The 226652-nt window shown below is 63.4% G+C and carries 226 protein-coding genes and 7 tRNA genes (2 of these 233 cut by a window edge); 154 read left to right on the forward strand and 79 right to left on the reverse strand.

Going from position 1 to position 226652, the window contains the following annotated elements:
* Positions 1–32: the end of an ASCH domain-containing protein gene (locus QQK18_RS24035; RefSeq protein ID WP_284342935.1), read on the forward strand. Its footprint begins 253 nt before the window's first position; only the last 32 of its 285 coding nucleotides appear in the window; its start codon lies beyond the left edge, outside the window; it ends in the stop codon at positions 30–32.
* Between the two features lie 83 nt (positions 33–115).
* Here the strand turns inward: QQK18_RS24035 and QQK18_RS24040 are convergent, their stop codons facing one another.
* Complete coding sequence (locus QQK18_RS24040) at positions 116–787, reverse strand: RluA family pseudouridine synthase (protein ID WP_284342936.1); 672 nt, start codon at positions 785–787, stop codon at positions 116–118.
* Between the two features lie 113 nt (positions 788–900).
* Between QQK18_RS24040 and QQK18_RS24045 the strand changes: the two genes are divergently transcribed.
* Positions 901–1899: a hypothetical protein gene (locus QQK18_RS24045; RefSeq protein WP_284342937.1), complete on the forward strand. Its 999-nt coding sequence runs from the start codon at positions 901–903 to the stop codon at positions 1897–1899.
* Between the two features lie 15 nt (positions 1900–1914).
* Here the strand turns inward: QQK18_RS24045 and QQK18_RS24050 are convergent, their stop codons facing one another.
* Positions 1915–2439: a dihydrofolate reductase family protein gene (locus tag QQK18_RS24050; RefSeq protein ID WP_284342938.1), complete on the reverse strand. Its 525-nt coding sequence runs from the start codon at positions 2437–2439 to the stop codon at positions 1915–1917.
* A gap of 64 nt (positions 2440–2503) precedes the next feature.
* On the opposite strand from QQK18_RS24050, the gene QQK18_RS24055 reads away from it, so the two are divergent.
* The 6 genes from QQK18_RS24055 (at position 2504) to QQK18_RS24080 (ending at position 6970) form a co-directional block, all read left to right on the forward strand.
* On the forward strand, positions 2504–3079 hold the full coding sequence (locus QQK18_RS24055) for a TetR family transcriptional regulator (RefSeq protein WP_284342939.1): 576 nt from the start codon (positions 2504–2506) through the stop codon (positions 3077–3079).
* A 58-nt stretch (positions 3080–3137) separates the two neighbouring features.
* On the forward strand, positions 3138–3689 hold the full coding sequence (locus QQK18_RS24060) for a methylated-DNA--[protein]-cysteine S-methyltransferase (protein WP_284342940.1): 552 nt from the start codon (positions 3138–3140) through the stop codon (positions 3687–3689).
* Between the two features lie 58 nt (positions 3690–3747).
* Positions 3748–4632 carry a CHAD domain-containing protein gene (locus QQK18_RS24065; RefSeq protein WP_284342942.1) on the forward strand — a complete coding sequence of 295 codons (885 nt, stop codon included), beginning with the start codon at positions 3748–3750 and terminating at the stop codon, positions 4630–4632.
* Positions 4633–4640: 8 nt separating this feature from the next.
* Positions 4641–5093, forward strand: a complete 453-nt coding sequence (locus QQK18_RS24070) for a CYTH domain-containing protein (protein WP_284342943.1) — start codon at positions 4641–4643, stop codon at positions 5091–5093.
* A gap of 66 nt (positions 5094–5159) precedes the next feature.
* On the forward strand, positions 5160–5933 hold the full coding sequence (locus tag QQK18_RS24075) for a MerR family transcriptional regulator (RefSeq protein ID WP_284342944.1): 774 nt from the start codon (positions 5160–5162) through the stop codon (positions 5931–5933).
* Positions 5934–6067: 134 nt separating this feature from the next.
* Entirely contained in the window at positions 6068–6970 is a 903-nt protein-coding gene (locus QQK18_RS24080; RefSeq protein ID WP_284342945.1) for a DMT family transporter, read from the forward strand.
* 56 nt (positions 6971–7026) lie between these two features.
* Here the strand turns inward: QQK18_RS24080 and QQK18_RS24085 are convergent, their stop codons facing one another.
* Together QQK18_RS24085 and QQK18_RS24090 are read right to left on the reverse strand one after the other, a co-directional pair.
* Positions 7027–7563, reverse strand: coding sequence for a gluconokinase (locus QQK18_RS24085; protein ID WP_284342946.1), 537 nt, complete (start codon positions 7561–7563; stop codon positions 7027–7029).
* 1 nt (position 7564) lies between these two features.
* Entirely contained in the window at positions 7565–8329 is a 765-nt protein-coding gene (locus QQK18_RS24090) for an SDR family oxidoreductase (protein WP_284343310.1), read from the reverse strand.
* Positions 8330–8532: 203 nt separating this feature from the next.
* On the opposite strand from QQK18_RS24090, the gene gndA reads away from it, so the two are divergent.
* Positions 8533–9951, forward strand: a complete 1419-nt coding sequence (gndA, locus tag QQK18_RS24095; protein ID WP_284342947.1) for an NADP-dependent phosphogluconate dehydrogenase — start codon at positions 8533–8535, stop codon at positions 9949–9951.
* A 12-nt stretch (positions 9952–9963) separates the two neighbouring features.
* Entirely contained in the window at positions 9964–10332 is a 369-nt protein-coding gene (locus tag QQK18_RS24100) for a YybH family protein (RefSeq protein WP_284342948.1), read from the forward strand.
* A gap of 26 nt (positions 10333–10358) precedes the next feature.
* On the opposite strand, the gene QQK18_RS24105 is transcribed toward QQK18_RS24100, so the two are convergent.
* From QQK18_RS24105 to QQK18_RS24120, 4 genes are all read right to left on the reverse strand, one after another.
* On the reverse strand, positions 10359–10841 hold the full coding sequence (locus QQK18_RS24105) for a GNAT family N-acetyltransferase (RefSeq protein WP_284343311.1): 483 nt from the start codon (positions 10839–10841) through the stop codon (positions 10359–10361).
* Positions 10819–12162, reverse strand: coding sequence for a TCR/Tet family MFS transporter (locus QQK18_RS24110; protein ID WP_284342949.1), 1344 nt, complete (start codon positions 12160–12162; stop codon positions 10819–10821). The genes QQK18_RS24105 and QQK18_RS24110 overlap by 23 nt, the downstream gene beginning before the upstream one ends.
* Before the next feature lie 170 nt (positions 12163–12332).
* Positions 12333–13541 carry an FAD-dependent oxidoreductase gene (locus tag QQK18_RS24115; protein ID WP_284342950.1) on the reverse strand — a complete coding sequence of 403 codons (1209 nt, stop codon included), beginning with the start codon at positions 13539–13541 and terminating at the stop codon, positions 12333–12335.
* Positions 13542–13547: 6 nt separating this feature from the next.
* On the reverse strand, positions 13548–13796 hold the full coding sequence (locus tag QQK18_RS24120; RefSeq protein WP_284342951.1) for a zinc-finger domain-containing protein: 249 nt from the start codon (positions 13794–13796) through the stop codon (positions 13548–13550).
* Positions 13797–13961: 165 nt separating this feature from the next.
* On the opposite strand from QQK18_RS24120, the gene QQK18_RS24125 reads away from it, so the two are divergent.
* From QQK18_RS24125 to QQK18_RS24135, 3 genes are all read left to right on the forward strand, one after another.
* Entirely contained in the window at positions 13962–14690 is a 729-nt protein-coding gene (locus QQK18_RS24125) for an alpha/beta fold hydrolase (RefSeq protein ID WP_284343312.1), read from the forward strand.
* A 73-nt stretch (positions 14691–14763) separates the two neighbouring features.
* A complete protein-coding gene (cysE, locus tag QQK18_RS24130; RefSeq protein WP_284342952.1) occupies positions 14764–15588 on the forward strand; it encodes a serine O-acetyltransferase in 825 nt (274 codons plus the stop codon).
* A gap of 87 nt (positions 15589–15675) precedes the next feature.
* Complete coding sequence (locus QQK18_RS24135) at positions 15676–15888, forward strand: DUF3126 family protein (protein WP_284342953.1); 213 nt, start codon at positions 15676–15678, stop codon at positions 15886–15888.
* Positions 15889–15966: 78 nt separating this feature from the next.
* Here QQK18_RS24135 and QQK18_RS24140 read toward each other — a convergent pair whose 3' ends face one another.
* On the reverse strand, positions 15967–16665 hold the full coding sequence (locus QQK18_RS24140; RefSeq protein ID WP_284342955.1) for a hypothetical protein: 699 nt from the start codon (positions 16663–16665) through the stop codon (positions 15967–15969).
* Between the two features lie 86 nt (positions 16666–16751).
* Here QQK18_RS24140 and QQK18_RS24145 point away from each other — a divergent pair, with 86 nt between their 5' ends.
* Positions 16752–17072 (forward strand): DUF6949 family protein, encoded by a 321-nt coding sequence (locus QQK18_RS24145; protein WP_284342956.1) that lies wholly within the window; start codon positions 16752–16754, stop codon positions 17070–17072.
* A gap of 100 nt (positions 17073–17172) precedes the next feature.
* Here the strand turns inward: QQK18_RS24145 and QQK18_RS24150 are convergent, their stop codons facing one another.
* From QQK18_RS24150 to QQK18_RS24160, 3 genes are all read right to left on the reverse strand, one after another.
* Positions 17173–17817, reverse strand: coding sequence for a transglutaminase-like cysteine peptidase (locus QQK18_RS24150; protein WP_284343313.1), 645 nt, complete (start codon positions 17815–17817; stop codon positions 17173–17175).
* Between the two features lie 233 nt (positions 17818–18050).
* Complete coding sequence (locus tag QQK18_RS24155; protein WP_284342957.1) at positions 18051–18683, reverse strand: PilZ domain-containing protein; 633 nt, start codon at positions 18681–18683, stop codon at positions 18051–18053.
* A 110-nt stretch (positions 18684–18793) separates the two neighbouring features.
* On the reverse strand, positions 18794–19444 hold the full coding sequence (locus QQK18_RS24160; RefSeq protein WP_284342958.1) for a PAS domain-containing protein: 651 nt from the start codon (positions 19442–19444) through the stop codon (positions 18794–18796).
* Between the two features lie 178 nt (positions 19445–19622).
* On the opposite strand from QQK18_RS24160, the gene QQK18_RS24165 reads away from it, so the two are divergent.
* Positions 19623–20369, forward strand: a complete 747-nt coding sequence (locus tag QQK18_RS24165) for a rhomboid family intramembrane serine protease (RefSeq protein ID WP_284342959.1) — start codon at positions 19623–19625, stop codon at positions 20367–20369.
* Here the strand turns inward: QQK18_RS24165 and QQK18_RS24170 are convergent.
* The 4 genes from QQK18_RS24170 to folE all read right to left on the reverse strand — a co-directional run bounded on the left by QQK18_RS24170 (position 20363) and on the right by folE (position 23119).
* Positions 20363–21064, reverse strand: coding sequence for a methyltransferase family protein (locus tag QQK18_RS24170; protein ID WP_284342960.1), 702 nt, complete (start codon positions 21062–21064; stop codon positions 20363–20365). The genes QQK18_RS24165 and QQK18_RS24170 overlap by 7 nt on opposite strands.
* A 29-nt stretch (positions 21065–21093) precedes the next feature.
* The gene (hisI, locus tag QQK18_RS24175; RefSeq protein ID WP_284343314.1) at positions 21094–21540 is read right to left on the reverse strand and encodes a phosphoribosyl-AMP cyclohydrolase; all 447 of its coding nucleotides are present in this window, start codon (positions 21538–21540) and stop codon (positions 21094–21096) included.
* Positions 21541–21579: 39 nt separating this feature from the next.
* Positions 21580–22419 (reverse strand): AraC family transcriptional regulator, encoded by an 840-nt coding sequence (locus tag QQK18_RS24180; RefSeq protein ID WP_284342961.1) that lies wholly within the window; start codon positions 22417–22419, stop codon positions 21580–21582.
* A 79-nt stretch (positions 22420–22498) separates the two neighbouring features.
* Positions 22499–23119: a GTP cyclohydrolase I FolE gene (gene folE / locus QQK18_RS24185; protein WP_284342962.1), complete on the reverse strand. Its 621-nt coding sequence runs from the start codon at positions 23117–23119 to the stop codon at positions 22499–22501.
* A gap of 144 nt (positions 23120–23263) precedes the next feature.
* On the opposite strand from folE, the gene QQK18_RS24190 reads away from it, so the two are divergent.
* The 6 genes from QQK18_RS24190 (at position 23264) to arfB (ending at position 27365) form a co-directional block, all read left to right on the forward strand.
* The gene (locus QQK18_RS24190; protein WP_284342963.1) at positions 23264–23716 is read left to right on the forward strand and encodes an iron-sulfur cluster assembly scaffold protein; all 453 of its coding nucleotides are present in this window, start codon (positions 23264–23266) and stop codon (positions 23714–23716) included.
* Entirely contained in the window at positions 23716–24027 is a 312-nt protein-coding gene (yidD, locus tag QQK18_RS24195; protein ID WP_284342964.1) for a membrane protein insertion efficiency factor YidD, read from the forward strand. Before QQK18_RS24190 ends, yidD begins: the two co-directional genes overlap by 1 nt.
* 124 nt (positions 24028–24151) lie before the next feature.
* Complete coding sequence (thrS, locus tag QQK18_RS24200) at positions 24152–26128, forward strand: threonine--tRNA ligase (RefSeq protein WP_284342965.1); 1977 nt, start codon at positions 24152–24154, stop codon at positions 26126–26128.
* 40 nt (positions 26129–26168) lie between these two features.
* A complete protein-coding gene (locus QQK18_RS24205) occupies positions 26169–26636 on the forward strand; it encodes a GNAT family N-acetyltransferase (protein WP_284342966.1) in 468 nt (155 codons plus the stop codon).
* Positions 26633–26860 (forward strand): hypothetical protein, encoded by a 228-nt coding sequence (locus tag QQK18_RS24210; protein ID WP_284342967.1) that lies wholly within the window; start codon positions 26633–26635, stop codon positions 26858–26860. Before QQK18_RS24205 ends, QQK18_RS24210 begins: the two co-directional genes overlap by 4 nt.
* 73 nt (positions 26861–26933) lie before the next feature.
* Positions 26934–27365 carry an alternative ribosome rescue aminoacyl-tRNA hydrolase ArfB gene (gene arfB, locus QQK18_RS24215; protein ID WP_284342968.1) on the forward strand — a complete coding sequence of 144 codons (432 nt, stop codon included), beginning with the start codon at positions 26934–26936 and terminating at the stop codon, positions 27363–27365.
* On the opposite strand, the gene QQK18_RS24220 is transcribed toward arfB, so the two are convergent.
* From QQK18_RS24220 to QQK18_RS24230, 3 genes are all read right to left on the reverse strand, one after another.
* Positions 27349–28374 (reverse strand): heparan-alpha-glucosaminide N-acetyltransferase, encoded by a 1026-nt coding sequence (locus QQK18_RS24220; RefSeq protein WP_284342969.1) that lies wholly within the window; start codon positions 28372–28374, stop codon positions 27349–27351. The two genes, arfB and QQK18_RS24220, sit on opposite strands and share 17 nt — an antisense overlap.
* Entirely contained in the window at positions 28371–30164 is a 1794-nt protein-coding gene (locus QQK18_RS24225; protein WP_284342970.1) for a hypothetical protein, read from the reverse strand. Before QQK18_RS24225 ends, QQK18_RS24220 begins: the two co-directional genes overlap by 4 nt.
* Positions 30165–30277: 113 nt before the next feature.
* Positions 30278–31258, reverse strand: a complete 981-nt coding sequence (locus QQK18_RS24230; RefSeq protein ID WP_284342971.1) for a hypothetical protein — start codon at positions 31256–31258, stop codon at positions 30278–30280.
* A 206-nt stretch (positions 31259–31464) separates the two neighbouring features.
* On the opposite strand from QQK18_RS24230, the gene QQK18_RS24235 reads away from it, so the two are divergent.
* The 3 genes from QQK18_RS24235 to QQK18_RS24245 all read left to right on the forward strand — a co-directional run bounded on the left by QQK18_RS24235 (position 31465) and on the right by QQK18_RS24245 (position 34523).
* Positions 31465–32043 carry a nitroreductase family protein gene (locus QQK18_RS24235; protein WP_284342972.1) on the forward strand — a complete coding sequence of 193 codons (579 nt, stop codon included), beginning with the start codon at positions 31465–31467 and terminating at the stop codon, positions 32041–32043.
* Between the two features lie 62 nt (positions 32044–32105).
* The gene (locus tag QQK18_RS24240) at positions 32106–32930 is read left to right on the forward strand and encodes a transglycosylase SLT domain-containing protein (RefSeq protein WP_284342973.1); all 825 of its coding nucleotides are present in this window, start codon (positions 32106–32108) and stop codon (positions 32928–32930) included.
* 456 nt (positions 32931–33386) lie between these two features.
* Entirely contained in the window at positions 33387–34523 is a 1137-nt protein-coding gene (locus QQK18_RS24245; RefSeq protein ID WP_284342974.1) for a DUF2336 domain-containing protein, read from the forward strand.
* Positions 34524–34545: 22 nt separating this feature from the next.
* Here the strand turns inward: QQK18_RS24245 and QQK18_RS24250 are convergent, their stop codons facing one another.
* A complete protein-coding gene (locus tag QQK18_RS24250; RefSeq protein ID WP_284342975.1) occupies positions 34546–35322 on the reverse strand; it encodes an NAD kinase in 777 nt (258 codons plus the stop codon).
* A gap of 292 nt (positions 35323–35614) precedes the next feature.
* Between QQK18_RS24250 and QQK18_RS24255 the strand changes: the two genes are divergently transcribed.
* The 3 genes from QQK18_RS24255 to cysN all read left to right on the forward strand — a co-directional run bounded on the left by QQK18_RS24255 (position 35615) and on the right by cysN (position 39583).
* Positions 35615–36418: a sugar transferase gene (locus tag QQK18_RS24255; protein WP_284342977.1), complete on the forward strand. Its 804-nt coding sequence runs from the start codon at positions 35615–35617 to the stop codon at positions 36416–36418.
* 334 nt (positions 36419–36752) lie between these two features.
* The gene (gene cysD, locus QQK18_RS24260; protein WP_284342978.1) at positions 36753–37679 is read left to right on the forward strand and encodes a sulfate adenylyltransferase subunit CysD; all 927 of its coding nucleotides are present in this window, start codon (positions 36753–36755) and stop codon (positions 37677–37679) included.
* The gene (cysN, locus tag QQK18_RS24265; RefSeq protein WP_284342979.1) at positions 37679–39583 is read left to right on the forward strand and encodes a sulfate adenylyltransferase subunit CysN; all 1905 of its coding nucleotides are present in this window, start codon (positions 37679–37681) and stop codon (positions 39581–39583) included. Before cysD ends, cysN begins: the two co-directional genes overlap by 1 nt.
* Before the next feature lie 216 nt (positions 39584–39799).
* Here the strand turns inward: cysN and QQK18_RS24270 are convergent, their stop codons facing one another.
* Positions 39800–40606: a metallophosphoesterase family protein gene (locus tag QQK18_RS24270; protein WP_284342980.1), complete on the reverse strand. Its 807-nt coding sequence runs from the start codon at positions 40604–40606 to the stop codon at positions 39800–39802.
* Positions 40607–40881: 275 nt separating this feature from the next.
* Positions 40882–40957: transfer RNA gene (locus QQK18_RS24275), tRNA-Thr, on the reverse strand.
* Between the two features lie 164 nt (positions 40958–41121).
* Here QQK18_RS24275 and QQK18_RS24280 point away from each other — a divergent pair.
* A complete protein-coding gene (locus QQK18_RS24280) occupies positions 41122–42030 on the forward strand; it encodes a polysaccharide deacetylase family protein (protein ID WP_284342981.1) in 909 nt (302 codons plus the stop codon).
* Between the two features lie 148 nt (positions 42031–42178).
* Positions 42179–43447 (forward strand): peptidoglycan DD-metalloendopeptidase family protein, encoded by a 1269-nt coding sequence (locus QQK18_RS24285; protein WP_284342982.1) that lies wholly within the window; start codon positions 42179–42181, stop codon positions 43445–43447.
* 62 nt (positions 43448–43509) lie between these two features.
* On the opposite strand, the gene QQK18_RS24290 is transcribed toward QQK18_RS24285, so the two are convergent.
* The gene (locus QQK18_RS24290; RefSeq protein ID WP_284342983.1) at positions 43510–44394 is read right to left on the reverse strand and encodes an ATP-binding protein; all 885 of its coding nucleotides are present in this window, start codon (positions 44392–44394) and stop codon (positions 43510–43512) included.
* Positions 44395–44595: 201 nt separating this feature from the next.
* On the opposite strand from QQK18_RS24290, the gene yajC reads away from it, so the two are divergent.
* Genes yajC through QQK18_RS24310 form a run of 4 tightly spaced genes read left to right on the forward strand, consistent with a single transcriptional unit; the run spans position 44596 to position 48774 of the window.
* Positions 44596–44937, forward strand: a complete 342-nt coding sequence (gene yajC / locus QQK18_RS24295) for a preprotein translocase subunit YajC (protein WP_284342984.1) — start codon at positions 44596–44598, stop codon at positions 44935–44937.
* Between the two features lie 32 nt (positions 44938–44969).
* On the forward strand, positions 44970–47525 hold the full coding sequence (secD, locus tag QQK18_RS24300; protein ID WP_284342985.1) for a protein translocase subunit SecD: 2556 nt from the start codon (positions 44970–44972) through the stop codon (positions 47523–47525).
* A 2-nt stretch (positions 47526–47527) separates the two neighbouring features.
* Positions 47528–47923, forward strand: coding sequence for an Mth938-like domain-containing protein (locus QQK18_RS24305; protein WP_284342986.1), 396 nt, complete (start codon positions 47528–47530; stop codon positions 47921–47923).
* Between the two features lie 5 nt (positions 47924–47928).
* The gene (locus QQK18_RS24310) at positions 47929–48774 is read left to right on the forward strand and encodes a phytoene/squalene synthase family protein (RefSeq protein ID WP_284342987.1); all 846 of its coding nucleotides are present in this window, start codon (positions 47929–47931) and stop codon (positions 48772–48774) included.
* Between the two features lie 3 nt (positions 48775–48777).
* On the opposite strand, the gene trmFO is transcribed toward QQK18_RS24310, so the two are convergent.
* Both trmFO and QQK18_RS24320 read right to left on the reverse strand, forming a co-directional pair.
* Positions 48778–50160 carry a methylenetetrahydrofolate--tRNA-(uracil(54)-C(5))-methyltransferase (FADH(2)-oxidizing) TrmFO gene (trmFO, locus tag QQK18_RS24315; RefSeq protein WP_284342988.1) on the reverse strand — a complete coding sequence of 461 codons (1383 nt, stop codon included), beginning with the start codon at positions 50158–50160 and terminating at the stop codon, positions 48778–48780.
* Between the two features lie 45 nt (positions 50161–50205).
* Positions 50206–50766, reverse strand: a complete 561-nt coding sequence (locus tag QQK18_RS24320) for a type 1 glutamine amidotransferase domain-containing protein (RefSeq protein ID WP_284342989.1) — start codon at positions 50764–50766, stop codon at positions 50206–50208.
* A 115-nt stretch (positions 50767–50881) separates the two neighbouring features.
* Here QQK18_RS24320 and QQK18_RS24325 point away from each other — a divergent pair, with 115 nt between their 5' ends.
* On the forward strand, positions 50882–51532 hold the full coding sequence (locus QQK18_RS24325) for a glutathione S-transferase family protein (protein WP_284342990.1): 651 nt from the start codon (positions 50882–50884) through the stop codon (positions 51530–51532).
* Positions 51533–51617: 85 nt separating this feature from the next.
* On the opposite strand, the gene QQK18_RS24330 is transcribed toward QQK18_RS24325, so the two are convergent.
* The 3 genes from QQK18_RS24330 to uvrA form a co-directional block, all read right to left on the reverse strand.
* Positions 51618–51767 carry a DUF1127 domain-containing protein gene (locus QQK18_RS24330; RefSeq protein ID WP_284342991.1) on the reverse strand — a complete coding sequence of 50 codons (150 nt, stop codon included), beginning with the start codon at positions 51765–51767 and terminating at the stop codon, positions 51618–51620.
* 200 nt (positions 51768–51967) lie between these two features.
* Positions 51968–52120, reverse strand: coding sequence for a hypothetical protein (locus tag QQK18_RS24335; protein WP_284342992.1), 153 nt, complete (start codon positions 52118–52120; stop codon positions 51968–51970).
* A gap of 143 nt (positions 52121–52263) precedes the next feature.
* On the reverse strand, positions 52264–55158 hold the full coding sequence (gene uvrA, locus QQK18_RS24340) for an excinuclease ABC subunit UvrA (protein ID WP_284342993.1): 2895 nt from the start codon (positions 55156–55158) through the stop codon (positions 52264–52266).
* Positions 55159–55599: 441 nt separating this feature from the next.
* Here uvrA and ssb point away from each other — a divergent pair, with 441 nt between their 5' ends.
* Positions 55600–56076 carry a single-stranded DNA-binding protein gene (gene ssb / locus QQK18_RS24345; RefSeq protein WP_284342994.1) on the forward strand — a complete coding sequence of 159 codons (477 nt, stop codon included), beginning with the start codon at positions 55600–55602 and terminating at the stop codon, positions 56074–56076.
* 90 nt (positions 56077–56166) lie between these two features.
* Here the strand turns inward: ssb and QQK18_RS24350 are convergent, their stop codons facing one another.
* Both QQK18_RS24350 and QQK18_RS24355 read right to left on the reverse strand, forming a co-directional pair.
* Positions 56167–56694 carry a hypothetical protein gene (locus QQK18_RS24350; RefSeq protein ID WP_284342995.1) on the reverse strand — a complete coding sequence of 176 codons (528 nt, stop codon included), beginning with the start codon at positions 56692–56694 and terminating at the stop codon, positions 56167–56169.
* 130 nt (positions 56695–56824) lie between these two features.
* Positions 56825–57706 (reverse strand): NAD(P)H-binding protein, encoded by an 882-nt coding sequence (locus tag QQK18_RS24355; protein WP_284342996.1) that lies wholly within the window; start codon positions 57704–57706, stop codon positions 56825–56827.
* A 182-nt stretch (positions 57707–57888) separates the two neighbouring features.
* Here QQK18_RS24355 and QQK18_RS24360 point away from each other — a divergent pair, with 182 nt between their 5' ends.
* Positions 57889–58290, forward strand: coding sequence for a winged helix-turn-helix transcriptional regulator (locus tag QQK18_RS24360; RefSeq protein ID WP_284342997.1), 402 nt, complete (start codon positions 57889–57891; stop codon positions 58288–58290).
* 93 nt (positions 58291–58383) lie between these two features.
* Here the strand turns inward: QQK18_RS24360 and QQK18_RS24365 are convergent, their stop codons facing one another.
* The gene (locus QQK18_RS24365) at positions 58384–58929 is read right to left on the reverse strand and encodes a GNAT family N-acetyltransferase (RefSeq protein WP_284342998.1); all 546 of its coding nucleotides are present in this window, start codon (positions 58927–58929) and stop codon (positions 58384–58386) included.
* A gap of 417 nt (positions 58930–59346) precedes the next feature.
* Here QQK18_RS24365 and gyrA point away from each other — a divergent pair, with 417 nt between their 5' ends.
* The 14 genes from gyrA (at position 59347) to QQK18_RS24435 (ending at position 72009) form a co-directional block, all read left to right on the forward strand.
* The gene (gyrA, locus tag QQK18_RS24370; protein WP_284343315.1) at positions 59347–62082 is read left to right on the forward strand and encodes a DNA gyrase subunit A; all 2736 of its coding nucleotides are present in this window, start codon (positions 59347–59349) and stop codon (positions 62080–62082) included.
* An 84-nt stretch (positions 62083–62166) separates the two neighbouring features.
* Positions 62167–62787 carry a LysE family translocator gene (locus QQK18_RS24375; protein WP_284342999.1) on the forward strand — a complete coding sequence of 207 codons (621 nt, stop codon included), beginning with the start codon at positions 62167–62169 and terminating at the stop codon, positions 62785–62787.
* Positions 62787–63038 carry a hypothetical protein gene (locus QQK18_RS24380; RefSeq protein WP_284343000.1) on the forward strand — a complete coding sequence of 84 codons (252 nt, stop codon included), beginning with the start codon at positions 62787–62789 and terminating at the stop codon, positions 63036–63038. The genes QQK18_RS24375 and QQK18_RS24380 overlap by 1 nt, the downstream gene beginning before the upstream one ends.
* A gap of 97 nt (positions 63039–63135) precedes the next feature.
* Positions 63136–63618, forward strand: a complete 483-nt coding sequence (locus QQK18_RS24385; RefSeq protein WP_284343001.1) for a GNAT family N-acetyltransferase — start codon at positions 63136–63138, stop codon at positions 63616–63618.
* A 29-nt stretch (positions 63619–63647) separates the two neighbouring features.
* The gene (gene coaD / locus QQK18_RS24390) at positions 63648–64139 is read left to right on the forward strand and encodes a pantetheine-phosphate adenylyltransferase (RefSeq protein ID WP_284343002.1); all 492 of its coding nucleotides are present in this window, start codon (positions 63648–63650) and stop codon (positions 64137–64139) included.
* Positions 64136–64720 carry a peptidylprolyl isomerase gene (locus tag QQK18_RS24395; protein WP_284343003.1) on the forward strand — a complete coding sequence of 195 codons (585 nt, stop codon included), beginning with the start codon at positions 64136–64138 and terminating at the stop codon, positions 64718–64720. The genes coaD and QQK18_RS24395 overlap by 4 nt, the downstream gene beginning before the upstream one ends.
* Positions 64721–64843: 123 nt before the next feature.
* Positions 64844–65323 (forward strand): peptidylprolyl isomerase, encoded by a 480-nt coding sequence (locus tag QQK18_RS24400; protein WP_284343004.1) that lies wholly within the window; start codon positions 64844–64846, stop codon positions 65321–65323.
* On the forward strand, positions 65313–65711 hold the full coding sequence (locus QQK18_RS24405; protein ID WP_284343005.1) for a hypothetical protein: 399 nt from the start codon (positions 65313–65315) through the stop codon (positions 65709–65711). Before QQK18_RS24400 ends, QQK18_RS24405 begins: the two co-directional genes overlap by 11 nt.
* Before the next feature lie 18 nt (positions 65712–65729).
* Positions 65730–66803: a tRNA preQ1(34) S-adenosylmethionine ribosyltransferase-isomerase QueA gene (gene queA, locus QQK18_RS24410; protein WP_284343006.1), complete on the forward strand. Its 1074-nt coding sequence runs from the start codon at positions 65730–65732 to the stop codon at positions 66801–66803.
* Complete coding sequence (locus tag QQK18_RS24415) at positions 66800–67102, forward strand: hypothetical protein (protein WP_284343007.1); 303 nt, start codon at positions 66800–66802, stop codon at positions 67100–67102. The genes queA and QQK18_RS24415 overlap by 4 nt, the downstream gene beginning before the upstream one ends.
* A 133-nt stretch (positions 67103–67235) precedes the next feature.
* Positions 67236–68372, forward strand: coding sequence for a tRNA guanosine(34) transglycosylase Tgt (tgt, locus tag QQK18_RS24420; protein WP_284343008.1), 1137 nt, complete (start codon positions 67236–67238; stop codon positions 68370–68372).
* A gap of 197 nt (positions 68373–68569) precedes the next feature.
* On the forward strand, positions 68570–70210 hold the full coding sequence (pgi, locus tag QQK18_RS24425) for a glucose-6-phosphate isomerase (protein ID WP_284343009.1): 1641 nt from the start codon (positions 68570–68572) through the stop codon (positions 70208–70210).
* 2 nt (positions 70211–70212) lie between these two features.
* Complete coding sequence (locus QQK18_RS24430) at positions 70213–71100, forward strand: phosphotransferase family protein (RefSeq protein WP_284343010.1); 888 nt, start codon at positions 70213–70215, stop codon at positions 71098–71100.
* Between the two features lie 3 nt (positions 71101–71103).
* Positions 71104–72009, forward strand: a complete 906-nt coding sequence (locus QQK18_RS24435; RefSeq protein WP_284343011.1) for a TraB/GumN family protein — start codon at positions 71104–71106, stop codon at positions 72007–72009.
* A 57-nt stretch (positions 72010–72066) separates the two neighbouring features.
* Here the strand turns inward: QQK18_RS24435 and QQK18_RS24440 are convergent, their stop codons facing one another.
* The 3 genes from QQK18_RS24440 to QQK18_RS24450 all read right to left on the reverse strand — a co-directional run bounded on the left by QQK18_RS24440 (position 72067) and on the right by QQK18_RS24450 (position 73566).
* Positions 72067–72594, reverse strand: coding sequence for a hypothetical protein (locus QQK18_RS24440; protein ID WP_284343012.1), 528 nt, complete (start codon positions 72592–72594; stop codon positions 72067–72069).
* Positions 72595–72622: 28 nt separating this feature from the next.
* A tRNA-Lys gene (locus QQK18_RS24445) sits at positions 72623–72697 on the reverse strand.
* 86 nt (positions 72698–72783) lie between these two features.
* Entirely contained in the window at positions 72784–73566 is a 783-nt protein-coding gene (locus QQK18_RS24450) for a hypothetical protein (protein WP_284343013.1), read from the reverse strand.
* Between the two features lie 145 nt (positions 73567–73711).
* Between QQK18_RS24450 and glmU the strand changes: the two genes are divergently transcribed.
* From glmU to QQK18_RS24465, 3 genes are read left to right on the forward strand one after another with little or no spacing between them, the layout of a single operon-like run.
* A complete protein-coding gene (gene glmU, locus QQK18_RS24455; RefSeq protein ID WP_284343014.1) occupies positions 73712–75070 on the forward strand; it encodes a bifunctional UDP-N-acetylglucosamine diphosphorylase/glucosamine-1-phosphate N-acetyltransferase GlmU in 1359 nt (452 codons plus the stop codon).
* A 4-nt stretch (positions 75071–75074) separates the two neighbouring features.
* Entirely contained in the window at positions 75075–76901 is a 1827-nt protein-coding gene (gene glmS, locus QQK18_RS24460) for a glutamine--fructose-6-phosphate transaminase (isomerizing) (protein WP_284343015.1), read from the forward strand.
* On the forward strand, positions 76894–77286 hold the full coding sequence (locus QQK18_RS24465) for a DUF2237 family protein (RefSeq protein WP_284343016.1): 393 nt from the start codon (positions 76894–76896) through the stop codon (positions 77284–77286). Before glmS ends, QQK18_RS24465 begins: the two co-directional genes overlap by 8 nt.
* A 9-nt stretch (positions 77287–77295) precedes the next feature.
* On the opposite strand, the gene QQK18_RS24470 is transcribed toward QQK18_RS24465, so the two are convergent.
* Positions 77296–77715 carry a GNAT family acetyltransferase gene (locus QQK18_RS24470; protein ID WP_284343017.1) on the reverse strand — a complete coding sequence of 140 codons (420 nt, stop codon included), beginning with the start codon at positions 77713–77715 and terminating at the stop codon, positions 77296–77298.
* A 20-nt stretch (positions 77716–77735) separates the two neighbouring features.
* On the reverse strand, positions 77736–79844 hold the full coding sequence (gene recG / locus QQK18_RS24475) for an ATP-dependent DNA helicase RecG (RefSeq protein ID WP_284343018.1): 2109 nt from the start codon (positions 79842–79844) through the stop codon (positions 77736–77738).
* Positions 79845–80009: 165 nt separating this feature from the next.
* On the opposite strand from recG, the gene QQK18_RS24480 reads away from it, so the two are divergent.
* The 3 genes from QQK18_RS24480 (at position 80010) to QQK18_RS24490 (ending at position 84741) form a co-directional block, all read left to right on the forward strand.
* Positions 80010–80300: an FAD assembly factor SdhE gene (locus QQK18_RS24480; protein ID WP_284343019.1), complete on the forward strand. Its 291-nt coding sequence runs from the start codon at positions 80010–80012 to the stop codon at positions 80298–80300.
* Entirely contained in the window at positions 80297–83794 is a 3498-nt protein-coding gene (mfd, locus tag QQK18_RS24485; protein WP_284343020.1) for a transcription-repair coupling factor, read from the forward strand. Before QQK18_RS24480 ends, mfd begins: the two co-directional genes overlap by 4 nt.
* Positions 83795–83970: 176 nt before the next feature.
* Positions 83971–84741, forward strand: a complete 771-nt coding sequence (locus QQK18_RS24490) for an invasion associated locus B family protein (protein WP_284343021.1) — start codon at positions 83971–83973, stop codon at positions 84739–84741.
* 63 nt (positions 84742–84804) lie between these two features.
* Here the strand turns inward: QQK18_RS24490 and QQK18_RS24495 are convergent, their stop codons facing one another.
* Complete coding sequence (locus QQK18_RS24495) at positions 84805–85968, reverse strand: FAD-dependent monooxygenase (RefSeq protein WP_284343022.1); 1164 nt, start codon at positions 85966–85968, stop codon at positions 84805–84807.
* 204 nt (positions 85969–86172) lie between these two features.
* On the opposite strand from QQK18_RS24495, the gene QQK18_RS24500 reads away from it, so the two are divergent.
* Both QQK18_RS24500 and QQK18_RS24505 read left to right on the forward strand, forming a co-directional pair.
* On the forward strand, positions 86173–87075 hold the full coding sequence (locus QQK18_RS24500) for a TerC family protein (RefSeq protein ID WP_348523254.1): 903 nt from the start codon (positions 86173–86175) through the stop codon (positions 87073–87075).
* Positions 87072–88043 (forward strand): quinone oxidoreductase family protein, encoded by a 972-nt coding sequence (locus QQK18_RS24505; RefSeq protein ID WP_284343023.1) that lies wholly within the window; start codon positions 87072–87074, stop codon positions 88041–88043. Before QQK18_RS24500 ends, QQK18_RS24505 begins: the two co-directional genes overlap by 4 nt.
* On the opposite strand, the gene QQK18_RS24510 is transcribed toward QQK18_RS24505, so the two are convergent.
* Positions 88032–88934 carry a DUF72 domain-containing protein gene (locus QQK18_RS24510; protein WP_284343024.1) on the reverse strand — a complete coding sequence of 301 codons (903 nt, stop codon included), beginning with the start codon at positions 88932–88934 and terminating at the stop codon, positions 88032–88034. The two genes, QQK18_RS24505 and QQK18_RS24510, sit on opposite strands and share 12 nt — an antisense overlap.
* Positions 88935–89073: 139 nt before the next feature.
* On the opposite strand from QQK18_RS24510, the gene QQK18_RS24515 reads away from it, so the two are divergent.
* The 3 genes from QQK18_RS24515 to QQK18_RS24525 all read left to right on the forward strand — a co-directional run bounded on the left by QQK18_RS24515 (position 89074) and on the right by QQK18_RS24525 (position 91801).
* Positions 89074–90408 carry an endonuclease Q family protein gene (locus QQK18_RS24515; RefSeq protein WP_284343025.1) on the forward strand — a complete coding sequence of 445 codons (1335 nt, stop codon included), beginning with the start codon at positions 89074–89076 and terminating at the stop codon, positions 90406–90408.
* Between the two features lie 94 nt (positions 90409–90502).
* Entirely contained in the window at positions 90503–90913 is a 411-nt protein-coding gene (locus QQK18_RS24520) for a helix-turn-helix domain-containing protein (RefSeq protein WP_284343026.1), read from the forward strand.
* Positions 90914–90919: 6 nt separating this feature from the next.
* Positions 90920–91801, forward strand: coding sequence for an alpha/beta fold hydrolase (locus QQK18_RS24525; protein WP_284343027.1), 882 nt, complete (start codon positions 90920–90922; stop codon positions 91799–91801).
* A 29-nt stretch (positions 91802–91830) separates the two neighbouring features.
* On the opposite strand, the gene QQK18_RS24530 is transcribed toward QQK18_RS24525, so the two are convergent.
* Complete coding sequence (locus QQK18_RS24530; protein ID WP_284343028.1) at positions 91831–92529, reverse strand: TetR/AcrR family transcriptional regulator; 699 nt, start codon at positions 92527–92529, stop codon at positions 91831–91833.
* Positions 92530–92721: 192 nt separating this feature from the next.
* On the opposite strand from QQK18_RS24530, the gene QQK18_RS24535 reads away from it, so the two are divergent.
* Positions 92722–93210: a RidA family protein gene (locus QQK18_RS24535; RefSeq protein WP_284343029.1), complete on the forward strand. Its 489-nt coding sequence runs from the start codon at positions 92722–92724 to the stop codon at positions 93208–93210.
* A 212-nt stretch (positions 93211–93422) separates the two neighbouring features.
* Positions 93423–93869, forward strand: a complete 447-nt coding sequence (locus QQK18_RS24540) for a VOC family protein (RefSeq protein WP_284343030.1) — start codon at positions 93423–93425, stop codon at positions 93867–93869.
* Between the two features lie 145 nt (positions 93870–94014).
* Here the strand turns inward: QQK18_RS24540 and QQK18_RS24545 are convergent, their stop codons facing one another.
* The 3 genes from QQK18_RS24545 to QQK18_RS24555 are packed head-to-tail and all read right to left on the reverse strand — an operon-like array spanning position 94015 to position 97134.
* Positions 94015–95085 carry an ABC transporter ATP-binding protein gene (locus QQK18_RS24545; RefSeq protein WP_284343031.1) on the reverse strand — a complete coding sequence of 357 codons (1071 nt, stop codon included), beginning with the start codon at positions 95083–95085 and terminating at the stop codon, positions 94015–94017.
* A gap of 19 nt (positions 95086–95104) precedes the next feature.
* Positions 95105–95893 (reverse strand): enoyl-CoA hydratase/isomerase family protein, encoded by a 789-nt coding sequence (locus QQK18_RS24550; protein WP_284343032.1) that lies wholly within the window; start codon positions 95891–95893, stop codon positions 95105–95107.
* Positions 95890–97134 carry a CaiB/BaiF CoA transferase family protein gene (locus QQK18_RS24555; protein WP_284343033.1) on the reverse strand — a complete coding sequence of 415 codons (1245 nt, stop codon included), beginning with the start codon at positions 97132–97134 and terminating at the stop codon, positions 95890–95892. The genes QQK18_RS24550 and QQK18_RS24555 overlap by 4 nt, the downstream gene beginning before the upstream one ends.
* 178 nt (positions 97135–97312) lie before the next feature.
* On the opposite strand from QQK18_RS24555, the gene QQK18_RS24560 reads away from it, so the two are divergent.
* The 7 genes from QQK18_RS24560 (at position 97313) to QQK18_RS24590 (ending at position 104162) form a co-directional block, all read left to right on the forward strand.
* Positions 97313–98002 carry a GntR family transcriptional regulator gene (locus QQK18_RS24560; protein ID WP_284343034.1) on the forward strand — a complete coding sequence of 230 codons (690 nt, stop codon included), beginning with the start codon at positions 97313–97315 and terminating at the stop codon, positions 98000–98002.
* A gap of 283 nt (positions 98003–98285) precedes the next feature.
* On the forward strand, positions 98286–99059 hold the full coding sequence (locus tag QQK18_RS24565; protein ID WP_284343035.1) for an RraA family protein: 774 nt from the start codon (positions 98286–98288) through the stop codon (positions 99057–99059).
* Positions 99060–99183: 124 nt separating this feature from the next.
* Complete coding sequence (locus QQK18_RS24570; protein WP_284343036.1) at positions 99184–100428, forward strand: ABC transporter substrate-binding protein; 1245 nt, start codon at positions 99184–99186, stop codon at positions 100426–100428.
* Positions 100429–100529: 101 nt separating this feature from the next.
* The gene (locus QQK18_RS24575) at positions 100530–101405 is read left to right on the forward strand and encodes a carbohydrate ABC transporter permease (protein WP_284343037.1); all 876 of its coding nucleotides are present in this window, start codon (positions 100530–100532) and stop codon (positions 101403–101405) included.
* 9 nt (positions 101406–101414) lie between these two features.
* On the forward strand, positions 101415–102344 hold the full coding sequence (locus tag QQK18_RS24580; RefSeq protein ID WP_284343038.1) for a carbohydrate ABC transporter permease: 930 nt from the start codon (positions 101415–101417) through the stop codon (positions 102342–102344).
* Positions 102345–102360: 16 nt separating this feature from the next.
* Entirely contained in the window at positions 102361–103257 is an 897-nt protein-coding gene (locus tag QQK18_RS24585; protein WP_284343039.1) for an amidohydrolase family protein, read from the forward strand.
* Positions 103258–103265: 8 nt separating this feature from the next.
* On the forward strand, positions 103266–104162 hold the full coding sequence (locus QQK18_RS24590) for an NAD(P)-dependent oxidoreductase (protein ID WP_284343040.1): 897 nt from the start codon (positions 103266–103268) through the stop codon (positions 104160–104162).
* Between the two features lie 21 nt (positions 104163–104183).
* Here QQK18_RS24590 and QQK18_RS24595 read toward each other — a convergent pair.
* Positions 104184–104273, reverse strand: a tRNA-Ser gene (locus tag QQK18_RS24595).
* A 41-nt stretch (positions 104274–104314) separates the two neighbouring features.
* Complete coding sequence (gene hrpB, locus QQK18_RS24600) at positions 104315–106786, reverse strand: ATP-dependent helicase HrpB (RefSeq protein WP_379995121.1); 2472 nt, start codon at positions 106784–106786, stop codon at positions 104315–104317.
* Positions 106787–106871: 85 nt separating this feature from the next.
* Here hrpB and QQK18_RS24605 point away from each other — a divergent pair, with 85 nt between their 5' ends.
* Genes QQK18_RS24605 through QQK18_RS24615 form a run of 3 tightly spaced genes read left to right on the forward strand, consistent with a single transcriptional unit; the run spans position 106872 to position 109230 of the window.
* Positions 106872–107552 (forward strand): 5-oxoprolinase subunit B family protein, encoded by a 681-nt coding sequence (locus QQK18_RS24605; protein ID WP_284343041.1) that lies wholly within the window; start codon positions 106872–106874, stop codon positions 107550–107552.
* Entirely contained in the window at positions 107549–108460 is a 912-nt protein-coding gene (locus QQK18_RS24610; RefSeq protein ID WP_284343042.1) for a 5-oxoprolinase subunit C family protein, read from the forward strand. The genes QQK18_RS24605 and QQK18_RS24610 overlap by 4 nt, the downstream gene beginning before the upstream one ends.
* Positions 108457–109230, forward strand: coding sequence for a 5-oxoprolinase subunit PxpA (locus tag QQK18_RS24615; protein WP_284343043.1), 774 nt, complete (start codon positions 108457–108459; stop codon positions 109228–109230). The genes QQK18_RS24610 and QQK18_RS24615 overlap by 4 nt, the downstream gene beginning before the upstream one ends.
* Positions 109231–109236: 6 nt before the next feature.
* Here the strand turns inward: QQK18_RS24615 and QQK18_RS24620 are convergent, their stop codons facing one another.
* From QQK18_RS24620 to QQK18_RS24630, 3 genes are all read right to left on the reverse strand, one after another.
* Complete coding sequence (locus QQK18_RS24620) at positions 109237–110043, reverse strand: ion channel (protein ID WP_284343044.1); 807 nt, start codon at positions 110041–110043, stop codon at positions 109237–109239.
* Between the two features lie 93 nt (positions 110044–110136).
* Positions 110137–110898: a FecR family protein gene (locus QQK18_RS24625; protein WP_284343045.1), complete on the reverse strand. Its 762-nt coding sequence runs from the start codon at positions 110896–110898 to the stop codon at positions 110137–110139.
* A 100-nt stretch (positions 110899–110998) separates the two neighbouring features.
* Positions 110999–111664 (reverse strand): sulfite oxidase-like oxidoreductase, encoded by a 666-nt coding sequence (locus QQK18_RS24630; protein WP_284343046.1) that lies wholly within the window; start codon positions 111662–111664, stop codon positions 110999–111001.
* 190 nt (positions 111665–111854) lie between these two features.
* Here QQK18_RS24630 and QQK18_RS24635 point away from each other — a divergent pair, with 190 nt between their 5' ends.
* The 4 genes from QQK18_RS24635 (at position 111855) to QQK18_RS24650 (ending at position 114834) form a co-directional block, all read left to right on the forward strand.
* Positions 111855–112601: a glycosyltransferase family 2 protein gene (locus QQK18_RS24635; RefSeq protein ID WP_284343047.1), complete on the forward strand. Its 747-nt coding sequence runs from the start codon at positions 111855–111857 to the stop codon at positions 112599–112601.
* Between the two features lie 101 nt (positions 112602–112702).
* Positions 112703–114004 (forward strand): flagellar hook-length control protein FliK, encoded by a 1302-nt coding sequence (gene fliK / locus QQK18_RS24640; protein WP_284343048.1) that lies wholly within the window; start codon positions 112703–112705, stop codon positions 114002–114004.
* Positions 114001–114270, forward strand: coding sequence for an EscU/YscU/HrcU family type III secretion system export apparatus switch protein (locus tag QQK18_RS24645; RefSeq protein WP_284343049.1), 270 nt, complete (start codon positions 114001–114003; stop codon positions 114268–114270). Before fliK ends, QQK18_RS24645 begins: the two co-directional genes overlap by 4 nt.
* A gap of 69 nt (positions 114271–114339) precedes the next feature.
* Positions 114340–114834, forward strand: a complete 495-nt coding sequence (locus QQK18_RS24650) for a DUF2076 domain-containing protein (protein WP_284343050.1) — start codon at positions 114340–114342, stop codon at positions 114832–114834.
* A 74-nt stretch (positions 114835–114908) separates the two neighbouring features.
* Here QQK18_RS24650 and QQK18_RS24655 read toward each other — a convergent pair whose 3' ends face one another.
* Together QQK18_RS24655 and QQK18_RS24660 are read right to left on the reverse strand one after the other, a co-directional pair.
* The gene (locus QQK18_RS24655; protein ID WP_284343051.1) at positions 114909–115382 is read right to left on the reverse strand and encodes a cell wall hydrolase; all 474 of its coding nucleotides are present in this window, start codon (positions 115380–115382) and stop codon (positions 114909–114911) included.
* Between the two features lie 123 nt (positions 115383–115505).
* Complete coding sequence (locus QQK18_RS24660; RefSeq protein WP_284343052.1) at positions 115506–115763, reverse strand: YjhX family toxin; 258 nt, start codon at positions 115761–115763, stop codon at positions 115506–115508.
* Between the two features lie 323 nt (positions 115764–116086).
* On the opposite strand from QQK18_RS24660, the gene QQK18_RS24665 reads away from it, so the two are divergent.
* From QQK18_RS24665 to gatB, 3 genes are all read left to right on the forward strand, one after another.
* Entirely contained in the window at positions 116087–116401 is a 315-nt protein-coding gene (locus QQK18_RS24665) for a chorismate mutase (protein ID WP_284343053.1), read from the forward strand.
* An 11-nt stretch (positions 116402–116412) separates the two neighbouring features.
* Entirely contained in the window at positions 116413–116925 is a 513-nt protein-coding gene (locus QQK18_RS24670) for a GNAT family N-acetyltransferase (RefSeq protein WP_284343054.1), read from the forward strand.
* An 85-nt stretch (positions 116926–117010) separates the two neighbouring features.
* Positions 117011–118492, forward strand: a complete 1482-nt coding sequence (gene gatB / locus QQK18_RS24675) for an Asp-tRNA(Asn)/Glu-tRNA(Gln) amidotransferase subunit GatB (protein WP_284343055.1) — start codon at positions 117011–117013, stop codon at positions 118490–118492.
* A 14-nt stretch (positions 118493–118506) separates the two neighbouring features.
* Here the strand turns inward: gatB and QQK18_RS24680 are convergent, their stop codons facing one another.
* Entirely contained in the window at positions 118507–118884 is a 378-nt protein-coding gene (locus QQK18_RS24680) for a VOC family protein (RefSeq protein WP_284343056.1), read from the reverse strand.
* A gap of 32 nt (positions 118885–118916) precedes the next feature.
* On the reverse strand, positions 118917–119807 hold the full coding sequence (locus QQK18_RS24685; RefSeq protein ID WP_284343057.1) for a DMT family transporter: 891 nt from the start codon (positions 119805–119807) through the stop codon (positions 118917–118919).
* A 185-nt stretch (positions 119808–119992) separates the two neighbouring features.
* On the opposite strand from QQK18_RS24685, the gene QQK18_RS24690 reads away from it, so the two are divergent.
* The gene (locus QQK18_RS24690; protein ID WP_284343058.1) at positions 119993–120895 is read left to right on the forward strand and encodes a 5'-methylthioadenosine/S-adenosylhomocysteine nucleosidase; all 903 of its coding nucleotides are present in this window, start codon (positions 119993–119995) and stop codon (positions 120893–120895) included.
* Between the two features lie 97 nt (positions 120896–120992).
* On the opposite strand, the gene QQK18_RS24695 is transcribed toward QQK18_RS24690, so the two are convergent.
* Genes QQK18_RS24695 through purM form a run of 3 tightly spaced genes read right to left on the reverse strand, consistent with a single transcriptional unit; the run spans position 120993 to position 123147 of the window.
* Positions 120993–121490 carry a P-loop nucleotide/nucleoside kinase family protein gene (locus QQK18_RS24695; protein ID WP_284343059.1) on the reverse strand — a complete coding sequence of 166 codons (498 nt, stop codon included), beginning with the start codon at positions 121488–121490 and terminating at the stop codon, positions 120993–120995.
* Positions 121490–122074, reverse strand: a complete 585-nt coding sequence (gene purN / locus QQK18_RS24700) for a phosphoribosylglycinamide formyltransferase (RefSeq protein ID WP_284343060.1) — start codon at positions 122072–122074, stop codon at positions 121490–121492. The genes QQK18_RS24695 and purN overlap by 1 nt, the downstream gene beginning before the upstream one ends.
* Complete coding sequence (gene purM / locus QQK18_RS24705; RefSeq protein WP_284343317.1) at positions 122071–123147, reverse strand: phosphoribosylformylglycinamidine cyclo-ligase; 1077 nt, start codon at positions 123145–123147, stop codon at positions 122071–122073. Before purM ends, purN begins: the two co-directional genes overlap by 4 nt.
* 133 nt (positions 123148–123280) lie before the next feature.
* Between purM and QQK18_RS24710 the strand changes: the two genes are divergently transcribed.
* Genes QQK18_RS24710 through QQK18_RS24725 form a run of 4 tightly spaced genes read left to right on the forward strand, consistent with a single transcriptional unit; the run spans position 123281 to position 128825 of the window.
* Positions 123281–124372, forward strand: a complete 1092-nt coding sequence (locus QQK18_RS24710; protein WP_284343061.1) for an AI-2E family transporter — start codon at positions 123281–123283, stop codon at positions 124370–124372.
* Positions 124350–125123 (forward strand): P-loop NTPase family protein, encoded by a 774-nt coding sequence (locus QQK18_RS24715; protein ID WP_284343062.1) that lies wholly within the window; start codon positions 124350–124352, stop codon positions 125121–125123. The genes QQK18_RS24710 and QQK18_RS24715 overlap by 23 nt, the downstream gene beginning before the upstream one ends.
* Positions 125116–127287, forward strand: a complete 2172-nt coding sequence (locus QQK18_RS24720) for an RNA degradosome polyphosphate kinase (RefSeq protein ID WP_284343063.1) — start codon at positions 125116–125118, stop codon at positions 127285–127287. The genes QQK18_RS24715 and QQK18_RS24720 overlap by 8 nt, the downstream gene beginning before the upstream one ends.
* A complete protein-coding gene (locus tag QQK18_RS24725; RefSeq protein ID WP_284343064.1) occupies positions 127284–128825 on the forward strand; it encodes a Ppx/GppA phosphatase family protein in 1542 nt (513 codons plus the stop codon). Before QQK18_RS24720 ends, QQK18_RS24725 begins: the two co-directional genes overlap by 4 nt.
* A gap of 91 nt (positions 128826–128916) precedes the next feature.
* Here QQK18_RS24725 and rnd read toward each other — a convergent pair whose 3' ends face one another.
* The gene (rnd, locus tag QQK18_RS24730; protein WP_284343065.1) at positions 128917–130080 is read right to left on the reverse strand and encodes a ribonuclease D; all 1164 of its coding nucleotides are present in this window, start codon (positions 130078–130080) and stop codon (positions 128917–128919) included.
* A gap of 199 nt (positions 130081–130279) precedes the next feature.
* On the opposite strand from rnd, the gene aspS reads away from it, so the two are divergent.
* Complete coding sequence (gene aspS / locus QQK18_RS24735; RefSeq protein ID WP_284343318.1) at positions 130280–132067, forward strand: aspartate--tRNA ligase; 1788 nt, start codon at positions 130280–130282, stop codon at positions 132065–132067.
* Positions 132068–132131: 64 nt separating this feature from the next.
* Here the strand turns inward: aspS and QQK18_RS24740 are convergent, their stop codons facing one another.
* Entirely contained in the window at positions 132132–132437 is a 306-nt protein-coding gene (locus tag QQK18_RS24740; protein ID WP_284343319.1) for an ETC complex I subunit, read from the reverse strand.
* 68 nt (positions 132438–132505) lie between these two features.
* Positions 132506–132582, reverse strand: a tRNA-Pro gene (locus QQK18_RS24745).
* A gap of 332 nt (positions 132583–132914) precedes the next feature.
* Between QQK18_RS24745 and QQK18_RS24750 the strand changes: the two genes are divergently transcribed.
* A complete protein-coding gene (locus QQK18_RS24750; RefSeq protein WP_284343066.1) occupies positions 132915–133691 on the forward strand; it encodes a phosphatase PAP2 family protein in 777 nt (258 codons plus the stop codon).
* A 64-nt stretch (positions 133692–133755) separates the two neighbouring features.
* Here QQK18_RS24750 and metC read toward each other — a convergent pair whose 3' ends face one another.
* The gene (gene metC / locus QQK18_RS24755) at positions 133756–134943 is read right to left on the reverse strand and encodes a cystathionine beta-lyase (protein WP_284343067.1); all 1188 of its coding nucleotides are present in this window, start codon (positions 134941–134943) and stop codon (positions 133756–133758) included.
* A 219-nt stretch (positions 134944–135162) separates the two neighbouring features.
* Between metC and QQK18_RS24760 the strand changes: the two genes are divergently transcribed.
* The 5 genes from QQK18_RS24760 (at position 135163) to QQK18_RS24780 (ending at position 140703) form a co-directional block, all read left to right on the forward strand.
* On the forward strand, positions 135163–136179 hold the full coding sequence (locus QQK18_RS24760; protein WP_284343068.1) for an amino acid ABC transporter substrate-binding protein: 1017 nt from the start codon (positions 135163–135165) through the stop codon (positions 136177–136179).
* A 192-nt stretch (positions 136180–136371) separates the two neighbouring features.
* Positions 136372–137562 (forward strand): amino acid ABC transporter permease, encoded by a 1191-nt coding sequence (locus QQK18_RS24765; RefSeq protein WP_284343069.1) that lies wholly within the window; start codon positions 136372–136374, stop codon positions 137560–137562.
* 10 nt (positions 137563–137572) lie between these two features.
* A complete protein-coding gene (locus tag QQK18_RS24770) occupies positions 137573–138709 on the forward strand; it encodes an amino acid ABC transporter permease (RefSeq protein WP_284343070.1) in 1137 nt (378 codons plus the stop codon).
* A gap of 4 nt (positions 138710–138713) precedes the next feature.
* Positions 138714–139514 (forward strand): amino acid ABC transporter ATP-binding protein, encoded by an 801-nt coding sequence (locus QQK18_RS24775; protein WP_284343071.1) that lies wholly within the window; start codon positions 138714–138716, stop codon positions 139512–139514.
* Positions 139515–139701: 187 nt separating this feature from the next.
* The gene (locus QQK18_RS24780; RefSeq protein WP_284343072.1) at positions 139702–140703 is read left to right on the forward strand and encodes an amino acid ABC transporter substrate-binding protein; all 1002 of its coding nucleotides are present in this window, start codon (positions 139702–139704) and stop codon (positions 140701–140703) included.
* On the opposite strand, the gene QQK18_RS24785 is transcribed toward QQK18_RS24780, so the two are convergent.
* The 7 genes from QQK18_RS24785 to parE form a co-directional block, all read right to left on the reverse strand.
* Positions 140696–141433: an alanyl-tRNA editing protein gene (locus QQK18_RS24785; RefSeq protein WP_284343073.1), complete on the reverse strand. Its 738-nt coding sequence runs from the start codon at positions 141431–141433 to the stop codon at positions 140696–140698. The genes QQK18_RS24780 and QQK18_RS24785 overlap by 8 nt on opposite strands.
* An 11-nt stretch (positions 141434–141444) precedes the next feature.
* Positions 141445–142896 carry a cardiolipin synthase gene (gene cls / locus QQK18_RS24790; protein WP_284343074.1) on the reverse strand — a complete coding sequence of 484 codons (1452 nt, stop codon included), beginning with the start codon at positions 142894–142896 and terminating at the stop codon, positions 141445–141447.
* On the reverse strand, positions 142893–143090 hold the full coding sequence (locus QQK18_RS24795; protein WP_284343075.1) for a hypothetical protein: 198 nt from the start codon (positions 143088–143090) through the stop codon (positions 142893–142895). Before QQK18_RS24795 ends, cls begins: the two co-directional genes overlap by 4 nt.
* Before the next feature lie 20 nt (positions 143091–143110).
* On the reverse strand, positions 143111–143608 hold the full coding sequence (locus tag QQK18_RS24800; protein ID WP_284343076.1) for an HIT family protein: 498 nt from the start codon (positions 143606–143608) through the stop codon (positions 143111–143113).
* Between the two features lie 15 nt (positions 143609–143623).
* Positions 143624–144667, reverse strand: a complete 1044-nt coding sequence (locus QQK18_RS24805; RefSeq protein WP_284343077.1) for a GGDEF domain-containing protein — start codon at positions 144665–144667, stop codon at positions 143624–143626.
* 149 nt (positions 144668–144816) lie between these two features.
* Positions 144817–146202: a DEAD/DEAH box helicase gene (locus QQK18_RS24810; RefSeq protein WP_379995095.1), complete on the reverse strand. Its 1386-nt coding sequence runs from the start codon at positions 146200–146202 to the stop codon at positions 144817–144819.
* A 291-nt stretch (positions 146203–146493) separates the two neighbouring features.
* Positions 146494–148515, reverse strand: coding sequence for a DNA topoisomerase IV subunit B (gene parE / locus QQK18_RS24815; RefSeq protein WP_284343078.1), 2022 nt, complete (start codon positions 148513–148515; stop codon positions 146494–146496).
* A 382-nt stretch (positions 148516–148897) separates the two neighbouring features.
* Here parE and QQK18_RS24820 point away from each other — a divergent pair, with 382 nt between their 5' ends.
* From QQK18_RS24820 to QQK18_RS24840, 5 genes are all read left to right on the forward strand, one after another.
* Positions 148898–149233 carry a hypothetical protein gene (locus tag QQK18_RS24820; RefSeq protein ID WP_284343079.1) on the forward strand — a complete coding sequence of 112 codons (336 nt, stop codon included), beginning with the start codon at positions 148898–148900 and terminating at the stop codon, positions 149231–149233.
* A 608-nt stretch (positions 149234–149841) separates the two neighbouring features.
* Entirely contained in the window at positions 149842–151365 is a 1524-nt protein-coding gene (locus QQK18_RS24825) for an ABC-F family ATP-binding cassette domain-containing protein (protein ID WP_284343080.1), read from the forward strand.
* Positions 151366–151441: 76 nt separating this feature from the next.
* Positions 151442–151837, forward strand: coding sequence for a hypothetical protein (locus QQK18_RS24830; protein WP_284343081.1), 396 nt, complete (start codon positions 151442–151444; stop codon positions 151835–151837).
* Entirely contained in the window at positions 151794–152276 is a 483-nt protein-coding gene (locus QQK18_RS24835) for a PilZ domain-containing protein (protein WP_284343082.1), read from the forward strand. Before QQK18_RS24830 ends, QQK18_RS24835 begins: the two co-directional genes overlap by 44 nt.
* A gap of 142 nt (positions 152277–152418) precedes the next feature.
* Positions 152419–153003, forward strand: coding sequence for a dihydrofolate reductase family protein (locus tag QQK18_RS24840; RefSeq protein WP_284343083.1), 585 nt, complete (start codon positions 152419–152421; stop codon positions 153001–153003).
* Positions 153004–153057: 54 nt separating this feature from the next.
* Here the strand turns inward: QQK18_RS24840 and glnA are convergent, their stop codons facing one another.
* Both glnA and QQK18_RS24850 read right to left on the reverse strand, forming a co-directional pair.
* Positions 153058–154467, reverse strand: a complete 1410-nt coding sequence (glnA, locus tag QQK18_RS24845; RefSeq protein WP_284343084.1) for a type I glutamate--ammonia ligase — start codon at positions 154465–154467, stop codon at positions 153058–153060.
* Positions 154468–154543: 76 nt separating this feature from the next.
* The gene (locus tag QQK18_RS24850) at positions 154544–154882 is read right to left on the reverse strand and encodes a P-II family nitrogen regulator (protein WP_046110169.1); all 339 of its coding nucleotides are present in this window, start codon (positions 154880–154882) and stop codon (positions 154544–154546) included.
* A 339-nt stretch (positions 154883–155221) separates the two neighbouring features.
* Here QQK18_RS24850 and QQK18_RS24855 point away from each other — a divergent pair.
* From QQK18_RS24855 to QQK18_RS25015, 33 genes are all read left to right on the forward strand, one after another.
* Positions 155222–155306: transfer RNA gene (locus QQK18_RS24855), tRNA-Leu, on the forward strand.
* Positions 155307–155356: 50 nt separating this feature from the next.
* Positions 155357–156751, forward strand: coding sequence for a trigger factor (tig, locus tag QQK18_RS24860; protein ID WP_284343085.1), 1395 nt, complete (start codon positions 155357–155359; stop codon positions 156749–156751).
* A 133-nt stretch (positions 156752–156884) separates the two neighbouring features.
* A complete protein-coding gene (locus QQK18_RS24865; RefSeq protein WP_284343086.1) occupies positions 156885–158357 on the forward strand; it encodes an NAD(P)H-hydrate dehydratase in 1473 nt (490 codons plus the stop codon).
* An 80-nt stretch (positions 158358–158437) separates the two neighbouring features.
* Positions 158438–158668: a hypothetical protein gene (locus QQK18_RS24870; protein ID WP_284343087.1), complete on the forward strand. Its 231-nt coding sequence runs from the start codon at positions 158438–158440 to the stop codon at positions 158666–158668.
* Positions 158669–158916: 248 nt separating this feature from the next.
* A complete protein-coding gene (locus QQK18_RS24875; RefSeq protein ID WP_284343088.1) occupies positions 158917–159543 on the forward strand; it encodes an ATP-dependent Clp protease proteolytic subunit in 627 nt (208 codons plus the stop codon).
* A 172-nt stretch (positions 159544–159715) separates the two neighbouring features.
* Entirely contained in the window at positions 159716–160993 is a 1278-nt protein-coding gene (gene clpX / locus QQK18_RS24880) for an ATP-dependent Clp protease ATP-binding subunit ClpX (RefSeq protein WP_284343089.1), read from the forward strand.
* 186 nt (positions 160994–161179) lie between these two features.
* Complete coding sequence (locus QQK18_RS24885) at positions 161180–162172, forward strand: small ribosomal subunit Rsm22 family protein (RefSeq protein ID WP_284343090.1); 993 nt, start codon at positions 161180–161182, stop codon at positions 162170–162172.
* 171 nt (positions 162173–162343) lie between these two features.
* Complete coding sequence (gene lon, locus QQK18_RS24890) at positions 162344–164773, forward strand: endopeptidase La (protein WP_284343091.1); 2430 nt, start codon at positions 162344–162346, stop codon at positions 164771–164773.
* 267 nt (positions 164774–165040) lie between these two features.
* Entirely contained in the window at positions 165041–166237 is a 1197-nt protein-coding gene (locus QQK18_RS24895; RefSeq protein ID WP_284343092.1) for a TCR/Tet family MFS transporter, read from the forward strand.
* Between the two features lie 207 nt (positions 166238–166444).
* Entirely contained in the window at positions 166445–166717 is a 273-nt protein-coding gene (locus QQK18_RS24900; RefSeq protein ID WP_284343093.1) for an HU family DNA-binding protein, read from the forward strand.
* Between the two features lie 167 nt (positions 166718–166884).
* A tRNA-Val gene (locus QQK18_RS24905) sits at positions 166885–166960 on the forward strand.
* 231 nt (positions 166961–167191) lie between these two features.
* Positions 167192–167268, forward strand: a tRNA-Asp gene (locus QQK18_RS24910).
* A gap of 78 nt (positions 167269–167346) precedes the next feature.
* Positions 167347–167958, forward strand: coding sequence for an FMN reductase (gene msuE, locus QQK18_RS24915; RefSeq protein WP_284343094.1), 612 nt, complete (start codon positions 167347–167349; stop codon positions 167956–167958).
* A gap of 276 nt (positions 167959–168234) precedes the next feature.
* Positions 168235–168786, forward strand: coding sequence for an outer membrane protein (locus tag QQK18_RS24920; protein WP_284343095.1), 552 nt, complete (start codon positions 168235–168237; stop codon positions 168784–168786).
* A 244-nt stretch (positions 168787–169030) separates the two neighbouring features.
* Positions 169031–169621, forward strand: a complete 591-nt coding sequence (locus QQK18_RS24925; RefSeq protein ID WP_284343096.1) for an outer membrane protein — start codon at positions 169031–169033, stop codon at positions 169619–169621.
* 320 nt (positions 169622–169941) lie between these two features.
* Entirely contained in the window at positions 169942–170307 is a 366-nt protein-coding gene (locus QQK18_RS24930) for an NADH-quinone oxidoreductase subunit A (protein ID WP_284343097.1), read from the forward strand.
* Entirely contained in the window at positions 170298–170876 is a 579-nt protein-coding gene (locus QQK18_RS24935) for a NuoB/complex I 20 kDa subunit family protein (protein ID WP_284343098.1), read from the forward strand. The genes QQK18_RS24930 and QQK18_RS24935 overlap by 10 nt, the downstream gene beginning before the upstream one ends.
* A 10-nt stretch (positions 170877–170886) precedes the next feature.
* Positions 170887–171504: an NADH-quinone oxidoreductase subunit C gene (locus tag QQK18_RS24940; protein ID WP_284343099.1), complete on the forward strand. Its 618-nt coding sequence runs from the start codon at positions 170887–170889 to the stop codon at positions 171502–171504.
* Entirely contained in the window at positions 171504–172694 is a 1191-nt protein-coding gene (locus QQK18_RS24945; RefSeq protein ID WP_284343100.1) for an NADH-quinone oxidoreductase subunit D, read from the forward strand. The genes QQK18_RS24940 and QQK18_RS24945 overlap by 1 nt, the downstream gene beginning before the upstream one ends.
* On the forward strand, positions 172694–174016 hold the full coding sequence (gene nuoE, locus QQK18_RS24950; RefSeq protein WP_284343101.1) for an NADH-quinone oxidoreductase subunit NuoE: 1323 nt from the start codon (positions 172694–172696) through the stop codon (positions 174014–174016). Before QQK18_RS24945 ends, nuoE begins: the two co-directional genes overlap by 1 nt.
* Positions 174017–174217: a hypothetical protein gene (locus QQK18_RS24955; RefSeq protein ID WP_284343102.1), complete on the forward strand. Its 201-nt coding sequence runs from the start codon at positions 174017–174019 to the stop codon at positions 174215–174217.
* Positions 174218–174219: 2 nt separating this feature from the next.
* A complete protein-coding gene (gene nuoF / locus QQK18_RS24960; RefSeq protein ID WP_284343103.1) occupies positions 174220–175527 on the forward strand; it encodes an NADH-quinone oxidoreductase subunit NuoF in 1308 nt (435 codons plus the stop codon).
* A 5-nt stretch (positions 175528–175532) separates the two neighbouring features.
* Complete coding sequence (gene nuoG / locus QQK18_RS24965) at positions 175533–177638, forward strand: NADH-quinone oxidoreductase subunit NuoG (protein WP_284343104.1); 2106 nt, start codon at positions 175533–175535, stop codon at positions 177636–177638.
* A gap of 9 nt (positions 177639–177647) precedes the next feature.
* Positions 177648–178745: an NADH-quinone oxidoreductase subunit NuoH gene (gene nuoH, locus QQK18_RS24970; protein ID WP_284343105.1), complete on the forward strand. Its 1098-nt coding sequence runs from the start codon at positions 177648–177650 to the stop codon at positions 178743–178745.
* Complete coding sequence (gene nuoI / locus QQK18_RS24975; RefSeq protein WP_284343106.1) at positions 178745–179233, forward strand: NADH-quinone oxidoreductase subunit NuoI; 489 nt, start codon at positions 178745–178747, stop codon at positions 179231–179233. Before nuoH ends, nuoI begins: the two co-directional genes overlap by 1 nt.
* Before the next feature lie 10 nt (positions 179234–179243).
* The gene (locus QQK18_RS24980) at positions 179244–179852 is read left to right on the forward strand and encodes an NADH-quinone oxidoreductase subunit J (protein ID WP_284343107.1); all 609 of its coding nucleotides are present in this window, start codon (positions 179244–179246) and stop codon (positions 179850–179852) included.
* Positions 179853–179865: 13 nt separating this feature from the next.
* Positions 179866–180180, forward strand: a complete 315-nt coding sequence (gene nuoK / locus QQK18_RS24985; protein WP_379995076.1) for an NADH-quinone oxidoreductase subunit NuoK — start codon at positions 179866–179868, stop codon at positions 180178–180180.
* A 10-nt stretch (positions 180181–180190) separates the two neighbouring features.
* Entirely contained in the window at positions 180191–182284 is a 2094-nt protein-coding gene (gene nuoL, locus QQK18_RS24990) for an NADH-quinone oxidoreductase subunit L (RefSeq protein ID WP_284343108.1), read from the forward strand.
* Positions 182284–183801 (forward strand): NADH-quinone oxidoreductase subunit M, encoded by a 1518-nt coding sequence (locus QQK18_RS24995; RefSeq protein WP_284343109.1) that lies wholly within the window; start codon positions 182284–182286, stop codon positions 183799–183801. Before nuoL ends, QQK18_RS24995 begins: the two co-directional genes overlap by 1 nt.
* Positions 183802–183809: 8 nt before the next feature.
* Positions 183810–185255: an NADH-quinone oxidoreductase subunit NuoN gene (gene nuoN, locus QQK18_RS25000; RefSeq protein ID WP_284343110.1), complete on the forward strand. Its 1446-nt coding sequence runs from the start codon at positions 183810–183812 to the stop codon at positions 185253–185255.
* The gene (locus tag QQK18_RS25005) at positions 185256–186092 is read left to right on the forward strand and encodes a biotin--[acetyl-CoA-carboxylase] ligase (protein WP_284343111.1); all 837 of its coding nucleotides are present in this window, start codon (positions 185256–185258) and stop codon (positions 186090–186092) included.
* Between the two features lie 77 nt (positions 186093–186169).
* Complete coding sequence (locus QQK18_RS25010; RefSeq protein ID WP_284343112.1) at positions 186170–187843, forward strand: ribonuclease J; 1674 nt, start codon at positions 186170–186172, stop codon at positions 187841–187843.
* Positions 187844–188089 (forward strand): DUF1467 family protein, encoded by a 246-nt coding sequence (locus QQK18_RS25015; RefSeq protein ID WP_284343113.1) that lies wholly within the window; start codon positions 187844–187846, stop codon positions 188087–188089.
* Here the strand turns inward: QQK18_RS25015 and QQK18_RS25020 are convergent.
* Positions 188086–188400 carry an MmcQ/YjbR family DNA-binding protein gene (locus QQK18_RS25020; protein WP_284343114.1) on the reverse strand — a complete coding sequence of 105 codons (315 nt, stop codon included), beginning with the start codon at positions 188398–188400 and terminating at the stop codon, positions 188086–188088. The genes QQK18_RS25015 and QQK18_RS25020 overlap by 4 nt on opposite strands.
* A 311-nt stretch (positions 188401–188711) precedes the next feature.
* Here QQK18_RS25020 and proS point away from each other — a divergent pair, with 311 nt between their 5' ends.
* The 17 genes from proS (at position 188712) to QQK18_RS25105 (ending at position 206405) form a co-directional block, all read left to right on the forward strand.
* Positions 188712–190061, forward strand: a complete 1350-nt coding sequence (gene proS, locus QQK18_RS25025; protein ID WP_284343115.1) for a proline--tRNA ligase — start codon at positions 188712–188714, stop codon at positions 190059–190061.
* Positions 190058–191428 (forward strand): ABC transporter permease, encoded by a 1371-nt coding sequence (locus tag QQK18_RS25030; RefSeq protein WP_284343116.1) that lies wholly within the window; start codon positions 190058–190060, stop codon positions 191426–191428. The genes proS and QQK18_RS25030 overlap by 4 nt, the downstream gene beginning before the upstream one ends.
* Positions 191421–192116 carry an ABC transporter ATP-binding protein gene (locus tag QQK18_RS25035; protein WP_284343117.1) on the forward strand — a complete coding sequence of 232 codons (696 nt, stop codon included), beginning with the start codon at positions 191421–191423 and terminating at the stop codon, positions 192114–192116. The genes QQK18_RS25030 and QQK18_RS25035 overlap by 8 nt, the downstream gene beginning before the upstream one ends.
* Before the next feature lie 113 nt (positions 192117–192229).
* Positions 192230–193822, forward strand: a complete 1593-nt coding sequence (locus QQK18_RS25040; RefSeq protein ID WP_284343118.1) for an EAL domain-containing protein — start codon at positions 192230–192232, stop codon at positions 193820–193822.
* Between the two features lie 64 nt (positions 193823–193886).
* Positions 193887–196169, forward strand: a complete 2283-nt coding sequence (locus QQK18_RS25045; protein WP_284343119.1) for an NADP-dependent malic enzyme — start codon at positions 193887–193889, stop codon at positions 196167–196169.
* A gap of 24 nt (positions 196170–196193) precedes the next feature.
* Positions 196194–196667: an FtsB family cell division protein gene (locus QQK18_RS25050; protein WP_284343120.1), complete on the forward strand. Its 474-nt coding sequence runs from the start codon at positions 196194–196196 to the stop codon at positions 196665–196667.
* Between the two features lie 116 nt (positions 196668–196783).
* Positions 196784–197803 carry a pyruvate dehydrogenase (acetyl-transferring) E1 component subunit alpha gene (gene pdhA / locus QQK18_RS25055; protein ID WP_284343121.1) on the forward strand — a complete coding sequence of 340 codons (1020 nt, stop codon included), beginning with the start codon at positions 196784–196786 and terminating at the stop codon, positions 197801–197803.
* Positions 197804–197886: 83 nt separating this feature from the next.
* Positions 197887–199275, forward strand: a complete 1389-nt coding sequence (locus QQK18_RS25060) for a pyruvate dehydrogenase complex E1 component subunit beta (RefSeq protein ID WP_284343122.1) — start codon at positions 197887–197889, stop codon at positions 199273–199275.
* 12 nt (positions 199276–199287) lie between these two features.
* A complete protein-coding gene (locus QQK18_RS25065) occupies positions 199288–200667 on the forward strand; it encodes a pyruvate dehydrogenase complex dihydrolipoamide acetyltransferase (RefSeq protein WP_284343123.1) in 1380 nt (459 codons plus the stop codon).
* A 10-nt stretch (positions 200668–200677) separates the two neighbouring features.
* On the forward strand, positions 200678–201325 hold the full coding sequence (locus QQK18_RS25070) for an SGNH/GDSL hydrolase family protein (protein WP_284343124.1): 648 nt from the start codon (positions 200678–200680) through the stop codon (positions 201323–201325).
* A gap of 135 nt (positions 201326–201460) precedes the next feature.
* Complete coding sequence (lpdA, locus tag QQK18_RS25075) at positions 201461–202900, forward strand: dihydrolipoyl dehydrogenase (protein ID WP_284343125.1); 1440 nt, start codon at positions 201461–201463, stop codon at positions 202898–202900.
* Positions 202901–202969: 69 nt separating this feature from the next.
* On the forward strand, positions 202970–204010 hold the full coding sequence (locus QQK18_RS25080) for a Gfo/Idh/MocA family protein (protein ID WP_284343126.1): 1041 nt from the start codon (positions 202970–202972) through the stop codon (positions 204008–204010).
* Complete coding sequence (locus QQK18_RS25085) at positions 204007–204264, forward strand: GlsB/YeaQ/YmgE family stress response membrane protein (RefSeq protein WP_284343127.1); 258 nt, start codon at positions 204007–204009, stop codon at positions 204262–204264. Before QQK18_RS25080 ends, QQK18_RS25085 begins: the two co-directional genes overlap by 4 nt.
* Before the next feature lie 67 nt (positions 204265–204331).
* Positions 204332–204631, forward strand: a complete 300-nt coding sequence (locus QQK18_RS25090) for a GlsB/YeaQ/YmgE family stress response membrane protein (RefSeq protein ID WP_284343128.1) — start codon at positions 204332–204334, stop codon at positions 204629–204631.
* Between the two features lie 12 nt (positions 204632–204643).
* Positions 204644–205597, forward strand: a complete 954-nt coding sequence (gene lipA / locus QQK18_RS25095) for a lipoyl synthase (protein ID WP_284343129.1) — start codon at positions 204644–204646, stop codon at positions 205595–205597.
* Positions 205597–206037, forward strand: a complete 441-nt coding sequence (locus QQK18_RS25100) for a type II toxin-antitoxin system RatA family toxin (RefSeq protein WP_284343130.1) — start codon at positions 205597–205599, stop codon at positions 206035–206037. Before lipA ends, QQK18_RS25100 begins: the two co-directional genes overlap by 1 nt.
* Before the next feature lie 2 nt (positions 206038–206039).
* The gene (locus QQK18_RS25105; RefSeq protein WP_284343131.1) at positions 206040–206405 is read left to right on the forward strand and encodes a VOC family protein; all 366 of its coding nucleotides are present in this window, start codon (positions 206040–206042) and stop codon (positions 206403–206405) included.
* A 26-nt stretch (positions 206406–206431) separates the two neighbouring features.
* Here QQK18_RS25105 and QQK18_RS25110 read toward each other — a convergent pair whose 3' ends face one another.
* Positions 206432–206938 (reverse strand): CinA family protein, encoded by a 507-nt coding sequence (locus tag QQK18_RS25110; RefSeq protein ID WP_284343132.1) that lies wholly within the window; start codon positions 206936–206938, stop codon positions 206432–206434.
* A 1-nt stretch (position 206939) separates the two neighbouring features.
* Positions 206940–208133: a bifunctional 2-C-methyl-D-erythritol 4-phosphate cytidylyltransferase/2-C-methyl-D-erythritol 2,4-cyclodiphosphate synthase gene (locus QQK18_RS25115; RefSeq protein WP_284343133.1), complete on the reverse strand. Its 1194-nt coding sequence runs from the start codon at positions 208131–208133 to the stop codon at positions 206940–206942.
* Between the two features lie 181 nt (positions 208134–208314).
* Between QQK18_RS25115 and dusB the strand changes: the two genes are divergently transcribed.
* From dusB to hflX, 7 genes are all read left to right on the forward strand, one after another.
* Complete coding sequence (gene dusB, locus QQK18_RS25120; RefSeq protein ID WP_379995336.1) at positions 208315–209295, forward strand: tRNA dihydrouridine synthase DusB; 981 nt, start codon at positions 208315–208317, stop codon at positions 209293–209295.
* On the forward strand, positions 209292–210413 hold the full coding sequence (locus tag QQK18_RS25125; RefSeq protein WP_284343135.1) for a two-component system sensor histidine kinase NtrB: 1122 nt from the start codon (positions 209292–209294) through the stop codon (positions 210411–210413). Before dusB ends, QQK18_RS25125 begins: the two co-directional genes overlap by 4 nt.
* Positions 210410–211858: a nitrogen regulation protein NR(I) gene (ntrC, locus tag QQK18_RS25130; protein ID WP_284343136.1), complete on the forward strand. Its 1449-nt coding sequence runs from the start codon at positions 210410–210412 to the stop codon at positions 211856–211858. Before QQK18_RS25125 ends, ntrC begins: the two co-directional genes overlap by 4 nt.
* 225 nt (positions 211859–212083) lie before the next feature.
* Positions 212084–214420 carry a sensor histidine kinase NtrY-like gene (locus tag QQK18_RS25135; RefSeq protein WP_284343137.1) on the forward strand — a complete coding sequence of 779 codons (2337 nt, stop codon included), beginning with the start codon at positions 212084–212086 and terminating at the stop codon, positions 214418–214420.
* Complete coding sequence (gene ntrX, locus QQK18_RS25140; protein WP_284343138.1) at positions 214420–215805, forward strand: nitrogen assimilation response regulator NtrX; 1386 nt, start codon at positions 214420–214422, stop codon at positions 215803–215805. The genes QQK18_RS25135 and ntrX overlap by 1 nt, the downstream gene beginning before the upstream one ends.
* Before the next feature lie 181 nt (positions 215806–215986).
* The gene (gene hfq / locus QQK18_RS25145; protein WP_284343139.1) at positions 215987–216238 is read left to right on the forward strand and encodes an RNA chaperone Hfq; all 252 of its coding nucleotides are present in this window, start codon (positions 215987–215989) and stop codon (positions 216236–216238) included.
* An 8-nt stretch (positions 216239–216246) separates the two neighbouring features.
* The gene (hflX, locus tag QQK18_RS25150) at positions 216247–217611 is read left to right on the forward strand and encodes a GTPase HflX (protein ID WP_284343140.1); all 1365 of its coding nucleotides are present in this window, start codon (positions 216247–216249) and stop codon (positions 217609–217611) included.
* A gap of 3 nt (positions 217612–217614) precedes the next feature.
* On the opposite strand, the gene mazG is transcribed toward hflX, so the two are convergent.
* The 9 genes from mazG to QQK18_RS25195 all read right to left on the reverse strand — a co-directional run.
* Positions 217615–218427 (reverse strand): nucleoside triphosphate pyrophosphohydrolase, encoded by an 813-nt coding sequence (mazG, locus tag QQK18_RS25155; protein WP_284343141.1) that lies wholly within the window; start codon positions 218425–218427, stop codon positions 217615–217617.
* A gap of 179 nt (positions 218428–218606) precedes the next feature.
* Entirely contained in the window at positions 218607–218939 is a 333-nt protein-coding gene (locus tag QQK18_RS25160; protein ID WP_284343142.1) for an NIPSNAP family protein, read from the reverse strand.
* 536 nt (positions 218940–219475) lie between these two features.
* Entirely contained in the window at positions 219476–220366 is an 891-nt protein-coding gene (gene ltnD / locus QQK18_RS25165; RefSeq protein WP_284343143.1) for an L-threonate dehydrogenase, read from the reverse strand.
* Between the two features lie 166 nt (positions 220367–220532).
* The gene (locus QQK18_RS25170; protein WP_348523255.1) at positions 220533–221372 is read right to left on the reverse strand and encodes an MBL fold metallo-hydrolase; all 840 of its coding nucleotides are present in this window, start codon (positions 221370–221372) and stop codon (positions 220533–220535) included.
* Positions 221373–221374: 2 nt separating this feature from the next.
* Complete coding sequence (locus QQK18_RS25175; RefSeq protein WP_284343144.1) at positions 221375–222154, reverse strand: TatD family hydrolase; 780 nt, start codon at positions 222152–222154, stop codon at positions 221375–221377.
* Positions 222154–223713, reverse strand: coding sequence for a methionine--tRNA ligase (gene metG / locus QQK18_RS25180; protein WP_284343145.1), 1560 nt, complete (start codon positions 223711–223713; stop codon positions 222154–222156). Before metG ends, QQK18_RS25175 begins: the two co-directional genes overlap by 1 nt.
* Positions 223710–224732 carry an AAA family ATPase gene (locus QQK18_RS25185; RefSeq protein WP_284343146.1) on the reverse strand — a complete coding sequence of 341 codons (1023 nt, stop codon included), beginning with the start codon at positions 224730–224732 and terminating at the stop codon, positions 223710–223712. The genes metG and QQK18_RS25185 overlap by 4 nt, the downstream gene beginning before the upstream one ends.
* Positions 224729–225415, reverse strand: coding sequence for a dTMP kinase (tmk, locus tag QQK18_RS25190; RefSeq protein ID WP_284343147.1), 687 nt, complete (start codon positions 225413–225415; stop codon positions 224729–224731). The genes QQK18_RS25185 and tmk overlap by 4 nt, the downstream gene beginning before the upstream one ends.
* Before the next feature lie 178 nt (positions 225416–225593).
* Positions 225594–226652, reverse strand: partial view of a D-alanyl-D-alanine carboxypeptidase family protein gene (locus QQK18_RS25195; protein WP_284343148.1) — the 3' portion only. Its footprint extends 96 nt past the window's final position; only the last 1059 of its 1155 coding nucleotides appear in the window; its start codon lies beyond the right edge, outside the window; the stop codon is at positions 225594–225596.

The following is a 226652-nucleotide window of genomic DNA, read 5'->3' on the forward strand; positions in this document are numbered from 1 at the left end:
GCATTGAAGTTGCCTTCATCGGAGAAGGTTGAAGTTCCGAACCAGAATCCGGATCTTCCGTCAACGTCTTGGGTGTGAACCGCAATTCCTGCCCGATCGTGCGGACTTGCGTTCCTCAAAATGGCGCCGGCACCACGAACCGGCATGTCTCCCCCGTCGTCGGGTGCACGAATTCCAGTTCCTCGGCGTGGAGCTGAAGACGATCGGCGGCGGCGAACGCCCTTTGGTCGGCGTAGAATGCATCGCCGAGGATTACGTGGCCGACGGCCAGCATGTGCACGCGCAACTGATGGGTTCGGCCGGTCAAGGGGAAGAGGCGCAGACGCGTGGCGTTCGTCTCGCGTGCGATCACCTGCCAGCGCGTCTGGGCCGGGCGTCCGTGCTCCAAATCCACCTTCTGGCGGGGCTTGTGCTCCCAATCGGTCATCAGCGGCAGGTCGATGAGGCCCTCCTCCTTATCGAGAACGCCGGCGACGCGCGCCACATAGCTCTTTTTCGTCGTGCGTTTCTCGAACTGGATACCGAGCCGCCCGTGGGCGCGCTTGTTCAGCGCCATCAGGATGAGGCCCGAGGTGTCCTTGTCGAGCCGGTGCACCATCTCGGCGGTCGGCCACTGCTTGCGGGCGCGGTGGCGGATCGAATCCCAGAGGGAAGGATGGCGGCCGGGCACGGAGAGAAGCCCGCTCGGCTTGTCGAGCACGAGCAGGTCATCGTCGACATAGACCACGTTCAGGTAGGGTTCAGTCGGGGGATCGTAATCAACCAGTGTCGGCAGGGGTTCGGACATGGCCGGGCTTTAGCAGGTCTTGCGCTCCGATGACAGAACGAGGTTGGAACGCTGGTTTTGCGGCGTGATCCAGACTCGGCTAGATTGGCGCAATTCTGCCTGGGGGATGCAGCATGTGGGACTTTTCCGTCGGACGCGGTCTTTCGATGATGGCTAGAACCTGGCCGTTCATTGTCTTCCGCCTGGTCGTCTATTTCGGCATCGCCGTCGCCTATGTGCTGGCGACTGGGGTGGGGGCCGGCATCGGCTGGGGCGTAGGTGCCTTTGGCGACGCCGATTTCCAGGGCGCGACAATGTTCTGGGGTGGAGCGGCCGGCTTTGGACTCACGGCGGGCCTGCTCTATTTCCTGCGCGAATACATCCTCTACATGGTCAAGGCCGGCCATATTGCAGTGCTGGTCGAGCTGCTCGACGATCACCCCATTCCCGACGGGCGTCCGCAGATCGAGCATGCAACGGGCGTCGTCAAGGAACGCTTTGCCGAAACCAACGTGCTCTTTGCCCTCGACCTCTTGGTCAAGGGCGTGCTGGCCGCGGTCACCGGACTGGTGCAGGGCGTTGCTTCGCTGATTCCGATCCCGGGTCTGCAGCAGTTCGTGGGACTGGTGCGGGCGTTCCTGCGGATCGCTGTCGGGCTCGTCGACGAGGTCATCCTCGCCTACGTCATCCGCACGCGGGCCGACAATCCCTGGGCGGCAGCCAAGACCGCGCTCGTCCTTTATGGGCAGAACTATCCCATCATGCTCAAGAACGCCGCCTGGCTCACGATCTTCACCTATGTGCTCGCCTTTGTCGTCTTCCTGGTCATGCTGGCGCCAGCGGCTGCCGTGGTCTGGTTCATCCCCGGAGGCTGGTCGGCCGGCGGCTTCGTCTTCGCCATCCTTTTTGCTTGGGCAGTCAAGGCCGCGCTCATCGAGCCTTTCGCCATTGCCTGCATGATGCAGGTCTATTTCAAGACGATCGAGGGGCAGGTGCCCGATCCGGTATGGGAGGGGCGGCTCTCGTCGGCGTCCAAGAAATTCAATCAGTTGAAGGACAAGGCTGCAGGCTGGATCGGCCATAAACCGGACGGGGCGGAAGGCCCCGCCGCTCCCGCAACGCCGCCGGCATGATCGCTGGTCAGTTGTTCATTCGAAGCTGTAGTGCAGGCGCACGCAGCCCGGGTCGATCACCTTGGCCGATAGCAGCCGGGGCGACGCCTTGAAACCGGTCGGCGGGAAGAGCGGGTATCCGCCGCCGATGATTTCGGGAATGACGTAGATCTCGATCTCGTCGAGTGCACCGCGTTCCATGAACGCCATCTGCAGCTTGCCACCGCCCAGCATCCATACGTCTCCGTCATCGAGTGCGCGCAGTTCGGCGATGAGAGCGTCGACGTCGGTTCGGGTCTCGAGCGGTCCTTTGGGAGTGTCGATGGGGTGGGAGGTCACGACGAACACCCGCTGGTCTCCGTATTCCCACTTGCCCGGGTACTTTTCGATCCAGTCATAGGTGCCACGGCCCATGACCACGGTGTGGATGCGCTTGATGAACTTGCGGTAGTCATGCTCGCCGAAGTCGGCATCGTATTTCATCAGCCAATCGAGTTTTTCGTCCGCCGTGGCAATGTAGCCGTCGAGGCTTGTGGCGATGTATCCGAGAATTCTGGCCATGATGGATCTCCTCGTGTAGGATCGCTGCGTATATAAATGAACGTTCATTTACTATGGATTCCGAATGGTTCGCAAGAGGTCAGTGAGCGACGAGGCGATTCTCGATGCGGCGATGGCAGTGATGGTGCGTTCCGGGCCGGAGGCGGTGACCTTCGCCTCGGTCGGTAGGGAGGTGGGGCTCTCGGCTGCAACCCTGGTGCAGCGCTTTCCGACCAAGGTCGCGTTCTTGCGTGCTGCGCTGTTGCGCGCCTGGGACCAACTGGATGCGCTAACCGCTGAGCTCGACGCTGCTATGGAGATCAGTCCCGAAGGGGCGGTCGCCATGCTGGTCGCCATGTTTCCAACGGGGGAGGGCGAGACCGATTACGCCGAAGGTCTGCTGATCCTGCGCGAAGATGTGCGCGATCCGGTCCTTCGGGCGCGGGGGACCCGCTGGGGCGAGGTACTGGCCAAAGCCCTTGGGCGGCGACTGACGCCGGACACGGCGACGCAGGATCTGCTGGGGCGGCTTATGGCGAGCCAGTGGCAGGGCGCGCAGATCTGGTGGGCGTTCTCGCGCAGGGGCAGCGCCGCGAGCTTCATCGGGCGTGAGCTGCGAGACTGGTGTGCAGTGGTGCTGGCGCGCGAACGAGAAGGATGAGCGGCCTTGCGACAGCCATGGTGAAGCGGCACAATCACTAAGCGTATGGATGGATGCCATGGCTTATTGCCTCATTGAAACCGAACTCGGCTGGTTCGGCCTCGCCTGGAGCGTAGCGGGCATCACGCGTGCCTATCTGCCGGGCGAGGAGCCGGACGCGCTGCGGTCGCGCATGGCGCGACACGGACCGGAACTTGGGTCGGAAGAGGATAGCGTGCCGGCATTCGTCGCCGAGGCACGGTCGTTGATCGCAGACTACGCGCAAGGTCTTCCCGTGTCGTTCGCCGGACTGCCGCTCGATTTTGCCGGTGTCGGTGGTTTCAATCGTCGCGTCTATGAGGACATCCTCAGCCTCGGCTGGGGCGAGACCACCACTTATGGCGACATCGCCCGACGAGTAGGAGATATCGCGCTTTCACGCGCGGTCGGGCAGGCAATGGGGGCGAATCCAATTCCACTCATCATCCCATGTCACCGGGTCCTGGCCAGCGGTGGCAAGACAGGCGGTTTCTCCGCCCCGGGGGGAGCGCGGGCGAAGCTGCGCATGCTCGCCTTGGAAGGCGTGGACGCGGGGCCGCATCCGACTGCCCAACTGAGTTTCGGCTTCTAGAACGGGTGGCGGCATCGTAAGGTCCCGGCGAATATCAGAGCTGGTGGGTGCGCATCAGATGAGTTTCAAGTTCTCGCGGGATGATAAATCCACGGCGGCGGGGGTGCGCCGGATCGCTCGGCAGGAAATCGAGTCGGCGCTGAGCGAGATCGCCGATGCTGATATGGGTTTTGACGAAAAGGTGCATCGAGTTCGCCGGCGCTGCAAGAAGCTGCGCGGGCTGATCCGCCTGATACGGCCCGGATTCAATACCTATAGCAGCGTCAACGCGGCGGTTCGCGAGGCTGCCGCCGGGCTTGCGCACACACGCGATGCGGCCGTGGTGGTCGAGACGCTCGATAGCCTTGCCAAAGCGGGCAACGGATCTGTCGAGCCAGGGACCTATGAGCGACTGCGTGCCCGGCTGACCGAACGCGCGGTCCACAAGGCAAGTTCGGCTGAGGAAGAGCGGCTGCTCGAAGAATTTGCCGGCCGTGTGGGCGCGCTGGAGGATTCGATCACCGGATGGCGGCTTGAAAAGCGGGAGTTTGCTGCACTCGAGGGCGGTCTGACCCAGGTTTACAAGCGGATGGGTAAGTCCATGCTACTGGCGCGGGTCGTGCCAAGCGACGAAAACTTCCATGAATGGCGCAAAATGGTGAAGTACCACTGGCACCACATCGGGCTCATGCGCGAAGGAGCGCCGGATGTGCTGGGGGTGAGCCGGACAATGGCCGACAGCCTGGGCGAGACTCTGGGCGAACATCACAACCTTGCCGTGCTCATCGACATCCTTGGGGAAGGCGCGCTTGAAGACGGGGGACGCGCGGCGCAGGCGGCTGCGCGCGAGAGGCAGAAGGAGCTCGCCAGGCGTGCTTTCGATCTCGGCCTGCAGTTGACGGCAGAAACGCCCCGGGCGCTGGCCCGACGGTTCGAGCGCTATTGGGCGCTGCTGCGTAAATAGGGGCGAGGATGGCCGACGAAATCGAACGGAAATTTCTCGTCGTCTCGGACAGTTGGCGGGCGAGCGTGACCCGCAGCATGAAGCTCGAGCAAGGCTATCTGGCGCAGTCGGGCGGGGTTTCCGTCAGGGTGCGCGTACGTGACGAGGCCGAAGCGTTCCTCACGCTCAAAAGTGGCGGATCGGGGCTTGTGCGGGCCGAGTACGAATATGCGATACCGGTCGCCGATGCTCGCGAACTGCTTGCTCTCTGCGTGCCGCACATCATCGCCAAGCGTCGACACCTTGTTCCGGCGGGCGAGTTCACCTGGGAGGTCGACGTCTTCGAAGGCCGGCATGCGGGTCTTGTGGTCGCCGAGATCGAGCTCGACGCAGCCGACACGGTCCCCGACCTGCCGGACTGGATCGGCAAGGAAGTGACCGCAGATCCGCGCTATTACAACGCGGTGCTTGCCGCGCTTTAGCTGCACTGTTGACCCTTACGCAGCGTCAGGGATTATTCCCTGTCTCGCGGAAACGCGGAGCAGGACATGAAGACCTATACAGTCAACGAATTGGCGCACATTGCGGGCGTTTCCGTCCGCGCGCTGCACTATTATGACGAGATCGGTCTCCTGCGGCCCGCGTTCACCGGCGAGAACCGCTATCGCTACTACGGGGAAGACGAGTTGCTGCGCCTGCAGCAGATCCTCATTCACCGCGCGCTCGATATTCCGCTCAAGGATATCGGCGCCATTCTCGATGCCCCCGGCTTCGACCGGCTCGAAGCGCTGCAACGCCAGCGCGAGCGCCTTCAGGAGCAGGCGAAGCGCTACTCCCGGATGGTCAGGACGATCGACCGCACGATCGCCAGATTGAAAGGAGATCGCGCCATGAAGGACGCGGATTTATATTCGGGCATTGTCGACCCGGACAAGCAGGCCGAATACGAGGCCTGGCTGATCGAGCACCACGGGCCGAGGATGGAGGAAAGCATCGAGGCCAGCCGCAAGACCATGTCGGCAATGAGTGAGGACGAGCGCGCTGCCGCGATGCGCGAACTCGAGGCGGTGGAGCAGGGACTCGCTGAAGGTCTGCGCCGAGGCATACCGCCCCAGGCGGCGAGCCTCGCTCCGCTGATCGAGCGGCATCGCACGTGGGTGGGGTCGGCCTGGGGCAGGGCGTGTACACCGCAGGCCTATGCGGGCTTGGCCGACATCTACGAGCATCCGGATTTCCGAGCCCGCTATGAGACAATCGAAAAGGGATTTGCCGACTATTTGACGACGGCGATGCGTGCCTGGGCGCGGCGGCAGGAGGGCTGAGCGTAGAGCAGGCCGCAGGGCAAGGGGAGACTACATCCGGATCGGTTCCCTCCTTGCGTCCCCGCTACGCCCCCGATAAGGGATTGGCATTTCCTGGCTTTTCCGGTCGACCTGGCCGGCGATGGACGTCTCCGATGCCCAAGCAGAACACGGCCGCTGCCCTACGGCTTGCCACCCTTGCCCTCATTGCCATGGCGGCCATGTCGGCGGCAATCCACGAGGCCGCCAAGATTGCCCCCGTCGGGCAACTGATCTTCTGGCGCAGTTCCGTGGCACTGCTGCCGATCATCGCCTATCTCGTCATTCGTGGCGAACTGAGCCGGTCGCTGCGTACCAGATATCCCTACAAGCACCTGATACGCGGGCTGCTGGGCTGCGCGGTGATGTTCTTTTCGTTCGTTTCGCTCGCCTATCTTTCGGTGGGGCTTGCCACGGCGCTCAGCTATCTGGCGCCGATCCTTTCGGTCTTCGCGGCTATCGTTTTCCTGCGGGAGAGACCCGGAGCCGTCGTCTTCCTCGGGGTCGCGCTGGGTTTCGGCGGGATTATCCTGATGTTGTTTCCTGCGCTGGCCGGCACCGAGGTGCGAGAGGGAAGTCTGGTCGGTATCGCGGCCGGGGTTGCGATGGCGGCCACGAATGCGCTCTCGCGGGTGCAGGTCAAGGATCTCACCCGCACCGATCCCCCGGCCAGCATAGCGCTCTCTTTTGCCGTCATCTGCAGCGCAGTAGGGCTCGCCTCTGCAGTGTTCGGCTGGGCAGAGCTCGACAGCTTCGGTTTCTCGCTGCTGATCGGCGCCGGGATACTCGGTGGCATCGGCCATGTGTTGATGATGGAGGCCGTGGCCCGCGCGTCGGTCTCGCTGTTGGCGGCCTATGAATATACCGGCATCATCTGGGCGTTCCTGTTCGACGTGGCGCTCCTTGGCGTGGCACTCGATGCCTGGTCGATCGGCGGGGCACTGGTCGTGGTGGGGGCGGCCGCACTCGTGGCCTATGGGCAGGGTCGTTTCGTCGCAAAACCCGCCGCGGCGGAATAGCGAGTTGATCGCGAAAAGCGCGAGCCGGTCGTCGGCATGAATGCCGCAAACGACAACTACTGCCAGCGCTTGAAGGCCTTGAGGTGATCGACAGCTTTGACGACGGTCTGCGTGATCTTCTCGACGCTGTCTGTCACCGGCACGAAGAGCACGTTCTCGCTTCGCGTGTCCGGTTCTTCAAGAGTTGCGAACTGGCTGTCGAGCAGGCTTTCGGGCATGTATTCGTGCTTGCGCTTGGCCATGCGCTCCGCGATCACTTCCCTGTTGCCGTCGAGGTGGACGAAGAGAACGGGTTCGCCCGCCTTCTCGGTCAGGAAGTCGCGGTAGGCGCGCTTAAGTGCCGAGCAAGCGCCGACACTGGCGCCCTTGCGATCGGCCGCGTCGGCCAGAGCCGTCGCGAGGGCCTCGAGCCAGGGCCAGCGGTCCTCGTCGGTCAGCGGGATTCCGGAGCGCATCTTCTCGACATTGGCGGGCGGGTGATACTGGTCGCCGTCGAGGAATGGCACGTGCAGGCGCCGGGCGACGGACTGGCCGATGGTCGACTTGCCCGAGGAGCTCACGCCCATTGCAATGATGATGCGCGCGGGTTTCAACTCAGACCACCGCTGTGAAGGCGCCATCGACATAAAGGATGTGTCCGTTGACGAAGCTGGCGGCGTTCGAGGCGAGAAAGACCGCCGCGCCGCCCAATTCCTCTACTTCTCCCCAGCGACCCATGGGGGTGCGCTTTTCCAGCCATGCACTGAACTCGGCGTCGTTGAAGAGGGCGGTATTGAGTTCGGTCTTGAAGAAACCGGGCGCGATGGCGTTGGCGTTGATGCCATATTTGGCCCAGTCCGCGGCCATGCCGCGGGTCAGGTTGGCGATGGCGGCCTTGGCTGCGCCGTAAGGGGCGACGCCGGCGCGCGCGTGATCGGTCAGGACCGAACAGATATTGATGATCCTGCCGTTCCGGCGGACGATCATGCCTTTGGCGGCAGCTTGGGAGACCGTGAACGTCGAGGTCACGTGGGTCGCCATCAGCGCCTCGAACGCGTCGCGCGGGAACTCCTCGAGCGGGGCGCGATGCTGCTGGCCGGCATTGTTGACGAGGATGTCGAGGCCGCCGAGCTCCTCCTCGCAATAGGCGATGCCGTCGGAGACGCTTTCGGCGCTGGTGACGTCGAAGGCCACCGCCTTGACCTTCGCGCCCTGCGAGGCCAGCGTTTCGGCCGCTTTTCCGAGCGCCTCGGGATCGCGGCCGTTAAGGACGATCTCGGCGCCGGCCTCACTCAGCGCCCCGGCGATGGCCAGGCCTATGCCCCGGCTGGAGCCGGTGACGAGCGCACGCTTGCCGGTAAGGCTGAACTGGGACAGGATGGACAAGATCGACCTCCGATGCGCCGGACCCTAGATCATAGGCCGTCTGCTGCGCAATATTATCTTCCATACAAGCGCTGCGATTTGTTCAGAAATTGCGCGGCAGCCACTTCCGTTGGCTTCGCGATTGTGGTCAGGTTCGCGCGCGCCAGACCGGCGCGGCCTTGCGGCCAATCAGACGATTTCTTGTAGAGGACTGGCGAATGTCGACAGCGGATATCGGCCTTATCGGCCTTGCGGTTATGGGCTCGAACCTTGCGCTCAACATCGCCGAGAAAGGCCATACCATCGCCGTCCACAACCGGTCGCCCGGCCGGATCGACGAGTTCGTGGCCGAGGCCAGGGAGCAAGGGCTCGACAGCAAGACCATCGCCAAGTACGACCTCGCCGACTTCGTCCAGACCGTCAAGCGTCCGCGCTCGATCATCATCATGGTCAAGGCTGGCCAGCCGGTCGACGACATGATCGAACAACTCCTGCCGCACCTGGAAGCGGGCGATGCCATCATCGAGTGCGGCAACTCGCTCTATACGGATACGCAGCGCCGGTTCGATTACCTGACGCCCAAAGGCATCGGCTATCTTGGCGTCGGTGTTTCCGGCGGCGAGGAGGGCGCGCGGCACGGGCCCTCCATCATGGTCGGCGGCTCCAAGGAGCAATGGCACAATGCCGAGGCGGTGCTGACGGCCATTGCCGCCAAGTTCAACGGCGAACCCTGTTGCGCGTATCTGGGCGAAGGCGGGGCCGGCCATTTCGTCAAGACGATCCATAACGGCATCGAATATGGCGACATGCAGATGATCGCCGAGGTCTACGGCGTCATGCGCGATGGCCTCGGCATGAATCCAAAGGCTTGCGCCGAAGTCTTCAAGGAGTGGAACAACGGCCCGCTTAATTCCTATCTCATCGAGATCACCGGTCATGTGCTCGATGCCGTCGACGAGGAGACCGGCCGGCCGCTGGTCGAACTGATACTCGACAAGGCCGGCCAAAAGGGCACGGGCGTCTGGTCGGCGATTGCTGCTCAGCAGATGGGCGTGCCGGCAACCGCCATCGAGGGCGCGGTCGCCGCCCGCTCGATATCGTCTCGCAAGGACGAGCGCGTGGCTGCCGAGGCCGCTTACGGCAAACGTGCCGACAGGAAGGCGGACGTCACTCTCGCCGACCTCGAAAAGGCGCTGCTTGCCGGCAAGATCGTTTCCTATGCGCAAGGTTTCGCGGTCATCGCCAAGGCTTCCGAGGAGAACGGCTGGGGTCTGCCGCTGTCGACCATCGCCAAGATCTGGCGGGCCGGCTGCATCATCCGCTCGCGCTTCCTCGATCAGATGTCGGCAGCCTATGCCAAGGGCGAGGCGACGAACCTGCTGATGGTGCCGGACTTCATCGAACTGATGAAGGAAAGCCACCCGGCACTGCGCAAGATCGTCGCCGCGGCCGCGCTGGGCGAGTTCCCGATGATCTGTCTTTCGGCTGCGCTCTCCTATTTCGACAGCTACCGCCAGGCGCAGGGCACGGCCAACCTCATCCAGGGGCAGCGCGACTTCTTCGGCGCCCACGGATTCGAGATCGCTGGACGCGGTAAGGATCTTCACGGCAAGTGGCCGTCGACGCTGGGCAATTGAGGCGCCGGGGCCATGACCGCGGAAGACGTCCTCGAGCAGTATGAAGCCCGCATCAACCAGCACGACTTTGACGCGCTGGTACCGCTGATATCGAACGACGCCGTCTTCTGGTTCAACGACGGCTCGTTTTCGGGCCTCGCTGAAATCCGGCGCGCTTTCGAGGCCACGTGGGAGCGGTTCGCCAACGAGGTCTATTGGCTCGAGGACAAGTCCTGGATCGCCCTCGGGGAGGGTGCGGCCAGCTGCACCTATCATTTCCGCTGGAAGACGGAAATGGACGGCGAGGCCATGTCGGGAAGTGGGCGCGGCACGACCGTGCTGCGGACCGAGAGCGGTCACTGGAAGATCATCCACGAGCATCTCAGTGGAATGCCCGGATAGCGGCCGGTGAGCCGGGAAGCTCGGCTCTAAAGCGCTCGGAACATCACATAAGAATCGACGAACCCGTGCTGTGGATGCCTGAACGCCTCCGGCAGGGTGCCGACGATCTCAAATCCCAACGACTGCCAGAGCCTGACCGCGCTTGTGTTGGTCGAGACGACATGGTTGAACTGCATGGCCCGAAAGCCGCGCTCGCGGGCGCGCTCCATCGAGAACTCGCACATGGCTCGCGCTATGCCGCGGCCGCGTGCTGCTTCGGCGGTCATATAGCCGCAATTGGCAACGTGAGAGCCCGGTCCCTGTTGGTTGGCCTTGAGATAGAAGGTGCCGAGAATTTCGCCATCAGCTTTGGCAACGAAAGTCTCGTGCGCCGGGGCGAACCAGTAAGCGAGCACGTCCTCATCGGTCATGTCGGTGGGCATGGCGTAGGTCTCGCCGGCCCGGAGGATCGGGGCGACGATGGCGAGGACAGCCGGGCAGTCGGCCCTATCGGCGGGGCGGATGTCGATCACGATCGTCGGACTCCTCGTCGAGCGGCGGCACGCGGATCTGTCCGGGCGGCGCTATGTCGGGCACATGTGGCCGATCGGCAATCGACGGACGGCGGCGCAGGTCGTAGCGCAGCGCGGCAAATATGAAGAGGATCACCCCTAACGTCACCAGCGCGGCCGAGGCGATGAATGGGGCTCCGGGGAAGTAATCGGCCGAAACCCGGTTGCGGGTGAAATAGGAGAAGATTTGTGTGGCCGCCACCGGCCCGATGATCGTCGCCAGCGAATTGGCGGCGTTGACGGCGCCCTGCAGTTCACCTTGGGAATTGTCGGGCACCTGGCGCGAGAGGACGCCATTGATGGCTGGAGCCGCAAGCCCGGAGAGAGCTCCCAGCATGATGTAGCCGTAGAGCCAGATGACGTCGGTGTTGAAGGAGACGCCGATGAAAGCGGCGGCGGCGGCCAGCATGCCGAAGACTGTGACGGACATCTCCCCGAAGCGCTTGACCAGCGGTCCGACAAGCAGCGCCTGGCAAACCGCGAAACCGATGCCGAAGGCACCAAGCGAGCGGCCGATCTGGCTGGAGCTGAAGTTGAACACCTCGATGGTGAAATAGTTGAAGACCGACGGGAACGCCTGCGCCGAAAGTGTGAAGAGAAAAAGCACCAGCAGCAGCCAGAGGACGATCGGATACTGCCGCAGCGCGCCGATGGCGCCGAACGGGTTGGCCCGGCGGATGTCGAACTTGCGCCGGTTGTGGCGCGGCAGGCTCTCGGGCAGCACCAGAAGGCCAAAGAGGAAATTGGCAAAGGCGAGGCCTGCCGCCGCGTAGAAGGGCACACGAGGTCCGAATTCGCCCAACTCTCCACCGATCACCGGACCGATGATGAAGCCAAGCCCGAAAGCGGCGCCGATGAGGCCGAAGCGGTGCGTGCGTTTGTGCGGGGGCGTGATGTCGGCCATGTAGGCGGTAGCGGTCGCAACAGCGGCGCCTGCTATGCCTGCGATGAAACGGCCGATGAAGAGATACCAGACGAACGGGGCGATCGACATCATCAGGTAGTCGAAGGTGAGCCCCAGCAGCGAGGCAAGCAGGACCGGCCGGCGTCCGAACCGATCGGAGAGGTTGCCGAGGACCGGGGAAAAGACGAACTGCATCAACGCATAGACGAAGACCAGATAGCCGCCGATGACGGCGGCCTCGGCGACGCTTCCTCCGGTCAGTTGCTCGAGGAGTTCGGGGAGCACGGGCACGATGATGCCAAGACCGGTCATGTCGAGGAGGATGGTGATCAGGATGCAGACCAGGGTCAGGCGGGATCGCGTCGTGGTTTGCATGCGATGACGGGTCTCTCGAAATGTGCCGCGCAGTTGACATAAGGCAGGAGGCCAAAGCAAGGCCTTGCGGGACCGCCCGAAGCAGCCGTCGCTGCGAACGCGAAGGCATTGGTGCCATTTAGGTTAGTTCGCGCGCGATGACCACCGGGCGCGGCAAATTGTGCAAAAGGCTACGCGTCGCGCGTGCCGGCCGCCAAGTCATCGGTGGCATCGTAGCCATAGAGCCAGTCGAGTCGGTGGAAGTGGCTCTCCGGGCCGCCCCATCGCATCACGGCGTCGCGCGCGATCGTCAACGGCCAGCGCATGTGGAAGATCGTCCCATTCGTCTGCGACAGCCGGGCGACACGGAGAACGCGCGTCTGCCGCGCTTGGGCATAGCGGGCGAAGGCCGTATGGGCGTGCTGGGCATGGCCCAGTACCGGGGCGAGTACAGCGGCATCCTCGATGGCCATGGCTGCGCCCTGGGCCTGGAACGGCAGCATGGCGTGCGCGGCATCTCCGATAAGCCCAACATTGCCGCGATGCCAGTGGTGGGTTTCGACGGCATAGAGTGGCCAGGCCGTCCAGCCATCACCGGCGAGGTCGATCAAGGCGCTGATGCGAGGGCTGGAACGAGCCGAACGGGGCAGATCCGGACGTCGCGGCTGCGATTCCGCCCCTGGGTCGATGACGGGATTGGGAGCAAAGAGGGCGAGGTTGAGGAGACCGCGATGGGGCAGGGGGTAGGCGACGAGATGATAGCCGGGGCCGAGAAGAAGAGAGGTGCGGTCCAGTGCGACAAGGTCCCCGACGGCATCGAGCGGGAGCAGCGTGCGCCAGGCGAGGCGACCCGAATAGCGGGCCGGAGGCCCCCCGAGCGCTTGCCGCCGGGTTTGCGAATGCACGCCATCTGCGCCCACGAAGGCGAAACCTTCGCCGGAACGGCCGGCAAGATCGGCGGCGACCGACACGCCGCCGGCGTGCGAAGACACCGTGAAGTCCGCGACGCCAAAGACGATGTCGATGTTGGCAAACCGCTTGCAGGCGGCATGGAGGACATCGGCGAGGTCGGCGCGGTGCATAACCGCATAAGGCAGCCCGTACCGGGCTCGGGCAACTGGTCCAAGCGCGAGGGTGACAAGCGGGCGTTCCCTGCCGAACGGATAGATGTCGATGCCCGTGGGCTCGAAGCTCGCTTCGCCGATCGCGTCGGCAAGCCCCAGGCGGTCGAGAACGCGGCGGGCGTTGGGACTGATCTGCAAACCGGCGCCGAATCCGGAAACGTCGCTATTGCGCTCCAGCACCACGACATCGACGCCGAGTTTGGCAAGAGCGAGGGCGAGCGTCAGCCCGGCAATGCCGGCCCCGGCTATGAAGACGGTACGGCCGGTCCCCGGCATGAAGGATCAGGCGTGCGTGGCCTCGTAAACGGCCGAAGGCGGATTGGCGGCGCCGGCCGGGAGCTTGGGATCATAGACGTAGAGGGTCGAGCAGTAGGGGCAGACGATCTCGCTGTCCTTGCCCATGTCCAGAAAGACATGTGGGTGGTCGAACGGCGGCAGCGCTCCGATGCACTGGAATTCCTTGGCCCCGATCTCGATTCGGCGGAGGCCCGCGGTGTTGTGGAAATGCGGGATGGAATGAGTGGCGGACATGGCAAACCTCGGCGAAGATCGGTCGGCGCGGACCATAGTCAATCGCCGCGTGGAATGAAAGGGTTGGTACACACGCGAAGGCTTGCTAGAGCGTCGCAGTATCACGCTTGAGCGGAGATACCCTTGCCCACCTTCCAGAACGACTCCCTGACCCTCGCTTACGAAATGCATGGCGAGGGACCGCCGATACTCTGCATCCATGGCTTTGCCTCGAGCGGAAGGGTCAACTGGATCGAGACAGGCTGGGTCGAAACGTTGACCGGCGCCGGCTACCGCGTGATCACGCTCGACAATCGCGGGCACGGCGCGAGCGACAAGCCGCATGATCCCGAGCTCTACTACCCGCAGCTGATGGCGGGAGATGCGCTGGCGCTTCTCGACCATCTGGGATTCGAGCAGGCGGCGGTGATGGGCTATTCGATGGGCGCGCGGATTGCAGCCTTCCTTGCCTATGATCACCCCGAGCGGCTCCCGACTGCCGTTTTCGGGGGCATGGGCATGAACCTCGTCAACGGATTGGCTGATAGCAACGACATCATCGCCGGGCTCCTCGCTCCTTCGCTTGACGGGCTGACCCATCCGACGGCACGGCAGTTCCGCATCTTTGCAGATCACACCCGGTCCGACCGTCAAGCGCTCGCCGCCTGCATGGAGACCTCCCGTCTGCCGATGCCGCGGGCGGACGTGCGGCGAATCGAGGTGCCCGTCCTGGTGGCGGTCGGCGAGGCGGACGTGATGGCAGGACGGCCGGAAGAACTGGCGCAGTTACTGCCGCACGGCGAGGCATTCCTCATCCCGCGTCGGGACCACATGCGCGCCACCGGCGACACCAAGTTCAAGGAAGCCGCTCTGGCGTTCCTCGGCAGGACGTTCCCTGCCGTCAGCCAAACGTGAACCAATTGTTCCTGCGAAGCTTTGTTAGGAAGCATTGTATGGCGTATAGGAACGGGCGAACAGGAGTCCGGCTATGAGCAGCAAGACACGCACGTCGTCCATCGCTTCGGTCGATCCCGTCTGGGATGCGGTGACGGCGGGTGCACGCGAGATCGTTTCCAACGAGCCCTCGCTGTCCAACCTGGTGGTTTCGGCCATCCTCAACCACGATACCTTTGAGGAGGCCCTGGCCCATCGGATCGCGGCGCGACTGCATCACGATGATGTTTCGGCCGACCTCATCCGGCAGGCCTTCCGCGACGCCATGGTCGACCATCCCGAGATCGGTGAGGCGGCCCGGGCCGATCTCGCCGCAACCCTCGAGCGCGATCCGGCCTGCCACCGGGCCATCGAACCGCTGCTCTACTTCAAGGGTTATCAGGCCATCCAGACGCACCGCTTCGCCTATGCTCTCTTCCTCGCCGGCCGGCGGGATTTCGCGCTCTACCTGCAGAGCAGGTCGAGCCAGGTGTTCCAGGTGGACATCAATCCAGCCGTCACGATGGGACGTGGCATCATGCTCGACCATGGCACGGGGCTCGTCATCGGCGAGACCGCGACGGTCGGCGACAACGTCTCCCTCCTGCAGGGCGTAACCCTGGGAGGTACGGGCAAATCGGATCAGGACCGGCATCCAAAGATCGGCAACGGCGTTCTTATAGGTGCGGGTGCCAAGGTCCTGGGCAATATCCGGATCGGCGACTGCTCGCGGATCGGCGCCGGGTCGGTAGTCCTAAAGGAAGTGCCGCCGCGCGTGACGGTCGCGGGCGTACCGGCCAAGGTCATCGGCGAAGCTGGATGCGCCCAACCGGCGCTGGTGATGGACCAGATGGTGCTGGTCCACGATATGAACCAATAGTGAGGAGCGATAAGCCTTGCGGGGTTGCCCCGCATCACCCAAGTGGCTTAAGTCCCGCTCCCCGAGACAACGAACCAGGATTAGCGCGTGAACCAACCCGAAATCATCAAGTTGCAGAACTTCCTGCAGCGCAAATTCAACAACCGCAACATCGACGTGCGGCCTCGCGCCAAGCTCAACGATTCGGTCGAGGTGTTCGTTGGGGACGAATCGATCGGCCTCATCCACGTCGACGACGAGGACGGTGACCTCTCCTATATGTTCTCGATGTCGATCCTCGATATTGATCTCGAGGAGTAGTCAGCCTCGGACTGAGGCTTGCCACCTGGCGACATGTAAGTCCTGGAAGAGGAAAATCGGCCGCATCGGCGGGGTATTCTACCAGGCGCCGATGGTTGTCATCATGCGCTTCACAACCGCATCGAACCCCATCCAGCCTTCGAGAACGGTGTCGTCGAAGGCATAGACAGCACCAACTCCGCTTGGCAGGACGACCGAGCGGAGGCATCGGCCAGGCGCACCTGTTTCCACAGGCGCCATGCACTTGGCCACGAACGGGGCAGGCGAGAGCGGATCGTACCACACCGTCTCACCCAATCCCCGCTCCGGCAACAACCGCTTACCGACGAGGCCGGGTGCTCCGCGCAGCGTTTCCGATCCGAAATCGCGCAAGTAGACCGTGTCGAGCAGCATTGCGCTCGGCCGTACGCGGCTGCGCGGCAGGAGCGTGACGTCGATCGTGGCCGGCCGGTCGAGCCCTTCGAGGGCAAGGGCGGCACGCAACTCGACCTGGCTGGCGAACTCATCCTTGGGGCTGGCCTCGCCGCGGAACCAGTCGAGCGGGATACGCAATTCGCGTCCGCCGATGGTGCGCGAAACGAGTGTCGTCATGGTCTGGGCCGGCGGCGGCCCGCTGTGGCTCGCCATGTGGAAATCGAGAAGATACGCCGCCGCGACGGCCACCAGCGCTGCGAGCACCGCCAGCCCCGCCAGATTGTAGGCGATCGCGGATGCCGTCGGGCGGGTCGTGCCGGCCAATGCCGTGTTGGGTGCAGGCGCCATACGCATGAGCGGCATTAACCAGATCTTCTAAGGGTAGGTGACAGCCGATAGGGCGGCAAATATGATTAACAAATCGTAAAGAAACGCAGAGCGGTGGGGTGATGGAGAGGGAACTGCTGCTGGCAGCATTCATCATGGGAGTTGGTTTGTGCGTGGCGGGCGCCGGTACCCATCTCTATCAGTGGCTTGCGCGCCAAGAGGCATTGCTGCGGTATGACGGGGCAACGTATTTTCAGGCGCTGGGCCACCTCTTCATGAGTTTCGTGTGCGGACCCTACATCATGCTCCAGTTGGGCTGGCGGCATGGGCAAGGCCAAACGCTCTCGCTCAGTTCCGCGCTCGTTTCGGCGCTCGTTGCCTTCGGCTGGGCGTTCATTACCGGACTGATGTTCGTCGGCCTCTACGTGGCGATCCGCACCTGAGGATCCCGATATTGAGAAACAGCACGGCCGGCTTCGATCTCTCGAGGCCGGCCGTGCTGTTCGGGCTCGTGCTATCGGCCGCCTGCAACAGATGCTGCGGTCAATGGCTGGCGGTCGCGGCCACGGTGATGGCGCGGTCGTCGATCATGTCGACCCAGCGACCGGCATGGGCCTGGTCCTGGCGCTTGACGAACTGGTAGGGCGTCTCGTTCCAGATCCGGACCAGGCCGTCCTGGTTGTCGAGCACGAGGTCACCGCGATCGGTGCGCACGAGCAGCACCGCGTGGCCGTCGCCATTGGCTTCGCGCACCACCGCCATAAGCAGGGTGCTGGCGGGCCAGCCGGCTTCGATCAGGGCGCGGCGCTTGGCCAGCACGAAATCCTCGCAGTCACCGTAGCCGTTGGGGTAGGTCCAGAATTCCTCGACGCCGTAGAGATCGCTGTCGGAGACCGGCACGACCGTGCCGTTGACATGGGCGTTGATGTCCAGGAGCTGGTTCCACCGGTCCTCATCGAGCGTCACTGCCAGCAGCGGGTCGGCGTTCGCCTGGCATTCGGCTGGACGAGCCTTGCAGAACTCGGCGTGGCCGACAGGAATGCTGGTGTTGCCCGAGACGACCCTGACGAAGGCAACATTGGTCAGGTCAAGCGCGGCGGCCGGCATAGCGGAGAAGGCGGCAAGGGCGGCGATGAGGACCGTCTTGAAGGCCTTTGCGGCGATGGACATTGTTGTGGTCTCCCTGATGGAGACCACGTTAGGGACTGCCGATTGCCCCGGTCCGAAAACTGCAATGCAGTTTTTATGCGTGTTTTAGCGATTGTTGCAGGATTTGGTTAAGCATGAAAAAGACCGTCGCGAGACAGGCGGTCGAAATAGCCGATGGAGCGGGACGCGAAAAGTGGGACCCGGTTTTCGCTAAAATCGATAACAAAGGTTAGAGTGCGAGATCGAACTCGATCATCGCGCTCTAGCCGTCGTCAGTTGACGCGCAGGTTCTGCTGGACGACCGTGATCATTTCCTGGGTCGAAGTGAACTCCACGGCAACGCCGTTCTGGAAGTGCCGCACGACGCGGGCTCGCATGCGTCCGAGCGTCAGCGGCGTACCCATAGCCGGGCGCACATCGATCTCGACGGCGGCGCCTGAAAGCGAGATGTCAATGATCTTGCAGTTGTAACGCCGACCGTCATCCAGAACGACGGTCGAATGGCGGTTGTCGGGCACGACGCGTTCGTGCCGGCGGTCCTCGGGAATGTTGAGGAGATCTCTATTGGCGAGCCAGGTCAGTTGCGCGGCCATCTTGTCGCGCTTGCGCGGCGAAGCGGCGACGTTCATCAGAAACCCGCCCTCGACCTGGTCGATCACGGTTCCCTCGATTCTCCCGATATGGTCGAGGTAGGCGATGACCTTTTCGCCCACAATTCCCGTCACCGGCGCGATAACAACCGCGTCGCCTGGCGACATCTCGAGTATCTGGCAGGGGAATTCTCGCTTGTCAGCGAGCATGTAGCGGCCGAGAACAGAAATTCTCACGCGCTGGAACCGGGCTGGTTCCGCGCTGGTGCGGTCTGCGACCGCAAGGGGCGGTGAAGAAACGTTGTCGCTGAGCATGCACCAAACCGATAGGGAAGCAGAATACTTCTCAACCACCGTACTGGAGTTTGGTTAACGCATGGTGAGAAATAACGCGGTGCTTGCGCAGCGGGGTCTAACGAAACCGGCTACTGCCGGCCGCCGTCGATGACTGCCAGATGGGCATAGCGGCGGGCGCTGCGCCCGAAGACGGTAGCAGGAACCGCGCCATTCATATGGCTGGCGAAAGGTGGCTCTCCCGAAACGTTGGCTGCCACATCGGCGACCAGATCCTGCTGGGGCGCGTCGTCCGGCCAGATGAGGCGGAGACCCGTAATGCGCTGCTCGACAACGGGTTGCACGCCCAGCCAATAGGGGTGGTCGATGGCGGTCATTGCGCCCAGGATACGGTTGAAGGTGGATCCGTTGTGCCGCAGCGGCAAGAGGATCGTCTCGAAGGAAACCTTGGTGTTGATCGCGGTCGTGCCCTGGAAGGTGACGAGGGCAACGGCATGGTCTTCGGTGACGGCGCGGATCAGGGTTTCGATGGCGTCGCGGTCGCGGTCGTGCCAAAGGGCACTGAACGAACGGGCTTTGAGCTCGCGGCAGTAGGCCGTGCAGAGGTGCGAGCCGGCGAGACGAAAGGCGAAGCTACTATTCTCCTCGAGCTCGAGGATGAAGGTATTGGCCAGGGCCTCGCGGATGCGGGTGGGGTCGATATCCCGGCGGTCGGGAGCACTGCGCGAGCCGCGCAAGGTGTTCCAGTACTCGTAGAGGATCTTGGTGCTCGCTTTTTGCATTGTTCTTTTCCGCCAGAATCGTGCGAGCCATCTATGCCGATGCCCTGTCCAACGCCTCCGAGAGTGGCAAAACCCGCCGCCAAAATCGCCCTTAAAGAATGGTTAAGGTTAACGTCGCCGGGTCGATGTGGAAAACATGTCCCAGAACCGGGCAGGCTGGCCCCTTGGGAGAAACCGGATGACTGAACAACATGGGGATGCGGAAAACCGGGGGGCGCGGGGGCGTGAGCCGGTTTTCCTCATTCCTGGCGGGGTCACCGGGCTCATCGGCGTCCTGGTTGCCATTCACCTCGCTCAGGGACTGGTTCTTAACCAAGAGAGCCAACTGCAACTGGTCAACCTCCTGGCCTTCCTGCCGCTACGCATCGCGGCGGCGGCCGAGGACATAGGGCTGGCGTTGCCGCTCGTGTGGACGCCGTTCACTCACGCGCTGCTGCACGCGGGCTGGGAGCATCTCATCGTCAATGTCGCATGGCTGGCAATATTTGCGACGCCTGTGGCCCGGCGATACGGAACCTGGCCGATGCTCGCGATATTCTTTGCGAGCGCGGCAGCCGGAGCGGCGGCGTTCGCGCTCACCGATCTGATGACCGTCGCTTATCTGATTGGCGCTTCAGGGGGCGTCGCCGGCCTCATGGGCGCGGCGATGCGCTTTATCTTCCAACCGGTCATCGTCGGCCAGGACCCCGAAACAGGCGAGCGGGTCATTCTCGGGCGGCGCTTGGCCTCTCTTAGCGAAATGATGCGCAATCCGCGGGCACGGGTGTTCACGCTCTTTTGGGTGCTGCTGAATGCGGCGATACCGTTCCTGCCGCTGCTGACAGGTCAGGGTGTGCAGATCGCCTGGCAGTCGCATCTGGGGGGATTCGTTGCCGGTCTGCTCCTTGTCGGGCTTTTCGAGCGGCGCCCCGCCGGCGCTCAGTAAACCCCGGGTATCCACTTGGCGCGCACGCTCCGGGCGTAGTCGGGATAGCCAGGCAATTCGGCCTGCAGGGTGCGATCTTCCAGTTCTGTACGCACGATCAGCACCAGGGTCGTCAACAGAGCGGGTATTTGCGCCCAGGTCGAACCAAGAGCAAATCCCCAGCCAAAGGCCAGCAGGCTTGCGGCGAGATAGCCGGGGTGGCGGACATAGGCGTAGGGGCCAGTTTCCACCACCTGATGGTTGCGCTCGGTCTGGATGCGGACACTCGGCTCAAAGTGGCGGTTGACCGCCTGTGCCCAGGCCATGATCCAGAAACCGGCAACGAACAGCCCATAGCCGAAGAGGATGACCGTGAATGGGGGCGCGCTCAAGGCGAAGCGGGCGTTGTCAAGCGCGGCGACGGGCAGGACCCCGACCAGGCCAACCATCACCAGCGGCATCAGGATGTAATCCCAGCCCTTGGTGTTGGGGCCGATGCCCTGCCGGGCGGCAATGATCTCCGGGTTGACGCGCTGCAGCCAGGGTAGGGCGATGGCGATCTGCACGGCCAAGGCGGCGAGGAAGGCCCAGCCTAACCCCCAGCCCCAGCTTCCCGCTGGCCAGAAGAGAAGTACGGCCAAAATGACGAATGTGGCGCCCAGCGACACCACGGTCTGGCTCGCAGGGACGTCCCGGTTGTCGGAGGACAAGCTCATCATCCCCTCCAAACGCGACGAGCAGTCCCTCAGTATACCTCCGCAGGGTCGAAAAGTCTCGGCAAACCGATGTCCTCGAGCTTCGCCGTCCCCCCTGAGGGAACGACCCGGCGATAGAAACACGACTTGCGGCCGGTGTGGCAGGCGGCGCCCCGTCCCATCTGTTCGACGACAACGACAATGGCGTCCTGATCGCAGTCGGTACGCAGTTCGACCACTTTCTGCAACTCGCCAGAGGTCTCGCCCTTCTTCCAGATCTTGCCGCGCGAGCGCGACCAGTAATGTACAAAGCCGGTCTCGAGCGTCAGCGAGAGCGCCTCGGCGTTCATGTGCGCGAACATCAGCACCGTGTTGGTGCCGGCTTCGATGGCAAGGACGGCGATGAGGCCATGCGCGTCGAAGCGGGGTGCGAACGTAGAGCCCTCTTCGAGCTCTTCGTGGGAAAGCGGCTTTGGATCGGCAAAGGTCAGGGTCATGGTGCGGGTTTTATACCGCACCACGCGGTTTTGCCAGCCTCAGCTCTTGACGCCGACCCAGATCTCCATGGTGCCATAGCCGGTCTTGGGGTCGAAGTCGGGGCCGTAATATTCGAGGAAGCTGTAGCCCCCGCCGGTCTCGAAATCCATGTTGGGCTGCCAGTCGCCGAAGATCGAAGCGCAGGTGTTGCTTATGCTGCTGACATGGCCTTTGTGGGTGAACTTGGCCCAGGTACGGGCGGGAATGCTGATACTGGCGAACTCCCGCGGCAGATCCGCATCCGGGCGCATCTCGACGCCAGCGATATAGTCATAACCTTGGACGTCATCGGAGAATTCGCCGACGACGCCATAGGTGGCGGCGCCGATCATGCCATCGAAATTGCCGATAAAGGGGGCAAACTGCTGCCACTGCCCCGGGATGCCCGCGGCGCCTGCCATGCCGTGATGCTCGGAAAGTCCGGCGATGCGCAGGGCGCCGTGGTGTTCGATGCGCGGGGGGTCGAGGGTGACTTTGGTTGCTGCTTCCATTTTGATGGCCTCCACGAGGGTGAGGTTGTCGATCGAGCGCCTCCTGCGGACTTCCTCCGGCGTCATGCCGAATTGATCGCGGAAAGCGCGGGTGAATGCCTCGTGCGAGCTGTAGCCAGCCTCCAGAGCCACCGCGAGAATGTCGGGGGCGCCGTCGGCCAGAGCCTTGGCGGCTTGCGTCAGCCTGCGTCCACGCAGATAGCCGGAAACGGTATAGCCCGTAGCCATCGGGAACATCCGTGACAGGTAGAAGCGCGACAGGCCCGTGGCCGACGCCAAATCGTCGAGGCAGAGCTCCTCGCGATAGCGGCTTTCGATGTACCACAAGGTTCTGACGATCGCGGACATGGGATCACTCGCGTTGACACCTCCAGCTTATCGCATGGCGGAGAAAGCGAGGTTTGATCGCTGTTGCGGTGGGCGTTTATTACCGGCTCACCATGGCGAAAAACCTGTCCTGCTCCTCGCGGTCCTCGGCAAAGACGCCGGTGAAACGGTGGGTGATGGTCTTGACGCCGTGGGCATGGACGCCGCGCATGGACATGCACATGTGCTCGGCCTCGAGCATAACGGCGGCGCCGCGCGGGCCGAGGTGCTCGTTCAAGGCGTCGAGGATCTGCGCGGTCAGGTTCTCCTGCGTCTGCAGGCGCCGGGCAAAGACCTCGACGAGGCGGGCGAGCTTCGAGAGACCAACGACGCCGTCATGGGGCAGGTAGGCGATGTGCGCCTTGCCCACGAACGGCACCATGTGGTGCTCGCAATGCGAGTGGAAGGGAATATCGCGCACCAGCACGATATCATCGTAACCGCCGACTTCCTTGAAGGTGCGCTCGAGGATATCCCTCGGATCCTGCTCGTAGCCGGCATAAAGCTCGCGATAGGCCTTGGCCACGCGCAGGGGCGTGTCGCGCAGCCCCTCGCGGTCAGGGTCATCGCCGGCCCAGGCGATGAGCGTGCGCACGGCTGCTTCCACTTCCTTTAGGGAAGGGCGCGGGACCTTCGCATGGTCGAGGGCGAGCACCTCGTGCGGCTTGACGCGGGCGTCCATTAGGGTCGGCTCCTTGTTGCTAGGGTCGCTCGAGCGCCCCGCGCAATCGGATCACGTCGGCCAGTGCGAGGCCTGACAGTGCGGTTGCGAGCACTTATATAGGGCAAGTCATACGCGTCTCAAGAAACAGATTTGTGCCGAAACATGGAACTGAGCGATCTCTATTCCGAAAAAATCCTCGATATTGCGGCAAACGCCCCCAAGGCGCCGCGGCTGACTGAACCGGACGCCACGGCACGCAAAGTCAGTCGCATTTGCGGCTCCATCATCGAGGTCGACCTGGTGGTGCGCGATGGCCTGATCGCGGAATACGGGCACGAGATCTCCGCCTGCGCGCTCGGGCAGACATCGGCAGCGATCGTTGCGCGCGAGATCGTCGGGACGACGCCTGGCGAGTTCCAGGCGCTGCGCGCGCAGATGCACGCGATGCTCAGGCAGGGCGGCGCCCCGCCGACCGGGCGCTGGGCAGACCTCAGATATCTCGAGCCTGTGCGCGACTATCCGCCACGCCACGCCTCGACGCTTCTCGTCTTCGACGCGGTCGCGGCTGCGCTTGAAAAGATCGAGTCGCGGGAGTCGGTTGCGGCGGCTTCCTGATGCAAAACCTCATCGGCGGGTTCTGGCGGGTCGTCGATTTTCCGTTCAAGGTCGCGGCGGTCTTTCTCATCACCGTCTACCGCTACACGCTCTCGGCCTTCATCGGACGGATGTGTCGGCATCTGCCTACCTGCTCGGAATATACGCGCGATGCCATCTGGCGCTTCGGCTTCTGGCCGGGCGGATGGATGGGTCTGGCGCGGTTTTCCCGGTGCCGCCCGGGCGGAACGCATGGATACGATCCCGTGCCGGAGGAAATCCCGCCCGGATCGCACTGGTACACCCCGTGGCGCTATGGGCGGTGGCGGTAGGGTCCGCGATCGCAAACCGCACGTGCCCGGGGCGATGCCAGCCTTTCCACGCACGCTCGCGAGTGCTAAACCCCGTCGCTGCCCGGGAATGGTCCCGGGTTTTCATGATTCATGGAGTTGGAAAATGATCACGGTTAGATTCCCCGATGGCGCCACACGCGAATACGCGATGGGCACCACGGGCACGACCGTCGTCGAGTCCATCTCCAAGTCGCTGGCCAAGGCGACGGTGGCTATGCGCGTCGACGGCGTGCTGTCGGACCTTTCGGACGAGGTGCCGGACGGGGCAACGATCGAGTTCGTCAAGCGCGACGACCCGGCGGCGCTCGAGCTCATCCGGCACGATGCCGCGCACGTCCTTGCCGAGGCCGTGCAGGAACTCTGGCCCGGTACGCAGGTGACCATCGGACCGGTGATCGAGAACGGGTTCTACTACGACTTCTATCGCGAGCAGCCGTTCTCGGAGGAGGACCTGCGCGCCATTGAAAAGAAGATGGCCGAGATCATCGATCGGGGTGCTGCCTTTACCAAGGAAGTCTGGTCGCGCGATCAGGCGCGGGCCTTTTTCGAGACAAAGGGCGAAGCGTTCAAGGTGGAGCTCGTCGATGCCATCCCCGAGGACCAGTCGATCAGGATCTATCGGCAGGGCCAGTGGCTCGATCTTTGCCGCGGTCCGCACATGCGTTCGGTCAAGGACGTGGGCCAGGCCTTCACGCTGACCAAGGTCGCCGGTGCCTATTGGCGCGGGGACAGCAATAATCCCGTCTTGAGCCGGATCTACGGCACCGCGTTTGCCACCAGGGAGCAGCTTGAGGCCTACCTCACGATGATGGAGGAGGCCGAGAAGCGCGACCACCGCAAGCTCGGCCGGGAGATGGACCTCTTCCACCTTCAGGAGGAAGCGCAGGGCAGCGTCTTCTGGCATCCGAAGGGTTTCGTCATCTACAACCAGATGGAGGCCTACATCCGCCGCCGCCTCGATGGTGCCGGATACAAGGAGATCAAGACCCCGCAGCTCGTCGACAACAAGCTATGGGTGAAGTCAGGTCACTGGGGCAAGTTTCGCGAGAACATGTTCGTTGTGCCCGACGAGATCCCCTCGACTGAAGGCGAGCAGCCCGAGATCTCCTCGGACGTCAATTTTCTGGCGCTGAAGCCCATGAACTGCCCGGCGCACGTCCAAGTCTTCAATCAGGGAATCAAGTCCTACCGCGATCTGCCGTTGCGTCTCGCCGAATTCGGCTGCTGCCACCGCAACGAGGCGCACGGCGCTCTTCATGGGCTGATGCGTGTTCGCCAGATGACCCAGGACGACGCGCATATCTTCTGCCGGGAAGATCAGATCCAGGCAGAAACAGAAGCCTTCTGCAACCTGCTGGACTCCGTCTATGCGGATATGGGCTTCAGCGAGGTCAAAATCCTGCTGGCAACCCGACCTGACACGAGGGCGGGCGACGATGCCGTTTGGGACGTGGCCGAGAAGGGCCTCGGCGACGCGCTGGCGGCTACCGGTCGCAAGTTCGAGATCGCGGAAGGCGAAGGGGCGTTCTACGGTCCCAAGCTCGAATTCCATCTCAAGGACGCCATAGGCCGCTCCTGGCAATGTGGCACCCTGCAGCTCGATTTCGTGATGCCCGAGCGGCTTGATGCCTCCTATGTGGCAGAGGATGGCTCGCGGCAGCGCCCGGTGATGCTGCATCGCGCAATCCTCGGTTCACTCGAGCGCTTCATTGCCATCCTCATTGAGAACCACGCGGGCAAGATGCCTATGTGGTTGGCTCCGGTGCAGGTGGTGGTCGCGACCATCGTCTCGGAAGCGGATGAATATGCGCAAAAACTCGTCGACCAGCTCAAAGCGGCAGGCATCCGCGCCGAGATCGACACCCGCAATGAGAAGATCAACTACAAGGTGCGCGAACACTCGGTTGGCAAGGTGCCGGTGATGTTCGTCGTCGGCAAACGGGAGGCCGAGGAGGGCACAGTATCGGTGCGCCGGTTGGGGAGCGATGGTCAGGCCGTGCTGCCCTTCAGGGACGCCATGGTGGCACTGATGGCCGAGGCCGCGGCGCCGGATCTGAAGGCGGCAGCCCAGGCTGCCTGATCACAAACAAGGACCGCCCCTCATAGGGGCGGTTTTCTCCATGCCGACTTTTCTGCACAAAGCCCCCGTCATCAGGCCGGCGCGCGCCGAGGAGCGGCACGAGCTGATCGAACTGCAGCGGCGCGCGTCGCTCATGCACGAGGCCTACCGCGAGGCGCTCACCGCCCACCCCGAGGCGGTCGATCTACCGGCGGCGCAAATCGACGATGGCTCGGTGCTGGTCGCGGAGTTGGGCGCGCGGCTGGCCGGCTTCATAGTCATGCTGCCGAATGGCGCGGAGGTCGAGGTCGACGGCCTGTTCGTTGAACCGGGTTTTTGGCGACGCGGAATCGGACGAGTGCTTATGGCGGCCGGTGAGGCCGAGGCGCGCCCGCTCGGCGTCGCCCGCCTTTCGGTCATCGCCGCGCCCGAGGCGGAAGCCTTCTATGCCGCCTGCGGCTTCGTCACCACGGGCCCCGAATCAACTCCCTTCGGCCCCGCCATTCGCATGCGAAAGACGCTCCTATGACTCGCCCGTCGAACCGTGAACTGAAGGTCCTGACCCACCTTGGTGAGGAAAATGCGCTGGGGCCTGACGATTTCCAGGATGTCGGCGAGAAGGTGTTCGCGCGAATGCTGGAGAAGGGGTGGATCGTGCGCGCCGATGGCCAGGCTGACCGATATCGCGCGACGGTCAAAGGGTTGACCGTCCATGAGGGCGAAATCATCTTCAAGGGGCGCTGGAAGCGCTAGCGACCTTCGGGGGGCGGTCGATCAGCAGCAGGCCGAGAGGATCGAGGCAAGCCTCGCATAGAGTGGAACTGCCATGGCCGAACCTATCGCCATTACCCGCACGATCTCCATCGACCCTGGTGAGATCGAGGAAAGCTTCATTCGCGCCTCAGGCCCCGGCGGGCAGAACGTCAACAAGGTGTCGAGCGCGGTGCAGCTGCGTTTCAATCTCGAAAAGTCGCCCTCTCTTCCCGAGCCGGTCAAGCGGCGGGTCGCGAACCTTGCGGGTAGCCGGCTGACCAAGGACGGGGTGATCGTACTGACGTCCAACAGCTATCGCACGCAGCAGCAAAACCGGGATGCAGCCGTTGCGCGGCTGGTGGCGCTTCTGCGCGAGGGGTCGATCGTACCCAAGCGGCGCATCGCGACAAGACCGACGCTCGCCTCCAGGGAGCGGCGTATCGCCGGCAAGGTCAAGCGTAGCGCGATCAAGCAGATGCGGCAGGGGCCTAGCGGGGAAGACTAGGCGAGAGCGCTTCGGGATCCCGCGGAATATCGCCCGTACACGCAAGGATCACCTCGTCGGTGATCGCCTGGGTTTGCTCTGGTGTCGGATCGGGAGATTCGACCGCCGCCCAGAGGTCGTTGGCCTCAACCTGCGCAAGGGCGCAGCCACAATAGGCGGTGCAATAAGGCTCGCTCGAGCCGGCATTGACACAGCCGATCTCGCAGGTGCGGGTGAAGGAATTGGTCGAAGCGGTCCGCGAGAAAACCGTGTTGGCGGTGGGGTAGAGCATGGCCAGCAGCACGGGCTGGTGGACGAGGTAAATGACGAGGCTCCAGCGTCCAGCACCGATCAGTAAGCGCGACAGGCGGCCATTAGCCCGCCACCGGCCGATGCGCTCGGCCCAGCCTCTGCTCAGTGCCAGGCGGGTGAGGCCGATGCCGGCGAGCGTGACACCGAACCAGGGAAAGACCGGCACAAGGTCATTGGTCGGAGGCGGCACCGGCCAAAAACCGATCCAGGACCAGACCCGTTCGCTGAACATCGGATTGGTGTAGATCAGCGGTCCCGCAACGAAGGCGGCCGAAAGCGCGAAAACCAGCCAGAGCGGCGTGCGCAGAAAGGCGAGGCCGGCAAGGCTGAAGAGGGCGATGGCGTGCAGCACGCCGAAATAGACGAAGGTCTGTGGAAAGGCGATCAGCGTGCCTGCGGTCACCAGCAGCGCCGCGCCGCCGATAACGGCGAAACGGCGCCAGAAGGCCGGCCAGCGGATCCCACGGCCATGGGCAAGGACGAGTCCGACCCCGACGAGGAAAACGAAGCTGCCGAGCAGGGTTCGGGCGAACGCGACCCAAATTGGGTGGGTGCTGACGTCGACCGGAATCAGCCAGAGAAAGCTGAGGTCCCAGAAGAAGTGGTAAACGACGACCCCAATAATGGCGGCGCCGCGAACGGCGTCCACCAGCCCATAGCGGGGACGGGAAGTGGCGGCGCCCTCGGACGTCGCAGTGAGGGCGCCGGCACCGTTCATTCGGACGTAGCGTCGATCTTGACCTTGCTGATCAGCGCCGTCGGATCGCTCTCGGCTGCCATGAAGTCGAACATGGTCAAGCCGGCTTCATCGAGCGCGGTCACCGTCAGCGAAAGCGTGTCGTTGCCACGGATGAAGGCGGCGACAGCAGCGCCAACCTTGGCCGCCTGCTCGTCCCCTCCGAGAACACCCATGACCATGCCCTCGGCGACACCCGCCATCATCGGGCGCATGGTGGCTGCGTCGGCACCCTGCTCGGCGCCCGCCATGTCGAGGGCGATCTTGACGAAGCCGGCATCAGTGATGTCGAGTTTGACGTCCTTGACGGTGACGCCCATGCCGGCCATGGCGGCAACGTTGGTGTCGGTCGAAAACAGTTCAGCAACGGCGTTGCCGAGGGTGCCGGCGAGCTTGAGCGTCATGATGTCCCTGGCGTCGAACGTCACGTCCTTAACAGCGATGGTTTCGGTCGCCTCGTCCCATGCGAGCGAGAGATTGTAGCCGAGGTCAAGACTGGTGATACCCGCGGCGATCATCTGCTGGATCTGCTCGTCCTCACTGGTTTCGGGCAGGTTGATGACGACGTTGCTGGCTGAACTGTCGATCGAGGCGGGAATGCCGTTGACGTAGTTGGCAAGCGAGAGGTCGAACGCGCCCACCGATGCTGTGATTCGCTCTCCGGGAGCGTCGGGGTTGGGCACGTCGAACGCGATATCCGAGAGCGCGAAGCCTTCGAAGGCGGGTATCAGGCTACGGGCGTTGGACTCGAACCAGGTCTCATCGACATTCTCGGGAGCGTTGCGCAGGACTTCGGCCTGGGCCGAGAAGTCAAACCCCTTGAACACCGTGCTGCCGACGCTGAAGTCACCGGCTTCCGGGCCACCTTCGACCATGACTTCAAGGTTTTCGATTGAAACCTGCGGATAACGTCCCGGTTCGAACCCGCCGATGGTGAGCTTGCCCATGGCGAAGGTCATAGGAACATCGTCCTCGGTGACGCCGCTGCAGTCGATGCCGTCGAATGTTGACGGGGTCGATTCGAACGCGGTCAGCATGTCGGCGTAAATCACCAGGAACCGCGACATGAGCTCGGGCGAGGGCTCTTCACCCGCCGCTTCCAGCTCGGTTGCGAGAGCCATGAAGTCGACAAAGGAGGTTCCGAGCGGCCGGGCGCGGAACTCTTCGATAGCGGCGGCACCGATCGTGCAGTCCATTCTGTCGGCGGAAAAGGTGCCGCCCTCAAAGCTGAGGTCGCGGTAGATGGTCTTGAAGCCGGTGTCCGCTGCGTCAGTGAGTCCATAAAAGGCAAGGGTAGCGCCGATGTCGAAATCGGCAGCGGTGATGGCGCCCAGTTCAGTGGAAGCATCCTCAGGCCCAGCCACCAAAGTGCCGCCGATGGAAACGCTCCCTGCGATCCCGTCGGCGACGTCGGTCAGCTCGATGTCGTTGTAGTCGACGTCAAAGACGATGTTCTCGCCGGTCGAATCGGTGCCGCTGATCGACAGCGTCGCCTGCGGAATGAGGATGCGGTCGGCATCGAGGGTCGCGAGCTCTTCGGCATAGTCGGCGACATTGCCGGTGAGGATGTCGCGGATTGCATCCGCATCGAGGGTCGAGCCCTCGGCGGTGATCTCGGGAATCTCGAGCCTGAATTCCGGCGGGCTGGTCGTGGCCGCCGGGGCGGGCGCTGGCTCCTTGACCTTCTCCTGCGCGGCGACCGGCGTCACGGCCAGAAGGAGGGTACAGGCGGTAGCCGCGTGCAGGCGGCGTGAACGGAACTCCCAAGTCATATCGTCATCTCCTCTGGCCCGGGTTGCCGGGCAATGTGTGCCATTGTGCACGCTGCTTCAATAGCCAGAATCCTGATGTCGGCGATCTTAATGACAGCCCGGCGACAACCGGCTCAGTAGACCTGCGTCAGGACCTCGATTTCAGTGGGCGCGCCAGCGCGGACCTCGAAGTCGCGATTGAATACCGACTCTCCCTGTTTGGCGATGACCTGGTAATCGCCGGCGGCAAGCACCGTCGCGGGGAACGCGCCGAGATCGGTAAAGAGGGTCGTTCCCTCCGGCGACTGCACCGTCCACTCGACATCGGCGATGGCCTCGCCGCCCGGCTCGGAGACCAGCTTGAACGAGACCTCGCTGGCATGATGATAAAGGGTTGCGTCGGTGAGTTGCCCCGGCTCGACCCTCAAGTCGGCGCGCACCACCGCGTTGATCCGTCCGAAGTGCGATACGACGTGGTAGGTGCCGGAGTTGAGCGTGACGATGTCGTTGGGCGAGACGCCTTGTGCGACCAGGGTGCGGTCCGATTCAGATCCCCCCGCGGTGAAGAGGTCGAAGCGCAGCAGGTTGGCGGGAATGGGAAGGTCACCACTGATGGCCGCATTGAGACGCAGCGCCCCGGCTTCAAGCGCGATCGATTTGGTGTTTGCGCCGGGTACGACGGTCATCGTGTCGCTGGTCTGGGCGCGACCGTAGGCGACGTGCACGACGTATTCGCCCGGCGGCAACGCCACGCTGGCGGCGGCCTCCTCGGATTTGGCGACCATGGTCAATTCGCCGCTCTCGTCGGGCGTGGTGTCGAACACGCGCCACACGAGCCCTTCGCTTACCTGTGCGCCGCCGGTAGCGATGGTGGCGGTCAATGTCACGGGTTGCGGCGCGTCGGTCAGGGCACTGATGGCTTCCGCGGCGGTTGCCGCATTTGTCGTTGGAACGGCGGGGTTCGCAGGTTGCGGCGCCGGTGTGCCCCGGTCGGGTCGAGGCCGCGGCAGTGGTGGCATCTCGGCCGATTCCTGGGCCCGAACGGGCGGCGCCGAAGGCAGGCCGACCAGCATTGCTGCGGCGACGGCAACGACCATCAGGAACCCCAGACGCATGTACACTCCGTAAATCTAGCGGGCACCCCTTCCGCGCATCGGAACCCCCAGCGCACGGTTAGGCGGCGATTGGGGAAAACCTGTGTCACAGACGCTTAAAGATTGGAACAGTCCAGCCGGATCGGTCGTGCCAAAATTCGTCCTCGGGCTGTGCGCGCGAGCACAAACGTCGTATCTGACTGCCGTCTTTGCCTGGAATCCCCATCATGCCGGAAAACGCTGCCCTCAAGTCCTACTTCATGACCCGCCGCTCGGTCGGACTCGCCTTTCTCCAGGAGCCGGGACCGAATGCGGCCCAGCTCGAGGATCTGCTGACGATCGCGACGCGCGTGCCCGACCATGGCAAGCTGGCGCCCTGGCGGCTCGTGCTCTTCGAGGGCGAGGGGCGCGTGCGCGCCGGCGAGAAGCTGGCGGAGATCATCAGGATCCGTGACCCCGTGGTTGACGAGGCGCGGCTCGAGCTGGAGCGGCGGCAGTTCCTGCCGGCGCCGCTGACCGTTGGCGTCATCTCGACGGCGCGCGAACATCCCAAGATCCCCGAATTCGAGCAGCTCATCTCGGCCGGCAACGTGGCGTTCAATCTTGTGCACGCCGCTTACGCGCTGGGGTTCGCCGCTCAATGGGTGACGCGCTGGTTTGCCTATGACGCCCAGGCGGCCGCAATGCTTGGGGCAGGGCCGGGCGAGCGCTTCGTCGGCTTCGTTCATATCGGGACCCCGACGACCGTTATCGAAGACCGGCCGCGTCCACTGCTCGTGGACGTAGTGACGCGCTGGCAGGGTTAACGCGGCGTTAACTGCATTAGGGGTCTGTTAACCCGATGTGATTCGTCGGGGGCAGGAGACCCATGGGCGTCCAGCCGATTGCCGTGCCGCAGAGCCTAGTGCGCGTCCTCGACGCGGCCGGCGCCCGCAACGGCGTCGACTTCGGCTATCTTTTGCAGACGGCCATGCGCGAAAGCAGCCTTAACCCGCAGGCCAAGGCAGAAACGTCGAGTGCCGTCGGCCTCTTCCAGTTCCTGGAGAGCACATGGCTGCAGGTGGTCAAGGAGCAAGGGCCGCGCCTTGGCTACCAGCGCTACGCGGACCTGATCTCGGTCGACGGCGAAGGCAATTATTTGATCGCCGACGGCCGGATACGGGAGCAGGTTCTCAGACTGCGCGAAGATCCGCAGATGGCTGCGGACATGGCCGCCGCGTTCACCAGGTCCAACGGGGAGTACCTTGCCGGCCGATTCGGCCGTGTGCCGAGCGCCGGAGAACTCTATATAGCCCATTTCCTCGGAGCCGCCGGGGCCGAGCGGCTGTTCATGGCGGGCCTTTCCAATCCCGACCAGATCGCGGCCGATCTCTTTCCGCGGCAGGCGGCGGCCAACACGGCGATCTTTTACGCCAACGGCAAGGCGCGCACGATCCGCGAGGTCTATCGAAGACTGGTGTCGCGACACGAAACGGAGGGGCAAAGCCCGGCCTTTGCCGCCCAGCAAATGGCGAGCGAATCGCCGGCTGCGCAGCAATCCAACGCCGAGGTCATCCCATCGCGGTTCTCGCCGGCCAATATGTCATTTACCGGGTTGTTCCGCACGGAACCCGAGCCTGCGCAGCTTCCGGAACTTGCACCGCCCGGAGACGCCGCGGCCCGCGTGCTGTTCACGCGGCTCTTTGCCCGCTAGTTTTGTTGTCGTGGTTTTTTCGCGTCCCGCTCTAGCCAGCGGCACGAATCGCGCAATCCGCAGGCTGACCTTAACTGGCCATTAAAGGGGTCTGGCGCGTAGTGGCCTCCGACGGCATGCGCTGCCGCGGGAGGTGGGATATGGCTGGCTTCACCCGCAGAGTTCAGTTCGCTAGGCCCCTGCCGAGGGGATGGACCATTGTTGGTCTCGCGTTGCTGTCATGGGCCGGTCTCTTCGCTTTGGCAAACGCGGCTTCCAGGCTTTCCCAATTTTTTCTCGCCTCGTTCTGAACGCCTCGAGCCGGCAGGTGGCTCGCGTGCATGCCCGACCATTTATGGTGAACCAATCCTTAAGGCTTGAGCGGTAGCTTTTCTGGTGCAAGTGCCGGAGAGCGCAATGGTTGGCTATGATGAGTTCGTTTCCCTGTCCCGATCGCCAGATAGCGCGGAGCGGGGGATGGCGGCACATCTGGCGGCGCTAGCCTATCTGCGCCATAGCGGGCCGGCCGATGAGCACGCGGCGCTTTATGCGGCGCTTTTCGGGTTCCTCGAGGACCCCTCGGTAAAGGTGCGTGCATCGATGGCCTACGGTCTTTTGCACGCACGTGAGGCGCCGCGGCCGATCATGTTGGCGCTCCTGCACGACAGCCCGATTATCGCCCGAGCGGTATTGCAGTACTCGCCAGTTCTGGTTGACGCGGATATCCTGCCGCTGGTCGCGGGGTTTGACGAGGCCATGCTGCTTTCGGCTGCCGAGCGAGGCGAGGTCAGCCGCCGGCTCGCCGAGGCGCTTCTGGCGCGCGGGGTGCGGCCGGTGACGCTCAGGATATTCGAGCGTGCCGACGTGCCGATCGGTGCGCCAACGTTAAAACGGCTGGCGCACGAGATGGGCGAGGATGCCAGAGTGCGCGCTGTACTGCTGGCGCGGGCGGATCTGCCGGCAGACGCTCGCCTGTTGTTGGTGCGCAACGTCGTTACGGCGCTACGGGGCCTGCGCATCGTCAGTGGCGCCATTGCGCGAGGGCGGCTGGAGCGGCTGCTGCGCAACGCGCTCGATACGGCGGTAACGCGCATTGGTGAGCGCGAAGCGGGCGAGGGCGCCTGCGCCTACGCCGAGGAGCTGGCGACGCAGGACCAGCTCAGTACGCGCACTTTGCTCCATGCCCTGGTCAACGGACACGTGCTGTTTTTTGCGGCCTGCTGCTCCGAGCTCGGCGACGTGCCGCGGGCGAAGGTCTTCTCAATTCTTGAGCATGGCAGCCGGGCCGCGCTCAACGCGCTGCTTGCCCGCTGCGGCCTTGCCGAAGGCGTGCGTAACCTTCTGGCCCGCCTCATCGCCCATGCGCGCTCGGTCGACCTTGCCGACGATATCGCTGCGCGCCACTTTGTGGTGACGGCTTTGACGGAAGAACTGATCGCCGAGCACGAGGGCGACATTCCGGACGATCTTGCCGAGGCTTTCGCCTATCTTTGCGAGCAGAACGTGCTGCTCGCCCGCCGGGCGGCACAGGGCGTCATGGCAGCCTTCGCGGCGGAAGCGTCCACTCACCTGCAGATTGGTCCGGAGGAGCGGCTGGCGCTGCCGGCTGCCTGACCGGCGGGCTCTCGCGCCCGGACTAATACCTGAACTGTTCGATCAGCACCCGCTCTTCCAGGCTGGTTCCCGGGTCGAAGAGCAGGGTGACGCCGGAGGCGCGATCCTCGCGCACATGGACCTCGAGCACGTTTTGGAACTCGACGTTGTCGGCCACCGCGCTCACCGGGCGTTTGTCGGCCTCGCGCGTGCGAAAGGTGACGACGGCACGATTGTTGACTATGGCGCCTCGCCAGCGGCGCGGACGGAACGGCGAAATGGGCGTGAGGGCCAGGAGCGGCGAGCCGATGGGCAGAATCGGGCCGTGGGCTGACAGGTTGTAGGCGGTCGAGCCGGCAGGGGTCGAGAGCAGCACACCGTCGCAGATCAGTTCGTCGAGCCGGGTCTCGCCGTCGACGAGGATCTGGAGCTTGGCGGCCTGGTAGGTTGAACGGAAAAGCGAGACTTCGTTGAGCGCCAGCGCCTTCTGGCGATGGCCGTTGGCGTCGATGACCTCCATGGAGAGGGGATAGATCTCCGTCGGCTGCGCCACTTCGAGACGCTCGATCAGGTCGTCGCGTGCGAAATTGTTCATGAGAAATCCGACCGAACCGAAATTCATCCCGTAGACCGGCACGTTGCGGCGCATGACCTTGTGCAGGGTCTGGAGCATCAAGCCATCGCCGCCTAGGGCGACGATCGCTTCGGCCTCGTCCAGTCCGGCCTCGCCATACATCGCCCGCAGATCGGCGACAGCAGCCTCCGCATCTGGCGTGCCACTGGCCACAAAGCCGATCTTGCGGGGGGCAGGGCTGGTCAACCGGTGCACTCCTCGATCCGGCACAAGGGCAATTGCGGCGCTGTTACGAGTGCCGTCGGCGGCGCAAGCGCCGGCAGCGTTGCGCCGCTTGCGTCTAGCACGGGACGCAACGGCTTGCCAGCGAGCGCCGGCTTCAAAGCGGGCCGCGACAAGGCTTTGCGCAAAATTCACACAGCGCGTTTACCTTTTCTTGAGGTTGCTTCAAAAGCCATTGGCGGCTCGGGAATATCTGTTAGAGTCACCTTGCGGCATTAACGGATTGTTAACTCTAACCCTGTGCATGGGTGCATAGATGAGCACTTTCAGCGAATCAGGCGAAGGCGAACTTCGTCCTGAGCTGGAGTTGAATTCCCGGACAGCCGTTCCTTACGCTCGACTGGAAACCAGCTCGACGGACCGAGTTCGTCTGCGCGGCCATCAGGACGCCAGCGGGCTGCCGCTCTACATGACGAACAGCCAGCCCAGTTCCGTGCTCCCCTCGCGGGACAGGGACATGCAGCTCGTTCTCAAGCGCGCTTTCGACATTGTGGTCACCACGGCGGCCTTGTTCGCGCTCGCGCCGTTGCTGTGCCTGGTCGCGATCGCCATCAAGGTGAACAGCCGCGGACCGGTGTTTTTCCGGCAGAGCCGCGAAGGCCTTGGGGGCAAGCCGTTCGAGATGTTCAAGTTCCGCTCGATGCGGGTCGAGGATGGCGACGAATCGGGCGTCACGCAGACGGTGTCGGACGATCCGAGGGTGACGCCGGTCGGGAGATTTCTGCGACGCACGAGCATCGATGAGCTTCCGCAGCTCTTCAATGTCCTCTCGGGCGACATGTCGATAGTGGGGCCGCGCCCCCATGTGCCCGGGATGATGGCAGGCGGCGTGCTCTACACCGAACTCGTGCCCTATTACCCTGCGCGGTTCGACATGCTGCCTGGAATCACTGGCTGGGCGCAAGCCAACGGTCTGCGCGGACCCACCACGCAGGCGGAGGTTGCCAAGGCCCGCGTCGATCACGACATCGCCTATATCCAGAACTTCTCGCTGCTTCTCGACCTGCGCATCATTTGGATAACCCTGCGGCGCGAGTTTATCAGCGGCACGGGCAACTGACCCAGGATCTCGGTCATCGAATCACCTTTCAGCCGGCGGCACCATCCGCCGGCTGATGTTCGGGGTTTCATAGCCGCAAATTTCGGCATTATCGTCTGCTCGGACCGAACTCGTGCCAACCGCTGCTGGCGGAGCAATGGTTGCTCGCCTTGCCCCCCCGCGCGGAAATCGCTTGCTCGGTGGGGCCTTGAGTGCACCGGCCGCGGCCTCTATTTCAACGCCATCGCTATTTACGCTTCTCGATCGCCGCGCAATGTGGTGCAGGTCGAGCCAAGCCGGCCGCGCCCGCGCGTCCACCCGAAGTGACGCAGTACAGACGGAGTATCATCCCCAGATGGGTCAGGATATAGGGCAAACCCCCACCCAACTCAGCCATTTGCACGCGCTGGAGTCGGAAAGCATAGAAATCCTGCGGGAAGTTGCCGCGAGCTTCGACCGGCCGGTGATGATGTATTCGATCGGCAAGGATTCCAGCGTGCTCCTGCACCTGGCGCGGAAGGCCTTCTTTCCCTCCCGCATCCCGTTCCCGCTGCTGCATGTCAACACCACCTGGAAGTTCCGGGAGATGATCGCCTTCCGCGACAGGATGGCGCAAGAGTACGAGTTCGACCTCATCACCCACACCAACCCGGATGGGCTTCGCGACAACATCAACCCGTTCGACCACGGCTCGTCACGCTACACCGACATCATGAAGACGGCGGCGCTGCGCCAGGCGCTCGATGCCGGAAAGTACGATGCGGCAATCGGCGGCGCACGGCGCGACGAGGAGAAGAGCCGCGCCAAGGAGCGCATCTTTTCGCATCGCAACGCCCAGCATGCCTGGGATCCCAAGAACCAGCGGCCCGAGCTCTGGCGGCTGTTCAACACGCGACTCAATCCCGGCGAGAGCATGCGGGTGTTTCCGCTGTCCAACTGGACCGAACTCGACATCTGGACCTACATCTATTCGGAAGGCATCCCCATCGTGCCCCTGTATTTCGCGAGGCACCGGCCGGTGGTCGAGCGGCAGGGCACGCTGATCATGGTGGATGACGAGCGGATGCCGCTCGCGCCGGGTGAGGCTCCGCGAGAAGAGATGGTCCGCTTCCGCACACTCGGCTGCTACCCCCTGACCGGCGCAATCCGCTCGGACGCGGCAACGCTCGCCGAGATCATCATGGAGATGCAGGCCAGCCGCACCTCTGAACGGCAAGGACGTCTGATCGACAGCGACCAGGCCGGCTCGATGGAAAAGAAGAAGCAAGAGGGATACTTCTGATGCTCAAGGCCACGCAAGAGACCGCGCTCGATGTCAGCGCCGACACCGATATCGCGCTCTGGCTCGAGCAGCAGACCGGCAAGTCCCTGCTCCGGTTCCTGACCTGCGGGAGCGTCGACGACGGCAAATCGACACTGATCGGCCGGCTGCTCTATGACAGCCAGCTGATTCTCGACGACCAGCTCGCGTCGCTCAAGAACGAAAGTCGCAATCGGCACGTGGGCGAGGAGGGTATCGACTTCTCGCTGCTCGTCGACGGGCTTACCGCCGAGCGCGAGCAGGGCATCACCATCGACGTCGCCTATCGGTTCTTTTCCACCGACAAGCGCAAGTTCATCGTCGCGGACACGCCCGGCCACGAGCAGTATACGCGCAACATGGCGACGGGCGCCTCCAACGCGGATCTGGCCCTGCTGCTGGTCGATGCGCGCAAAGGGCTCCTCACGCAGACCCGGCGGCACAGCTTCATTCTCTCGCTCATCGGGGTCAAACACATCGTCCTCGTCGTCAACAAGATCGACCTGGTGGACTATTCCCAAGAGGTTTTCGAGCGGATCGAGGCCGAGTATCGAGCGTTTGCCGCCGAGCTTGGGTTCAAGTCACTGGCGGCCGTGCCGGTTTCGGCACTGCGCGGCGACAATATCGTCCAGCGCAGCGAGCGCATGCCCTGGTATGGCGGCGAACCGCTGTTGCCTTATCTGGAAACCGTCGAGGTCGGCGAGGACCGGGCCCAGCGGCCGCTGCGCTTTCCGGTGCAGTGGGTGAACCGGCCCAACCTCGATTTCCGCGGCTTTTCCGGCACGGTCGCTTCGGGCGTCGTCAAGGTTGGCGACGAGGTGCTGGTCGCGGCCTCGCGAAAGCCTGCCGTCGTTACGCGTATCGTGACGATGGATGGTGATTTCGAGCGGGCGGTGGCAGGCCAGGCGGTGACCCTCGTGCTCGACCGGGAGATCGATATCTCGCGCGGCGACGTGCTCACCCATTCGGGCGCCACGCCAGAATACTCGAACCAGTTCCAGGCCCGCCTCATCTGGATGAACGACGAGCCGGCCTATCCTGGACGCTCATACCTCCTCAAGATCGGCTCGCAAACGGTTCCCGCGACCATCACAGGACTTAAGCACCGCACCAACGTCAACACGCTCGAGAAGAGCGCGGCCAGGACTCTTGAGCTCAATGAGGTCGGCACGGTGACGGTAGCGACCGACAAGCCGGTGGCATTCGATCCTTACAAGGACAATGGGCTGACCGGCGGCTTCATCCTCATCGACCGCATCTCCAATCGCACTCTCGGCGCCGGCACCATCGACTACGGGCTCAGGCGCGCGCAGAACCTGACCTATCAGAGCTTCGACGTGAACCGGGAGGTTCGCGCGCAGATGAAGGCGCAAACGCCGCGCATCGTCTGGTTCACAGGTCTCTCCGGGTCCGGCAAGTCGACGATCGCCAATTTCATCGAGAAGCGACTGACCGCCGAGGGCAAGCACGCCTATATCCTCGACGGCGACAATGTGCGCCACGGGCTCAACAAGGACCTGGGCTTCACCGATACGGACCGCATCGAGAACATCCGGCGGGTGGCTGAGGTTGCCAGGCTGATGGCCGATTCGGGGCTCATCGTTCTCGTGTCGTTCATCTCGCCCTTCCGCAATGAGCGGCGCATGGCGCGCGAGATCGCCGGCGACATCGATTTCCTCGAGGTCTACGTCGACACGCCCCTCGAAGTGTGCGAGGCGCGCGATCCCAAAGGGCTCTATGCCAAGGCACGCGCCGGCCAGATCAAGAACTTCACGGGCATCGACAGCGCTTTCGAAGCGCCCGAACGTGCAGACATCGTGTTGCATGGGGCAGAGCATGATCCGGTCGACCTTGCCGACGAGCTCTATGTGCGTCTGATCGGCTAGACCTTAGGCGCTCTGATGGCATCAGAGCGCCGGCTCTAGTAGGTATTTGTTGTCGCAACGTTTATTGCGAAAAGGCGGTATCCACCTTTTCGTAAGTTGCCACCCCGTCGCCGATCCACCTTCTTGCTCGCGGGACGGTGGATCGGCTGCAAGCCGAGAGACTGCCATAGCTGCTCACGCTGTCGCACAGTCGCACTCGAGCGCGGCGTTTTCGAATCAGGTGACGATTTCGCCGGCCGTGGCTTCGATGAATTCGGGCTCGGCATCGGGCCTGAGGCGCACGGCAGTGAGGGTGCCAGTGGCGAAGGCGGCGGTGTCGACGCAGATGCGCTTGTGCGTCACCACAGGTCTCGCGGCCGGCGTGTGCCCGTGGACCACGAAGGTGTCGACATCGTCCTCGGCATCGAAGAACTCGTGTCGGATCCACAGGAGGTCGTCCTCGTGCTGCTCGGTCAGGGCGATGCCGGGGCGAAGGCCCGCATGCACGAAACAGACGCCCGGCAGAGTGAGCGCGGCCGGCAGAGCGCGCATCCAGGCGACATGTTCGCGCGGAATGTGGCTGTTGAGGAGCGCCAGCCGCTCACGCGGGAACGTACCGGCCAGTTGGTCTCCATCGATGCCGTAAGAGGCGAGTGTCTCCAGGCCGCCAAATTGCAGCCAGGATGATTCGAGCACCGGGTTCTCCAAGAAATCCAGCATCATGACTTCATGATTGCCGGCAAGACAGATGCGGCGGAAATCCTGGGGCAAGTCCTTTCCCAGATAGTCGAGGACACCCGACGCATCCGGGCCCCGATCGACGTAGTCCCCGAGGCAGACGATCAGCTTGTTGCCGTCAATACCGCGAGCATCCGCGAAAATCTTCTCGTGCAAGAGGCGCAATTGGGCAAGGCATCCATGCACGTCACCGATCGCATAGACCGCGGCAGGCCAGCTTGCGCCGCCAAGGCGCGGGCGCGGCGGGGGCACGGGTGAAGGGGGCTCACCGCCAAAAAACCTGCCGAGACCCGAAATCACCGTCATCTCGCTGGCTGCTCCGCAGCTTCACCGACCGCGGCGGGCGTGCCCGTCGCCGGCAGCGAGACGTAAACTGCCGATGGGCCGACCATAGCGATTGTCAGCGCGATCTGCTTGCCTCGTTGCGGCATGCTCGGACCCTCCGACCGGGACGATTGCTTCAGACATGTGCGTCTCGCTCATGCGTTGTGGCGGCTCTCGAGCGCTGCGGCAAGAGCGTTGGTGGGTAAGCGGGACAACAAATGCGGAAAGGCAAGCCGTGCGGCGGACACGCATGGCCGTGGTGCCGGCAGCAGGGCTCGAACCCGCGACCCCCTGATTACAAATCAGGTGCTCTACCAACTGAGCTATACCGGCGTTCCACGCTGGCTAACACCGGTCGGTGCGGGTGGCAAGGGGCGAGGGCCGGTTGGCGTCGCGCGGCGAGGTCCGTTCGCTCGCAGGGATGACCGATCGGGCAAACCGATTGTTAACCATAATCGCAAAAGGTGGGACTCGATCTTCGAGAGCGAGTTCATCCCGTGCGCCATCCACGTCTTGCCGTTGCCTTGATGGTGTTGGGTGTGGTCGCGGCAGGGTGCGCCAAGGCGCCGGATCAGCGCGGACTCGACCTGACGGCTTCCGCGCCGCCTCTCCAAGCCTATCAGCCGGTGGATACCCTGGCTACGGCGAGTATCGGCAACAGGGCTGTTTCGGTCACCAATCAGCCGCTGCCGCCACGCATATTCACAAAGGGAAACCTTGCCGGGCGCACGCTGACCGTAGGATCGGCGGACGAAATCACACTGCTGCCGGGCGAGGTGATCCTCACCTTCGACGACGGTCCTCGCCCGGGCAAGACCGAGGCGATCCTCGATACCCTCGACGCGTTTGGCGTGGGGGCAACCTTCATGATGCTGGGCCGGGCGGCCGAGCGGCATCCCGACCTCGCGCAACTGGTTGCCGCACGCGGACATGCCATTGGTACCCACACGTACGACCACGCCAATCTCGCCGACATGAGTAATGCGGAGGCAACGGCCGAGATCGCGGCAGGGGAGGCGGCTGTTGCCGAAGCGCTGGGCCATCCGCCGTCGCCGTTCTTTCGCTTTCCCTATCTGGCGCAGACAGGATTTTTGCGCACCAGTCTCGTCCAGTCCGACATCGTCGTGCTCGACGTCGATATCGACAGCAAGGACTATTACGGCGACACGCCCGCTAAGGTGATGGAGCGTACGCTCGCCCGGATCGAGGCGCGCGGGCGGGGCATCGTTCTCTTTCACGACATACACGCACGCACCGTAGTGATGCTGCCGGAATTTCTCGGCGAGCTCGAAAGGCGGGGATATCAGGTGGTGCGGCTCGCAGCCAAGCCGCGCGGGATATTCGGGCGCGAGGTCATCACCGCGCAGAGCCCGGTTCCGGCGTCGTCGTTCCTGCGGCTCAATTAAGCAGGCAAGTCGCGCGGCGCGCTTAACCTTACCCAATTCGGAATCCGGTCGGCTGCAATTTGCTCAAATCGCGGCAGCTTTAAGTTCGCTTTTACCTTACCGGTTTAGTCTCTCATCCGTGTTGAGTACCTGCGTACGAGTGAGCTTCATGAGTATCTGCGTATCCCGTAGGACGTCCAGGAACGTCGTGGCGATCGCCGGGCTGATGGTGGGCGCCGTCACCCTTTCCGGGTGTGCCGCCCTCGGCAGCCGCACCTTCGGTGACCCGGTCACCACCGGCTCGAGTGCGCAATCCACCCCAAGCAATCTGAGCCAACCCATGCCTTCCAATCTCGGTGTGCCGATCCAGGTGGCCGAGAGTCGGTTCGTCCCGCCCGCCTATGTCGGCGGTGGTCCGGGCATGGCTCAGCCTGGATATGCCGCACCGATGGCGCCGATGACGCCAGTCGCGACCGGGTCGGGCGTTGCCACGTCCGTCTCAACTCAAGACCTGCCAGCATTGAGTTCATCCACAACGGGAAATTCGCAAGCCATGCCTGCACAGCAGCCTCTTGCGCCGGTCGCAGCCCAGCCTCAGACTGCTGGCCTCGGCGCTCCGCCCTCCAATCTCGGGACCCTGCCGGTCAACAGCTCGGTTCCACAGGTAGCCACCAGCCCGACCTCGGCGCCGGCCGGCACGTTTACCCACACCATTCAGAGCGGAGAGTCGCTCTATACCGTCGCGCGGCGCTATGACGTGACGACCCAGGCGATCGTCCAGGCGAACGCGCTCTCCTCGCCTGACAAGATCGTCGTCGGACAGAAGATCATCATTCCCGGCCGCGCAGATCTTCTGGCCAATCGCGCTCCGACGCCGGCGCCCACGGCCGCGCCGACCGAAGTCGCGACCGCCAGTCCGATCGTCACGCCTGTACCGGCCCAGCAGTCTACGGCCGCCGTGACTGATGCCAGCGTCCTTAACAATGCAGCTGTGTCGGCGCCGGCACAGACCGCGGCGCCGCAGCCGACTCAGGTCGCCTCGGCCCCTCCGGCCGAGCCCGCCATGTCCGGTTCCGACAAGTTCCGCTGGCCGGTCAGCGGTCGTGTCATCACTGATTTTGCCGCTTCCAAGGGCACCGGCATCAATATCGAGGTGCCGGAGGGCACGACGGTCAAGGCCGCCGAGAACGGCACGGTCATCTATACCGGCTCGGGCGTCGAGGGCTACGGCAACCTCGTCCTCGTGCGCCACCCCAACGGTTACGTCTCGGCATATGCACACCTGCAGTCGATCAGCGTCACCAAGGGCGCAGTGATCAATCGCGGCGACACCATCGGGGCGGCCGGCATGACCGGCTCAGTCAGCCGTCCTCAGCTCCACTTCGAGCTGCGCAAAGGCGCGACCCCGATCGATCCGATGCCGATGCTGGCGAGCTGAAATCCCGCTGGAACTGGAACGCCAATCCCCGGTCGAGAGGCCGGGGATTTTGTTTTGCTGGGTCAGATCGCCTTGCCCATCTCGCCGGCGAGCGTGCGGATGAACTGGATCGCCACGCGCCCCGATCGGGCGCCGCGGGTGGCGGACCACTCGATGGCCCGGGCCATGAGGATCTCCTCGTCGACGTCGACGTCCAGGCCAAAGTGGTCGGCATAGGCGCGCACCATTGCAAGATAAGTGGGCTGGTCGCAGTTGTGGAAGCCGAGCCAGAGACCGAAACGGTCCGAAAGTGAGACCTTCTCTTCGACTGCCTCGCCTGGGTTGATGGCGGTCGAGCGCTCGTTCTCGATCATGTCGCGCGGCATGAGGTGCCGGCGGTTCGACGTGGCATAGAAGAGCACGTTCTCCGGTCGGCCCTCGAGCCCGCCGTCGAGAATGGTCTTCAATGACTTATAGGTGGCTTCGCCGGAATCGAAGCTCAGGTCGTCGCAGAAGATGATGAAGCGTTCTTCCTGGTGCGCAACGAGGCGCATGAGTGCGGGCAGGGACTCGATGTCCTCGCGACTGATCTCTATGAGGATCAGCCGTCGGAAACCTTGGTCGACGCGGGCGAGAATATCGGCGTGGACGGCTTTGACCAATGAGCTCTTGCCCATGCCGCGCGCGCCCCAGAGCAGCGTGTTGTTGGCGCCATGCCCGCGGGCGAACTGCTCGGTGTTGCGCAAGAGGATGTCTTGAACCTGATCGATGCCCTTGAGCAGGGCGAGCGGCACGCGGGCGACCTGGTCGACCGGCATCAATCGTTCGCCCTCGGCATCCCAGTGATAGGCGTCTGCCGCACCGATGGCGGGGGAGTCCTCCGGGCGGACGGGCGCCAGGGCTTCGAGAGACTTGGCGATGCTGGCGAGCGCGGCGGCGATTTCGGCAAGATATTGGTCGTTGGGCACAGGTATTCCCTTGTCAGACGCGGCAATTTGTGGCGCCGTTATTGCCTTTGCAATCGCCGGAAGCCAACTGTATAGTCCGCGCGATTTTGAACGGGGTAGGCCGAAAAGGCCTTATCCGTCCAGCATTGCCGGGCCAGGACCCGACTTCCGGACCGCAGCGGCAAACCTCCAATAATCAAATCCAAACAGGAGCCCTCACGAATGTTCGTTACCCCTGCTTATGCGCAAGCCGCCGGAGCGCCCGCCGGCGGTGGCATGGACATAATCGTCCAGTTCGCGCCCATCCTCCTGCTGGTGGTGATCTTCTGGCTCTTGATCTTCCGCCCGCAGCAGAAGCGCCTGAAAGCACAGCAGGCCATGCTCTCCGCCATCCGGCGCGGGGATACGGTGGTGACCACCGGAGGGATCGTCGGCAAGGTGATAAAGGCCGTTGAAGGCGAGGATCTCGAGGTCGAGGTGGCGCAGGGGGTCAAGGTCAAGGTGGTGCGCGGCATGGTCGCGGACGTGCGCAGCAAGGCCGAACCCGTCAACGACAACAAATAAGCTCTTTCACGACCACCGGACCAGTCCTCTCCATGTTGCAGTTCTCCCCGCTTCGGACCGTGCTCATCCTTCTGGTTGCCATTTGCGGCATCCTGTTCACGGTTCCGAACTTTTTCTCCAAGGAACAGGTGGCAGGCTGGCCGGACTGGTTACCCAAGCAAGCTCTGGTGCTGGGGCTCGATCTGCAGGGGGGCTCGCACCTTCTGCTGCAGGTCAACCGGGAGAGCATCATCACCGAGCGGTTGACGGACCTCCGGCGCGACGCGCGCTCGGTGCTGGCCAACGATAACGGCATCGGCAACATCATCACCACGGACGCAGCCAACAACCGCATCGTCATCGAACTCACCGATCCGAGCCAGAGGGATGCAGCCGCGGCCGCGCTGCAGGGGTTGCAGAACGTCATTACGGACTCCTTCTTTGCCGGGGTAGGCGTCAACGAGCTGGAATTCGGTCAAACACCGGACGGAAAGCTGACGGCTGGTCTGACCGAGGAAGGCATCAACCGGCGCATGAGCTCGCTGGTCGCCCAGTCGATGGAGGTCATCCGCAATCGCGTCGACGAGCTCGGCACCACCGAACCCACCATCCAGCGCCAGGGTGACGACCGTGTCCTGGTACAGGTACCTGGCTTTGAAGATTCAGACCGGCTCAAGAACATCATTTCGCAGACCGCGCGCCTGACCTTCCACATGGTCTATCCGGGCATGAGCGCCGCCCAGGCGCAGGCTCAGGGGCTGCCGGCCGGCACGATGATCCTGCCGGGCCAGGACGGTGGCAACGAGCTCATATACGACGACGTGGCGCTGGGCGGCGAATCGCTCGTCGATGCGCAGCCGAGCTACGACCAGCAGACCAATCGCCCGGTCGTCACTTTCCGCTTCGACACGCGCGGCGCGATCACCTTCGGCGAGATCACGTCGGCCAATGTAGGGCAGCGCTTCGCCGTCGTCCTGGACAACCGCGTGCTGACGGCCCCAGTCATCCAGCAGCCGATCACCGGCGGCTCGGGCCAGATCACCGGGAACTTCACCGTCGAGAGCGCCAACGATCTTGCCGTGCTGCTACGCGCGGGTGCGTTGCCGGCCAGCCTCGATATCGTCGAGGAGCGCTCGGTCGGGCCGAGTCTCGGCGCCGACAGCGTGCGTGGCGGCGCCATTGCCGGCATCATTGGAGGCATCAGCACCGTCGTCTTCATGCTCATCGCCTATGGGCTCTTCGGTGTCTTCGCCAATATCGCGCTGGTGCTCAACATCGTCATGGTTATCGGAGCGCTCTCGCTTCTCGGGGCGACGCTGACGCTGCCGGGTATTGCGGGTATCGTGCTGACCATGGGCATGGCGGTCGATGCCAACGTCCTTATTTTCGAACGCATTCGCGAGGAGAAGGCCAACGGACGCTCGAACGTTCAGTCGATCCAGGCGGGCTTCTCCAATGCCATGAGCGCCATCCTCGACTCCAACGTGACGACGCTCATCGCCGCGATCGTGCTCTTCTTCCTCGGCTCCGGTCCGGTGCAGGGATTTGCCGTGACACTCGCGCTCGGCATCCTGACCACCCTGTTGACGGCCTATTTCATCACGCTTTTCATCATCGGGCGCTGGTACGACTGGGTGCGACCCAAGAATTTGAAGATTCAGCTTACCCGCTTCATTCCCGACAACACCAAGATCCCGTTCATGAACTGGCGGCGTATCGCCATCACCGCATCGGTGGTGCTGTCGGTTGCGTCCATCGCCTGGTTCGGCATTGCCGGGCTCAACCTCGGCATCGACTTCAAGGGCGGCTCGGCCATCGAGGTGCAGCATCAGGGCGGCCCGGCCGATCCAGGGGTGATCCGCGAGGTGCTGAGCGGGCTCGATCTCGGCGACGTGCAGGTGCAGGGGTTCGGTACACCCGAGGACGTCCTTATCCGCATCGAGCTGCAGCCGGGCGGGGACGCCGCCCAGCAGGTCGCCACCGACCGGGTGACCGAGGCGTTGGCGGCCGAGAACTACGAGGTACGCCGGATCGAGGCGGTCAGCGGTACCGTTTCGGGCGAGCTGGCCATGACCAGCGCCATCGGCCTGTCGGTCGCTGTCGTCTGCATCCTCATCTATCTCTGGTTCCGTTTCGAGTGGCAGTTCGCCGTTGGTGCAATCGTATCGACATTGCACGACGTGATCCTGACGATCGGCTTTTTTGCCCTGACCGGCATCGAGTTCAATCAAACGAGCATCGCGGCTATCCTCACTATCGTCGGCTATTCGTTGAACGACACCGTCGTTGTCTATGACCGCGTGCGTGAGTTCATGCGCAAGTACCGCAAGGTGCCGATTGTCGAACTCCTCAATATGTCGATCAACTCGACCCTGTCGCGGACGGTGCTGACCGGTCCGACGACGCTCCTGGCGCTCCTCGCGCTGGCGCTCTTCGGCGGCGAGGTCATCCAAAGTTTCGTGCTCTCGATGATCTTTGGCGTGCTCATCGGCACGTATTCGTCGATCTTCATCGCCGCGCCCATCCTCGTCTATCTCGGCCTCAAGGATCGGCCTGAGGCGGACAAGCCTGCCGCTGCCGAGAAGCGGGCGGACGGCGCAGCGGTCTGACCGTGACCGATGCCGGCGAGCGTGGTTACTACCCTCACCAAGTTGCCATAGATGCCTATGGCAACGGCGGGTTCCGCTTCGCCGATATGTCGCATCGCGGCTCGCTCCTCTGCCTGCCAACCGGCATGCAGGCCTGGGAGGTCGGCTCGCCCAGAGAGCTGACACTCGCCAGTCTTGCCCCCGTGTTGGCGGCAGCCGATGACATCGACGTGCTGCTCATCGGCCTCGGTGGCGAGATCGCCGCCATCGATCCGGCCATCCGGCAGGTGCTGCGGGAGCGCGGCGTCATCGTTGAGGCGGTTGCAACGGGCGGAGCAGTCAGGACCTACAACGTGCTGCTGGCCGAAAAGCGCGCGGTCGGCGCTGCGTTCATCGCCGTCGAGAACGCGCGGGCATAGGAGCGATGGCGCGCGAGAGTTTTGCCCATGCCGAAAACTTCCTCCGCCAGAACGATCGTGATCGGTATTTGTCGACTCTCGTACTGAGAGCTCCGGCGCGGGAAGCGATCATCGCCCTTTACGCCTTCAATGCCGATGTCGCCATGATCCGCGAGCGCGCGCGCGAGCCGGCGCCGGGGGAAGTGCGCCTGCAGTGGTGGAACGATGCGCTTGCTGGCGAAGGGCACGGAGCGGTGCGACAGAACCCACTGGCCGATGCCCTCATGGAGACCGTCGAGCGCTATGCCATTCCCGTCGGCACACTGCAGCGCCTGCTCGGCGCGCGCCGCTTCGACCTCTATGATGATCCCATGCGGGATTTGGAGAGTTTTGAGGGCTATGCAGGCGAGACCAGCTCCACCCTCCTGCAGGTCGCGGCGATGATCCTCAATGACGGACGTCCTGTCGAGACCGGGGACGCGGCCGGACATCTGGGCGTCGCGCAGGCGATGGTCGGGCACCTGCGGGCCTTCGGCTACAATGCGGCGATGGGCCGGATATTCTTGCCCTGGTCGATCCTTGCCGCCAATGGCGTGCGCGAGAGCGAGGTATTCTCCGGCACCGTCAGCGAAGGACTTGTGGAAGCGCTGTGCCAGATCGTGGACCTTGCCGGTGAGCATCTCGCCAAGGCGCAAGCGGCGATAGCAGAGTTGCCGCGACCATTGCGCGCGGCGTTTGCCGGCATAACGGTGGCCAAGGCGCAGTTGCAGGCGTTCAGCGAGAGCGCGGCTGCCCCGTTCTCCACGCCGCCTGACCTGGCCGATTGGCGCAAGATCTGGCTCTTGACCTGGTGGACCTGGCGCAATCGCTGAGCGTCAGGCCCAGACCGTCAGATCCTGCAACGCCCGCGTGGTGATCGCCTTGCGCTTGGCCATGACCTTCTCGTTGCCGCGCCAGCGCTTGACCCCTTCAGGCTTGCTGATCTCGACCGGCGGGAAGAGACCGAAGTTGACGTTCATCGGCTGGAAGCTGCGGGCGCTCGAATAGGCCTCGGCCTCGAGATGGCCGCCGGTGATATGATCGATGAGAGCGCCGAGCGCCGTGGTGCGCGGCGGCGTCTCCATGAGCTTGCCCAAGGTCTCGGCTGCCGCGAGCCGCCCTGCGACGAGGCCGATGGCGGCACTCTCCACATAGCCTTCAACGCCTGTCACCTGCCCGGCAAAGCGCAATCGCGGATCGGCCCTTAGTTTCAGGTCCGGTCGCAAAACCTTGGGCGAATTGAGGAACGTATTGCGATGCAGGCCGCCGAGCCGGGCGAACTGGGCGTTCTCGAGCCCCGGGATCATGCGGAAGATCTCGGTTTGGACGCCGTAGCGCATCTTGGTCTGGAAACCGACCATATTCCAGAGAGTGCCCAGCGCATTATCCTGGCGCAGCTGTACAATGGCATAGGGTTTGGTGAGCGGATCGCGCGGGTTGGTCAGACCCACCGGCTTCATCGGTCCGTGCCGGAGCGTCTCGCGGCCGCGCTCGGCCATCACCTCGATGGGCAGGCATCCGTCGAAATAGGGCACCATCTCCCAGTCCTTGAACTGGTGGAGGGGAGCCGCCAGCAGTGCGTCGATGAAATCGTTGTACTGCTTCTCGGTCATCGGACAGTTGAGATAGTCGGCGCCGGTGCCGGCGGGGCCGGGCTTGTCATAGCGCGACTGGGCCCAGACGATATCGTGGTCGATGGAATCGGAGTGGATGATAGGCGCGATCGCATCGAAGAAGGCGAGTGAATCCTCGCCGGTCAGCTCGCGGATCGCCTCTGCCAGGGGCGGCGAGGTGAGGGGGCCTGTGGCCACGATGACATTCTGCCACTCGGCCGGCGGGAGACCGGCAATCTCGCTCCGCTCTATGGTGATGTTGGGATGGGCAGATAGCTCCGCCGTCACCGCGTCGGAAAAGCCGTCGCGGTCGACCGCCAGCGCACCACCGGCAGGTAGGGCATGCATGTCGGCGCTCTTCATGATGAGCGAGCCGCAGCGACGCATCTCCTCGTGAAGGAGCCCGACGGCGTTATGCTCATGGTCGTCCGAGCGGAAGCTGTTGGAGCAGACGAGTTCGGCAAAACCGTGTGTCTGGTGGGCATCGGTCGTGCGCTGTGGCCGCATCTCGTGCAGCACGACGCTGGCCCCGGCTTCGGCGGCCTGCCAGGCGGCTTCGGAGCCGGCAAGGCCTGCGCCGATGATATGGATGGGTTCTGTTGACATGGCCGGGCTGATAGCAGTCCGGCCATGCTGTCGCAATGGCCGACCTCAGGCTGCCCGCTGCTCGTGACGGCCTTCGTTGATTTCCTCGGCGATCTTTTCGCAGAAGGCGTCGAGGTCGTCCGGCTTGCGACTGGTCACCAGCCCGTTGTCGGCAACGACAGGGCTGTCTTCCCATTTGCCGCCGGCGTTGATCACATCGGTCTTGATTGAGGCATAGGAGGTGACCTTCCGGCCCTTGACGATGCCGGTCTCCACCAGCAGCCAGGGTGCGTGGCAAATGGCGGCCACAACCTTTTTCTGCTGCCAGAACGCCTTGATGAGATCGAGCGCCTTCTTGTTGAGGCGCAGGATGTCCGGGTTGATCTGGCCGCCAGGCAGTACGATGGCGTCGTACTGGTCGGCCGAGGCCTCATCGACCAGACGGTCGACGCCCACATAGTCGCCCCAGTCGGTATGGTTCCATCCGCGGATACGCTCTCGCTCGGGGGAGATCACTTCCACGGTCGCGCCGGCATCCTTGAATTGGAGATGCGGAACGGTGAGTTCGACCTGCTCGAAGCCATTGGTGGCGAGGATGGCGATTTTCTTGCCCGAAAGACTTTGCATAGGCGCTCTCCTGAGTTGCTGGAACACTTGTCCAACGCTTTTGGATTCGGCCTGTTCCCGGTTGACCGCTCACGATTGCCCACGACAATGCTCACCGCTTTGAGGGAGTCGAATCGTGTCTAGGATCACGCTTTGGGGCCGCGCTAACTCGGCCAATGTGCAAAAGACGATGTGGGCGCTGGAGGAGCTCGGGCTTGCCTATGAGCACGTGCCGCTGGGCGGCTCCTACAAGGGCCTCGACGATCCTGCCTATCGCGCCCTCAATCCCAATGGACTGGTGCCGACCCTGCAGGACGGGGATCTGACTGTCTGGGAGAGCCATGCGACAGTGCGCTATCTCGCCGCTGCCTATGGAGCCGGGACGCTGTGGCCGGGAGACGCCCGGGTGCGGGCGTTGGCCGACCAATGGACGGACTGGACCGCGACCACCTATCAGCCGGCCTGGATCAAGGTATTCTGGAGCGTAGTGCGCACGCCGGTCGAGCAGTACGACCCGGTGGATATCGCCGATGCCCTGGCCGCGACGGCCAGGTGTCTCGCCATCCTCGACCGACAGCTTGAAACCACTGCATATCTTGCCAGCGGGACACTCACCTATGCCGACATCGCGGCCGGTGTCTCGCTCTATCGCTGGTTCACCATGGACATCGAGCGGCCGGAAACGCCGCACGTAGCGCTTTGGTACACGCGGCTCGCCGAGCGGCCGGCGTTCCGCAAGGCGGTAATGGTCAGCTATCAGGAGCTGGTCGGCCGGCTGGCATTCTGACGAGAGAGGCCTAGAAAGACAAACACCCGCTTTCCTTGGGAAAGCGGGTGTTCAGAGTTCGGTCGAAGTGGTCGTCGGCCGGGATTTAGAGCTGCGAAACATGATCGCGGGCGATGCGATTGATGTCGGCGCGCGAAATGCCCAGGTCGTTGAGCTGACGGTTGTCGAGCGAAGCAAGCTCGCGAACAGTCTGCTGGTAAGCCGTCCACTTGCGAAGCGTATTACGGATGCCCATTGGAAGTCTCCTTTCGTTTACGAGGCTTATTTAGGGCCGCGCAGGAAAGATGAGCAGTGGGGAAAAGCTCAAACGACCCATGCATTCTCCGCAGAGCTTTAACCCTACTGGTTCACTCGCCATTCATCATCGCCAGACGCGGACGGCCTGCGGAAGAACCTTTTCCGCAGGCCGTCTTCGAACTCTTGGCGGGCTTACTATCAGCGGTCGAACAGGCCGCGGGTCATTTTGGAGAAGTCTGGGCCGGAAATGCCCAGAAGGTCGGCATCACGCGTGGTTGGAACATCCATTTCCCGCAGCTGCTGCTTGATGTCGATGAGGCGTCTCAGGCGCCATACTGCACGCACAAACATCGGTCTGGTCCTTCGTTGGCGTTGCAACAGATCAACCAATGCGCCTAAACGCGCGGCTGTTCCATCGCCTGGCCATCAAGTGTGGCATGCACTCGGCGCATGCCACAATTCACCTGAGTGTCACACGCACAGGCAGCGCCGACTCACTCGGCTGCCCTGCGCTCGCCTTGGTGACGCCGATTCATGATCTCTTTGAGGAAGACCCCCGTGTAGGAACGCGGGTTCTCGGCGATCTCTTCGGGGGTGCCGATCGCCACGATCTCGCCGCCGCCGTCGCCCCCTTCAGGGCCGAGGTCGATCACCCAGTCGGCGGTCTTGATGACTTCCAGATTGTGCTCGATCACCACCACGGTATTGCCGCCGGCGACCAGTTGGTGCAGCACCTCCAGCAGTTTAGCGACGTCGTGGAAATGCAGGCCCGTGGTTGGCTCGTCGAGCATGTAGAGCGTGCGGCCAGTGGCCCGTTTTGACAGCTCCTTGCTGAGCTTGACGCGCTGAGCCTCACCACCGGAGAGGGTCGTCGCCGGCTGGCCGATCTTGACGTAGCCGAGGCCGACGCGCTGCAGCGTCAGGAACTTGTCGCGGATCGAGGGAACGGCCGAGAAGAGTTCGACACCTTCATCGATGGTCATGTCGAGGACGTCGGAGATCGACTTGCCCTTGAACTGCACCTCGAGGGTTTCACGGTTGTAGCGCTTGCCCTTGCAGATGTCGCAAGTGACATAGACGTCGGGCAGGAAGTGCATCTCGATCTTCAAGACCCCGTCGCCCTCGCATTTCTCGCAGCGCCCGCCCTTGACGTTGAAGGAGAAGCGGCCCGGACCGTAGCCGCGGGCCTTGGCCTCGGGCAGGCCCGCGAACCATTCGCGCAGGGGCGTGAAGGCGCCGGTATAGGTCGCCGGGTTCGAACGCGGCGTGCGTCCGATCGGGCTCTGGTCGATGTCGATGACCTTGTCGAGGAATTCCAGGCCGGTCAGGCTCTCATGCGGGGCAGGGGTCACGCGTGCGCCGTTCAGCCGCCGGGCGATGGCCTGGTACATGGTGTCGATCATCAGCGTCGACTTGCCGCCGCCCGAGACGCCGGTGATGGCGACGAACATGCCCAGCGGCACGTCGACCGAGACGTTCTTCAAGTTGTTGCCGGTCGCACCCTTGAGCGCGAGCTTCTTGGTCTTGGAGGGCTTCCGCCGCTCCGTTGGCAAGGGAATGCCCAGGCGCCCGGACAGATACTTGCCGGTCAGGCTCTCGGGGTGGTCGAGGATGTCCTGCGGCGTGCCTTCGGCAACGACATGTCCGCCATGGACGCCGGCGCCGGGGCCGATGTCCACCACATGGTCGGCGGTGAGAATCGCATCCTCGTCGTGCTCGACGACGATCACGGTATTGCCGAGGTCCCTGAGGCGCCGCAGCGTTTCCAAGAGGCGGGCATTGTCGCGTTGATGGAGGCCGATCGAGGGTTCGTCGAGCACGTAGAGGACGCCGGTCAGGCCCGAGCCGATCTGGCTGGCGAGGCGAATGCGCTGGCTTTCGCCGCCCGAAAGCGTGCCGGAGTTGCGCGAGAGCGTCAGGTATTCGAGCCCGACGTCGTTGAGGAAGGTCAGCCGCTCGCGGATTTCCTTGAGGATCCGCTCACCGATCGTGCGCTGGTTGTCGTTGAGGTGGTTGGGCAAATCGGCGAACCAGTCGAGGCTGGCGCGGATCGATTTGTCGGTCACCTCACCAACGTGGAGGCCGTGGATCTTGACCGCCAGCGCCTCGGGCTTCAGTCGGTAGCCGTTGCAGGCAACGCATGGCGCCTGCGACATGTAGCGCTCGATCTCTTCGCGCATGCCGGCGCTCTCGGTCTCCTTGTAGCGGCGCTCGAGATTGCCGATCACGCCCTCGAAGGGCTTGGTGGTCTTGTACGTGCGCAGACCATCGTCATAGACGAAGTTGATCGCCGTCTTGTCGGTGCCGAACAGCACCGCGTTCTGCACCTCGAGCGGCAGGTCGTTCCAGGCAGTGCCCGTCGATGCGCCGAAATGGCGGGCGACCGCGTGCAGGGTCTGCTGATAATAGGGCGCCGAGGTCTTCGACCAGGGCAGGACGGCGCCGTCACGCAGCGACATCGTGCCGTCGGGCACGATGAGGTTGGGATCGATCTTCATCTCGGTGCCGAGCCCGTCGCAGACCGGGCAGGCGCCGAAGGGATTGTTGAAGGAGAAGAGCCGGGGCTCGATCTCGGAAATGGTGAAACCTGAGACCGGACAGGCGAATTTTTCCGAGAAGGTGATGCGACGCGGTTCGCCGTTTTCTTCCGTCTCGTCGGCAAACTCGACGAGCGCGATGCCATCGGCGAGCTTCAAGGCGGTCTCGAAACTTTCGGCCAGGCGCCCCGAGATATCGGGCGACACCACGACGCGGTCGACGACCACTTCGATGTCGTGCTTTATCTTCTTGTCGAGGGCAGGGGCATCCTCGATCTCGTGATATTGGCCATCGATCTTGACGCGCTGGAAGCCTTTGCGCAGCAGGTCGGCCAGTTCTTTCTTGTATTCGCCCTTGCGCCCGCGCACGATCGGGGCAAGCAGGTAAAGGCGGGTGCCTTCAGGAAGTTCCAGCGTGCGGTCGACCATCTGGCTGACCGTCTGACTCTCGATCGGCAGGCCGGTTGCCGGCGAATAGGGGATGCCGACGCGGGCAAAGAGCAGGCGCAGATAGTCGTAGATCTCGGTGACGGTGCCGACGGTCGAGCGCGGGTTGCGGCTCGTCGTCTTCTGCTCGATCGAAATGGCGGGCGACAGGCCCTCGATGTGTTCGACATCGGGCTTTTGCATCATCTCGAGGAATTGGCGGGCATAGGCGGACAGGCTCTCGACATAGCGCCGCTGCCCCTCGGCATAGATGGTGTCAAAGGCGAGGGATGACTTGCCCGAGCCCGACAACCCGGTCATCACGATCAGGCTGTCTCGCGGCAACCTGAGGTCTATGCCCTTGAGGTTATGCTCGCGCGCGCCGCGGATGACGATTTCGCGAGAGTGGCTGTGGCTGTCGGGCATGGTCGTCGTTTCCAGAGTTCGGTCGGCCCGGCAGCGCCGGAGGGCTTCCGCAATCGGTAGAGTCTGGCTCGGGAGGTCTCGAAGCCACAAATAGGCGCGCGCGCCTGCAACCGCAAGCGAGCCGCACATGGGCTCCGAACCGGCTCCTGCAGCCTCAATTACGCGAAGCTAGCAGACCTCAAGTGAACATAAAAGGAACAAGTCGAGGTCGGGTCAAGAGTCTCCTGACAGAATCTGTCAGTGAGACCTTGAGGGCGAATGGGAGTGAGACAACACCGACTCATACGCCTTGACACACTCCCAAACTGTAGAACATATAGAGAACGAGTTGACAATATATGTGGGCAGCGCGCGGAAAGCTTGGGCGTCGCCGGCTCGAGCGATTAAGGTGCACGCCAAAGCGGGTGGACCCGCGAACGAAAGTCGAGGAAGGAATTTGCCATGGCTGGCAGTGTGAACAAGGTCATCCTAGTGGGCAATCTCGGGGCGGACCCGGACGTGCGCACCCTCCCGAGCGGCGGCAAGGTGGTCAACCTGTCGGTGGCGACCTCCGAGCGTTGGAAGGACCGTAATTCCGGCGAACAGCGCGAGCGCACCGAATGGCATCGCGTGGTGATCTTCTCCGAGGGTTTGGCGCGCATCGCTGAGCAGTATCTGCGCAAGGGTTCGAAGGTCTATCTCGAGGGCCAGTTGCAGACCCGCAAGTGGCAGGACCAGAGCGGGCAGGACAAGTATTCGACCGAGGTGGTGCTGCAGGGCTTCAACTCGGCGCTGACGCTTCTCGACGGCAGGGGCGAGGGCGAAGGAGCCAGCGGCGGTTTTGAGAATCGCGGTCGTCCCGAGGGCGGCGCCCGGCGCCCGGCGGCCAATGCACCGGCCTTCGAGCCCGGCGGAATGGACGACGACATTCCGTTCTGAGCCTAGGTATCTCCACGGCCTTCTCGTTGGAGCGAGCGATTTGATGCAGTCGATCGCGCGCTCCAATACTTTATTGTCTCAACGCGTCGCTCACCTCGAGAACGGCACCTGGGCGCGCAGGTTCTCGCCGGTCTGGTCGTAGACGGCGTAGAACTCGACGTCTATGCCGCCGCGGTCGAGAACAATCCGCGCAGTGATCGTCAGGTCCTTGCCCTCAGCCCTGTCGCGTTCGTTGAGATTGAAGACCAGCGTATCGCCGCGCTTCTGGCCGATGGCGACGCCGCTGAAGGCGGCGTTGGTGGTCATGGCGGCCTCGAAGCGGCGTAGTTTCTCGATATAGGCGAGCGTGCCGTTGAGCGAGAGGTTGACGCCCTCGACGTGGCAGCGGCCGGAATAGTTCACCCTCCCGGTATTGCCTTCCAGCAGCGAGAGCTGACAACGCATAGGATAGATATCGGCGCCGGTCAGCGTGCCCTTGCCCTGCCAGTCGCCAAGATAGGATCTGAGCAGCGCCATCTCATCAGGCGCGGCCAGGGCGGCCGATGATGGCAGCGTGGCCGCCATCGCCAGGCCAAACGAAATCACCAGGCGCGACAGGAATCGGCACGAATCGGTCACAGGGCTTCACCTCGTTCCGCCGCGAGGGCGCACTCGCTCTCATAGCAGAGTTCGCGCGCGCTCGCATATCACGGTGTCGTCGCCGACAAGAGTTGACTGATTAAGGTAGAGGCCCGGTTGACTCCGGCGCTCAGCCGGCGAGTGCGGCCCGATTGGCGTCGAGGAAGCTATCGATCGTCTGCGGTTCGCGCCCGGAAAGATGTGCAACGGCGTCGGTCACGACAGCGTGGCAGCCCTGGGCGGCATCGACATCGAAGCTGACCATGACGTCGGCCATGGCATCAGGCAGACCGGCGGCGATCATGCCGGCCCTGAGGTCGGCGGGTGCGAGGCCGATGCGGGTCACTGGCTTGCCGGACACGCGCGAGAGGAGGCCGGCGATCTCCTCCTGGGTCACGGGTGCTGGCCCAGTGACGTCGAGGACGAGCTTGCCGGTGGACGTCAGCAGCGCACCGGCGGCGGCGCGGGCGGCATCAGCGCGGGTGACGTAGCTGCGGCCCTTGCCGCTGGTCGCATCGAACAGCTGACCGGACTGGAGGGCCGAGGCTGCGCCCATCAGGATGATCTCGGCATAGATGTTGTTGCGCAGGATCGTCCAGTCGGTGTTGCCGCGATAGAGGCGCAGCTCCGTGGCGAAATGGTCGTTGCGGACGGCGCTGCCTGGATTTGGGCTGGCCGCTGGCGCGGATGTGTAGACGATGTGCCTGACGCCGGCGGCCTCGGCCGCGTCGATCGCAGCAACCTGCTGCTCAGCTCGCGCGCCTATGGCATCCGTCGAGATGATCAGCGCCCGCTCGATGCCGGCAAAGCCGCCGGCAAGGGTCGAGGAGTCGGCGAAGTCGAGCCTGCGGATTTCGACGCCCCGGGCGGCGAGGTCGGCGAGGTTGTCGGGATAGCGGGTGCCGGCGACGATGCGGGTGGCACCGCGTGCGAGCAGTTCCTCGATGGCGAGGCGGCCGAGCTGCCCTGAAGCGCCGGTCACGAGCAGCTTGGCGTTGCGGAAATCGGTCATGTTTGTCTCCTGTGGTCAGCGCGGCGGAGGCGCCGCGGCGGGTCGATACCGCCCTCTTGAGAAGCACTCTACAAGAGAGTAAGTATCAGGCGGAGACCGCCATATAGAGGCACGGAAACCGCGGCGAAAGGAGGCACTTTCTCCGCATAAAGGCACCCGGAGGTGACTTGATGAGCGAGCACATGGATTTCGATGCGGTGATCGACGCCTGGCGCCGGGGCGCCGCGATGTCGGTGGAAAGCGTCGGCTGCCCGGTGCGTGGCGTTCTCGATAAGATCAGCGATAAGTGGAGCATGCTGCTGGTGATGAACCTGGCGACGAAACCCATGCGGTTCAATCAGTTGCGGCGTGAAATTCCGGATATTTCTCAGAAGATGCTGACCCAGACCCTGCGCGAGCTCGAGCGCGACGGCCTCGTCGTTCGCACCGTCTATCCCACCAAGCCGCCTTCGGTGGAATATGCGCTGACCGATCTCGGGGTATCGCTGGTGGTGCCATTTGGCTATCTCATCGCCTGGGCCAACCAGAACCATGCTCGCATTGACGACGCCCGCGCGCAGTTCGATGGGGTGGAGGCCGCATAAAGCGGGACGCGAAAAGTGGGGACCGGTTTCTCGCATCCCGCGCTGTATAAAGCCACGCCATCTCGCGGCCGGCCGCGCGGCGGCGACGCATGCTCAGCTCGCTTCTGGGTATTCGTAGATGCCTATAGTGCAGCAATCGGTAAAGCCTAGCCGCCGGTAAAGCGGAGTTCCCACCGTCGAGGAGGTCAGTACCGCCAGCCGCATGCCCTCGGCTTTGGCATCGGTCAGGATAGCTTCCATGATGGCGGTGCCGATGCCTCGTCCACGCATGGAGGGCAGGGTGAAGACAAAGTAGATGCCGGCCACGTCGCCGTCGAAAAACATGGTGGCGGTGCCAACGGGCTGCCCGTCCTGACGCGCAAGGTAATGCCGCCAGGGCGTCCCGGGCCCATAGCCCAGCCGACCGTACATATTTGCTACCCAATGAGCCTCGTGTGGGCCGCTGCCGAAGCCCTTGGAGAGGGTCTCGCCCCAGGTTCCGAGTTCAGTTGGTGAGAGGACGGGCAGCACCTCAAGCGACGGCTCCCAATCCCGGCCCTTACGGGTCCAGGGTGCAAGCTCAAGTGCCATGCCCGGCTCGTTCATCGCATGGATGAAGCCCTGCCGCAGCAGGCGGTCGCCGAGATCGGGAGGCGCCATGGATGGCCCCAGATGCCATGAGCCGGGGACGTTGCGGGCCCGAAATTCATCAATGACCGAGCGGATGGCTTCGTCAGCCTCGTCGGGCGCAAGGCGAGCACAACGACAGCATTGTGATAGTCGATGGGCGAACCGCCGATCGTCCACTGCAGGCGTCCGTCGTTCCTTTCCGCGGCGCCCCCGGGACGACTGAGCGCCAGGAGAAAGCTGGCCGTGTTGCGCTCGATCGCCTGTGTCCAGTCCGAAACGACCATCTCCATCTCCCTCCAGCACCGCCTTCTCGTTTTTTGGTGGCGCTCTCCACAGAATCTGCGTCGCAGAATTAGCAATTCCGGCTCAAATCGCCTATCTAGTGAGTAACTCGAACAGACAAGAATCACCTGAGTGACCGATACTCCTGAAAGCGTGAGTGGCGGCATGCCGCCGTCGGACATCGCCCCGATTTCCATTACTGATGAGATGCGCAAGTCCTATCTCGATTACGCGATGAGCGTGATCGTGAGCCGGGCGTTGCCGGACGTTCGCGACGGGTTGAAGCCCGTGCACCGGCGCATCCTGTTCTCGATGAGCGAGAACGGCTACGAGTGGAACAAGCCCTATCGCAAGTCGGCGCGCGTCGTCGGCGACGTGATCGGTAAATACCATCCGCACGGCGATCAGGCGGTCTACTACGCCTTGGTACGCATGGCCCAGCAGTTCTCCATGGGCCAGATGCTGATCGACGGGCAGGGCAATTTCGGCTCGGTGGACGGCGACGAGCCGGCGGCCATGCGCTACACCGAAGTGCGCATGGAGCGGGTTACAGGTTCCCTGCTCGACGACCTCGACAAGGATACCGTCGATTTCAGGGAGAACTACGACGGCTCCGAGAAGGAGCCGGTGGTGCTCCCCGCCCGGTTCCCCAACCTGCTCGTCAATGGCGGCGGGGGCATTGCGGTCGGCATGGCGACCAACGTGCCGACCCACAACCTTGCCGAAGTCATCGACGCGACGCTTCTCATGATCGACAAGCCGGACGTGACGGTCGAGGAACTGATGGAAGTGATGCCGGGGCCGGATTTTCCAACGGCGGCGATTATCCTCGGGCGCTCGGGCATCCGTCAGGCCTATGAGACCGGCAGGGGCTCGGTCCTCATGCGCGGGCGCGTTGATATCGAAGAGGTGCGCAAGGAGCGCGAAGCAATCATCATCACCGAGATTCCCTATCAGGTGAACAAGAAGGTGATGGTCGAGCGCATTGCCGAGCTCGTGCGCGATAAGCGCATCGAGGGCATCGCGGACCTGCGCGATGAATCCGACCGTTCCGGCATGCGCGTCGTCGTCGAGATCAAACGTGACGCCGTGCCCGACGTGGTGCTCAACCAGCTCTACCGGTTTACCCCGCTGCAGTCCTCGTTCGGCTGCAATTTTGTGGCGCTCAACGGCGGCAAGCCGGAACTGATGAGCCTCAGGCAAATCCTGACCGCCTTCATCGACTTCCGCGAAGAGGTGGTGACCCGTCGGGCTCGATTCCTCCTCAACAAGGCGCGCGACCGTGCACACGTGCTCGTAGGCCTTGCGGTCGCCGTCGCCAATATCGATGAGGTGATCCACGTCATCCGTACCGCGCCCGATCCGGCATCGGCGCGCCAGCAGTTGATGACCCGCAACTGGCCAGCCGCGGACGTCGCTCCGCTCATTGCGCTCATCGACGACCCGCGCCACCGCATCAATGACGACGGCACCTTCAATCTTTCCGAGGAGCAGGCACGAGCCATTCTCGAGCTGCGCCTCGCACGCCTAACCGCGCTCGGGCGCGACGAGATCGGCGAGGAGCTCAACGGGCTCGGCACCGAGATCGAAGACTATCTCGATATCCTGCGCTCGCGCCAGCGCGTCATCGACATCATCCGCACCGAGCTGACGGAGATCAAGGAACAGTACGGCGCGCCGCGCCGCACCGAGATCTCCGACTCGGCTGCGGATTTCGAGGATGAGGACCTGATTGCCCGCGAGGACATGGTCGTCACCGTCACCCATGGCGGCTACATCAAGCGGGTGCCGCTCTCGACCTATCGCGCACAGAACCGCGGCGGCAAGGGACGCTCGGGCATGACGACGCGCGAGGAAGACTTCGTCTCGCGGCTCTTCGTGGCCAACACCCATACCCCGGTCCTGTTCTTCACCTCACGGGGCATCGCCTACAAGTTAAAGGTCTGGCGGCTGCCGCTGGCGGCGGCCAACGCGCGCGGCAAGGCGCTCATCAACATCCTGCCGCTGGAGCAGGGCGAGCGCGTAACCTCGATCATGCCATTGCCTGAAGACGAGGCGACGTGGGCGGATCTCTTCATCATGTTCGCCACCACTCGCGGAACGGTGCGGCGCAACTCGCTCGCCGATTTCGTCGAAGTGCGTCAGAACGGCAAGATCGCCATGAAGCTCGACGAGGGCGACGCCATCGTCGGGGTCGAGACCGCGACCGCCAATGACGACGTGCTGCTGACCACCGCCATGGGCCAGGCCATCCGCTTCCAGGTCGAGGACGTGCGGGTCTTCAAAGGCCGCGATTCCATGGGCGTGCGCGGCATTGCTCTGGCCGAGGGCGACACCGTGATCTCCATGGCCATCATCAACCATTCGGATGCGAGCGCCGAGGAACGCGCCGCCTATCTCAAGATGAGCCGGGCGGTGCGCGGCGAGGGCGAGACCGAGGAGAACGGTACCGACGAGGCCGATGTCGTCGCCGGTGAGCTCAACCAGGAGCGCTATGCGCAGATGAGCGCCATCGAGCAGTTCATCCTCACAGTTTCCGAGAACGGCTACGGCAAGCGCACCTCGAGCCACGAATACCGCATCACCGGGCGCGGCGGCAAAGGCATCGTCGCCATGGCGGTCAACAAGCGCAACGGCAACCTCGTCGCCTCTTTCCCGGTGGCCGAGGACGATCAGATCATGCTGATCAGCGACCGCGGCCAGACCATTCGCCTGCCGGTCGGCGGCGATAAGCCGATCCGCATCGTCTCGCGCGGCAGCCAAGGCGTGATCGTCTTCGACACCGCCGAGGACGAGAAGGTCGTCTCGGTCGAGCACATCAGCGAACCGGAAGCGGTCGAGGAAGGCGAGAACGGGGCTGAGGGTGAGAATGGGGCTGGGGGCGAGGGCGGCGAGCTGTGATGGCCGTGCTCTCCTGACATCTCTTTGATCTTGCCAATTGTGTCGTGAAGTGGCTTGCTCGGCTCCGCCATCGGAGATTGAGCCATGATCGAGCCCGCCATCATCCTGCCCTATGCCCTTGCCTGCCTTCTGTTTTCCATCGTGCCGGGCCCCTCCGTCTCGGTGGTCGTTGCCAATTCGCTAGGCGGGGGCACGCGGGCAGGGCTTTTGACCATCCTCGGCACGGAGCTGAGCATGCTCAGCATGGTCGTTATCGTCGCGCTCGGGCTCGAGGCGGTGATGGCGTTGGTCTCCGAGGCTTTCGAGATCATCAAGCTCGTAGGCGCAGTCTATCTCATCTGGATCGGCTGGAAGATGTTCACTTCGTCCGGCGAACTAGAGATCGAGGCGGCCGACGGACGCCGGCCGGTCGGGCGCTATGTCTGGCAGGGGGCGCTGGTCAACTGGTCCAACCCGAAGACGCTGCTCTTCCTTTCGGCCTTCCTGCCGCAGTTCGTCGACCTCGATCGTTCGGCCTTTGGCCAGATCATGGTCCTCGGCTTGATCGTGATGGTCGTTGCGACGGCAACCGATGCCATCTACGCCATGGCAGCAGGCCAGGCGAGGCACCTTCTCACGGCGGCGCGGGTCCGGCTTGTCAACCGCGTCTCGGGCGTCGTGCTGATGATCGGCGGGATCTGGCTGGCGCTGCAGAAGCGGGCCTGATGGCCGACATCGCCGAATACACCGCCGGCAAACGGCCGCAAGCGGTGGCGCCCATGCACCGGTTCCGCGACCTGGTGCTGGCGCTCGGCGATGTCGAGGAACGGGTGCACAGATCGGAGGTTGCCTGGGCAAGGAAGCGAGTGTTGCGGCGGCTTTCATCCTCTCCAGCCGGCTGGAGGTTGCCATCGACCTTTTGCGCACCGTCTCGCATCCCAACCTGCGACAGGCGTTCCCTACAACCAGCCGCGTGATCACCCACCGCGTCTATTTCACGAAACCTCAAGAGATCGACGACGAGGTCGCAGCGTGGGTGAGGGAAGCGTGGGAAACGATCGGACCGGGCACGCGATGACGAGCAGGTTTCTCCTCGATGACTTGCGGTCCCAGCGGATGTACGCAACGACCGTAGCGGATCGGATCTGGCGAGAGTGGTGGGGTCCGCACGGCGCCACGCTGGCCGATGTGGAGGCGGCGCTGGATGAATGCCTCGACGTGAACGACCTTCCGGTGACCCTTGTTGCGCACGAAAGTGGAAGATTTCTCGGCACGGTCACCTGCGTCGCGTCTGATCTTGCCGAGCGTTCCCAATATTCCCCCTGGATCGCAGCGCTTTGGGTCGAGCCTGAGGAGCGAGGTCAGGGCCTCGGTGCAGCCCTGCTTGGAAAGGCAGAAGCAAGGCTGCGGGATCTAGGCGTGGGCACGATGTTCCTCTGCGCAAAGTCGACCTTGCGACGCTACTACGCGGCACTTGGGTGGGAACTGCTGGAACAGGGGGTTGGTCCTCACCTGCTCGACGTCTGGCGGCGACTTGCCACGCCCGCCGGTGCGTGACACAACCGGATCAAAAGCGGGGAGCGGCAATGACAAGACTGGTGGGGTTCTATCCCGGCTCGTTCGATCCGGTGACCAACGGACATCTCGATGTGATCGAGCGCGCCTGCAAGCTGGTCGACCGTCTGATCGTCGGCGTCGGCATCAGCGCCACCAAGAAGCCGCTCTTTGCCCACGAGGACCGCATCGAGTTGTTGAGGCAGACGCTTGCGCCTGTCGGCAAGCGCACCGATACCGAGATCGAGATCATCGACTTTACGGGATTGATGGTGCAGGCGGCGCGCGAGAACGGTGCCAAGTTGATCATCCGCGGCCTGCGCGACACCACGGACTACAACTACGAAATGCAGATGGTCGGCATGAACGCGCAGATGGCGCCCGACCTGCAGACGGTTTTCGTGCCGTCGAGCCCCCACGTGCGGCACATCTCGGCCACATTGGTCCGCCAGATAGCCGAAATGGGCGGCGACATCTCCGCCTTCGTTCCGCAAATCGTTCTCAAGGCTCTGAAAACCCCATGAGTGAAAAGTCCTCGAAGGGCAGCCGCCTGATGGCCGTGCTCGCCTTTGCCTTCGTTGCCGTGTTTGCGGCCGCTGCCGCTTTCCCAACTCTCGTGCGAGCGCAGAGCGAAACCGGCACGCCGCACCTGATGCTCGAGTTGCCTGCTGGCACTGTCGACATAGAGCTTCTGCCGGAAGTCGCGCCGCAACATGTCGAGCGCATCGTCACCCTCACCGACGATGGGTTCTACGACGGCATTGTGTTCCACCGGGTCATCGACGGGTTTATGGCGCAGACGGGCGATCCGACCGGCACGGGCATGGGCGGCTCGGACCTGCCCGACTTGCCGGCCGAGTTCTCGGCCGAGCCTTTCAACCGCGGCGTTCTCGGCATGGCCCGCGCCATGGACCCGAACAGCGCCAACTCCCAGTTCTTCATCACCTATGCCGACGCGCCGCACCTCAACGGCCAGTACACCGTCTTCGGGCGGGTGGTCTCGGGCATGGAATTCGTCGATGCCTTGAAGAAGGGCGACCCGGCATCCAATGGCATGGTCACCGAGCCCGACGCCGTCGTTTCTGCGACGATCGAATACCGGTAGTGCGCCATCCAGAGTCGGGGAGGTCACCACCGCCGCATGGCGGCCGCGGGTGGCGCGGCGTTGTGCCGGCTCGCCAACTCGGTTAAAGCCACCACCAGTTCAAACTAGCGAAAGTCACGTCCAATGGCCGAATACGCCGATCCCGAAAACACCCTCGTCATCGAAACCACCCAGGGCCCCGTCGTCATCGCCATGCGTCCGGACCTGGCGCCAAATCATGTCGCGCACATCAAGCGGCTGGCGCGCGAGGGCTTTTACGACGGCATTGTCTTCCACCGGGTGATCGAGGGCTTCATGGCGCAGACCGGCTGCCCCCGCGGCACCGGTACCGGCGGGTCCGAATACCCGAACCTCAAGCAGGAATTCAACGCCGAGCCGCACGTGCGCGGCACCGCTTCGATGGCTCGCGCGCAGAACCCGGACAGCGCCAACTCGCAGTTCTTCATCTGCTTTGACGATGCTCCTTTCCTCAACCGGCAATACACGGTCTGGGGGAAGGTGATCGAGGGCATGGAGAACGTCGACAAGATCAAGCGCGGCGAGCCGGTGCAGGATCCCGACAAGATGGTCTCGGTCAAGGTCGCGGCAGACATTGCAGCTTAAGTCCGCCATCGTCGGAATGTTGGTCGCCGGAGTCCTGGCAAGTCCTGCCTGGGCCTCCGGCGGTATCTATTGCAATGCCGGCGACGCTGCAGGGATCGACCTGGCGACGGGACGGCTTGCCGTACTCCACATCCTCGATGCGACAGTGTCGGTGGGCGAGGAGACATGGACGACGGCGCCAGCTCGCATCTCTGGGACACCGATCGTGGTTGGCCAGGCCTTCGAGGATGCCGACAGCATTGCCGTCGATCTGATGGACGACAACTACGAAGCTATTCTCGTGCGCCTACGGCTCGTCACGGAAAGGGAGGCGGACGAGATCGTCATAGCGGGCACGTTGGCTGTCGCAGGCCGAGGGGTATGGGCGGTCACGTGCGAAGCCGGCTAGGCGGTTAGCGAGATTTACATGCGCGTCGACCTCTTCGATTTCAAACTTCCCGAGCGCCTGATCGCGCTTCATCCAGCTGAACCGCGCGATGCCGCGCGCATGCTGGTTGTGAACCCGCGCGACGGGCTGGAGGACCGCCATGTGCGCGACCTGCTCTGGCTCCTGCATCCGGGCGATGTCCTGGTCGTCAACGACACACGCGTACTGCCGGCTGAGCTCAGGGGTGAGCGTATCCGCGGCGAGCAGAGAGCACGGGTATCCTTCAACCTCCACAAGCGACTCGATGTCAGTACATGGCGTGCCTTCGCCCGTCCGGCCAAGCGCCTCAAGCTCTTCGATCGGCTCGAGCTCGGCAACGGCGGTGAGGAGCCGCTGACGGCGACCGTCACCGGCAAGGGGGAAAGCGGTGAGGTGACGCTCGCGTTCGATCTTTCGGGCGCCGTACTCGACGAGGCGATCAAATCGCATGGCGCCATGCCGTTGCCGCCCTATATCGAGGCCAAGCGCAAGCCCGAGGAGCGCGACCGCACCGACTACCAGACGGTCTATGCCGCCGAAGATGGGGCAGTCGCCGCCCCGACCGCCGGTTTGCACTTCACCCACGAGCTGCTTGTCGGCCTGCAGCAGCGCGGCGTCTCCATCGAGCGGGTGACGCTGCATGTCGGGGCAGGGACGTTCCTGCCCATGAAGGTCGAGGACACTAACGATCACATCATGCACGCCGAGTGGGGTGAGATCGACGCCGGCACCGTCGAACGCATCCTCGCGACCCGCGCCTCAGGCGGGCGGATCATCGCCGTCGGCACCACGAGTCTCAGGCTCCTCGAGACCGCCTCGCGCGCCACCGGCAGGTTGCGGCCGTTTGTCGGAGAAACCGACATCTTCATCACGCCGGGTTTCAGGTTCCGCTGTGTCGATGTGCTGATGACCAATTTCCATCTGCCCAAGTCGACGCTTTTCATGCTCGTTTCGGCCTTTTCGGGCCTCGAGGTGATGAAACGGGCTTATGCCCATGCGATCGAGCAGGGATACCGGTTCTATTCCTATGGCGATTCCTCGCTGCTCTATCGGGGGGATGAGGGAGAAGAGTGACAGCTGGCACGGATAGTTTCGATCAGTTCGAATTACGCCGGAAGAGCGATGACCTCGTCTACCGGTTCGAGCGTAAGGTCGATGCCCAGGGCCGGGTGGGTTACCAGCGCGCCGACCGCGATTTGTGGATTGTCCGGTCGCCTGAGTGGGGCTGGATATCAACCGATCCTGAAACAGGTGTGATCACCGGTCGATCCTGGGAAAGGCATCCCAGTCAACAGAGCGACCATCCTCCAACCGGGGTTTGGGTCACCCGTAAGGGCGACAAGTCCTACGTCTACGACCTCGTCTATACTTGAGCGAGAGGGCAGTCAGAAAGGCCGGATGAGCGCCGTGAGAGCGCCTGAGAACTTGATCCCGAGCTTTTGGCAGCACCTCTTGCGTAACGGGCCGGGAGGGGGGTAAAGCCCCTCGACCACAGGACCAAATCCATTGACCAAGCAGATCACCTTCACCCTTTCAGCCACCGACGGCATGGCCCGGCGCGGTCGGATCGATACGCCTCGCGGGGACATCCAGACGCCGGCCTTCATGCCGGTCGGCACCCTGGGAACCGTCAAGGCCATGTACCCGGAAGAGGTGCGTGAGACGGGGGCGGATATCCTGCTCGGCAACACCTATCACCTGATGCTGCGACCGGGCGCCGAGCGGGTGGCGAAGCTCGGCGGGCTGCACGTCTTCATGGATTGGCCGCGCCCGATCCTCACCGACAGCGGCGGTTTTCAGGTGATGAGCCTGTCGAAGCTCAGAAAGATCACCGAGAAGGGCGTGACCTTTCGCTCGCATCTCGACGGCTCGCCCTATGAACTCAGCCCGGAGCGCTCCATCGAGATCCAGACGTTGCTCGACAGCGACATCATCATGCAGCTCGACGAGTGCATCCCGCTCCCTTCCGAGCAAAAGGAGATGGAGCGGGCGATGGAGCTGTCGCTGCGCTGGGCAGATCGCTCGAAGACGGCGTTCAACAACCAGTTGAACCGCGCGTTGTTCGGCATCGTCCAGGGCGGGGACGATGCGCAATTGCGGGCGAGGTCGGCGGCTGGCCTTCGGTCGATCGGGTTCGACGGCTATGCAGTCGGCGGACTTGCTGTTGGCGAGCCGCAGGAAGTGATGTTCCGGGTGCTCTCCGAGATCACGCCGGAGCTTCCGACCGACCGGCCGCGCTACCTGATGGGGGTCGGCAAGCCGGACGATATTCTCGGCGCCATCGAACGCGGTATCGACATGTTCGATTGCGTGCACCCGACCCGCGCCGGACGGCATGGCCATGCCTATACCCGCTTCGGCGTCATCAATCTGAAGAACGCCCGGCATAAGGATGATCCGCGCCCGCTGGACGAGGCGTCGCCCAACCCCAACTGCCGCCGCTTCTCGCGGGCCTATCTGCACCATCTCGTTAAGACAGAAGAGATTTTGGGCGCGATGATCCTTTCGCAGATCAACCTCAGCTATTATCAAGAGCTGGTCGCGGGCGCCCGCGCGGCGATCGAGGGTGCGCGTTTTGAGGACTTTTCGGCTTCAACCCGCGCCGGATGGACCGCGGGCGACCTGCCGCCAATCGAGGGATAAGGTCGGTCTAGGAGATGTAGGATTAGCCCTTTGCCTCAACCATCACAGGGTCATCCCCGCGAAAGCGGGGACCTCTGTGTTAGCCCAAAGATTTTGCAACGGTGGTTCCCGCTTTCGCGGGAACGACCCCGTGGGTGTGGATGTATTCTCGCGCAAATATGACCCGCTCGACGGGCGCTGATCGAAGGATGAGGAAAATGGCCAAGACTGGACGCAAAGCGACCTTTGCCGCGCTTGAAAAGCAGGCCGAGCGCATTGCCGGGCGCCCCATGCGGGTGATGTTCGCTGAGGATCCCAACCGCTTCCGGCGCTTTTCGGTCAAAGCCGGCGACATCCTTCTCGACTACTCCAAGAACCGCATCGACGAAGAGGTCATGGATGCGCTCTTTGCCTTTGCGCGCCATGTGGACGTCGAAGGCCGGCGGGACGCCATGTGGGCGGGCGAGCCGATCAATAGCACCGAGCACCGCTCGGTGCTGCACATGGCGTTGCGCTACCACGGCGCCGATCCGGTCATGGTCAATGGCGAGGACGTGATGCCGGCGGTGCGCGAGACGCTTGCCAACATCAAGGTCTTTTCCAATGAGGTGCGTGACGGCACCATCCGCGGCGCGACCGGCGAGCAGTTCACCGATGTCGTCAATATCGGCATTGGCGGGTCTGACCTGGGTCCGGCGATGGTGACGCTGGCGCTCGAGCCCTATACCCGGCCGGATCTTCGCGCCCACTACGTGTCCAATGTGGACGGTGCTCACATGCACGACACGTTGAAGCGCCTCGATCCGAAGACGACACTCTTCATCGTCGCCTCCAAGACCTTCACCACCGACGAGACGATGACCAACGCGGCGACCGCCCGCACATGGCTTTCCGGGGCACTCGGTGAGGAGGCGGTCAACGATCATTTCGCGGCAGTCTCGACCAATATAGAGGCGTGCAAGAGCTTCGGCATCAAGGAAGACCGCATCTTCGGCTTCTGGGATTGGGTCGGCGGGCGCTATTCGGTCTGGTCGGCCATCGGTCTGCCGGTCGCGATTGCGGTCGGATTCGAGAATTTCGAGAAGTTCCTCAAAGGGGCGGCGGAGATGGACAGCCATTTCCTCACCACACCGCTCGAAAGGAACCTGCCGGTCATCATGGGGCTCATCGGGATCTGGTATCGCAACGCCTGGGGTTTTGCGACGCACGCCGTGCTGCCCTACGACCAGCGCCTGTCGCGCTTTCCGGCCTACCTCCAGCAGCAGGACATGGAGAGCAACGGCAAATCGATGACGCTTTCCGGCAAGGCGGTCAACTGGTCGACTGGCCCCATCGTCTGGGGCGAGCCCGGCACCAACGGCCAGCATGCCTTCTACCAGCTCATCCACCAGGGCACCGACGTCATCCCCTGCGATTTCCTCGTCGCCGCCAATCCACAGGAGGACTTGCCGCCGCACCATGCCAAGCTCGTCGCCAACGTACTGGCGCAGTCCGAGGCGCTGATGCTGGGCAAGACCGAAAGGGAAGTCGAGGTGGAACTGAAGGCCCAGGGGCTCGACGAGGACGCGATCAAAGCGCTGACGCCGCATAAGGTGTTTCCCGGCAACCGCCCCTCGAACACCATCATGTATCCCCGCCTCACCCCCGAGACGCTCGGCGCGATCGTTGCGCTCTACGAGCACAAGGTGTTCGTCCAGGGCACGATCTGGAACGTCAACTCCTACGATCAATGGGGCGTCGAACTCGGTAAACAGCTTGCCAAGGCGCTGCTGCCCAAGGTCGAGGGCAACGCCGAGTGGAAGGACCACGACGCTTCGACGCAGGGGTTGCTCGCTTATTACCACGAGCTGCGCAAGTAGCCATGCCGGGTGGCGCGCCCGAGGACGTCGCAACACTGCTCGCGCGCGTCAGACAGGTTGCGCCCGAACTCGCCGATGCACCGTATGAGGTGCTGGGTGAGGGCTGGGACAGTGTCGCCCTCGATGTCGCCGGCGAATGGATCTTCAAGTTCCCACGTTCGGCGCGAGCCGAAGCATCGCTGCTGCGCGAGGTCGACTTTCTGAAGGCCATCGTCCCGCGGGTACGCATGCGCCTGCCGGAGCTCGTTCTGCACGAGCGCGAGGGGGCGCCGTTCAGCCAGCACCGCAAGATTCCAGGCACTCATCTGTTGGCTGCCGACTATCAGCGGCTCGACGAAGACCAGCGCAACCGGTTGGCTCGCCAGCTAGCCGATCTTCATGCCGATCTCCACGCGATTCGCGTGAGCGTCATGGAAGGCGCCGGAGCCGGACCGGTTGAGGCCTTCCCATCGCCGGATTGGATCGAGGAGCGGATCGGACAGCTGCCGTCGCGTCTCATGACCTACGCCCGCGATATCATTGAGAGCTGGCGCGAGGAGCTTACATGTGAAGAAGACCTCGTCTTCGGCCAATTCGACGGCCACGGCTGGAACATGGCATTCGACCACGATGTCGGCGTCCTCAACGGCGTCTACGACTTCGCCGATGCCGGTATCGGCGAGCGGCACCGCGATTTCAGCTCGACCAACTGGATCGACCCGGATCTGACCGAACGCGTCATCGCACATTATGGCGCTCAAACCGGTATCGCCGTCGACCGCCGCCGCGTTGATCTCTACACCGCCGTCCTGCGTCTCTGGGAGCATCTGGGCGAGGATGAGATACCCTCGTCATTGACCTCGCTGGAAGCGTGGGCAGAATACGAGGCCAGCCGTGCAGCGGATTTGTAGCCCATGCTGAATACTCTCCTGAGAACTCCCGGCCGACGGCTACGGTGGCTGACAGCCGTCGGTGCAGTCTTCGCCCTGGGTGCCGGTGGAGCCGAGGCGGCGCCGGCCATGTGGCGGCTGAGCGATAGCGATTCGACGCTTTATCTCTTCGGTACGGTTCACTTGATGTCCGCCGACGTCGAGTGGCGGACTCCCGAGTTCGAGACGGCACTCAAGGACGTGGATACGATCGTTCTCGAAGCGGATGTCACCAGTCCCGAAGCTCTCAAGCGCATGGGCGAGGTCGTCGGAGAGCTCGCCATCAATCCGCCGGGTGTGACGCTTTCCTCGCTACTGGGTCCAGAGAGGGCGGCGCGGGTAGTGGAACTCGCTGAAAGCCTCGGCCTGCCATCGGCAGGGCTCGAAGGTTTTCGGCCCTGGTTCGCTCTGACCTTGGTCAGCATCGCAGCGATGCAAAAGGAAGGGCATCATGCAACGCTCGGCGCCGACCAGCAGGTGCTCGATCAGGCGCTGGGGCAGGGGCACGCTGTCGATTATTTCGAGACCGCAGAAGAGCAGCTGCTGATATTGGCCGGGCTCGACGACGAGGTCATCAGTCGGGTTTTCGAGGCGAGCCTTGCCGAGTACGAGGATTTCGGCGAGCACATGACGCACATGCTCGACGTCTGGCGGATGGGCGACCTCGCCGGCCTCGAGGCCATGGCCAACAAGAGCGTGCAGAAAGTCGCACCCGCGATGTATGAGGCGATGTTCGTTGCGCGGAACCGCGCCTGGATCGAGCGCATCGAAGAGATGATGGCGGGCGAGGGCGACTATTTCATCGCCGTGGGCGCCGGGCATTTCGTCGGCGAAGACGGTCTCGTCGATCTGCTCGAAGAGCGCGGGCATACGCTCGAGCGCATCCAGTAGCGCTGCGACGGGCGGGGTGTATCCTGGCGGGCATCTGCCCACCTCGATATCCGAACCTCAGAACGAGGTCAGCAGAATCGGTCCCAGCAAGACGAGCAGCCCCGCCACGAGATAACGCAGCGGTCCAATTCCGCGCAGGTTCGAGTTGCGCATCAGCGTCGAAAAGACAAAGAAGGCAACGAGCGCGATGGCGGGCCGGTTGAGACTCATCAGCGAAAGCTCGCTGCCGGCCGTGAGCCGCATATAGACCCAGGTGCCGGCAAAGATCCCGAAAGCGGCCGAGATCAGCACCGTGACGGCTTTGGCAACGACCAGCAGCGCCATGTCGAGCGTCGCGCTCCAGGCGGCGAGCGCCAGGCCGCTGGCGGTCAGGAAGCTTGCGCCGAGGACGACAAGCAGGCGGATGTCGACGATGACCGGGATGGCTGCAGGTGGGTCGTAGGCGCGCAGATCGCCGATGACCGGAAGGTCGCCACTATAGGTGCGCAGCAAAGAGCCGACGAAGAACATCGCGACGGTCCCGATGGCCAGGGCGAGAAAGGTCACCACCATCACCTTGATGAGATCGATGGTGTCCTGAGTCATCGCTGCGCCATGCGGGGAAGGTGCGGATTGGTACGCCGGGTGGGGGTCGAACCCACGACCATTCGATTAAAAGTCGAATGCTCTACCACTGAGCTACCGGCGCCAATTGCGGCGTCGACCGCGGATCGGTCGCGGCGGAACATAGCCGACGCGCTCCCCCTGTCAACCGCAATTGTCACTGGTCCTGGCCTAGGGCGCCAGGGGCGTCCCGGCATAGGGCATGGGCTCGCAGGGAACGGATGCACGTTCCAGCCGGCCGCACACCGCCGTAGCCTCAGCCAGGTCCGCTGCCGGTCCGAGCACGATGCGCTGGGTTGTGCCGCCGGCCTCGTCAGCGAGGAGCGGTGTGAAGCCGAGGATCGTCGCGCCAAGCGTGCGTGAGAGGTCGTCCCAGGCGACAGCCGCCTGGCCGGGGGTGAGCCGGGGACCTACAGCCATGCCGAAGCGACCCTCGCTATTGGGGGTGAAGGCGGCCGTTCCGGCTCGCGCGGGAGCGGGCTCGGGGGCCAGCACCGACGGCATCTGCATCGGCGTCTGCACGACCCTGACCTTGCCGCCATCGGCATCGCGTGTCTCGCCTTCCGGCGCGCCGATCGATGCGGTCGTGAGCGACCGATCGACGCCGGGCTCGTTAGCGGCCAGTGTTTCGAGCAGGTGGGGAAGGGTTGCTTCCAGGGCGCCGATGCGGCGGGTTGCCTCATGGCCCGCCTCTTCATTGAGGGAAAAGCGCGCCGCAAGCTCGCTATTCTCGCGCTGCATCGCGACGGCCTCCTGCCGCAGGTTGGCAACCGTCGTGCGCAGCTGTTCGACCGACAGGCCGCCGAGCCGCGTCGCGTGCAGACCGGAGAGCGTGGCGGGGGGCAGCAGGGCCGAGACATTGGCCGACAGCACCGCCAGGCTCAGGCTGACCAGTGCCACAATACCCCAGCGGGTCACGTCGGACGGGCGGAATAGTTCGGCTGTTCGGGCCACAGAAAACTCCACGCAAGACACGTCGAATCGGAATTCGCCTAGTTTACACCGTCTTTGTGCGTGTTATCGCTTCGCCAACGCTTGCGTGCCATAAACCGGTGAAAATACACCCTGGTGAACTAAGTCCAATTCGGGAGCGCCCTACATGACGGAACTGGTGTCGATCATCCTGGCCGCAGGTGAGGGAACGCGCATGCGCTCGCGCCTGCCCAAGGTGCTGCACCAGGTCGGGGGCCTCCCGATCGTTGCGCATGTGGCGCGAGCGGCGCGGGCCGCGGGCTCGCGCGAGGTCGCGGTGGTTACCGGGCCGGACCACGAATCTGTGCGCGAGGCGCTGCTGGCCATTGATCCGGACCTGCGTTTCTTCGAGCAGGTCGAGCGCAAGGGTACGGCTCATGCCGCGGCCATGGCGCGCGATCTCTGGAGCACGGCCGGCGGCTATGTTGCAGCGATCTATGGCGATCATCCCCTGCTGCGCGCCGAGAACTTCAAGGTGGTGACAGACCGGCTCGAGGCGGGCATGGATGCGGCGATCCTCGGTTTTGAACCGGCCGACCCTACCGGCTATGGCCGCTTCATCACCGATGGCGAGCGGCTTCTCGCCATCCGCGAGCACAAGGATGCAAGCGAATCCGAACGCAGGATCGGGCTCTGCAATGCGTGCATCCTGGCGTTCCGGGCGGAGGTCTTCCGCGAGCTCATAGACAAGGTCGATAACAAGAATGCGCAGGGCGAATACTACCTGCCCGATCTCGTCGAGCTCGCCAACGCCGCCGGCTACAAGGTCGGGTATGGAGTGGCGCCGGAGGTCGACGTGATGGGAGTCAACGACCGGGCCCAGCTCGCTCGCGCAGAGGCGCTTTTCCAGCAGCGCCAGCGTGCCGAGATGATGCGGGCGGGGGTGACACTGCTTGATCCGGCAACGACGTATTTCTCCTACGATACCGAAATTGCCGAGGACGTGACGATCGAGCCGGGTGTGTGGTTCGGACCCGGCGTCAGCGTGGCGACCGGCGCGGTGATCCACGCCTTCTCGCATATCGAGGGGGCCAGCATTGCAGAGAACGTGTCGGTCGGCCCTTTCGCGCGGCTGCGACCGGGGGCGCGGCTCGAGGCCAAGGCCAAGGTCGGCAACTTCGTCGAGATCAAGAAGGCCCGGGTCGGCAAGGGGTCCAAAATCAGTCACCTCAGCTATGTGGGCGACGCGACCGTGGGCGAAGAGGTCAACATCGGTGCCGGTGTGATTACCGTCAACTATGACGGGTTCAACAAGCACGACACGCATATCGGGGACGGCGCCTTCATCGGCTCGAACGCGTCGCTCGTGGCGCCGGTCAGCGTCGGGCCGGGGGCGTTGATTGCCAGCGGCAGCGTCATCACCGAAGACGTCGAGGGTGATGCCCTGGCGCTCGGCCGCAGCCGCCAGACCAACAAGCCCGGCCGGGCCAAGACGATCTTCGAACGCGCGGCGGCCGCCAAGAAAGCCAAGTCCGAGGGGAAGTAAACCTATGTGCGGTATTGTCGGCATCATCGGCGTCGAGCCGGTTGCGGGGCGGCTCGTAGACGCGTTGAAGCGCCTAGAGTACCGTGGTTACGACAGCGCGGGCGTTGCCACCCTCGAAAGCGGGGACATCTCCCGGCGGCGAGCCGAAGGCAAGCTCGCCAACCTTTCCGGCAGGCTCGCTAGCGAGCCGCTCTCCGGCCGCATCGGCATCGGTCACACCCGCTGGGCCACGCACGGCGCGCCCACCGAGCAGAACGCGCACCCGCACGCGACCACCCGTGTTGCCGTCGTTCATAACGGCATCATCGAAAACTTCCGGGACCTGCTTACGGACCTTGCCGGTGACGGCTACACCCCCAACACGCAGACGGACACCGAATCCGTGGCGCTCTGGGTGACGCGCGAGCTCGACAATGGCGCCGATCCGGAGCTGGCCGTCTCGCGCACCCTGAAACACCTGCGAGGAGCGTTCGCGCTGGCTTTCCTGTTCAAGGGCGAGGAGCAGCTGCTGATCGCTGCCCGGCGCGGGGCGCCGCTTGCCGTCGGTCACGGTGAAACCGAGATGTACCTGGGCTCGGACGCCATGGCGCTCGCCCCGTTCACGTCGCGGCTCACCTATCTCGAGGATGGCGACTGGGCCGTCCTGACTGCCGAGGGCGTCACCATAAGGGACGCACACGATGCCGTCGTCTCGCGCGAACCGCGGATCTCCCAGGCCTCCGCCCTGCTTGTCGACAAGGGCAACCACCGCCATTTCATGGCCAAGGAGATCTACGAGCAGCCCGAGACCATCTCGCACACGCTCAGCCACTATCTCGACATGGCGAGCGAGAGCATCGCGCTGCGCGAGGCGTTGCCTTTCGACTTCGACGACCTGACGCGTCTGACCATCAGCGCCTGCGGCACGGCCTATTATGCCGGGTGCATTGGCAAGTACTGGTTCGAGCGATACGCGCGATTGCCGGTCGACATCGATGTTGCCTCAGAATTCCGCTACCGGGAGCCGCCGCTGGAGAAAAACGGTCTCTCGCTTTTTATCTCGCAGTCTGGCGAGACCGCCGATACCCTGGCGGCGCTGCGCTATTGTGCGGGGCAGGGCCAGCACATCGCCTCGCTGATCAACACGCTGGAATCGACCATTGCGCGCGAAAGCCAGGTGGTTTTTCCAATCCTCTGTGGTCCCGAGATCGGCGTGGCCTCGACCAAGGCGTTCACGGCGCAGCTCGTTTCCCTCGCCAGCATCGCCATCGCGGCCGGTCGCGCGCGCGGTGCGCTGACACCGGAGGCCGAGCGCAAGCTCGTACAGGCGCTGATCGGCCTGCCTCGGGCGGTTTCGCAGGCCCTGCAGGCCGAAGAGCAGATTATCGAGATCGCCCGGCACCTGTCGCGTGCCCAGGATGTGCTTTATCTCGGGCGCGGGCCGATGTTTCCCGTCGCCATGGAAGGAGCCCTGAAACTCAAGGAGATCTCCTACATCCACGCCGAGGGCTATGCGGCGGGCGAGTTGAAGCATGGGCCCATCGCGCTCATCGACGAGGACATGCCGGTCATCGTGGTGGCACCCTCCGACGAGTTGGTGGAGAAGACCCTCTCCAACATGCAGGAGGTCGCCGCGCGGGGCGGGCGCATTATCCTCATCACCGACGAGGAAGGGGTGAAGACGGTGGGCCACAACGTTGCCGAAACGATCCTGATGCCCCGGGTCGACAGCTTCGTTGCCCCAATCGTTGCGACGATCCCCGTGCAGCTCCTCGCCTATCATACGGCTGTCGCCATGGGCACGGATGTCGACCAGCCGCGCAATCTCGCCAAGAGCGTGACCGTTGAATAGGCCCTTTCCCGAGCGCGAGCCTGAACTCAACGTCTTCGGCGAACCGCTGGAGCCGTGTTCGCTGGCGCCACTGACGGGGTTCTTCCGTTCCGGCTATTGCTCCGCGGGCCCCGAGGACATCGGCCGTCACCTGATCTGCGCCGAGATGACGGAAGCATTTCTCGCCTTCTCCAAAACGGTCGGCAACGACTTGACGACGCCACATCCCGAGTCCTCCTTTCCGGGCCTAAAGGCCGGTGATCGCTGGTGCATGGTGGCCGACCGCTGGGTCGAGGCGCTGGCGGCCGGCATGGCGCCGCGCGTCTATCTGCGGGCAACGCATCAGGGCGCGCTGCGTCATGTGGAGCTGGCAACGCTCAAGAAATTCGCGGCCGATCTGGATTAGCCAGTCAACCTAGATATCGGGGATGAGGCGTTTTCCGTGGGAGCGCGCGGTCTCGGCTTCATAGCCCAGGCGAGCGTAGAAGCCCTCGACCTTCTCGTTACCTGAACGAACGAACAGGTTGATCTTGGGGCAGCCCATGGCAAGGAGCTTGTCCTCGAGCTCCTTCATCATGGCCACGCCGTAGGACTTTCCCTGATGAGCCGGACTGACTGCCAAATAGTAGGCGGACCCTCGGTGCCCATCATATCCACCCATCGCCGACGCGACGATCTGCTCTCCGAGGACTCCAACCAGGAAGAGTTCAGGTTGCACGGAAAGTTTGCGGGCGATGTCCTTGTGTGGATCGTTCCAGGGACGAACGAGTCCGCAGGTCTGCCATAGAGCAATGACCGCTTCCGTGTCGTCAGCGGCGAAAGGTCGGATTTTCATTCTGCACCAGTTGGTCGAGGCTATCCGGCTCGTATCAGCGGAATCGCGAGGTCTTTACGGAAAAGGTATAGCAGCGTCCTCAGAGCCTCTCCATCAGGTCCGGTAAGCCCGGGATTGCGTTCCAGTGTCGCCGCTGCGTCGTCATGAGCCCATTCGAGCAGATGGCGATGAACGTCCGGCACGGCGAGGCGATAACCGGGCATGCCGGATTGTCGCGTGCCGAGCAGATCGCCCTGGCCGCGCAGTTCCAGATCACGCTCGGCGATGACGAACCCGTCCTCGGTGGATTTGATGGTGTCGAGACGTGCCTTGGCGGTTTCGCTCAAGGGTTCCTTATAGAGCAGCAGGCACGCTGAGCGGTTGGATCCGCGTCCGACGCGCCCGCGCAACTGGTGGAGCTGGGCGAGGCCGAAGCGTTCGGCATGCTCGATGATCATGATCGACGCATTAGGTACGTCGACGCCTACCTCGATCACGGTGGTGGCAACGAGAAGTTTGAGGTCGTCGGCCTGGAAGCGGGCCATGACCTCCTGCTTGGCAGCGGCGCTCATGCGGCCGTGGACGAGGGCGACCCTGTCGCCGAAGATCTTTTTGAGTTCAGCAAAGCGATCCTCGGCGGAAACTACCTGCAGAACTTCGCTTTCCTCGACCAGCGGGCAGACCCAGAATGCCTGGGCTCCTTCATCGAGCCGTGCCTTGAGGCGGGCAATGATACGGTCGTAGTCGGCGATCGACATCACCGCGGTGTCGATCGGCTGGCGGCCACGCGGCTTGTCCTTGAGCACCGAGACGGCCATGTCGCCGAAATGCGTCAGCACCAGCGTGCGCGGAATCGGCGTCGCGGTCATGACAAGCAGGTCGGTGTCGCGGCCCTTTTCCGAAAGTGCCAGGCGCTGGTGCACGCCGAAGCGGTGCTGCTCGTCGACAACGGTCAGGCCGAGATTGCGAAACGCGACATCGGATTGGAACAGGGCGTGGGTGCCGACCGCGATGGCGATCTCCCCGTTCTCGATGCCGGCGAGCGCGGCGCGGCGTTCGGCAGCGGCCATCTTGCCGGTCAGCAGCACGATGCCGAGATCCGCGGCCTCGCAGATCGGCTTCAAGGTGCGGAAATGCTGGGCAGCGAGCAGCTCGGTGGGCGCCATCAGGCTCGACTGGGCGCCGCTCTCGGCCACGGCGGCCATCGCCATCAAGGCAACGACGGTCTTGCCCGAGCCGACGTCGCCCTGCAGCAGCCGCGACATGCGGTCGGGCGCCGCGAGGTCGCGCTTTATCTCCTCTATAGCCTCGCGTTGGCCGTCGGTCAGGGAGAAGGGCAGGTTGGCTTCGACCCTCGCGGTCAGCTCGCCGGTGAAGCTGCGGGCAACGCCGCGTGCGGCGGTGAGGGACGAACGCACCAACAGCAGCGCGAGTTGGCCGGCAAGATACTCGTCATAGGCGAGCCGCATGCGATTGGGTCCCCAGAGCTCCGCATCGGCGGGCGTTTCGGGGATGTGGACCGATTGCATGGCTGCGTAGAAATCCGGCCAGTGGAAACGGGCCTTGGTGGAGGCGGGTATCCACTCGGGCAGTTCCGGAACGGATTGCACGATCTGCCGGACAAGCTTGACCAGCACCTTCGAGCTCAACCCGTGCGTCAGCGGGTAGACCGGCTCGACGAGGGGCAGGGTTGCGAATTGCGCCGGCTCCACCACATAGTCGGGATGGGTGATCTGTTTTTCTCCATTGAAGAAGCCGATCTCACCCGAGACATAGCGTTCTTCGCCGACCGGCAGCGTTTTCTCGACCCATCCCCCCTGGGCGCGGAAATAGACGAGCTGGATGTCGCCGGTCTCGTCATGGGCGAAGATCCTGTGCGGCACGTTTGGCTTACCGCGCGGCGGCGGCTGATGCCGGTCGATGTGGAGCTTGAGAGTTACCACCTGGCCCAGATAGGCCTCGGCGATCCCCACCATGCGGCGGCGGTCGACGACGCCGGAGGGCATATGCATCAAGACGTCGAGCGCAATTGCATCCTGCCCGTCGGGCGCGCCGAAAAAGCGGGTCAAGAGCGCGGCCAGTTGCGGCCCGACGCCCTTGATCGAGCGCAGGGAACGGAACAGCGGATCGAGCAAAGCAGGGCGTGGCACGACTCGGCAACCTCCTGTGGACCACCCTAAGACACGATCTGCGAAAAATGACCTATGTTCCAGAAAAGGATAAGCGCGGCAGAGGACATCGCCGAAGCAAGCATGGCTGACAAGTGGCTCCGATCCGCGTAAACAGGGCGTCCACATCGAAAGGCTCTCTTCGTCATGGCAGTTCCAGAAACGGCCGGTGAACACATTGCTATGCGCCGCAAGCGGCTGCGCTATCGCGCCTGGCATCGCGGAACGCGAGAAATGGACCTGGTGCTGGGTCCATTTGCCGACGCACATGTCGAGAGTTACGATTCGCCTGCGCTGGACCGGCTGGAGGCATTGATGGATGAGCCGGACACGGACCTGCTCAAGTGGGTGATGGGCCAGGAGCCGGTACCTTCCCACGTGGATGCCGAGCTTCTGGCATTCGTCATTGCCGACCATCAGAAGCGGGTAGGCCAATGAACGAGCAGCTCATCCACACTCCCCGCCGCACGATATCCAACGTCCCGGAGGGCATGCAGCCGATGGTGCTGGCGCGGCTGGTCGAGGACCGGCTGAAGGCCGCCCCCGATGACGTTGCCAGCATCGTCTTCGTTGCACGCGACGGGCGACGACTGCAGCGTGTGGCCGAGGTGCTGGGGCAGATGCTGCCCGGCCATACCATCCTGACGCTGCCGGCGTGGGACTGCCTCCCCTACGACCGCGTCTCGCCCAACAACGTCACCATCGCCGCGCGTATGAGCGCCCTGGCAGCGTTGACGAGCGGATCGACGAAGGGCGCGGTGGTGCTGACGGCGGTCAATGCGCTCATCCAGTACCTGCCGCCGCGCGACGTGGTTGCCGGCATGAGCTTTTCGGCCGCGGCAGGCCGGGTCGTCGACAGCGACAAACTCGTCGCATGGGCAGCCAATAATGGGTATCTGCGTGTGCCGACGGTGCGCGAGGCTGGCGAATATGCAGTACGAGGAGGCCTCGTCGACCTCTTCCCGGCGAGCGCCGAGGCGCCACTGCGCTTCGATTTCTTCGGGTCACAGCTCGAGACCATCCGCACTTTCGACCCCGACAGCCAACGCACCACCGGCAATTTGAAGCGCATCGATCTCGCCCCGATGAGCGAGGTGCTGCTCAACGAGGAGACGATTCGCCGTTTCCGGCAGAACTACACGCGCGCCTTCGGCGGCAACACGGCCGACGATCCGCTCTACGGCGCCATCAGCGCCGGCTCGCGCTATTCGGGCACCGAACACTGGCTCCCATTCTTTTATGAAGCGGTGGACCGGCTCGCCAATTACGCAGGTGATGCGCCGTTTGTTTTCGATGACCAGGCGGTGGAAGCCTATGCCGAGCGGCGCCAGCAGATCCTCGACTACTACGAGGCCCGCGAACACGCCCGCCAGCAGCCGCAGGTCGCAGGCGGAGGCGCACCCTACAAACCGATAGAGCCCGGCCTGCTCTACGCCGTCGAGGAGCACCCTTACGGGCTTGCCGGCGCGAGCGTGACCCAGCTTTCGCCATTCATGGCGCCCGACGCCAGGGCCCAGGACGATGCGGGCGGGCGTATCGCACCGAGTTTTGCTGCCGAGCGGCAGGCTGCGGACGTCAACCTGTTCTCGGCCGTCGTCGAGCGGCTCCTGGCCGAGCGCAGGGCAGGGCGGCGCGCCATCATCGCCTGTTGGAGCGAGGGCACGCGCGACCGCATGACCCAGGTCCTCAGGGACCACGGGTTGACCAACCCGCGGCTTGCGGAGAACTGGCGCGACGCGGAAACGACCAGCCCGGCGACGACCTCGCTGGTGGTGCTGGGGCTCGAGACCGGCTTCGAGACCGATGACCTGCTGGTGCTTTCCGAGCAGGATATCCTGGGTGAGCGGATCCTGCGCCCGCAGCGCAAGAAGCGCGCGAGCGATGCGTTGACCGAGGCGGCAAGCCTTGCCGCCGGCGACCTCGTTGTTCACGTCGATCACGGTATCGGCCGGTTCGTCGGCCTCAGGGTCATCGAGGCGGGCGGGGCGCCGCACGAATGCGTCGAGATCGAATATGCCGGCGACACCAAGCTCTACCTCCCGGTGGAAAACATCGAGCTGCTCTCACGCTACGGCTCGGAGGACCTCTCGGTTCAGCTCGATAAGCTCGGCGGCGTTGCCTGGCAGGCGAAGAAGGGACGGCTCAAGAAGCGCATCCGCGAGATGGCCGAGCAGCTCATCAAGATCGCGGCCGCCCGTCAGCTGATCAAGGCCGACCCCGTCGACATCCAGCCCGGCGCCTACGAAGAATTCGCGGCCCGCTTCCCCTTCGAGGAGACCGAGGACCAGTTGACCGCCATCGAGGCGGTGTTCGACGATTTGACCTCGGGCAAGGTCATGGACCGGCTGGTGTGCGGCGACGTCGGCTTCGGCAAGACCGAAGTGGCGCTGCGCGCGGCGTTCGGCATGTCGCTGGCCGGCAAGCAGGTCGCCGTCGTCGTGCCGACGACCCTTCTGGCGCGCCAGCACTTCAAGACCTTCACCGATCGTTTCGCCGGTTTGCCGGTGCGCGTGCGGCACGCTTCGAGACTGGTCAGTGCCGCCGAGATGAAGGCCACCAGGGAGGGGCTTGCGGAGGGGCAAGTCGACATCGTGGTGGGCACGCATGCACTGCTCGCCAAATCGATAAAGTTCAAGGACCTGGGGCTCCTCATCATCGACGAGGAGCAGCATTTCGGCGTCGCCCATAAGGAGCGCCTCAAGGAACTCAAGGCCAATGTCCATGTGCTGACGCTGACGGCAACGCCCATTCCGCGAACGCTGCAGCTCGCGCTCACGGGTGTGAGGGACCTGTCGCTGCTGGCAACGCCTCCGGTCGACCGGCTGGCGATCCGCACCTTCATTTCGCCGTTCGACCCCCTATCGGTGCGCGAGGCGCTGCTGCGCGAGAAGTATCGCGGAGGCCAGGCATTCTATGTCGTTCCACGCATCAAAGATCAGCCCGATATCGCCGAATTCCTGCGCAGCCAGGTGCCGGAGGTGTCGTTCGTCGTCGCCAACGGGCAGATGGCGGCGGGGGCACTCGACGACATCATGAATGCCTTCTATGACGGCAAGTTCGATGTGCTGGTGGCCACGACCATTGTCGAATCCGGCCTCGACATCCCCAATGCCAATACGCTGATCGTTCATCGCGCCGACAATTTCGGTCTCGCGCAGCTGTACCAGATCCGCGGTCGCATCGGACGGGCCAAGCAGCGCGCCTACGCGCTCTTTACCGTACCGCCGGACCGCAAGCTCACAGATACCGCCGAGCGGCGGCTCAGCGTGCTGCAGTCGCTCGAAAGCCTGGGCGCCGGGTTCCAGCTTGCCAGCCACGACCTTGATATCCGCGGCGCTGGCAACCTTCTGGGCGAGGAACAATCGGGCCATATCCGCGAGGTCGGCTACGAGCTCTACCAGGCCATGCTCGAGGAGGCGGTGGCCAGCCTCAGGACCGGCGAGGAGGAATATGTCGACGAGAACGAGTGGAGCCCGCAAATCTCGCTCGGCATGCCGGTCATGATCCCCGAGCACTACGTGCCGGACCTGACGCTGCGCATGCAGCTCTACCGGCAGTTGGGCGATCTCAAGGATGCGCGCGAGATCGATGCGACAGGCGCCGAGCTCATCGACCGGTTCGGTCCTTTGCCCGAGGAAGTCGAGGCGCTCCTGAAGGTGATCCTGGTCAAGGCGCTTTGCCGGGCAGCCAATGTCGAGAAGGTGGACGCGGGCCCCAAGGGCGCGGTCATTACGCTTCGCAACAGCGAGTTTCCCAATCCGGCGGCGCTCGTCGCAATGGTCGCCGACCCTGCAAACCAGGTGCGCATCAAGCCCGATCAGAAACTTGTGTTCGCACGCAATTGGCCGACGCCTGAATCCCGACTCAAGGGAGCGGCCGCGATTCTCTCGCGTTTGGCCAAGCTCGCCGAGAGCCCCGAAAACCAGGCTTAAAGCTCTGTGAGCGCGGCAATGTTAAGGTTTATGCGAGCGAGGTGCACGGTGCACCTCATAAAGCTGTTGCAAGTCTCGCCGGTCATGTTATTGCCCGAATTGAGCACTTGATGGTCACCCAGAACGGGTTGCGATGTGCCGCACATCGCCATCGCCCAGGAAACCAAGGAAAATCAATGAGCCTCAGGAACCCCTTCATCGCCGGATTCACGGCCGTTGCGCTGCTGCTGTCTCCGATGTCGGCGTTTGCCCAGGAGACTGAAACGCCCGCCGAAACACCCACTGAAACACCTGCCGAGGACCCGCCCGCCGAGGGTGCACAGGATGCTCCTGCCGACGCGGCTGCCGCCCAGCCCGGTCCGGGCGGTCTGCCCTCACAGAACTGGCTGAAGGTGTGCGATCCGCTGCCCGATGGTCAGCGGGCCTGCATCATGCGCCAGGTGGTTCTGGCGCAAGGGCAGTTCCTCGGCTCCTTCCTGCTGCGCGACGACCCGGGCCAGGAAAGCCGGCTGCTTGCCGTTGCCGCTGTCCCGCTCGGGGTGCTGTTGCCGTTCGGCCTGACCTGGCAGATCGACGGGGCCAAGCCGATCCGCGTGCCCTACATGCTGTGTGATCCGACCTCGTGCGCGACCCAGCTCGTCATCAACGAGGCCTATGTCAATTCGCTCAAGCGCGGCAACGTCCTCAAGCTGACGGCGAAGAATCGCCAGAACCAGGACCTGACGGTCGAGATCAACCTCTCGGGCTTCACCGCCACCTACGACGGGGAGACGGCGCTGACGTTCGACGAGTTCCGCCAGGAAAGCACCGGCGAGTCGGCGCTCGAGCAGGTCCTGCAGGACCGCGCCGAGGAACTGCGCCGAGAGCTGACCAGCGAGGGACAGCCGCCGGCCGAAGGCGGTGCGCAGACCGAAACCGCGCCGGCAGCAGAAGGCACGGCTCAGTAAGGCGCGCTCGCCAAGCAACAGATGAACCCAAGGGCGCCCCCGGGCGCCCTTTTTGTTGCGGGATCAGGACCCTGCGCCCATCCCGAGGGCGAATGCGCGCTTGCGCAGCCCCGGAAGCGCCTTCATGCCCCAGAGACCGCCGGCGCGTAGCAACTGTGCAGGCAGCAGTTCCGAAATCAGCGAGCGGAAGAGGGCGTCGACCATGCCGCCGGTGCGCTTGAGATCGGCGGCGCGGCGCCGGGCATAGTCGTTGCTGACGGTCCGCGCCCAGCCGGCTCCGCTGCGATCGGCAGCCCTGAGCGCAGCGGCAAGATCAGCAACGTCGCGCAGGCCAAGGTTGAGCCCCTGAGCGCCGATCGGCGGAAATGCATGCGCCGCCTCACCAACGAGGACGACACCGTCCTTTCCGGCCGGATCGACGGCAATGGTGCTCAGCGCGAACGTGTGGGTCGGTGTCGCCAGGCCGATGCGGCCGAAGAGGTGCTGCGATTTTTCCTCAAAGAGCCGAGCCAGGGCCTCCGGCGACAGTGTCTGCGCATGCTTGAGCGCATCGCGGTCATCGATCCAGACGAGATTGGCGCGGCTACCGCCCGCAGGAACCAACGTGAACGGGCCTCGCGGATAGTGGAACTCAACGGACGTCCCATCCAACGGACGGCTGAGGTCGAGGTCGCAGACCAGTGCGGCCTGGGTGAAGCCGTTCTCGCTTGCCCGGAAGCCGGCGGCGGCGCGAATCAGTGATTTCTTCCCGTCGGCGCCGACGAGAAGAGGCGAGTGCAGCCGGGTTCCGTCGTCGAGGGTCAGCATGGCGCCCTCGCCGATATCGAGGGCAGCGAGCGAGGCCTGTCTTGCCGAGAGATTTGCAAGGTTCGTCCGCGCGGTCGAAAATGCCTCGGCGAGCTTGGTGTTGGCAAAATTCCAGCCGAAGGCGGTCAGGCCCGCCTCGCGCGCGTCGAACAGCGTCTCGGGCGCGCGCACCAGCCGCGATGTAGCGTCGATGATGCGGATTTGCGTCAGGGGATGACCGAGTTCGGCCGGATCGTCGATGAGGCCGGCCGAGCGCAGATAGTCGACACTCGGCATCATCAGTGCCGACGTGCGGCGGTCGGGCGGAGCGGCAGGAGCGACATGAAGGGTTTCGAGCCCGGCCTGCGCCACGGCGATAGCCGCAGCCAGTCCCGCAAGGCCACCTCCCACGACAATGACATCTGCATCGAATGCGCTCATCGCAGGTGCAGCCTCCTGTCTTACATCAACCCGCCGGACACGATGTCGGTGCAAGTGTTAGCACCGCCGGCGGCCATCGACCAGCCGCGCATGCCATGTGTCGCAACAGTGGAATTCGCTGCAATGATTACACGCGCTCGGCTTTCCTTGCCGTGCGCCAAAGGGTAAATGCTAACCCGTAATTCGCCAAAGGTCGGAGAAATGATGGAACTGCTGCTGGATCCGAACGTCTGGGTCGCCTTCGTCACGCTGACCGTGATGGAGATCGTTCTGGGAATTGACAACATCGTCTTCATTTCGGTGCTGGTGTCCCGGCTACCGCGGGAGCAGGCAGATTTCGCCCGCAAGCTCGGCATCGGCCTTGCCCTGGTCTTCCGCATCATCCTGCTGTTCCTGATCACCATCATCGTTCAGCTTCAGGAGCCGGTGGTTTCGGCCTACGGCCTTGACCTCTCGTGGAAGGACATCATCCTTTTGGGCGGTGGCATCTTCCTCATCTACAAGGCTACGCACGAGATGCACGCGGCGATCGAAGAGCCGCATGAAGTTGGCCTTGCAAAGGCGGCGCAGGCTTCGCTGCAGGCAATTATCGTGCAGGTCGTCATCATCGACATGGTCTTTTCCATCGACTCGATCATCACTGCCGTCGGCATGGTGCCGGCGGACCAGGTGGCCGTGATGGTCGCGGCCGTGCTGGTGGCAGTCGGCGTTATGTTCGTTGCCTCAGGACCGATCGCGCGGTTCGTTGCCGACCATCCGACGACAAAGATGCTGGCCTTGGCATTCCTGCTGCTCATCGGTGTGTCGCTGGTGGCTGACGGCCTCGGCTTCCATATACCGAAAGGCTATATCTACTCGGCGATGGCCTTTTCGGTCCTGGTCGAGGCCATCAACATCATCGCCAAGCAGCGTCGGCTTGCACGAGCGGGAGGTGGCCATGCCGCGAAGGTGACGGTGACACCGTTTACCGGCACCACAGGTTCGGTGGAGGCTAGTGCGGGCTCGGCGGCGGCCGGCGGACAGCAGCGCAAGCCCCGCAGCAAGTCCAGCCCTGCGAAGCGCGCCCAGTCCGGCCCGAAATCGGCACCCAGGAAGCCGAAGTCATGACCGACGCGATTGTCGTTCACCAAACGGGCGGACCGGAGGCTCTGCGAAGCGAGGACTGGCGTGTCGGTTCGCCGGGTCCGGGGCAGGTGCGCATTCTGCAGACCGCCATCGGCGTCAACTTCATCGATACCTATCAGCGCTCCGGCCTCTATCCGATCAAAACGCCGTTTGTGCCCGGCAATGAAGGCGTCGGTACCGTGGTCGAGATGGGCGAAGGTGTCGAAGAGTTGGCCATCGGCGACCGCGTGGCGTATCAGAGCGTGATCGGTGCCTATTCGCGCGAGCGGCTATTGTCGGCCGACCGCGCCATTCCCGTACCCGACGGGCTGGACGACCGGCAGGTGGCGGCGATGATGCTCAAAGGCATGACCGCCTATTACCTCCTGTTCAAGACCTGGCCGCTCGCTTCAAGCGAAACTCTGCTTTTTCATGCCGCTGCGGGCGGGGTCGGCCTGATCGCTTGCCAGTGGGCCAAGTCGCTGGGGGCGCGGGTGATCGGCACCGTCGGCTCCAAGGACAAGGAAGAGCTGGCGCTCGCCAATGGATGCGATGCCGTCATCAATTACCGCGAAGAGGACTTTGCCGAGCGCGTGCGAGAATTCACCGAGGGGCGGGGTGTCGACGTCGTCTATGATGGCGTGGGCAAGGCGACGTTCGAGAAGTCGCTCGACTGCCTGCGCCCGCGTGGCCTGATGGTGAGCTTCGGCAACGCCTCGGGCGTCGTTTCAGTACCGGACCTCGGTATCCTTGCCCGCAAGGGATCGCTCTACGTGACGCGGCCGACCAGCGCCCATTACTTCCCCGGGCGTAAAGAACTGCTCGAGGGGGCCAACGCCTTGTTTGATGCGGTCAGATCCGGCGCGGTCAACATCTCGGTCAACCACACTTACCGGCTCGAGGAAGCCGGTGAGGCGCACCGGGCGCTCGAAGCCCGAGAGACGACAGGCTCGGTGGTGCTAGTGCCCTGATCTCGCCGTTGGAGGAGAGGCCCCGACGCGTTCGGCGAGACCAGCCGCATCGACGGGCGCCCTGACCTTGACGTCGTTGTCGAAGAACACGAACACGTCGCGGCCGCTCTTGCGAGGCTTGGTCGGGGGCATGACCCGCTCGGCGTCCTTGGGTTCCTGGCCTTTCGCCCAGGCGCGCACCCGGTCCGCCCAGCTGTCGAGGGCCTTGTCGTCATAGCCGCTGACATAGAGCTGTTTGGAGCCGTGCAGGCGGCAGTAGACGAAGTCAGCGGTCAGGTCCATGAGACGCGGCCAATCGACGGTATCGGCGCAGACCAGGCCGACGCGATGCTTGCGCAGGAGCTTGATGAAGGCAGGATCGCGGAAGCTGTCGTGGCGGATCTCCACGGCGTGGCGCACAGGTTGATCGGCGTCGCTCCTGAGCCAGCTGCGATTGTTCAATCTGTCGTCGTGGCGCCGCGCCAGCGTCTCGGCTTGGCGGGTATCATGCGGCAGCATTTCGAAGAACGTGCCGAAAAGGTCGGAGTCGAACTTCAACTGGGGCGGGAATTGCCAGAGGATCGGGGCTAGCTTCGGCCCCAGACGCAAAAGGCCCGACGCCATCAGGTTGGCGAGCGGCGTTTCGACGTTCCGCAGCTTGAGCATGTGCGTGATGTAACGCGACCCTTTGATGGCGAAGACGAAGTCATCGGGGGTGTCGTCCCGCCAGCGCGCGAAGCTTTTGGGGCGCTGCAAGCCGTAGAACGTGCCGTTGATCTCGATCGCCCGGAACTTCTCGGCTGCGTAGGCGAGCTCCTTCTTCTGGGGAAGGCCTTCGGGATAGAAGACGCCGCGCCAGGGCGCATAGGTCCAGCCGGAAATGCCGATGCGGATGGTTCCTGATCTGGCCATTCTCGAGGTGTAGGAGGTGTTGCGCTTGTGTCCAACGAAGCGGTCCGAGCATCGTTCCGGATCAGACAGTTGAACAGCGTCCTGTCTGCTGCCGCTTTCGCCTCTTCAAACCGTCGCCTCAGCTCACTATACGCGTGCCATGACCTTCTACGCGGACCTGCATATCCATTCGAAATACTCCCGTGCGACAAGTCGAGACCTCGATCTCGAGAACCTTGCCCGATGGGCGGCGCGCAAGGGGATAGCCGTTGTCGGCACCGGCGATTGCGTGCATCCCGGCTGGCTCGCCGAAATACGCGCAAAGCTCGTTCCCGATGGGAGCGGACTTTTCCGTTTAAGGCCGGAGATCGAAGCCGAGATCGAAAGAACTCTGCCGCCTGCCTGCCGAACGCCCGTGCGGTTCATGCTCTCGACCGAGATTTCGACCATCTACAAGAAGGGCGACAAGACCCGGAAGATCCATCACCTTATCTACGCCCCGGACGTCGCTTCGGCGGATCGGCTGGCGATGCGGCTTGCCCGGATCGGCAATATCGCCTCGGGCGGGCGGCCGATCCTGGGCCTCGATTCCCGCGATCTCCTGGAGGTGACGCTGGAGTCCGGGCCAGGTAGCTATCTGGTGCCGGCCCACATATGGACACCGTGGTTCGGCGCTCTCGGCTCCCGGTCCGGCTTCGATTATTCCATCGAGGAATGTTATGGCGACCTCGCTTCGCACGTCTTTGCCGTGGAAACGGGGCTCTCCTCCGATCCGGCGATGAACTGGCGCGTCTCTTTCCTGGACAGGTTCCGGCTGGTCTCGAACTCGGATGCGCATTCGCCCGGCAAGCTGGGCCGCGAAGCGACGCGCTTTTCCTGCGCACCCGACTACTTCGCCATCCGCCGGGCGCTCGAGACCGGCGAAGGGTATGGGGGAACCGTCGAGTTCTTTCCGGAGGAAGGCAAGTACCACATGGACGGGCATCGTGCCTGCGGCGTACGGCTCGATCCAAAGGAAACGCTGGCGCTCGGCGGGCGCTGCCCGGTTTGCGGCAAGGGCGTCACGGTCGGTGTGGCGCATCGCGTCGAGACGCTGGCGGATCGTGGGGAAGCTGGAATCGTGCCGCCGCCGACAGCGCGTGAGGCCACAAGCTTCGTGCCGCGGCCGGAAATTCTCTCCGAACTCATCGGCAACGGCGTGACATCCAAGGCGGTCGCTGCGGCCTATGACCGCGCCACCTCCATCCTCGGGCCCGAACTCTCGATGCTCGGCGAGGTGCCGGTCGAGGATATCGCGCAGGCCGCGCCGCTGCTCGCCGAGGCGATCGCGCGGCTTCGCGCCGAGGCGGTGATCCGGCAGCCCGGCTATGATGGCGAGTATGGTGAGATCCGCCTGTTCGCGGAGGGCGAACTTGATCGGCGGTCGCCGGGTGACCTGCTGTTCGACGTGCCCCTACAACGGCGTTCGCGGCGACCGAGGGTACAGGTCCGCTAGCTTCAGCTTGCCGTGCCGTCATGGTTCATGCGGTATATTGACTCCCTTTTGTTCCCTATGATAAGGCATTTTAGGACCCGATAGGGAACAATAGATGACAGAAGAGCTTTGCACTGTCGAGGCGGCAGCCGAACAGTTGAAACTGCACAACAAGACGGTGCTGCGCTTCATCCGTGAGGGCCGTCTGCGGGCGACAAAGATCGGCAAGCAATATCGTATCCTGCGTTCCGACCTAGACGCGTTTGCGGGAGTCGGTTCAGCGCGAGGCGAGCCTCTCGCGCGCGTTACTGCCATCGTCGATGTCCCCGATGTGGATGGGGACCTTCTTCGGCGGATCACGTCGACCACGCTCGGCGCAGGGGCAGGCAACGAGCAGCCCGGATCAGCGATCTCGATCGATGTTGCTCATGACCCTGTTCGACGCGCGGTCAAAGTCGTTGCGGTCGGAACGCCGTCTGACGTGGCTGCGCTCCTCACGCTCGTCAACGCATGCCTGGAGGCGTGAGCGATGGTGTCCGTTTTCAAGAGTTCTGAGGGCCGGCGCGACATCCACGACCGCTATGAGTCCCTTCTGCGTCAGTGGCCGGTGGAGAACCGCCAGCTTCGCCTGCCCACGCGTTACGGCGAGACTTTTGCGATTGCGTGCGGCCGCGAGGACGCGCCGGCACTGGTGTTGCTGCATGGGACTGCGGCAAACTCGGCAAGCTGGATCATCGACGTGCCGCTATGGAGCCGACACTTCCGTGTCTTCTGCATCGACATCATTGGCGATGCCGGATTGAGTGCGGAGTCTCGACCGCCATACGAGTCGGATGCACACCAGCAATGGCTGGACGATGTGATGCGGGAGTTGTCGCTGTCTTCTGCGGCTCTTGCCGGCATGTCGTTCGGCGGATGGCTTGCGCTCGACTATGCGACGCGGCGGCCGGAGTGCGTGGACAAGCTGGTTCTCTTCAGTCCCGGAGGCATTGGCCGGAACAGGAACATCCTGCTGTGGGCGATCCCCTTGCTGCTGCTTGGTCCCTGGGGGCGGCGTAAGATGCTCGAGCGTATCGGCGGGCGGCCAGCCACGTCACTGTCACCGGCCGAAAGCTCGCTTCTCGAGTTGACAGCAACCATCTTCACTCACTTCAAGCCCCGCACGGCAAAGCTTCCACAGATCGGCGATGAAGCTCTGCAAAGGCTGAACATGCCGGTTCTGGCGATCCTTGGTGGGAAGGACGTCTTCATTGACGCGCCGGAAACGAAGCGGCGGCTGGAGCAGAACGTTCCAGACCTGACGATGCGGCACCTGCCTGAGGCCCCTCATTTCATTCCGGGTCAAACCGAGGCGGTCCTGCAATTCCTGCTCGATCCGGCAGAGATGGCGCGTCGATCGGGCCAGGCGATGTAGGGCGCTAATGTCGGAGGTCGCAGGCACGTTCACTGTTTCGGAGCGAGGCCTTCGAGCAGGAAGTCGAGGCCTTTCCGGAAGGTGCCATCCCAGTTGTCATCCAGCAGCAGGTGGGAGCGTTCGATTGTCGGATAGCGTTCGCCGAGATCTGCAAGGCGCTGCTGCGCGGCGACCCTGTCGTTGTCCGAGAGCTCGAAGCTGCCTCGGGTGATGGTGGCGCCCATCACATAGTTCCACAGCGACCATATCGCGACGTTGAGATCAGCTTGCGCTACGCCGGCTCTGGACAAGGCGTTGCTGAGCAGTTCCAGGCGGCTGAGGATGTTCGGGCCCAGTGCCCGGCGCGGCAACAGCGATGCCGACCATGGATGGCGCAGCATGCTGGCGCGCCAGTCCTCTAGCATGTGAACGACTTCTCCGCGCCAGTCTTGAGGCGCAGGAGCTCGCGGCGGTCCGCGGTATTCGAGCACCGAGTCGAGCGCCAGATCGAAGACCGCCTCCTTGCTGTCGACGTGCCAGTAGAGGCTCATTGCGCCCGAGCCGAGGCGGTCGGCCAGCCGGCGCATCGACAGCCCGTCGACACCCTGGGCGTCCAGCAGTTCCACCGCGGTCGCCACGATACGTTCCAGGGAGAGAGGCGGTTCACCGCGCGGCTCCTGCAGGGGCTGAACTGATGCACCTCTGCGTGGAGACTGTTTGCCTCGGGCGCTGCTAGGTTTGGCTGCCATCTGTCTTCCTTGCTGGTCCGAACGCTGATCTAGGCCGGCAACACGATGAATGTCGATCCCGAGCGATTGACTCGTACAGTGTACGATGCGATCTAGTCGTACGCCGTACGAGTCAATCATACGAGCGATGGGTGAAAGTTCAATCCTGACGGCGGCGAGGGTCCTCGCGCGCCTCAGAGCCAAGAGAAATTCATGTCACGCGCAATCAAGCATCTACTTATCGGAGGGCTAATCACCATGACCATGGCAGTTCCCACTGCGACGACAGCCAATGACAAGGAACTCAAGCTGACGATCGTCAACCCACAGACCCTTAATAACCCGACGCCGAATGGCTACAGCACAGCGGTGATCGTGCCACGCGAAGGCCGGGTGGCCTACATCTCCGGACAAGGCGGGCAGGACAGAACGGGAGCCTTGTCGCCCGATTTCGCTGTCCAGGTTAAGCAGGCCTACGCAAATCTGCGAGCCGCCCTCGATGCGCTCGGCGCCAGGCCGGATCAGGTCGCCAAGCTTACGGTCTTCGTGGTCGATCACGATATGGGGAAGCTCGAGGTGCTGACCAGGAACGTCACGGAGATGTTCGGCGAGACTCTGCCGGCGCAGACTCTGGTTCCCGTTCCCAAGCTTGCAATCGACCCCATGCTGTTCGAGGTCGAAGCCGTCGTCATTTTGGACTAGCGGTGCCCCGGTCGCACCCTCGTGACCGATGCATGGTCGTTCAACATCGTGGGTCGACTGTCAAATGGGGGAATGCCGGCTCCGCAAGGGTCGCGCATTCCCTTTGCGTCTCTATGCGGACGCTCGCCGTCACCCTAGTCCTTCGAAATGGGGGCGAGTAAAAGGTGGGCAGGGGGCGGGCGCGTCGAAGCACCATTCAAAGGGAGACGACCATGAAGATCGTGACCAGCCTGAGCTTCCAGGGCCAGTGCCGCGAGGCATTCGAGTTCTACGCCAGCGTCCTGGGCGGAAAGATCACCGCCGCCGTGCCCTATGGCGATGGGCCTCCCGGCATGCCGATCACCGACGAGAAGTACAAGAGCTGGCTGATGCACTGCTGGCTCGAGGTCGGCGATCAGGCGCTCATGGGCGCCGACATGGATGTCGGATGGGCACCCAACATCGACAAACCAAAGAACGGCTTCGACGTCACGCTGCACACCGAGGACAAAGCCGAAGCCCAACGGTGGTTCAATCAACTGTCCGAAGGCGGCAGGGCTGTCATGCCATTCGAAGAGACCCCCTGGTCGCCCGGCTTCGGCTCCCTGGTCGACAGGTTCGGCGTCCCGTGGATGATCAACGTCATTCCATCGGCTGACTGGAAGCCGTCGCAGGGCTGATCCTGCGAGCATGCAGCCGAATATCACGCGCCTGCGCGTCGAGCCGCGCGGTTTACTGCGTCTGGTCCGCCGTCCAGCTGCATGTGGGATCATCAATCCACATCGCTGTAGCTGTTCCTCCAGTCCCGCACCAGCTGCCGAGTCCTCAGGCGGCGAGGCGCCGGCCGGTTTGCGCGTCGAAGACGTGGATATTGTCGAGTTCGGGCTCGAACCGGATGTCGGTGCCCGGTTCGGGCAGCACCCGCTCGCGAAAGAGCCCGACAAATGGCTGATCGCCCAGCCGGCCGAGGATATGTACCTCCGAACCCGTCGGCTCTACTACCTCGGCGGTCATGCCCGCGCCGCCCTCGGTCACGATGTGGAGGTGCTCGGGACGCACGCCATAGATCGCCTTCAGATCGCGGCCCGCGGCGGCATTCGGGGGCAGGGGCAGCTCGATGCCTTGGGCGGTCGCAAAGACCTCGCGCCCGCCCGGCCGCAGTGTGCCGTCGAGGAAGTTCATGGCTGGCGAGCCGATGAAGCCGGCAACGAAAAGATTGTCCGGGCGGTCGTAGAGCTCGAGCGGACGCCCGATCTGCTCGACGCGGCCGGCGTTCATGACGACGATCACGTCGGCCATGGTCATGGCCTCGATCTGATCGTGCGTCACATAGACCGTCGTTGTCTTCAGCCGCCGGTGCAGCGCCTTGATCTCGGCGCGCATGGCGACCCGCAGCTTGGCGTCGAGGTTCGAGAGCGGCTCGTCGAACAGAAAGACCTTCGGATCGCGCACGATCGCCCGGCCCATGGCGACGCGCTGGCGCTGGCCGCCCGACAATTCACGCGGATACCGCTCCAACAGCGCCTCGAGATTGAGGACGCCCGCCGCCTGCTCTATCTTGGCGTTGCGCTCGGATGTGTGGACGCCGTTGAGCCTCAAGGAAAAGCCCATGTTCTCGCGCACGTTCATGTGCGGATAGAGCGCATAGTTCTGGAACACCATGGCGATGTCCCTGTCCTTGGGATGCAGGTCGTTGATCACCTTGTCGTCGATGACCACGTCGCCGGCCGAGACCTCCTCGAGCCCGGCGATCATACGCAGGAGCGTCGACTTCCCGCAGCCCGACGGGCCGACGAGAACCACGAACTGGCCGTCCTCGATGTCGATCGACACCCCTTCGATCACCTTGAGCGCGCCGAAGGATTTCTCGATCTGCCTGATGCTCACCTTTGCCATCTGTTCCTCCCACGGCCGTTCAGCGGCCTTGCCAGTTCGGCGCCTCCTTGGCCGCAAACGCCCTCACGCCCTCGCGGAAATCGGCGCTGGCGTAGCAGAGTGCGATGAGGTCCTCCGCTTCCGGCAGTTGCGATTGCAGCAATCGTCCGAGGGCCGCCTTGCTGGCGCGCAGCGTCAACGGCGCGTTGGCCGTCAACTGCGCCAGCAGCGTTTCGGCCGTCTCGTCGAGTTCGGCCTTCGCCACCACCCGGGACAGGAACCCGGCCGCCAGCGCCTCGTCCGCGCCGATCAATTCGCCCAGCAGCAGCATGCGCCGGGCGCGGCCTTCGCCGAAACCGGCGACCAGCCGCGCATGGTTGTGGATGGAAAGGCAATTGCCCAGAGTGCGCGCGATGGGCACGCCAAACCTGCTCTCGCGTGTTGCGATGCGGATGTCGCAGCAGGCCGCGATGTTGAGCCCACCGCCGATCGCCCAGCCTTCGACGATCGCCAGCGTCGGCACCGGAATGGCGAGGAGGGCGGCGAGGTGCGCCTCCATCCGCGCTTCGTAGGCGATGCCGTCCTCGCCGGTGGCGAATTCGCGGAACTGGGCGATATCGGACCCCGCGACGAAAGCGTCGCCGCCGGCCCCCCGCAGTACCACCGCCCGCAGCTCTCCCGGTTCGGTCAGCTCGCGGCAGATCTCCTCGAACTGTTCGTACATCGCCGGGGTCATTGCGTTGCGCGCCGCCGGCCGGTCAAAGACGACACGGCCGACGTGGCCTTCGCTGCTGAAACGAACCTCGCCTTCGTCTGCCGTCGCGTTCATGGCGTGAAGGCTCCCGCGCGCGCCAATGCCTCTCGCTCGCCCGTCAGCCCGAGCTCGGCCAGCAATTCGTCTGTGTGTTCGGCCAGAAGCGGTGGTGCGTAGCGCACTTGCTGGGGCGTGTGGGAAAGCTTGACCGGAAAGCCGAGCGTTCGGATGCGTCCCTCGACCGGATGGTAGATCTCCATCACCATGTGCCGCGCCGCCGCATGCTCGCTCTCGACCACCTGTCCGTAGTCGTTGATCGGCCCGGCGGGCACACCGGCGGCGAGGAAGGCCTCGACCCACCAGTCGACGCTCTTCAATAAAAAGACCTGCTGCAGTTCCTCGGCAAGGGCATGTCGGTTGCGCAGCCTGTCGCTGTTTTCGCTGTAGCGCGGGTCCGCCAGCAGGTCCGGCCGCTCGATGACGGAGCAGAACGCCTGCCACAGCTTCTGGTTGGCCGCGCCGACGACGAACTTGCCGTCGGCTGCGGTGAAAGCCTGGTACGGCGCGCTCATCCTGTTGGCGGTGCCGAGCGGCTGCGGCGACTTGCCGGTCGCCCAGAGCTCGGTCGTCTCCCAGATCGAAAGGCCGAGCGCCGCCTCGAACAGCGAAGCATCAATGAACTGGCCGCGCCCGGTCTTGTCGCGCCCGATGATCGCGCTGAGGATGGCGTAGACGGCAAATAGCCCGGCGCCGAGGTCGCCAACCGGCACGCCCGACTTCACCGGCTCGTGGCCGGGAATGCCCATGGCGCTCATCACGCCCGACATCGCCTGCGCGATGAGGTCGAATCCGGGGCGCTGCGACCAGGGGCCGGTCTGGCCGAAACCGGAAATGCTGGCGTAGACTAGGCGCGGATTGATCGCGCTCAGCGTCTCGTAGTCGACGCCGAGTTTGGCGGCGACGCCCGGCCTCCCGTTCTCGACGACGATGTCGGCGGTTTCGGCCAGCCGATAGAAGACCTTGCGCCCCGCCTGCGTCTTGAGATTGATGACCATAGATCGCTTGTTGCGGTTGAGCGCCAGAAATCCGGGACTGTCCGTGCCTTTCATGCGAAAGCCCATCGACTTGCGCGTCTGGTCGCCGTCACCGGGCGGCTCGACCTTGATGACGTCGGCACCCATGTCGCCGAGTAGCATGCAGCAGAACGGCCCGGCCATGACCTGGCTGAGGTCGATGACGCGCAGATGCGACAGCGGCAGGGCCGCTGGAGACGCGGCTTGCCCGTGGGCGAGCGTTTGCGTTGCATCGATGGTCATCTGACATTCCTCAAGACCCGCGTCGGTCCGGTTGGGTGTTGGCGATCTGGCCGCCCGTGCTCGCGCCGGGATGGCACCGTATATAACAATCTTGTATGCAAGAATGGAAAAAGGTCAACCCGCAGCCCGGCGAACGCGCGAAGTTGCACCTCAGGATGATTTTGCATACCAATGTTGCATGGATGACACCGCGAACGCGCAAATCGATGCAGGTAACGATGCCTCCCTTCGGCGTCGGGGGCGTCTTCATTCGGAAGCCGCGCGCAAGTTGCGCGCGATGATCGTCTCGGGCGAGTTGCCGCCCGGTGAGCGGCTGCGTGAGGTGCGGATCTGCAACCAGCTGGGCGTGTCGCGCACCCCGGTGCGCGAGGCGTTCCGCACGCTGGCCGCGGAGGGCATGGTCGAGTTGCTGCCCAACCGGAGCGTCGTCGTGGCCCAGCTGCGCTCGCCCGATGTCGAACATCTCTACCAGGTGGTCGCCGCACTTGAGGCCCTGGCCGGGGAGCTGGCCTGCCAGAGGATCAATGAGGCCGAAATCGCTGAGATCGCGGCCATTCACAGCGACATGGTGGGGTGCTACGAGCGCCGCGAGAGGAGCGCCTACCTCGACCTCAATCACCTCATCCACCGTCGGGTGGTCGAGATCGCCAGCAATCCGGTGCTGCTCGCCACCTGGGAATCCCTGCTTCCCCGGGTCGAGCGCGCCCGCGCGATCGCCAATCTGGAGCCGTCCCGTTGGATCGCCGCCGTCCACGAGCATTCCAAGATGTTCGCCGCGCTCGCTGCTCGCGATGGCGCTCTGCTGGCCAGGCTCACCCGCGAGCATTTCATGAACGGCCTTAAGTTCGTTCCCACCGGCGACAGCTAGAGCGTTTTCAGCAAAAGTGGATACCACTTTTGCGGTTCGAAAACGCGAAGAACAAGGGGTTAGCGCTTTCGTTCTGACTCCGTCAGAACGAAAAGTGCTCTAGCTGCGACTGTATCTCCTCCGTCTCCGGGCCCCATATCCACGGCGCCGGTTTTGCGCAGATAGCTGCCGCGATGTGTTGACACAGGCAAATCTTGCATACAAGAATAGATGAAACGGCACCGGCAGCTACTCGCCGCCATCGACATCAAGACCACGCCGTCCTGCCAAGGAGGAACCAGAAGTGTCCGCGCTCGCCGCCGAAACCGCCGCCGTCGACCCCTTTCACATCCGCAAGTATTTCGAGCCGCTTCGCGTGGCCGACGCGTGTGATGCGCTCGACGGCATCGGCTATTTCAACATCGGCCTTGTCAGCCAGGACCTGCGTCCGCTGTGGACGGGCATGAAGTTCTGGGGCGTCGCCTATACCCTGCGCTGCGTGCCCGCCAACAAGCCCATGTGGAAACTCGAGACCACCGAGGACATCGTCAATGCCCACGGTGTCTGGTTCGGCAAGATGGGCAACGCCGCCGCGCATATGGGCAAGGAAATCAAGCCCGGCCATGTGGTGGTCACCGATGTGGGCGGCGCCGAGAACGTTGGCTTCTGGGGCTCGGAGAATTCGCTGGGCGTTATCCAGGCCGGCGGCGTCGGCATCGTCACCAACGGCGCTTGCCGCGACACGGGCGAGGTCATCCTGCAGAAGACCCCGATAGTGGCCAAGCGCCATGAGCGCACCATCATTCCCGGGCGTATCGAAGCGGTGGAAACGCAGACCACCATCGGCATCGGCGGCGCGCAGGTGCGCCCCGGCGACATCGTGGGTTGCGATGAGGACGGTCTCGTGGTGGTGCCGATCGAGGTGGCCCGCGAAGTGGCGCTCCATGCGCGCGCCGTGCTCGTCGCCGACATGGTCAAGCGCCGCGACAAATACGACCGGCTGGGCATGACCCGCGACGAAACGGTCGACGTCGAGGCCGTCGATAAATATTACGCCGATCTTCAGGCCCAGGGCTGAGTCCCGCGGCGCCGGAGGGCGCAAGTGCCTTTGCCGTTGCGCGATGATGCGCGGCGGCGCCGTGCCGACAAAAGAGCAAGCGCCGAGCCAATCGGCCGTTCAGGCATTCACAAGGAGGAATATCATGCCGTCAGGAAAGATGCTTGCCGCGCTGCTGGCTTCGACTTGTCTACTTGCACCAGCCGCCTTCGCGCAGGAAACGGTGACGATCCAGTTCTGGGAGGGACACTCGGTCCAGGAAGAACAGGCCACCATCAATATGATCGCGGCGTTCGAGGCCGCCCATCCCGACATTAAGGTCGAGAGGGTCAAGACCAGCTTCGGCACCAATTTCGAACGCATCACCACCGCAATCGCATCCAACACCGCCCCCGACGTCAGCCCGATCTGGAGCGGCTTTCTCACCCAGTTCGCCGAGCAGGGGCAGTTGGTGGACCTGACGCAGTACGGCGTCGAGCCGACGAATGCCGACATCTATCCGGGAGCCTTCGACTATGTGACCTGGAACGATGGCGTCTACGGGCTTCCCTATGCCTTCGATCCGCGCTTCATCGTTTATAATCAGGAGGCATTCGAAGCGGCCGGATTGACCGAGCCGCCCGCCACGTTCGAGGAACTGATCGAATATACCGAGCAGTTGACCGTCGGCGAGGGCAGCAATATCGAGCAATACGGCTTCGGCCTCGGCGGCAGTGACAGCCTCGCCTACTTCTTCATCAACCTGCTCTATGCCTATGGCGGACAGGTCTTCAACGAGGACGGCACGGAGGCCGTGTTCAACAATGAAGCCGGGCTTCAGGCCGGCGAGATCATTTCGCGGCTGGCCGGCCTGCCCGGCGCCACTCTCAATGCGGGCGAAGGTTTGCGCCAGAGCGTCCTGCACGGGCGCGTCGCCATGATCTATGACGGCCCGTGGATCTTCTATGAGGCGCTCAACGATCCGGAGTCGGAGGAGTTCGGCATCGGCCGCGTTCCGATGCCCGGGGAGGGCGATCAGCCGCTCAACTTCGGTAGCGTCGGCGCCTACGTCGTCTACGAGCAGAGCGACAACAAGGAAGCGGCGGCCGAGTTCGTCAAGTTCCTTGCGTCGCCCGAAGCTCAGCAGCACCGCGTCGCCATGCTCAAGCCCGGCGTTTCGCCCGGCGTGCGCGATGCGCCCGAAGCTCAGGCCGCGTTCGAGGAATGGCCCGGGCTCGAAACGGCCCAGAACCTCCTCGATGAATCCCGCATCTTCCCCAAGCACGACAACTGGCCGAGCGTCTTCCAGGCCATCATTCCGGCGGTCGAGGCGATCATCGGAGGGGAGGACCCGCAATCGGCGCTCGATGCCGCCGTCAACCAGGCCAATCGCGCCCTGCGCCGCGGCTAGCCCGGACCGATATCGGCATGGCGGCGGCTTCGCCGCCATGCGCCTTGCGGACGAACCGCGAGGCCCGCCATCCTCATCCGCCTGGGCTCGGGAGCGTGCCGATGACGATAAAGCAGCAGCAATTGCTCCTTGGGACGATCTTCCTCGGCATTCCCCTGCTGTGGCTGCTGGTCTGGGTGGTGACGCCGATCTTCGTCGTGCTCTATCTCAGCTTCACCAGCTACGACATCCTGTCTGCGCCCGAATGGGTTGGTACGTGGAACTTCGAAGATCTCTGGTACGACAGTCTCTATTGGCGCGCCTTCGGCAACACGCTCTATTTCACCGCCTTCGCCATGCCCCTCGGCGTCACCCTGTCGCTGCTGCTGGCGATGCTGGTCAACACGCGCCTGCCCGGCGCGTGGATCTACCGCACCATCTATTACCTGCCGGTCGTCTCGCCACTGATCGCCACCGCTCTGATCTGGATCCTCTTCTACGAGGTTTCGACCGGCCTCTTCAATTATCTACTCCGCTTCGTCGGGATCAGCCCGTTGCCATGGCTCTCGAACTCGGCGACGGCAATGCCCGCCATCATCGCCATGAGCGTGTGGAAGAGCCTCGGCTTCAACATGGTGATCTTCCTTGCCGCGCTGCAGGCCATTCCGCGCGAGCTCAACGAGGCGGCGGCGCTCGACGGCGCGGGTCGGGCACGGCAATTTTATAGCATAACCCTGCCGCTCCTGCGCCCGGCCATGACCTACGTGCTCATCACCACGCTCATTGGCTCGTTCCAGGTCTTCGCCCAGGTCTACGTGATGACCGAGGGCGGTCCCAACAACGCCACGGTGACCCTGGTGCATCTCATCTACCGCACCGCGTTCCAGAACCTCGACTTCGGCTATGCCTCGGCCATGGCGGTCGTGCTGTTCGTCATTCTCGTCACCGCCTCGTTCATCAACCTGCGGCTCGTCAGCCGCGGAAACCTCTACGGCTAAGCCTTTCCCATGACCGTCGTCATCATGCAGCCCGACCGTCCCGTACCGACCGCCGCCATCGACCGCAGCCGGCGCCGGTTCTGGCGCGCGGTGTTGACCTTCTACCTGCCGGCGACGATCGTCGCCGCGGTCATGCTGTTTCCGCTTTTCTGGATGGTATCGATATCGCTGCGCACCAACGCCGAAATTTTTTCCTATCCGCCCGATCTCGTCAGCATTCCGCTGCGCTGGCAGAACTACATCGACATCTGGACCGATCCGCGCATGAATCTCGGCATCCAGGCCTGGAACACGCTGGTCTACGCCACTGTGCGCACGTTCCTGCAATTGCTGCTGTCGAGCATGGCCGCGTTCATCCTCGCCCGTTACAGCTTTCCCGGCCGCACCCTGGTCTTCTACCTGGTGCTCGCCACCGTGATGATCCCGGACGAGGTCATGATGGTGCCACTCTTCCTCATGGTAAAATCCGTGCCGCTCGCCGGCGGCAACGACATCTTCGGGATGGGCGGCACCGGGTGGCTCGACACCTTCTATGGGTTGATCCTGCCGGGGGTCGTCAGCGGCTACTCCATCTTCTTCCTGCGCCAGTTCTTCCTGACCCTGCCCAAGGAGCTCGAGGAGGCGGCGCGCATCGACGGTTGCTCGGAGTTCGGCATCTATTGGCGCGTGGCGCTGCCCATGTCGATGCCCGCGCTCATCGCGCTCGGCATCTTTTCGTTTCAGTTCGCCTGGTCGGACTTCACATGGCCGCTGATCATCTCGGGTTCCGAGAGGACCCGCACCATCCAGCTCGGCCTCGGCCTGCTCTCGACCACCGACGGCACCGACTGGGCAATGCTGCTGACCGGCGCGGTAATCTCGACGCTGCCGCTGATCGCGCTCTTCATGCTGCTGCAGCGCTTCATCGTTACCGGCGTCAACTTCGGCGTCGGCAAGTAGGGCGAGGCGCCACCCCATGCAGATCATCGATGCGCACCAGCACTTCTGGGATATCGCGGCCAACTACCTGCCGTGGCTGCGCGACGAGCCTCCCATCGCCTTCCGCTATGGCGACTATTCGGCGCTGAAGCGCAACTACCTGCCGAACGACTACAGGCGCGATGCCGGGCGGTTCGAGGTCGTCGGCTCGGTCTTCATCGAAACCGAATGGGATCCCGCCGACCCGGTCGGCGAGACGCGATGGGTTGCCGATCTGCGTCGGCGCGAGGGCCTGCCGAGCGTCATGGTGGCCCAGGCCCGGCTCGATCGCGCCGACGCCGAAACCGTGCTCGCCGCCCATGGCGGGACCGATTTCGTACGCGGCATCCGTCATAAGCCCAGACCCGCCAAATCTCCCGATCTCGTCGAGCCTCGTGCGCCCGGCTCGATGGGCGATCCCACCTGGCGGCGCGGCTATGCCCTCCTTGCGCCGAACGGGTTGAGCTTCGACCTGCAGACCCCCTGGTGGCACCTCGAGGAGGCGCGTTCGCTCGCCGACGATTTTGGCGACACCATGTTGATCCTCAACCACACGGGCCTGCCGGCCGACCGCAGCGAGGCTGGGCTCGCCGGTTGGAAGGCGGCGCTGACGATCCTCGCGGGCGCGCCCAACGCCTATATAAAGATCTCCGGTCTCGGCATCGCCGGCCGCCCCTGGACGGTCGCCGATAACGAGCGCGTGGTGCGCGAGGCCATCGACATCTTTGGAACCGACCGGGTAATGTTTGCCTCGAATTTTCCCGTCGACGGCCTCGTCGCCAGTTTCGAAACCATCCTCTCGGGGTTCGACGCCATAACTGCCGGCTTTTCCGAACAGGAACGCGCCGCCATGTTCCACGACAACGCCTGCCGCATCTACCGCATCGCGAGCTAGGATCTCCCATGGCTCCAACGCAAGAAAAACCGCGCCTCGGCTTCATCGGCATCGGCATTATGGGCGCGCCCATGGTGCGGCGCCTGCTGGCCGAGGGCTACAAGGTGACCGTGTGGAACCGCGAGCCCGAGCGCGCTCGCGAGGTCGTGCCGGTTGGCGCCGTTTGGGCCGAGAACCCGGCGGCGGTCCGCGCCGCGTCCGACATCGTCGCGACTTGTGTCATCGACGGCAAGGCGATCGAAACCTGCTGCTTCGGACCCGATGGCCTAGCCGCCGCCGCAAGCGGAGCGGATCTGCTCGTCGACTTCTCCACCGTCGATCCAGACGTGACGGTCGGCCTCGCGGAACGCCTCGAACAGTCAACAGGCATGGCCTGGCTAGATGCGCCGGTATCGGGCGGGCCGGGCCCGGCCGAAGCCGGTGAGCTCACGATCATGGCCGGCGGCCGAGACGGCGATTTCGCGCGGGCGACGCCCATGCTCGCAAGCCTAGCCGCCAATCTGACCCATATGGGGCCGTTGGGCGCGGGCCAGACCGCAAAGCTCCTCAACCAGGCGATCGTCGGGGTCAACTATGTCCTGATGGCTGAAGTGCTGGCGCTCGCCAGATCGACGGCCCTCGACGCCGCCGCCCTGCCGCGTGCCCTTGCCGGCGGCATGGCCGATTCCACGATCCTGCAGCGCATATATGCGCAGATGAACTCGGGCGATTTCCATCCGCCGCGGGGCAGGGCCGCCCAGCTCGACAAGGACCTGCGCGCGGTCGCCGTTTTCGCCGGCAAGACCGGCTATTCATCTCCGCTGATCGAGCAGGCGGTCGCCCTCTACCGCGCCTTCGCTGATCAGGCCGAAGCCGACACCGACAGCGCCGCCATCAGCGAATGGGTGGTGGGTGGAAAGCATTAGAGTGTGGACAAATCGTGGGAATGGCGGGTAGGGAGGGATTCGAACCCCCGGAACGCTTGCACGTTCGCCGGTTTTCAAGACCGGAGCAATCAACCGCTCTGCCACCTACCCGGCAGGGAGCCTTTAGCTTGTCGATATAGGAGTGTCCAGCATCACGTGCCACGCGGTTTGGCGCGGTTGGTCGCCCCGGCAGTCAACGGATCGTCGGGCCAGTAGTGACGGGGATACCGCCCCTTCAGATCCTTGGCCACATCTCTCCAGGAACCGCGCCAGAACCCGGGCAGGTCGCGTGTGGTCTGGATCGGGCGCTGAGCGGGCGAGAGCAGTACCAGCAGCAGGGGGATGCGGCCGCCGGCGATGCTCGGGTGGGTGTCGAGGCCGAAGAGTTCCTGGACGCGCACCTCCAGTGCCGGGCCGTTCTCGACCTCGTAGTCGATAGGCAGGCGCGATCCCGTCGGCGCGGTGAAGTGGCTTGGCAGCAGCCGTTCAAGCTCGGCGCGCCGCTCCCAGGGCAGCAACTCGAAGAGAGCGGACGACAGGTCTTCGGCGGTGATCTCCGCTGCCTGCACTTTGCCAATGATGTGCGGCACGAGCCAGGAGGCGCCGCCATCGGCGAGGGCGGCGTCACTGAGATCCGGCCAAGGCTCGCCGAGCTGACGGTGGAGGTAGCTGGCGCGGGCGCGAAGGGCGAGTTGGTCCTTGCTCCAGGGCAGCTTGCCGATGCCGCGCTCGGCAAGGCCCTGCGCCAGAACCGTGGCTGCCGCCTCGAAGTCTTTGACGGGGATGGTGGCTTCCTCGAGCTTCAGCGCATCGAGACGCCGTATGCGGCGAGCGCGAACGCTTGTGGTTGCTCGGTCGAAGGTAAGGATCGTCTCGTCGACGATGCGATCGGCGAACAAGTCCTCGATCGTTTCGCGGTCAATACGAGCAGCAGCACGGATACGGCCGCTTGTAGCCGTTCCCGTGACATCGGTAACGACCAGGAAACGTTCACGGGTCAGGGGGTCGGTCTCATCCAGCGTCGCTGCGCGACCATTGGCGAGGCGGTACCGGCCGGGTGCGCCGGCGGCCTGGGCGAGGCGGTCGGGGTAGGCCCGGGCAAGATGCCGGCCGATGTCGGACGTACCGCTGGATCCGCCGTCAGCGGCGACCAGTTTGCTCCAGCGCGCGGCGAGCGAACGCGCCTCCTTGGCGCGCGAACCGGCATCGGTGCGCAGGCGGCTGAGGCGGGACTCGATATCGGTCGAGTCACCGCCGAGGCCACGTTCGGTCAACAGCACCGCCAGTTGTGCGGCCGTCGATGCTTGGTTCTCGTCTGCGGCCGTGGCGACCATGTGGGCGAGGCGCGGATACAGGGGCAAACGGGCCAGCAGCTTGCCCTGCGCCGTGATCCGTCCGTCCGCATCCAGTACATCGAGAGCCGCGAGCAGTGACCTGGCTTCGTTCCAGGCCGGCGTCGGAGGAGGATCGAGGAAGGCGAGCGTTGCCGGGTCATGGACGCCCCAGGAGGCGAGATCGAGGACGAGGCTGCTGAGATCGGCCTCGAGGATTTCCGGAGCATCGAAAGTCTGGAGGGCGGCTGTCTGCGCTTCGTTCCAGAGCCGGAAACAGACGCCGGGTTCGGTACGTCCGGCGCGGCCGCGGCGCTGGTCGGCGGCGGCACGAGAAACGCGGCGGGTTTCGAGCGTCGTCAATCCCGTCGCCGGCTCGTAGGCGGGCACACGCGCAAGGCCGCTATCGACGACGATCCGCACACCCTCGATGGTAAGCGATGTCTCGGCGATGGACGTCGCCAGCACGACCTTTCGCCGTCCAGCCGGTGCGGGCTGTACGGCACGATCCTGTTCACTCGCCGAGAGCTGGCCGAAAAGAGGCGCAAGGTCGACATCCGGCGGGATCCGGTCCCTCAGGCGTTCGGCCACCCGGCTGATTTCGGCCTGGCCCGGCAGGAAGACGAGCATCGAACCCAGCTCGCTTGCCAGCGCCTGCAGGACAGCCGCTGTCACCTGGTCCTCGATGCGTTGAAGTGGGTCGTTGCCCAGGTAACGCGTCTCGACAGGAAAGGCGCGCCCCTCGCTTTCGATGACCGGAGCGCCGCCCAACAGGCGGGCGACCCGAGCGCCGTCGATGGTGGCCGACATCACGAGGAGCCGCAGGTCGTTGCGCAAGGCTGAAGCATCGACGGCAAGCGCGAGCCCCAGGTCCGCGTCAAGGCTGCGTTCGTGGAATTCGTCGAAGATGACGGCCGCAATGCCTTCGAGTGCAGGATCATCCAGGATCAGGCGCGTAAAGACGCCTTCGGTAACCACTTCGATACGTGTCCTGGCGCTGACCTTGGTATCGAGGCGGACGCGATAACCGACGGTTTCGCCGACCTCTTCGCCCAACAGCCGCGCCATCTGCCGTGCAGCCGCGCGGGCGGCGAGGCGGCGCGGTTCGAGCATGACGACCCGTCCGTTGGCGCGCCAGGGAGCGTCGAGCAGAACCAACGGGACCCGCGTCGTCTTGCCCGCCCCAGGAGGAGCGACCAGCACGGCGTGCATACGGGTCTGAAGAACCTCGCGCAGGCGGGGGAGAACGTCGTCGATCGGCAGGGGCGGCAGGGAGTGCATGGCGCCGTTCATGACCAAGTTTGCACCGGCCGGCAAGGGCACCTGCTTGCCAACCTGGGGCAAATCGGCGAGAGCTTGGGCAAGGAAGGGCCGAACCATGTTCGCAGCGGACGGCAGCGATCCGGCTGCCAAGCCATTGGTGTTGCCGCTTGGCGAAAGCGCCCTGCTGGTGCGTTTCGGCAGCACCCTCTCGCAAGCGGCCAACACCGCCGCACTCAGATTTGCGCGTATTCTCGAACTGCGGCCGATCGCCGGCGTCGTCGAGGTGGTGCCGAACCTCGTTTCGGTGCTGTTGCGTTACGAGCCGCAACGGATCGGCTTCCATCACCTTGCCGGGGAAATCGGGTTGCTGCTGACCGCCGCGGTCGATGACGTCGGGGCCGAAGCTCGAAATCACATCGTCAAGGTTGCATTCGGTGGGGAAGCTGGTCCCGACCTCCCGGATGTCGCCGAGCGGCTTGGACTGTCCGCCGGGGCGTTTGTTGCTGCACACAACGCCTCCCGACTCCGCGTGCTTGCGACGGGCTTCGCGCCCGGCTTCGTCTATTGCGGCTTCCATCCCGAAAGGCTTCATGTCCCGAGGCGGGCGGAGGTCCGTCCCCGGGTGGCGGCCGGCAGCGTGCTCTTTGCTGCGGGGCAGACGGCCATCGCGGCGACTGATATCCCGACAGGCTGGCACGTCATCGGACACACACAACTGCGCAACTTCGATGCCTTGCGCGATCCGCCGACGCTGCTGCAAGCCGGCGACACAATCGAATTCGAGGCGACGACGTGACGGCGAAGCTTCTTGTTTCGAACACCAGTCCGCTGACGACGGTACAGGACCTGGGACGGTCGGGCATGCTGCGTCACGGGATCAGTGCGTCAGGACCCATGGATAGCCAGGCTTTCGCGGCGGCCGCCGCTGCGCTCGGTGGTGCAGGGCCCGCCGGTATCGAGTTCACCACCAGCGGCCTCGACATCGAGGTGGTGGCGGGTGGGTGCCGGTTTGCTCTGGCGGGCGGGCAGTTCACCGCCTCACTGAACGATGTGGCGATCGCCTGGCCGGATGTCGGCGACCTGCAGCAGGGCGATCGACTGCATATCGGGCCGGGGCCAGTCGGGAACTACGGTTATCTGCGCTTCGACAAAGGCATCCACCTGCCGCTGGTGATGGGAAGCCAGGCCACTAACCTGCGTGCCGGCATCGGCGGGTTCGCGGGTCGCGCGCTCGCCGCCGGCGATATTCTGGGGCTTATCGAACCCGAGCAACTGGATCCGGGGCAGCAAGCGGTTGCAGCCGCTTCCGCCGGTCCCATACGCGTTCTCTGGGGACTGCACGCCGACGCGTTCCCGCCGGAGGTGCATTCCCGATTTCTGCAAAAGGAGTTCGTCATCACCTCGAGGATGGACCGGATGGGCGTGCGGCTCGATGACCCGGAGGGGGTCTTCCGCGCATCATCCGGCCTCTCTCTGGTATCCGATGCGGTGGTGGCAGGGGACATCCAGATCCTCGGCGACGGCACGCCGATCGTCCTGATGCGCGACCATCAGCCGACGGGCGGATATCCACGCATCGCTACGGTGATTGGGAGCGACCTCGACCGTCTTGCCCAGATGCGGCCGGGTACGCATGTGCGGTTTGAATCTGTTAGTCTTGTGCACGCCCATCGGCTTTCAACCCTGCGGAGCGCCTCTCGATGATCTCGATCGACCTCAATGCCGACCTTGGCGAGGGCATGGGGACCGACGAGGATCTGCTGGAAGTCGTCTCGAGCGCGTCGATCGCATGTGGCGGCCATGCCGGCGATGCGCAGACCATGCGCCATATCCTCAAGATTTGTAAGAACAAAGGGATACGAGCTGGAGCTCATCCGGGTTATGCGGACCCGAAGCGCTTCGGGCGCTTTCGGGTGGTGATGCCGCTCGATCAGTTGATGGGACAGATACGCTCGCAGCTCTTCCTCATCCGCTGGATCGCCGATGAAGTCGGCATTCCGCTCTCCTACGTGAAGCTCCACGGTGCGCTGGCCAACCAGACGGCCGAGGAGCTGGCGTTCGCTGTCGGCATCTTCGCCACGGTCCAGGCCATGGATTCCAAGCTTGCAGTGCTTGCGCTCGACAACAGCCAGCAGGTGCGGGCAGCCAAGGCCGTGGGCCTGCCGCTGATCCGCGAGGCCTATGCCGACCGCGCCTATACCGCAAAGGGCCTCCTGGTGCCGCGGAACGAGGAGGGGGCCGTCATCGACGACACCGACACGGTCATCGAGCGCTGTCTGCGCCTCGCCCGGAGCAGCGAGATCGTTGCCCGTGACGGCAGTGTGCTCAAATCCGCGGCGCGCTCGATCTGCCTGCACGGAGACACGCCCGGCGCTGTCGACCTGGCGCGAGAGGTACGCGATGCCCTTGAAGCCGAGGATATCCGTATATCGCCGGTAGAACCGGAACGCGAAGCACCGCTGATCGAGATGTAGGCCGCCTCAGCGCCCTTCGTCGGGAATGTTGAGCAGATGTCCGCACGCCTTGCAGTGCACGGCATCCGGATCGTGGCGCTGCAGGCCGCATTGCGGGCAGGGGAAGGTCACCTTGTGCGGGCGGAAGATCGCCTGGGCAAGGCGCACGAACAGCGAGATGCCTACGATCATGACCACGATCGAGGTGAGTTTGCCGAACGTGCCGGGCAGGGTGATATCGCCGAAGCCAGTGGTCGTGACGGAGGCGACGGTGAAATAGAGTGCGTCGACATAGCCGTCTATACCGGCATTGCGTCCGGCGAAGAACGTGTAGACGAAGCCGGTTACGATAAAGAGGAAGACCAACAAGTTGATAACCGCCTGGACGGGTTCACGCCAGTGGCCGAGGCCGCGCTTTCGCAGAGGCTTCCACAGGAATGAGCGGCGGGTTGTCGTCCACAAGCGCAGGATGCGCAGGAAGCCGAGATTGGCCAACCAAGCCGGAAACAGCAGAGTTGCAAGAATGAAGACGTCGATGATGACCGGAAACTGGCGCAGCCATTTCGGCATATCGGAGGTGGCTAGACCCCGGGCTGTCAGATCCGCGATCAGCAGTGCGGCGACTGCGTAGTCGATCCAGAGGAACGCCGGATCGCCACGCAACAGGGGCGTGGCGATGAAGAAGGCGATGATCGCCAGGTCGACGACGAGGACGGCGAACTGAAAGCGGACCGCTTCCGGCGATTGGCCGTGATAGAGCACACGCAGCCGGGTACGGACCCGCGTGAAGGCGGAGCGGTCGTCGTCGGAGCGGTCGTCGGTATTGTCGGTCATTCAGGTTTCTCGATTGAGCCCTGACGAGCAGCTACAGATGCAATGGCTTGGACACCCTTGCGGTTGCTCTTCCGGTCAAGGGTCCAATCGCTCTCAAGGCCGCTGATTGCCCCCCGGTTGAGTGCGCTGCCGCTGCTGGGAACCACCCGATCCGGTGCTCTCGGAGTTCGGCTGCCCCTCTGCTGCCGCTTCCAGGCATTGGCTCGCCCCGCCGACACGGAATTGCGGCAGCAGCGGTGACTGTACGGCGGCGTAGCGGAAGACACGTGCCAGCGGCAGCCGCTCCGGGTCGGCACGCGGGTATAGCCGTGCCGCGCCGCTGGCTGTCGCCAGCCCGCAGCGCTCGCCGAGGTCGACGCAACCGCTGCTCGCGCAAACGCTTACGGCGCCAGCGTAAAGCATGAGCCTGGTCTCGCTGCCGCTGACCACCAGGTCGAACTCGGTGCCGCGCACACCTATGGTGGCGGATGGCGTGCGGATGTCATAGGCCGATTTGGCACTGTTGCCGCTGATGAAGCGGAAGGTGCCGCCGAGGGCGTTGATGGCGAACTTCTCGGCGGAACCATTACCGCGCATCAGGTATGACTCGATCAGCAGAGAACTGCCCGGACCGACCACCAGCCGCGTGTTGTCAACGAAGACAAGCTGCACCTCTCCGCTAGGGCCGGTGATGACACGCTCGCCCACCGATACGTCTGATCCGACGATCAGCGTGCGGTCACCAGAACCGCCCCGCGCCGCTGCGTCTGGATCGACGCCGGCAGCCCGACCTTCATTGGCGGCCCTTGCCGCACCCGATGCGAGAGCGCCGGCGAACATCACGATAATGGCTATTGCAATCCAAGTTTTGTTCATGTTTCGCCAGCTTGAGGGAAGGAGGATGAACCGGGCTTGAAAGGTTCGTTTCGTGTCAATTCAGGCAGCGGCACAATAGCCGGCAACCAGACATCGGTTTTCACGAGTAGCGCTCCTCGGTCCAGGGGTCGCCGTGATTGTGGTAACCGCGCACCTCCCAGAAGCCGGGCGCGTCGACGGGTGAGAACTCTATACGGCGCAGCCATTTGGCGCTCTTCCAGAAGTAGAGGTGCGGCACGACAAGACGCACGGGCCCGCCGTGCTCGCGCGAGAGCTGTTCCCCTTGCCAGCTATAGGCGAGGAGGGCATCGGGGCTGAAGAAATCCTCGATGGTGAGGTTGGTGGTATAGCCGTCATAGGAGTGGAGGATCACGAAGCGGGCCTCTTCCAGCACGCCGGCCGCCTCGAGCAGGTGTCCGGTGGGAGTGCCGCTCCAGGTATTGTCGTATCGCGACCAACTGGTCACGCAGTGGATGTCCGAAACCAGCTCCACCTGCGGTTGGCGCGCGAACTCGGCCCAGTCCCAGGAGAGGTCGGTCGCGACCGACCCGACAATATCCAGTCGCCAATTCGTCCGATCGATGGCAGGCTCGACGCCGAGATCGAGGATCGGCCAGTTCTTGACGAGGTGCTGACCGGGCGGCAGACGCTCTGTTTCCGGGCGGGCGTTTCTACCGGTGAGGAACCGGCCCTGGCGGACCCAGTCGGCCTTGGTGCGGGTGAGTTTGGAATCCGGCGGCAGGGCAGGATCATCGTCATCCGTCATTTTTCGGTGCTCCGGCTGTTGAGCGCCAACATGCCATTTGCACAGCGGGATGGCGAGTGGTTCGACACGGCGGCATGGCTTGCGAACTGGCGGAAATACCACGCGCGCTGTTGCTCCGGGAACCCGCGCGGGATAATGGCTGTTCGGATTCGGGCATAAAACTGTCATATATCCGCCAACGGGAGTGAGCATGAAGCTGGCGTTCGTCATTCCGGCCTACAACGAAGAGGCCCTGATCGGCACCTGTCTGGAGTCGGTCATCGCTGAGGTCGAGCGTGCCGGCATGCGTCGCGACGTCGAGATCGTCGTGGTCGACAATGCCTCGACCGACCGTACCGGAGTGATCGCAGCAAGCTACCCGGGAGTGGTCGTCGTCGATGAGCCCAAGAAGGGGTTGGTCAATGCCCGTGATGCCGGCTTCAACGCGTCGAGCGCGGAGCTCGTGGCCAACATCGACTCCGACACCATCGTCCCCGCCGGATGGCTGGATGTCGTCATGCGCGAGTTCGAGGCAGACCCGAAGCTCGTCGCGCTGAGCGGGCCCTATATCTACTACGACATGTCGGCGTGGAGCCGTTTCCTGGTGGGACTGTTCTACGGCCTGACCTACCTCATTTATGTCCTCAACCGGTTCATCCTGCGGGTCGGATCGGTCGTGCAGGGCGGCAATTTCGTCTTCAAACGGTCCGCCTGGACGGCGGTTGGCGGATACGACCGGTCGATCCAGTTCCATGGTGAAGATACGGACGTGGCGGTCCGGCTCTCCAAGGTCGGCGGTGTCAAATGGACGTTCGCTCTGAAGATGAAGACGTCGGGACGTCGGCTGGAGAAGGAAGGTGTCTTCAAGACAGCCGGCACCTACACCCTCAACTTTTTCTGGGTGACTTTCCGCGGCAAGCCGGCAACGAGCGACTATACCGACATCCGTCCTCAATGATCTCCAACGCGGTCGGGTATTGACGAGCGGGCGTTTTCCTCCGGCGCCAGGCCAGCTAGTCTGAAGCGGCAATGCCTTTGGCAGCGGAGGCGATTCGGCGCATGTCGATGCCCACGCAGTTCCCCCCGATCTCCCTCGCCCTGCGGCCGGGAACGACGGATCTGCTCGCGCTCGGAGTGGGGCAGACGATCTCGGCGCGAGTGCTCGGGCCTGCCGCCGACGGCGGCACGCTGGTCCGGATCGGAGTGCAGCAACTGACGCTGCAGTTGCCGACGCCACCGGCGGCCGGAACGGTTCTTCACCTGCGGCTCGAGGGACGAACGGCCGACGGCCGCATGACACTTTCGCAATTGGCTCCCGCTCTGACCCCCACGGCTCCGGCGCAAGCTGATGCAGGCGCGGCGCTGAAGCAGTTTTCGACCGGTGGATCACCTACACCCGCGGCCGAATCGGCTGCAGCGGCCCGCAGCAGCACCCAGGCGCCAACCGATCCTACACGGCTTGCCCTGACCCAGATGGTGCAGAGCGCCCTCGGGCGTCAGGGCAATATTGCATCGCTTTTCACCACCATTGCGGCGCTCGGCCCTGTTGCCGGACACCTGCCGGAGCCCGTTCGCCGCCTTCTGGGCGAGATCGCCCCTCACACGCTTCGATTGGGCGAGACGCCGATGGCGGCACGAAACCTGCAGCAGGCGGTACGGACGTCCGGAATTTTCCAGGAAGCCTTGCTTTCGACCACGGGCAACGCCGGCGCCGTTCAAGGCGAGCTCAAGGGTCAGCTCTTGGCGCTCGCCGAGGTCCTACGGCGCTGGCTCGGCAATGCGCCGACAGGTGCCCTTCCGGTAAACGGGCCGCCGCCACCCATGCGGGGCGTTGCACCGCGCGCCGCAAAGACGCCCGTTCATCTTGCTCCGTCGCCAGAAACCGGCGAGGAGGCCGGTCGCCGGTTGCTCGACGACGTCGAGGCGGCGCTTTCGCGCGTACGGCTCCTGCAGAACGCGTCTCTGCCGGACGAGGCGGGTCGCGCCGCGTCCGTTCGAAGCGAATGGAACCTCGATCTGCCGTTCGTATACCAAGGCCAGTTCGGTGTCCTGCCGTTCCAGATCCAAGCCGACGAGGGCGGTAGTCAGGCGGAGGGTGAACGCGGCTGGAGGGTGCGGTTCGCCATGGATCTCGGCCAATCAGGGCAGGTGGGTGCGCAGATCAGCCTGCACGCAAGCCGGGCGAGCGCCATGCTTTGGGCGACGGAGGACGCCATGGCCCAGGCGATCGAAGACGCGCTGCCTGAGCTTGCCGGGATGCTGGCGGATGCCGGTCTCGCGCCGGGCACACTAATCTGCCGCCGGGGGCGACCGGACAGCGTCGGCCGTTCAAGCGGCGGCATCGTGGATGCGACATCATGAGCAAGGAGCAGCAGAAGACGCCGCTGGCGGTGGCGCTCGAATACGAGGCGCGGGTACATGCGGCTCCGCGCGTGGTGGCGAAGGGTCGCGGCGCGCTCGCCGAGCGGATCGTTGCCCTGGCCCAGGAAAACGGCGTCGTCATCGAGAGCGACCCGGTGCTGGCCGAAGCCCTTGCCCAGGTGGAACTCGACGATGCGATTCCCATCGAGCTCTACGAGGCGGTCGCCATCGTCATCGGATTCGTCCTGCGCCAGGCGAAATCGTAGTTCACGGCATTGCGCGGGCCGTCCACCGTCCCCATGTCCCTAGCCGCTATCGCATTAGGGAGTGGACCCATGCTCAATCCTGAAGACCGCGGCGCGATCGAGGACCTCTTCGGACGCCTGAACGACGTTGCCGGGCGCACCGGACCACGGGACGTGGAGGCCGAGGCGCTGATCCGCGAGAAAATCGCGGCCCAGCCGGCGGCGCCCTACTACATGGCGCAGACGATCCTCGTTCAGGAAACGGCCCTGCGCGAGGCGCGCGAGCGGATTGCGGCGCTTGAGGAGCGGCTGGAAGACGAGGGCGGCAGGGTGCGCGGACCCTGGGAGCGCGAGGGGCGCCAGGAGCGTGCCGGTGGTGGCGGGTTCCTTGCCGGCGCGGCACAGACGGCACTCGGCGTTACGGGCGGTTTTCTGCTGGGTAGCGCCATCGCCGGCCTCTTTACCGGTAGTGCGCAAGCGGAGGAGCCGGCGGCTGAACCGGCCGCCGAGCCCGAGCCCAGCGGGGATGGCGGCGACTTCGGCGGCGACGACTGGGGTGATTTCGATATCGGCGGTGGCTTCTAGATCATTGCCACGGACGATCCGGACGTCCCTGTCGCGGCTTCAGGAACAGCAGCTCTCACGCTTCCTCTCACCGCCTAGCGGCTGCGCGTCTTGATGTAGAACTCGTTGCCGCCTGCTTCCAGCACGTAATACATGTTGTTGTAGGGGAACCTGAGGCCGGCGGTATGGAAATGCTGGGCGGGGCCGACACCCGAGTGTCGCTCCCCCCGCATTACCCGATCGGCCATCTGCGCGGCAAGGACGACGCCGGAATCGGTCATCCGCCGGGAGAGCACGCCATTGGCGAACTGGTTCTTCTGACCGACGACGCCGCAAACGGTCTTGGGGTATTCGGCATCGTAGAGCCGGTTCATCACCACGGTGCCGACGGCGAGCATACCCTCGGCGCTCGAGCGGTTGGACTCGAAATACATGGCTCGCATCAGGCATTCCTTTTCGGAGAGGCGCGCGGTGCCGAACTGGATGCCGAAGAGGCTGCAGGCCCCGAGGCTGCTGGCGAGCATCGCCGCGGCGCAAGCGCGCATAATTGTCTGAGCGATAAGCGTCATTGCTCGGGTCCCCGGCCGGCCGAAAGTCATTACAATTTGATCGACCAGCCTTAACAAAGGACTGGCCGACACGGTTAAGTCTTCCTTAACGTAGGCGCGGGCTCCTTTTTAAGGCTATGGGCATTAGCGATTGTCGACCTCGCTACGCACCAGCTCGAGGCCGCGTCTGGTGATGCGATAGGGGCGGCCGCCGGACGAGGCGATCGCCTTCTTGGCCTTGAGCTTGCGGAAGAGGCGCTGGTCGAACTCGGTGATCAGCCAGCCGTCGCGGTTGTAGAATTCGAAGCCTGCGATCCTGCCGTCGCCATTCTTCAGCGCGACGATCATGCCGCCTTGTGCGAGCGTATGCAGCACTCGCTGTTCCTGTCTCGAAATATCCATTGTGCTGTTGGAGCCTGTCAGGCGGGCGGCAGGCGCACTGCTCTTTACCCGCGAACACAAACGGACCGCCGCCAGCCTCACGCGTGGCGGCAGTCTGGTTGGTGTCGCCCCGCTCCATCGACATGCGTTGAGCATGCAGCACGACAGGCGGGGCCTCAGCAGGCCTCAGACAGACTAGACATAAACACTCCGGTAGAGCCGGTGCGAAGATAAGGCGAAAAGCGCTGCGGACGGAAGGCCTGGTTCGGCGAGCGGTTGCCAAGCCGCGCGCGCCGGTGCAAACCAGCAACACATCGACTCCCGGATCGGAAGGACAATCGCCAGTGACAGCCGTCAAATCGCCAGCGGAATGCCAGACCAAGGAAGACGTGCGGGCCGAGATCGACAGGGTCGATCAGGCACTGCTCGCGTTGTTCGCCGAGCGGCATCGGTATGTGACGCGCATGGCGCAAATCAAGACCGATCCTCACGAGGCCTATGACAAGGCGCGGATCGAATCGATCGTCGAGAAGCAGCGTGAACGCGCTATCGGCCTTGATCTTGACGAGGATCAGGTCGAACTTATCTGGCGTACGCTCATCGACTGGAATATCAATTACGAAAAGGGCATCATTGTCGCGCGCCGTCGCGCAGAATAGCGAGGCCTTCCATGTCTGTGGTGGTTATCCGCAAAGCCGAACGACCGGATGCGCCGATACTGGCGCGGATCGCGTACGATGCCTGGGCGACAGGAATACTGCCGCTACTCAAGGAACGCCCAGGCATGCGGCAGGCCGAGCAAAGGCGGCTCACGCTGGCGGTGGGCGAGGCGCTCGAGCGGATCATCGTGGCCGAAATCGACGGCGTCCCGGTCGGCTGGTGCTCGCGGGCGCGGGGCAGGGCGTATGTTCCGTTCCTGTTCGTCATGCCGGAGCTGCAAAGCCAGGGCATCGGCTCCATGCTTTTGCGGCGCATGGAATCCATGCTCGAGCTGGAAGGCGCCGAACGCGTGCATCTTGAAACACCGGCCGACAACGTGCGCGCGGTGCGTTTCTACGAGCGGCAGGGCTATCGCATCCTGGCGCTTCGCCCGGACGGGCGGGCGGCGCACGAACCGTTCATGAGCGTGCACCTCGAAAAACGCCTCAATCCCTTTGACGGCGACATCGAAGACGACGACTAGGATTATCCCGACCGATTGCATCGCGCGGCCCGGCGCTTTATGCGTTTGGCCGCAAGTTTGACGTTTGCCCGCTAGGACTCCCCTCGTGACCATCATCGACACACGTACGCCCAATCCCAAGAATTTCGTTTCGGGTTCGACCGGTGATTGGGAAGTCATCATCGGCATGGAGGTGCATGCGCAGGTCACCTCGGAGAGCAAGCTCTTCTCCGGCTCTTCGACCCAGTTCGGCAACCCGCCCAATTCCAATGTCTCGTTCGTCGACGCGGCCATGCCCGGCATGCTTCCGGTGATCAATGCCGAATGCGTGCGTCAGGCGGTGCGGACGGGACTGGGTCTCAAGGCAAAGATCAACAAGCGCTCGATCTTCGACCGCAAGAACTACTTCTATCCTGACCTGCCGCAGGGCTACCAGATCAGCCAGTTCAAGGATCCGATCGTGGGCGAGGGCAAGGTGCTGCTCGATGTCGACGGGGAGATCATCGAGATCGGCATCGAGCGGCTGCACCTCGAACAGGATGCGGGTAAATCGATCCACGACCAGCACCCGAGCATGAGCTTCGTCGACCTCAACCGTTCGGGCGTGGCCCTGATGGAGATCGTTTCCAAGCCCGACCTCAGGTCTTCCGAGGAAGCCAAGGCTTATCTCTCGAAGTTGCGCACGATCCTCAGGTACCTCGGTACCTGCGATGGCAATATGGAACAGGGTTCGATGCGCGCCGACGTCAATGTCTCGGTGCGCAAGCCCGGCGGTGCGTTCGGCACGCGCTGCGAGATCAAGAACGTCAATTCCATCCGCTTTGCCGGCCAGGCGATCGAATACGAGGTGCGTCGTCAGATCGACGTTCTCGAGGATGGCGGGGTGATCGACCAGGAGACGCGGCTGTTCGACCCCAGGCTCGGCCAGACCCGCTCGATGCGCTCAAAGGAAGAGGCTCACGACTACCGCTATTTCCCCGACCCGGACCTCCTGCCGCTCGAGTTCGACGATACCTTCATCGAGGATCTGGCGCAGCACCTGCCGGAACTGCCGGACGAGAAGGCCGAGAGGTTCGTCGCCCAGTATGGCGTGACCCACTATGACGCGATGGTCCTGACGCTCGACCGCGAGGCGGCCGACTTTTACGAGGAAGTCGCCAAGGGTCGCGACGGCAAGCTCGCCGCCAACTGGATGATCAACGAATTCTTCGCCCGCCTCAACAAGGAAGGCATGGACGTCACCACCAGCCCGATCTCGGCCGCGCAACTCGGCGGCATCGTCGAGCTCATCGCCAAGGGCGATATCTCCGGCAAGATCGGCAAGGACCTCTTCGAGGTCGTCTGGAGCGAAGGCGGCGATCCTGCTGAGATCGTCGAGAAACGCGGCATGAAGCAGGTGACCGACATGGGGGCGATCGAGAAGATCGTCGACGAGATCATCGCCGCCAATCCCGAACAGGTCGAGAAGGTCAAGGCCAAGCCGACGATGATCGGCTGGTTTGTCGGCCAGGCGATGAAAGCTTCGGGCGGCAAGGCCAACCCGCAGGCGCTCAACGCGCTGATGAAGGAAAAGCTCGGCATCGAGTAGACTGACCCGACCGATCAGCGCTTATTGCTCACTTCGACAAGGTTGCCGTCCGGATCCTTGAAATAAACCGAGACGATTGGACCGGTCGCGCCGGCCCGCTCGCCAGGCCCATCTACGATCTCGACCCCTTCCTGCTCGAGATGCGCGAGTATGTCGTTCATCGGCGAATCGGTCAGCAGGCAGAAGTTCCCACTGCCTGGAACGGTGTCGCGGGCGATGCTCGGCGATCGCGTTGCGTCCTGCAGACTGATCTTGTTAGCGCCGAAGTGAAGCGACCATTTGCCCGGACGCTCCTCACGGGGTTCCATGCCCAGCACCCGTGTGTAGTAGTCGCGCGTCGCGGCGACGTCGCGGACGCAAAGTACGATGTGGTCGAGCGCGCGCACCTGCATGGGCTTGATCCTATGCGCGAGTCTTCGCAGCGTCAGGCAGGGCTGCGCCGCCAGCGTCTGACCACCCGGCCGTCAATCAGCAGTAGGCCGATGAAGATGCCGACCATGCCGAAGATGTGGGCGGGCTCGATGGTTTCATTGAGGATGGCAAAGCCGAGGATGATCGCCGACACCGGCGCGAGGAACGTCACCACTGAGAAGTTGGTGGCGCCGATCCTGGGCAGGATGCGGTACATGATCTGGAAAGCGAAGGCGGTCGCCAGGATGCCGATGCCCAAGATCGATGCCCAGCCCTCGATCGTTGCCAGGTGCGGCGTTCCGTGCACCAGGAGGGCGAGGGGAACGGCCGCGATGGTCGCGCCTGTCAGTGCGCAGGCAGCCATCACCGAGGCGTCGATCTTGCCGAGTGAGCGTGTGTAGTTGAGGCTGATCGCGTAGCAGAACGTCGCGAGCAGGCAAGCACCGATCGCCCAGAGCTGCGAGGCACCACCGCCCACGAGCGCCGGCGAGGCCAGCATGGCAACACCGGTGAAACCGGCGAGCACACCAAGGGACTTGTTCCACGTCGCCTTTTCCCCGCCCGGCCAGTAGTGCGAGACGATCACCGTCATGATCGGGGTCATGGCGTTGACGATGGCGGCTACGCCGGCGGCCAGATGCTCCTGGCTCAGCGGGAAGAGGGCGAACGGGATCGTATAGCTGAGGATGCCGAGCACCAGGAAGTGCAGGTATAGCCACTTGTTGGTCGGCAGGCTCTTGCCAAGGACGAGGAAGAAAGCCCAGCAGCCCGCCGCGCCAATGGCGACCCGGCCAGCCGAGACCCAAAGGGGACCGATCTCGCGAATCAGGATGCCGTTGAACAGGAACGACGTTCCCCAGATTGCGCCGAGGAGGATCACCCAGAGCCAGTCGCGCAATGCCATTGTTTGTCTCCCGTCCGAAAGGCGGAAGATACGCCTCCCGCCGGAGCCGGTCGAACCGATTTTGACGATGAGCCTGATGAATTTCCGTGATGGCTGGCCTGGAAGTCTGCCATGCGCAGAAATCGATACCGCAGGCGTTGCAGGCTGCTTAGCTTATCCGGCTTCAACCTTGGAGGAATCGTCTGGTGCACAAGACAATCGTTCTCGCCATCGCCGCCGTGTCGCTCGCCCTGCCGGCCGGGGCTGCCGAAACCCTGGATGAAACGCCGCGGATCGCCGTGATGTCGGCTTTCGCGCCCGAATGGGTGGCGTTGCAGGAGGCGCTTTCGGACCGGGTCGACCACACCCTCAACGGCATCACCTTTGCGACCGGAGCGATCGAAGGCAAGCCCGTGGTCCTGTTCCTGACGGGCGTCAGTATGGTCAACGCCGCCATGACCTCGCAGCTCGCCATCAACCATTTCAACATCGAGAGCATCGTCTTCTCGGGAATTGCCGGCGGCGTCGATCCGTCGCGGCATATCGGAGACGTCATCGTGCCGGCCCAGTGGGGGCAGTATCTCGACGTCATCCTGGCGCGCGAGGTCGACGGCGATTTCGTGCCGCCGCCGTTCCTCGAGGCGCCGCACCCGAACTTCGGGATGATCTTTCCGCAGAATGTCACCGTCGCGAGGGACGGGGCGGAGCCCGAGGACAGGTTCTGGTTCCCGGTCGATGCCGAACTGTTGGCTGTCGCCGAGACGGTTGCTGTCGAACTCGATCTCTCGGACTGTGTTCCCGAGAACCAATGCCTTACGCACGACCCGGGAATATTCGTCGGCGGCAACGGCGTTTCCGGCGCAGCGTTCGTCGACAACGCGGCATTCCGCGAATATGCCTTCGAGACGTTCGAGGCAGAGGTTCTCGATATGGAGAGCGCGGCCGTCGCCCATGTCGCCTATGCCAATGACGTGCCGTTCATCGCGTTCCGCTCGCTCTCCGATCTTGCCGGCGGCGGAGAGGGCGAGAACGAAATGGGTACGTTCATGGGGTTGGCTTCGGCCAACTCGGCGGCGGTGGTGAAGGCGTTCCTGGCCGCGCTGCCTTAGAGCGTTTTCAGCGAAAGTGGACACCACTTCTGCGGTTCGAAAACGCGGAATCCAATGACTTAGAGCACGTTCCGATCCACTCGGAACGTGAAAAGCTCTAGTCCCGGAACCGCGCTACTATCTCAGCCACTGCGGCGTCGGCTTGGGTCGACGCCGTATCGATGACGAGATCGGCGCTGGTCCAGGAGTGGTATTCGCGCTCGACCACTTGCGTCCATGTGGGCTGGACATGACCGGGAATATCGGCCGCCCGCGTCTCGACCCGCCGACGGTGTTCGCCGGGATCGGAGCAGACGATCTCGACTTCGAGGGCGCCCACTCGGGCTTCGGCTGCTACCGCCCGCCAGGCGTCGCGGGTCACGGCAAGAGGATTGACGCTGTCGGCGATGACGGTGGCGCCTGCCCTGAGGCAATCGGCGGCGACCGCAAGAGCGATGGCATAGCCGGCGGTTTCGATCTTTTCCGCTTCGCCCGTACGCAGCAAGGCCTGCTCGATGCTGTCGACGCGGATATGGGCGGCGCGGAGGTGGGAGGCCAGTGCCTTGGCGACGGTTGTCTTGCCGCTACCCGGCAGGCCTCCGAGAATGATCAGCATCAGGGGCGCACCTCGCCGGCGGCAAGTTTGCGCAACGCCTCCGGGTAGAGGCGGTGCTCTTCAACGAGCACCCGGGCTGCGAGGGTTTCCGGCGTATCGTCGGACAGTACCGGCACCTTGGCCTGGAGGATGACCGGCCCTTCGTCCAGCCCGGGCGTGACGAAATGCACGCTGCAACCGTGTTCGGCCACCTTGTCGGCCAAGGCCCGGGCATGCGTGTCGAGCCCGCGATAGAGCGGCAGCAGCGACGGGTGGATGTTGATGATGCGTCCCTGCCAGCGCTCGACGAACCTCGGCGTGAAGATGCGCATGAAGCCGGCAAGGCAGACGATATCGACCTGCCAGGCCTCCAGCACCTGGCCGATCGCATCGTCAAAGGCCTCACGGCTTTCGTAGCTCGACTGCGCCAGGGACTTGGTGGCGATGCCTTCGGCCGCGGCAGTCTCCAGGCCCTTGGCGGCGGCGCGGTTGGAGAAGACACCAACGATCTCGGCAGGGTAGTCCGGGGCCTTGGCCGCCTCGATCAGCGCCGACATATTGGAGCCGCGCCCGGAAATCAGGATCGCGACGCGCTTGCGCCTCATAGGGCGAGGGTTCCGGTGAAGGTCACCGGTTCGCCGGTGCGCCCGGCCAGCGAGCCAACGATTGCCGCGGTCTCTCCGGCGGCCGTCAGGTGCTCGACAAGCCGCTCGGCATCGTCCTCGGCGACGGCGGCCAGCATGCCGACGCCGCAGTTGAAAGTGCGCAGCATCTCGCGCTCGTCCATGCCGCCAACGCGCGCCAGCCAGCCGAACACTCGTGGCACCGCGATCCTGCCGAGGTCGATGTCTGCGGCCAGCTCTTCGGGCAGGACGCGCGGGATATTGTCGATGAAGCCGCCGCCGGTGATGTGGGCGAGGGCCTTGATGCCGATGCCGGCCTTCAGCGCCGACAGGATGGGCCTGACATAGATCCGGGTCGGGGTGAGCAGAGCCTCGGCCAGCGACTGGCCGGGCGCGAACGGCGCCTCCATGTACCAGTCGGCACCGCCGACCTCGATGATCTTGCGGACCAGCGAATAGCCGTTGGAATGGACACCCGACGAGGCGATTGCGACGAGCACGTCACCGGCGGCGACGTCGCGCCGCGGCAGGAGCGACCCGCGCTCGGCGGCGCCGACCGCGAAGCCGGCAAGGTCATAGTCCTTGCCATGATACATGCCGGGCATCTCGGCGGTTTCGCCGCCGATCAGGGCGCAGCCGGCGATGCGGCAGCCCTCGGCGATGCCTTCGACGATCGCGAGTCCCTGCGCCACATCGAGCTGGCCGGTCGCCAGATAGTCGAGAAAGAAGAGAGGTTCTGCGCCTTGGACAACGATGTCGTTGACGCACATGGCCACCAGGTCGATGCCGATAGTGGCGTGGTTGTCGGTGTCGATGGCGATCTTGAGCTTGGTGCCTACACCGTCGTTGGCGGCGACCAGGACCGGATCGGCAAAGCCCGCGGCTTTGAGGTCGAAAAGCCCTCCGAAACCGCCGATCTCGCCGTCGGCGCCCGACCGGCGGGTGGACCTCACCGCCGGCTTGATCGCCTCGACAAGGGCGTTGCCTGCATCGATATCGACCCCTGCCTGCTTGTAGGACAGGCCGTTTGATGGCAGGTTTCGCGCGTCGGACATGTGCTCGAGCCAGTTGGGGATTTGGGCGGCCAACGCGGCGGCGTGCGTCAAGACCGGTGTTGCACTTTCGGGGGCCGACCGCTAACAGCGCTGATAGCCTCTCCACCACAGCGACGCAAGGGTCGGCCGGCCGATGACACTGCGAAATCAAGTGCTGATCTGGATCGCGTTCTTCGTGGTCCTGCTGCTGGTCCTCTGGATATTTCGGGGAATCCTGCTGCCATTCGTCGTCGGCGCGGCGCTTGCCTATCTCCTCAATCCACTGGTCAACCATCTGCAGAAGTGGCGGTTCAACCGAGGTTGGGCGACGGCCGTGGTGCTGCTGGGGGTGGTCGCCATCATTCTCGGCCTCTTCTTCATGCTCGTGCCGCTCGTCGGCCAGCAGGTGGTCGGGCTCGTCCAGCGGCTGCCGGGCTATGCCAGCGATCTGCAGAGCCTGGCGCGCCGCTGGGCCCCGGAGCTCAACGCATGGCTGGGCCCGGAGCAGGCCGCCCGGCTCGAGGCAACGCTCACCGACCTGCTGGGGCGAGGCGTGGGGCTGGTCGGCGCTATTTCTGCGGAGGTTCTGGCCAGCGGCTGGTCGGTCATCAGCGCCATCGGCTTCATCGTCTTCACCCCGGTTGTGGCGTTCTACATGCTGCTCGACTGGGAGAGTATGGTGCGCGGGATCAACAACCTGCTGCCGGTCCAGCAAGCGGAAGAGATCCGCGATATCCTTGCCGAGATCGACAGCTCCATGGCCGGCGTTATTCGCGGGCAGGGCAGCGTGATCCTAATCCTGGCGGTATTCTATTCCACGGCCCTGACCCTGGCGGGCCTCAATTTCGGCTTGGCGATCGGGCTCATAGGGGGCCTCTTCAGCTTCGTGCCGTTCGTTGGTTTCGCCATCGGATTCGTGTTGTCGATGGGGGTCGCGATCGTCCAGTTCTGGCCGAACTGGTGGCTGGTTGCGGTGATCTTTGCTATCTACATGATCGGACAGTTCCTCGAGGGAAACATCCTCTACCCCAAGCTGGTGGGATCGAGCATCAACATCAATCCGGTATGGCTGATGTTCGCGCTCCTGGCGTTCGGGTTTCTGTTCGGCTTCGTCGGGCTGCTGCTGGCCGTGCCGCTGGCGGCGATCGGCGGAGTGCTGGTGCGCTACGGCGTGCGCAAGTACAAGGCAAGTACGCTCTATCTCGGACAGGACGGTGGCGAGGGTGGCGACGAGACTCCAGCCTGATCCCGTGGCCGCGGCTCTGCCGGCCGACCGGCCGCTCGGACCGGACGGGCAGCTTGTCCTCGATTTCGGCCATACGCCGTCACATGCCGAAGACGATTTTATCATAGGCGAGGGCAACCGCCTCGCCTATGAGCGTATCGCGGCTTTTCCGCACTGGCCCGACCCGCTGACCTTGCTGGTCGGTTCGGCCAAGGCGGGAAAATCGCACCTCGCGCGCATCTTTGCCGACCGCAGCGGCGCGGTCACCGCGCCGCCCGAGGCGATCGAGACCATCGCAGCCCGAGGCGGGGCGGAACCGGTCATCGTCGAAGACGTCGACAGGCTTGGCTATGACGAGGATGCCGTCTTCCACCTCCTCAACCAAAGCATGCGTGATCAGCGGCCCCTGCTGCTGACGGCGCGTGAACCGATCGAGAGCTGGCCGTTCCGCACCAACGACGTGCGCTCACGCGCGCGCCGGGCGGTCGCCTTCACGGTGGAGATGACCGACGACATCCAATTGTCACACATGTTCGTGAAATTGTTCGGTGATCGTCAGATCACTGTTGATCCCAAGATCATTGCCTATCTGGTGGCGCGCATGGAACGCTCCACCGAAGAGGCAGTAGCGCTTTGCGGCCTGATGGACCACCTGGCGCTTACCAGAGGAACTGCGATAACCCGCAAGATTGCCGCAGAAGCCCTCGAACGCCGCCGTATCGAACGAGGCGAGGCGCCCGACGACCATCCGGAAAGCGACGACCATGAATGAGATGACCGAGTTCAACGAGGTGGAAACAGGCGCTCCGGATGCCCACGCGTTGCGGCAGAGCCCGGCGCGGTTCGTCAATCGCGAGGTGAGCTGGCTCCAGTTCAACATGCGGGTGCTCGAGGAGGCCGGGAACGAAAACCATCCATTGCTCGAGCGCCTGAGGTTCGTGTCCATTTCGGCCAACAACCTCGACGAGTTCTATATGGTCCGGGTTGCCGGACTGAAAGGGCAGATCCGCGCGGGCCTCGCCAAGCAAAGCGCCGACGGGCTCACACCCAGCGAGCAGATCGAGGAAATCACCACGCTCGCCCAGCACCTGCAGCTCGAGCAGCAGGATCACTGGCAGACGCTGCGTGAGGAACTGTTCGAGCAGAACGTCGTCATCCATGAATCCGATGATCTTTCGGGCGAGCAGGTTGCCTATCTCGAAAAGCTCTTCCGGGAGGAGATCTTTCCGGTCCTGACGCCAATCGCTGTGGACCCGGCCCATCCTTTTCCCTTCATCCCCAATCTCGGCATCGCGCTCGCCTTCGAGCTCAAGCGTCCCAACGGCGATCTGCCGTTGACGGCGCTTGTGCGCATTCCGTCCAACATCGACCGGTTCATCAACCTGCCCTCGGGGCTCGCCTCGGAAGGGCGCAGCGAGGTCGTCACCATCGACACGCTGGTCAAGCTCTTCTTCCACAAGATGTTCCCGGGCCACGAGGTCGTGGGCTCCGGCGCCTTCCGGCTGATCCGCGACAGCGAAATCGAAATCGACGACGAGGCGGCGGACCTTGTGGTCGAATTCGAATCGGCACTGCGCCAGCGCCGGCGAGGCCAGGTCATCCGGCTCGAGATCGAGCAGTCGATGCCGCGGGCCCTGAAACGCCAGATCAGCGAGCAACTCGGCGTGACGGAAGCCGACACCTTCCAGGTCCAGGGGTTCCTTGGATTGGCCGACGCGCGCAACATCTGCGACATTGAACGCCCCGACCTCAAGTTTCCGCCCAATCACGTGCGCTTTCCCGAGCGCATCCGCGACTATAACGGGGACAGCTTCGCGGCGATCCGGGCCAAGGACATTCTTGTCCATCATCCGTTCGAGAGCTTCGACGTGGTGGCGCAGTTCCTGATGCAGGCGGCGCGCGATCCCGACGTCGTCGCCATCAAGCAGACGCTCTATCGCACTTCGCCCGACAGTCCGATCGTCAAGGCACTGATCGTCGCGGCAGAAGCGGGCAAGTCGGTCACCTGTCTCGTCGAGCTCAAGGCGCGCTTCGACGAGGAAGCAAACATCCGCTGGGCGCGCGATCTGGAGCGGGCGGGCGCGCAGGTGGTGTTCGGCTTCATCGAGCTCAAGACGCATGCCAAGCTCAGCCAGGTAGTGCGGCGCGAGAAGGGCAAGCTCGTCAGCTACTGCCATATCGGTACGGGCAACTATCACCCGATCACTGCCAAGATCTATACCGACCTCAGCTATTTCACCATCGACCCTGCGATCACCCGGGACGTGGCGCGGGTGTTCAACTTCATTACGGGCTACGCGCGCCCAACTGAACTCGAAACCATCGCCGTGTCACCGGTCAACCTGCGCCAGACGCTGCTCGATCAGATCCGGCGAGAAGTCGGGTTCGCGCAGCAGGGACAGCCGGCTTGGATCATCTTTAAGATGAACTCACTCGTCGATCCGGAGATCATCGATGCGCTCTACGATGCGAGCAAGGCTGGCGTGCAGATCGACATCATCGCGCGCGGTATTTGCTGTCTGCGGCCGGGTATTCCCGGTTTTTCGGACAATATCCGCGTGAAGTCGGTGGTTGGCCGCTTCCTCGAACACTCGCGGATCTATTGCTTCGGCAATGGTGAGCCGATGCCTTCGCCGCGCGCCACGGTCTACATGTCCTCGGCCGACATCATGCAGCGCAACCTCGACGGGCGCGTCGAGGTCATGGTGCCGATTCTCAACAAGACCGTGCATAAGCAGATTCTGGACAGGATCATCGTTGCATATCTGCGCGACAACCAGCAAAGCTGGGAAGTGTTGCCGGATGGCAGCTCGCACCGGGTGCGCGTCAAGGAGGGGGAGGACCCCTTCAACGCGCATAACTATTTCATGACCAATCCTTCGCTCTCCGGACGGGGCAGCGCGGGTGTGCATGAAGGCGACGAGGGCAGCGAGTGAACCAATACTGGGGCGTCGACGCCGATCCGACCGCGCAGGGCCGTATCAAGGGCGCCAGCCCCGTTGCCGTGCTCGATATCGGTTCGAACTCGGTTCGCCTCGTCGTCTATGAGCGCCATGCCCGATCGTTGACGCCGCTCTACAACGAAAAGGTCGCCTGTGCCCTTGGGCGCGGTATGGCCGCCAACGGACGGCTGGCCGACGAGAATGTCGCGCGGGCGCTGACGGCCATCAAGCGCTTCGCTCTCGTTGCACGGCTCATGCGCACGGGCCAAGTGCATGTCCTGGCGACCTCGGCTGTACGCGACGCGTCCAACCGCGACGCGTTCGTTGAAGCGGTCGAGGCCATCATGGACGTGCGGGTCAATGTGCTCAGCGGCGAGGAGGAAGCTCATTACGCGGCCCTCGGCGTCGTCGCGGGGTATCCCGATTTCATCGGAATGGTCGGCGATCTGGGTGGCGGGAGCCTCGAACTCTCGAGCATCGCCGACGGGTCCGACACCAATGGCGAGACCTATGAGCTGGGCGTGATCCGCCTGCAGGATGACAGCGGTGGCTCACCCACCAGGGCTACCGAGATCGTCAGGAGCCGGCTCAGGAGTGCCTCGCTCAACGCCAATCGGCGCGATGGTACATTCTGCGCCATCGGCGGGACGTGGCGCACCCTCGCCAAGATCCACCAGAACCTGCGCGGCTATCCCCTGCACATGGTTCAGCACTACACTGTGCGGGCGGATGACATGATCAAGCTTTGCAGCGAGATCGTTTCGGCCGGAGGGAGCAACAAGAGCTATCCGGGATCGGAGCATGCCAGTTCCTCGCGCCGTGAACTGGTGCCGTTCGGTGCGGCCGTGCTCGGCGAGGTCCTGAAAGCGGGCAGGTTCGACCGGGTCACGTTTTCCGCGCTCGGAGTGCGCGAAGGCTTTCTCTTCAGCCTGCTCGCCCCGGACGAACAGAGGATCGACCCCCTGCTACAGGGGGCCGAGGAGATGTCGGTGCTGCGCTCGCGTTCCCCGGCACACACGCGCGATCTCATCGAATTCACCGATAAGTTCGTGGCGGCGGCGAGGCTCGAAGAGACGAACGAGCAGATGCGGTTGCGGCGCGTGGCCTGCCTGCTGGCCGATATCGGTTGGCGCGCTCATCCGGACTATCGCGCCGAACAGAGCATCGATTCAGTTGCCTATAGCGCTCTCAACGGCATCGATCATCCCGGCCGGGCATTTCTTTCGGAGGTGCTGGCGGTGCGCTATGTCGGCATCAAGCGCAAGGGCGTTGCTGCGCCGCTGCTCAGCCTTGCCGACAGCGAAGCGAGCGCCAGGGCCAAGCTGATCGGTGCACTCTTTCGTGTAGCCTACCCGATGTCGGCGGCTATGCCGGGGGTACTGCCGCGGGTCGGCTTCCGTGTCGAAGGTGCCACGCTCTGGCTCGACCTGCCGCGCGATCTTGCCTTCCTCGATGGTGAGCATCTGCGGGGGCGGCTCGAGCAGTTCGCCGGTGTCGCCCAGTTCGGGTCTTCGGCTGTCAAAATCGCCTAGCTTTTGTCGCTGCGGAATCTTTACGAACCGGTCCCCATCCTGGATCAGGTCCGGGACACGCTTTTTTCGCATCCCGCCCTGACAGCCGCGATCAGGTGACCAGGGGCTCCACGGGGAACTCGACAATTCCCTTACGGGTCGCCACCAGCCCGATGCGGCCGTGCTTGATGGCAAGTGCCTTCTCGCCGAAAAGCTTGCGCCGCCAGCCGCGCAGCGCCGGCACATCCGCTTCGTCGTCGAGCACCAGCGCATCGATCTCGTCGGAAGTGGCAATGATGCGGGCGGCAACGCCGTGCTCCTCGGCCACGGACTTCAGCAGCACTCGGACGAGATCGCCGACCGCGCCTTTGGGCGATGGGCCGCGATAGCGCTCGGGCAGGGCGGGAAGCTCGTTCTTGGCGAGCGTCTCGACCTCTTTTAGGAGGGTCATCAATTCGGCGGCAGCTGAGCTGCGTCCGAAACCGCGTGGTACGGCGCGCAATTTGTCGAAGGCGTCGGGTGTCTGGGGACGCTGCACGGCCAGCTCATAGAGCACGTCGTCCTTGAAGATGCGGCTGCGCGGCTGGTCGAGCTCCTGTGCCCGGCGCTCCCGCCATTCGGCGAGGCGCTGGAGCGCCGCCAGGTCGCGGGGGCGGTTGATCTTGAGCTTGAGGCGGATCCAAGCCCTTTCCGGCTCGACCACATAGGTGTCGAGCCGGCGAAGGAGCGACAGTTCGTCGTCGACCCATTCGGTGCGGTGCGTGGCTTCCACCTGGTCCTTGAGAGCGCGGTAGATCTCGCGAAGGTAAGTGACGTCGGCGAGGGCGTAGGTGCGCTGTTTTTCCGTCAACGGCCGGGCGGCCCAGTCGGTGAAGCGCGAGGACTTGTCCAGCGATACGTCGGTGATGGCGCGCACCAGGCTGTCGTAGGAGGCGCTGTCTCCATAGCCGCAAACACTGGCCGCGATCTGGGTGTCGTAGATGTTGGCGGGAACCCTGCCGGTCATCTTGACGAAGATTTCGATGTCCTGGCGCGCGGCGTGGAAGACCTTGACGACGTTCGGGTTGTCGAGCAGCACGACGAACGGAGCGAGGTCGAGCGTTGGGGCCAGAGGGTCGATCAGCACCGCTTCGTCGTCGGTCGCCGCCTGGATGAGGCAGAGCTTTGGCCAGTAGGTAGTCTCGCGCAGGAACTCGGTGTCGACAGTCACGAAGTCGAATTTGGCGGCGCGTTGGCAGAATGCCGCCAAGGCCTCGTTCGAAGTAATCAGATCCATACCTACCGTCCCGAAAGTCGAGGTGCCTTTCCTAACAGGTCAGGCGCGCGCACTCCAGAACGGATTCTGGCAATACTGTGGCAGGATGCGGGTCGTGCCCTGCGATCAACATCGCCGGATCGCCTCAACTTGACAATGCGGCGCGCGCATGCGCTTTTCCGCGCCAAACATTCCGGCCCTTCTGGTTCAAACCATGACTTTGCATCGCTACCGCTCGCACACCTGTGCCGCGCTGACCGCCGCCGACGCCGGCACTACCGTCCGGCTCAGCGGCTGGGTCCATCGTATCCGCGACCATGGCGGATTGCTGTTCGTTGACCTGCGTGACCACTACGGGCTCACCCAGTGCGTCGTCGACCCCGATTCGCCGGCTTTCACCGATATGGAGAAGGTGCGGGCCGAGTGGGTTATCCGCGTCGACGGCGAGGTGAAGCCGCGCGCTTCGGATGCGATCAACCCGAACCTTGCAACCGGCGAGATCGAAGTGTTCATCCGCGAGGTCGAGGTGCTCTCGGCGGCCAGAGAGCTGCCATTGCCGGTCTTTGGCGAGCCCGACTACCCCGAGGATGTGCGGCTGCGGTACCGGTTCCTCGACCTCAGGCGCGAGACCTTGCACGCCAACATCGCCAAGCGCAGCAGGATCATCGCCGCGATGCGCCGGCAAATGGCCGAGGTCGGTTTTGCCGAGTACTCGACGCCGATCCTGACGGCATCGTCGCCGGAGGGCGCGCGCGACTTCCTGGTGCCGAGCCGCGTGCACCCGGGAAAGTTCTTCGCGCTGCCACAGGCGCCGCAGCAGTATAAGCAGTTGCTGATGGTTGCCGGTTTCGATCGCTATTTCCAGATCGCGCCGTGCTTTCGCGACGAAGATCCGCGCGCCGACCGATTGCCGGGCGAATTCTACCAACTCGACCTCGAAATGAGCTTCGTGACCCAGGAGGACGTCTGGGACACGATGACGCCGGTGATCACCGACGTATTCGAGGAGTTCGCCGAGGGCCGGCCGGTGACCAGGGAATGGCCACGCATTCCCTATGAGGTGGCGATCCGCAAGTACGGCACCGACAAGCCTGACCTCAGGAACCCAATCGAGATGCAGGCGGTGACCGAGCATTTTGCTGGGTCCGGTTTCAAGGTCTTCGCCAACCTGATTGCCAGCGATCCCAAAACCGAAGTCTGGGCAATTCCAGCCAAGACCGGCGGCTCGCGCGCCTTCTGCGACCGCATGAATGCCTGGGCGCAGCAGCAGGGCCAGCCCGGGTTGGGTTACATCTTCTGGCGCAAGGAAGGCGACGCGCTCGAAGGCGCGGGGCCTGTCGCCAAGAATATAGGATCCGAACGCACGGAGGCCATCCGCGTTCAGCTCGGGCTCGAGGATGGCGACGCGGCGTTCTTCGTCGCCGGCGATCCGGCCAAGTTCTACAAGTTCGCCGGCGAGGCGCGTACGCGGGCGGGCACCGAGCTCGATCTCGTCGACACGGAGCGATTCGAACTCTGCTGGATCGTCGACTTCCCCTTCTACGAGTGGAACGAAGAGGAACGGCGGGTCGATTTTGCCCACAATCCCTTCTCGATGCCCCAGGGTGGCCTCGAAGCGCTACGGACCAACGATCCGCTTTCGATCAAGGCCTTCCAGTACGATGCCGTATGCAATGGCTACGAGATCGCGTCGGGGTCGGTGCGTAACCAGGAGCCCGAGACGATGGTCACGGCCTTCGAGCTGACCGGGCAGTCGCGCGAGGAGGTCGAGGAGCGGTTCGGCGGGCTCTACCGCGCTTTCCAGTATGGCGCGCCGCCGCATGGCGGGGCCGCCTTCGGCATCGACCGCATCGTCATGCTGCTCTGCGGGGCGGAAAACCTGCGCGAGATCACGCTTTTCCCGATGAACCAACAGGCCGAAGACCTGCTGATGGGCGCCCCATCGACGGCGAGCGCAAAGCAGTTGCGCGAGCTGCATATCCGGCTGAACCTGCCCGAGAAGGGCTGAGACCGGCAGCAATAGAAGGCGCCGCAACCCGTTGCGGCGCTTTTTTTATTCGGTAGCGGGCGGATCAGTGCGTCCAGGGAGTCTTGCGATCCGAGCGGAAATTGTCGGGATAGGAGACGCGCTTGGGGGTTGGCACATGCGCGGCCTGGACCGTGTAGGGGATGCCGCTGCGCTGCGCATAGGCCTCGGCCGCCTCGAGGGACGCAAAGGACAGGCGCACCTGCTGGTGCATATCGGTCGAGGAGGTGTAGCCCATCAGGGGTTCGATGGTGCGCGGCACCTCGGGCTCGAACACCAGGATCCATTGCTTCGACTTGCCCTTGCCTGACTGCATGGCGTTAGGGGCGGGGCGGTAGATGCGGGCGGTCATTTCGGCGTTCTTCCTCAACACCTGTGCTGGATCGGCCATCGGCCGGTCACGTAGCTGGTCTTTGACGATGGTCGGGGCAGAGTGATTCGAACACTCGACCCCCGGTTCCCAAAACCGGTGCTCTACCAGGCTGAGCTATACCCCGAAAATCGCCTCATCCCGTTACAAGGTTCGCCTGAAAAGGGCAAGTGCGACGCGGGTGGCAGCCGCGGCTCGACGTTTGCACCAATAGCGCGGTACGCTAACGGCCGGGTAACGCCAGGGGCGCAACTTGTTGCGGGGGCATGCGAGTTGGCCGTGCTCTCGCCAAACTATTGAATGCAATGTCTCCACGGGAGAAGCAACGAGCCGTGGCAGGTTCGTGCGTAGATCGGGAAGTCCATGACGCATTTTAGGCCGCCGCAAGGGCGGGACGAGACATTTCACCCGCGGCCGGTGGACACCATCGTGCCGGCGAGGCCTCTTGCAGCAAGTGGAGTGTCCAAGACGTTTTTCGACCTCACCCAGCCCTGGCCGCTGGGACTGAGCCGCGCGTCCTGGCCGGCGCATGTCAAGGCGGTCGTGCTGGCGCTTTTTGCCGTCGTCTGGTTCGACGTGTGGATCTCGCAGAGCGCCATGGCCTTGCCGGAGGTATGGCGAGCGCCATTCTTCTTCATCACCGATTTCGGCCTGTCTGACTGGGTGCTGATCCCGGCGCTGGTCCTCCTCGTTGCGGCGTTGGCGATCATGCTGCCGTTGCGGCGGGGGCGCTATCGGCGGGCGTTCTACGAATTCGTGCTGCTCTCGGGTTATCTGTTCATCGGCGTGGGGGCTCCGGGGCTGGCGGCAAATATCATGAAGCGCCTCATCGGGCGCGGTAGGCCGGTGGTCTATGACGAGGTCGGGGGATTCGAGTTCCAGCGTGTCGTCAACGACTGGACCTTCCAGAGCTTCCCGTCGGGCCACGCGACGACCTCGCTCGCCATCGCTTTCGTCATTGGCTTCATGGCGCCGCGTTTCTTTTGGATCCTGCTGCTCATCGCCGCCGCCGCGGCGCTTTCGCGGGTGCCTGTCGGCATGCACTATCCGACCGACGTCGTCGCCGGCTTCGTGGTGGGCACTCTCGGGGCTTACCTCGTTCGCAACGAATTCGCGCGGCGCCGGTGGCTCTTCAAGCGGCACGCGGATGGCACGGTGCATTTCCGTGGATTGCCGGGGCTGAGGCGCTTGTGGCGGGGCTGGCGGCGAAAGAGGAACGAATCGCTGGTGGCGTAACGATCTCTATCGGCCGAGCGCGTTCATTGCTGAAGCTCCCGGAGCCTCTGGCGCAATACCAGAGTCAGCGTGCTGCCGCGTAGCGCTTTAGAGCGTTGGCCAGATCAGCCTTCAGATCCTCGATGCCTTCCAAGCCTATGTGCAACCGGATGAGGTTGCCCTCCTGCGCCCAGGCAACGGCCGTGCGTGTGCGCTCCGGTTTGACGGGTACACAAAGGCTTTCGTAGCCGCCCCAGGAAAAGCCCATGGAAAAGAGCTCGAGATGATCGAGGAAAGCGGCGAGGCTGGCGCGCGGGGCGGGTTTGAGAAGTACGCTGAAAAGGCTGCCCGACCCGGTGAAATCGCGTTTCCAGACGGCGTGGTCGGGATGGCTCTCAAGAGCGGGGTGAAGGACGCGCTCGACCTCGGATTGTCCTTCTAGCCAGCGGGCGATGTCGAGAGCGCGACGCTGATGCTCGGCCATGCGGATGGCCAGCGTGCGCAGTCCTCGGGCGACAAGGAAAGCTTCGTCACCGGAGGTGAAGAAGCCGAGCAGCCGTCTCGTCTTGTCGATCGCAGCCCAAGCCGATTCGACTGACGAAACCGTGCCGGCAAAGGCGTCGGAATGTCCGACGAACATCTTCGTGCCGGCATGAACGACGATGTCGGCGCCAAGCATCAGAGGACGGTAGAAGAGGGGGCTCGCCCAGCTGTTGTCGACGATCACCTTGGCGCCGCGGGCATGAGCGGCTTGCGCGATGGCGGGCAGATCCTGAACCTCGAACGTGCCTGAGCCGGGGCTTTCGACGAAGACGGCCTTGGTGTTGTCGGTGATGAGTTCGGCGATACTCGCGCCGATGCGCGGGTCATAGTAGCGCGCACCGATGCCCATGCGCTTGAGAAACCCTTCAGCGAAGTTGCGCGTCGGCTCATAGGCGCTGTCGGTGATGAGAATCTCGTCGCCGGTATCGAGACAGCTCAGTATCGCAATCGTGACCGCGGACAGCCCCGATGGAGCAAGGAGCGTGCGATGAGCGCTTTCCAGCTGCGTTACGACCGTCTCGACCTGGGCAGTGGTCGGATTGCCCGCGCGTCCGTAGAGGAAGCGCTGCTGCTGGCTTTCCAGGTCGTCGAGCGTTTTGAACAGAATCGTCGACCCGCGATAGACCGGGGTGTTGACGAAGCCGAACTGCTCATCAGGTACCCGCCCGTGGTGGGCGAGCATGGTTTCCACAGAGTATTCGAGATCGCTCCCGGGCGGCCTTGCGCTCATCCTAACGTCCTTGCACAAAATCAATTCACTTCCATACTACGCCTAAAAAAGCGACAGCGCTGCTGGCCAAAGCCGCTTTCTGCCCTTGACGACAGTGCCATAAGCCGCTTCGATGCTTAGCAGCATCCGATCGCCAGACAAAGGCGGCGATGCGTCCGGGTCGCACCAACAATGACGTGCGCCCGGCCTTCAGGGTCAGGAAACAAAAAAGGCAATAAGATGCAAAATAAAGTCCTTACGATCGCGCTGTCGGCCGCACTCGGCCTGACGGCCACGGCTGCGCAGGCCGCAACGCTCGATGACGTAAAGGCGAAAGGCTATATCCAGTGTGGCGTGACTGGGGGCGTTCCCGGGTTCTCGGCGCCGGATGCCAACAACGTCTGGGCCGGCCTCGAGGTCGACTTCTGCCGCGCTGTGGCCGCCGCGATCTTCGATGATCCGGATGCCGTGCGCTACACACCGCTGACTTCGCAGGAGCGCTTTGCGGCGCTTTCCGCCGGTGAGATCGACATTCTTTCGCGCACGACGACCTGGACCATGAGCCGCGACACGGACCTCGGCATCACGTTCGTGGGTACCATGTATTATGACGGCCAGGGGTTCATGGTCCGCGAAGCCGACGGTATCGCCTCGGCCCTCGACCTGTCGGGTGCCGCCGTGTGCATCGAATCGGGCACGACGACCGAACTCAATGCCGCCGACTACTTCGCGGCCAACGGTATGGAGTTCACGCCTGTCGTCTTCACCGACCAGGACGAAGTGGTCAAGGCGTTCGAGGATGGACGCTGCGACGTCTACACCACCGATTCCTCTGCGCTCGCGGCTGAACGCTCCAAGTTCGCCAATCCTGACGAGTATATCATCCTGCCCGAGATCATCTCCAAGGAGCCCCTAGGTCCCGTGGTGCGCCAGGGCGACGAGCAGTGGTTCAAGATCAACCGCTGGGCCTATTACGCGCTGTTGGAAGCAGAGGAACTTGGCGTCACCCAGGCTAATGTGGACGAGATGCTGGGCTCCGACAATCCGGCCGTGAAGCGCCTGCTCGGCGTCGAAGGCGAGTTCGGCACGCCGATCGGGCTGACAAACGACTGGGCCTACAGGATCGTCAAGCATATCGGCAACTACGGCGAATCCTATGAACGCCATGTTGGGCCGGAAACCGACATCGGTCTCGAGCGCGGCCTCAACGCGTTGTGGACCGACGGCGGTCTGCAATACGCGATGCCGATCCGCTAAGGAAATCAAGGTCTGGCGCCCTCGAAACGGCGCCAGACCCGCTTTGCTGGCATCTTTCGTGACACATTGGGAATGGGTCAGGTCTACTGGCATCTTGGCGCTGCCGGGCAGCGCCGAGGCCGGTATGGTCGATTCGTTCCATGTGTCGGGCCGGCAAGTGCGTGGCCGTTTCCGCTGAGAGGACCTTTCGCCATGGCCGTTCAAGGCAATACCCGTGACGCCCCGCCAAGAGTGGCGTTCTATAACGATCCAGTCATTCGCGGGATTATTTATCAGCTCGTCGTCGCGGCACTTGTCATCGCATTCTTCGCCTGGATCATCCTCAATACTGCGCAGAACCTGGCAGCTCAGAACAAGTCGACTGGCTTCGACTTCCTCTTCCAGACCTCGGGCTTTGGCATCAGCTTCACGCTGATCCCGTTCGACCGCAGCTCATACTATTGGGAGGCTTTTCTCGTCGGCCTGCTCAACACCCTGCTGGTCGCCGCCATCGGCATAGTCTTCGCGACGGTACTCGGCTTTATCATCGGTATCGCGCGGCTCTCCTCGAACTGGCTGATCTCGCGTATGGCGACCGTTTACGTCGAGGTGGTCCGGAACATCCCGCTGCTCCTGCAGCTCTTCTTCTGGTATTTTGCGGTGTTGAAGGCCATGCCCGCGGTACGCGAAAGCCTGGCGCTGCCCCTGGGCGTGTTTATCAATCAGCGCGGTCTTTACGTGCCAAAGCCCGTTCCGGACGCGCAGTTCGGATGGATCTACCTCGCCGTGGCGCTCGCCATCGCCGCGTCAGTCGCAGTCTCGATATGGGCGCGGCGAAGGTTGGAGGCCACCGGGCAGCGTTTCCCGGTCGTCCTGGTCAACCTGGGCATCTTTCTGGTTGTCGTCCTACTTGGTTTCGTCCTCAGCGGCGCCAGCGTCGCTTTCGAAATGCCGGAGCTCCAGCGATTCAACTTCCGTGGTGGCTTGGAGCTGGTACCCGAGTTCGTAGCGCTGGCCTTCGGCCTGTCGATCTATACCGCGGCTTTCATCGCCGAGAATGTGCGCAGCGGCATACAGGCGGTCAACAGGGGGCAGACAGAAGCGGCCCAATCGCTGGGTTTGCGCGAAGGTGACAGGCTGCGTCTCGTCATCGTGCCGCAGGCCATGCGGGTCATCATCCCGCCACTGACCAGCCAATATCTCAACCTGACCAAGAATTCGTCGCTCGGAGCCGCTATCGGCTACCCCGAACTGGTCAACGTGTTCATGGGTACAACGCTCAACCAGACCGGTAAGGCTATCGAGGTGATCGCCATTACCATGGCGGTCTATCTGACGCTCTCGCTGTCGACCTCGGCCTTCATGAACTGGTACAACGCCCGCGTTGCGCTGGTCGAACGCTAGGAGACTGGCCATGTCACTCACTTACGTTCGCGAGCAAATGGTGCCGGCTCAGCCGCCACCCGTGAGCACCGCCGGCGTCGTCGGATGGATGCGCAAGAACCTCTTTGCCACGCCGTTCGACACAATCATGACGATCATCGGCATTGCTTTCCTGATCTGGGCGGTGCCGCCGATCTACGGCTTCATTGCCCCGAACTTTCTCGGAGGGGACGCGGTGGCGCCCGGGGGCACGGTCGAAGACTGCCGCGCGGCGGGTGCGGGAGCGTGCTGGGCCTATATCTCGGCCCGCATGTCCTTCTTCATCTACGGCTTCTATCCACCGGCCGAGTACTGGCGCCCAAATCTCGTCTTCTTCCTGGGCGCTGTGCTGATCGTGCCGCTCCTGTGGCCGGCGGCACCCTTCAAGCGCACCAACGCGGTGCTCTTCTTCGTCGTCTATCCGGTCGTCTGCTATTACCTGCTCAACGGTGGGGTGTTCGGGATGCGGCGGGTGCCGACCGAGCAGTGGGGTGGCTTGCTGGTCACCCTCATCATCTCGCTGGTCGGGATCATCTGCTCAATCCCGATCGGCATATTGCTGGCGCTTGGGCGGCAATCGAAACTGCCGATTATTCGCACGCTTTCGGTGATGTTCATCGAGCTCTGGCGCGCGGTGCCGCTGATCACCGTGCTGTTCATGGCATCCATCATGCTGCCGCTGTTCATGCCGCAGGGTACGACCGTCGACAAGCTGCTGCGAGCGCTCGTGGGCGTGACGCTGTTCTCGTCGGCTTATCTGGCCGAAGTGGTGCGTGGAGGGCTGCAGGCTCTGCCGCGTGGGCAGTATGAAGCTGCGAGTTCGCTCGGCCTCAGCTATTGGAAGTCGATGGCGTTCATCATCCTGCCCCAGGCGCTCAAGCACGTCATTCCCGGTATCGTCAACAGCTTCATCGCGCTGTTCAAGGACACGTCGCTTGTCTCGATCGTGGGGATTTTCGACCTGCTCAATACGGTGCAAGCGGCAAGTTCGGACATCAACTGGTCCTCACCAACCCAGGCGGTGACTGGCTATCTCTTTGCTGCATTCATGTTCTGGATTTTCTGTTTTGCCATGTCCCGCTACTCCATCTGGATGGAGCGGCGCCTGGACACGGGTCACAAGGGGTAACGTCATGAGCGAAGTATCCGAGACTACCATCGATAGGCGGATCGACACCTCGCATATGAAGGTATCGGACACCGAAGTCGCCATCGATATCGTCGGCATGCACAAATGGTTCGGGGACTTCCATGTGCTGCGCGACATCAACCTGCGGGTCATGAAGGGTGAGCGCATCGTCATCGCCGGCCCCTCGGGATCGGGCAAGTCGACGCTCATCCGCTGCATCAACAGGCTTGAGGAGCACCAGCAGGGCGACATCGTCGTCAACGGAGTTGAACTGACCAACGACCTCAAGCGCATCGATGAAGTGCGCTGCGAGGTCGGTATGGTGTTCCAACATTTCAACCTCTTTCCGCACCTCACCATCGTTCAGAACCTGACACTGGCGCCGATCTGGGTGCGGGGCACTCCCAAGGCCGAAGCCGAGGCGACCGCCATGCATTACCTGGAGCGGGTCAAGATTCCCGAGCAGGCCCACAAGTTCCCTGGCCAGCTCTCGGGGGGCCAACAGCAGCGCGTGGCTATCGCCAGGTCCCTGTGCATGCATCCCAAGATCATGCTCTTCGACGAGCCGACCTCAGCGCTCGACCCGGAGATGGTCAAGGAGGTGCTGGAGGTGATGATATCTCTGGCAGAAGAGGGGATGACCATGATCTGCGTCACCCACGAGATGGGTTTTGCCCGGCAAGTGGCCAACCGGGTGATCTTCATGGACCAGGGCCAGATCATCGAGCAGAACGATCCGGAGAACTTCTTCTCCAATCCACAGCACGAGCGCACCAGGCTCTTCCTCAGCCAGATACTGCACTAACGTTTTTTGGAAACACTCCAGCGGCCGGTGCAGCCAGTTGTCCATAACCGCGGCTGCGCCGGCTTCACGCCTTGACCGGCTTGGGTGCCGTATCGATAGTGCTGGGGAGAGGAACGGTCCCGGTCGCCTGGCAGTGTCGAAACCTTCAAAAGAGCCGCCATTGCGGGCCGTGGGACGCGCGTTGCGCGTGGTTGCGTTCGTCCTGATCGCAACCTTGCTGGCGGCGTCCGCGGCGTATGCGCAGACCCTCGAGGCGGTGCGCGAGCGGGGATTCCTCATCTGCGGAGCGGTCGGTCCGCTGGCCGGATTCTCCCAGGTCGACGGCGAGGGGCGCTGGAGCGGGTTCGACATCGACATTTGCCGGGCGCTGGCGGCGGCGGTGTTCGGCGACCCGAACAAGCTCGAATTCCGACCGTTGCGCGGCAACAGCCGGTTTGCGGTGCTGCAGACCGGCGACGTCGACGTCATCGTGCGTAACGCTCCCTGGACCGAGCGGCGTGACACCGTGTATGGCGCCAGCTACGTGACACCGACCTTCTATGATGGCCAGGCCTTCATGGTGCCGCAGTCGGAGGGGGTTGTTTCGGCGTTCGAGCTCGATGACCTGACGATATGCGTTGCCGACAACGGAGAGGAGTTGACGCGGCTGCGTGAATTCTTCTTCGAGAACCAGGCAAGCTACAGCGAGATCATCTACGAGGATACGGCCGACCTGCTGCTCGCCTATCGTGCGGGCCTTTGCAACGTGCTGTCAGCGGCGGGGCGCGAGCTCAACGCCATGCGTCGTGAGCTTGGCGATCCACTCTCCCATCGTATCCTGCCCGAGCGTATCTCGAAGGAAGCGGTGGGGCCGGTGGTGCGTGCCGGGGACGATACCTGGTTCAACATCGTCAAATGGACGGTGTTCGCACTGATCAATGCCGAGGAACTGGGTGTCACCGCGCTCAATATCGACTCTCTGTCGGCCACGCGGACCTCTGCAGTCAGACGCCTTCTCGGCCTTGACGGGAACTATGGTGCGCCGGTCGGGCTCGAGCCCGACTTCATGGCCGACGTGATCCGGGCCGTCGGCAACTACGGAGAAATCTACGAGCGCAATTTCGGGCCGCAGACCGGGGCGGTACTGTTGCGCGGGCAGAACTCGCTGTGGGTCAACGGCGGGCTGCTCTACGCGCCGCCCATCAGATAGGTGTCTGGCCTGGTTCTTCGGCAAAGTGCAGGTGGACGCGGCGGTTCTCCTTGCCCTTCTTTTCGATCTTGCCGAGCCTCAAAAGTCCGATCTCAGCGGTATTGTGCACATGGGTGCCGCCGCAGGGCTGCAGATCCGCATCACCGATGCGGATGAGGCGCACCCGCCCCTGGCCCATGGGCGGCTTGACCTTCATGGTTTTGATGAGCCCCGGATTGTCCTGCATCTCCTCGTCGGTGATCCATTCGGACGAAACCGGATGGCCGGCCGCGACCATGGCATTGAGACGCTCCTCTATCTCGGGCAGGTCGGCGGGGACATCGGGCATATCGAAATCGAGCCGCCCCTTGTCCTCGGCGATGGCTCCACCCGTCACGGAGAAAGGGAAGACGACCGACAGCAGGTGAAGGGCAGTATGCATGCGCATCAGCTTGAAGCGTCGCTCCCAGTCGATCTCCGCGATCACCGGTTCGTCTGGACCGGGCAGGGGTTCGCCGGGTGCCGGCACGTGTACGATGCGGGTTTTGTCGCCGTCCGGATGAACGGTTGTGGCGATAGCGAGCGGACGACCGTCAGGGCGCAGGAGCCGGCCGGTATCGCCGGGCTGACCACCGGACGTGGCATAGAAGATGGTGCGGTCGAGTCCGACAGCTCCATCCGGGGTGATTTCGACCACCCGTGCCTCGGTGCTGCGTAGATAGCTGTCGCTTCGGAACAGGAACTCGGTCATCGGCGAATGTCCTAGAGTACTGGGGAAAGAAGCCTGGCGGCCTGCGTGGCAAACCGCCACGCCAGCGGCCGGCCGGTGACCTCGGCCATCGAGACTTTGCGACAATGGGCAAAATCGGTGAGGAGCATGCGCTCGACCGCCTCGATGGTGTCGCGGCCGGGAAACCACATGGTGATCTCGAAATTGATGGCAAACGACCGGTTGTCGAAATTGGTGCTGCCGATCGAAGCGACCCGATCGTCCATCAGGAGCACCTTTTGATGCAGAAAGCCGTAGGTATAGCGATACATGGATATACGGTGCTCAACCATCGCATCGGCATGGGCGATGCTGGCCAACCAGACCAGAAGGTGGTCCGGCTTCTCCGGCAGCATGATGCGCACGTCGACGCCGCGGATGGCGGCGGCATAGAGTGCGGTGCGAACGTCGGTGTCGGGCACGAAATAGGGACTGACGATCCACAGGCGCTGGCGGGCCTGGGCAATGACGTCGGTGAAGGCGATGGCACATTCCTCGAGCTTGTCGGCCGGGCCAGTGCCCATGACCAACACGGACTGGTCACCCGGCGTCTGCACGAGCTCGGGCGGATCGGCCGGCAGCAACTCGCCCGTCGCCCATTCCCAGTCCTCGCGAAACACAAGCGAGCAGGCGAGCGCGGCGGGACCACGGACCCGGACATGGGTGTCGCGCCAGTGGCCGAAGCGAGGATCCTCGCCCAGATACTCGACCCCCACGTTATGCCCACCGACCCAGGCGATTTCGCCGTCGGCCACCACGATCTTGCGGTGGTTGCGGTAGTTGAGCCGTGCCGGACCGTATACGCGCAGGAACCGGTGGCGCTGGTTGAAGGCCGCGACTTTGATGCCTTCGGACCGCAGGCGCTCCCGGTAGGCTCTCGGAAGGCCCCGGCTGCCCACCTCGTCATAGAGCATATAGATGCTCACGCCTGCCCGGGCGCGCTCGATCAGCCTGTCAGCCAGTTCCCGCCCCAGCCGGTCGTCGCGCAGGATGAAGAACTGGACAAGCAGTTGGGAGCGGGCTTTGGAAATGCCGTCGAAGATGGAGTCGAAGGTCTGCTTGCCATCGATGAGAATCTCGACCTTGTTTCCGGACAGAAACGGCAGCTCGGCGACACCTGCAAGCACCGGCCATTCCTTGTTGGCCGCCTGGTCGATCAGCGCCAGGTCGCGTGCGCGCACCGGGCGCATCGTGCGTCCGAGCTTGATGCGCTCGATAGCGTAGTCGTCGAAGAACTTCCAGCCGACGACCAGATAGAGCAGGGCGGTCGGAAACGGCAGCAGCAGGAGCGAAAGCAGCCAGGCGATGGAGCCTTGCGAGGTGCGCGAATTCATCACCTCGCGTATGGCGCAGACGGCGGCAAGGACATAGTTGGCGGCAAGGACGAGGGTGACGAGCTGCAGGTCGGCCTGATAGCTGCGCAAGATGTCGTCGATGCCGATCACAATGGCTCCCCGGCGTACTCGAGCGCATTGCGATCAGCTTGAATCACATCGAGCGCGCTGACGTTGTTGTCGCGGGATTCTTCGCGAAAAACCGTAACCACTTTTTCGCATCCGCTCCAGCGTTGACCCATCGATAGGTTGCGCAGTCTGGGGGAAGCGGCGTGCGTCTGGCAAGCGGTGATGTCAGAACCCATTCCAGCCATTGCTGAAACGGCTATTCCAACTCCGCATAGACCCGCCCGATCTCGCGTGCCAAGGCGGCCATCTCGTCGGTAGGGATGTCGAGAACACCGTTCTCGGCCATGAGGGCGTGGTACTGCTGCTGCTCGTAAGGGACGCCCTTGGGGAGCGGCACGACATGGAAATGGAGATGGCTGTTGCCCTGGCTGCTGCCGAGGGAGAGGATGTAGATGCGCTCGGCATCAAAGACGCGTTTCAGCGCCCGAGAGAGGTGGTGCACACGCGCCTGCAGCCGCAGATATTCATCCGGCGTGAGGTCCGTGGCGAGATCCTCGCGGTGCACCCTGGGGCAGACGAGAGCGTATCCCCTAAGCGTCGGGTACTTGCTGAGGAATATGACGGCCTCTTCATCTTCGGCGATCTTGTGGTGCGCGTAAGCCGGATTGCCGGCGAGGAACTCGCAGATAAAGCACGGGCCGGAGCGGGTGCGTTCCACCAGGGCGGTCAAGTCGAAAGGCTCACGCTCAGCCACCTGCTACTCGCTCCTTCACGCCGCTTCGAAATTGGCCAGCTCGGCCTCGCTGACGACGCGGTTGCGCCCGGCGTTCTTGGCCGCATAAAGGCAGCGGTCGGTGCGTTCGATGAGGGAACTGGCCGCCTCCTCACCCCGCAGCATTGCAACGCCGAAGGAAGCCGTGATCCGCCCCAGCTTCTCGTTGGTCGACCGCTTCAGAAGCTGCTTGGCCTGGATGGCCTTGCGGATGTTCTCGGCAGCGATCACCGCGCCCTCGATATCGGTATGGGGCAGGATAGCGGCGAATTCCTCCCCGCCATAACGGGCCGCGAGGTCCTTGCCCTTGATGTTGGATTTGAGGGTCATGGCTACCAGCCGCAGCACCTGGTCGCCGGTCTGATGGCCGTGCACATCGTTGAATTTCTTGAAATGGTCAATGTCGAGCAGCAGCAGGCACAACGGCAGGTTATCGCGGTGCGCATCGGCGATGGCGGTCACAAGGCCTTCGTCGAAGCTCTTGCGGTTGGAAATCTTGGTCAGGGGATCGAGCAGGGACTCGCGCCGGACGTTTTCCAGATCGCGGCGAAGAGCGGCAATATCGTCGCGCGACGCCTCGAGCTTCAGTTCCAGGTGGCGGTTGGTATCCTGCATCTGCCGGGTCTCGGCAAGCAGGCGCTCGGCCATTGTCTTCAACGCATCCGGCGTGATCTCGGCCTCGAGATCGCCTGCGGCGGCCTGCAGCGAGCCGGAATAGGCGTTGGCGCTGACCATGGCGCTGTCGATAGCGTCATGCACGGCCTCGATACGCGCATGCATGCGTTCGGAGACCGCACTGATGCGCTCGTCAAGGTCAGATTTCAGGAATTCGTCGTAGAGCGCCTCGGCCAGATTGACGGACGGCGAGTGCCCATGCCGGAAGATTTCGTTGATGCGCGTGTTAAGCGCGGGGTTGACGCCCGTCGCATAGGTATAAAGGAGTTCGTAGAAATTGGGATAGGGCGGGATGCTGCTGCGCTTGAGCAGGTCGAAGGCGGCATTCGCGTAGCCAAGTACGCGCGTGTATTCCTGTTCCGACACGATGTCCTCGCGTTCTGCTCGGGCGCCTGCCTAAGGGCGCACGAATTACACACCATCTCGTCTAAGAGACGGTAAATATGCCCGTGTCAAACTTCTATCAACGGGCAGAACGCGTGGTATTGGGCGTTTTTTTCAATTCCCACAAATAATTAGCGTGTTCGCGATACTTCGCGCAGCAGAAAAGCCGGCACCGGACCATCGGCTCCGAAAGGAGAATTCTCGTCAATACCGAACGATTCAGGCTCGCGGTCGGTCTGCTGCTTGCGGCGCGGCTCGGCTTTTTCGGTCGTCTTTACTGTGTTGGTGGTCTTGGCAGTCTTGGCAGTCTTGCGTGCCTCACCCTGCTTCCGCCTCGACGATCCGGGAGACTCCTCCGCCGCTTGTTCTTGCACAGGCGCGTGGGGGGCCGTGCTTTCCACCCAGGGGACATCGCGCTGGATGAGCCTGAGGATCGCGTCGAGGTGCTTACCATCGGCCGGAGCAACAAGGGTGAACGCTGCGCCGGACCGCCCCGCGCGGCCGGTACGGCCGATGCGGTGGATATAGTCTTCGGCGTGCACAGGCACATCGAAATTGAAGACGTGGCTGACCGCAGGGATATCGAGGCCGCGAGCGGCAACGTCACTGGCCACGAGCAGCGTCAGTTTATTGGCTTTGAAGGCATCGAGCGTTTCCGTGCGGCTCTTCTGGTCCATGTCGCCATGGAGAGCCCCGGCTGAAAAGCCGTGACGCTGCAGCGAGCGGGCGAGCGTTGCCACGTCGCGCTTGCGGTTGCAGAAGATGATGGCGTTGGTGAGGTTCTCGGCAGCGCGGATCTGATCGCGCAGTGCGGCACGCTTCTCCTCGGGACGCGAGCCAACGCGAACGAGCTTCTGGGTGATGGTCTCGGCGGTCGAATTCTGGCGGGCAACCTCGATCTTGATCGGATCGCGGAGGAACCGCTTGGTCAGCTTCTCGATCTCGGGGGGCATGGTGGCCGAGAAGAAGAGCGTTTGCCGGCGTGGCGGCAGCAGGCCACAGATGCGTTCGATATCGGGCACGAAACCCATGTCGAGCATGCGGTCAGCCTCGTCGATGACGAGAATCTCGACGCCATTCAAAAGAATGCGGCCGCGCTCGAACTGATCGAGCATGCGTCCGGGCGTGGCGATCAGGACGTCGGCACCGCGGTCTAGGATCCTGTTCTGGTCCTCGAACGAAACGCCGCCGATAAGGAGCGCAACCGACAGGCGGTGGTTCTTGCCGTATTTCTCGAAGTTCTCATGCACCTGGGCGGCAAGTTCGCGCGTCGGCTCGAGGATGAGCGTGCGCGGCATGCGCGCCCTCGCGCGGCCGGTCTCGAGGCGGGTGAGCATCGGCAGCACGAACGAGGCGGTCTTGCCCGTGCCGGTCTGGGCGATGCCGATGATGTCCTTCTTTTCGAGGACATGCGGGATGGCCTTCGCCTGGATGTCGGTAGGCTTGGTATAGCCGGCCGACACGACGGCGTCGGTGACTTTGCTCGAAAGACCAAGCCCGGAGAAATCGTCGGTCAAATCAGTGTCCACTCATGGTTCAGCAGGCATGCGATACGGAAGCGATGTGATGCCTGCCGACAGCGTTCGTCAGGTCCCGGGCGGAAACGATATGCGCCGCCTCCGGGTTACGGTGTCGGTCGATTGCCTCTATGGCGATACGGTGATCGACAGTGCCGCCGTGAATTCTGCGAGCCATCCCTGCCGCGGCCGGCCGGGCGCCCGAAAACCCCTGGCGGCGCGGACCATATCCTATGGACCTTTCAAGTCAACGGTATTTCAAGGATTTGCTTAAGACTGCACGCTGGCGGTTCAAATATCCAGGTCGGTAACGAACTCGGCGTTTTCCTGGATGAAGTCGAAACGAGCTTCCGGGCGCGTCCCCATCAGGCGATCGACGGCGAGTTTTGTTTCCTCGCGGTCATCGATGACCTTAACCTGAAGCAGGGTTCGGGTGGCCGGCGACATGGTCGTTTCGCGCAGGTGCGCGTAGGGCATTTCGCCCAGGCCTTTGAAGCGGGTGATGTCGACTTTGCCCTTGCCGTTGAACTCGGTCGCCAGCAATTCGTCCTTATGGGCGTCGTCACGGGCATAGAGCGTCTTGGGGCCCTGCGAGAGGCGGTAGAGCGGCGGCATGGCGAGATAGAGGTGGCCGCCATCGATGAGCTTGGGCATCTCCTGGAAGAAGAAGGTGATCAGAAGCGAAGCGATATGGGCGCCGTCGACATCGGCATCCGTCATGATGATGATCTTGTCGTATCTCAGGTCGTCTTCGCGATAGCGGTCGCGGGTGCCGCAGCCGAGCGCCTGGACCATGTCGGCGATCAGTTGGTTGGAAGCGAGCTTGTCGCGGCTGGCACCGGCGACGTTCAGGATCTTGCCGCGCAGCGGCAGCACGGCCTGCGTTGCCCGGTTGCGCGCCTGCTTGGCGCTGCCGCCGGCGCTATCGCCTTCGACGATGAAGATCTCGGCACCCTGGGCGGCGGTCTGCGTGCAGTCGGCGAGTTTCCCGGGCAAACGCAGCTTCCGCGTCGCGCTGGCCCGGTCGATCTCCTTCTCCTTGCGGCGGCGCACGCGTTCCTCGGCCCGGTCGACGGCCCAGTCGAGGAGCTTGCCGGCCTGGTTGGGCGAGGCCGCCAGCCAATGGTCGAAGGCATCTCGCAAGGCATTGTCGACAATGCGGGTGGCCTCGCCGGAAGCGAGCTTGTCCTTTGTCTGGCCGACGAATTCAGGCTCGCGCACGAAGACCGAGAGCATGGCGCTGCAGCCGGAAAAGAGGTCCTCGGCGGTCAGGATCGCCGCGCCCTTGTTCTTGGTCAGTTCGGCGTAGTTCTTGAGGCCGCGGAGGAGCGCGGTGCGCAAACCCGTCTCGTGGGTGCCGCCATCGGGGGTGGGCACCGTGTTGCAGTAGGAGGAAACTCCGCCGTCCCCGAGCGTCCAGGCGATGGCCCACTCGACGCCGCCATGGCCGCCGGCACGGCCTGCGCTGCCGGAAAAGATCTCATCGATGATGCGGGTTTCGCCGTCGATGCGCGCAGCCATGAAGTCCTTGAGGCCGCCGGGATAGTGGAAGATGGCTTTGGCCGGCACCTCTTCGCCGGCAAGACTCTCGTCGCAACTCCAGCGTAACTCGACGCCGCCGAAAAGGTAGGCCTTGGCGCGAGTCATGCGGAAGAGGCGCGCGGCCGAGAGGTGGGCGTGGGCGCCGAAAATCTCGGGATCGGGATGGAAGCGCACGGTCGTGCCTCGGCGGTTGCTGACCCGACCGACCGTTTCGACGGGTCCGAGCGGTTTGCCGCGCGAATAGGTCTGGCGGTAGAGCGTCTGGTCGCGCGCGATCTCGACTACGAGTTCGTCAGAGAGGGCATTCACGACGGATGCGCCGACGCCGTGCAGACCGCCGGAAGTCTCGTAGGCCTTGGAGTCGAATTTGCCGCCGGCATGCAGCGTCGTCATGATGATCTCGAGCGTCGAGCGTCCGGGAAACTTGGGATGGTTCTCGACAGGCATGCCCCGGCCGTTATCGGTAACGGTGACGTGCCCGGACGCTTCGAGGTGCACCTCGATCCGATTAGCGTGGCCGGCAATGGCTTCGTCCATGGAATTGTCGATGACTTCGGCAAAGAGGTGGTGGAGCGCATTTGCGTCGGTGCCTCCGATATACATGCCCGGCCGCCGACGCACGGGCTCCAGGCCCTCGAGCACCTCGATGTCGTGGGCCGAATAGGAACTGGCACCTGGCTGCGCGGCACGAGAGGGTCTGGCCGGATCCGGCTTCGCCTGCGGGGTGCTGGGGGAGGGGGAGTCCCCGAAGAGGTCTTCTGCTTGCGACATGGAATTTCCGTTTTAGGGCGCCGCGGGTTCCAACACGACCGAAACCTGCAGCGCTCCATCTATATGTTTGCGCATCGGATTCGTCCGAAACCGCTCCGCACGTTTGCGTGCCATGCGGTAAGCGGGCGAATCGACCTTGCCATTTTCTAGCATAACCCAAGCGTTGCCGGGATTTTGCCGTAAGCGCGCTTGGCCGACTTCCCCAGCCTAATTGCCGCGTCAAGGTGAACCGAAGATGAACAGCGGGTTTGGTCACGGTTCAAACTGAAGGAGATAGAGGGAGAGTCAAAGCCTCGCGAGCACGTTGGCGCGAAGCGTGATCGCCGATTGAGCATGGCGAAGCGTGCGCCTATTGTGGGGCTGCACCATGGCGGAATTGACAATGGCCAAGGCAAGAGACCTTCCGAAACGTTTGGCCGCAGCGATAGCGATGGCAATCCTGGCCGCCGGCGGACCAGTCGCGGCGCAGCCATTCAGCGCGTTCGGGCTGCAGTTCAATTGGGAGGATTCCTATGAACCGCGCGGTCCGGAGCTCGGAATCTGCATGACCGATCGGCAGATACGCCAGGCAATCGCAGCGCGCGGCTACGGCGACATCGCGCTCAACGTGCGGCGCGACCGGAGAATTCAGGTCAGGGCGACGCAGGGCGGGCACGTCTTCCTGCTTGAGTTCGACTTCTGTAACAACACCATTATCGAACGGCGCGCACTGCGGTAGCCCTGCGCGGACAGGTCCTGTCCGGGCGCTGGAGGATTTCCCCGGATCGGAGTGGCGTCGTCCCAAGATCGGTCGATTGCTTTACCAAGCGTTTGCTTTCTCTCAGCACTTTCTTAAGGGCGTGCTGCTAGATTTTTCTCATACGGTCTTTGTTTGGAGTTGCCGTATGCGGAAAGCTTGGTCTGTCGGTATTGCGTCGTTTGCTGCCCAACTTTCCCCCTCACGACCCACTGCATGGGCAAGAACCGGATTCACTAGTATTGCGTACCGGCTTGCCCATCTTGCAGTGTCGCGGCCGATGGTGATCGCGCTCTGCGCCGGCGTCTTCTATCTCAGCTAGATCGTTGCATCGGCGCTCGCCAGGTTCTATAACTCGCGTCGTCAACGCTAGCCGAGGAGGGGCCGCTGTGACCGACACGTTCCGTCACCACCGTCAGCGTGGCCCTGTCCATGCCCTGCGGCAGATGTCAGCAGGGCCGGCAATCCACGGGAACTGACGCCTCTTCGTCTTACTCGATCGCTGGTCCGCATCCCGCTGTTCGCGCGTCTTTGTCGCGAGCCGGAACGCATTCCAGGCGCATGGCGCCGACCAACCAGCGAGAATTCCCATGGGCTCGATCAGCCTCCGCCATGTCGGTGCAGTCGCCGGCGACTCTCTGTTCCAAGATATCAACCTCGTGCTTTCCGATGGCGACCGCCTCGGATTGATTGCCGGCAATGGCGGCGGCAAGACCACGCTCCTCAGGGCGGTCGCCGGCCTTGCCGCGCCAAGCAGCGGCGAGATCGTGCTCTCGCGGGGGCTCACTATCGGCTACGTCGAGCAGGATGTTCCCGCCCGCGTGATGCAGATGCGGCTCTGGGACGCGGTGGCGGACGCGCTGCCGGATGAGGCCCGGCACGATGAGGCCTGGCGGATCGACGTCGCGCTCGACGAATTCGCCACACCCGGCGAGTTTCGCGAACGCATGCTCGCAGAGCTCAGCGGCGGCTGGCAGCGACTTGCGCTGATCGCCCGCGTCTGGGTTACGCAACCGGACGCACTGTTGCTCGACGAGCCGACCAATCATCTCGATCTCGCCCGCATCCTGCAGCTCGAGGCCTGGATCAACCAGGCGGCACGTTCGATCCCCGTCGTCATTGCCAGCCATGACCGGCGCTTCCTCGATGCCACCACCAACAGGACGCTGTTTCTGCGCCCGGGTGTGTCGCGCCTCTTTGCCCTGCCGTTCTCGCAGGCACGGCAGGCGCTCGCTGAGGCGGATGCCGCCGATGCCAATCGGCAGGAAAAAGATCTCAAGGAGGCCAAGCGGCTGCGCCGCAATGCCGGAGACCTCTACAATGTGGGCATCAACAGCGGCAGCGACCTGTTGCTGAGCAAAGCCAAGCAGCTCAAATCCAGGGCTGCTGCCATCGAGGATGCGCAAAAGTCGCTCCACAAGGATCGCACGGGAGACATCCGGCTGGCCAACCGCGACACGCATGCGCGGGTGTTGGCGACGCTGGATCATGTCGCGGTCGCGGTGCCCGATGGTCGACCGCTGTTTCGTACCGGGCTGATCCATGTCTTCAAAGGCGACCGTATCGTCGTCCTCGGCCGGAACGGGACGGGCAAGTCACAACTGATGCGCCTGCTCGCCCTTGCAATGACGGGCGAGGACATTGCCGGCATCCGCGTAACGCCATCGGCGGTCATGGGATACGCCGACCAAGCCATGTCGCAACTGCCGAACGATGAAACTCCGCATCAGTTCATCACCCGTCGCTTCGACGTCGCCGATCAGCGTGCCCGGGGCCTGCTTGCCGGAGCGGGGTTCGCGATCGAGAAGCAGGCCCGCCCGATCGGTCAGCTCTCCTATGGCCAGAGAACTCGGCTCGGGCTTCTGGCGCTCCGCCTCACCGAGCCCAACTTCTACTTGTTGGACGAACCTACTAATCATGTCGACATCGCCGGACAGGAGCAGTTGGAGGCAGAAATCCTCGAGAGGGACGCCAGCGGCATCCTGGTTTCGCACGACAGGGCGTTCGTGGAGGCGGTGGCTACTCGGTTCATGCTCATCGACAAGGGGCGGCTCACGGAGGTCGACTGGCCAGACACCTTCTATCGGCAGATGCGCGAAGATGTGGAGGCCTGACAGAACAGTAAATGAAACCGCCGATCGAGTAGTTTTGCGGCAACAACCCCCGCAACCTTCCTCTTAGGAAGTCCCTATGGATGGAGTTCGCGACAGGAAGTTAGTCTGCGTGTCCGGGGCCATGACAGAACGTCCTTTGCCGTCCTTTTCGGACGGCGCAGCTCCACCGCAAAACCATGACGTGCGCTTCATCGGCGCCGTGGCAGGACGCTATGCCCTGCCTGACAGGATAGTTCCTGGAACGGGAGCGTCGAAGTCTTTGCTTGCTGCCCTTGTTCGATCGGCGCGCATGGCGGTGGTGGTGGCGCCGGTTCTGGGCAACGTCGGGAGCGGTGTGACCGCGCATTTCGATGCCTTCGGCATATTGCGCGGCAAGATCATCTGTAGGCTGAACTCGGGATTCGCGATCGATATCGACGTCTGCGAGGATGGTCGCAGGAGACTGGCCGCTGCGTGGAGAGATCGATTATGAGATCGAGGGCGGTTTCGTGGTTCGGTTCCACTCGACTGACGAGGAGCGCCAGATACTGGCGGGCCGTATCGATTGGCTCAAGCACCACGTCCTGCACCAGGCGTCGGAGCGGCGCCGGCATAAGCGCATTCTCCCGCGGCACCCACACGCACAGATCGTGATGGCGGGCGGACGCAGCGTTCCATGCCTCATCATCGATATGTCACGTTCCGGAGTTGCCATATCAGCCGATATCAAGCCCCCGGCAATGGCGGTTTTGGCCGTCGGGGCGGTCCCCGGCCGCGTGGTGCGTCATCTCGACTATGGTTTTGCGGTCGAGTTCAACGAGTTGCAGGATATCGACCAACTGGAAGCGCTGCTGACGCTCAAGAGCCGCGCGGAAAAGCATCTGGCCGCCTCCGTTCTCGGACTATCCCGGCAAGCGCCCGAGCGTTCCTGAGACGCGAACGGATAGGTTGCGGCTCCGGTTTGATGGCGGGTGGACCCCGATGTCGAAATCGGAGCCGCCCGTACGTTGTGAAGACATCCAGTACGCTGAACGGACACTACGGAGCGAAACGATGTCTTCTACGGTGTTGTACATGTCGATGTCCCTGGATGGTTTCATCGCGGGGCCCAACGAGACACGTGACAATGGCCTCGGCGACGGCGGCGGCCGGCTGCACGAGTGGATTTTCCCAGGCGCGGAGGGCGGCGATTTCGAGGCCGCAGTTGCGCGGCTGCGGGGCGTCAATCGCCAAATCTACGACGAGGGATTGTCAACGGGAGCAGTGGTGGCCGGGCGCGGGACGTTCGAGCCGGCCAACGGCTGGGGCGGCGACCATCACGACGGAGTGCCCGTTTATATCCTCAGCCGCAGTCCGGCGCCCGCCTGGGCGGCCGAATGGCCCAACGTGCATTTCGTTAGCGACCTCGAACTGGCCATGCGGGAAGCCAAGCGGGCTGCCGGCGACAGGAATGTGCTGGTTCACGGCGCCGGTATCGCCCACCGGGCGATCACCGCAGGACTGCTCGACGAACTCGAGATCCACGTCGTTCCGGTTCTCTTCGGCGAGGGAAGGCGGCTGTTCGAGCACCTCGGCCTCCCGCAGCGCGAACTCGAGCGGGTCAGGGTTCTGGAGGGGGAGGATGGCGTAACTCACCTGCGCTACCGGGTCCGCCGCTGACGCGGCACAAAAAAGGGGCCCGAGCGGGCCCCTTTCCGTTCGCATGCTCGGGTCTTAGGCCGAGTAGTACATCTCGTACTCGACCGGGTGCGGTGTATGCTCGAACCTGATGACCTCGGTCATCTTGAGGTCGATGTAGGCGTCGATGAAGTCGTCGTCCATCACGCCGCCGGCCTTGAGGAAGTCGCGGTCGGCATCGAGGCTGGAGAGGGCTTCACGCAGTGAGGCGCAGACGGTCGGGATGCTCTTGAGCTCCTCGGCCGGCAACTCGTAGAGGTCCTTGTCCATCGGATCGCCGGGATGGATCTTGTTGATGATGCCATCGAGGCCGGCCATCAGGAGAGCAGTGAATCCGAGATAGGGGTTGGCCAGCGGGTCGGGGAAGCGGACCTCGACGCGCTTGGACTTGGGCGACTGACCGAAGGGGATGCGGCAGGAAGCCGAGCGGTTGCGGGCTGAATAGGCCAGCAGCACCGGTGCCTCGAAGCCGGGAACGAGGCGCTTATAGGAATTGGTCGCCGGGTTGGTGAAGGCGTTGATTGCCTTGGCGTGCTTGATGACGCCACCGATGTAGTAGAGGCAGTCCATCGAGAGGCCTGCATACTGATCGCCGGCAAACAGCGGCTTGCCGTCCTTCCAGATCGACTGGTGGCAGTGCATGCCCGAGCCGTTGTCGCCATAGATGGGCTTGGGCATGAAGGTGACAGTCTTGCCGTAGGCGTTGGCAACCTGCTGGATGGCGTACTTGTAGATCAGCACCTGGTCGGCCGACTTGATCATCGGGGCGAACTTGATGCCGAGCTCGTGCTGGGCGGAAGCGACCTCGTGGTGGTGCTTCTCGACGGTCACGCCCATCGAGCCCATGGCCTCGAGCATTTCGCCGCGGATGTCCTGGGCGCTGTCGAGCGGGGGAACTGGGAAGTAGCCTTTCTTCAGGCCGATGTGGTGACCGCTGTTGCCCGCCTCATAGTCGGCGTCGGAGTTGACCGGCAGTTCGGTCGAATCGACCTGGAAGCCGACCTTGTAGGTCGAGGTCGAGTACTTGACGTCATCGAAGAGGAAGAACTCGGGCTCAGGGCCGAAGACGACAGAATCGCCGATACCGCTTGATGCCACGAACGCTTCAGCCTTCTTGGCGATCGAGCGGGGATCACGGTTGTAGGGCTGGTAGGTCGAGGGCTCGAGGATGTCGCAGTTGATGGCGAGGGTGGCAGCGCTGAAGAAGGGGTCGATATAGGCAGAATCCGGATCGGGCATCAGGACCATGTCGGACTCGTTGATCGCCTTCCAGCCGGAGATCGAGGAGCCGTCGAACATCACGCCTTCCTCGAACGTTTCGGCTTCGATGACCGACTGGTCCATCGTCACATGCTGCAGCTTGCCGCGCATATCGGTGAAGCGCAGGTCTACATACTTGATGTTCTCATCCTTGATCTTCTGAAGGATGTCGCTTCCGGTGGTCATAGGTTTTCCCCTGTCTAATTCGGAATGCTTGTTGGGATTGGGGTTCGGAATAGGGCGGCCGACGCTCGAGAAAGGTCTAGAGGGCGTCGTCGCCAAACTCGCCGGTACGGATGCGGATGGCCTGTTCGATCGGGTAGACAAAGATCTTCCCGTCGCCGATGCGCCCGGTCTGGGCCGCATTGCGGATGGCCTCGATCGCCTTTTCGGCGAGATCGTCGGGGCACACAACCTCGACTTTCACCTTAGGCAGGAAATCGACGACATACTCGGCGCCGCGATAGAGTTCCGTGTGGCCTTTCTGGCGGCCGAAACCTTTGGCTTCGGTGACAGTGATGCCCTGCAGGCCGACCTCCTGCAGCGCCTCCTTGACCTCGTCGAGCTTAAAGGGTTTTACGATCGCCTCGATTTTTTTCACGTCTTTCCTCCGCGTGGCTCCTGGGCAGGTACCGATTGGGTGCATGCACGGTCTGTGCCATGCAGTTCCAGTTTGGGAAAATTAACGCCAGTCCATATACTTATACCTGTCACCTTACATTTCAGCTGAATAAGGCCCGCATACCGTTGTCCAAATTTTATGCAGTCGGCTTAATTCGTGAGCAGGATTGCTTCGTCGGCCGCTGAGCATCTGCCGCATCATTAGGCGAGGGGGCATAAAGGCAGGGTTCACAGCCCGTGCACGACCTGCCACAATCATGCTTTGACTGGCCCTCGAACTTGGTTTAGACCCTCGCCAACCCGGCCGACGGGCACTCTTGCGGGTGTGGCGGAACTGGCAGACGCACTGGATTTAGGTTCCAGCGCCGCAAGGCGTGGAGGTTCGACCCCTCTCACCCGCACCAAAAGGGCTCGGCCGCCCGATAATTATGAGAACAAACGGGATTTGAACCGAATGCAGGTTACAGAGACCCTCAACGAGGGCTTGAAGCGTAAACTGAGCGTGACCATTCCTGCCAACGACCTCGTGACGCGCCTCGATGCTAAGCTCGACGAGATCAAAGGCAAGGTCACGATCAAGGGGTTCCGCCCCGGCAAGGTGCCCGCCACTCACCTCAAGAAGGTCTATGGCCGCTCGGCCATGTCCGAGGTGATGCAGGAAGCTATCAACTCGACGGTTTCCAATACGCTCGACGAGCGCGAGGAACGCGCGGCCGCCCAGCCAAAGGTCGACCTGCCGGGCGATCAGTCAGTGATCAATGACGTGCTCGACGGCAAGGCGGACCTCGCCTTCGAGGTCGAGTACGAGGTGCTGCCGCCCGTCAAGCTGATGAACCTCGAGGGTCTCGAGGTCACCAAGCCGGTTGTCGAGGTGAGCCCTGAGGATGTCGAGAAAGAGCTTCAGCGCGTCTTCCGGCAGAACCGAGGCTACGAGGACAAGGGCGATGACGCGGTGGTCGAGGAGGGTGACAATCTCGGCCTCTCCTTCGTCGGCAAGATCGATGGCGAACCCTTCCCGGGCGGCACTTCCGACCATGCCCACCTCGTCGTCGGCTCGGGCGAATTCATTCCGGGCTTCGAAGAGCAGCTCGTCGGGATGAAGAAGGGCGAGACCAAGGAAGTCAAGGTCACGTTCCCCAAAGACTACCAGAATGCAGATCTCGCCGGAAAGAAGGCGACGTTCGACGTAACGATCCTGCATGCGGATGCGCCGCGTGCCGGCGAGCTCAACGACGAGTTCGCCCAGAAGCTGGGTCTCGAGAACCTCGACAAGCTCCGCGAAGCGATCAAGGGGCAGATGGAGAACGCGCTCGTCTCGATGGGCCGCCAGCACATCAAGCGGCAGATCCTCGATCTTCTCGATGAAGGCCACAAGTTCGAGGTGCCGGCCCAGCTCGTCGAGGCCGAGTTCAATCAGATCTGGGAGCGCGTGAAGCACGAGATCGAGCATCACGGCCGCAGCTTCGAGGACGAAGGCACGACCGAGGAAGAGGCGCGCGAGCAGTATCAGAAGATCGCCGAGCGCCGCGTGCGTCTCGGGCTCGTGGTCGCCGAGATCGGCAATGTCAACGAAGTCAACGTGAGCGAGGAGGAGCACCAGCAGGCGCTGATCGCCGAGGTGCGGCGTTTCCCGGGTCAGGAACAGCAGGTCTACGACTACTACCGCAAGAACCCGCAGGCGTTGGCTTCGCTGCGTGCGCCGGTGTTCGAGAACAAAGTGGTCGATTTCATCGCGGAAAAGGCCAAGCAGACCGAAAAGAAGATGACCCGTGAGGAACTGGCCAAGCTGATCCAGTCCGACGACGAGGATGAAGGCCACGATCACGACCATCACCACCACGATCATTAAGATCGCGGGGTCGAATCGAGGGGCCGTCCGGCAGCGGACGGCCCTTTTTGTTTGCGGGTAAGGCAAGGGCCGGCTTGAACCCGCCCGGGGTCCGGCTAAGAGAAGACGATCGAGAGCAGAGCGGATTGCTTGAATGGAGATATCGAGGCTGGCGTTGCTCACTCCCCAGGAGATGGGGCAGGCGGATCATCTGGCCGTAGAGTCGGGCGTCCCATCGATCAGGCTGATGGAGGCGGCGGGGCTTGCCGTGGCAGAAGCGGTGATCGAGCGATACTATCAACGCTCGGTGTTGGTGCTATGCGGGCCGGGCAACAATGGCGGCGACGGGTTCGTTGTCGCCCGCATTCTCAAGGAGCGCGGCTGGCCGGTACAGGTACGGCTCGTGGGTGAACGCGAGGCGTTGCGAGGCGATGCCGCGACTGCGGCCGCGGCCTGGGGCGGGCGCGCCGAGCGGCCGGCCCCGGCTGAAGATCTGCAAGACGCCGACCTTGTTATCGATGCGCTGTTGGGGGCCGGACTCGACCGAGAGATCGAGGGGGAACTCGCAACGCTGATCGCGGCGGTCAATGCTGCCGGCAAGCCCGTCATCAGCATCGACGTGCCGAGCGGGATCGACGGGGCCACAGGGCAGGTGAGGGGCGTTGCAGTTCAGGCGACGGTGACGGTGACGTTCTTTCGTAAGAAACCCGGGCATCTGCTGCTGCCGGGACGGGAGCGCTGCGGAGACCTGGTGCTGGCCGACATCGGCATACCGGACGCGGTCCTCGCCGAAATCGCGCCGCAGACGTGGGAGAACGGGCCCGATCTCTGGTCGATCCCTAAACCCGCGCTCGGCTCGCACAAATACGACAGGGGCCATTGCATCGTGGTCTCGGGTGGTCCCCTCCACACGGGAGCGCCGCGGCTCGCGGCCATCGCTGCGTTGCGGGCCGGCGCCGGTCTGGTGTCACTGGCGGGGGCCCGCGAGGGTCTGCTGGTTCATGCCGCCCATGTCACCTCGATCATGCTGCGTGACGCCGGCGATGCCGCCGCCCTTGCCGATCTCCTCGAAGACACCCGGCTCAACTCCGTCGTCATCGGTCCGGCGACAGGCGTCGGCGAGGAAACACGCGCCAGGACGCTCGCCGTTCTCGCCTCGGGTGCGGCGGCAGTACTCGACGCGGACGCGCTGACGAGTTTCCGGGACGATCCGCAGACGCTGTTCGCAGCAATCGAGGCGCGGCAGCGGCCGGTGGTGCTCACGCCCCACGAGGGTGAATTCACCCGGCTCTTTGCCGTCGACGGGTCCAAGCCGGACCGCGCCTGGTCGGCAGCGCTGAAGGCCGGCGCCATCTTGCTGCTCAAGGGCAACGATACGGTCGTTGCCCATCCGGACGGGCGGGTCGCGATCAACAGCAACGCGCCCGCCTATCTCGGAACGGCCGGGGCCGGGGACGTGCTGGCGGGCATTGTCGCGGGCTTTTTGGCGCAGGGCATGGACGGATTCGAGGCCGCCTGTGCTGCTGTCTGGGTGCACGGGGAGGCGGCGACGCGCTTCGGTAAGCCGGGATTGGTCAGCGAGGACCTGCCGGGTCTGCTGCCGGAAGTGCTGGCTGAGCTCAGCTAGCGCACACCCGCCACCGGCAAACTTGCCATCGCTGCAGAAATGGCTAGTGCATTGTCCAATCAACAGCGCGGAGCAGCCCTTTGACCGACCTGACACTCGACCAGGCTTTCGAGAACATCTACGCCTCCATCAGAGACGACAACCGCGACCTGGACGCGCATATCGCAGCGCTCAAAGCCGTCCTGGCGCGCGAAGGGCTCAAGGAGGCGGTGTTCGAGCCGACCCGCCTGGCGCAGAACAACCGGCAGGGCCGCAAGATGATGCAGGCCTATTTCCGAAAGCGGGGCGTCGTCGTGTCGTTCGCCTCCTGAGCAGAGGAAAGCCGGTAAACCTTGATCGAACACGCCCGGCGATCGGCTATTGAACGGCGCCGCAATGCCGCCTATGTGTCGCTTTACCGCGTGTTGATGCGGTTTCGTCAGCGGTCGGCCAGTCGCGCCGATCGGAATCCAAGGCACGACCTCCGGGGATTGGATGTCCGGCTTCCGGATGAGGGCCGTGCCGCAAACCGAGATGGCCGACCCGCTGATCCGGGGAAGGCAAAAGGGGCATCAGATATATGAAAGATCCCGTCGATCTTTACATGAACACGCTCGTTCCCATGGTGGTCGAGCAGTCCAACAGGGGCGAGCGCGCGTTTGACATCTATTCGCGCCTTTTGCGCGAGCGCATCATTTTCGTGACCGGCGTGGTCGAGGACAACATGGCCTCGCTGATCGTGGCACAGCTGCTTTTCCTTGAGTCGGAAAACCCGAAAAAGGAAATCGCCATGTACATCAACTCGCCGGGCGGCGTGGTGACGGCGGGCCTTTCCGTCTACGACACCATGCAGTTCATCCGTCCGCCGGTAGCCACAATGTGCATGGGGCAGGCGGCATCGATGGGTTCGCTGCTCCTGACCGCGGGGGAGAAGGACATGCGTGCCGCGCTTCCCAATGCCCGGATCATGGTCCATCAGCCCTCCGGCGGCTATCAGGGACAGGTCACCGACATCCTGATCCATGCCAAGGAGGTCGAGGGCCTCAAGCGCCGGCTCAATCAAATCTACGAGAAGCACACCGGTCGCACCTATGACGAGATCGAGACGGCCCTCGAGCGCGACCGATTCATGAGCCCGGACGAAGCCAAGACTTTTGGGCTTATCGATAGCGTCTATGAGAAGCGGGCGGTTCCGGAAGCCAGCTGAGAGTGATGGTTTCCCGCAATCCACAGCGCTGTGCGACTGTGACAATGGTGTAATTGCACCCAGCCGGATCGACCGCTAAGGTCGGTTCGGCTTAGACTTTCTTTAGGCCTCGGGCGTTAGCCTATACGTCAACGTCCGATTTTGGAGGCGCCCCGCCTCCGGGAGTAACAGGATGTCCAAAGAGACAACGAACGGCGAGTCCTCCAAGAATACGCTGTATTGCTCGTTCTGCGGCAAATCACAGCATGAGGTTCGCAAGCTGATCGCCGGTCCGACGGTGTTCATCTGCGATGAATGCGTCGAGCTGTGCATGGACATCATCCGCGAAGAGAACAAGACCTCGATGGTCAAGTCCTCCGATGGCGTGCCGACCCCTTCAGATATCTGCAAGGTACTCGACGATTACGTCATCGGCCAGGGCCGCGCCAAGCGCGTGCTCTCCGTGGCGGTCCACAATCACTACAAGCGCCTGCATCATGCGGCCAAGAACCAGGACGTCGAGCTTTCCAAGTCCAACATCCTGCTGATCGGGCCCACCGGCTCGGGCAAGACGCTGCTGGCGCAAACCCTTGCACGCATTCTTGACGTTCCGTTTACAATGGCGGACGCGACGACGCTGACCGAGGCGGGCTATGTGGGCGAGGATGTCGAGAACATCATCCTGAAGCTCCTGCAGTCGGCGGACTACAATGTCGAGAAGGCGCAGCGCGGCATCGTCTATATCGATGAGGTCGACAAGATCTCGCGCAAATCGGACAACCCCTCGATCACCCGGGACGTCTCGGGGGAGGGTGTACAGCAGGCACTTCTCAAGATCATGGAAGGCACCGTCGCCTCCGTGCCGCCGCAGGGCGGGCGCAAGCATCCGCAGCAGGAGTTCCTGCAGGTCGATACGACCAACATCCTCTTCATCTGCGGCGGCGCCTTTGCGGGGCTCGAGAAGATCATCGCGGCGCGTGGCGAGGGGTCCTCGATTGGTTTCTCGGCCGTGGTCAAGGATCCGCAGGACCGGCGGGTCGGCGAAGTCCTTGCCGACGTCGCGCCCGAAGACCTCGTCAGGTTCGGTCTCATACCCGAGTTCATCGGTCGCTTGCCGGTGCTGGCGACGCTCGAGGATCTCGACATCGGCGCGCTCATTGAAATCCTCACCCAGCCCAAGAACGCGCTGGTGCGCCAGTACCAGCGACTCTTCCAGATGGAGGACGTGGAGCTGACGTTCCACGAGGATGCCTTGAAGGCCATCGCCCAGAAGGCCATCGAGCGCAAGACCGGCGCGCGCGGGCTGCGCTCGATCATGGAAGCCATCCTGCTCGACACCATGTACGACCTGCCTTCGCTCGAGGGCGTCGAAGAAGTGGTGATCTCGGAAGAGGTGGTGAACGGCAAGGACGCGCGGCCGCTCTACATCTACGCCGAGCGCAAGAAGGAAGACATCCAGGCCGGCGCCTGATCGAAGGCGATTTCCGGATCGGATTGGCCGGAGGGCGCCATGCGCCCTCCGGCTTCGTTTTCTAGAGCGGGTTGCGAAAAAAGCCTGTCCCGGACTCGATCCGAGATGGGAAAAATCGCGACGACAAAAAGCTAGAGCACGCCATTTGATTCCATCAAATCGCGTCGCTCTCCAAGGAGCGGCAGATTGGCCGATGCGTTTCCCGAAGAGTTGACGTTGGCGCTGCGCGAGCTCGCCACGGGCCGCTCGCGGCGGACGCTCGCCGCCCGGGCGGGGCACATCTCGGAACAGTATCGCGATCGCGCTCCGTCGACCTGGCACGTGGCGGCGGAGGAAGATACGCTCGCCTATGCGCTCAGCCGCATGCCGGCAACCTATGCGGCCGTCTCCTATGCGCTCTGGCAGGTGGACGCGCTTGTGGACGGCTTTTCGCCCAGGACCCTGCTCGATGCCGGATCGGGGCCTGGTACGGCGAGCTGGGCGGCCTGCGCACTCTGGACGGACATGGCGCAGGTGACCATGCTCGACCATAACGACCGATTCCTCTCGCTGGCCCGGTCGCTGGCGGCCTCGAGCAGCCAACCGGCATTGCGGGAGGCGGGCATCCTGCGGGGAGACGTGACAGCGGCCGAGTGGCACGCCGGGAGCCATGATCTGGTGACACTCGCCTATGCGCTTACCGAACTTCCCGACGATGCGGTCGAGCCGACGGTCCTTCGATTGTGGAACCGGACCGAGGGCGTCCTCGTCATCGTCGAGCCGGGGCGGCCGCACGATTATCGGCGGCTGATGCGGGCACGTGAAGCGCTGGTCCGGGCCGGGGCACGAATCGCGGCGCCCTGTCCTCATGACGAATCTTGCCCGCTGGTGGACCCGGACTGGTGCCATTTCGCCGTGCGCCTGGCGCGCAGCCGTGATCACCAGGCGCTCAAGGGCGCGCGCCTTGGCTACGAGGACGAGAAGTTCAGCTACCTCGTTGCCGTGCGTCCGCACCTTACGGTACGTGGCGGCTGGAGCCGCGTGATCAAGCGGCCGGCGGCGACCAAATTCTCAATGGATATGCAGCTTTGCACCCAAGGCGGACTCGTCGACCGGCAGGTGCTCAAGCGCGACAAGGAGCAGTTCAAAAGAGCTCGCAAACTCGAATGGGGAGATAGGACGGCAGAGCCCGGAGCGTGAGCCAGACGCATGGCTGTTAACCGCACTGTTCACGAAATTCCTACGGGAGTTGACTTGCCTGGCTCATAGGCGAACCTATTTATTAACCGGAATCGGGCCTCGTCTTTATGTTTGGCCCTCTCTAACGGGCGCGCCCCTAGTTTCCTCCCTGGCGCCCGGAAAGGATAAGAGATGTCGGAAACCAATCTGACCGGCGGAGAAATCAGCCGGGATCGGGTCTACCCGGTCCTACCGTTGCGCGACATCGTCGTGTTCCCCGGCATGATCGTGCCGCTGTTTGTTGGACGCGAGAAATCGGTCAAGGCGCTTGAAGAAGTCATGCGCGATGACAAGCACATTCTCGTGGTCACCCAGAAAAATGCGCAGGACGACGATCCGGCGCCCAATGACATTTATTCGACCGGCACCATTGCCACGGTTCTGCAACTCCTCAAGCTTCCGGACGGGACGGTGAAGGTTCTGGTCGAAGGCCTCAACCGTGCGACCATCGACCGCTACCTGCAGACGGACGAATATTTCGAGGCCGAGGCGACTGTCCTCGTCGAGCCCGAGCACGATCCCGTCGAGATCGAGGCGCTGGCGCGCTCAGCCCAGACCGAGTTCGAAAACTACGTCAAGCTCAACAAGAAGATCTCGGCGGAGGTCGTCGCCGCGGTCCAGCAGATCGACAGCCACAGCAAGCTCGCCGATACCATCGCGAGCCACCTGGTGGTCAAAATCAGCGAGAAGGAAGATCTCCTCTCGACCGTGTCGCTTGCCGACCGCTTCACCAAGATTCTAGGCCTGATGGAAGGCGAGATCGGCGTGCTGCAGGTCGAAAAGCGCATCCGTTCGCGCGTGAAGCGGCAGATGGAGAAAACGCAGCGCGAGTACTACCTCAACGAGCAGATGAAGGCCATCCAGCGTGAGCTGGGCGATGGCGAGGAAGGCTCCAACGAGGTCGCCGAGCTCGAAGAGCGCATCAAGAAGACCAAGCTCTCCAAGGAAGCCCGGCAGAAGGCCGAAGGCGAGTTGAAGAAGCTGCGCGCCATGAGCCCGATGTCGGCTGAAGCGACGGTCGTGCGAAATTATCTCGACACGCTTCTCAGCCTGCCCTGGGGCAAGAAGTCCAAGATCAAGCGCGACCTCGAGCATGCCGAGACGGTGCTCAACGCCGACCATTATGGTCTCGAAAAGGTCAAGGAACGCATTCTCGAGTACCTGGCGGTGCAGTCCCGCACCGGCAAGCTCAAGGGTCCGATCCTCTGCCTTGTGGGCCCTCCGGGCGTCGGCAAGACCTCGCTTGGCAAGTCGCTCGCCAAGGCCACGGGTCGCGAGTTCGTGCGCATGGCCCTGGGTGGCGTGCGCGACGAGGCCGAGATCCGCGGTCACCGGCGCACCTACATCGGCTCAATGCCCGGCAAGGTGATCCAGTCCCTGAAGAAGGCCGGCAAATCCAACCCGCTGTTCCTCCTCGACGAGATCGACAAGATGGGCCAGGACTTCCGGGGCGACCCGAGTTCGGCGCTTCTCGAGGTGCTCGATCCCGAGCAGAACCACACGTTCAACGATCACTATCTCGAGGTCGACTACGACCTGTCGGACGTGATGTTCGTGACGACCTCGAATACGCTGAACATCCCCGGCCCGCTGATGGACCGGATGGAGATCATCCGCCTTTCCGGCTACACCGAAGAGGAAAAGCGCGAGATCGCGCTGCATCACCTGATCCCCGAGACGCTTGCCGAGAATGGGCTCAGCGCCAAGGAGTTCGTGCTCTCCAACGAGATGCTGACCAAGGTGATCCAGCAATATACCCGCGAGGCGGGGGTGCGGAATCTCAAGCGCGAGGTCTCCAAGCTCATGCGCAAGGCCGTCGCCGAGATCATGAGGACCAAGGTCGACAAGATCGAGATCGATGAGGAGCGGTTGGCCAAGTATCTCGGACCGGCGGTATTCAAGCACGGCGAGATCGAGGCAGAAGCTCAGGTCGGGCTGGTCACGGGCCTTGCCTGGACGTCGGTGGGCGGCGAGCTCCTGACTATCGAGGGGGTGATGACGCCGGGCAAGGGCCGTATGGGCGTCACTGGCAACCTCAAGGAAGTGATGAAGGAATCGATCACCGCCGCGATGGCCTATGTGCGCTCGCGCTCGATTGATTTCGGTATCAAGCCGCCCATGTTCGACACGCGCGACATCCACGTCCACGTGCCGGAAGGCGCAACGCCCAAGGACGGTCCGTCGGCGGGCATCGCCATGGCCACGGCCATCATCTCGGTGATGACGGGCATACCGGTGCGCAATGATGTCGCCATGACTGGCGAGATCACGCTGCGGGGCAGGGTGCTGCCGATCGGCGGCCTCAAGGAGAAGCTCCTGGCCGCGCTGCGTGGCGGCATCAAGACGGTGCTGATCCCGGAAGAGAACGTGCGCGATCTCGCCGAGATTCCGGACATCGTCAAGGAAGGCATGGAAATCGTTCCTGTCAGCCGCATGGACGAGGTGGTCAAGCACGCGCTGGTTCACCAACCCGAGGCGATCGAGTGGAACTTCGATGAGAAGCCCGCGGTCTCGTCCAGCATCGAGCCGACCGACGAGGCAACCGCCGGACTGCCGCACTGACGTCACTTTTCCTGCGAACCAACGGAACGGCGCCCTCGGGCGCCGTTTTTCGTTTGGACAAGTATGTGGGTGGGGTGTGGCTCCTTACGTTACGTTTCCCAGCGCTCCTGTCGAAATCTGTCGGTTGCCGCCGTCATAAGGGCAGCCAGACCGTGGTCGTGGTTGTCGGGAACAAAGCAGGTACGTCTACTTGTAACGCGCGCGTGAAGCAGCTACATCGATGTGCCTGTCCAAGGCCATGGCGGCCCCGCATAACGGAGTTCACCGGTGCACAAGCCGCTCCTCGTCATCCTGACCGCCGTGACGCTCGATGCCATCGGCATCGGTCTCATCTTTCCGATCTTGCCCGCGCTGCTGCGCGAAGTCGGGCACATCACCGAGACGGCGACGATGCTTGGGGTGATGCTGGCGCTCTATTCGGCGTGCCAGTTCCTGTTCTCGCCCGTGCTCGGGGTCCTCAGCGATCGATTCGGACGGCGTCCCGTACTGCTCGTATCACTGGCGGGTGCGGCAATAGACTATCTTATCATGGCGCTTGCACCCGATCTCTGGCTCCTGGTGCTCGGGCGCGCCATCGCCGGCGTCACCAGCGCCAACATGGCCGTTGCCACCGCATATATCACCGACATCTCGAGCGAGGAGGAACGCGCCCGGCGCTTCGGCCTCTTCCACGCCATGTTCGGCATCGGCTTCATCATCGGTCCGGTTCTCGGGGGTGTGCTCGGCGACATCTGGGTGCGCGCGCCGTTCATTGCGGCGGCGTGCCTCAATGCCCTCAACTTCGCGCTGGCCCTCTTCGTGCTGCCGGAATCACGACCGGGTCAGCCGGGCGCGAGATTCGATCTCGATGCCCTCAATCCCTTCAAGCCGCTCAGATGGGCACTGACTTTTGCGGCACTCATTCCGCTGATGGCGATCTTCGTCATCATGAACTTCGTCGGCACCATGTACGGCACCGTCTGGGCAATCTTCGGAGAAGACAGCTTCCAATGGACCGGCATGATGATCGGTTTGTCGCTTGGCGCCTATGGTGTCTGCCATGCGGGCGCCCAGGCGTTCCTTACGGGTCCAGCAGTGGCGCGGCTGGGCGAACGCTGGGCGCTGGTGACCGGCCTGGGCTGTGAAATAGCGGCGCTGGTCATTCTGGCTTTTGCCGGACAGGGTTGGGTCGTCTTTGCGGTGATGCCGCTGTTCGCGCTTGGCGGCATCGGCATACCCGCGCTTCAATCGCTCGCCACCCGGCAGGTCGGCAGCGACAAGCAAGGTCAGCTTCAGGGTGTGCTCGCCAGCCTCGTCAGCCTTTCGGCAATCTTCGGCCCGGTGTTCTTCAGCCTCGCCTATTCGACCATCGGCGACGGCTGGCCGGGGTTGATCTGGATCGTTGGGGCGGGACTCTATCTGCTCGCGTTGCCGCTGATGCTCGGAATCCGTACCCGGTCGGTTGCCGCGGCGGCTGCCGAGTAGTTTTTACGCCCGCGGCAGGAAATGCCCGGAAAACCGGGAAAGACGCCGATTCGGCCTTGCGGGATCGGATTTTGCCGTTCATTAACAACTTTCCGCCGCTCAGCGGTCCGAAACGCCCGGAAATCCTTGCCTTTGGTGCAGAATCGACAAAGGGTTCTCGCGTTTTGGTTCGCCGCCGCAGGCGGGCTTTCACTGTGAGGATACGCTATGAACAAGAACGATCTGGTTGGCGTCGTTGCCGACAAGGCCACGATAACCAAGGCACAGGCGGCCGAAGCTGTTGACGCAGTGTTCGAAGCCATCACCGGTGCCCTCAAGAACGGCGATGAAGTGCGCCTGGTCGGTTTCGGCACCTTCGCCGTTTCCCAGCGCAAAGCCTCCACCGGCCGCAATCCCGCGACTGGCGCCGAGATTCAGATTCCGGCTTCCAATCAGGCCAAGTTCAAGCCCGGCAAGGGCCTGAAGGACTCGATCAACTAAGATCGCATTGGTCGCGATCTCGCCTTCGGCCCCGAGCGCTTCCGCGCCGGGGCCTTATTTTTTCTGCGCAAGGCGGGCAGGGCCTGCCGCAATCTCAGGTTGACGCAACCGGGTCGAATGCCTAATCAGTGCGCCACTCCCTGCGGGACCATGGTCCCGGTTCAGGCGGGCGATTAGCTCAGTTGGTAGAGCGCCTCGCTTACACCGAGGATGTCGGCAGTTCGAGCCTGTCATCGCCCACCATCCTTCCCGGCGCGCGGCAGTTCGGCCAGGGCCAGTCATTTCCGCGCCATATCTCACGCGACGCAGCCCCAGTCACCTGCCATCGAAGTGGCCTGAGCGATCTCCTCGGCCCAGACTTTCCACATGCGCTGTGGGGTTCACAAGTTTGTCGCGGCTTGTCTGTTTTCGGCGCTTGACTTGCCCGGAGAGCGCCGATACACGAAGCCCACGTCGCGGGCATGACCTGCTTGCGCGGGAGTAGCTCAGTTGGTTAGAGCGCCGGCCTGTCACGCCGGAGGTCGCGGGTTCGAGCCCCGTCTCTCGCGCCATTTCCTTCCAGACATTGCGATCGAGCGGCGGCGTCGTATCCTCTTGCCGTATGGCTGCATCAAGCCTAACTAGGCTTCATGACCCTTGCGCGCCAGAAGATCGTCGCCTTTACCGGCAACACCCGCCGCCCTTCGCGCTCGCTCAACCTTGCCGAGGCCATCGCCAGGCGCATCCAGGCGCACATGGATGCTGATTATCTGCATGTGGATGTGCTTAGCGCCGGGCCCGGGCTTGGAGCCGCTCTCACCCGCCAGCAACTTACGCCCGAGGCGCTTGCGGTCGTTGAAGCCGTGGAGGAGGCGGATATCCTCATTGCAGTCAGCCCGGTCTACAAGGGATCCTATACCGGGCTCTTCAAGCACCTGTTCGACTTCGTCGATATGGACGCGCTCATCGGACGGCCGGTGGTGGTCGGAGCGACCGGCGGCGGTCCGCGGCACTCGCTGGTCGTCGAGCATCAGATGCGGCCGCTTTTCGGCTTCTTTTCGGCGTTGACCATTCCGACGGCAGTCTATGCCGAAGACGCCAGCTTCGAGGACGACCGACTCGCCGATCCCGCTGTTCTTGCTCGAGTCGAAGCGGCTGCCATCCAGTGCGCGCAGCTGGCTGAGGCTATCGGCGGCCGGCGGCGGCGCGGTGGCCGTGCAGACGAACCCGAAAGCGGCCGGATCATTCCGCTCAAGGGATGAGGCCGGGCAGGGCGGAGTCCCTGGAGCGCGGTGCGATCTGGTGGAAGCAGATCGCGTGCTCCAGCTTTTTGTTGTCGCGGGACTTTTCGCGACTAGCGGTTCCCACCATCGGCTATAGTGGCCTTGTTTTGGCCCGCTCCCTGGCCAATTTTGTCCTCATAACCTTGTGAGAATTGACCTGTTGGCGCGAGACCATGACCTGTGCCAACATCCGATGGGACTTGAAGCCGGCTCGGCCATCTGCGGGCACTTGAGGCGGCGGCAAGAGGGATTGCAATGCAACGGATCGCGAGAGCCCTGCTTGTTGTTTTCGCCGTCGTCCTGCCGAGCGGCGGGGCAATGGGCAGCGACATCCTGACTGTCTCGACGTCGTCCGCTCCGGTTGCAGGCCTGCCCGTGCACGATGACTCCGGCTTCGACTGGTCGGGTTTTTATGCCGAGGTCTTCGGAACCGTCCAGCGGGGTGACGAGAGCGGCACTCAATACGGTCTCGGCATCGGGGCGGGCGTCAACGCTGCCTTCGACTTCTATCTCCTCGGGGCGGAAGTCACAGTCCAGGGAGTTGCCGGAGACGTCGGCGAGACCAGCTATGGACAGATTCTCGGGCGCGCCGGCCTCATCGTCAACGACGACGTTGCCGTCTACGCGGCAGGAGGCTACGGCATCGATCTCGGAGTACCCGATGAAGAGGACTACCTCATAGGGGCGGGCGTCGAACTGGTCATTACCGACAGCATTTCGCTGCGCGCCCAATATCTGCACGGCTTCCCGGCCGAGGGTGGAAACGACAGGAATCAGTTCACCCTGGGGGCCGCCTACCACTTCTAAAGCATGGTCTGCGATTCGAAGGGTTTGGGGCTCAACAACCCCTGCGGACCGGGAATCTAGGCGCAATTTTAGTCAATTATGTCTCAAATTGGGCCAGTAGCGCGGCGTTCGCGCAACACTCACCCTCAAATGGTCATCAATTCTTATCCGCACTGCCCAATTTGGGTTTGAACGGGGTTGTCACAAGTGTGGGGCTGATGCATTTATCAGTCCGACTACGGTTAACTCTATAGGAGTGCAAGATATGTTTGTACGTTCGCTCACCCTCGGTGTCGCCGCTGTGGCGCTGATGGCTTCGGGAGCTCAGGCTGCCGATCTTTTCGTCCCGACCACCCCGGAGCCGGTCTACACCGCTCCTTCTTCTGCCTTTAGCTGGGAAGGCCTCTACACCGGCGTCGAGCTGGGTGGTTTCTTCTTTGACGACGCCCTCGCGCCTATTGAGGGCGAGACCTTTGGCGTCGTCGGCGGCGTCGTCGGTGCCAACTTCATCCCGATGGACCCGATCCTCGTCGGTGTTGAAATCCAGGCTGACTACATCTTCGGCAACGACCAGGATGCAGCTCTCGTTCTCGCGCTCGGCCGCGTCGGCGCCGTCGTGACCGATCAGGTTCTCGTCTACGCTGCGGGTGGTGTTGGTTCCATCTTCGGCGACGACGAGAGCGAGATGGTCTACGCTCTCGGTGCTGGTGTCGAATTCGCCGTCACCCAGAATGTCTCGCTGCGTGGCGAGGTTCTCGGTATCGGCGACTTCGAAGATGCCGATCCCCCGATGGTGTCGGACGACGACTTCTTCGACGCCGCCAAGGCGACTGTTGGCGTGTTCTACCACTTCTAAGCGGCGACACGACAATCGATCCGGGCTTACGAGCCAGGATCACCGTCTTGCAACTCAATTCGGCGAACCGGCAACGGTTCGCCGTTTTGGTTGAACAAAAAAGCCTCGCTCCCGCGGGGCTTTTTTGTGTTCTCAGCAGCGCTTGTGGAACATGCCGATCGCCAAATAGCTGATGTTTGGGGTCATATTTTCTTTCCCTTGAAACCAGCATGGGGAAGGTATAGGCCCTACCCATCAACTTCGCGTCGGTGCGCGGGCCCCAATCGCCTGTGTGCCCGCGCGGCCCGGCCGCCAGGCCGGTACGGAACACAGGCTGCCGCATGACCGATTTGCTCAGCGACTATTTGCCGATCGTAGTCTTTATAGGACTGGCCGGCGTCATTGGCTTGGCGCTTCTCGCCGCTCCTTTCCTCATCGCCGTCAAGCGCCCCGATCCCGAGAAAGTCTCGGCGTTCGAGGCGGGTTTCGATGCCTTCGATGACGCGCGCATGCGGGTGGACGTGCGATACTATCTGGTCTCGATCCTCTTCATCATCTTCGACCTCGAGGTCGCCTTCCTCTTCCCCTGGGCTGTGGCCTTCAGGGACGTGGGCTGGTTCGGCTTCTGGTCAATGATCATCTTCCTCGGGGTGCTGACGGTCGGTTTCATCTACGAGTGGCGCAAAGGAGCTCTGGAATGGGAGTGAGCCAAGACAACGTGCTGGTCGCGCCGCGCCCGACCGGCGCGACCGATCCGCGCACAGGCAGGGTACTGGGTGCGGACGATCCGTTCTTTTCGGGCGTCAGTGACGAATTGGCCGACAAGGGCTTTCTCGTTACCACCGCCTCTCAGCTCATCACTTGGGCCCGCACCGGCTCACTGATGTGGATGCAGACCGGCCTTGCATGTTGCGCGGTCGAGATGATGCAGATGTCGATGCCTCGCTACGACATCGAGCGGTTCGGCACGGCACCGCGCGCATCGCCGCGTCAGTCGGATGTGCTGATCGTGGCGGGCACGCTGACCAACAAGATGGCGCCGGCGCTGCGCAAGGTCTATGACCAGATGCCCGAACCGCGCTACGTCATCTCCATGGGCAGCTGCGCAAACGGGGGTGGTTACTACCACTATTCCTACTCGGTCGTGCGCGGGTGCGACCGCGTCCTGCCCGTCGACATTTACGTGCCAGGCTGCCCGCCGACGGCAGAGGCACTGCTTTACGGCATCCTTCTCCTGCAAAAGAAGATTCGCCGCGACGGCACCATCGAGAGATAGGCGGCAAGTCATGGACGAGAGTATTCAAGTCGAGCCGCTGAAAGAACTCGGCGAACACATCACGCGCTCCCTGGGTGAAGCGGTCGTCTCGAGCGAGATGGCCTACGGCGAACTCACGCTCACCGTCGCGCGCGAATCGATCGTCGACGTCGCGACGTTCCTGCGCGACGATCCGGAGTGTCGATTCATCAGCATTGTCGATGTGTGCGGCGTCGACTATCCCGAGCGGGAAAAGCGATTCGACGTCGTTTACCATTTCCTCAGCCCGCGTCTGAACCAGAGGGTCCGCGTCAAGCTCGAGGCGGACGACGTCGAGCCGGTGCCGAGTATCACCGGGGTCTTTCCCGGCGCCAACTGGTTCGAGCGCGAGGTCTATGACCTCTATGGCGTGTTGTTCTCGGGGCACCCGGACCTGCGGCGGATCCTGACCGACTATGGATTCGACGGCCATCCGCTGCGAAAGGACTTCCCGCTGACCGGCTTCGTCGAGGTGCGTTACGACGAGGAGCGCAAGCGCGTTGCGTACCAGCCGGTCCGGCTGACACAGGAATTCCGCACGTTCGATTATCTGTCACCGTGGGAGGGCACGGACTATGTGCTGCCGGGTGACGAGAAGGCGAAGCAGTAATGTCTGAAGTCGAAGTCCGTAACTTCACCATCAACTTCGGTCCTGTGCATCCATCGGCCCATGGTGTGCTGCGGTTGATTCTCGAGCTTGACGGGGAATTAGTCGAGCGGGTCGATCCGCATGTCGGACTGCTGCATCGCGGCACCGAAAAGCTTATCGAGTACAAGACTTACCTGCAGGCCATTCCCTATTTCGACCGGCTCGACTACGTCGCACCGATGAACCAGGAGCATGCCTTCGCGCTCGCCGTCGAAAAGCTGCTGGGTATCGGGGTGCCGCGGCGCGGCCAGCTCATTCGCGTGCTCTACAGCGAGATCGGCCGGCTCCTTTCACACCTGTTGAACGTGACGACGCAGGCCCTGGATATCGGCGCACTGACCCCGCCGCTTTGGGGGTTCGAGGAGCGCGAGAAGCTGATGATTTTCTATGAGCGGGCCTCGGGCGCGCGCATGCATGCGTCCTATTTCCGCCCGGGCGGAGTGCATCAGGATCTGCCGCAGGCGTTGATCGACGACATCCAGGCGTTTTGCGACACCTTCCCCAAGGCGCTCGACGACATCGACAGGCTTTTGACCGAGAACCGCATCTTCAAGCAGCGCAATGTCGACATCGGCGTCGTGCCGCTGGACGACGCCTGGGCCTTTGGTTTCTCGGGCGTCATGGTGCGCGGGTCGGGCGCGGCGTGGGATTTGCGCAAAGCCCAGCCCTACGAGTGCTACGACGAGTTGGACTTCGACATACCCGTCGGCCGGCATGGCGACTGCTACGATCGGTACCTGGTGCGCATGGAAGAGATGCGGCAGTCGACGCGCATTATGAAGCAGTGCATCGCCAAGCTCAACGCGCCCGACGGCAAGGGGCCGGTTTCCTCGCTCGACGGCAAGGTGGTGCCGCCCAGCCGCGGTGAGATGAAACGCTCGATGGAGGCGCTCATCCACCACTTCAAGCTCTATACAGAGGGTTACAAGGTACCGGCCGGGGAAGTCTATGCGGCGGTCGAGGCACCCAAAGGCGAGTTTGGCGTCTACCTCGTCTCGGACGGCACAAACAAGCCCTATCGCTGCAAGATCCGGGCGCCGGGCTTCGCCCACCTGCAGGCCATGGACTACCTCTGCCGAGGCCATATGCTGGCCGACGTGGCGGCGATCCTGGGTTCGCTCGATATCGTGTTCGGAGAGGTTGATCGCTGATGGTTGCGCGTCGCCTTGCGGATGAGTCGGTTCAACCGGCCGAGTTCGCGTTCACCAATGACAATGTCCAATGGGCGGAAAAGCGGATCGCGCTCTTTCCGGCCGGCCGCCAGCAGTCAGCGGTTATTCCGCTCCTGATGCGTGCGCAGGAACAGGAAGGCTGGGTAAGCCGCGCCGCGATCGAGAAGATCGCCCAGATGCTCGACATGCCTTATATCCGGGTGCTCGAGGTCGCGACCTTCTATACGCAGTTCCAGTTGCAGCCGGTCGGCACGCGTGCCCACATCCAGGTCTGCGGCACCACGCCCTGCATGCTGCGCGGCGCCGAGGACCTGCGCGCGGTCTGCCAGCAGAAAATCCACCCGGAGGCGCACCACACAAACGAGGACGGTACGCTCTCGTGGGAGGAGGTCGAGTGCCTGGGTGCGTGCGTCAACGCGCCCATGGTGGCAATCTTCCAGGATACCTACGAGGATCTGACGCCGGAGCGGCTCGAAGAGATCATCGATGCCTTCGCCGCCGGCAAGGGCGATACCATCACGCCCGGCACGCAGATCGAACGGCACAATTCGGCCGCCATCGGCGGACGTACGACCTTGATTGAGGAACCGACCGCCACGCGCGAGAAGTTCGTCCCGCCGGCCCCGGCGGAAGAGGTGCCAGCGGCGGCCGCAACTCCCGCACAGGCCCCGGCGCAATCTCCCACCCCCACGACTGCGGCAAAACCCAAGGACGTGACCGCGGAGTCAGCGCCGGCCATCAAGGAGCCTTCGCGCCGGGCCAAGGTCTCGCAGGCCACGGCGGAAAGCGAGCGCCGGCAAGTCAACGTCGAGGCCCGCGCCAATGGCACGCCCAATGCGGCCATGCGTGAGGGCGCCGTCGGCTCGGAGGCGGAAGGCGGAAAATTCGATACCGGCAAGGCGCCGGGTAAACGGGTGCGTTCGGAACCTGTCGAGGGTGGGACGTCGGCCGGTACACGCAAGTCATCGCCGGTCAAGGTCCGTAAAGCTGATCCCAAAGAGGTGAGCCCCACGGCCGACAGGGGCGCATTGACGCCGCTCTTTGCGATGCCAGAAGGCGCCGGGGACGATCTGAAGCTGCTATCCGGTGTCGGACCAGTGATAGAGCGCAAGCTCAATGCGCTGGGCATTACGCAATACGCGCAGATCGCCAAATTCAGGAAGGCGGATATCGCCCGCGTCGACGAAGTCCTGAACTTCAAGGGCCGCCTCGAGCGGGACGAGTGGGTCAAGCAGGCCAAGGCGCTCGCCAAGGGCGGGGTCGAGGAATACCGCAAGGTCTTCGGAAGGGACCCGCGCTAAATGGCTGACAAGGTTGCATTCGGCAAGCTTGCCGCCAAGGACTATGCCATGGGTGTGGCGTTCGTGGCCGTGGGCTTTGCCATCGTATTCGGGCTGTCGGGCGCGTTAGGCCTTGAGCTCGAGGGTTTCCTGCTCGTCATCGCCAGCGTCGTCATCGGCGTCGCGGCCTGGATGAGCTATTTGCGCAAGCGGGACGATTGAACATGCTGGCCGACAAGGATCGCATCTTCACCAATCTCTACGGCCAGGGCGACTGGACGCTCGAAGGCGCGCGCAAGCGCGGCGCCTGGGTCGGTACCAGAGAATTCATCGACCAGGGGCGTGATTGGATCACCAACGAGGTCAAGGCCTCGGGGCTGCGCGGCCGCGGCGGGGCGGGATTTCCGACGGCGCTCAAGTGGACCTTCATGCCCAAGGTCTCGGACGGGCGTCCACACTACCTGTTGGTCAATGCCGACGAGTCCGAGCCCGGCACCTGCAAGGACCGCGATATCCTGCGCCATGATCCGCACCACCTCGTCGAGGGATGCCTGCTCGCGGCCCGCGCCATGGATGCGCACCTGGCGTTCATCTATGTGCGCGGTGAGTTCATCCGCGAACGGCAACGCCTCGAGCACGCCGTGCAGGAGGCTTACGACGCCCGGCTCATCGGCAAGGACAACATCCACGGCTGGGACCTCGATATCATCGTCCATCACGGCGCCGGTGCCTATATCTGCGGCGAGGAAACGGCGCTGATGGAATCGCTCGAGGGCAAGAAAGGCCAGCCGCGCCTCAAGCCCCCGTTCCCGGCCGGCATGGGTGTCTACGGCAACCCGACGACGGTCAACAATGTCGAGTCTATCGCCGTGGTGCCGGAAATCCTGCGCCGCTCGGGCGCCTGGTTCGCCTCGATCGGACGGCCGAACAACACCGGCACCAAGCTGATGTGCGTCTCGGGGCATGTCAACAAGCCAGCCACGTTCGAAGAGGCGATGGGCATCACCTTCGAGGAGATGATCGAAAAGCACTGCGGTGGCATCCGTGGGGGCTGGGACAACCTGCTCGCGGTTATCCCAGGCGGCGCTTCGGTGCCCTGCGTGCCGGGCGAGAAAATCCGCAATGCGGCCATGGATTTCGACGGATTGCGTGAAGTCGGGTCTTCGCTCGGTACGGCCGCCGTGATCGTCATGGACAGGTCGACCGACATCATCAAGGCGATCTGGCGGCTCTCGGCCTTCTACAAGCACGAGAGCTGCGGCCAGTGCACGCCATGCCGTGAAGGTACGGGCTGGATGATGCGGGTGATGGAACGCATGGTCGAGGGCCGCGCGCAAAAGCGCGAGATCGACATGCTGTTCGAGGTGACCAAGCAGGTCGAAGGCCACACCATCTGCGCGCTCGGCGATGCGGCGGCCTGGCCGATCCAGGGCCTTATCCGCAACTTCCGTCACGTGATCGAAGAGCGGATCGACGGCTATACCTACAATTCCACCTCCGAGGGCGCCGTGCCCTCGATCGCGGCGGAGTAAATCTGATGGCAAACATCAAGGTCGACGGCCAACTCATCGACGTGCCGGACTACTTCACCCTGATGCAGGCGGCCGAGGCCGCGGGCGCCGAGATTCCGCGCTTCTGCTACCATGAGCGGCTATCGGTCGCCGGCAATTGCCGCATGTGCCTCGTCGAGGTCAAAGGTGGACCGCCGAAGCCGCAAGCAAGCTGCGCCATGTCGGTCAAGGACCTGCGTCCGGGCCCCAATGGCGAGCCGCCCGAGATGTTCACCAACACGCCGATGGTCAAGAAGGCCCGGGAAGGCGTGATGGAATTCCTTCTGATCAACCACCCGCTCGATTGCCCGATTTGCGATCAGGGCGGCGAATGCGACCTGCAGGACCAGGCCATGGCCTATGGCGTCTCGGGTTCGCGCTATATCGAGAACAAGCGGGCGGTTGAAGACAAGTATCTCGGCCCATTGGTCAAGACCTCGATGAACCGTTGCATCCACTGCACGCGGTGCGTGCGGTTCACTACGGAAGTGGCCGGCATCTCGGAGATGGGGCTCGTCGGGCGCGGTGAGGATGCCGAGATCACCAGCTACCTGGAGCGTGCGCTCTCGAGCGAACTGCAGGGCAATGTCATCGACCTTTGCCCGGTCGGAGCGCTGACCAGCAAGCCCTATGCTTTCCAGGCCCGGCCATGGGAGCTCAACAAGACGGAATCCATCGATGTTATGGACGCCGTCGGCTCCAACATCCGCGTCGATTCGCGTGGCCGTGAGGTGATGCGCTTCCTGCCGCGCGTCAGCGATGCGATCAACGAGGAGTGGATCTCCGACAAAACACGGTTCGTCTGGGACGGCCTCAGGAGCCAGAGGCTCGACCGACCCTATGTCCGCAAGAACGGCAAACTGCAGGCTTCCACCTGGGAAGAAGCGTTCGCCGCGGTCGCCGCGCGGCTCAAGAAGGCCGGCAACAAGGTCGGCGCGATCGCCGGCGATCTTGCCGCCGTCGAGGAAATGTATGCTGCCAAGGCGCTGCTCGCTTCGCTGGGGTCGGGCATGACGGACGTGCGCCCACCGATGTCTGGTATCGATCCGACGATGCCGCGCTCCGCTTATGTCTTCAACCCGACCATTGCGGGGATAGAGGAGGCGGATGCCATCCTGATCATTGGCGCCAATCCGCGCCTTGAGGCCTCGGTGCTCAATGCGCGTATCCGCAAGGCTTGGCGCGCCAGGAACCTGCCGATCGCCGTCATCGGCGAACGCATGGACCTGACCTATCCGTACGAATATCTGGGCGAAGGCTTTGAGACTCTGGCCGATCTGGCTGCCGGTAACGGCGCTTTCGCCGAGACCTTTAAGAAGGCCGAACGGCCGCTGATCATCGTCGGCGAGGGTGCGGTTTCGCACGCGACGCTGGGCAAGCAGGTTGGCCGCGACGTGATCGCGCTCGCCGCAAAGCTCGCAACCTCGGGCGACGCCATTGCCGAAGGCTGGAACGGTTTTGCCTTCCTCCACAACGCGGCGAGCCGCGTGGGCGGGCTCGACATCGGGTTCGTTCCGCATGACGGTGGCGTGTGCTCGGCAGACCAGATCGCACTCGCCGGCAAGGGCGAGCTTGACGTGCTGTTCCTGCTCGGTGCCGACGAACATGACATGTCGGCCATGGGCAAGGCCTTCGTCGTCTATATCGGTACGCATGGCGATGCCGGCGCCCATCGGGCCGATGTGATCCTGCCGGCTGCCGCCTATACCGAAAAGAGCGGCACCTACGTGAACACCGAGGGTCGGGTGCAGATGGCCGCCCGCGCCGTCTTTCCGCCGGGCGACGCCAAGGAGGACTGGGCGATCATCCGGGCGCTGTCGGCCGTGATAGGGAAGCCGTTGCCGTTCAACTCGCTGGCGCAGCTGCGTGCGGCGATCTATGCCGAATTCCCGCACCTTGCGCGGATCGACGCGATCGAGGCGGGCAAGGTTGCCGATGTCGCAAAGCTTGCCAGGGCCGCGACCAAGACCATTTCGGCGCCGTTCGCCTCGCCGGTCACCGATTTCTATCTGAGTAATCCGATTGCGCGCGCCTCGGCCATCATGGGCGAATGCGCGGCGCTGGCGGCCGGCCAGCGGCAAGCGGCGGAGTAGGGGAGCGACATGGATTTCATACTCGCCGCGCTCGACTATCTGCTCGGCATCCCCGTCCTTGGCTGGGGCGAGCAGGTCGGCTTCGTCTACAAGGGGCTGCTGCTGCTCGTCTCGCTGCTGATCTTTACGGCCTTTATCCTGCTGGCTGACCGTAAGGTCTGGGCTGCCGTGCAAATCAGGCGCGGTCCGAACGTCGTCGGGGCGTTCGGCCTGCTGCAGTCGTTCGCCGACCTCCTGAAGTTCGTCTTCAAGGAGCCGATCATTCCGGCGGGCGCCGACAAGGCGGTGTTCCTCCTTGCCCCGCTGGTGACGGCGCTGCTGGCGCTATCGGCCTGGGTAGTCGTGCCGATCGATGCCGGATGGGCGCTCGCCGACATCAATGTCGGCATCCTCTACATCTTCGCCATTTCCTCGCTCGGGGTCTATGGCGTGATCATGGCCGGCTGGGCGTCGAATTCGAAATATCCGTTCCTTGGCGCGTTGCGCTCGGCCGCGCAGATGGTTTCCTACGAGGTCTCGATCGGCTTTGTCATCGTGACGGTCCTTCTTTGCGTCGGGTCGCTGAACCTGACCGACATCGTCATCGCCCAGCAGGAAATGGGCCTCGCCCATGCCATCGGCCTGCCGTGGCTGTCGTTCCTCAACTGGTTCTGGCTGCCGCTCTTTCCGATGTTCGTCATCTTCTTCATTTCGGCGCTGGCCGAGACGAACCGCCCGCCATTCGACCTGCCGGAAGGCGAATCCGAACTCGTTGCCGGGTTCATGGTCGAGTATTCTTCGACGCAGTACATGACGTTCATGCTGGGCGAGTACATCTCGATCCTGTTGATGTGCGCCTTGACCACCATCCTCTTCCTCGGCGGCTGGTCGTCGCCCATCGATCTGCCGCCCTTCACCTGGCTGCCGGGGGTGTTCTGGTTCGTCCTGAAGCTGTCTCTGGTCTTCTTCATGTTCGCCATGACCAAGGCCATCGTTCCCCGCTACCGCTACGATCAGCTCATGCGGCTCGGCTGGAAAGTCTTCCTGCCCATCTCGCTCTTCATGATCTTCGTGGTGGCATTCGTGCTCCAGTTCACTGGCTGGGGCTGGCACGGAGGAGTTGCCTGATGCGTGCCGCTCAGTTCGTCAATTCGCTGCTCCTGAAGGAATTCGTTTCGGCCTTCTTCCTGGCCATGCGCTACTTCTTCAGCCCGAAGCCCACCATCAACTATCCCTTCGAGAAGGGGCCGATCAGTCCGCGCTTCCGCGGCGAGCACGCGCTGCGCCGTTATCCCAATGGGGAAGAGCGCTGCATCGCCTGTAAGCTCTGTGAAGCGATCTGCCCGGCGCAGGCCATCACCATCGAGGCGGGGCCACGCCAGAACGACGGCACGCGCCGGACGGTGCGCTACGACATCGACATGGTCAAATGCATCTATTGCGGCTTCTGCCAGGAAGCGTGCCCGGTCGATGCGATCGTCGAGGGCCCGAATTTCGAGTTCGCCACCGAGACCCGCGAGGAGCTCTATTTCAACAAAGACAAGCTGCTCGCCAACGGCGACCGCTGGGAGCGTGAGATCGCGGCGAACCTTGCCGCCGACGCGCCCTATCGCTGAGAGGGAGAGGATGACCCTTCCACTGTTCTTTTTCTATGTGTTCTCGATCGTGGCTGTCGCGTCGGCGCTGATGGTGATCGCCTCGCGCAATCCGGTGCACTCGGTCCTGTTCCTGATCCTCTGCTTCGTGAATGCGGCCGCGCTGTTTCTTCTGGCCGGCGCAGAATTCCTGGCGCTGATCCTGGTCGTCGTCTATGTCGGCGCGGTCGCGGTGCTCTTCCTTTTCGTCGTCATGATGCTCGACGTCGACTTCGCCGAGATGCGACAGGGTATGCTGCAGTATGCGCCGGTCGGCGTGCTGGTGGGGGTGATCCTGCTGCTCGAGCTGCTGTTGGTCGCAGGCAGCTTTGCGGTTTCGCCCGAGGTCACCGGCGGGGCGGTTGTGCCCATCGAGAGCGGCATCGAGAATACGCGCGCGCTGGGTCGGATCATCTATACGCAATACGTCTACCTCTTCCAGGCGGCCGGTCTCGTGCTGCTGGTCGCCATGATCGGTGCGATCGTCCTGACGCTGCGCCACAAGGCGGGAGTCAAGCGCCAGGATCCTGCCGTTCAGGTCGGGCGTAAGAGGAGCGAGACCTTGCAGGTGGTCAAGGTCAAGAGCGGGCAAGGGCTTTAAGAGGAGAATGCAAATGGGCTTGGGTATCGGGCTCGGTCACTATCTGAGCGTGGCGGCAATCCTCTTCACGCTTGGCGTTTTCGGGATCTTCCTCAATCGCAAGAACGTCATCATCATCCTGATGTCGGTCGAGCTGATCCTGTTGTCGGTCAACCTCAATTTCGTGGCGTTCTCGGCCGAGCTAGGCGACCTGCAGGGGCAGGTGTTCGCCCTGATGATCCTGACGGTCGCGGCGGCGGAAGCGGCGATCGGCCTTGCGATTCTCGTGATCTTCTACCGCAACCGCGGCTCCATCGCGGTCGACGACATCAACATGATGAAGGGCTAGGGCGCTCGCCATGATTCAAGCGATTGTCTTTCTGCCCCTCATCGGGGCGCTCGTTGCAGGCCTGCTCGGCCGTACCCTCGGGCACCGCAACAGCGAATACCTGACGACGGGAGTGCTGCTCGTTTCGGCGGTGCTTTCCTGGATTGTCTTCATCCCGGTCGCCTTTGGCGACGGGCTTGTCGGCGCGGTCGTCGACGAGATCAACCATGGTGCCGTGCTCAAGATCGAGGTGATGCGCTGGGTGCAGGTCGGGGATATGGACCTGCGGTGGATCCTGCGCGTCGACACTCTGACGGCCGTCATGCTCGTCGTCGTCACAACCGTCTCGAGCCTCGTGCACGTCTATTCCATCGGCTACATGGCCGAGGATCCGCACCGCAGCCGGTTCTTTGCCTATCTCTCGCTCTTCACCTTCGCCATGCTGATGCTGGTGACTGCCGACAACTTCCTGCAGATGTTCTTCGGCTGGGAGGGCGTGGGCCTGGCGTCCTACCTCCTCATCGGTTTCTGGTACACGCGCCCGTCGGCCAATGCGGCCGCCATCAAGGCCTTCGTCGTCAACCGTGTCGGCGACTTCGGCTTTGCCCTCGGCATCTTTGCCGCCTTCATGGTGCTGGGCCACATCGATTTCGACGGCGCCTTCCATGCGGCGCCGGAAGCGGCGGACGCAACGATCCGGTTCCTGTCGTGGGACTTCCACGCCATGACGGTCGTCTGCCTGCTGCTGTTCATGGGCGCCATGGGCAAGTCGGCACAGTTCCTGCTCCATACCTGGTTGCCGGACGCCATGGAGGGCCCGACGCCGGTCTCGGCGCTCATCCATGCGGCAACGATGGTCACCGCCGGCGTCTTCATGGTGGCACGCCTCTCGCCGCTGTTCGAAACGTCGCCAGCGGCGCTGATGGTCGTCATCGCCATCGGTGCGATCACTGCGTTCTTTGCCGCGACCGTTGGCCTCGTTCAGAACGACATCAAGCGCGTCATCGCCTATTCGACCTGTTCCCAGCTCGGTTACATGTTCGTCGGGCTCGGCGTCGGAGCCTATTCGGCCGGCATCTTCCACCTCTTCACCCACGCCTTCTTCAAGGCGCTGCTGTTCCTCGGTGCCGGCTCGGTGATCCACGCGATGCACCATGAGCAGGATATGCGGAACATGGGGGGATTGAGGACCAAGATCCCAGTCACCTATTGGTTGATGATGATCGGCACGCTGGCGCTGACCGGTGTCGGCATTCCGGGGACCAACTTCGGCTTTGCCGGATTCTTCTCCAAGGACGCGATCATCGAGAGCGCCTATGCCTATGGCGGCACGCTCGGGTCCTTCGCGTTCTGGCTCCTGGTCATCGCCGCGCTGATGACGAGCTTCTATTCATGGCGGCTCGTCCATCTCACCTTCCACGGCTCACCGCGCGATCGGCTGCATGGACATTCCGCCCATCCTGATCCGGCGCATGCGGCGGTCGAGACGCATCACGAGCCGATCGACGACAGCAACGCCGACGACCACGGCGATCACCACGGCAGCGCGCACGAGAATGCGCACGAGTCGCCCAACGTCATGCTGATTCCGCTCTACGTCCTGGCCGCCGGCGCGGTGCTCTCGGGTGTCGTCTTCTACGGCATGTTCTTCCATGATGTGGAGCACATCGAGCACTTCTTCGCTGGCTCGATCTTTGTCGATCACGAGCTCATCGAGGCGGCGCATGGTGTGCCCCTCTGGGTCAAGTTGTCGGCCACCGTCGCCATGCTGATCGGGTTCGTCACCGCCTGGTACATGTATATCCGCGATCCGGAGACGCCGGCGCGTCTGGCCGAACGCAATCCCGGGCTCTACAAGTTCCTCCTCAACAAGTGGTACTTCGACGAGCTCCACGACACGATCTTCGTCAAGCCGGCCCTTTGGATCGGTCGCGCCTTCTGGCGCGGGTTCGATGACTGGCTGATCGACGGCAAGATTACCGAAGGTCTCGGCCGGCGGGTGCAGAACGTCACGTCCTGGGTGGTCAGGCTCCAGTCCGGCTATCTCTATCACTATGCCTTCGCCATGCTGATCGGCGTTGCGGCCATCCTCACCTGGGCGATCACCGCCGGGGGACTGCTTTGATGACCTTTGAGACTTCGATTCTTTCCATTCTCACCTTCCTGCCGCTCTTCGGGGCGGCGGCCATCCTTCTGGTTCCGGGACGCGATGCGGCCTCGTTCAACCTGGTGCGCTGGATCGCGCTGGTGACGACGCTCATCACCTTCGCGCTTTCGCTCGTCATGTGGGCGGCGTTCGATCCGGGGCACGCCGGATTCCAGTTCGTGGTCGATTCCCCGTGGATCGGCGATAGCATCGGTTATCGGGTCGGCGTCGATGGCATTTCGGTGCTGTTCGTCGTGCTCTCGGCGCTGCTGATGCCCATCGTCGTGCTCTCGAGCTGGGATTCGGTCGAGCAGCGCGTCAAGGCGTACATGGTGGTATTCCTGGTGCTCGAGACGCTGATGATCGGCGTCTTCGTCACGCTCGACCTCGCCATGTTCTACGTCTTCTTCGAAGGCACGCTGCTGCCGATGTTCCTCATCATCGGCATCTGGGGTGGCAAGCGCCGCATCCAGGCGAGCTACAAGTTCTTCTTTTATACGTTCGTCGGCTCGGTCCTGATGCTGCTGGCCATGATGGCCATGTTCTGGAACGCGGGCACTTCCGACATCGTCCGGCTGCTCAACCACCCGTTCCCGCCCGACATGCAGGTCTGGTTGTGGCTGGCGTTCTTTGCCTCCTTCGCGGTCAAGATGCCGATGTGGCCGTTCCACCGCTGGCTGCCGGAAGCGCACGTCGAGGCGCCGACCGCCGGCTCGGTGATCCTGGCGGCGATCCTCCTGAAGCTCGGCGGATATGGTTTCCTGCGCTTCTCGCTACCGATGTTCCCGGATGCCTCCGCCCAGTTCGCCAACTTCGTGTTCGTTCTGTCGGTGTGCGCCATCATCATCACCTCGCTGGTGGCGCTGGTGCAGGAAGACATCAAGAAGCTGATCGCCTACTCATCGGTGGCCCATATGGGGTTCGTCACCATGGGGATCTTTGCGGGCAATGCGCTCGGCATCCAGGGCGCGATGTTTCAGATGATCTCGCACGGCCTCGTTTCGGGCGCGCTGTTCCTCAGCGTCGGCGTCGTTTACGACCGCATGCACACGCGTGACATCGCCGCCTATGGTGGGCTCGTCGAGCGCATGCCGCGCTATGCCTTCGCCTTCATGATCTTCACCATGGCCAATGTGGGCCTGCCGGGCACGTCTGGATTCGTCGGTGAGTTCCTGACCATGCTCGGCGTCTTCCAGGTCAATACCTGGGTGGCGTTCGGCGCGGCCTTCGGCGTCATCTTCTCGGCGGCTTACGCGCTCTGGCTCTACCGCCGGGTCATCTTCGGTGCCCTGACCAAAGAATCGCTGAAGGGCATTCTCGATCTCTCCTTCAAGGAGAAGGTGGTGCTCTATCCGCTGATCGTGATGATCATCGTCTTCGGCTTCTATCCGGCGCCCATTCTCGATACGACCGCAGGCGCGGTCGATGCGCTCGTCGCTCATTATTCCTCCGCTGTCGGGCTCCCTGCCGAGCCGATGGTCGCGGTCGCCCACTAGGAGTTGCCATGAACTCGGACATCACCAGCCTGGCGAGCCTGGCTCCAGCCTATCCCGAGATCTTCCTGGTGCTGGCGGCACTAGCGCTGCTCGTCGCCGGCGTCGTTCTCAACAAGGAGCGTTCAGTCGTTGTTACGGTCGGGGCCATTGCGGCGCTGGTCGTCGCAGGACTGCTCGTCATCTTCCAGTCGCCGGACGGCGTGCTGTTCAACGGCGTTTTCATCTCCGACAGTTTCTCGCGCTACATGAAGGCGCTGATCGTCGGGGGCTCGGCATTCGCGCTCGTTCTTTCCTATTCGAACGCGACCGAGAACGGTGTGCACAAGTTCGAATATGCGGTCCTGGTGCTGACGGCCACGCTCGGCATGATGACCATGGTTTCAGCCAACGACCTGATGAGCGTCTATGTGGGCCTCGAGCTGCAGTCGCTCTCGCTTTATGTGGTGGCGGCGATCAAGCGCGACAGCGTCAAGGCGACGGAGGCGGGCCTTAAATATTTCGTTCTCGGCGCGCTCTCGTCGGGGATGCTGCTCTATGGCGCTTCGCTGGTCTATGGATTCACCGGCCACACCAATTTGCAGGAAATCGTGCTGGCAATCGCCACGGAGGGCCGCTCGATCGGGCTCATCTTCGGCATCGTGTTCCTGCTTGCCGGCCTTGCCTTCAAGATCTCGGCGGTTCCGTTCCACATGTGGACGCCCGATGTCTATGAAGGCGCGCCGACGCCGGTGACGGCATTCTTTGCCACCGCGCCCAAGGTCGCGGCGATGGCATTGCTGGTGCGTATCGTCATGGACACGTTCGAGCCGATCACGCGTGACTGGCAGCAGATCATCATCTTCCTCTCGATCGCCTCGATGGTGCTCGCCGCCTTCGCCGCCATCGGGCAGCGGTCGATCAAGCGCCTCATAGCCTATTCCTCGATCGGTCACGTGGGCTTCGCACTCGTCGGGCTCTCCTCGGGCACGCAGGTTGGCGTCGAGGGCGTTGCCATCTACATGGCCATCTACATCACCATGACCGTGGGGCTCTTTGCCTGCGTCCTGTCGGTGCGCACGGCCGACGGCTATGTCGAGAACATCGACGAGATGGCAGGTCTCTCCAGGGAGCGACCGTTCGTTGCCGCCGTCATGGCCATCCTGATGTTCTCGCTGATCGGCCTGCCGCCGCTCGCTGGGTTCTTTGCCAAGTGGCATGTGTTCTTGGCCGCCATAGAAGCGCAGCTTTTCGTCTTGGCGGTCATCGGCGTCCTCGCTTCGGCGGTCTCGGCTTTCTACTATCTCCGGGTGGTCAAGGTCATGTATTTCGACGAGCCGGTCGCTCGCTTCGAGGCGGTGCCACGCGAGCTCAACGTCATCATGGCGATCACCGGCTTTCTGATGATCGCCTATTACTTCACGGTTGGCAGTCCGTTGGCGAGCCTTGCGCACACGGCTGCAGGAAGTCTGCTCTAGGTGGCCGGCTTTCTTCTCGGTGCAAACGCGCGTTCCGCCGGCTACCGGCTGGTGGGTTTCGACAACATCGGGTCGACCAACAGCGAGGCTTTGGCTGCCGCGGCGGCTGGCGATCCCGGGGGGATCTGGTTCGCGGCGTTGCAGCAGACTGCCGGCAGGGGGAGGCGGGGGCGACCCTGGGCTTCGCCTCACGGCAATTTGGCGGCGAGCCTGCTCATCGTTCCCGATGCGGAGACGGCGGCAACCGCCACGCTCGGTTTCGTTGCGGGTGTGGCGCTCAGCCGCGCGCTCGGTTCGATCCTGCCGGGCAGGCTGGTGCGTATGGGCATCGACGGGGCCGACGGCACGGTGAACGGTCATAATGCGCGCATCGCACTCAAGTGGCCAAACGACGTACTGGCGGATGGCGCCAAACTTGCGGGCATCCTGCTCGAGGCGCAGAAGCTTTCGGACGGTCGTCATGCCATCGGCGTCGGCTTCGGCGTCAATGTCGTCCGTTCGCCCAAGGACGTGCCGTATCCGGCGACCAGCCTTGCCGAACTGGGCATCGATCGGTCGGCGTTCGACGTATTCGAGGCCTTATCGGAAGCCTGGGTGGAGGTATTCGGCCTCTGGCGCGATGGGCGCGGTGTTGCCGACGTCCTGGCCCATTGGCGATCGGCCGCAGCCGGCATTGGCGCACCCGTGGCCGTCAGCCATGACGGACGGGTGGTGCGCGGCATTTTCGAGACCATAGACGACGACGGTCGCTTGGTGGTGCGCGCCGAGGACGGGCTGCGCATCGCCATCACGGCGGGCGACGTACATTTTGGGGCTACGGCCAGCGCCCGAAGCTGACCGACGACAGAGGTGCAGACTGCAGCGGACGAGGGAATCGCCTCGATCGCGTCTGCCCGTATTTTGGGAACGACACAATGGCAAGGACACAGCAGGACGAGCTGGTCTTCGTGCCCCTGGGGGGCGTCGGTGAAATCGGCATGAATATGGGGGCGTACGGGTTCGGACCCGAACGCAACCGCAAGTGGATCGTCGTCGATTGTGGCGTTACTTTCGGGGACCCGAGCCTGCCGGGTATCGAGCTCATCATGGCCAATCCGGAGTTCCTCGAGGATCGGATGGACGATGTCCTGGCATTGATCCTCACGCATAGCCACGAGGACCACTACGGAGCAACGCTCGATCTTTGGCCGGCCTTCGACAAGCCCGTGTTCGCCACGCCGTTCACCGCCGCCATGCTCGCCGCCAAGCGGGCAGGGGACGGCATCGTCGAGAATGTCGACGTGACCATCATGCGACCGGGCAAGCCCTTCACGGTGGGGCCGTTCACCGTCGAGGCGATCAACGTTGCTCACTCGATCCCGGAGTCCAACAGCCTGCTGATCACGACGCCGATCGGACGGGTGCTGCACACGGGGGATTGGAAGCTCGATCCGACGCCCGTCGCCTCGCCACCGACCGACACAGAACGGCTGCAGCGCATCGGCGGCGAGAGCGGCCTTCCGCTCGCGCTCGTCTGCGATTCGACCAATGCGATGAAGGATGGGGAAAGCCCCTCCGAGACAGACATCGCCGCGACCCTTGCCGGCATGATCGCCGAGGCCCCCCACCGGGTGGCACTCACCACCTTTGCCTCGAATGTCGGGCGGGTCATCTCGATCGTCCGCGCAGCGCAGAAGGCGGGCAGGGAGGTGGTGATGTCCGGCCGGTCGCTCCACCGCATCACGGGCATTGCGCAGGAATTGGGGATGCTCGAGGGCCTGCCGCGGCTCCATGACCAGGATGCCTACAAGTCCATTCCGCGCGACAAGTGCGTGTTGATCTGCACGGGCAGCCAGGGTGAGCCGCGTGCGGCGATCGCCCGCATTGCCCGCGGAGAGCACCCGGTTATTGATCTCAATGCCGGCGACCGGGTGATCTTCTCGTCGTGGGCCATTCCCGGCAATGAACGCGAAGTCATAGACATCCAGAATATGCTGATCGATCGCGGTATCGACGTCGTTACGCAGAAAGACGGGCTGGTGCATGTCACCGGCCATCCGCGCCGCGACGAGCTGCGCAAGCTCTACTCCTGGGTCAAGCCGCAGGTGCTGGTTCCAGTGCACGGCGAGGCCATGCACCTGCAGGCGCATGCGCGGCTGGGGCGTGAGGAAGGTATTCCTGACGTGATCGAGGCCCGCAATGGTGACCTCGTGCGGCTCTTTCCCGAGCCCATGGCGTTTCCGGCCGAGGTGCGCGCGGGCGAACTCTATCTTGACGGGCTTGTCCTCTGCACGCCCGAGGAGAGCGGGGTCAAGGGCCGCCGCCGTCTCTCGTTCGGCGGTCATGTGGTGCTTTCGCTCTGCGTCAATCGCAACGGCGAGGTGGCTTCCGGTCCCGACCTCGTTATCGAGGGCCTGCCCGAAACCGAGGACGAATCCCTGACCGGGCTCGTCGAGCACACGATCCAGGGTGTGCTGAAGAGTGTGCCGCCCAAGCGGCGTGCCGATCCGGTGGTCCTGCAGTCGGCGCTGTTCAAGGCCATACGTGGCGAGGTCAATGCCTATTGGGGGCGCAAGCCCAACGTCACCGTCTTCGTGCACCGGGTCTAGATGCAGATCGGTTCGATCATCGCGGTATATTTCGTTGTCTGGTGGCTGTGCCTGTTCATGGTGCTGCCGTTCAAGGTGCACAACCAGATCGACGATGGCCAGGTGACGCCCGGTACGGAGCCGGGCGCGCCGGCGCTGCTGCGTCTTTGGCCCAAACTTCTCGTGACGACCGCGCTCGCGGGGGTGCTGACGGTGTTGCTCCTCTGGGGCATATCCAACCCGACGCTCCAGGAGTACTGGCGTTAGCGCTTTGGCAGCGCGTGTTGCCAGGCCATTTCGAGGGCCGCGCGTAGTTCGGCCTCGTCGACCGCAGCGAGCGTCATCGTGGTCCAGCCCTTCCGGCCCCAGGCATTCTGGATCGGTGCGAAGGCTTGGGGCGCCATCATCACCTTGAATTCCTGCTCGTCCGGCGCGAGGTTGAGATTGGCGGTCAGTCCGTCGGCGGCAAGGGTTGCGTAGATACGCTTGACCTTGAACGCGGCGCGATCGAAATGCGGCGCTTCGGTGGTTCCCTCAAGGCTCATTGCCACACGCCGCAGGTCACTTGCGTTCGCCATCTCCCGTCCCCGCGATTATCTTCAAAACGCGAAACAAAAAAGCAGGGCATGAAGCCCTGCTTGATGGAGTTGCGCGACAATACGTTGGTCTTAGGCCAGCTTCGCAGCGGCGGCCAACGCTCCTCCCTTGACGTTGTCGGCGTCCGGCGGTTTGGAACCACCTTCATGTTATTGCGCGCGACCCTAACAACATGTCGTGGGGCTGTCACGTAGAATCTGCATGGCTTCCATGCTTGCAACGGATGGACGAGTACGATTTGACTGTGCGACGGCAAAAGCCTTGAGTCGGGCCTAGTCAGATCGGAGTTGCAATGCGCCTTTCCCGTTACTTTCTGCCCGTGCTGCGCGAAGTGCCCAAGGAGGCCGAGATCGTTTCGCACCGGCTGATGCTGCGCGCGGGGATGATCCGCCAGCAGGCCGCCGGACTCTATTCCTGGCTGCCGCTCGGCTACAAGGTGCTGATGAAAATCCAGCGGATCGTCGAGGAGGAACAGAACCGTTCCGGTGCCATCCAATTGTTGATGCCGACGATCCAATCGGCCGAACTCTGGCGTGAGAGCGGGCGCTATGACGCCTATGGCAAGGAGATGCTGCGCATCGAAGACCGCCACGAGCGCGAGTTCCTTTATGGGCCGACCAATGAGGAGATGATCACTGACATCTTCCGCGCCTACGCCAAGTCCTACAAGGACCTGCCGCTCAATCTCTACCACATCCAGTGGAAGTTCCGCGACGAGGTCAGGCCGCGCTTCGGCACCATGCGCGCACGCGAGTTCCTGATGAAGGATGCCTATTCCTTCGATCTCGACAAGGACGGCGCGGTCAAGGCCTATGAGCGCATGTTCGTTGCGTACCTGCGCACCTTCCACCGCCTCGGGCTCACAGCCGTTCCCATGCGCGCCGACACCGGACCGATCGGAGGCGACCTCAGCCACGAGTTCATCGTGCTCGCCGACACGGGCGAGAGCGCCGTCTTCTGCCACAGGGATTTGCTCGACAAACCCATACCTGGTCCCGACACCGATTTCCGCGGCGACCTTAAACCGATCGTCGACGACTGGACCTCGCTCTATGCAGCGACGGAGGAAATGGTCGACATGGCCGAATACGAGGAGGCGGTGCCCGAGGACAAGCGGGTCTCGGCCCGGGGCATCGAGGTCGGCCATATTTTCTACTTCGGTACCAAGTATTCAGAGCCCATGAACGCAAAGGTCATGGGACCGGACGGCAAGGAAGTGGCGGTGCACATGGGGTCCTATGGCATCGGCCCCTCACGGTTGGCAGCCGCCATTATCGAGGCCAGCCATGACGAGGCGGGGATTGCCTGGCCGGTGAGCGTTGCGCCGTTCGAGGCAACGGTCATCAACCTCAAGGTGGGCGATGCCGCCTGCGATACCGCGTGCGGAAAGCTCTATGAGGACCTGCAGGCGGCCGGCATCGACGCTCTTTACGATGATCGCGACCAGGCGGCCGGCGCCAAGTTCGCCACGGCCGACCTCATCGGCATTCCTTATCAGGTGGTGTTGGGGCCGCGCGGACTCTCGTCCGGCGAGGCCGAGATCAAGCACCGCAAGAGCGGTGAGCGCGAGACGCTGCCTATCGGCGATGCCGTCGCGCGTCTTAAATCCCTTATCGAGCCGCAAAGGCGCAACACGATTTGAACCAGGCACTCCCGCCCACCCTCGACAGGGGCACCCGCGCATTCTCGCGCTTCGAGTGGCTGGTCGCCGGTCGTTATCTGCGGGCGCGCCGCTCCGACACCTTCATCTCGGTGATCGCCGGGTTCACCGTGGCAGGAGTGGCCATCGGCGTTGCCGCGCTCATCGTTGTGCTTTCGGTGATGAACGGATTCCGCGAGGAGCTGCTGAGCAAGATCCTCGGCCTCAACGGCCACTTCACCGCCTTTCCCATCGAGCAGCAGTTCACAGATTACAAGGACCTCGTCGACCGTATCGAAACCGTCGACGGCGTCACCTATGCGGTCTATTTCGTCGAGGGGCAGGTACTGGCCTCCGGCACGACCGAGTCGACGGGAGCGTCCGTGCGTGGGATGGATCTCGAGAACATCGAGAAGCTGCCACTCTTGCGCAATTCCGCCATTCTGGGCGGCTGGGACAACTGGGACGAGAGCCGAGGGGTTGCCATCGGCTATCGGCTGGCGCAGCGGTTGGGTGTCAGCATCGGCGATCCGGTGACCATCATCAATCCCGACGGTGCGACCACCCCCTTTGGTACGACACCGCAGATCCGGTCCTACCCGGTCAACGTCATCTTCGACCTCGGCATGGTCGAGTTCGATAGTTTCTTCATCTACATGCCGCTCCAGGCCGCACAGGACTACTTCAAGCTCTATGAAGACGTGCTGAAGCCCGGACATCCGCCGCTCGATCCGATGGCCAGCGACGAGGAGATCGATGCGGCCTACGACCGGATCTATCGCGCCACGGCTGCGGAAATCTTCATTGCCAATCCGGACGATGTCGGGCGCATGCGCGAGCGCATCCAGAGTGCAGTGGGCGATCGCCCGCTCGTGCTGACCGATTGGCAACAGCGCAATGAGACGTTCTTCTCGGCCCTGCAGGTCGAACGGGTGGTGATGTTCACGATCCTGTCGCTGATCGTGTTGGTGGCGGCCTTCAACATCATCTCTTCGCTGGTGATGCTGGTCAAAGACAAGGCCGCCGACATCGCCGTGTTGCGCACAATGGGAGCGACTCGCGGCTCGATCATGCGCATCTTTTCGATGACCGGCACGGCCATCGGCGTTGCCGGCACGCTGATCGGGCTCATCCTTGGCCTCATCATCGCCGCCAACGCCGAGCCGCTGCGCGCGTTCGTCTCCAATACGCTGGGCGTGGCGATCTTTCCGCCTGAGATCTTCTTCCTGTCGCGGCTACCGTCCAGGACCGATCCCACCGAGGTGATCGTCGTCGTTTGTGTAGCCCTGGCACTGAGTTTCCTCGCCACCATCTATCCGGCCTGGCGAGCTGCCCAATACGATCCCGTCGAGGCGCTGCGCTATGAGTAAGCCACATCTGGTTCTCAAGGGCGTGCACCGTCACTACGGGGAAGGCGAGAAGCTCGTGCGCGTGCTCGAGGCGGCGGATCTGACCGTCATGAGCGGCGAACTCGTGGCCATCGTCGCCCCGTCCGGCGCAGGCAAGTCGACGTTGCTGCATCTTTGCGGCCTGCTCGAAAGCCCGCAGGCGGGGGAGATCGACATCCTCGGCGTCTCGACAAGCAGGCTTGGCGATCGCGCCCGCACGCAGCTGCGCCGGTCGGCTGTCGGCTATGTCTATCAGTTCCATCACCTGCTGCCGGAGTTCTCAGCGCTCGAGAACGTCTCGATGCCGCAACTCATAGCGGGCAAATCTCCGGCAGAGGCAGAGAAACGCTCGATGGAGCTGCTCGATCTTCTGGGCATTGCGCCGCGGGCGAGCCATCGCCCCGCGGAACTCTCGGGCGGCGAGCAACAGCGAGTTGCCATCGCACGCGCGGCGGCCAATCATCCGCGCGTCATCCTTGCCGACGAACCGACGGGTAATCTCGATCCAGCGACCAGCGACCTCGTCTTCGAGGCGCTTGCCGCGCTGATCAAGAACGAGGGCGCGGCTGCGCTGATCGCGACGCATAACCACGATCTCGCCCGCCGGGCCGACCGTATCGTGACGCTGCGCGATGGCCTTATCGTCGATCATCAGCTTGCGCTGGCCTAACGGCAGCAAGAGGGGAAGTCTTCTTTCCCTAAGCGGCTCGGCTCATTAGCGAAACCTTAGCATGTGACGGCTAAAGCTCGCCCCTATTGCAGGCGACTGGTCGGGCTTCCATTTTGAAATCCAACTATTCAAATGTCCTGACCCTCTTCTGCGCAATCCTGGCTTTTTTGCCTATCGTGGCCGTCGACTACCTGCTCGATGGCTATGTGCGCACGCACGAACAGGATGTGCTGCAGCAGACAGCCGACGGTGTTGCCAGCCAGATCCGCACGACGACCGAGGGCGCTGTCGAATCGCTGCGACGGATCATCGACGACAGCCCGTCGCTCTGCACGCCGACCTTCATCGCCCATGTGCACCGCGAGATCACCACTCAACTTACACTGAAGCAGGTCCTGGTCGAGAATGGCGATGGCGTTCAGTATTGCGACGCCTTCGGTCGCCCTGTCGCCTATTCACCGCTTTCGGAAGTCCTGCCAATACCCGGCCGGGCCGAGACGCTGCAGGTCGTGCGCATTCCGAACATGGAAATGCCGGTTCTGAAGCTGGCGCGTGCCTATGGAGACAGCCGGACCGTGGCCGGCTTCGTGCCGCTCCTCGGTCTGCCGCCGGACTCTCTTATCCATGGGCTTGCGCCGGCAGGAATGGTGCGGGTGTCGCTGACCAACGCAACGCCGATACTGAGCTCCGGTGGAGCAGAGGCCTATGATGCGCGCGGTTCGGGCGACGACTTCGTTTCGGCTCAGGCCTTTGCCGGAGCGCTACCGCTGCGCGTCGAGGTCGCAGTGCCCTTTGCCATGGCACGTGCCCGCTATGCGGACCTCGACCTCAGCCTGACGGCGATCGCCTGCCTAATGAGCGCGGTTCTGCTGATAATGGCGCTCTACTATGTGCGCCGGGCTGGTGTGCCGTCATTCGATCTCGAGCGCGCCATTGCGCGCGGCGAGATCAAGCCATTCTACCAGCCGGTCATCAATCTGCGTACCGGAGCCTTGCTCGGCTGCGAGGTTTTGTGCCGCTGGGAAAAGCGTAACGGCAAGATCGTGCCGCCGGGCGCCTTCATTGAGCACGCCGAGGCTACGGGGCTCGCCATTCCCATGACGCTGTCGCTGATGGAACAGGTGAAAGCAGATCTGGGACAACTGGCCCGGGACATGCCGAACCTCAAGATCTCCATCAATCTCTTCGACGGTCATTTCCAGGATGGGGCGATCGTCGAGGATGTGCAGGCGATCTTCGGCGGCTCGCCGATTGCCTTTTCGCAGCTGGTGTTCGAGATCACCGAGCGGCGGCCGCTGGGCAATTCCATGCAGACCCATGCGGTGATCTCCGGGCTCCACGCGCTTGGCGCGCGGCTCGCGCTCGACGACACCGGCACAGGCCACTCGAACCTTGCCTATCTTGCAACCCTGGGCGTCGACATCATCAAGATCGACCGGGTGTTTGTCGATATGATCAAGCCGGGCGTGGCCCAGGTGCCGGTGCTCGACGGGCTCATCGCCATGTCGCGGGACCTGGGAACCGAGATCGTGGCCGAAGGTGTCGAAACGGAGGACCAAGCGCTTTATCTGCGGGCCCGGGGGGTCTACCAGGCGCAAGGATTCCTCTTTGCTCCGGCCCTGCGTGCCAGCGCCTTCAAGGAGCTGGCGTCGGCGCTGGCCACGATTGCGCCGGTGGTTGCCGGATCGCCGGCGTACGCTGCATAGAACTCTTTCAATTCGCCCCGAATGATGGCACCTACGGCGCGCAAAGTTCGCAGGAGACGTTCCCGTGCCGTCTGACGCCGACCAGCAGCGCGCCGCGCTACGCGAAGCCGCGCTGCATTTCCACGAATTTCCCAAGCCTGGAAAGCTGGAGATCCAGCCGCTCAAGGCCCTTGGCAACCAGCGCGACCTGGCGCTCGCCTACTCGCCGGGGGTGGCGGCGCCCTGCGAGGAGATCGCGGCCGACCCGGAAAATGTCTCGCGCTACACCTCGCGCGGCAATCTCGTTGCCGTCATTTCCAACGGCACCGCTGTTCTGGGTCTCGGCAATATCGGAGCGCTGGCCAGCAAGCCGGTGATGGAAGGCAAGGCGGTGCTGTTCAAGAAGTTCGCCGGCATCGATGTGTTCGATATCGAGATCGACGAGACGGACCCGAAGCGCTTTATCGACGCGGTGGCGCCGCTCTGGCCGACCTTCGGCGGCATCAACCTGGAAGACATCAAGGCGCCCGACTGCTTCGAGATCGAGGAGGTTCTGCGCGAGCGCATGCCGATCCCGGTCTTCCACGACGATCAGCACGGCACGGCGATCATCGTGGGTGCCGCTGTGCTCAACGGGCTCGAGCTCGCCGGCAAGAGGATCGAGGACGTCAAGATCTGCACCTCGGGGGCAGGGGCGGCGGCAATCGCCTGCCTCAATGTGCTGCTGGGGCTCGGCGCGCGCCTGGAGAACATCTGGGTCGCCGACAAGGATGGACTTGTCACGCACAAGCGGCATGACGTCGCGGACCGCTGGCGAGGCAAATTCGCCCAACAGAGCGAGGCAACGACCCTGGCCGACGTCATTGATGGCGCCGACGTCTTCCTCGGACTTTCGGCACCGGGCGTGCTGAAGCCCGAAATGCTTCTGCGCATGGCGCAAAAGCCGCTGATCCTGGCGCTGGCCAACCCTATTCCCGAAATCATGCCGGAACTGGCCAAGGAAACGCGGCCAGATGCGATGGTGTGCACAGGCCGGTCCGACTACCCGAACCAGGTCAACAATGTCCTCTGCTTTCCGTTCATCTTTCGCGGCGCGCTCGATATCGGAGCGACGACGATCAACGAGGAGATGAAGCTCGCCGCCGTCCGGGCCATTGCCAAGCTTGCCCACGAGCCGGGCCTGGAGGTCTCGCCATCGGGGGCGCCGGCCGTCTATGGGCCTGACCATATCATTCCCAATCCCTTCGACCAGCGGCTGATCCTCAGGATCGCGCCTGCGGTCGCGAAGGCGGCGATGGACACGGGCATCGCCAAACGGCCGATTGCCGACTTCGACGCCTATCGGGACAGTCTCATCCGCTTCGTCTTCCGCTCTGGCCTCGTCATGAAACCCATCGTCGACAGGGCGCGCGGGCAGGGTCAACGCGTCGCCTTCGCCGACGGCGAGGACGAGCGGGTGTTGCGGGCAACGCAAGTGCTCCTCGAAGAGCAGATCGCCCGGCCCATCCTCATCGGGCGGCCGGCGGTGATCGAGGCGCGCATCGAGCGCTTCGGGCTAACACTGAAGCCTGGCGAGGATTTCGAAGTCATCAATCCGGAGGACGATCCGCGCTATCGCGACTATGTGGCGCTCTTCCATTCGCTGGTGGGGCGCGACGGCGTGACCCCCGACACGGCGCGCACGATTGTTCGAACCAACACGACTATCATTGCCGCCCTTGCCGTCAAGCGCGGGGAAGCCGATGCCCTCATCTGTGGGCTCACTGGGCGCTACATCAAACATGTGCGCGATATCCGTTCGGTGATCGGCCTCCAGGAGGGGGTCAACGATCTTTCGGCGCTTTCGATGCTGATCATGCCGCGGGGCGCATTCTTCCTGGCCGACACTTATGTCAACACGGACCCGACGGCCGAGGAGATCGTCGCTATCGCACTGCAGGCGCGCGATCATCTTCAGCGGTTCAACATCGAGGCGAAAGCGGCACTGCTCAGCTACTCCAACTTCGGCTCGCGGGACGGGGAGAGCGCTTTCAAGATGCGGGAAGCCTATCGTTTGCTCAAATCCGTTGCGCCCGAGCTCATCGTCGAGGGCGAGATGCAGGGCGACCTTGCGCTCAACTCGGAGCTGCGCGAGCGCTACATCCCGGATACCATCCTCAAGGGAGAAGCAAATCTCCTGATCTTCCCCAATCTCGATGCTGCAAATCTCTCGATGACGCTCCTCAAGGAGATGAACAACGCGCTCTCGATCGGACCCCTCCTGATGGGCACGCGTGCGCCGGCCCATATCCTGGCACCCTCGACAACGAGCCGGGGCATTGTGAACCTGACCGCGATCGCCGCCACTGAGGCGCTCGGCGGGGCGTGACAGCGAGCCATGACGGGGCGGGTGATGAGCGCCGCCGCTCTCAACGCGCTATTAATGGCTTGCGCACTAGATTGTCGCGTCGATTCACGGTCCATCGTTATGCCCACCCGCCTCAAACGACCTCCATTCTGGCGCCACCTCGCGGTGACGGCAGCATTGTTCGGGTTTCTCGGCTATCTCGGCTATTCGGCGCTCAACGGACAGTTTGGCATCGAGAGCCGCGAGGACCTGCTGGCGGACATCACCTTGCTCGAGGCGCGTTCGAACGCCCTGCAGGCGCAGATCGAATCTTATCGGCACCGGGCATCGCTTTTTGATGCCCGCAAGCTCGATCCCGATATCCTCGATGAACGCGCTCGCGAGCTGCTCAACATGGCCAATGCCAACGACGTCATCGTCATGGTGGATCGCGAAAACGGTGAACCGAGTTCCAGTTCACTTTTGGCATTGCCTGAAAACCAGTTAACCTCAATTATCACTGCTACTTCAGGCATCTAGTCTGAAATTCTGTCAAAAACGCCCCATTGTCGCGGGGGCGTCGCTTGCGCTACCCTGACGATCTGTGCCCAACTCGGGCGAGCGGCAATCTCACTTTCTCATGCGGAGCGTGACTCATGGCGCGTAAGGCGGTGGCCACCAAGGCCAAGGCGCAATCCAATGTTCCAGAACTGACCAAGGAGCAGGAGCTCGAAGCCTATCGCGACATGCTGCTGGTCCGGCGCTTCGAAGAGAAGGCGGGCCAGATGTACGGCATGGGTCTGATCGGAGGCTTCTGTCATCTCTATATCGGCCAGGAAGCGGTGGTGACAGGCGTCACCATGGCCAGCCGCAAGGGCGAAGACGCGCAGATTACCGGCTACCGCGACCACGGGCACATGCTGGTCATGGGCCTCGACCCGAAAGGGGTGATGGCCGAGCTCACCGGACGCCGGGGCGGCCTTTCCAAGGGAAAAGGCGGCTCGATGCACATGTTCTCGAACGAGCACCGCTTCTATGGCGGCAATGGGATTGTCGGGGCGCAGGTATCGCTTGGCACTGGCCTCGCGTTCGCTGCCAGATACCGGGGCGAGGATACCGTCAGCATCACCTATTTCGGCGACGGCGCTGCCAACCAGGGCCAGGTCTACGAAAGCTTCAATATGGCGAGGCTCTGGAGGCTGCCGGTCGTGTTCATCGTCGAGAACAACAAGTACGCCATGGGGACTTCCGTCGAGCGCTCGGCGGCGACGACGGATCTCTCGCAGCGCGGGCTATCTTTCGACATCCCTGGCGAGCAGGTCGACGGCATGGACGTGCGGATGACCTATGACGCGGCTCGACGGGCCATTGAACATGCGCGCTCGGGGCAGGGACCTTATATCCTCGAAATGCTTACCTACCGCTACCGCGGTCACTCCATGTCCGACCCGGCCAAGTACCGCACCAAGGAAGAGGTCAGCCAGTACCGCCAGGAACGCGACCCGATCGAGCACAGCAAGGCGCGCATCCTCGAAAAGAAGTACGCCAGCGAAGAGGATCTCAAGACGATCGAGACCGAGGTGCGGGCCATCGTCACCGAGGCGGCTGACTTTGCCACCAACGATCCCGAGCCCGATGCCTCGGAACTGTGGACGGACATCACCATTCCTGCGTGAGCCACGTCACGAAACTGAAATTGTGAGCGCGGAGCATGCCGGCGCTCTTTTTTGACGATTTTTAGCGTCTCTGGAGACTGCTGATGCCCAACATCCTCATGCCTGCCCTTTCCCCGACCATGGAGGAGGGCAAGCTCTCCAAATGGCTGGTCAAGGAAGGCGATACCGTCAATCCCGGCGACGTGCTGGCCGAGATCGAGACCGACAAGGCGACGATGGAAGTCGAGTCGGTCGACAGCGGCATCGTCAAACAGTTGCTGGTGGCCGAGGGCACGGACGCGGTGAAGGTCAATACGCCGATAGCTCTTGTGCTGGCCGAAGGCGAGGATGCTCCGCCTCAGAGCCCAGCCGAAACGGCGCCTGAGCCGGCCGAAGCGCCGGCCGTGCCGGCCGAGAAGGCCGCCGAAGCGGAACCGAGTGCCGCGGCGGTGCCTCCTGCGCCAAAGTTCGCCGCCGCCGCCGACCCCGACCTGCCCGAGGGCGTCGAGATGGTCGAGATGACGGTTCGCCAGGCTCTCAATGAGGCCATGGCCGAGGAGATGCGCCGAGACAAGGACGTCTTCGTCATGGGCGAAGAGGTGGCCGAGTACCAAGGCGCCTACAAGATCACACAAGGACTGCTGCAGGAGTTTGGCCCGCAGCGTGTCATCGACACGCCCATCACAGAACACGGCTTTGCCGGCCTTGGGGTCGGTGCGGCTTTTGCCGGACTCAAGCCCATCGTCGAGTTCATGACCTGGAACTTCGCCATGCAGGCGATCGACCAGATCATCAATTCGGCGGCCAAGCAGCTCTATATGTCAGGCGGCCAGGTGACGGCGCCGCTCGTCTTCCGCGGCCCCAACGGCGCCGCCGCGCGCGTTGCCGCCCAGCATAGCCAGGACTATTCGGCCTGGTACAGCCATATCCCAGGCCTGACTGTCATCGCGCCCTATAGCGCCGCCGACGCCAAGGGCCTCCTCAAGGCGGCAATCCGCTCGCCCAATCCGGTGGTATTCCTCGAAAACGAGATCCTCTACGGCTCGACCGGCGAAGTGCCAAAGGTCGACGACTACGTGCTGCCGATCGGCAAGGCGCGTGTGGCGCGCAAGGGCAACGATGTGACCCTCGTGTCCTTCTCCATGGGCATGCGCTATGCAACGCAGGCAACCGAGAAGCTGGTCGCCGCTGGCGTCGACGTCGAGCTCATCGACCTGCGGACTTTGAGGCCCATGGACATCGATACGGTGATCGAATCGGTCAAGAAGACCGGCCGGTGCGTGACCGTGGAGGAAGGCTGGCCGCAAGGCGGCATCGGTGCCGAGATCGCCGCCAAGCTGATGGAGCACGCTTTCGACTATCTCGATGCGCCGGTGACGAGGGTCACCGGCAAGGACGTGCCCATGCCCTATGCCGCCAACCTCGAAAAACTGGCGTTGCCGAACGTCGATGAAGTGATCGCGGCGGTCAACGCCGTGACGTACCGGTCGTAAGGGAGGCCCGCTATGCCGATCGATATCACCATGCCGGCGCTCTCCCCGACGATGGAGGAGGGCAAGCTTGCCAAGTGGCACGTCAAGGAAGGCGACAGCGTCTCCTCAGGCGACGTGATCGCCGAGATCGAGACCGACAAGGCGACGATGGAGGTCGAGGCGGTCGACGAGGGCAAGATCGGCAAGATCATGGTCGCCGAGGGCGCCGAAGGCGTGAAGGTCAACGCCGTCATCGCCGTGCTGCTGCAGGAGGGCGAGAGCGAGGCGGACATTTCTGCCAGGCCCGAACCGGCACCGGCGCCCGCCAAAGAAGAGCCGAAAGCCGACGCCGGCGCGGTGACGCGGGAGAACGCCGCGACCGAGGCCAGCCCGACGCCGGCCGCGCAGGTCGCACGCAAGGAGCCGGAGGTCGGCGCCACGCCGGCCAATGGTTCAGCGCCGGCTCCCACGACGCGCGAGGGTGGGCGCGTTTTTGCCTCGCCGCTTGCCAAGCGTCTGGCACGCGAGGCGGGGATCGATATCGCAGCCGTCGCCGGTTCCGGGCCGAAGGGCAGGGTGATCAAGGCCGATGTCGAGAAGGCCAAGTCCGGCGCGGCGCCAGCGAAGGCTCCTGCCGCTGCGCCCGCTCCCGCGGGCGCGATGCCCGGCGGCATGACCAAGCAGCAGGTGTTGGCACTCTATGAGGAGGGCACCTACGAGCTGGTGCCCAATGACGGCATGCGCCGGGTCGTGGCCGCACGCCTGACGGAGAGCAAGCAGACCGTCCCGCATTTCTATCTGACGCTCGACTGCAAGATCGATGCGCTGATGGAAGCACGCGAGCAGATCAATGCGTCCGCGCCCAAGTCCAAGGACGGCAAGCCCGAATACAAGCTCTCGGTCAACGATTTCATCATGAAGGCGTGGGCGGTGGCCCTGCAGCGCGTGCCGGCGGCCAATGCCACGTGGGCAGGGGATTCGATCCTTTATCACAAGCGTTCTGACGTCGCGGTCGCCGTGGCGGTTCCGGGCGGACTGTTCACGCCGGTGGTCAAATCCTGCGATACCAAGACGCTGCGGGAGATATCTGAAGAGGTCAAAGACCTGGCCAGCCGCGCTCGCGGCAAGAAGCTTGCGCCGCACGAGTACCAGGGCGGCGCGACCGCGGTCTCCAACCTCGGCATGTACGGCATCAAGCACTTCGGAGCCGTCATCAACCCGCCCCACGGCACGATCCTGGCGGTCGGGGCTGGCGAGGAACGGGTCTATGCCGAGAAGGGGCAGATCAAGACGGGGCAGTTCATGACCGTCACCCTTTCCTGCGACCACCGCTCGGTCGACGGAGCGCTCGGGGCCGAGGTGCTCGGAGTGTTCAAGGGGTTGATCGAAAATCCCGTGATGATGCTGGCTTAGGGGCTGGGCAATGAAAACCATTCTCGCCTATGGCGACAGCCTGACGTATGGGGCGAGCCCGATCAAGAACGGGCCGCGCCACGACTATGAGGATCGCTGGCCGAGCGTTCTCGAGGCAGGCCTCGGCGGCAAGGCGCGGGTGATCCCGGAGGGGCTCGGTGGGCGTACGACGGCGTTCGACGACCATCTGGCCAATGCCGACCGGAACGGCGCGCGCATCCTGCCCACGCTCCTTGCCAGCCACTCGCCGCTCGATCTCGTCATCATCATGCTCGGCACCAATGACCTCAAACCCTCCATCCATGGTCGCGCGCAGACGGCCTCTCACGGCGTTCGCCGGCTGATGCAGGTCGTGCGCGGGCACTTCGTCGAGCCGGGCCAGACGGTGCCGCAGATGCTGATCGTCGCGCCGCCGCTGATCGGCGAAACAGACAATATCGATATGCTCATGCACTTCGGCGGCGAGGGGGCCATCGCTCAGTCACGCGAGTTCGCCCGTCACTACAAGATGCGCGCAGAGGAATACGGCGTTGCTTTCTTCGACGCCTCCACGGTCGCCGTGCCCGACCCGGCCGATGGCGTGCATCTCGATCCGGCAAATACGCGTGCGATCGGCGAGGGGCTCGTCCCCCTCGTCAAATCCCTGCTCGGCCTCTGAGCAACGACTAGAGCTTTCCCGTTCCGATCAGATCGAAACGGGGCCTCTAAATTGTTGAGTTGTCGCGTTTTCGAACCGCAAAAGTGGTCACCACTTTTGCTGAAAACGCTCTAGAACAAGACTGGAGAAGCGCCCATGGCTGACCAATACGATCTCATTGTCATCGGCGCGGGTCCCGGCGGGTATGTTGCCGCCATCCGCGGCGCACAACTGGGCATGAAGGTTGCCATCGTCGAGCGCGAGCACATGGCCGGCATCTGCTCGAACTGGGGGTGCATTCCGACCAAGGCCCTGCTGCGCTCTGCCGAGATCTACGGGCATATGGCCCATGCCAAGGACTATGGGCTTTCGGCCGACAAATTCGGGTTCGATATCCCCGGCATCGTCAAGCGTTCGCGCGCCATCGCCGCCCAGATGAACAACGGCGTGCAGTTCCTGATGAAGAAGAACAAAGTCGACATCATCTGGGGCGAGGCCGAGATCACGAAGCCCGGCGAGATCAAGGTCGCGCCCACCAAGAAGAAGATCGTCGAGCCGCAGGGGCCGGTGCCCAAAAACGCGCTCGGCGAAGGCACCTATAAGGCGAAGAATATCATCATCGCAACCGGCGCACGTCCGCGTCTACTGCCTGGCATCGAGCCGGACGGCGACAAGATCTGGACCTATTTCGAAGCGATGAAACCGGAAAAGATGCCAAAGTCCGTGGTCGTCATGGGTTCGGGCGCCATCGGGGTCGAGTTCGCCTCGTTCTACCGGTCGCTCGGGGCAGAGGTGACGGTCATCGAGCTGTTGCCGCAGATCATGCCTGTTGAGGACGCCGAGATCGCTGCTCTTGCCCGCAAGCGTTTCGAGAAGCGCGGCATCCGCATCCTCACCGACGCCAAGGTGACCAAGGTCGACAAGACCAAGGAGAGCGTCACCGCTCATGTCGAGTTGAAGGACGGCAAGACCGAGACGATCTCGGGCGAGAAACTGATCTCTGCGGTGGGCGTTCAGTGCAACGTCGAGGGGCTTGGGCTTGAAAAGGTCGGCGTCAAGATCGAGCGCGGGGCCATCGTCATCGATGAGCATGGCAAGACCAATGTCGAGGGAATCTGGGCCATCGGCGACGTCGCCGGTCCGCCGATGCTTGCCCACAAGGCCGAGCACGAGGCTGTCGTCACTGTGGAGACCATCGCAGGCTTGAAGGTGCACGGGCTTGAAAAGACCAAGGTACCGGGGTGCACCTATTGCGAGCCGCAGGTGGCGAGCGTGGGGCTGACCGAAACCAAGGCCAAGGAAACCGGCCGCGAGATCAAGGTCGGCCGTTTCCCGTTCGTCGGCAATGGCAAGGCCATTGCGCTCGGCGAGCCGGACGGACTGGTCAAGACGATCTTCGATGCCAAGACCGGCGAGCTTCTCGGCGCCCATATGGTCGGGGCCGAGGTGACCGAGTTGATCCAGGGGTTTGTCGTTGCCATGAACCTCGAGACCACCGAGGAAGAACTCATCCACACTATCTTCCCGCATCCGACGCTGTCGGAGACGATGAAGGAGAGTGTTCTGGACGCCTATGGACGGGCGTTGAACATCTGATCAGGAATAGCCGTGGAGGAGGGGCTTCACGCGACGACGCAGCGATTGAACGGAAAAGGGCATATCCTCATGGTCAAAGCGATACAGGTCGGGCTCGGTAGTTGGGGCTTTGATTGGAGCAAAGAGGTCATTCCCAACGTGCCGTCCATCGAGGTGGTCGCCTATGCGGACGCCAGCCCGGCGGCGACCGAGCGTGTGCAGTCCGAGCTCAAGGTCGATCCGCAGATGTGCTTTGCCAGCCTCAGCGAGGCGGCAAAGGCAGTGGAGGCAGATCTCGTGATCGCCACGCTGCGCACCGAGGCGCACTATCCCGTGGTCAAGGAAGCGCTGCAGCTGGGCTTCAACGTCATCGTCGAAAAACCCTTTGCCTCGACCATGGCACAGGCCAAGGAACTGGTAGCGCTGGCCGAAGCGCAGAGCCGGGTGCTGATGGTGAGCCAGAACTACCGCTTCCAGCAGGCTCCCATAGCGGTCGCCGAGTTCATGGCTGCGCGCAAGCTCGGACCGATCAACCAGGTCTCCATCGACTTCCGCCGCCATGCGCCGACACAGGGCTACCGTTATTGGGACATGCCCGATCCGCTGCTGGCCGACATGTCGATCCACCATTTCGACCTGATGCGCATGGTGCTCAACGTCGAGCCCGTGCGGGTCGCGTGCCGAACGTGGAACCCGGAGGGCAGCCCGTTCGCGCATCACCCGACAGGTGCCGCTCTTATCGAATTCGACACAGGTATCGTCGTCAGCTACCGGGCATCATGGGTATCGACCGGCAGGCCCACTGCCTGGTCGGGCGAATGGACGATCGACTGCTCGGAGGGTGAGATCTGGTGGACTTCGCGTGACCATTTCATGGGCAAGGCCAAACCCGATGTCGTCGAGCTGCGTCCTCTCGATGGAAAGCCAGAAAACGTCAAGCTCCCCGCGCTCGACTATGCAGACCGTCTGGGAACGCTCGCCACCGTCGCCAAGGTGATCGAGACGGGATCGTTGCCGCCACGCTTCAGCTCGGGCAAGGATAACCTCGTGAGCCTGGCGCTCGTCCAGGCGACCATCGCCTCGGCCAATCGCGCAGGCGAGTGGGTAGACATCGCGGAGGTGATGGAATGAGTGTCGGCGTTACGGAACTGCTGATCTTTCTGGGCATAGGACTTGTCGCGGGCTGGATCGCCGGTCTGCTACTGGGAGGTGGCGGGCTCATCCGCAGCCTGATTGTTGGTGTGATCGGAGCGTTCGTCGGTGGCTGGCTGCTGTCGGTGCTCGGCGTCAGTCTGCCGATCGGCAATGTGCTCCTCAGCCAGATCATTACGGCCACGATCGGGGCGATCGTCGTGTTGGCGGTCGCTCGCATAATCGCAGGCTAGGCGCGCGGCTTGAAGCCGGGGGGAACCGGGACGATATGTCGACCATCGGCGTTCCAGAGGCTGGATCATGAGCTTGCCGCAGCGCAATGAAACCGGAGGGGGATTTATCGTGGGCAACGACAACTTGCGGGCCATTCTCGTTTTTCTCGGCATCGGCCTCGTCGCCGGTTTCCTTGCAAGTCTGGTCGTCGGCGGTGGCGGGCTCCTCACCTATCTCGTCAGCGGCGTCATCGGCTCGTTCGTCGGGGGGTATCTGTTCTCGGCGCTCAACATCAACCTCGGCATCAAGAACGATCTGGTGCGCCAGATCATCACCTCGACCGTGGGCGCCATCATTGTCGTCATCATCGCAAGGCTGATCGCCTAAGGCAGGTATTCCTTGGTTACACTGATCGACACCCGCGCGGACCGGCCGCGCCACCCGGAAAAGATCCACCGCGACGACAGTCCGGTACTGCGCAAGCCGGACTGGATCCGGGTCAAGGCACCTGGGTCTCCCGTCTACAAGGAGACCCAGAAGATCGTGCGCGAGAACAATCTCGTCACGGTCTGCGAAGAGGCCAGTTGCCCCAATATCGGGGAGTGCTGGTCCAAGAAGCACGCGACCTTCATGATCATGGGCGAGATCTGCACGCGCGCCTGCGCCTTCTGCAATGTGCGTACCGGTCTGCCCGGACCGCTCGATCCCAACGAGCCGGAGAACGTCGCCACGGCGGTCGAAAAGCTCGGGCTCGAGCATGTGGTCATCACCTCGGTCGATCGCGACGATCTGGCCGACGGGGGCGCCCAGCACTTCGCCGATGTCATCCGGGCGATCCGGGCCCGGAATCCGAAAACCACGATCGAGATCCTCACTCCCGATTTCCTGCGCAAGGACGGGGCGCTCGAAATCGTGGTCGCGGCCAAACCGGATGTCTTCAACCACAACCTTGAGACGGTGCCCTCGAAATACCTGAAGGTACGGCCGGGCGCGCGCTACTTCCACTCCATCCGGCTGCTGCAGCGGGTCAAGGAAATCGATCCCACCATCTTCACCAAGTCGGGAATCATGGTGGGGCTGGGCGAGGAACGCAATGAAGTGCTCCAGCTCATGGACGACCTCAGGAGTGCCGAAGTCGACTTCATGACCATTGGCCAATACCTGGCGCCGAGCCGCAAGCACCATCCGGTGATGGAATTCGTCACGCCCGAGCAGTTCAAGTCCTATGCGACGGTCGCCCAGGCCAAAGGCTTCCTCCTGGTCTCATCGAGCCCGCTGACCCGTTCCTCGCATCATGCCGGCGAGGACTTCGCGGCGCTCCGCGCTGCGCGTCTCGCCAAACTCGGGATGTGATGAAGCGCTTCTTCGAACATCACGTACCGCATTTGCCGGATCGCATGTTCGCGTTGGTGGCGGACCTCGAATCCTACCCGCGCTTTATTCCGAACTGCCGGGCGATGTCGGTCACGGTCGACAGCAGCGCGCCGGACGACGTACGCTATGCCAAGATGACGCTGAGCTTCGGGCCGGTCACCCAATCCTACACAAGCCGGGTCGCGCTCGACCGTGAGACGCGCACGATCCGGGCCAAGGCGACGGATGGGCCCTTCGCCTATCTCGACAGCGTCTGGAGCTTTGAGCCGGAAGGGATGGGCACGCGCATCCGCTTCGAGATCGACTTCAAGATCTCCAACCCGCTGTTAGCGGCTGTCGCCGAGCCGGCGTTCGCCGCCAAGCAGGAGGAAATCCTCGACGCTTTCGAGGAGGAGGCGGACCGGCGCTATGGAGTCTGAGGATGTTTCAGAGGCTGGACTGCGTGTGCCTGCACACCAATGATCTCGAGAAGTCCCTGGCCTTCTATACCGAGATGGGATTGCGCGAGGCCTGGCGCCTGGAGCGGACCACGGATGAGGGCATCCCCTGGACGTTGGTCGGGCTTGATTTTCCTGATAACACTAGTTCACAACTGACGCTCAGCACCCACCCGGAGCGCAAAGTCATCGACGTCGAGATCCGGGTCGAAGATGTGCCGACCGCCTATCGCGCATTGCGCGCCAACTCGCAGATCGAGTGGCTCGCCGAGCCGTTTCCCATCGAGGAAGGACATGTGGCCGTCATGACTGCGCCAGACGGGAATGTGCTGGTACTGATCGGCGGTTAGAGCGCGATGCGAAATCGGATCGCGCTCTAACGAGAACCGACGCCGTTCTCGACCACGTCCAGCACCAGCTTCAGCGCCTCTGCGACCGCCGCCTTGCGGATCGCCTCGCGCCCGAGATCGCCGAACCGCCTTTCGATGACCTTGGTGCCTTCGTTCGACGAGACCGCAAGGTAGACAAGACCAACCGGCTTCTTTTCGCTGCCCCCGTCCGGACCGGCGATACCCGTGACGGCGAGGGCATAATCGGTATGGGCAGTGTTGCGCGCGCCGTCGGCCATGGCGCGCGCCACCTGGTTCGAAACGGCGCCATAGTCGCGGATCAGCCGGGCGGGAACCCGGATCATGCGCGTCTTAGCTGCGTTGTCGTAGGTTACATAGCCGCCATAAAAGACGGCGGACGAGCCCGGCACGTCGGTCAGGGCGCCGGCGACCAGCCCGCCGGTGCAGCTTTCGGCGGTGGCGATAGTCGCCTTGGCTTGGGTCAGAAGCTCGATGACCCGCTTGGCCGGGTCGGGCAGGGGCTTGGCCGCCATGTCACTCTTGCCTCGGCAATTCGATGGATGCGCTGGCCATAGCCGTTATGCCCTCCTCCCGGCCGGTGAAGCCCAGCCTTTCGCTTGTCGTTGCCTTGACCGCCACACGGGTCTCCCCCAACCCGCAGACGGCTGCTATCGCCCGCCGCATGGCAGGTACGTGTGCTCCGATCCTGGGCGCCTCGCACACGATTGTCACGTCAAGATTGACGATACGGCCGCCACGGGCAGCGACGAGGCCGGCGGCATGCTCGAGAAAGATTCGCGACGGCGCCCCCTTCCACTGCGGGTCGCTCGGTGGAAAGTGCTGGCCGATATCGCCTTCGCCGAGTGCGCCATAGATCGCATCGGTCAGGGCATGCAGCGCTACATCGGCATCCGAATGCCCTTTGAGCTTGCGGGTGTGGGGGATCTCGATGCCGCCCAGCCAGACCGCGTCGCCCGCCTCGAAAGCGTGCACGTCGAAGCCGGTACCCACACGCGTCTCCATGGCAAGATGGCCTCCAGTCAGAATGCGTTCGGCGCGATCGAAGTCTTCGGGCGCCGTGATCTTGATGTTGCGGGTGTTTCCGAGCGTCAGGACCACCTTGAGCCCGGCCCATTCGGCAATCATCGCGTCGTCGGTGAAATCGCGGGGCAGGGCAGCGGCGCGCATGTGGGCGGACAGAATCTGTGGATAACGAAAACCCTGCGGCGTCTGTGCGGAGAAAAGGGTGTTCCGGTCCTCGGTGGCGGTAACCGTGGTCCCGTCCGGCGACCGCTTGATGGTGTCGGTGACAGGCACGGCCGGCAAGGCGCCGTCGCTGGCCGCGAGAGCGGCCATGACGCCTTCGATGATGTCCCGCGTCACCAGAGGTCGGGCTGCGTCCTGGATCAGCACGTGGTCGGGCCGCTTGGCGCCGACAGCCTGGAGGCCGGCAAGGACCGAGGCCTGGCGGGTGGCGCCGCCAAGGATGGGCGGCATCAGCCGTGGATGGTCGAGGCCGAGCGCTGCATAGTGCCCCGCGTGGTCGGCATTGATGACGGGCACGACATGATCTATCGCCTCGCTGGCAAGAAATGCACGCACAGTGCGCGACAGGACCGCCTCGCCGAGCAAATGACGATATTGCTTTGGAAGGCTGCCATTTGCGGTTCCGGCCCGCTCGCCGCGACCCGCGGCAACGATGATCACGGCTGTGGTTTTTCGGGCCATAGGGTCTCGTGGTGGTCAAAGTGCTGTCACACAGCGCTGATCTATCGGTCTGCCTCACATGCGGCAAGGGCTCTGGAGGCGCGATAAGCCTGTTGCGTCCAGCGGTGTTTTGATTATTGTGCAGGCATTCCTTGCGTCTTGACCATTTCTGGGGCAGTTTGTGTCTGAGTTTGCCTGCGGCTTGAGCATCGGAGATCACCTTCTCCCAAATCGCGCCTTTCTTGCGCCCATGGCCGGAATCACCGACCGCGCCTTCCGAAAGATCGCGGAAAGGTTCGGCGCCGGGCTCGTCGTCTCGGAGATGATCGCCAGTGCGGCGCTGAGCACAGGACAGGACGAGATGGTGCGTAAGCTCGGCAAGGCCGGCAGCTTGCCGCATGTGGTGCAGCTGGCTGGGTGCGAGATGGAATGGATGGCGCGCGGGGCGCAGATCGCCCACGCGGCAGGCGCCGACATCATCGATATCAACCTCGGCTGTCCGGCCAAGCGCGTGACCAACGGCTATGCCGGCTCGGCGCTGATGCGTGTGCCGGATCTGGCCCTGCGCCTGATCGATGCCGTGGTTGCCGCGACGCCTTTGCCAGTCACGGTCAAGATGCGGCTCGGCTGGGACGACGGCAGCCTCAACGCCGCCGACATCGCGCGCCGGGCCGTCGACAGCGGTGTGCAGATGATCACCGTGCACGGACGAACTCGATCGCAGTTCTACAAGGGAGAAGCCCGCTGGCCGCTGGTGCGCGCGGTCGTCGAGGCCGTCAGCGTACCAGTCGTCGTCAACGGTGACATCGTCGACGCGACCTGCGCCCGCCAGGCCTTGGCGCAGTCTGGTGCCGCCGCGGTGATGATCGGACGCGGCGCCCAGGGGCGTCCCTGGTTGGTCGGGCAGATCGGCGCCGTGCTTATGAGCCGCGCCGCGCCGGCCGCTCCGGCCGGACGGGACCTCGCCGACCTGATCATCACGCACTATGAGGACATGCTCGGCGACTATGGGCGCGAACTCGGCGTGCGCGTCGCGCGCAAGCACCTCAACTGGTACCTGGAAGCCCAGGACCTGGTGCTCGGCAAGACCGATCGACGATCCTTGCTCGAAGGCGAAAGTCCCGAGGACGTCATCGCAATGATCGGGGAGGTGTTTTCCGGAGAATGGAAGGCGGCCGCATGAAAGTCAAAGTCGATCCACAGGCGTCCACCGCCGTCCTGCAGGCCTTGCCGCAGCCGATCATCGTGTGCAGCGAAGACGGCTCCATCACCTTCGTCAACTATGCCGCCGAGGCATTCTTCGGCGCCTCTCTCAGCGTGCTCGCCCGCCAGAAGCTCGAGGATCTTATCGCCTTCGGCTCGCCGATCATCAGCCTCGTCGAGACCGTGGCGCAGCGGCGCGCACCCATGACCGAGTATCGCGTGCGGGTCGGCTCCTCCCGGTTCGGCGACGAACGCATCGCCGATGTCTTTGCCAGCCCTCTCTCGGAGAGCGACGGGCGGGTCGCGCTTCTCATCCAGGAGCGCACCATGGCCGACAAGATCGATCGGCAGATGGTCTCACGCGGGGCGGCTCGGTCGGTCACGGGCCTTGCCTCCATGCTCGCCCACGAGATCAAGAACCCGCTTTCCGGGATTCGCGGCGCTGCGCAGCTCCTGGAACAAAGCGTTCCGCCTGAGGAAATTCCGCTCGCCCGGCTGATCCGCGAGGAAACCGACCGCATCGTCGACCTCATCGACCGGGTGGAGGTGTTCGGTGACGAACGGCCGCTGGAACGCGAGCCGATCAACATCCATGTGGTGCTCGACCGGGTCAAACTCCTTGCCAAGAACGGGGTCGCCCGCGGCATCACCTTTTCGGAGGAATACGACCCGTCACTGCCGCCGGTCTACGGCAATCGCGATCAGCTCATCCAGATCTTCCTCAATCTCGTCAAGAACGCTTCGGAGGCCCTTGAGCGGACACAGAAACCCGAGATCAAGTTCTCGACCGCATTCCGCCCCGGCATCCGCATCAGCGTGACCGGGGTCTCCGAGCGCATCTCGCTGCCGCTCGAGATCATCATCGAAGACAACGGGCCGGGCGTACCTCCAGACATCCTGCCGTTCCTCTTCGACCCGTTCGTTACGACCAAGACCAACGGCTCGGGGCTCGGATTGGCCCTGGTGGCCAAGATCGTGGGCGATCATGGCGGCGTGATCGACTGCGACAGCCGACCGGGGCGGACACGGTTCCGCATCCTGCTGCCGGTCGCCAATCCCGCCTACATCGCGCCTTCCGAAGAGGTCATGGCCAAATGAATCACGTTGTCCTGCTGGCCGATGATGACGCGGCTATCCGCATGGTGCTCAACCAGGCGTTGACCCGAGCCGGCTACGAGGTGCGGCCGACCGGCAACATCTCGACCATGTGGAACTGGGTGAGCCGCGGAGAGGGCGACCTGCTGATCACGGACGTCGCCATGCCGGACGGCAATGCCTTCGAGGTGATGCCCAAGATCAAGAAGCTGCGGCCGGACCTGCCCATGATCGTCATGAGCGCGCAGAACACCTTCATGACGGCGATCCGCGCGTCCGAGGTCGGCGCTTACGAATATCTGCCCAAGCCCTTCGATATCACCGAGGTGCTCTCGGTGGTCGCGCGAGCGCTGGCGGATGCCAAGAAGCCGAGTGCGCGGGACCGCAAGATCGAGGAGCAGGGCGAGTCCATGCCGCTCGTTGGTCGTTCGGCGGCCATGCAGGACATCTACCGTGCCCTGGCACGGCTGATGCAGACGGACCTGACGGTGATGATCACCGGCGAAAGCGGCACGGGCAAGGAGCTCGTCGCCAAGGCGCTGCATAATTTCGGTAAGCGGCGCAACGGTCCCTTCGTTGCCATCAACATGGCGGCCATCCCGCGCGACCTCATCGAAGCCGAGCTCTTCGGTCACGAGAAGGGCGCCTTTACCGGCGCAACCGCCCGCTCTTCGGGCCGCTTCGAGCAGGCCGAGGGCGGCACGCTTTTCCTCGACGAGATCGGCGACATGCCGATGGATGCGCAGACGCGACTTTTGCGTGTCCTCCAGGAGGGTGAATACACGATGGTTGGCGGGCGCACCGCCATCAAGTCCAACGTGCGGATCGTGGCTGCAACGCATCGCGATCTCAGTCAGATGATCCGCCAGGGGCTCTTCCGCGAGGACCTCTATTATCGCCTTAACGTCGTGCCGATCCGTCTGCCGCCGCTGCGCGAGCGCGTCGACGACATCGGTGATCTCGTCCAGCACTTCCTGCAGGCCGGTCAACACGAGGGTGAGCCGCTGAAATCCATCGCGCCGGAGGCGATCCGGCTGATGCAGAACTATTCCTGGCCAGGCAATGTGCGCGAGTTGGAGAACCTCGTGCGGCGCCTGTCGGCGCTCTATGCCGACGAGGTGATCTCGGCCGAGATCGTCCAGAACGAGCTCAACATCACCGACCGGCAGCCGGCGTCGGCCATGACCGGGCCGGTCGATGTGTCGGTGGCGGTGGAAACGCATGTCGGGCAATTGCTGCGCGAATACGAACCGAACCTGCCGCCGCCAGGCCTCTATCAGCGTGTTATCGACAAGGTCGAGGCGCCTTTGATCGCCATGGCGCTCAACGCCTGCAGCGGCAATCAGATCAAGGCGGCCGATCTCCTCGGCCTCAACCGCAACACCCTGCGCAAGAAGATCCGCGTGCACAGCATCGAGATCGTCAAGCAGTCCCGGCGGAACGGGTAGATACGCAGGACGTTCTGGTCATGGTTCCGCCATCGAAGGTCTGGATAACCTTTGCCTCTGACATGAGTCAGCGGATATCCGGCGCTGGAATACTCTCGTGGGACCGCACTTCCCGTTTCACCGGACTGTAACATTTCGGCAACAATTGACTTGAAGGGCCGCCCGAATTCGGTCAGGCTGCGTCTCGCTTATGGCGGGAGAGGAAAAGCCGTGCGGCTTTATTGAATGGACGAGACGGCAGCTACCGGCAAGCAACCATCCGACACCCAGACCAGCACGGCAGCCGTGCCGCGGACGCCGCTGTTCACCGTGCAACGCAACCGGCCCCTGCGCATACTCGGTTTTGCAGTGGTGCTGGCTTCGGTCGTGATGTCGTCGGTGTCGTTCCTCATCCTTTCGGGTGCAACGGAGATCGAGCCGTCGCCGGAGGTGTGGACGGCGATCTGGGTGGTCACGGGCATCCTGGTGCTGTTGATGATCGCGCTGGTGGTCACCGAGGCGGCTCTCCTCATCCAGGCCCGCATGCAAGGGCACGCCGGGGCCGGCCTGCAGGTGCGCATGGTGGCCATGTTCGCGCTTGTGGCCGCTATCCCGGCCGCGCTCGTTGCGGTCGTTGCCACTATCGCGCTGAATCAAGGGTTGGATCAGTGGTTCTCGGAGCGCACCCGGGCGATGGTCGAAAGCTCGCGGCTGGTCGCGCGCTCCTATATGCTCGAGCACGCTCAGGTGCTGCGCGACGATATCATCTGGATGGCGAGCGAGCTCGAGCAGGCGCACGGCACCTTCGACAGCGACAAGAACAAATACCAGAGCATCCTGACGGCGCTGGCGGTGACGCGTTCTTTGCCTATCGCCTCGCTCATCGACGCGGACGGAGATACGCTCATGAGAGCGCAGATCAACGTGCAGAACGACCAACCGCGCCTTCCTGAAGGCATCACCGAGGGTGTGGTCGAGGGGCGGCCCACGGCCATTGCACCCGGCTCGACTAATTTCGTCGGTTCGGTGGTCAAGCTGCGTGGCTACGAGGACATGTTCCTCTTCGTTGCCCGCCGGGTGGATCCGGAAGTGCTCGAATACATGCGGTTGACCGATGAGAACATCACCGAATACCGCGAGTATGCCTCCAATCGCCTAGTGTTCCAGATCACCTTCACCATCATGTATGTCGGCCTTGCCGTCGTTCTGCTGCTGGCGGCGCTGTGGATCGGCATAGCGCTCGCCAATCGCTTCGTCGATCCTATCCGCTATCTCATGGTTGCCTCGAACCGGGTCAGCCAGGGTGATCTCGAGGTGCGCGTACCCGCGCGGGAGGGGCGAGGGGACCTGCGCGACCTCATTGACCGGTTCAACCGTATGATCGAGCAACTGCGCAGCCAGCGCGAGGCGCTGGTCAGCGCCAGCCAGATGAATGAGAAGCGACGCCAGTTCACCGAAGCGGTGGTGGAGGGGGTGTCAGCCGGTATCATCGGTCTCGACCCCTATGGCGCCGCTACCCTCGTCAATGCTCGTGCCTGCGAGATGCTGGGTAAATCGGAAATGGCGCTGATGGGCGCTCCGATCGACAAGGTGGTACCTGAACTCTCCACGATCCTCGAGCGGGCCCGGTCTGCCCGGCGCGGTCAGGTGCGCGACCAGATCCATCTCGGCAGCGAACAGGACCGCCGGACCTACCAGGTGCAGCTCACGCGAGAAGGTTCGCTTACTGAATCAAAGGGTTACGTCCTAACGTTCGATGATGTCACTGACCTCGAATCGGCCCAACGCACCAGCGCGTGGGCGGACGTGGCGCGGCGTATCGCCCACGAGATCAAAAACCCGCTCACCCCCATCCAGTTGTCGGCTGAGCGCCTGCGGCGGCGCTACGGCAACCGGCTGGACGATGACCGGGACGTGTTCGACAAATGCATCAACACCATCGTGCGCCAGGTGGGCGACATCGGCCGGATGGTCGACGAGTTCTCCGCCTTTGCCCGCATGCCGGAGGCTGCACCGGAAGTCGCCGACCTTTCCGATACTGTGCGGCAGGCCGTGTTCCTTGAGAGCGTCCGCCTTCCCGAAATCAACATTTCGACGGACCTGCCGGAGGAGCCAATTCGAGCCTATTTCGATAACCGCCTCATTGCTCAATGCATGACGAATTTGATTAAAAATTCCGTAGAAGCTTTTGAATCTATTGGAATAAGTACCATGAGAGATCCGAGGATCGTCGTCCAGGCGGTCGTCGAGGGGCAATTCGCGCGCGTCACCGTATCCGACAACGGCAAGGGCTGGCCAAAGGAGAACCGGTTGAGATTGCTCGAGCCTTACATGACCACTCGGGAGAAAGGGACGGGTCTCGGCCTTGCAATTGTCACAAAGATTGTCGAGCAGCACGGCGGCCAAGTCGAATTGCTCGATTCCGAACCCGATGAGGACGGCCGCATCGGGGCATCCTTTGCGTTCACATTACCATTGCAATCCCCCGTCAAGACATCGCCTGGCGCAGATGCCGGCAACAGTCAGTCCAGCCAGCCGGGCTTACAGGAGGAGCCGCTGATGCAGGCGGCGGTTCATAAATAATGGCACTCGACATTCTTATAATCGACGATGAAGACGACATCCGGGAGCTCATCGCGGGCATTCTAGAGGACGAGGGTTACGAGGCCCGGCAGGCGCACGATGCCGACAGCGGCCTCAACGAGATCGCCCGCCGCCGGCCGAGCCTGGTCTTCCTCGACATCTGGTTGCAGGGATCGCGGCTCGATGGCCTGCAGCTCCTCGACATCTTCCAGGCGCAGCACCCGGAGATGCCCGTGGTGATGATCTCGGGCCACGGCAACGTCGAGACCGCCGTTTCCGCCATCAAGCGCGGGGCCTACGACTATATCGAGAAGCCGTTCAAGGTCGACCGGCTGCTGCACATCACGCAGCGTGCCGTCGAGGCCACGCGCCTTCGCAACGAGGTTGCGGAGCTCAAGGAGCGTACCGCCAGCAAGGCGGCCGAGCTCGTGGGCAACTCGCCGACGCTGCACCACGTGCGAAGCATCATCGAGAAATCCGCACCCACCAACTCGCGCATCTTCATTGCGGGACCTTCGGGTGCCGGCAAGGGGATGGTGGCGCGGCTCATCCACCAGAAGAGCCCGCGCGCTCAAGCGCCGTTCATCGAGATCAACGCTTCGCTCTATGCGCCCGACGAGGTGGCCGCTGCATTGTTCGGCCGCGAATCACGCGAGAAGACCGGCATGCTGCGTACCGAGGTCGGCGCTCTCGAACGTGCTCATGGCGGCACGCTCTACCTGTCCGAAGTCACATCTTTGCCCCCGTCGGTGCAGCAGGCGCTGCTGCGCACGCTCGTCGAGAACCGCTTCAACAGGGTCGGAGGTCAGGGTGCGGTGCCGATCGACGTGCGCATCATCTCTGCCAGTTCCCAGAATGTGAGCGCGTTGATCGAGAGCGGGGATTTTCGGTCGGACCTCTTCCATCGGCTCTCGATCGTTCCCGTGCAGTTGACGCCGCTGCGCGAGCGTCGCGAGGATGTGCCGCCACTCGTCAACATCTTCATCGATCAGGTCTGCCGCATGCACAACCTGCAGCGCATGACGATCGGCGATGATGCGATCGCCGTGCTGCAGGCTCAGGACTGGCCCGGAAACGCCCGACAGCTGCGCAACTCCATCGAGCGGCTGCTGATCCTGATGAAGGACCAGGCACCGATCGACGGCATGATCACGGCGGTCATGCTCCCGTCCGACATCGGCGAGGTGCTGCCGACGGTAGGGGACACCGATGCTTCCGCGCATTTGATGAGCCTGCCACTGCGCGAGGCGCGGGAGGTATTCGAGCGGCAGTACCTGCTCGCGCAGATCGAGCGCTTCGGGGGCAATATCTCCAAGACGGCCGAGTTCGTCGGCATGGAACGCAGCGCGCTGCACCGCAAGATCAAGTCTCTGGGCCTTACGTGACCCAAGCAGGCAGGTGAGGTCTGCTCGTGGCGCGGGTAGGCATCCAATATTAAACGTGCCATACTTGAGACTACGGGATCAGCACGTCCCGTCGGCATGGAGCAGGGCGGCAGCATCCGTGTACGTTCGGTGCAACCAAGCAACGAGAACAGCGACAACAAATGCCGCATAAGAGGCCTGAATGCCCGGCGAAAAACAACAAAACCTGCAGGATGCGTTTCTCAATCATGTCCGCAAGCAGAAAGTTCCGGTAACGATTTTCCTGGTGAACGGAGTGAAATTGCAGGGGGTTATCACCTGGTTCGACAATTTCTGTCTGTTGCTGCGTCGTGATGCGCAATCACAACTCGTCTACAAACACGCCATCTCTACGATCATGCCTGGCGCGCCGATCCAGCTCTTCGACCCCGAACACGCCAACGACGGTACCTGACCGGCTGAATGGGTGATTTTTCAGACGATGCCGGCCGGCCTGCCGGCCCGCAGGCGTTCATCGATCGCCGGGAACAGCCCGTGCGCGCAGGACTTGTTTGTCCGGACGTGCGCGGGAGCGCGCTGCAGCGCGGCGCGGAGGCGCGCCTGGCCGAGTTCGAGGGTCTTGCCGAAGCGATAAGGCTCGAAGTCGTCTTTGCGGAGATCCTGCGGGTGCGGGAGGTGCGGCCGGCAACGTTCATGGGCGGTGGACAGGTGGCGGCGCTTGCCGAGCGGGTCAAAGCAGAAGACATCGAGTTGTTGCTCTTCGATACGGCCCTCAGTCCCATCCAACAGCGCAACCTGGAGCGGGAAACAGGCGCCAAGGTGCTCGACCGCACCGCGCTGATCCTCGAGATCTTCGGCGAACGGGCAGCGACGCGCGAGGGCGTGCTGCAGGTCGAGCTGGCGCACCTCAACTACCAGAAGAGCCGTCTCGTCCGATCCTGGACCCATCTCGAGCGCCAGCGCGGCGGCTTCGGGTTCCTGGGCGGTCCAGGCGAAACGCAGATCGAAAGCGACCGCCGACTGCTTCAGGAACGGATCGCGTTCATCGAGGAGCGCCTCGCCAGGGTCAAGCGCACCCGGGCCGTGCAGCGGCGCCGGCGTGGGGACGTACCTTTCCCGGTTGTTGCTCTCGTTGGATATACGAATGCCGGAAAATCCAGTCTTTTCAACATATTGACCGGGGCAGGGGTCTTTGCCGAAAACCTGCTGTTTGCAACCCTCGACACTACGGTGCGCAAGATCGAGTTGCCGCATGGGCGTGAGGTGATGCTCAGCGATACGGTCGGCTTCGTCAGCGACTTGCCCACCGATCTGGTTGCCGCCTTCCGCGCGACGCTCGAGGAGGTGCTCGAGGCCGACGTGATCATCCACGTGCGGGACCTGGCAAACCCAGATCACGCCGCGCAAGCGGGCGACGTGCTGCAGGTTCTGGCCGATCTCGGTGTTTCGATCGAGACGACGCCAATCATCGAAGCATGGAACAAGATCGACCTCTTGAAGGAGGCTGGAGAAGGCTCGGAGTCAGCGCTTTTAACCACCAGTGCCGCCAGCAGGGTCAGCGCTGCCGTACCAGTATCGGCGAAAACCGGGGAGGGGCTGGAAGCGCTGCTGCTGGAGATCGAATCTGCGCTTGCCAGCCGCAGCGGCACGTACAGGGTCCATGTCCCGCACAGCGCCGGCGGTGACATCGGCTGGCTGCACAGCCATTCGGAAATCCTCACCCGATACCCGCCGGACGAGCGCGGTTCGGACTTCGTCGTCAGGGTGGAGCCCCGGCACCTGGCGGTGTTCCTCGAACGGTTCAATGGCCGCATCGAGCGCGTCTAGAGTTCACTTCGCTTTGTCGGCAGCACGAATTTCATTCCAGTAGCCGTCGAGGCGGGCAAGGCCGGCGTCGGCCGGCTCGACACCATCCTCCCGGCAGCGCTGCTCGACATAGGCGAAGCGGCGGGCGAATTTCCGGTTGGCGTCACGCAGGGCGGCTTCGGGATCGATACCATGATGGCGCGCAAGGTTGGAGACGGCGAACAGCAAGTCACCGATCTCGGCATGGAGAGCGGACGGATCGTCTATTTCGGCCGCGGCCTCGACCTCGGTGATCTCCTCGTGAACCTTGGCCGTCACGGAGGCCGCGTCCGGCCAATCGAAACCGACTGTGGCTGCGCGCTTTGCCAGCTTTTCTGCTCGGGCAAGGGCGGGCAGGCCGGCAGGGACGTCGTCCAGCAGGGAGGCAGGCCGCTCTCCCCGGCGTTCCGCCTTGCGGGCGCGTTCCTCGGCCTTGATGGCTTCCCAACGCATTTTGGCGGCTTCAGGATCACTGGCATCGAGATCGCCGAAGACGTGCGGATGCCGGCGGATCAGCTTTTCGGTGATGGCGTAGATGACGTCGCCGATCTCGAACAGGCCTTGCTCTGCCGCGATCTGGGCGTGGTAGACGGGCTGGAGGATCAGGTCGCCCAGTTCCTCGCGTAGATGGTCATAGTCGCCGCGCTCGATGGCGTCGGCGACTTCATAGGCTTCCTCGATGGTGTAGTGACGGATGCTCGAGAAATCCTGTTCGAGGTCCCAGGGGCAGCCCGACTGCGGGTCACGCAGGGCGGCCATGATCTCGATAAGGCGGGAAAGGTCACGCGACGGCTGCATGGATGTCTCGCCGGAAAAGAGTCGGGTGTCATCCTTTTAGCAATGGCGGCAGGCAGGCCACAACCGCGAGGCGGAGAAGAATGGGGCGCAGCAGCCGGTCCCGGTCTGGGAATTGGCAGTGCGACCCCAAAGGGGTGATCATTCTTGTTGGTTCGAGCCGGTTATTTTCGAGTCCGGAGTCACGCGAGAACCGGCGAATACTCCGTCGGCGAAAGATCGCGATCCTCGATCGCGCCAACCAGACGCCCGTGAGCAGCGCTTGTGGCCCGCTTGATCTCAGCCCATTCCCCATCGTTCATGAACGCACTCCACGCGGTCTCCTTGGCCGCGATGTTCGGCCAGCGCAGTAGATACACGAACTCGGTCCGCTCTGGCGTTTGGGCCTCCCACATCCCAACGAGGTCGAACCCGTGGCGCTTCATGATCCGGGCGGCATGATCTCTGAACCGGTCGTGGAAGAACTGTTTGTTGTGCTCGAATATTTCGTAGATTCGGATTTGGTGGATGGTCATCGAATTCTCCGGCATCTGCTCGGCAGGCGATCATGACCTAAGTGAGGGTGTAAGGCTCACACTTGGTCGTTTGTTGCTGGTCGAAGGAAGATCAGACACCTCCTGCCTGAGGAGCGGTGGCCTGGGCGCGGCGCTCCCCGGTGCGCTGCCTCATGACCGTGAGCGTCAGACAGGCTCCGCAGGTCCAGCAGGTGGTGCATGATGGGCCTTGGTGACCGCGTGGCACTTGTTTGCAGGCTGCAAAAATAAGGCACGGCGCGGAAAGGTTCAACAGCGGTGGTCGCCGTAAGACACGATCAGTTGCAGCCTCTGGGAATGGTCGACGCTACGCGACGACTTGAGCAAGACGTCTCGTTGCCAGAAGCGGGGCAGTGTGAAATTAGATACTCTCGCCAGTGCCCAATTGGATTGTGTAGGCACGCCGCGCGGGGACGTGCCACGCGCACGTCAGAGATTCGCATAATATATATTATGGAACTTTTTCAATTGCGCCAAACTGGCAGAAACTGGGATCGGATGTCGTCTACACCTACCGCTCAGGCCCCGCCAGGCAGCTTCAGTCCGACATTGCGCGCGTAGACCTTGGCCACGGCAGCGTCGTCTTCCCGGCCCAAGCCCATCCCTGAGGCAGCGACGAACTGCTGCAATGCCGCCGCCGCTATCGGCGCGGAAAACCGCGAAGCCCGCGCAACGTCCAACACGATGCCCAGATCCTTGGGCCAGATGTCGATTGCCGAGTGCGGCGCGTAATCGCCTTCAACGACGTGGGGCGCCCGGTTTTCCAGCATCCAGCTGGTTCCCGCGCATTTCGGAATCACCTTGAGGAAGGTTTCCGGGGCCACGCCCTGAGTCATCCCGAAAGTAATGGCTTCCGCCATCGCCGCGATATGCACGCCCGCCAGCATCTGGTTGACCGCTTTCATCGCCGATCCCGCGCCGGCGGTGTCGCCCAATTCGAACACCGTTTCGGCTATGGCGTCCAGGATCGGTCGCGCCGTCTCAAACGCCTCCGGGGTCCCGGAGGCCATGATCGACAGCTGGCCTTCAGCTGCTTTGACCGAGCCTCCGGAAATCGGGGCGTCGAGATAATGGACGCCATAGCCGGCGCAGCGAGCGGCCATGTCCCGCGCAAAGTCAGGCGCCACGGTCACGCAGCAGATGACTACCGCCCCCTTGGGCAACTTTGGCACGATCGCGTCCGCGCCGAAGAGGACCTCTTGGGTCTGTGCTGCATTCAGCACCACCACCAGCACTGCATCGAGGGTTGGTGCCGAAACCGAGATGCTGTCCGTGGTTGCGCCGGCGGCCTGAAGGCGCTCGACGGCATTCGGATTGATGTCTGCGCCGCAGACTTCATGCCCCGCGCGCAAAAGCGACGAAGCGATGCCATAACCCATAGACCCCAGTCCAAAGACACCAGCTTTCATAGCATGTTCCGTTTCGTTCTTTCGGCAGCCGCCTCGCCTCGTACACGTATCCAACTCCCAAAGTCATAACGCTTTGCAGGATCGCTCGAAAAGAAGTCACCTCTAGGCCATATGAGCGTCGTCGGCGACTTCCAGCGCACAGGCAGTAACAAGGCGACTGATACAGCTACTGCGCTGCCGCTGTTTCCTCGACGACGACCTCGATCCGCATCCCGTCATAGGCCGGCGTCACATTGGCCGGCGTCGTGGCATCGACCGTCGCGAAATCCATGTCGATATGGAGATTGGTCAGGATCGCCTGGCGCGGCGCGAAGCGTCCGACGAGCTCGAGCGTCTCCGGCAGGCTCAGATGGCTGGGGTGCGGCGTCGGGCGCAAGGCGTCGACCACCCAGACGTCGAGGCCGGTGACGGATTTTGCCGACCGCTCGGGGATGCCGGAGAGATCGCAGGAATAGGCAAAGCCGCCAACGCGGAAGCCGAGCGAGATGATGCCGCCATGTTCCTGCTCGAACGGTTCGACGGTGATGGTACCACCGGGGCCGTCGATGCTGAGGGATTGGCCGGTGCGGATAATATTGGCGTTGAGGATCGGCGGATAGTCGCTTCCTGGCGGCGCGGCAAAGCAATAGCCGAAGGCCTCGCGGATACGCTCGCCCGCCGTCTCGGCGAAATAGACCTCGACCCGCTTGCGTGTATGCAGCGCCAGGACCCGAAGATCGTCGATCCCATGGGTGTGGTCGGCATGCTCATGGGTGTAAAGCACGGCATCGATACGGTCGACGTGGGCATCAAGCAGCTGCTCGCGCAGATCGCAGCCGGTATCGACGAGGATGCGGGTTACTCCGTCGCTGTCTTCACGACGGCCTTCGATCAGCAGTGAGCAGCGCCGGCGCCGGTTGCGGGGGTCGTCGGGATCGCAGGCGCCCCAGATGTTGCCGATACGCGGTACGCCGCCGGACGAGCCGCAGCCCAGGACGGTTGCGGTGATGCGGGTGGCAGCCGGCACGGTCAGGCCAGCCCCGTTTTCGAGAACAGCCGGGCGAAATTGGCGGTCGACTCCCGGGCGAGCGCCTCGAACTCCATGCCGCGGACCTCGGCCAGTCGCTCGGCCGTATGCCTTACGAAAGCTGGCTCGTTTGGTTTTCCGCGGTGTGGCACGGGCGCAAGATAAGGCGCATCCGTCTCGACGAGATAGCGGTCGGCCGGCACGAATTCGGCGACGGCGCGGATCTCCTCGGCGTTCCTGAAGGTGACGATGCCCGAGAACGAGACATAGCCACCCAGGGCCAGCCCCCGCCTCGCGAGGTCGGCGCCCGACGAGAAGCAATGCAGAACGAAGGGGAAAGCCCCCTGCTCCGTTTCCTCCTCGAGTATCCGGGCCATGTCGTCGTCTGCTTCTCGGCTGTGGATAACCAGTGGAAGACCCGTGGCGCGGGCCGCCGCGATGTGGCGGCGGAAACCTTCGGTCTGCGCATCGCGAGGGGAATTGTCGTAGTGGTAATCGAGGCCGGCTTCGCCGATGGCAACGCACTTAGGATGGGCGGAAAGACGGATCAGATCCTCGGACGCGATGTGCAGTTCCTCGTGCGCGTTGTGCGGATGCGTGCCGACCGAGCACCAGACGTTCGCGAAACGTTCCGAGAGCGCGACGTAGGTGGAAAAGTTCTCCACACGTGTGGATATCGTCACCATGCCGGCCACCCCCGCCTCGGCGGCGCGCGCCATCACGCCATCGAGATCGCCGGCCAGCGAATCGAAGTCGAGGTGGCAGTGGCTGTCGATCAGCATCAGGCTTCGTCCGTGCGCTCGAAGCGGGCAAACACCGGCTGCGGGACAGGAAGCTCGGTGCCGGGCGTCAGTGCGCCGGTCTCGTTGGCGAAGGCCAAAAGCCGCCTATCCTCGGGAACGGCCAGAGCGTCAAGGAGTCTGGTGGCCGAGCCGGGCGTGAACGCAAGCATCGGAATGCTCAGGCGGCGAACGAGCTCGGCTGTCACATAGAGGACAGTCGCCATACGCGCCGGATTCGTCTTCTTCAGCGCCCACGGCTCCTCGCCAGCGAAATAGTTGTTGGCTGCGCCGAGGGCCGAGACAATTTCGGCGGCGGCCTCGTGAATGGCCTGTTCGTCCATGGCCTTGACGGCCGCGGCAATCGCGTCGTCGGAAAGTTTGAGGACGGCCTTGTCGCTCTCAGTCGGCTCTCCCGGTTGCGGCACCTTGGCATCGCAGTTCTTGTTGATCATCGAGAGTGAGCGTTGTGCCAGATTGCCGAGGTTGTTGGCGAGATCGGCGTTGGATCGGTTGACCAGCTTGTTGCGGCTATAGTCGCCGTCGTTGCCGAAAGAGACCTCGCGCAGGAAGAAGAAACGCACAGAATCGGCACCGAATTCCTCGACGAGTGCAAACGGATCGATGACGTTGCCGAGCGACTTGCTCATCTTCTGGCCGTCGACAGTCAGGAAACCGTGAGCGAAGACCCGCTGCGGCACCGGCAGCCCGGCGCTCATCAGGAAGGCCGGCCAGTAGACAGTGTGGAAACGGATGATGTCCTTGCCGATGACGTGAAGGTTGGCCGGCCAGTACTTCTGGAACTGCTCGGACGTGTCATCGGGAAAGCCGATGCCCGTGATGTAGTTGGTCAACGCATCGATCCAGACATACATCACATGGCCGGGCGCGCCCGGTACTGGTATGCCCCAGTCGAAGGTCGTCCGGGAAATGGAGAGGTCCTGGAGGCCGCCCCTGACGAACGAGATGACCTCGTTGCGCCTCTCCTTGGGTGCGATGAAATCCGGGTTGTCCTCATAGAGCTTGAGGAGCCGATCCTGATATGCCGAGAGGCGGAAGAAATAGCTGGGCTCGACCACCCATTCGACAGGCGCGCCCGAAGGCGCATACTTCTTGCCGTCCGGCCCCTGGGTCAGCTCGTCCTCGTCGAAATAGGCCTCGTCGCGGACCGAATACCACCCCTCGTATGAGTCCTGGTAAATGTCGCCATTGGCTCCGTGGGAGGCCATGCGCTTCCAGATTTCCTGGCTCGAGGCAAGGTGGCGAGGTTCGATAGTGCGGATGAAATCGTCGTTGGAGACATCGAGCACCTCGGCAAGGCGCTTGAACTCACCGGCATTGCGGTCTGCAAGATCGCGCACCGGCACGCCTTGGGCGGCGGCCGTCTGCAGCATCTTGATGCCGTGCTCGTCCGTGCCCGTCAGAAAGAACACGTCTCGTCCCTCAAGCCGCTTGAAGCGGGCGATGGCGTCGGTCGCGATCATCTCATAGGCGTGCCCGATATGGGGGGCGCCGTTGGGATAGGAGATCGCTGTAGTGACGTAGAAGGGTTTGGCGGTCATTGCTGGGTGGCCGGGGAGGATGTGGCGTGAACGTGTTTTCTGATGGCGTCGAGGAAAGTTACGAGCGTCTGCCTCATATCGAGGTTAAGCGCGTCGGTCTCGGCAAACAGGGCGTCAGCCTTCTCCCATAGCTCGTTCGCGGAGGCAAGGCGCATCCGGTCCGTCTGGACAGCGGCCGATCGTGCCTCGCCGGCCACCCAATCGGTCAGTATTTCGCGGGCAAACGAGAGATCGGGGCTGTCGCGATCCGCTGCCAGCGCATCGGCGAGGGCAAGATGCGCGGCAGCTGGATGCGCGGCGGGCGCGCGCAGCCACGCCTGAAGGGCACCAAGGGGGCTGTCCGCCCCAAGCCCCAGCGCTTCGAAGGCGCGCCGCGGCCGGCCGCCGGCGAGCGAGACGGCTTGGGCGAGTTCGTCGGGTTCGATGTCGGGCCGCTGCGCCTGCAGCACGGCTGACACCTCGGCGTCGGCCAGCGGACGCAACGCGAGGTTATGGCAGCGAGAGCGGATGGTCGGCAGCAACTGGCGCGGTCGGTGTGAAACGAGGAGGAACGTCGTTTCAGGCGGCGGCTCCTCGAGAGTTTTAAGCAAGGCGTTGGCAGCGCTCGGATTGCAATCGTCGATCGCGTCGACAATGGCGATCCGGTGGCCGGACCGCCCGCGTGTCATGTGCAGTTCTTCACGCAGTTCGCGCACGTCCTCGACACGGATGACGGTATAAAAGCCCCTGCCCTCGCGCGGCCTGCGCCGCAGCACCTGAACGTTGGGATGGGCGCCAGCGGCGATCTGTTCGTCAACGCGATGGGCGTCTTCGTCACCCGTAGCAGTGAGTATCTCACGCGTCAGGGTGAAGGCGAGCGTGGCCTTGCCGATTCCTTGCGGTCCGTGAAGCAGAATGGCGCCGGGCAACCGGCCGGCGGCAAGCTGGGCGTTGATGGACGCGCGGGCGGCATGGTGTCCCACTACTCCGACTTGTTGCTCGGGCAGCGCGACGTCGGCGATGGCGTCCGGAACGGTCAAGCCTGGTGCTCGGCGAGTTGCTGGGCGAAGCGGGTGGAAACGATCTGCCAGATGGCCTCTTCGAGTGCACTCTCGGGCTGATCAGCGGAGATGACGACGCAGCGCTCGGGATTGTCGCGGGCAATGGCGAGGAAGTTCTCGCGCAGGCGCCGGTGCCAGACGAGGTCTTCCTTTTCGAAGCGGTCGCCGGTGACGGCGAGGCCGTCTTCGACGGCGCGTGTCTCGACGCGGCGGAAGGCGACGTCCGGGTCCATGTCCAGCACGATCGTCAGGTCGGGCGTGTAGCCATTAAGCGCCAGCTCCTCAAGCGCGCCGATCAGCTTGTCGTCGACTCCACCAGTCAGCCCCTGATAGGCGCGGGTGGAATCGTGGAAGCGGTCGCAAAGGACCCAGCGGCCTGCGGCAAGGTTGGGCGCGATCAACTCATTGACATGGTCGAGGCGGGCCGAGGCGAAAAGCACCGCTTCGGCACCCGCGCCCCAGCTTTCCGAGCGGCCCTGCAAGATGAAGGAGCGGATGGCTTCTGCCTTGGGAGTGCCGCCCGGCTCCCGGGTGCGCACGGCATCTATCCCGGCGCGGTTGAGACGGGCCAGAAGCCGCCTCACCTGGGTCGACTTGCCAACGCCCTCCCCCCCTTCGAAGGTGATAAAGCGGGCGCCGCTGGAATAGCGCGGTTCGGGCATTGGTCTATAGGTTCCTGGGTTTGGACGATGGTCTGCAGATACCACAATATCGATTGTGTGGTAGCGGCAAACAACCCGTCAGAGCGTGATGCGATTTGACAGAGACGGATCGCGCGCTCCGACCTTGATGTCGCGGAACTTACCGCGAGAACCGGTTCCCATTTTCTCGCATCTCGCCTTAGAGCCAACCCAGGGCAAGCTGCTTAATCGCGTCAGTGGCGCGGCGCACGATGCCGCCCTGCTTCACGTCGTCGGCCGCGTAGAGCGGTGCGGCCTGGATGAGTTGCTCATTGCAATAGACACGCAGCTCGGCGACACGCTCGCCGGTGGCGACCGGGGGCAGCAACGGCCCCTGGTAGGTTATGTCGGCGGTCAGGCACCGGCGCGAGCCGCGAGGCAGGTAAAGATCGACCGAACCTTCGCCGATGAGGCCCACACTCCCATCCTCGCCGCCGTAGACGTCGGCATAGCCGATGATCTGACCCGCGGCGAAAGCAGGTATGCGTTCAAAGGCGCGGGTCCCCCAAGTGATGAGTTTCCGGGCCTCCTCGGTGCGCTGGTTCATGCTGTCGAGGCCGTGGACCACGGCGATGAGCCGGCGGCCGCCCTCGTCAGTGGAGACCACCGATCCATAGCCGGCCGCTTCGGTGTGACCGGTTTTGAGGCCGTCGACACCGATCCCCATTTCGACCAGCGAGTTGCGGTTGGACTGCTTGATGTTGTTCCACTCGAACTCGGGCTCGGAGAAGATGTGATAGTATTCGGGGAACTCGCGGATCAGGTAGCGCGCCAGCGTCGCCAGATCGCGGGCAGTTACGTACATGTCTGGATCCGGTAACCCGGTCGAATTGGTGAAATGCGAGCCGGTGAGGCCAATCTCGGCGGCCAGCTCGTTCATCATCAGAGCGAAGGTACTCTCGGTGCCTGCGATACCTTCGGCAAGGATGATGCTGGCATCGTTGCCGGACTGGATGATGACCGAACGCAAAAGGTTCTCGACACTGATCCTGGAGTTGAGCTCGGCGAACATGGTCGACCCACCGGAGGCTGCTCCGCCCCTGCGCCAGGCATTCTCGGAAACGAAGAGCTCAGTGTCGAGCGAAAGGCGCCCGGAACGCAGTTCGTTGAACACCACAGCGATCGTCATGAGCTTGGCCATGCTGGCCGGCTCCATAGGCTCGTCGGCATTCTCCTGAAACAGCACTGTTCCGGACTCGTGGTCCACGAGGAGCGCGTA

Source organism: Devosia nitrariae (assembly GCF_030160115.1).
In the GTDB taxonomy this organism is placed as follows: domain Bacteria; phylum Pseudomonadota; class Alphaproteobacteria; order Rhizobiales; family Devosiaceae; genus Devosia; species Devosia nitrariae.

Coding starts and splice junctions, on each gene's coding strand:
- queA (WP_284343006.1), top strand. CDS start 65,730: ATGCGCGTCGACCTCTTCGATTTCAAACTTCCCGAGCGCCTGATCGCG.
- QQK18_RS25065 (WP_284343123.1), top strand. CDS start 199,288: ATGCCGATCGATATCACCATGCCGGCGCTCTCCCCGACGATGGAGGAG.
- QQK18_RS24520 (WP_284343026.1), top strand. CDS start 90,503: ATGACAGAAGAGCTTTGCACTGTCGAGGCGGCAGCCGAACAGTTGAAA.
- QQK18_RS24160 (WP_284342958.1), bottom strand. CDS start 19,444: ATGCAAAAAGCGAGCACCAAGATCCTCTACGAGTACTGGAACACCTTG.
- QQK18_RS24080 (WP_284342945.1), top strand. CDS start 6,068: ATGCCCAAGCAGAACACGGCCGCTGCCCTACGGCTTGCCACCCTTGCC.
- purM (WP_284343317.1), bottom strand. CDS start 123,147: ATGTCCGACGCGCGAAACCTGCCATCAAACGGCCTGTCCTACAAGCAG.
- QQK18_RS24335 (WP_284342992.1), bottom strand. CDS start 52,120: ATGTTTGTGCGTGCAGTATGGCGCCTGAGACGCCTCATCGACATCAAG.
- QQK18_RS24490 (WP_284343021.1), top strand. CDS start 83,971: ATGAGCCTCAGGAACCCCTTCATCGCCGGATTCACGGCCGTTGCGCTG.
- QQK18_RS24190 (WP_284342963.1), top strand. CDS start 23,264: ATGGAACTGAGCGATCTCTATTCCGAAAAAATCCTCGATATTGCGGCA.
- QQK18_RS24740 (WP_284343319.1), bottom strand. CDS start 132,437: ATGACCGCCCGCATCTACCGCCCCGCCCCTAACGCCATGCAGTCAGGC.
- QQK18_RS24710 (WP_284343061.1), top strand. CDS start 123,281: ATGACACTGCGAAATCAAGTGCTGATCTGGATCGCGTTCTTCGTGGTC.
- QQK18_RS24285 (WP_284342982.1), top strand. CDS start 42,179: ATGAGTATCTGCGTATCCCGTAGGACGTCCAGGAACGTCGTGGCGATC.
- nuoF (WP_284343103.1), top strand. CDS start 174,220: ATGCTGGCCGACAAGGATCGCATCTTCACCAATCTCTACGGCCAGGGC.
- QQK18_RS24480 (WP_284343019.1), top strand. CDS start 80,010: ATGGCAGTTCCAGAAACGGCCGGTGAACACATTGCTATGCGCCGCAAG.
- QQK18_RS24830 (WP_284343081.1), top strand. CDS start 151,442: ATGGATGGAGTTCGCGACAGGAAGTTAGTCTGCGTGTCCGGGGCCATG.
- glmS (WP_284343015.1), top strand. CDS start 75,075: ATGTGCGGTATTGTCGGCATCATCGGCGTCGAGCCGGTTGCGGGGCGG.
- QQK18_RS24225 (WP_284342970.1), bottom strand. CDS start 30,164: ATGACTTGGGAGTTCCGTTCACGCCGCCTGCACGCGGCTACCGCCTGT.
- nuoL (WP_284343108.1), top strand. CDS start 180,191: ATGATTCAAGCGATTGTCTTTCTGCCCCTCATCGGGGCGCTCGTTGCA.
- QQK18_RS24670 (WP_284343054.1), top strand. CDS start 116,413: ATGTCTGTGGTGGTTATCCGCAAAGCCGAACGACCGGATGCGCCGATA.
- QQK18_RS25080 (WP_284343126.1), top strand. CDS start 202,970: ATGGTCAAAGCGATACAGGTCGGGCTCGGTAGTTGGGGCTTTGATTGG.
- QQK18_RS24575 (WP_284343037.1), top strand. CDS start 100,530: ATGACGATAAAGCAGCAGCAATTGCTCCTTGGGACGATCTTCCTCGGC.
- yajC (WP_284342984.1), top strand. CDS start 44,596: ATGTTCGTTACCCCTGCTTATGCGCAAGCCGCCGGAGCGCCCGCCGGC.
- QQK18_RS24765 (WP_284343069.1), top strand. CDS start 136,372: ATGGCCGTTCAAGGCAATACCCGTGACGCCCCGCCAAGAGTGGCGTTC.
- metG (WP_284343145.1), bottom strand. CDS start 223,713: ATGACCGCCAAACCCTTCTACGTCACTACAGCGATCTCCTATCCCAAC.
- QQK18_RS24620 (WP_284343044.1), bottom strand. CDS start 110,043: ATGACCGACAATACCGACGACCGCTCCGACGACGACCGCTCCGCCTTC.
- QQK18_RS24875 (WP_284343088.1), top strand. CDS start 158,917: ATGAAAGATCCCGTCGATCTTTACATGAACACGCTCGTTCCCATGGTG.
- QQK18_RS24795 (WP_284343075.1), bottom strand. CDS start 143,090: ATGGGTTCTGACATCACCGCTTGCCAGACGCACGCCGCTTCCCCCAGA.
- QQK18_RS24240 (WP_284342973.1), top strand. CDS start 32,106: ATGGGCGTCCAGCCGATTGCCGTGCCGCAGAGCCTAGTGCGCGTCCTC.
- QQK18_RS24055 (WP_284342939.1), top strand. CDS start 2,504: ATGGTTCGCAAGAGGTCAGTGAGCGACGAGGCGATTCTCGATGCGGCG.
- QQK18_RS24430 (WP_284343010.1), top strand. CDS start 70,213: ATGCCGGGTGGCGCGCCCGAGGACGTCGCAACACTGCTCGCGCGCGTC.
- QQK18_RS24695 (WP_284343059.1), bottom strand. CDS start 121,490: ATGCTGATCATTCTCGGAGGCCTGCCGGGTAGCGGCAAGACAACCGTC.
- QQK18_RS24625 (WP_284343045.1), bottom strand. CDS start 110,898: ATGAACAAAACTTGGATTGCAATAGCCATTATCGTGATGTTCGCCGGC.
- QQK18_RS24680 (WP_284343056.1), bottom strand. CDS start 118,884: ATGCAGGTGCGCGCGCTCGACCACATCGTACTTTGCGTCCGCGACGTC.
- QQK18_RS24040 (WP_284342936.1), bottom strand. CDS start 787: ATGTCCGAACCCCTGCCGACACTGGTTGATTACGATCCCCCGACTGAA.
- QQK18_RS24125 (WP_284343312.1), top strand. CDS start 13,962: ATGCATGGCGAGGGACCGCCGATACTCTGCATCCATGGCTTTGCCTCG.
- QQK18_RS24270 (WP_284342980.1), bottom strand. CDS start 40,606: ATGACGGTGATTTCGGGTCTCGGCAGGTTTTTTGGCGGTGAGCCCCCT.
- ssb (WP_284342994.1), top strand. CDS start 55,600: ATGGCTGGCAGTGTGAACAAGGTCATCCTAGTGGGCAATCTCGGGGCG.
- QQK18_RS24395 (WP_284343003.1), top strand. CDS start 64,136: ATGAGTGAAAAGTCCTCGAAGGGCAGCCGCCTGATGGCCGTGCTCGCC.
- yidD (WP_284342964.1), top strand. CDS start 23,716: ATGCAAAACCTCATCGGCGGGTTCTGGCGGGTCGTCGATTTTCCGTTC.
- trmFO (WP_284342988.1), bottom strand. CDS start 50,160: ATGTCAACAGAACCCATCCATATCATCGGCGCAGGCCTTGCCGGCTCC.
- glnA (WP_284343084.1), bottom strand. CDS start 154,467: ATGACCACCGGAAGCGACATCCTTCAGAAGATCAAGGATGAGAACATC.
- QQK18_RS25010 (WP_284343112.1), top strand. CDS start 186,170: ATGGCAAGGACACAGCAGGACGAGCTGGTCTTCGTGCCCCTGGGGGGC.
- QQK18_RS24605 (WP_284343041.1), top strand. CDS start 106,872: ATGTTCGCAGCGGACGGCAGCGATCCGGCTGCCAAGCCATTGGTGTTG.
- QQK18_RS24220 (WP_284342969.1), bottom strand. CDS start 28,374: ATGAACGGTGCCGGCGCCCTCACTGCGACGTCCGAGGGCGCCGCCACT.
- QQK18_RS24070 (WP_284342943.1), top strand. CDS start 4,641: ATGGCCGACGAAATCGAACGGAAATTTCTCGTCGTCTCGGACAGTTGG.
- QQK18_RS24635 (WP_284343047.1), top strand. CDS start 111,855: ATGAAGCTGGCGTTCGTCATTCCGGCCTACAACGAAGAGGCCCTGATC.
- nuoH (WP_284343105.1), top strand. CDS start 177,648: ATGGATTTCATACTCGCCGCGCTCGACTATCTGCTCGGCATCCCCGTC.
- QQK18_RS24955 (WP_284343102.1), top strand. CDS start 174,017: ATGGCTGACAAGGTTGCATTCGGCAAGCTTGCCGCCAAGGACTATGCC.
- QQK18_RS24060 (WP_284342940.1), top strand. CDS start 3,138: ATGGCTTATTGCCTCATTGAAACCGAACTCGGCTGGTTCGGCCTCGCC.
- QQK18_RS24205 (WP_284342966.1), top strand. CDS start 26,169: ATGCCGACTTTTCTGCACAAAGCCCCCGTCATCAGGCCGGCGCGCGCC.
- QQK18_RS24785 (WP_284343073.1), bottom strand. CDS start 141,433: ATGACCGAGTTCCTGTTCCGAAGCGACAGCTATCTACGCAGCACCGAG.
- QQK18_RS24760 (WP_284343068.1), top strand. CDS start 135,163: ATGCAAAATAAAGTCCTTACGATCGCGCTGTCGGCCGCACTCGGCCTG.
- rnd (WP_284343065.1), bottom strand. CDS start 130,080: ATGGATCTGATTACTTCGAACGAGGCCTTGGCGGCATTCTGCCAACGC.
- QQK18_RS24550 (WP_284343032.1), bottom strand. CDS start 95,893: ATGAACGCGACGGCAGACGAAGGCGAGGTTCGTTTCAGCAGCGAAGGC.
- QQK18_RS24655 (WP_284343051.1), bottom strand. CDS start 115,382: ATGACGCTTATCGCTCAGACAATTATGCGCGCTTGCGCCGCGGCGATG.
- cysE (WP_284342952.1), top strand. CDS start 14,764: ATGAGCAGCAAGACACGCACGTCGTCCATCGCTTCGGTCGATCCCGTC.
- hfq (WP_284343139.1), top strand. CDS start 215,987: ATGCCCGGCGAAAAACAACAAAACCTGCAGGATGCGTTTCTCAATCAT.
- nuoN (WP_284343110.1), top strand. CDS start 183,810: ATGAACTCGGACATCACCAGCCTGGCGAGCCTGGCTCCAGCCTATCCC.
- QQK18_RS24100 (WP_284342948.1), top strand. CDS start 9,964: ATGACCGCGGAAGACGTCCTCGAGCAGTATGAAGCCCGCATCAACCAG.
- metC (WP_284343067.1), bottom strand. CDS start 134,943: ATGAGCGCAAGGCCGCCCGGGAGCGATCTCGAATACTCTGTGGAAACC.
- nuoE (WP_284343101.1), top strand. CDS start 172,694: ATGGTTGCGCGTCGCCTTGCGGATGAGTCGGTTCAACCGGCCGAGTTC.
- nuoI (WP_284343106.1), top strand. CDS start 178,745: ATGCGTGCCGCTCAGTTCGTCAATTCGCTGCTCCTGAAGGAATTCGTT.
- QQK18_RS24320 (WP_284342989.1), bottom strand. CDS start 50,766: ATGCAAAGTCTTTCGGGCAAGAAAATCGCCATCCTCGCCACCAATGGC.
- QQK18_RS24820 (WP_284343079.1), top strand. CDS start 148,898: ATGGCCAAGGCAAGAGACCTTCCGAAACGTTTGGCCGCAGCGATAGCG.
- fliK (WP_284343048.1), top strand. CDS start 112,703: ATGTCGATGCCCACGCAGTTCCCCCCGATCTCCCTCGCCCTGCGGCCG.
- QQK18_RS24560 (WP_284343034.1), top strand. CDS start 97,313: ATGGATGACACCGCGAACGCGCAAATCGATGCAGGTAACGATGCCTCC.
- uvrA (WP_284342993.1), bottom strand. CDS start 55,158: ATGCCCGACAGCCACAGCCACTCTCGCGAAATCGTCATCCGCGGCGCG.
- QQK18_RS24440 (WP_284343012.1), bottom strand. CDS start 72,594: ATGACTCAGGACACCATCGATCTCATCAAGGTGATGGTGGTGACCTTT.
- QQK18_RS25115 (WP_284343133.1), bottom strand. CDS start 208,133: ATGGCCCGAAAAACCACAGCCGTGATCATCGTTGCCGCGGGTCGCGGC.
- nuoG (WP_284343104.1), top strand. CDS start 175,533: ATGGCAAACATCAAGGTCGACGGCCAACTCATCGACGTGCCGGACTAC.
- QQK18_RS24630 (WP_284343046.1), bottom strand. CDS start 111,664: ATGACGGATGACGATGATCCTGCCCTGCCGCCGGATTCCAAACTCACC.
- arfB (WP_284342968.1), top strand. CDS start 26,934: ATGGCCGAACCTATCGCCATTACCCGCACGATCTCCATCGACCCTGGT.
- cysD (WP_284342978.1), top strand. CDS start 36,753: ATGGGTCAGGATATAGGGCAAACCCCCACCCAACTCAGCCATTTGCAC.
- QQK18_RS24825 (WP_284343080.1), top strand. CDS start 149,842: ATGGGCTCGATCAGCCTCCGCCATGTCGGTGCAGTCGCCGGCGACTCT.
- folE (WP_284342962.1), bottom strand. CDS start 23,119: ATGGACGCCCGCGTCAAGCCGCACGAGGTGCTCGCCCTCGACCATGCG.
- QQK18_RS25050 (WP_284343120.1), top strand. CDS start 196,194: ATGAGCGCCGCCGCTCTCAACGCGCTATTAATGGCTTGCGCACTAGAT.
- pgi (WP_284343009.1), top strand. CDS start 68,570: ATGGCCAAGACTGGACGCAAAGCGACCTTTGCCGCGCTTGAAAAGCAG.
- QQK18_RS25085 (WP_284343127.1), top strand. CDS start 204,007: ATGAGTGTCGGCGTTACGGAACTGCTGATCTTTCTGGGCATAGGACTT.
- QQK18_RS24165 (WP_284342959.1), top strand. CDS start 19,623: ATGACTGAACAACATGGGGATGCGGAAAACCGGGGGGCGCGGGGGCGT.
- QQK18_RS25020 (WP_284343114.1), bottom strand. CDS start 188,400: ATGGCGAACGCAAGTGACCTGCGGCGTGTGGCAATGAGCCTTGAGGGA.
- proS (WP_284343115.1), top strand. CDS start 188,712: ATGCGCCTTTCCCGTTACTTTCTGCCCGTGCTGCGCGAAGTGCCCAAG.
- QQK18_RS24980 (WP_284343107.1), top strand. CDS start 179,244: ATGACCCTTCCACTGTTCTTTTTCTATGTGTTCTCGATCGTGGCTGTC.
- mfd (WP_284343020.1), top strand. CDS start 80,297: ATGAACGAGCAGCTCATCCACACTCCCCGCCGCACGATATCCAACGTC.
- QQK18_RS24375 (WP_284342999.1), top strand. CDS start 62,167: ATGATCGAGCCCGCCATCATCCTGCCCTATGCCCTTGCCTGCCTTCTG.
- QQK18_RS24075 (WP_284342944.1), top strand. CDS start 5,160: ATGAAGACCTATACAGTCAACGAATTGGCGCACATTGCGGGCGTTTCC.
- QQK18_RS24945 (WP_284343100.1), top strand. CDS start 171,504: ATGTCTGAAGTCGAAGTCCGTAACTTCACCATCAACTTCGGTCCTGTG.
- QQK18_RS24995 (WP_284343109.1), top strand. CDS start 182,284: ATGACCTTTGAGACTTCGATTCTTTCCATTCTCACCTTCCTGCCGCTC.
- QQK18_RS25100 (WP_284343130.1), top strand. CDS start 205,597: ATGAAGCGCTTCTTCGAACATCACGTACCGCATTTGCCGGATCGCATG.
- QQK18_RS24235 (WP_284342972.1), top strand. CDS start 31,465: ATGCCGGAAAACGCTGCCCTCAAGTCCTACTTCATGACCCGCCGCTCG.
- ntrX (WP_284343138.1), top strand. CDS start 214,420: ATGGCACTCGACATTCTTATAATCGACGATGAAGACGACATCCGGGAG.
- QQK18_RS24120 (WP_284342951.1), bottom strand. CDS start 13,796: ATGTCCGCCACTCATTCCATCCCGCATTTCCACAACACCGCGGGCCTC.
- QQK18_RS24310 (WP_284342987.1), top strand. CDS start 47,929: ATGGCGCGCGAGAGTTTTGCCCATGCCGAAAACTTCCTCCGCCAGAAC.
- QQK18_RS24065 (WP_284342942.1), top strand. CDS start 3,748: ATGAGTTTCAAGTTCTCGCGGGATGATAAATCCACGGCGGCGGGGGTG.
- cysN (WP_284342979.1), top strand. CDS start 37,679: ATGCTCAAGGCCACGCAAGAGACCGCGCTCGATGTCAGCGCCGACACC.
- QQK18_RS24650 (WP_284343050.1), top strand. CDS start 114,340: ATGCTCAATCCTGAAGACCGCGGCGCGATCGAGGACCTCTTCGGACGC.
- QQK18_RS24835 (WP_284343082.1), top strand. CDS start 151,794: ATGGTCGCAGGAGACTGGCCGCTGCGTGGAGAGATCGATTATGAGATC.
- mazG (WP_284343141.1), bottom strand. CDS start 218,427: ATGCAGCCGTCGCGTGACCTTTCCCGCCTTATCGAGATCATGGCCGCC.
- QQK18_RS24570 (WP_284343036.1), top strand. CDS start 99,184: ATGCCGTCAGGAAAGATGCTTGCCGCGCTGCTGGCTTCGACTTGTCTA.
- QQK18_RS25135 (WP_284343137.1), top strand. CDS start 212,084: ATGGACGAGACGGCAGCTACCGGCAAGCAACCATCCGACACCCAGACC.
- QQK18_RS24840 (WP_284343083.1), top strand. CDS start 152,419: ATGTCGATGTCCCTGGATGGTTTCATCGCGGGGCCCAACGAGACACGT.
- clpX (WP_284343089.1), top strand. CDS start 159,716: ATGTCCAAAGAGACAACGAACGGCGAGTCCTCCAAGAATACGCTGTAT.
- nuoK (WP_379995076.1), top strand. CDS start 179,866: ATGGGCTTGGGTATCGGGCTCGGTCACTATCTGAGCGTGGCGGCAATC.
- glmU (WP_284343014.1), top strand. CDS start 73,712: ATGACGGAACTGGTGTCGATCATCCTGGCCGCAGGTGAGGGAACGCGC.
- QQK18_RS24470 (WP_284343017.1), bottom strand. CDS start 77,715: ATGAAAATCCGACCTTTCGCCGCTGACGACACGGAAGCGGTCATTGCT.
- QQK18_RS24645 (WP_284343049.1), top strand. CDS start 114,001: ATGAGCAAGGAGCAGCAGAAGACGCCGCTGGCGGTGGCGCTCGAATAC.
- QQK18_RS24530 (WP_284343028.1), bottom strand. CDS start 92,529: ATGGCAGCCAAACCTAGCAGCGCCCGAGGCAAACAGTCTCCACGCAGA.
- QQK18_RS24515 (WP_284343025.1), top strand. CDS start 89,074: ATGACCTTCTACGCGGACCTGCATATCCATTCGAAATACTCCCGTGCG.
- hflX (WP_284343140.1), top strand. CDS start 216,247: ATGGGTGATTTTTCAGACGATGCCGGCCGGCCTGCCGGCCCGCAGGCG.
- QQK18_RS25015 (WP_284343113.1), top strand. CDS start 187,844: ATGCAGATCGGTTCGATCATCGCGGTATATTTCGTTGTCTGGTGGCTG.
- tmk (WP_284343147.1), bottom strand. CDS start 225,415: ATGCCCGAACCGCGCTATTCCAGCGGCGCCCGCTTTATCACCTTCGAA.
- QQK18_RS25125 (WP_284343135.1), top strand. CDS start 209,292: ATGAAAGTCAAAGTCGATCCACAGGCGTCCACCGCCGTCCTGCAGGCC.
- purN (WP_284343060.1), bottom strand. CDS start 122,074: ATGAGGCGCAAGCGCGTCGCGATCCTGATTTCCGGGCGCGGCTCCAAT.
- QQK18_RS24580 (WP_284343038.1), top strand. CDS start 101,415: ATGACCGTCGTCATCATGCAGCCCGACCGTCCCGTACCGACCGCCGCC.
- QQK18_RS24400 (WP_284343004.1), top strand. CDS start 64,844: ATGGCCGAATACGCCGATCCCGAAAACACCCTCGTCATCGAAACCACC.
- QQK18_RS24545 (WP_284343031.1), bottom strand. CDS start 95,085: ATGGCAAAGGTGAGCATCAGGCAGATCGAGAAATCCTTCGGCGCGCTC.
- QQK18_RS24900 (WP_284343093.1), top strand. CDS start 166,445: ATGAACAAGAACGATCTGGTTGGCGTCGTTGCCGACAAGGCCACGATA.
- QQK18_RS24245 (WP_284342974.1), top strand. CDS start 33,387: ATGGCGGCACATCTGGCGGCGCTAGCCTATCTGCGCCATAGCGGGCCG.
- QQK18_RS24170 (WP_284342960.1), bottom strand. CDS start 21,064: ATGAGCTTGTCCTCCGACAACCGGGACGTCCCTGCGAGCCAGACCGTG.
- QQK18_RS25105 (WP_284343131.1), top strand. CDS start 206,040: ATGTTTCAGAGGCTGGACTGCGTGTGCCTGCACACCAATGATCTCGAG.
- QQK18_RS24140 (WP_284342955.1), bottom strand. CDS start 16,665: ATGCCGCTCATGCGTATGGCGCCTGCACCCAACACGGCATTGGCCGGC.
- QQK18_RS24505 (WP_284343023.1), top strand. CDS start 87,072: ATGACCGACGCGATTGTCGTTCACCAAACGGGCGGACCGGAGGCTCTG.
- QQK18_RS24615 (WP_284343043.1), top strand. CDS start 108,457: ATGATCTCGATCGACCTCAATGCCGACCTTGGCGAGGGCATGGGGACC.
- QQK18_RS25035 (WP_284343117.1), top strand. CDS start 191,421: ATGAGTAAGCCACATCTGGTTCTCAAGGGCGTGCACCGTCACTACGGG.
- QQK18_RS24330 (WP_284342991.1), bottom strand. CDS start 51,767: ATGGGCATCCGTAATACGCTTCGCAAGTGGACGGCTTACCAGCAGACT.
- QQK18_RS24940 (WP_284343099.1), top strand. CDS start 170,887: ATGGACGAGAGTATTCAAGTCGAGCCGCTGAAAGAACTCGGCGAACAC.
- QQK18_RS24210 (WP_284342967.1), top strand. CDS start 26,633: ATGACTCGCCCGTCGAACCGTGAACTGAAGGTCCTGACCCACCTTGGT.
- QQK18_RS25110 (WP_284343132.1), bottom strand. CDS start 206,938: ATGGCGGCCAAGCCCCTGCCCGACCCGGCCAAGCGGGTCATCGAGCTT.
- QQK18_RS25070 (WP_284343124.1), top strand. CDS start 200,678: ATGAAAACCATTCTCGCCTATGGCGACAGCCTGACGTATGGGGCGAGC.
- QQK18_RS24770 (WP_284343070.1), top strand. CDS start 137,573: ATGTCACTCACTTACGTTCGCGAGCAAATGGTGCCGGCTCAGCCGCCA.
- QQK18_RS24920 (WP_284343095.1), top strand. CDS start 168,235: ATGCAACGGATCGCGAGAGCCCTGCTTGTTGTTTTCGCCGTCGTCCTG.
- QQK18_RS24115 (WP_284342950.1), bottom strand. CDS start 13,541: ATGCCGGGGACCGGCCGTACCGTCTTCATAGCCGGGGCCGGCATTGCC.
- QQK18_RS24865 (WP_284343086.1), top strand. CDS start 156,885: ATGGAGATATCGAGGCTGGCGTTGCTCACTCCCCAGGAGATGGGGCAG.
- QQK18_RS24495 (WP_284343022.1), bottom strand. CDS start 85,968: ATGAGCGCATTCGATGCAGATGTCATTGTCGTGGGAGGTGGCCTTGCG.
- QQK18_RS24155 (WP_284342957.1), bottom strand. CDS start 18,683: ATGCTCAGCGACAACGTTTCTTCACCGCCCCTTGCGGTCGCAGACCGC.
- lon (WP_284343091.1), top strand. CDS start 162,344: ATGTCGGAAACCAATCTGACCGGCGGAGAAATCAGCCGGGATCGGGTC.
- QQK18_RS24585 (WP_284343039.1), top strand. CDS start 102,361: ATGCAGATCATCGATGCGCACCAGCACTTCTGGGATATCGCGGCCAAC.
- thrS (WP_284342965.1), top strand. CDS start 24,152: ATGATCACGGTTAGATTCCCCGATGGCGCCACACGCGAATACGCGATG.
- QQK18_RS24365 (WP_284342998.1), bottom strand. CDS start 58,929: ATGGCGCCTCCCGATCTCGGCGACCGCCTGCTGCGGCAGGGCTTCATC.
- QQK18_RS24180 (WP_284342961.1), bottom strand. CDS start 22,419: ATGTCCGCGATCGTCAGAACCTTGTGGTACATCGAAAGCCGCTATCGC.
- QQK18_RS24045 (WP_284342937.1), top strand. CDS start 901: ATGTGGGACTTTTCCGTCGGACGCGGTCTTTCGATGATGGCTAGAACC.
- QQK18_RS24540 (WP_284343030.1), top strand. CDS start 93,423: ATGAAGATCGTGACCAGCCTGAGCTTCCAGGGCCAGTGCCGCGAGGCA.
- QQK18_RS25175 (WP_284343144.1), bottom strand. CDS start 222,154: ATGCTGATCGACAGCCACTGCCACCTCGACTTCGATTCGCTGGCCGGC.
- secD (WP_284342985.1), top strand. CDS start 44,970: ATGTTGCAGTTCTCCCCGCTTCGGACCGTGCTCATCCTTCTGGTTGCC.
- QQK18_RS24145 (WP_284342956.1), top strand. CDS start 16,752: ATGGAGAGGGAACTGCTGCTGGCAGCATTCATCATGGGAGTTGGTTTG.
- QQK18_RS24110 (WP_284342949.1), bottom strand. CDS start 12,162: ATGCAAACCACGACGCGATCCCGCCTGACCCTGGTCTGCATCCTGATC.
- QQK18_RS24925 (WP_284343096.1), top strand. CDS start 169,031: ATGTTTGTACGTTCGCTCACCCTCGGTGTCGCCGCTGTGGCGCTGATG.
- gndA (WP_284342947.1), top strand. CDS start 8,533: ATGTCGACAGCGGATATCGGCCTTATCGGCCTTGCGGTTATGGGCTCG.
- QQK18_RS24380 (WP_284343000.1), top strand. CDS start 62,787: ATGGCCGACATCGCCGAATACACCGCCGGCAAACGGCCGCAAGCGGTG.
- QQK18_RS24720 (WP_284343063.1), top strand. CDS start 125,116: ATGAATGAGATGACCGAGTTCAACGAGGTGGAAACAGGCGCTCCGGAT.
- pdhA (WP_284343121.1), top strand. CDS start 196,784: ATGGCGCGTAAGGCGGTGGCCACCAAGGCCAAGGCGCAATCCAATGTT.
- QQK18_RS24555 (WP_284343033.1), bottom strand. CDS start 97,134: ATGACCATCGATGCAACGCAAACGCTCGCCCACGGGCAAGCCGCGTCT.
- hrpB (WP_379995121.1), bottom strand. CDS start 106,786: ATGAACGGCGCCATGCACTCCCTGCCGCCCCTGCCGATCGACGACGTT.
- msuE (WP_284343094.1), top strand. CDS start 167,347: ATGACCCTTGCGCGCCAGAAGATCGTCGCCTTTACCGGCAACACCCGC.
- ltnD (WP_284343143.1), bottom strand. CDS start 220,366: ATGAAAGCTGGTGTCTTTGGACTGGGGTCTATGGGTTATGGCATCGCT.
- QQK18_RS24775 (WP_284343071.1), top strand. CDS start 138,714: ATGAGCGAAGTATCCGAGACTACCATCGATAGGCGGATCGACACCTCG.
- QQK18_RS24685 (WP_284343057.1), bottom strand. CDS start 119,807: ATGGCATTGCGCGACTGGCTCTGGGTGATCCTCCTCGGCGCAATCTGG.
- QQK18_RS24050 (WP_284342938.1), bottom strand. CDS start 2,439: ATGGCCAGAATTCTCGGATACATCGCCACAAGCCTCGACGGCTACATT.
- parE (WP_284343078.1), bottom strand. CDS start 148,515: ATGTCGCAAGCAGAAGACCTCTTCGGGGACTCCCCCTCCCCCAGCACC.
- coaD (WP_284343002.1), top strand. CDS start 63,648: ATGACAAGACTGGTGGGGTTCTATCCCGGCTCGTTCGATCCGGTGACC.
- QQK18_RS24385 (WP_284343001.1), top strand. CDS start 63,136: ATGACGAGCAGGTTTCTCCTCGATGACTTGCGGTCCCAGCGGATGTAC.
- QQK18_RS24355 (WP_284342996.1), bottom strand. CDS start 57,706: ATGACCGATTTCCGCAACGCCAAGCTGCTCGTGACCGGCGCTTCAGGG.
- QQK18_RS25160 (WP_284343142.1), bottom strand. CDS start 218,939: ATGACCATCCACCAAATCCGAATCTACGAAATATTCGAGCACAACAAA.
- QQK18_RS24935 (WP_284343098.1), top strand. CDS start 170,298: ATGGGAGTGAGCCAAGACAACGTGCTGGTCGCGCCGCGCCCGACCGGC.
- QQK18_RS25060 (WP_284343122.1), top strand. CDS start 197,887: ATGCCCAACATCCTCATGCCTGCCCTTTCCCCGACCATGGAGGAGGGC.
- QQK18_RS24500 (WP_348523254.1), top strand. CDS start 86,173: ATGGAACTGCTGCTGGATCCGAACGTCTGGGTCGCCTTCGTCACGCTG.
- QQK18_RS24930 (WP_284343097.1), top strand. CDS start 169,942: ATGACCGATTTGCTCAGCGACTATTTGCCGATCGTAGTCTTTATAGGA.
- QQK18_RS24535 (WP_284343029.1), top strand. CDS start 92,722: ATGTCACGCGCAATCAAGCATCTACTTATCGGAGGGCTAATCACCATG.
- QQK18_RS24255 (WP_284342977.1), top strand. CDS start 35,615: ATGAGCACTTTCAGCGAATCAGGCGAAGGCGAACTTCGTCCTGAGCTG.
- ntrC (WP_284343136.1), top strand. CDS start 210,410: ATGAATCACGTTGTCCTGCTGGCCGATGATGACGCGGCTATCCGCATG.
- QQK18_RS24660 (WP_284343052.1), bottom strand. CDS start 115,763: ATGGATATTTCGAGACAGGAACAGCGAGTGCTGCATACGCTCGCACAA.
- gyrA (WP_284343315.1), top strand. CDS start 59,347: ATGCCGCCGTCGGACATCGCCCCGATTTCCATTACTGATGAGATGCGC.
- lpdA (WP_284343125.1), top strand. CDS start 201,461: ATGGCTGACCAATACGATCTCATTGTCATCGGCGCGGGTCCCGGCGGG.
- QQK18_RS24435 (WP_284343011.1), top strand. CDS start 71,104: ATGCTGAATACTCTCCTGAGAACTCCCGGCCGACGGCTACGGTGGCTG.
- QQK18_RS24510 (WP_284343024.1), bottom strand. CDS start 88,934: ATGGCCAGATCAGGAACCATCCGCATCGGCATTTCCGGCTGGACCTAT.
- QQK18_RS24360 (WP_284342997.1), top strand. CDS start 57,889: ATGGATTTCGATGCGGTGATCGACGCCTGGCGCCGGGGCGCCGCGATG.
- hisI (WP_284343314.1), bottom strand. CDS start 21,540: ATGACCCTGACCTTTGCCGATCCAAAGCCGCTTTCCCACGAAGAGCTC.
- QQK18_RS24230 (WP_284342971.1), bottom strand. CDS start 31,258: ATGCGTCTGGGGTTCCTGATGGTCGTTGCCGTCGCCGCAGCAATGCTG.
- QQK18_RS24590 (WP_284343040.1), top strand. CDS start 103,266: ATGGCTCCAACGCAAGAAAAACCGCGCCTCGGCTTCATCGGCATCGGC.
- QQK18_RS25090 (WP_284343128.1), top strand. CDS start 204,332: ATGAGCTTGCCGCAGCGCAATGAAACCGGAGGGGGATTTATCGTGGGC.
- tig (WP_284343085.1), top strand. CDS start 155,357: ATGCAGGTTACAGAGACCCTCAACGAGGGCTTGAAGCGTAAACTGAGC.